This is a genomic window from Pseudarthrobacter sp. As-47, assembly GCF_058215595.1.
Map to the genome: position 1 here is coordinate 281222 of NZ_CM177088.1, position 224449 is coordinate 505670.

Annotated in this window: 209 protein-coding genes, 1 tRNA gene and 1 pseudogene (2 of these 211 cut by a window edge); 125 read left to right on the forward strand and 86 right to left on the reverse strand. The window is 66.3% G+C overall.

Translation table 11 applies throughout. The annotated features are described in order from the left end of the window. Positions 1-634: the 3' portion of a LacI family DNA-binding transcriptional regulator gene (locus tag AC4BCK_RS01330; RefSeq protein WP_310109971.1), read on the forward strand. Its footprint begins 410 nt before the window's first position; 634 of the gene's 1044 nt are visible here — the last part of the coding sequence; the start codon falls outside the window, past its left edge; its stop codon occupies positions 632-634. 63 nt (positions 635-697) lie between these two features. Here AC4BCK_RS01330 and AC4BCK_RS01335 read toward each other — a convergent pair whose 3' ends face one another. From AC4BCK_RS01335 to AC4BCK_RS01350, 4 genes are all read right to left on the reverse strand, one after another. Then, positions 698-943, reverse strand: coding sequence for a hypothetical protein (locus AC4BCK_RS01335; protein WP_251420681.1), 246 nt, complete (start codon positions 941-943; stop codon positions 698-700). A 288-nt stretch (positions 944-1231) separates the two neighbouring features. Continuing rightward, positions 1232-2338 (reverse strand): GTP pyrophosphokinase, encoded by a 1107-nt coding sequence (locus AC4BCK_RS01340; RefSeq protein ID WP_174179769.1) that lies wholly within the window; start codon positions 2336-2338, stop codon positions 1232-1234. A gap of 49 nt (positions 2339-2387) precedes the next feature. Then, positions 2388-3434 carry a LacI family DNA-binding transcriptional regulator gene (locus AC4BCK_RS01345; protein WP_377084932.1) on the reverse strand — a complete coding sequence of 349 codons (1047 nt, stop codon included), beginning with the start codon at positions 3432-3434 and terminating at the stop codon, positions 2388-2390. Between the two features lie 35 nt (positions 3435-3469). Next, positions 3470-3838 carry a VOC family protein gene (locus AC4BCK_RS01350; RefSeq protein ID WP_174179765.1) on the reverse strand — a complete coding sequence of 123 codons (369 nt, stop codon included), beginning with the start codon at positions 3836-3838 and terminating at the stop codon, positions 3470-3472. 149 nt (positions 3839-3987) lie between these two features. Here AC4BCK_RS01350 and AC4BCK_RS01355 point away from each other — a divergent pair, with 149 nt between their 5' ends. The 4 genes from AC4BCK_RS01355 to AC4BCK_RS01370 all read left to right on the forward strand — a co-directional run bounded on the left by AC4BCK_RS01355 (position 3988) and on the right by AC4BCK_RS01370 (position 7852). Continuing rightward, entirely contained in the window at positions 3988-4206 is a 219-nt protein-coding gene (locus AC4BCK_RS01355) for a hypothetical protein (protein ID WP_251420685.1), read from the forward strand. Between the two features lie 191 nt (positions 4207-4397). Next, complete coding sequence (uriH, locus tag AC4BCK_RS01360; protein WP_366285325.1) at positions 4398-5462, forward strand: uridine-preferring nucleoside hydrolase UriH; 1065 nt, start codon at positions 4398-4400, stop codon at positions 5460-5462. Beyond that, positions 5463-6890, forward strand: coding sequence for a uridine transporter UriT (gene uriT / locus AC4BCK_RS01365; RefSeq protein WP_490566484.1), 1428 nt, complete (start codon positions 5463-5465; stop codon positions 6888-6890). It begins immediately after the preceding gene. Then, positions 6887-7852 carry a ribokinase gene (locus AC4BCK_RS01370; RefSeq protein ID WP_490566485.1) on the forward strand — a complete coding sequence of 322 codons (966 nt, stop codon included), beginning with the start codon at positions 6887-6889 and terminating at the stop codon, positions 7850-7852. Before uriT ends, AC4BCK_RS01370 begins: the two co-directional genes overlap by 4 nt. Before the next feature lie 152 nt (positions 7853-8004). Here AC4BCK_RS01370 and AC4BCK_RS01375 read toward each other — a convergent pair whose 3' ends face one another. From AC4BCK_RS01375 to AC4BCK_RS01385, 3 genes are all read right to left on the reverse strand, one after another. Beyond that, the gene (locus AC4BCK_RS01375; protein ID WP_251420693.1) at positions 8005-8475 is read right to left on the reverse strand and encodes a hypothetical protein; all 471 of its coding nucleotides are present in this window, start codon (positions 8473-8475) and stop codon (positions 8005-8007) included. Between the two features lie 388 nt (positions 8476-8863). Then, positions 8864-10444 (reverse strand): succinic semialdehyde dehydrogenase, encoded by a 1581-nt coding sequence (locus AC4BCK_RS01380; RefSeq protein WP_490566486.1) that lies wholly within the window; start codon positions 10442-10444, stop codon positions 8864-8866. A gap of 77 nt (positions 10445-10521) precedes the next feature. Beyond that, the gene (locus AC4BCK_RS01385) at positions 10522-10848 is read right to left on the reverse strand and encodes a GYD domain-containing protein (protein WP_174179750.1); all 327 of its coding nucleotides are present in this window, start codon (positions 10846-10848) and stop codon (positions 10522-10524) included. 103 nt (positions 10849-10951) lie between these two features. Here AC4BCK_RS01385 and AC4BCK_RS01390 point away from each other — a divergent pair, with 103 nt between their 5' ends. The 4 genes from AC4BCK_RS01390 to AC4BCK_RS01405 all read left to right on the forward strand — a co-directional run bounded on the left by AC4BCK_RS01390 (position 10952) and on the right by AC4BCK_RS01405 (position 14046). Then, positions 10952-11752, forward strand: coding sequence for an alpha/beta hydrolase (locus AC4BCK_RS01390; RefSeq protein WP_490566487.1), 801 nt, complete (start codon positions 10952-10954; stop codon positions 11750-11752). Between the two features lie 49 nt (positions 11753-11801). Next, complete coding sequence (locus tag AC4BCK_RS01395; protein ID WP_490566488.1) at positions 11802-12377, forward strand: DUF1349 domain-containing protein; 576 nt, start codon at positions 11802-11804, stop codon at positions 12375-12377. Positions 12378-12445: 68 nt separating this feature from the next. Beyond that, positions 12446-13378, forward strand: a complete 933-nt coding sequence (locus tag AC4BCK_RS01400) for a carbohydrate kinase family protein (protein ID WP_490566489.1) — start codon at positions 12446-12448, stop codon at positions 13376-13378. Between the two features lie 104 nt (positions 13379-13482). Next, the gene (locus tag AC4BCK_RS01405) at positions 13483-14046 is read left to right on the forward strand and encodes a DoxX family protein (protein WP_174179735.1); all 564 of its coding nucleotides are present in this window, start codon (positions 13483-13485) and stop codon (positions 14044-14046) included. 66 nt (positions 14047-14112) lie between these two features. On the opposite strand, the gene AC4BCK_RS01410 is transcribed toward AC4BCK_RS01405, so the two are convergent. Next, on the reverse strand, positions 14113-15300 hold the full coding sequence (locus AC4BCK_RS01410) for an ABC transporter substrate-binding protein (RefSeq protein ID WP_490566490.1): 1188 nt from the start codon (positions 15298-15300) through the stop codon (positions 14113-14115). Positions 15301-15547: 247 nt separating this feature from the next. Here AC4BCK_RS01410 and AC4BCK_RS01415 point away from each other — a divergent pair, with 247 nt between their 5' ends. Next, positions 15548-16006, forward strand: coding sequence for an SRPBCC family protein (locus AC4BCK_RS01415; protein WP_251420705.1), 459 nt, complete (start codon positions 15548-15550; stop codon positions 16004-16006). A 53-nt stretch (positions 16007-16059) separates the two neighbouring features. On the opposite strand, the gene AC4BCK_RS01420 is transcribed toward AC4BCK_RS01415, so the two are convergent. From AC4BCK_RS01420 to AC4BCK_RS01435, 4 genes are all read right to left on the reverse strand, one after another. Further along, positions 16060-17358 carry a Y-family DNA polymerase gene (locus tag AC4BCK_RS01420; RefSeq protein ID WP_435875183.1) on the reverse strand — a complete coding sequence of 433 codons (1299 nt, stop codon included), beginning with the start codon at positions 17356-17358 and terminating at the stop codon, positions 16060-16062. Between the two features lie 24 nt (positions 17359-17382). Beyond that, positions 17383-17814, reverse strand: coding sequence for a LexA family protein (locus AC4BCK_RS01425; protein WP_251420729.1), 432 nt, complete (start codon positions 17812-17814; stop codon positions 17383-17385). A gap of 181 nt (positions 17815-17995) precedes the next feature. After that, positions 17996-18952 carry a polysaccharide deacetylase family protein gene (locus AC4BCK_RS01430; protein ID WP_174179709.1) on the reverse strand — a complete coding sequence of 319 codons (957 nt, stop codon included), beginning with the start codon at positions 18950-18952 and terminating at the stop codon, positions 17996-17998. 16 nt (positions 18953-18968) lie between these two features. Next, positions 18969-20501 carry a purine-cytosine permease family protein gene (locus AC4BCK_RS01435; RefSeq protein WP_490566491.1) on the reverse strand — a complete coding sequence of 511 codons (1533 nt, stop codon included), beginning with the start codon at positions 20499-20501 and terminating at the stop codon, positions 18969-18971. A 109-nt stretch (positions 20502-20610) separates the two neighbouring features. On the opposite strand from AC4BCK_RS01435, the gene AC4BCK_RS01440 reads away from it, so the two are divergent. Both AC4BCK_RS01440 and AC4BCK_RS01445 read left to right on the forward strand, forming a co-directional pair. Further along, positions 20611-22161, forward strand: a complete 1551-nt coding sequence (locus tag AC4BCK_RS01440; RefSeq protein ID WP_490566492.1) for a helix-turn-helix domain-containing protein — start codon at positions 20611-20613, stop codon at positions 22159-22161. A gap of 186 nt (positions 22162-22347) precedes the next feature. After that, entirely contained in the window at positions 22348-23307 is a 960-nt protein-coding gene (locus AC4BCK_RS01445) for a DUF559 domain-containing protein (RefSeq protein ID WP_310110010.1), read from the forward strand. Positions 23308-23456: 149 nt separating this feature from the next. On the opposite strand, the gene purU (AC4BCK_RS01450) is transcribed toward AC4BCK_RS01445, so the two are convergent. Genes purU (AC4BCK_RS01450) through glyA form a run of 7 tightly spaced genes read right to left on the reverse strand, consistent with a single transcriptional unit; the run spans position 23457 to position 32324 of the window. Further along, entirely contained in the window at positions 23457-24353 is an 897-nt protein-coding gene (gene purU / locus AC4BCK_RS01450; protein WP_174179701.1) for a formyltetrahydrofolate deformylase, read from the reverse strand. Between the two features lie 3 nt (positions 24354-24356). Then, complete coding sequence (locus AC4BCK_RS01455) at positions 24357-25730, reverse strand: L-serine ammonia-lyase (protein WP_174179699.1); 1374 nt, start codon at positions 25728-25730, stop codon at positions 24357-24359. After that, positions 25731-26369, reverse strand: a complete 639-nt coding sequence (locus tag AC4BCK_RS01460) for a sarcosine oxidase subunit gamma (protein ID WP_174179697.1) — start codon at positions 26367-26369, stop codon at positions 25731-25733. Then, a complete protein-coding gene (locus AC4BCK_RS01465) occupies positions 26362-29307 on the reverse strand; it encodes a sarcosine oxidase subunit alpha family protein (RefSeq protein ID WP_490566493.1) in 2946 nt (981 codons plus the stop codon). The genes AC4BCK_RS01460 and AC4BCK_RS01465 overlap by 8 nt, the downstream gene beginning before the upstream one ends. Beyond that, positions 29304-29729, reverse strand: coding sequence for a sarcosine oxidase subunit delta (locus AC4BCK_RS01470; protein WP_174179693.1), 426 nt, complete (start codon positions 29727-29729; stop codon positions 29304-29306). The genes AC4BCK_RS01465 and AC4BCK_RS01470 overlap by 4 nt, the downstream gene beginning before the upstream one ends. A gap of 37 nt (positions 29730-29766) precedes the next feature. Next, the gene (locus AC4BCK_RS01475) at positions 29767-30987 is read right to left on the reverse strand and encodes a sarcosine oxidase subunit beta family protein (RefSeq protein ID WP_104185774.1); all 1221 of its coding nucleotides are present in this window, start codon (positions 30985-30987) and stop codon (positions 29767-29769) included. After that, the gene (gene glyA / locus AC4BCK_RS01480; protein ID WP_285835568.1) at positions 30984-32324 is read right to left on the reverse strand and encodes a serine hydroxymethyltransferase; all 1341 of its coding nucleotides are present in this window, start codon (positions 32322-32324) and stop codon (positions 30984-30986) included. The genes AC4BCK_RS01475 and glyA overlap by 4 nt, the downstream gene beginning before the upstream one ends. 155 nt (positions 32325-32479) lie before the next feature. Between glyA and AC4BCK_RS01485 the strand changes: the two genes are divergently transcribed. Together AC4BCK_RS01485 and AC4BCK_RS01490 are read left to right on the forward strand one after the other, a co-directional pair. Beyond that, positions 32480-33151: a GntR family transcriptional regulator gene (locus tag AC4BCK_RS01485; RefSeq protein ID WP_251420740.1), complete on the forward strand. Its 672-nt coding sequence runs from the start codon at positions 32480-32482 to the stop codon at positions 33149-33151. A gap of 100 nt (positions 33152-33251) precedes the next feature. Next, positions 33252-34526 (forward strand): MFS transporter, encoded by a 1275-nt coding sequence (locus AC4BCK_RS01490; protein ID WP_490566494.1) that lies wholly within the window; start codon positions 33252-33254, stop codon positions 34524-34526. Here the strand turns inward: AC4BCK_RS01490 and AC4BCK_RS01495 are convergent. The 5 genes from AC4BCK_RS01495 to AC4BCK_RS01515 form a co-directional block, all read right to left on the reverse strand. After that, entirely contained in the window at positions 34474-35562 is a 1089-nt protein-coding gene (locus tag AC4BCK_RS01495) for a LacI family DNA-binding transcriptional regulator (protein ID WP_490566495.1), read from the reverse strand. The two genes, AC4BCK_RS01490 and AC4BCK_RS01495, sit on opposite strands and share 53 nt — an antisense overlap. Before the next feature lie 38 nt (positions 35563-35600). Next, the gene (locus AC4BCK_RS01500) at positions 35601-36506 is read right to left on the reverse strand and encodes a carbohydrate ABC transporter permease (RefSeq protein ID WP_363936707.1); all 906 of its coding nucleotides are present in this window, start codon (positions 36504-36506) and stop codon (positions 35601-35603) included. Continuing rightward, positions 36503-37384, reverse strand: coding sequence for a carbohydrate ABC transporter permease (locus AC4BCK_RS01505; RefSeq protein WP_251420958.1), 882 nt, complete (start codon positions 37382-37384; stop codon positions 36503-36505). The genes AC4BCK_RS01500 and AC4BCK_RS01505 overlap by 4 nt, the downstream gene beginning before the upstream one ends. 100 nt (positions 37385-37484) lie before the next feature. Continuing rightward, positions 37485-38819: an ABC transporter substrate-binding protein gene (locus AC4BCK_RS01510; RefSeq protein WP_490566496.1), complete on the reverse strand. Its 1335-nt coding sequence runs from the start codon at positions 38817-38819 to the stop codon at positions 37485-37487. Positions 38820-38866: 47 nt separating this feature from the next. Then, positions 38867-40303, reverse strand: a complete 1437-nt coding sequence (locus AC4BCK_RS01515) for a glycoside hydrolase (RefSeq protein ID WP_490566497.1) — start codon at positions 40301-40303, stop codon at positions 38867-38869. 279 nt (positions 40304-40582) lie between these two features. On the opposite strand from AC4BCK_RS01515, the gene AC4BCK_RS01520 reads away from it, so the two are divergent. Next, complete coding sequence (locus tag AC4BCK_RS01520) at positions 40583-42142, forward strand: glycoside hydrolase family 32 protein (protein WP_363956013.1); 1560 nt, start codon at positions 40583-40585, stop codon at positions 42140-42142. 102 nt (positions 42143-42244) lie between these two features. Here AC4BCK_RS01520 and hxlA read toward each other — a convergent pair whose 3' ends face one another. Together hxlA and hxlB are read right to left on the reverse strand one after the other, a co-directional pair. Then, the gene (hxlA, locus tag AC4BCK_RS01525; RefSeq protein ID WP_174179041.1) at positions 42245-42868 is read right to left on the reverse strand and encodes a 3-hexulose-6-phosphate synthase; all 624 of its coding nucleotides are present in this window, start codon (positions 42866-42868) and stop codon (positions 42245-42247) included. Between the two features lie 58 nt (positions 42869-42926). Further along, the gene (hxlB, locus tag AC4BCK_RS01530) at positions 42927-43529 is read right to left on the reverse strand and encodes a 6-phospho-3-hexuloisomerase (RefSeq protein WP_490566498.1); all 603 of its coding nucleotides are present in this window, start codon (positions 43527-43529) and stop codon (positions 42927-42929) included. A gap of 132 nt (positions 43530-43661) precedes the next feature. On the opposite strand from hxlB, the gene AC4BCK_RS01535 reads away from it, so the two are divergent. After that, positions 43662-44921 (forward strand): helix-turn-helix transcriptional regulator, encoded by a 1260-nt coding sequence (locus AC4BCK_RS01535; RefSeq protein ID WP_490566499.1) that lies wholly within the window; start codon positions 43662-43664, stop codon positions 44919-44921. Positions 44922-44956: 35 nt separating this feature from the next. Beyond that, positions 44957-45763, forward strand: coding sequence for an IclR family transcriptional regulator (locus AC4BCK_RS01540; RefSeq protein WP_490566500.1), 807 nt, complete (start codon positions 44957-44959; stop codon positions 45761-45763). 66 nt (positions 45764-45829) lie between these two features. Here AC4BCK_RS01540 and AC4BCK_RS01545 read toward each other — a convergent pair whose 3' ends face one another. Next, on the reverse strand, positions 45830-46762 hold the full coding sequence (locus AC4BCK_RS01545; RefSeq protein WP_490566501.1) for a LysR family transcriptional regulator: 933 nt from the start codon (positions 46760-46762) through the stop codon (positions 45830-45832). Positions 46763-46922: 160 nt separating this feature from the next. On the opposite strand from AC4BCK_RS01545, the gene AC4BCK_RS01550 reads away from it, so the two are divergent. The 6 genes from AC4BCK_RS01550 (at position 46923) to AC4BCK_RS01575 (ending at position 56905) form a co-directional block, all read left to right on the forward strand. Then, positions 46923-48227 (forward strand): aromatic ring-hydroxylating oxygenase subunit alpha, encoded by a 1305-nt coding sequence (locus tag AC4BCK_RS01550; protein WP_174179033.1) that lies wholly within the window; start codon positions 46923-46925, stop codon positions 48225-48227. After that, positions 48224-49639, forward strand: coding sequence for a ferredoxin reductase (locus AC4BCK_RS01555; RefSeq protein ID WP_490566502.1), 1416 nt, complete (start codon positions 48224-48226; stop codon positions 49637-49639). Before AC4BCK_RS01550 ends, AC4BCK_RS01555 begins: the two co-directional genes overlap by 4 nt. A 259-nt stretch (positions 49640-49898) precedes the next feature. Next, positions 49899-51824 (forward strand): BCCT family transporter, encoded by a 1926-nt coding sequence (locus tag AC4BCK_RS01560; protein WP_366285272.1) that lies wholly within the window; start codon positions 49899-49901, stop codon positions 51822-51824. Positions 51825-51827: 3 nt separating this feature from the next. Then, positions 51828-52757, forward strand: a complete 930-nt coding sequence (gene purU / locus AC4BCK_RS01565; protein ID WP_310110045.1) for a formyltetrahydrofolate deformylase — start codon at positions 51828-51830, stop codon at positions 52755-52757. Positions 52758-52780: 23 nt separating this feature from the next. Continuing rightward, complete coding sequence (locus tag AC4BCK_RS01570; protein ID WP_490566503.1) at positions 52781-55288, forward strand: GcvT family protein; 2508 nt, start codon at positions 52781-52783, stop codon at positions 55286-55288. Positions 55289-55408: 120 nt separating this feature from the next. Then, positions 55409-56905: an HNH endonuclease signature motif containing protein gene (locus AC4BCK_RS01575; RefSeq protein ID WP_490566504.1), complete on the forward strand. Its 1497-nt coding sequence runs from the start codon at positions 55409-55411 to the stop codon at positions 56903-56905. Between the two features lie 100 nt (positions 56906-57005). On the opposite strand, the gene AC4BCK_RS01580 is transcribed toward AC4BCK_RS01575, so the two are convergent. From AC4BCK_RS01580 to AC4BCK_RS01590, 3 genes are all read right to left on the reverse strand, one after another. Next, positions 57006-59360: an FdhF/YdeP family oxidoreductase gene (locus AC4BCK_RS01580; RefSeq protein WP_490566505.1), complete on the reverse strand. Its 2355-nt coding sequence runs from the start codon at positions 59358-59360 to the stop codon at positions 57006-57008. A 135-nt stretch (positions 59361-59495) separates the two neighbouring features. Next, the gene (locus AC4BCK_RS01585) at positions 59496-60113 is read right to left on the reverse strand and encodes an MBL fold metallo-hydrolase (RefSeq protein ID WP_436055988.1); all 618 of its coding nucleotides are present in this window, start codon (positions 60111-60113) and stop codon (positions 59496-59498) included. Beyond that, complete coding sequence (locus tag AC4BCK_RS01590; protein WP_174179019.1) at positions 60113-61198, reverse strand: S-(hydroxymethyl)mycothiol dehydrogenase; 1086 nt, start codon at positions 61196-61198, stop codon at positions 60113-60115. Before AC4BCK_RS01590 ends, AC4BCK_RS01585 begins: the two co-directional genes overlap by 1 nt. 499 nt (positions 61199-61697) lie before the next feature. Here AC4BCK_RS01590 and AC4BCK_RS01595 point away from each other — a divergent pair, with 499 nt between their 5' ends. The 3 genes from AC4BCK_RS01595 (at position 61698) to AC4BCK_RS01605 (ending at position 65290) form a co-directional block, all read left to right on the forward strand. After that, a complete protein-coding gene (locus AC4BCK_RS01595; RefSeq protein WP_490566506.1) occupies positions 61698-63041 on the forward strand; it encodes an MFS transporter in 1344 nt (447 codons plus the stop codon). Between the two features lie 64 nt (positions 63042-63105). Next, on the forward strand, positions 63106-64359 hold the full coding sequence (locus AC4BCK_RS01600; protein ID WP_174179015.1) for an aminopeptidase P family protein: 1254 nt from the start codon (positions 63106-63108) through the stop codon (positions 64357-64359). A 100-nt stretch (positions 64360-64459) separates the two neighbouring features. Next, positions 64460-65290 carry an IclR family transcriptional regulator gene (locus AC4BCK_RS01605; RefSeq protein ID WP_174179013.1) on the forward strand — a complete coding sequence of 277 codons (831 nt, stop codon included), beginning with the start codon at positions 64460-64462 and terminating at the stop codon, positions 65288-65290. Between the two features lie 54 nt (positions 65291-65344). Here the strand turns inward: AC4BCK_RS01605 and AC4BCK_RS01610 are convergent, their stop codons facing one another. Continuing rightward, a complete protein-coding gene (locus AC4BCK_RS01610; RefSeq protein ID WP_490566507.1) occupies positions 65345-66211 on the reverse strand; it encodes an AraC family transcriptional regulator in 867 nt (288 codons plus the stop codon). Between the two features lie 142 nt (positions 66212-66353). Here AC4BCK_RS01610 and AC4BCK_RS01615 point away from each other — a divergent pair, with 142 nt between their 5' ends. From AC4BCK_RS01615 to AC4BCK_RS01625, 3 genes are all read left to right on the forward strand, one after another. Then, a complete protein-coding gene (locus AC4BCK_RS01615; protein ID WP_174179010.1) occupies positions 66354-67172 on the forward strand; it encodes an HAD family hydrolase in 819 nt (272 codons plus the stop codon). Between the two features lie 150 nt (positions 67173-67322). Beyond that, on the forward strand, positions 67323-67589 hold the full coding sequence (locus tag AC4BCK_RS01620; protein WP_490566508.1) for a hypothetical protein: 267 nt from the start codon (positions 67323-67325) through the stop codon (positions 67587-67589). Between the two features lie 45 nt (positions 67590-67634). Further along, on the forward strand, positions 67635-68438 hold the full coding sequence (locus tag AC4BCK_RS01625; RefSeq protein ID WP_374724832.1) for a glycerophosphodiester phosphodiesterase family protein: 804 nt from the start codon (positions 67635-67637) through the stop codon (positions 68436-68438). Between the two features lie 92 nt (positions 68439-68530). Here the strand turns inward: AC4BCK_RS01625 and AC4BCK_RS01630 are convergent, their stop codons facing one another. Then, the gene (locus tag AC4BCK_RS01630) at positions 68531-68980 is read right to left on the reverse strand and encodes a hypothetical protein (protein WP_400511872.1); all 450 of its coding nucleotides are present in this window, start codon (positions 68978-68980) and stop codon (positions 68531-68533) included. Positions 68981-69120: 140 nt separating this feature from the next. On the opposite strand from AC4BCK_RS01630, the gene AC4BCK_RS01635 reads away from it, so the two are divergent. Beyond that, a complete protein-coding gene (locus AC4BCK_RS01635; RefSeq protein WP_400511871.1) occupies positions 69121-69387 on the forward strand; it encodes a DUF6480 family protein in 267 nt (88 codons plus the stop codon). A gap of 62 nt (positions 69388-69449) precedes the next feature. Here AC4BCK_RS01635 and AC4BCK_RS01640 read toward each other — a convergent pair whose 3' ends face one another. From AC4BCK_RS01640 to AC4BCK_RS01650, 3 genes are all read right to left on the reverse strand, one after another. Then, on the reverse strand, positions 69450-70511 hold the full coding sequence (locus tag AC4BCK_RS01640; RefSeq protein ID WP_490566509.1) for an EAL domain-containing protein: 1062 nt from the start codon (positions 70509-70511) through the stop codon (positions 69450-69452). A gap of 166 nt (positions 70512-70677) precedes the next feature. Further along, entirely contained in the window at positions 70678-72225 is a 1548-nt protein-coding gene (locus AC4BCK_RS01645; protein WP_366278057.1) for a putative bifunctional diguanylate cyclase/phosphodiesterase, read from the reverse strand. 18 nt (positions 72226-72243) lie between these two features. Next, positions 72244-73884 carry an ATP-binding protein gene (locus AC4BCK_RS01650; protein ID WP_364273410.1) on the reverse strand — a complete coding sequence of 547 codons (1641 nt, stop codon included), beginning with the start codon at positions 73882-73884 and terminating at the stop codon, positions 72244-72246. Positions 73885-74143: 259 nt separating this feature from the next. Here AC4BCK_RS01650 and AC4BCK_RS01655 point away from each other — a divergent pair, with 259 nt between their 5' ends. The 5 genes from AC4BCK_RS01655 to AC4BCK_RS01675 all read left to right on the forward strand — a co-directional run bounded on the left by AC4BCK_RS01655 (position 74144) and on the right by AC4BCK_RS01675 (position 77849). Then, complete coding sequence (locus tag AC4BCK_RS01655; protein WP_310110398.1) at positions 74144-74914, forward strand: class I SAM-dependent methyltransferase; 771 nt, start codon at positions 74144-74146, stop codon at positions 74912-74914. A gap of 157 nt (positions 74915-75071) precedes the next feature. Further along, positions 75072-75218 carry a hypothetical protein gene (locus AC4BCK_RS01660; RefSeq protein ID WP_363936766.1) on the forward strand — a complete coding sequence of 49 codons (147 nt, stop codon included), beginning with the start codon at positions 75072-75074 and terminating at the stop codon, positions 75216-75218. 89 nt (positions 75219-75307) lie between these two features. After that, positions 75308-75727, forward strand: a complete 420-nt coding sequence (locus AC4BCK_RS01665) for a hypothetical protein (RefSeq protein ID WP_251420791.1) — start codon at positions 75308-75310, stop codon at positions 75725-75727. A 100-nt stretch (positions 75728-75827) separates the two neighbouring features. After that, positions 75828-76637, forward strand: a complete 810-nt coding sequence (locus AC4BCK_RS01670; RefSeq protein WP_490566510.1) for an SDR family oxidoreductase — start codon at positions 75828-75830, stop codon at positions 76635-76637. 87 nt (positions 76638-76724) lie between these two features. Further along, a complete protein-coding gene (locus AC4BCK_RS01675) occupies positions 76725-77849 on the forward strand; it encodes a glycerate kinase (protein WP_251420795.1) in 1125 nt (374 codons plus the stop codon). 81 nt (positions 77850-77930) lie between these two features. On the opposite strand, the gene AC4BCK_RS01680 is transcribed toward AC4BCK_RS01675, so the two are convergent. Together AC4BCK_RS01680 and AC4BCK_RS01685 are read right to left on the reverse strand one after the other, a co-directional pair. Further along, positions 77931-78593 (reverse strand): DUF6766 family protein, encoded by a 663-nt coding sequence (locus AC4BCK_RS01680; RefSeq protein WP_310110072.1) that lies wholly within the window; start codon positions 78591-78593, stop codon positions 77931-77933. A 2-nt stretch (positions 78594-78595) separates the two neighbouring features. Next, positions 78596-79117, reverse strand: coding sequence for a DUF6328 family protein (locus AC4BCK_RS01685; RefSeq protein WP_310110074.1), 522 nt, complete (start codon positions 79115-79117; stop codon positions 78596-78598). 204 nt (positions 79118-79321) lie between these two features. On the opposite strand from AC4BCK_RS01685, the gene AC4BCK_RS01690 reads away from it, so the two are divergent. The 4 genes from AC4BCK_RS01690 (at position 79322) to AC4BCK_RS01705 (ending at position 82686) form a co-directional block, all read left to right on the forward strand. Continuing rightward, the gene (locus tag AC4BCK_RS01690) at positions 79322-80221 is read left to right on the forward strand and encodes an SDR family oxidoreductase (protein ID WP_174178984.1); all 900 of its coding nucleotides are present in this window, start codon (positions 79322-79324) and stop codon (positions 80219-80221) included. A 55-nt stretch (positions 80222-80276) separates the two neighbouring features. Beyond that, complete coding sequence (locus AC4BCK_RS01695) at positions 80277-80630, forward strand: hypothetical protein (RefSeq protein WP_174178982.1); 354 nt, start codon at positions 80277-80279, stop codon at positions 80628-80630. Between the two features lie 242 nt (positions 80631-80872). Continuing rightward, positions 80873-81772, forward strand: coding sequence for a GAF domain-containing protein (locus AC4BCK_RS01700; RefSeq protein WP_251420799.1), 900 nt, complete (start codon positions 80873-80875; stop codon positions 81770-81772). A 47-nt stretch (positions 81773-81819) separates the two neighbouring features. After that, on the forward strand, positions 81820-82686 hold the full coding sequence (locus AC4BCK_RS01705) for an SGNH/GDSL hydrolase family protein (protein ID WP_174179058.1): 867 nt from the start codon (positions 81820-81822) through the stop codon (positions 82684-82686). Here AC4BCK_RS01705 and AC4BCK_RS01710 read toward each other — a convergent pair whose 3' ends face one another. After that, complete coding sequence (locus AC4BCK_RS01710) at positions 82687-84039, reverse strand: uracil-xanthine permease family protein (protein ID WP_251420801.1); 1353 nt, start codon at positions 84037-84039, stop codon at positions 82687-82689. Between the two features lie 209 nt (positions 84040-84248). Between AC4BCK_RS01710 and AC4BCK_RS01715 the strand changes: the two genes are divergently transcribed. Together AC4BCK_RS01715 and AC4BCK_RS01720 are read left to right on the forward strand one after the other, a co-directional pair. After that, positions 84249-84854 (forward strand): malonic semialdehyde reductase, encoded by a 606-nt coding sequence (locus tag AC4BCK_RS01715; RefSeq protein WP_174178976.1) that lies wholly within the window; start codon positions 84249-84251, stop codon positions 84852-84854. A 135-nt stretch (positions 84855-84989) separates the two neighbouring features. Beyond that, positions 84990-85487 (forward strand): 2'-5' RNA ligase family protein, encoded by a 498-nt coding sequence (locus AC4BCK_RS01720; RefSeq protein WP_490566511.1) that lies wholly within the window; start codon positions 84990-84992, stop codon positions 85485-85487. On the opposite strand, the gene pgm is transcribed toward AC4BCK_RS01720, so the two are convergent. Then, on the reverse strand, positions 85477-87150 hold the full coding sequence (gene pgm, locus AC4BCK_RS01725) for a phosphoglucomutase (alpha-D-glucose-1,6-bisphosphate-dependent) (protein ID WP_400619309.1): 1674 nt from the start codon (positions 87148-87150) through the stop codon (positions 85477-85479). The genes AC4BCK_RS01720 and pgm overlap by 11 nt on opposite strands. A 247-nt stretch (positions 87151-87397) precedes the next feature. On the opposite strand from pgm, the gene AC4BCK_RS01730 reads away from it, so the two are divergent. Beyond that, on the forward strand, positions 87398-88264 hold the full coding sequence (locus tag AC4BCK_RS01730; RefSeq protein ID WP_490566512.1) for an NERD domain-containing protein: 867 nt from the start codon (positions 87398-87400) through the stop codon (positions 88262-88264). Positions 88265-88315: 51 nt separating this feature from the next. Continuing rightward, entirely contained in the window at positions 88316-88891 is a 576-nt protein-coding gene (locus tag AC4BCK_RS01735; RefSeq protein WP_363936788.1) for a DUF4190 domain-containing protein, read from the forward strand. A gap of 32 nt (positions 88892-88923) precedes the next feature. Here AC4BCK_RS01735 and AC4BCK_RS01740 read toward each other — a convergent pair whose 3' ends face one another. Further along, positions 88924-90351, reverse strand: coding sequence for an FAD-binding oxidoreductase (locus tag AC4BCK_RS01740; protein ID WP_490566888.1), 1428 nt, complete (start codon positions 90349-90351; stop codon positions 88924-88926). Positions 90352-90557: 206 nt separating this feature from the next. Continuing rightward, entirely contained in the window at positions 90558-90695 is a 138-nt protein-coding gene (locus AC4BCK_RS01745) for an FCD domain-containing protein (RefSeq protein ID WP_251420810.1), read from the reverse strand. A 23-nt stretch (positions 90696-90718) separates the two neighbouring features. Here AC4BCK_RS01745 and AC4BCK_RS01750 point away from each other — a divergent pair, with 23 nt between their 5' ends. Then, the gene (locus AC4BCK_RS01750) at positions 90719-92227 is read left to right on the forward strand and encodes a carboxyl transferase domain-containing protein (RefSeq protein WP_174178967.1); all 1509 of its coding nucleotides are present in this window, start codon (positions 90719-90721) and stop codon (positions 92225-92227) included. 110 nt (positions 92228-92337) lie between these two features. Here the strand turns inward: AC4BCK_RS01750 and AC4BCK_RS01755 are convergent, their stop codons facing one another. From AC4BCK_RS01755 to AC4BCK_RS01770, 4 genes are all read right to left on the reverse strand, one after another. Further along, entirely contained in the window at positions 92338-92793 is a 456-nt protein-coding gene (locus AC4BCK_RS01755) for a LapA family protein (RefSeq protein WP_490566513.1), read from the reverse strand. 162 nt (positions 92794-92955) lie between these two features. Further along, complete coding sequence (locus AC4BCK_RS01760; protein WP_363956097.1) at positions 92956-93159, reverse strand: hypothetical protein; 204 nt, start codon at positions 93157-93159, stop codon at positions 92956-92958. 128 nt (positions 93160-93287) lie between these two features. Next, a complete protein-coding gene (locus tag AC4BCK_RS01765; RefSeq protein ID WP_363956100.1) occupies positions 93288-93515 on the reverse strand; it encodes a hypothetical protein in 228 nt (75 codons plus the stop codon). 144 nt (positions 93516-93659) lie between these two features. Beyond that, positions 93660-95087, reverse strand: coding sequence for an amidase (locus AC4BCK_RS01770; protein WP_400594909.1), 1428 nt, complete (start codon positions 95085-95087; stop codon positions 93660-93662). Positions 95088-95283: 196 nt separating this feature from the next. Here AC4BCK_RS01770 and AC4BCK_RS01775 point away from each other — a divergent pair, with 196 nt between their 5' ends. From AC4BCK_RS01775 to AC4BCK_RS01785, 3 genes are all read left to right on the forward strand, one after another. Further along, positions 95284-95610, forward strand: coding sequence for a rhodanese-like domain-containing protein (locus AC4BCK_RS01775; protein ID WP_174178959.1), 327 nt, complete (start codon positions 95284-95286; stop codon positions 95608-95610). Positions 95611-95692: 82 nt separating this feature from the next. Continuing rightward, entirely contained in the window at positions 95693-96673 is a 981-nt protein-coding gene (pheA, locus tag AC4BCK_RS01780) for a prephenate dehydratase (protein WP_400594906.1), read from the forward strand. A 94-nt stretch (positions 96674-96767) separates the two neighbouring features. After that, on the forward strand, positions 96768-96971 hold the full coding sequence (locus AC4BCK_RS01785) for a hypothetical protein (RefSeq protein WP_251420821.1): 204 nt from the start codon (positions 96768-96770) through the stop codon (positions 96969-96971). 3 nt (positions 96972-96974) lie between these two features. Here the strand turns inward: AC4BCK_RS01785 and AC4BCK_RS01790 are convergent, their stop codons facing one another. Then, positions 96975-98030, reverse strand: a complete 1056-nt coding sequence (locus AC4BCK_RS01790; protein WP_364273448.1) for a diacylglycerol/lipid kinase family protein — start codon at positions 98028-98030, stop codon at positions 96975-96977. Positions 98031-98120: 90 nt separating this feature from the next. Between AC4BCK_RS01790 and serS the strand changes: the two genes are divergently transcribed. After that, positions 98121-99401, forward strand: a complete 1281-nt coding sequence (serS, locus tag AC4BCK_RS01795) for a serine--tRNA ligase (RefSeq protein WP_363956115.1) — start codon at positions 98121-98123, stop codon at positions 99399-99401. A 93-nt stretch (positions 99402-99494) separates the two neighbouring features. On the opposite strand, the gene AC4BCK_RS01800 is transcribed toward serS, so the two are convergent. Continuing rightward, entirely contained in the window at positions 99495-100010 is a 516-nt protein-coding gene (locus AC4BCK_RS01800; RefSeq protein ID WP_490566514.1) for a hypothetical protein, read from the reverse strand. Continuing rightward, positions 99986-100489, reverse strand: a complete 504-nt coding sequence (locus tag AC4BCK_RS01805) for a hypothetical protein (protein ID WP_490566515.1) — start codon at positions 100487-100489, stop codon at positions 99986-99988. Before AC4BCK_RS01805 ends, AC4BCK_RS01800 begins: the two co-directional genes overlap by 25 nt. 249 nt (positions 100490-100738) lie before the next feature. Here AC4BCK_RS01805 and AC4BCK_RS01810 point away from each other — a divergent pair, with 249 nt between their 5' ends. The 3 genes from AC4BCK_RS01810 (at position 100739) to AC4BCK_RS01820 (ending at position 103339) form a co-directional block, all read left to right on the forward strand. Then, positions 100739-101599 (forward strand): HAD family hydrolase, encoded by an 861-nt coding sequence (locus tag AC4BCK_RS01810; RefSeq protein ID WP_400594899.1) that lies wholly within the window; start codon positions 100739-100741, stop codon positions 101597-101599. A gap of 25 nt (positions 101600-101624) precedes the next feature. Beyond that, the gene (locus AC4BCK_RS01815) at positions 101625-102209 is read left to right on the forward strand and encodes a histidine phosphatase family protein (protein ID WP_310110116.1); all 585 of its coding nucleotides are present in this window, start codon (positions 101625-101627) and stop codon (positions 102207-102209) included. Positions 102210-102334: 125 nt separating this feature from the next. Further along, entirely contained in the window at positions 102335-103339 is a 1005-nt protein-coding gene (locus AC4BCK_RS01820) for an IS481 family transposase (RefSeq protein ID WP_174182309.1), read from the forward strand. 5 nt (positions 103340-103344) lie between these two features. On the opposite strand, the gene AC4BCK_RS01825 is transcribed toward AC4BCK_RS01820, so the two are convergent. Next, positions 103345-103944 (reverse strand): hypothetical protein, encoded by a 600-nt coding sequence (locus AC4BCK_RS01825; protein ID WP_066273089.1) that lies wholly within the window; start codon positions 103942-103944, stop codon positions 103345-103347. A gap of 137 nt (positions 103945-104081) precedes the next feature. On the opposite strand from AC4BCK_RS01825, the gene AC4BCK_RS01830 reads away from it, so the two are divergent. Further along, positions 104082-106469 (forward strand): phosphoketolase family protein, encoded by a 2388-nt coding sequence (locus AC4BCK_RS01830; protein WP_490566516.1) that lies wholly within the window; start codon positions 104082-104084, stop codon positions 106467-106469. Between the two features lie 6 nt (positions 106470-106475). Here the strand turns inward: AC4BCK_RS01830 and AC4BCK_RS01835 are convergent, their stop codons facing one another. Continuing rightward, complete coding sequence (locus tag AC4BCK_RS01835; protein ID WP_364318943.1) at positions 106476-107228, reverse strand: DUF429 domain-containing protein; 753 nt, start codon at positions 107226-107228, stop codon at positions 106476-106478. A 145-nt stretch (positions 107229-107373) separates the two neighbouring features. On the opposite strand from AC4BCK_RS01835, the gene AC4BCK_RS01840 reads away from it, so the two are divergent. Next, on the forward strand, positions 107374-108222 hold the full coding sequence (locus AC4BCK_RS01840) for an alpha/beta fold hydrolase (RefSeq protein ID WP_366285219.1): 849 nt from the start codon (positions 107374-107376) through the stop codon (positions 108220-108222). Here AC4BCK_RS01840 and AC4BCK_RS01845 read toward each other — a convergent pair. Next, entirely contained in the window at positions 108144-109565 is a 1422-nt protein-coding gene (locus tag AC4BCK_RS01845; RefSeq protein WP_364318947.1) for a carboxylesterase family protein, read from the reverse strand. The genes AC4BCK_RS01840 and AC4BCK_RS01845 overlap by 79 nt on opposite strands. 194 nt (positions 109566-109759) lie before the next feature. Continuing rightward, positions 109760-110248, reverse strand: a complete 489-nt coding sequence (locus tag AC4BCK_RS01850; RefSeq protein ID WP_104185712.1) for an inorganic diphosphatase — start codon at positions 110246-110248, stop codon at positions 109760-109762. A 153-nt stretch (positions 110249-110401) separates the two neighbouring features. Here AC4BCK_RS01850 and dacB point away from each other — a divergent pair, with 153 nt between their 5' ends. The 14 genes from dacB (at position 110402) to panC (ending at position 124434) form a co-directional block, all read left to right on the forward strand. Beyond that, the gene (gene dacB / locus AC4BCK_RS01855) at positions 110402-111958 is read left to right on the forward strand and encodes a D-alanyl-D-alanine carboxypeptidase/D-alanyl-D-alanine endopeptidase (RefSeq protein ID WP_490566517.1); all 1557 of its coding nucleotides are present in this window, start codon (positions 110402-110404) and stop codon (positions 111956-111958) included. A gap of 183 nt (positions 111959-112141) precedes the next feature. Then, a complete protein-coding gene (locus AC4BCK_RS01860; protein WP_377084986.1) occupies positions 112142-113275 on the forward strand; it encodes a zinc-dependent metalloprotease in 1134 nt (377 codons plus the stop codon). A gap of 156 nt (positions 113276-113431) precedes the next feature. Further along, positions 113432-114487: a tRNA lysidine(34) synthetase TilS gene (gene tilS, locus AC4BCK_RS01865; RefSeq protein WP_490566889.1), complete on the forward strand. Its 1056-nt coding sequence runs from the start codon at positions 113432-113434 to the stop codon at positions 114485-114487. 30 nt (positions 114488-114517) lie between these two features. Further along, positions 114518-115069, forward strand: a complete 552-nt coding sequence (gene hpt / locus AC4BCK_RS01870) for a hypoxanthine phosphoribosyltransferase (protein WP_041651844.1) — start codon at positions 114518-114520, stop codon at positions 115067-115069. Positions 115070-115302: 233 nt separating this feature from the next. After that, complete coding sequence (gene ftsH, locus AC4BCK_RS01875) at positions 115303-117366, forward strand: ATP-dependent zinc metalloprotease FtsH (protein ID WP_490566518.1); 2064 nt, start codon at positions 115303-115305, stop codon at positions 117364-117366. A gap of 9 nt (positions 117367-117375) precedes the next feature. Next, positions 117376-118020 carry a GTP cyclohydrolase I FolE gene (gene folE, locus AC4BCK_RS01880; protein ID WP_174178931.1) on the forward strand — a complete coding sequence of 215 codons (645 nt, stop codon included), beginning with the start codon at positions 117376-117378 and terminating at the stop codon, positions 118018-118020. 10 nt (positions 118021-118030) lie between these two features. After that, positions 118031-118951: a dihydropteroate synthase gene (folP, locus tag AC4BCK_RS01885; RefSeq protein ID WP_377084833.1), complete on the forward strand. Its 921-nt coding sequence runs from the start codon at positions 118031-118033 to the stop codon at positions 118949-118951. Between the two features lie 10 nt (positions 118952-118961). Beyond that, a complete protein-coding gene (gene folB / locus AC4BCK_RS01890) occupies positions 118962-119381 on the forward strand; it encodes a dihydroneopterin aldolase (RefSeq protein ID WP_364407617.1) in 420 nt (139 codons plus the stop codon). Beyond that, positions 119378-119923, forward strand: coding sequence for a 2-amino-4-hydroxy-6-hydroxymethyldihydropteridine diphosphokinase (folK, locus tag AC4BCK_RS01895; RefSeq protein ID WP_251420846.1), 546 nt, complete (start codon positions 119378-119380; stop codon positions 119921-119923). The genes folB and folK overlap by 4 nt, the downstream gene beginning before the upstream one ends. Continuing rightward, positions 119920-120492, forward strand: a complete 573-nt coding sequence (locus tag AC4BCK_RS01900) for a DUF3180 domain-containing protein (RefSeq protein WP_174178251.1) — start codon at positions 119920-119922, stop codon at positions 120490-120492. Before folK ends, AC4BCK_RS01900 begins: the two co-directional genes overlap by 4 nt. Then, positions 120473-120985 (forward strand): PH domain-containing protein, encoded by a 513-nt coding sequence (locus AC4BCK_RS01905; protein WP_174178253.1) that lies wholly within the window; start codon positions 120473-120475, stop codon positions 120983-120985. The genes AC4BCK_RS01900 and AC4BCK_RS01905 overlap by 20 nt, the downstream gene beginning before the upstream one ends. Beyond that, positions 120982-122628 (forward strand): PH domain-containing protein, encoded by a 1647-nt coding sequence (locus AC4BCK_RS01910; protein ID WP_490566519.1) that lies wholly within the window; start codon positions 120982-120984, stop codon positions 122626-122628. The genes AC4BCK_RS01905 and AC4BCK_RS01910 overlap by 4 nt, the downstream gene beginning before the upstream one ends. Beyond that, complete coding sequence (locus tag AC4BCK_RS01915) at positions 122621-123514, forward strand: Rossmann-like and DUF2520 domain-containing protein (protein ID WP_251420850.1); 894 nt, start codon at positions 122621-122623, stop codon at positions 123512-123514. The genes AC4BCK_RS01910 and AC4BCK_RS01915 overlap by 8 nt, the downstream gene beginning before the upstream one ends. Before the next feature lie 2 nt (positions 123515-123516). Next, positions 123517-124434 (forward strand): pantoate--beta-alanine ligase, encoded by a 918-nt coding sequence (gene panC / locus AC4BCK_RS01920; protein WP_490566520.1) that lies wholly within the window; start codon positions 123517-123519, stop codon positions 124432-124434. A gap of 11 nt (positions 124435-124445) precedes the next feature. Here the strand turns inward: panC and AC4BCK_RS01925 are convergent, their stop codons facing one another. Continuing rightward, entirely contained in the window at positions 124446-124712 is a 267-nt protein-coding gene (locus AC4BCK_RS01925; protein WP_174178261.1) for a hypothetical protein, read from the reverse strand. Between the two features lie 127 nt (positions 124713-124839). Here AC4BCK_RS01925 and AC4BCK_RS01930 point away from each other — a divergent pair, with 127 nt between their 5' ends. Continuing rightward, positions 124840-125457 (forward strand): TetR/AcrR family transcriptional regulator, encoded by a 618-nt coding sequence (locus AC4BCK_RS01930; RefSeq protein ID WP_174178263.1) that lies wholly within the window; start codon positions 124840-124842, stop codon positions 125455-125457. A 45-nt stretch (positions 125458-125502) separates the two neighbouring features. On the opposite strand, the gene AC4BCK_RS01935 is transcribed toward AC4BCK_RS01930, so the two are convergent. Together AC4BCK_RS01935 and AC4BCK_RS01940 are read right to left on the reverse strand one after the other, a co-directional pair. Next, the gene (locus tag AC4BCK_RS01935; RefSeq protein ID WP_251420854.1) at positions 125503-126537 is read right to left on the reverse strand and encodes a LacI family DNA-binding transcriptional regulator; all 1035 of its coding nucleotides are present in this window, start codon (positions 126535-126537) and stop codon (positions 125503-125505) included. Continuing rightward, a complete protein-coding gene (locus tag AC4BCK_RS01940; protein WP_400512968.1) occupies positions 126516-128276 on the reverse strand; it encodes a glycoside hydrolase family 13 protein in 1761 nt (586 codons plus the stop codon). Before AC4BCK_RS01940 ends, AC4BCK_RS01935 begins: the two co-directional genes overlap by 22 nt. A 218-nt stretch (positions 128277-128494) precedes the next feature. On the opposite strand from AC4BCK_RS01940, the gene AC4BCK_RS01945 reads away from it, so the two are divergent. The 5 genes from AC4BCK_RS01945 to AC4BCK_RS01965 all read left to right on the forward strand — a co-directional run bounded on the left by AC4BCK_RS01945 (position 128495) and on the right by AC4BCK_RS01965 (position 134726). Further along, entirely contained in the window at positions 128495-129835 is a 1341-nt protein-coding gene (locus AC4BCK_RS01945) for a sugar ABC transporter substrate-binding protein (protein ID WP_400598565.1), read from the forward strand. A 7-nt stretch (positions 129836-129842) separates the two neighbouring features. Then, positions 129843-131447: an ABC transporter permease subunit gene (locus AC4BCK_RS01950; protein ID WP_364318961.1), complete on the forward strand. Its 1605-nt coding sequence runs from the start codon at positions 129843-129845 to the stop codon at positions 131445-131447. Further along, positions 131444-132385 (forward strand): sugar ABC transporter permease, encoded by a 942-nt coding sequence (locus tag AC4BCK_RS01955; RefSeq protein ID WP_229675269.1) that lies wholly within the window; start codon positions 131444-131446, stop codon positions 132383-132385. Before AC4BCK_RS01950 ends, AC4BCK_RS01955 begins: the two co-directional genes overlap by 4 nt. Positions 132386-132521: 136 nt before the next feature. After that, complete coding sequence (locus tag AC4BCK_RS01960) at positions 132522-133088, forward strand: type 1 glutamine amidotransferase domain-containing protein (RefSeq protein WP_490566521.1); 567 nt, start codon at positions 132522-132524, stop codon at positions 133086-133088. A 162-nt stretch (positions 133089-133250) separates the two neighbouring features. After that, positions 133251-134726: a DHA2 family efflux MFS transporter permease subunit gene (locus AC4BCK_RS01965; RefSeq protein ID WP_490566522.1), complete on the forward strand. Its 1476-nt coding sequence runs from the start codon at positions 133251-133253 to the stop codon at positions 134724-134726. A gap of 67 nt (positions 134727-134793) precedes the next feature. On the opposite strand, the gene AC4BCK_RS01970 is transcribed toward AC4BCK_RS01965, so the two are convergent. Together AC4BCK_RS01970 and AC4BCK_RS01975 are read right to left on the reverse strand one after the other, a co-directional pair. After that, complete coding sequence (locus AC4BCK_RS01970; RefSeq protein WP_104185690.1) at positions 134794-135630, reverse strand: alpha/beta fold hydrolase; 837 nt, start codon at positions 135628-135630, stop codon at positions 134794-134796. A gap of 85 nt (positions 135631-135715) precedes the next feature. Next, a complete protein-coding gene (locus AC4BCK_RS01975) occupies positions 135716-136387 on the reverse strand; it encodes a TetR/AcrR family transcriptional regulator (protein ID WP_363956159.1) in 672 nt (223 codons plus the stop codon). Positions 136388-136621: 234 nt separating this feature from the next. Between AC4BCK_RS01975 and AC4BCK_RS01980 the strand changes: the two genes are divergently transcribed. The 5 genes from AC4BCK_RS01980 to atzF all read left to right on the forward strand — a co-directional run bounded on the left by AC4BCK_RS01980 (position 136622) and on the right by atzF (position 145352). After that, positions 136622-138124: an amino acid permease gene (locus AC4BCK_RS01980; protein ID WP_471899922.1), complete on the forward strand. Its 1503-nt coding sequence runs from the start codon at positions 136622-136624 to the stop codon at positions 138122-138124. A 76-nt stretch (positions 138125-138200) separates the two neighbouring features. Next, positions 138201-139082 carry an urea amidolyase associated protein UAAP1 gene (locus tag AC4BCK_RS01985; RefSeq protein ID WP_490566523.1) on the forward strand — a complete coding sequence of 294 codons (882 nt, stop codon included), beginning with the start codon at positions 138201-138203 and terminating at the stop codon, positions 139080-139082. Further along, on the forward strand, positions 139079-139747 hold the full coding sequence (locus tag AC4BCK_RS01990) for an urea amidolyase associated protein UAAP2 (RefSeq protein ID WP_174178283.1): 669 nt from the start codon (positions 139079-139081) through the stop codon (positions 139745-139747). The genes AC4BCK_RS01985 and AC4BCK_RS01990 overlap by 4 nt, the downstream gene beginning before the upstream one ends. Positions 139748-139755: 8 nt before the next feature. After that, positions 139756-143508, forward strand: coding sequence for an urea carboxylase (gene uca, locus AC4BCK_RS01995; RefSeq protein WP_490566524.1), 3753 nt, complete (start codon positions 139756-139758; stop codon positions 143506-143508). Further along, a complete protein-coding gene (gene atzF, locus AC4BCK_RS02000) occupies positions 143505-145352 on the forward strand; it encodes an allophanate hydrolase (protein WP_366277993.1) in 1848 nt (615 codons plus the stop codon). The genes uca and atzF overlap by 4 nt, the downstream gene beginning before the upstream one ends. Here the strand turns inward: atzF and AC4BCK_RS02005 are convergent. Continuing rightward, complete coding sequence (locus AC4BCK_RS02005; RefSeq protein ID WP_174178289.1) at positions 145349-146203, reverse strand: alpha/beta fold hydrolase; 855 nt, start codon at positions 146201-146203, stop codon at positions 145349-145351. The two genes, atzF and AC4BCK_RS02005, sit on opposite strands and share 4 nt — an antisense overlap. Before the next feature lie 104 nt (positions 146204-146307). Here AC4BCK_RS02005 and lysS point away from each other — a divergent pair, with 104 nt between their 5' ends. From lysS to AC4BCK_RS02055, 10 genes are all read left to right on the forward strand, one after another. After that, positions 146308-147840, forward strand: a complete 1533-nt coding sequence (gene lysS, locus AC4BCK_RS02010) for a lysine--tRNA ligase (RefSeq protein ID WP_364318972.1) — start codon at positions 146308-146310, stop codon at positions 147838-147840. A gap of 2 nt (positions 147841-147842) precedes the next feature. Beyond that, positions 147843-148022: a hypothetical protein gene (locus AC4BCK_RS02015; protein WP_490566525.1), complete on the forward strand. Its 180-nt coding sequence runs from the start codon at positions 147843-147845 to the stop codon at positions 148020-148022. 134 nt (positions 148023-148156) lie between these two features. Further along, positions 148157-148489 carry a histone-like nucleoid-structuring protein Lsr2 gene (locus tag AC4BCK_RS02020; RefSeq protein ID WP_490566526.1) on the forward strand — a complete coding sequence of 111 codons (333 nt, stop codon included), beginning with the start codon at positions 148157-148159 and terminating at the stop codon, positions 148487-148489. A 307-nt stretch (positions 148490-148796) separates the two neighbouring features. Next, positions 148797-151289, forward strand: a complete 2493-nt coding sequence (locus AC4BCK_RS02025) for an ATP-dependent Clp protease ATP-binding subunit (RefSeq protein ID WP_104185679.1) — start codon at positions 148797-148799, stop codon at positions 151287-151289. Between the two features lie 401 nt (positions 151290-151690). After that, positions 151691-153814: a S9 family peptidase gene (locus tag AC4BCK_RS02030; RefSeq protein WP_377084811.1), complete on the forward strand. Its 2124-nt coding sequence runs from the start codon at positions 151691-151693 to the stop codon at positions 153812-153814. A 28-nt stretch (positions 153815-153842) separates the two neighbouring features. Continuing rightward, a complete protein-coding gene (locus AC4BCK_RS02035) occupies positions 153843-154352 on the forward strand; it encodes an amino-acid N-acetyltransferase (protein ID WP_174178298.1) in 510 nt (169 codons plus the stop codon). A gap of 232 nt (positions 154353-154584) precedes the next feature. Continuing rightward, on the forward strand, positions 154585-155586 hold the full coding sequence (gene dhaK / locus AC4BCK_RS02040) for a dihydroxyacetone kinase subunit DhaK (protein ID WP_490566527.1): 1002 nt from the start codon (positions 154585-154587) through the stop codon (positions 155584-155586). A gap of 2 nt (positions 155587-155588) precedes the next feature. Then, positions 155589-156221: a dihydroxyacetone kinase subunit DhaL gene (gene dhaL / locus AC4BCK_RS02045; protein WP_174178302.1), complete on the forward strand. Its 633-nt coding sequence runs from the start codon at positions 155589-155591 to the stop codon at positions 156219-156221. Then, positions 156218-156910: a dihydroxyacetone kinase phosphoryl donor subunit DhaM gene (gene dhaM, locus AC4BCK_RS02050; protein ID WP_174178304.1), complete on the forward strand. Its 693-nt coding sequence runs from the start codon at positions 156218-156220 to the stop codon at positions 156908-156910. Before dhaL ends, dhaM begins: the two co-directional genes overlap by 4 nt. A gap of 68 nt (positions 156911-156978) precedes the next feature. Beyond that, on the forward strand, positions 156979-157155 hold the full coding sequence (locus AC4BCK_RS02055; RefSeq protein ID WP_251420881.1) for a hypothetical protein: 177 nt from the start codon (positions 156979-156981) through the stop codon (positions 157153-157155). A gap of 14 nt (positions 157156-157169) precedes the next feature. Here the strand turns inward: AC4BCK_RS02055 and AC4BCK_RS02060 are convergent, their stop codons facing one another. The 3 genes from AC4BCK_RS02060 to AC4BCK_RS02070 form a co-directional block, all read right to left on the reverse strand. Further along, on the reverse strand, positions 157170-157658 hold the full coding sequence (locus AC4BCK_RS02060; protein ID WP_251420883.1) for a hypothetical protein: 489 nt from the start codon (positions 157656-157658) through the stop codon (positions 157170-157172). A 127-nt stretch (positions 157659-157785) separates the two neighbouring features. Then, a complete protein-coding gene (locus AC4BCK_RS02065; RefSeq protein WP_174178310.1) occupies positions 157786-158217 on the reverse strand; it encodes a DUF3592 domain-containing protein in 432 nt (143 codons plus the stop codon). Positions 158218-158277: 60 nt separating this feature from the next. Next, positions 158278-159096, reverse strand: a complete 819-nt coding sequence (locus AC4BCK_RS02070; RefSeq protein ID WP_309296826.1) for an HhH-GPD family protein — start codon at positions 159094-159096, stop codon at positions 158278-158280. A 315-nt stretch (positions 159097-159411) separates the two neighbouring features. Here AC4BCK_RS02070 and AC4BCK_RS02075 point away from each other — a divergent pair, with 315 nt between their 5' ends. Next, positions 159412-160086 (forward strand): glycosyltransferase family protein, encoded by a 675-nt coding sequence (locus AC4BCK_RS02075; protein WP_363956182.1) that lies wholly within the window; start codon positions 159412-159414, stop codon positions 160084-160086. 65 nt (positions 160087-160151) lie between these two features. Here AC4BCK_RS02075 and disA read toward each other — a convergent pair whose 3' ends face one another. From disA to AC4BCK_RS02090, 3 genes are all read right to left on the reverse strand, one after another. Then, entirely contained in the window at positions 160152-161228 is a 1077-nt protein-coding gene (gene disA, locus AC4BCK_RS02080; protein ID WP_066280172.1) for a DNA integrity scanning diadenylate cyclase DisA, read from the reverse strand. A gap of 260 nt (positions 161229-161488) precedes the next feature. After that, positions 161489-161995 (reverse strand): 2'-5' RNA ligase family protein, encoded by a 507-nt coding sequence (locus tag AC4BCK_RS02085; RefSeq protein WP_174178314.1) that lies wholly within the window; start codon positions 161993-161995, stop codon positions 161489-161491. Between the two features lie 56 nt (positions 161996-162051). After that, positions 162052-162258, reverse strand: coding sequence for a hypothetical protein (locus AC4BCK_RS02090; protein WP_310110192.1), 207 nt, complete (start codon positions 162256-162258; stop codon positions 162052-162054). A 258-nt stretch (positions 162259-162516) separates the two neighbouring features. On the opposite strand from AC4BCK_RS02090, the gene AC4BCK_RS02095 reads away from it, so the two are divergent. Together AC4BCK_RS02095 and AC4BCK_RS02100 are read left to right on the forward strand one after the other, a co-directional pair. Beyond that, positions 162517-164130 (forward strand): peptide chain release factor 3, encoded by a 1614-nt coding sequence (locus AC4BCK_RS02095; protein WP_174178318.1) that lies wholly within the window; start codon positions 162517-162519, stop codon positions 164128-164130. Positions 164131-164135: 5 nt separating this feature from the next. Beyond that, entirely contained in the window at positions 164136-165380 is a 1245-nt protein-coding gene (locus AC4BCK_RS02100) for a beta-ketoacyl-[acyl-carrier-protein] synthase family protein (protein WP_400584107.1), read from the forward strand. A gap of 135 nt (positions 165381-165515) precedes the next feature. Here AC4BCK_RS02100 and AC4BCK_RS02105 read toward each other — a convergent pair whose 3' ends face one another. After that, positions 165516-165989, reverse strand: coding sequence for an NUDIX hydrolase (locus tag AC4BCK_RS02105; protein WP_174178320.1), 474 nt, complete (start codon positions 165987-165989; stop codon positions 165516-165518). A gap of 118 nt (positions 165990-166107) precedes the next feature. Here AC4BCK_RS02105 and AC4BCK_RS02110 point away from each other — a divergent pair, with 118 nt between their 5' ends. Then, positions 166108-166380 carry a hypothetical protein gene (locus AC4BCK_RS02110; RefSeq protein WP_174178322.1) on the forward strand — a complete coding sequence of 91 codons (273 nt, stop codon included), beginning with the start codon at positions 166108-166110 and terminating at the stop codon, positions 166378-166380. Here the strand turns inward: AC4BCK_RS02110 and radA are convergent, their stop codons facing one another. After that, positions 166381-167754, reverse strand: coding sequence for a DNA repair protein RadA (gene radA / locus AC4BCK_RS02115; protein WP_490566528.1), 1374 nt, complete (start codon positions 167752-167754; stop codon positions 166381-166383). A gap of 221 nt (positions 167755-167975) precedes the next feature. On the opposite strand from radA, the gene AC4BCK_RS02120 reads away from it, so the two are divergent. Genes AC4BCK_RS02120 through AC4BCK_RS02145 form a run of 6 tightly spaced genes read left to right on the forward strand, consistent with a single transcriptional unit; the run spans position 167976 to position 174794 of the window. After that, entirely contained in the window at positions 167976-169241 is a 1266-nt protein-coding gene (locus AC4BCK_RS02120) for an ABC transporter substrate-binding protein (protein ID WP_174178443.1), read from the forward strand. A 58-nt stretch (positions 169242-169299) separates the two neighbouring features. After that, entirely contained in the window at positions 169300-170316 is a 1017-nt protein-coding gene (locus AC4BCK_RS02125) for a carbohydrate ABC transporter permease (protein ID WP_174178324.1), read from the forward strand. Then, complete coding sequence (locus AC4BCK_RS02130; RefSeq protein WP_246256203.1) at positions 170313-171233, forward strand: carbohydrate ABC transporter permease; 921 nt, start codon at positions 170313-170315, stop codon at positions 171231-171233. The genes AC4BCK_RS02125 and AC4BCK_RS02130 overlap by 4 nt, the downstream gene beginning before the upstream one ends. Further along, positions 171233-172675 (forward strand): GH1 family beta-glucosidase, encoded by a 1443-nt coding sequence (locus tag AC4BCK_RS02135; protein WP_310110202.1) that lies wholly within the window; start codon positions 171233-171235, stop codon positions 172673-172675. Before AC4BCK_RS02130 ends, AC4BCK_RS02135 begins: the two co-directional genes overlap by 1 nt. Positions 172676-172722: 47 nt before the next feature. After that, positions 172723-173739, forward strand: coding sequence for a LacI family DNA-binding transcriptional regulator (locus AC4BCK_RS02140; RefSeq protein ID WP_174178328.1), 1017 nt, complete (start codon positions 172723-172725; stop codon positions 173737-173739). Further along, positions 173739-174794 carry a Gfo/Idh/MocA family protein gene (locus AC4BCK_RS02145; protein WP_490566529.1) on the forward strand — a complete coding sequence of 352 codons (1056 nt, stop codon included), beginning with the start codon at positions 173739-173741 and terminating at the stop codon, positions 174792-174794. Before AC4BCK_RS02140 ends, AC4BCK_RS02145 begins: the two co-directional genes overlap by 1 nt. On the opposite strand, the gene AC4BCK_RS02150 is transcribed toward AC4BCK_RS02145, so the two are convergent. Continuing rightward, positions 174791-175918, reverse strand: coding sequence for an FUSC family protein (locus tag AC4BCK_RS02150; protein ID WP_490566530.1), 1128 nt, complete (start codon positions 175916-175918; stop codon positions 174791-174793). The genes AC4BCK_RS02145 and AC4BCK_RS02150 overlap by 4 nt on opposite strands. A gap of 263 nt (positions 175919-176181) precedes the next feature. Here AC4BCK_RS02150 and pstS point away from each other — a divergent pair, with 263 nt between their 5' ends. From pstS to AC4BCK_RS02175, 5 genes are all read left to right on the forward strand, one after another. Then, a complete protein-coding gene (pstS, locus tag AC4BCK_RS02155; RefSeq protein ID WP_400575868.1) occupies positions 176182-177303 on the forward strand; it encodes a phosphate ABC transporter substrate-binding protein PstS in 1122 nt (373 codons plus the stop codon). Between the two features lie 105 nt (positions 177304-177408). Beyond that, on the forward strand, positions 177409-178341 hold the full coding sequence (gene pstC, locus AC4BCK_RS02160) for a phosphate ABC transporter permease subunit PstC (RefSeq protein ID WP_400575866.1): 933 nt from the start codon (positions 177409-177411) through the stop codon (positions 178339-178341). Further along, positions 178341-179453 (forward strand): phosphate ABC transporter permease PstA, encoded by a 1113-nt coding sequence (gene pstA, locus AC4BCK_RS02165; protein ID WP_400575864.1) that lies wholly within the window; start codon positions 178341-178343, stop codon positions 179451-179453. The genes pstC and pstA overlap by 1 nt, the downstream gene beginning before the upstream one ends. 81 nt (positions 179454-179534) lie before the next feature. Next, the gene (gene pstB / locus AC4BCK_RS02170; RefSeq protein ID WP_400575862.1) at positions 179535-180314 is read left to right on the forward strand and encodes a phosphate ABC transporter ATP-binding protein PstB; all 780 of its coding nucleotides are present in this window, start codon (positions 179535-179537) and stop codon (positions 180312-180314) included. 115 nt (positions 180315-180429) lie between these two features. Then, complete coding sequence (locus AC4BCK_RS02175) at positions 180430-181719, forward strand: ISL3 family transposase (RefSeq protein WP_364409664.1); 1290 nt, start codon at positions 180430-180432, stop codon at positions 181717-181719. Between the two features lie 72 nt (positions 181720-181791). On the opposite strand, the gene AC4BCK_RS02180 is transcribed toward AC4BCK_RS02175, so the two are convergent. The 13 genes from AC4BCK_RS02180 to AC4BCK_RS02240 all read right to left on the reverse strand — a co-directional run bounded on the left by AC4BCK_RS02180 (position 181792) and on the right by AC4BCK_RS02240 (position 196896). Further along, positions 181792-182199: a hypothetical protein gene (locus AC4BCK_RS02180; protein WP_364409667.1), complete on the reverse strand. Its 408-nt coding sequence runs from the start codon at positions 182197-182199 to the stop codon at positions 181792-181794. Between the two features lie 716 nt (positions 182200-182915). Further along, on the reverse strand, positions 182916-184130 hold the full coding sequence (locus AC4BCK_RS02185; RefSeq protein ID WP_364410092.1) for an ATP-grasp domain-containing protein: 1215 nt from the start codon (positions 184128-184130) through the stop codon (positions 182916-182918). After that, entirely contained in the window at positions 184127-185329 is a 1203-nt protein-coding gene (locus AC4BCK_RS02190) for an MFS transporter (protein WP_490566531.1), read from the reverse strand. The genes AC4BCK_RS02185 and AC4BCK_RS02190 overlap by 4 nt, the downstream gene beginning before the upstream one ends. Positions 185330-185415: 86 nt before the next feature. Then, positions 185416-186807, reverse strand: coding sequence for a Gfo/Idh/MocA family protein (locus tag AC4BCK_RS02195; RefSeq protein ID WP_364422996.1), 1392 nt, complete (start codon positions 186805-186807; stop codon positions 185416-185418). A gap of 2 nt (positions 186808-186809) precedes the next feature. Beyond that, a complete protein-coding gene (locus tag AC4BCK_RS02200) occupies positions 186810-188102 on the reverse strand; it encodes a M20/M25/M40 family metallo-hydrolase (protein WP_364409341.1) in 1293 nt (430 codons plus the stop codon). Continuing rightward, a complete protein-coding gene (locus AC4BCK_RS02205; protein ID WP_364409344.1) occupies positions 188092-188955 on the reverse strand; it encodes a sugar phosphate isomerase/epimerase family protein in 864 nt (287 codons plus the stop codon). Before AC4BCK_RS02205 ends, AC4BCK_RS02200 begins: the two co-directional genes overlap by 11 nt. Then, a complete protein-coding gene (locus AC4BCK_RS02210) occupies positions 188952-189887 on the reverse strand; it encodes a DegT/DnrJ/EryC1/StrS family aminotransferase (protein WP_364409347.1) in 936 nt (311 codons plus the stop codon). The genes AC4BCK_RS02205 and AC4BCK_RS02210 overlap by 4 nt, the downstream gene beginning before the upstream one ends. Next, entirely contained in the window at positions 189884-190969 is a 1086-nt protein-coding gene (locus tag AC4BCK_RS02215) for a DegT/DnrJ/EryC1/StrS family aminotransferase (protein ID WP_364409350.1), read from the reverse strand. Before AC4BCK_RS02215 ends, AC4BCK_RS02210 begins: the two co-directional genes overlap by 4 nt. Beyond that, complete coding sequence (locus tag AC4BCK_RS02220) at positions 190966-191943, reverse strand: Gfo/Idh/MocA family oxidoreductase (RefSeq protein ID WP_400576724.1); 978 nt, start codon at positions 191941-191943, stop codon at positions 190966-190968. The genes AC4BCK_RS02215 and AC4BCK_RS02220 overlap by 4 nt, the downstream gene beginning before the upstream one ends. Beyond that, entirely contained in the window at positions 191943-192998 is a 1056-nt protein-coding gene (locus AC4BCK_RS02225) for a peptidogalycan biosysnthesis protein (protein WP_364409356.1), read from the reverse strand. Before AC4BCK_RS02225 ends, AC4BCK_RS02220 begins: the two co-directional genes overlap by 1 nt. After that, positions 192995-194260 carry an ATP-grasp domain-containing protein gene (locus AC4BCK_RS02230; RefSeq protein ID WP_364409359.1) on the reverse strand — a complete coding sequence of 422 codons (1266 nt, stop codon included), beginning with the start codon at positions 194258-194260 and terminating at the stop codon, positions 192995-192997. The genes AC4BCK_RS02225 and AC4BCK_RS02230 overlap by 4 nt, the downstream gene beginning before the upstream one ends. A gap of 13 nt (positions 194261-194273) precedes the next feature. Further along, positions 194274-195569 carry an enolase C-terminal domain-like protein gene (locus AC4BCK_RS02235; protein WP_364409362.1) on the reverse strand — a complete coding sequence of 432 codons (1296 nt, stop codon included), beginning with the start codon at positions 195567-195569 and terminating at the stop codon, positions 194274-194276. Positions 195570-195621: 52 nt separating this feature from the next. Beyond that, positions 195622-196896 carry a nucleotide sugar dehydrogenase gene (locus AC4BCK_RS02240; RefSeq protein WP_400576721.1) on the reverse strand — a complete coding sequence of 425 codons (1275 nt, stop codon included), beginning with the start codon at positions 196894-196896 and terminating at the stop codon, positions 195622-195624. A gap of 748 nt (positions 196897-197644) precedes the next feature. On the opposite strand from AC4BCK_RS02240, the pseudogene AC4BCK_RS02245 reads away from it, so the two are divergent. Next, positions 197645-198241: pseudogene (locus AC4BCK_RS02245) on the forward strand (IS110 family transposase); the annotation flags it as partial. A gap of 228 nt (positions 198242-198469) precedes the next feature. Here the strand turns inward: AC4BCK_RS02245 and AC4BCK_RS02250 are convergent. From AC4BCK_RS02250 to AC4BCK_RS02260, 3 genes are all read right to left on the reverse strand, one after another. After that, a complete protein-coding gene (locus AC4BCK_RS02250; RefSeq protein ID WP_364409368.1) occupies positions 198470-199483 on the reverse strand; it encodes an inorganic phosphate transporter in 1014 nt (337 codons plus the stop codon). A 1-nt stretch (position 199484) separates the two neighbouring features. Then, entirely contained in the window at positions 199485-200102 is a 618-nt protein-coding gene (locus AC4BCK_RS02255) for a DUF47 domain-containing protein (protein WP_364409371.1), read from the reverse strand. 336 nt (positions 200103-200438) lie between these two features. Continuing rightward, positions 200439-201098: a hypothetical protein gene (locus tag AC4BCK_RS02260; protein ID WP_400576718.1), complete on the reverse strand. Its 660-nt coding sequence runs from the start codon at positions 201096-201098 to the stop codon at positions 200439-200441. A 191-nt stretch (positions 201099-201289) separates the two neighbouring features. On the opposite strand from AC4BCK_RS02260, the gene AC4BCK_RS02265 reads away from it, so the two are divergent. The 9 genes from AC4BCK_RS02265 to araA all read left to right on the forward strand — a co-directional run bounded on the left by AC4BCK_RS02265 (position 201290) and on the right by araA (position 210146). Then, positions 201290-201362, forward strand: a tRNA-Lys gene (locus tag AC4BCK_RS02265). Between the two features lie 143 nt (positions 201363-201505). Continuing rightward, positions 201506-202531, forward strand: a complete 1026-nt coding sequence (locus AC4BCK_RS02270; RefSeq protein ID WP_400576715.1) for a LacI family DNA-binding transcriptional regulator — start codon at positions 201506-201508, stop codon at positions 202529-202531. A gap of 155 nt (positions 202532-202686) precedes the next feature. After that, a complete protein-coding gene (locus tag AC4BCK_RS02275; RefSeq protein ID WP_400576713.1) occupies positions 202687-203520 on the forward strand; it encodes a DUF4397 domain-containing protein in 834 nt (277 codons plus the stop codon). A gap of 99 nt (positions 203521-203619) precedes the next feature. Further along, positions 203620-204372 (forward strand): class F sortase, encoded by a 753-nt coding sequence (locus tag AC4BCK_RS02280; protein ID WP_400576710.1) that lies wholly within the window; start codon positions 203620-203622, stop codon positions 204370-204372. 50 nt (positions 204373-204422) lie between these two features. Next, complete coding sequence (locus AC4BCK_RS02285; protein ID WP_374724838.1) at positions 204423-205001, forward strand: RNA polymerase sigma factor; 579 nt, start codon at positions 204423-204425, stop codon at positions 204999-205001. Further along, the gene (locus AC4BCK_RS02290) at positions 204988-205857 is read left to right on the forward strand and encodes an anti-sigma factor (RefSeq protein WP_251420908.1); all 870 of its coding nucleotides are present in this window, start codon (positions 204988-204990) and stop codon (positions 205855-205857) included. Before AC4BCK_RS02285 ends, AC4BCK_RS02290 begins: the two co-directional genes overlap by 14 nt. Positions 205858-206139: 282 nt before the next feature. Then, on the forward strand, positions 206140-207897 hold the full coding sequence (gene araB / locus AC4BCK_RS02295; protein ID WP_490566532.1) for a ribulokinase: 1758 nt from the start codon (positions 206140-206142) through the stop codon (positions 207895-207897). After that, entirely contained in the window at positions 207894-208595 is a 702-nt protein-coding gene (locus AC4BCK_RS02300; protein ID WP_490566533.1) for an L-ribulose-5-phosphate 4-epimerase, read from the forward strand. Before araB ends, AC4BCK_RS02300 begins: the two co-directional genes overlap by 4 nt. Before the next feature lie 30 nt (positions 208596-208625). Next, positions 208626-210146 carry an L-arabinose isomerase gene (araA, locus tag AC4BCK_RS02305; RefSeq protein ID WP_490566534.1) on the forward strand — a complete coding sequence of 507 codons (1521 nt, stop codon included), beginning with the start codon at positions 208626-208628 and terminating at the stop codon, positions 210144-210146. A gap of 40 nt (positions 210147-210186) precedes the next feature. On the opposite strand, the gene AC4BCK_RS02310 is transcribed toward araA, so the two are convergent. Continuing rightward, positions 210187-211140, reverse strand: coding sequence for an ANTAR domain-containing protein (locus AC4BCK_RS02310; protein ID WP_174178369.1), 954 nt, complete (start codon positions 211138-211140; stop codon positions 210187-210189). Between the two features lie 285 nt (positions 211141-211425). Between AC4BCK_RS02310 and arfA the strand changes: the two genes are divergently transcribed. The 12 genes from arfA to AC4BCK_RS02370 all read left to right on the forward strand — a co-directional run bounded on the left by arfA (position 211426) and on the right by AC4BCK_RS02370 (position 221674). Next, positions 211426-212973 (forward strand): arabinosylfuranosidase ArfA, encoded by a 1548-nt coding sequence (arfA, locus tag AC4BCK_RS02315; RefSeq protein ID WP_377084787.1) that lies wholly within the window; start codon positions 211426-211428, stop codon positions 212971-212973. 61 nt (positions 212974-213034) lie between these two features. Continuing rightward, a complete protein-coding gene (locus AC4BCK_RS02320; protein WP_188729230.1) occupies positions 213035-213610 on the forward strand; it encodes an HhH-GPD-type base excision DNA repair protein in 576 nt (191 codons plus the stop codon). Between the two features lie 117 nt (positions 213611-213727). Further along, positions 213728-214732 carry a LacI family DNA-binding transcriptional regulator gene (locus AC4BCK_RS02325; protein ID WP_174178373.1) on the forward strand — a complete coding sequence of 335 codons (1005 nt, stop codon included), beginning with the start codon at positions 213728-213730 and terminating at the stop codon, positions 214730-214732. Between the two features lie 60 nt (positions 214733-214792). After that, positions 214793-215344 carry a cysteine hydrolase family protein gene (locus AC4BCK_RS02330; RefSeq protein ID WP_188728983.1) on the forward strand — a complete coding sequence of 184 codons (552 nt, stop codon included), beginning with the start codon at positions 214793-214795 and terminating at the stop codon, positions 215342-215344. A gap of 137 nt (positions 215345-215481) precedes the next feature. Then, a complete protein-coding gene (locus AC4BCK_RS02335; RefSeq protein WP_104185865.1) occupies positions 215482-215784 on the forward strand; it encodes an urease subunit gamma in 303 nt (100 codons plus the stop codon). Positions 215785-215795: 11 nt separating this feature from the next. Further along, on the forward strand, positions 215796-216134 hold the full coding sequence (locus tag AC4BCK_RS02340; RefSeq protein ID WP_363939620.1) for an urease subunit beta: 339 nt from the start codon (positions 215796-215798) through the stop codon (positions 216132-216134). After that, entirely contained in the window at positions 216131-217909 is a 1779-nt protein-coding gene (gene ureC, locus AC4BCK_RS02345) for an urease subunit alpha (RefSeq protein ID WP_377084785.1), read from the forward strand. The genes AC4BCK_RS02340 and ureC overlap by 4 nt, the downstream gene beginning before the upstream one ends. Before the next feature lie 26 nt (positions 217910-217935). Continuing rightward, the gene (gene ureE, locus AC4BCK_RS02350) at positions 217936-218415 is read left to right on the forward strand and encodes an urease accessory protein UreE (protein ID WP_174178389.1); all 480 of its coding nucleotides are present in this window, start codon (positions 217936-217938) and stop codon (positions 218413-218415) included. Beyond that, the gene (locus tag AC4BCK_RS02355; RefSeq protein WP_363939623.1) at positions 218396-219103 is read left to right on the forward strand and encodes an urease accessory protein UreF; all 708 of its coding nucleotides are present in this window, start codon (positions 218396-218398) and stop codon (positions 219101-219103) included. The genes ureE and AC4BCK_RS02355 overlap by 20 nt, the downstream gene beginning before the upstream one ends. A gap of 11 nt (positions 219104-219114) precedes the next feature. Then, positions 219115-219732 (forward strand): urease accessory protein UreG, encoded by a 618-nt coding sequence (ureG, locus tag AC4BCK_RS02360; RefSeq protein WP_174178393.1) that lies wholly within the window; start codon positions 219115-219117, stop codon positions 219730-219732. After that, positions 219729-220619 carry an urease accessory protein UreD gene (locus AC4BCK_RS02365; protein ID WP_490566535.1) on the forward strand — a complete coding sequence of 297 codons (891 nt, stop codon included), beginning with the start codon at positions 219729-219731 and terminating at the stop codon, positions 220617-220619. The genes ureG and AC4BCK_RS02365 overlap by 4 nt, the downstream gene beginning before the upstream one ends. Continuing rightward, a complete protein-coding gene (locus AC4BCK_RS02370) occupies positions 220619-221674 on the forward strand; it encodes a HoxN/HupN/NixA family nickel/cobalt transporter (protein WP_490566536.1) in 1056 nt (351 codons plus the stop codon). Before AC4BCK_RS02365 ends, AC4BCK_RS02370 begins: the two co-directional genes overlap by 1 nt. Before the next feature lie 31 nt (positions 221675-221705). On the opposite strand, the gene AC4BCK_RS02375 is transcribed toward AC4BCK_RS02370, so the two are convergent. Together AC4BCK_RS02375 and treS are read right to left on the reverse strand one after the other, a co-directional pair. Beyond that, entirely contained in the window at positions 221706-222158 is a 453-nt protein-coding gene (locus AC4BCK_RS02375) for a transferase (RefSeq protein ID WP_490566537.1), read from the reverse strand. Between the two features lie 96 nt (positions 222159-222254). Continuing rightward, on the reverse strand, positions 222255-224449 hold the 3' portion of the coding sequence (gene treS / locus AC4BCK_RS02380) for a maltose alpha-D-glucosyltransferase (protein WP_490566538.1). It continues 115 nt past the right edge of the window; only the last 2195 of its 2310 coding nucleotides appear in the window; the start codon falls outside the window, past its right edge; its stop codon occupies positions 222255-222257.

Here is a 224449-nt window from a genome sequence, read left to right on the forward strand (position 1 = left end):
CAGCGAGACGCAACTGCACCCTTTCCGGCGCCGCCAGATTCCCGTCGTCGTGATTGACCCGCTGAACCCGCCCTCCGCTGACGTGGTCAGCATCGGGGCCACCAACTGGGCGGGCGGCAAGGCGGCCACGGAGCACCTGCTGGAGCTGGGTCACCGCCGCATCGCGTACATCGGCGGTATAGAAAAGGCCGAGTGCAACCAGGCGCGGCTGCACGGCTACATGGCGGCACTCATGGCGCACGGCGTTCCGGTGGACCCGCAGTACATCTATTCCGGCGGCAGGTTCCGGCGGGAGGGCGGCGTTAGGGGCTTGCAGGCGCTGCTCCAGCTGGACAAGCTTCCGACGGCGATCTTCGCCGCCAGCGACACCATCGCCCTGGGCATCCTGGGGGAAGCGGGCCGGCACGGTATCCGGGTTCCCGAGGACCTGAGCCTTATCGGTTTTGACGGAACGAACCAGGGCGAGGAGTCGGTGCCGTCGTTGAGTTCCGTAGCCCAGCCGCTGGAGGAGATGGGGCGGGCAGCGCTCCGGTCTTTGCTCCGCCAGGCGCGGGGGGAAGTCCTGGATTCGCACCGCGTTGAGCTCGCGACCCACCTGATCGTCCGCGATTCCACGGCACCGCCTGCGGCCTGAGGCCGGGAGGCGCCCACGGCAGCCCAGGCTCCGGCCTCGACCAGCAACACCCCGGACCGCGTCCTAGCCCCGGCGCGTGTAGCTGATGTCGGTCGTGCCCAGGGGTGCCGAATGCAGGGTCACGTAGCTGCCCTGTGCCGTGTTCCCGGTGCGCGTGCCGCTGCCGGGCGAGGAAATGTAGCCTGCCTCGGTGGGGCGGAAGTCGGCCAGGTGGCCGGCCAGGGTGACATAGCTGCCGCCCCGGGGTGTCCCGATGACGGCGGACGGGGCTGCTTCGATGGTCACTGGGCGTTCGAGGATCTGGGTCATAGTGTTCTCCTGATGCGTGAGGATTGGGCGGCTGCCATCCGGGTCCCTGCCGTTCCCATGTGCGTCAGTCCTGCAGGTGTCCGCAGGGGGCAATGGGGGTGGGGTTCGATGCAGCGCGGGGAGCCGGCGCGTTGGCGCTCGGGGAACTGTTCACCCGCATACAGCCCGGACAGGGCTTCGATGGCCTGCCATCAACGTTACGGCTTATTTTGAGTGCATCAAAATAAGGTGGCGGAACTCACGGGACAGTCTGCAGGCAACGGCAGGCTGCCCGCAGACCTGGACTCCCTACTTCTTGGTGAGCCGGTACCGCTCGATCTGCCGCAGCCGCCGCATCAGGCTGTCGCGCCGCGGATGCGGGACGGCGTCGGACGCTTCCGCGGTGAGGTCGATGTGTTTGGTGCCGTACTGCCACAGCAGCAGGTCGTCGAGCAGCCGGTCGGGGCCGGGGGAGTAGCGGTGGTCCAGGGCCTTCCGGACTTCGGTAATGCGGTTGGCGCTGAGCAGCCCGGCCAGCTGCATGGTCTGGTTGAGGCCGTGCGCGGCCAAGAGTTCGGCGGCCCAGCCCCAGTCGTCATCCACCTTGCGGTCCACGTGGGGCAGCAGCGTCCGCCAGACGTCCCGGATGCGGTTGGGCGTCAGCGGCGCGGCTCCCTCGCCGTCGGCGTCCCAAAAACTGCGGACTTCCTCATAGCGCTCATGCAGGTCTGCGAAGGCTGTCTCCACCGTCTCCAGCATGGCGGCGGTGGCGGTGAACTGCCGGTCGAAGTGCGGGGTCCAGGCGCGCGGGTCCTCGGCCTTGAACCGGATATCGTGCTCGATCTCGCTCCACGCGTGGGCAAAAATCGTCCGGATCTGGCACTCAAAGAAGTAGCTGCCGTTGGGCACGGCGTCCGGGTTGAAAACCTGCTGGTACTCCTTCACGGCCTCGTTCTGGATGGTCCGCAGGATCAGGTGCCGGCTGGAATATCCGTAGGTGCCGGATTCGATGGAGCCGATGTCCTTTTCCCGGTCCCCGCGGCAGTCGAAGAGCTGGCGCTGGTGCTTGATGATGTTGGCCACCACCGCATTCTCGGCCGGGAGCTTGGTGATCACCCGGATCCCCACCATGTCATTGAGCGTCCGGAACGGGTCCGGGAACTTCAGGACGGGCGGCCCGCCCGGTTCCAGCGGTTCCTCGATCCGTGAAATCTTCTCCTTGAATGACTCCACCGTTTTGGTGCGCCCGGTGACGAAAAGCGGGGTGACCTCAGAGTCCTTCAGCATGTCCCGCAGGGTCAGCAGGACGTCCCGGGTGACCAGTTTCAGGGCAGGGCGGACGCGCTCGTAGATCTCCACGTTCTGCTCCACGGATTCGCGCAGGCTCGCGTCCAGGCTGTCCCAATGACTCGGCATGGTTCCAGCTTACGGCCGGGCACTGACAGAACGGTGGCGCCGGGCGCCCTCAGCGTTCCGCTGCGGCCGTGGATCCGCGCACCACCAGAGAACTCTCCAGCGTGACCCCGGACTGTTCGAGCACCCCGCCTTCCATGAGGCGGCGCAGCTGCTCTCCGGCCTTCAGTCCCAGGGGGGTGGCGGGCAGGTGGACGCTGGTGAGCCCGGGATTGCTCGTGGCCGAATAGGGGAGGTCGTCGAAGCCGGCCACCGCCAGCTCCTCCGGAATACGCACGCCGGCCACGCGGGCCTCCTGCAGCACACCGTAGGCGTGCGTGTCCGTGCCGCAGACGACGGCGGTCACCCCCTTCCGCTGCCACCCCGGCCAGGCGGCGGCGAAGGCTGAAGCCGCCGTGCCGACGTCGATGGTGGTGCTGATTATGCGGTCCGCCCCAACGGTGATGCCGCGGGCGGCCGCCTCCTCCAGGAAGGCTTTCCGGCGGAGCGCAAAGGTTTCCGTGCCCGTGACGCTGTCCACGTACGCCGCCTCGCGGTGCCCCGCGTCTGCCAGGTGCGCCGCCAGTTCCCGCGCACCGCTTGCCACGTCCAGGTTCACCGACGGCGCGTAGGCCTCCAGCCCGGGCGCGTCCAGCAGCACAACGGGCGACGGCGACGCGAGGTCCTCGAGGAAGCCTGCGCTGGGTGCGTCCACCAGGAGCCCTGCCGGGCGCAGGGACATGAGCCGCCGGACGTCGTCGGCCCGGGGGGACTCGCCGGCCTCCGTCACGGACAGCAGCAGCTGGTACCGCGGGCCCAGGGACTCCCGCACCCCGGCGATCACCTTGGCGAAGAAGGGGTTGGAGATGTCCGGCGCCACCAGGATCACGATCGAGCTCACCCCCTTGGCCAGCGAACTGCCGATGCCGTCCACCACGTAGCCAAGCTCGGCGATTGCCTCCCGGACCCTGGAAATGTTGTCCTCGGAGACCCGGCCGGCGGTCTTGCCGTTGGCCACCAGCGAGACGGTGGCCGTGGAGACCCCTGCCTTGGCGGCCACCATCGCCGCCGTGATCCGCCGCGAACGCGCGGGCTGCTGCAGCTGTTCCGCGGATTCCATACCTCGATCGTAGTAGGCAGCAGGCGGGCTGCGGGTTACTGTGCCTGCCGGTCGATGCGGGTCAGGGCGATCTTGGCGCCGGAGGGGTCGGCGACAATGGCAACCCAGTGGCCGGGTGCGCTCTCGACGGGATGGAGGAGCACCTTTCCGCCCAAGCGGACGGCGCTTTCGAGCGCCGCGCCCAGGTCTGCAGGCTCGAAGTAGGGCAGGATGTCGCCGGGCTCAAGAACTTCAATGACGGGCGGGAAGCCGCGCAACAGGTCAGGAAATCCGCCGTCAATGTTGCCGGCGCGGAACCTGCTGTGGACTCCGGTGGTGGTCTCGAAGCCAAGGACACCCTCATAGAACGCTGCGGAGCGGGACGGGTCGAGCGACGCAATGTCCAGGAAGCCAAGTGGAAGCATGGCAGTGAGCCTACAAAGCCACGCATGGCGTGGCAATCACGCCCCGCGGAGGGGGCCGCCGGACAGCAAAATGGGCGCTCTCCGGCACCCCGAAAAATGGGGGTCATACAGGCCTTCCGGACCGGGGGCTCTGGTGGGACGATGCCCGTATGAGCGATACCAGCCATGCAACCGCGCGGGACCTTGGCCCCCGCCAGCACGCCCACGTTGCGCCGACCACCCAGGAGATCCGGACCATTGGGCAGCGCCGGCGGGAGGCAGAGGAGAAGCTTGAACAGCACCTCCAGGAGGCCCGCCAGAGGTACGAACAGCACGAAGCCCAGGCACACCCGGCCGCCGGGCAGCCCGGCAAGGAGAAGCGCCACTAACCCGGCCCCGTCCACGAGCAACACCATCCAGCTCCCCTCCGCGCAGGCGCTGGCATCAAGCGCTTGACCTGCGTTTACGTCAAGCGTTTGACGTGTGCCCCACAACACTGCCATGATCTCTCCTGAACGCTTCAGCTCCCCGCGCAACAAGTGATACACCTGGCGCGGGCCCCAACGACGTGGAGATCATCGTGGAACCCACTGCCCCTTCCCTTGACCGGCAATCTTCCGGCCGCAAAAAGATCATTCTTGACTGCGACCCCGGGCATGACGACGCTGTGGCGTTGCTGCTCGCCCACGGCAACCCGGACATCGACCTGCTGGCCGTCACAACGGTGGTGGGAAACCAGACCCTGGAAAAGGTCACCCGCAACGCCCTGGCCGTCGGCACCATCGCCGGCATCACCGGTGTCCCCTTCGCCGCCGGCTGCGGACGCCCCCTGGTGAGGAGCATCGAAACCGCCCCGGACATCCATGGGGACAGCGGCATGGACGGCCCGGAACTTCCGCCGTCGGACATTGACCTGGACCCCCGCCATGCGGTGGACCTCATCATCGATACCGTCATGGCGCACGAGCCCGGCACCGTCACCCTGGTGCCCACCGCCGGCCTGACCAACATCGCCCTCGCCGCCCGCAAGGAACCGCGCATCGTGGAGCGCGTGAAGGAAGTTGTCCTCATGGGCGGCGGCTACCACGTGGGCAACTGGAGTGCCGTAGCCGAGTTCAACATCATCATCGACCCCGAGGCCGCGCACATCGTCTTCAACGAAAAGTGGCCGGTGGTGATGGTGGGCCTGGACCTGACCCACCAGGCACTCGCCACCCCGGACGTCGTGGAAAAGATCGCCGCGATCGGCACCAGGCCGGCGAAGTTCGTCACCGAACTCATGGATTTCTTCGCCCACACCTACAAGGACGCCCAGGGCTTCGACCACCCGCCGGTGCACGACCCCTGCGCCGTGGCCTACGTGATCGACCCCAGCATCGTCACCACCCGCAAGGTGCCGGTGGACATTGAGCTGCAGGGCAAGCTGACGCTCGGCATGACGGTGGCGGACTTCCGCGCCCCCGCGCCGGCGGACTGCCACACCAGCGTCGCCGTGGACCTGGACCACCAAAAGTTCTGGAACCTGGTCACCGACGCGCTGGAACGCATCGGTGATCCGCTCACCGGTGACGCCCGCACCACACAGAACGCGGCCGACGTCGTACGTGGCCAAAGTGCCTCCCTCACCGCCGGAGGGGTCAAGTAAATGACCGCCACCGTCCTCGAAACCCGGACCGCCAAGGGCAACGTCACCGCCCTGATGGCCGCCCTGCTGGCAGCCTGCGTGGCCTTCCAGCTCAACGCCTCCATGCTCAGTCCCGCCCTGGTGACCATGGGCGAGGAGCTCAACACGGACCAGGCCGTCATCGGCCTCTCCCAGACGTGGTTCTTCACCGCGGCCGCCCTGTTCTCCCTGTTCCTGCCCCGCCTGAGCGACATCGTGGGCCGCAAGAAGATCCTTGTGGGCATGATGCTCCTGATGGCCGTGGGGTCCGTCATCGCAGCCCTCGCCCCGGACGTTACCTGGCTCTTCGTGGGCCGCATCATCCAGGGCGTCAGCGGCCCCACGGTTCCGCTCTGCCTCATCATGCTGCGCTCCGCGGTCAGCAACCCGCGGAAATACGGCACCCTCATGGGCCTGATTACGGCCGTCAACGGCGGCGTGGCCGGTGTGGACTCCTTTGTGGGCGGCTACTTTGCCGAGCACTTCGGCTTCCGCAGCATCTTCTGGCTCATGGTGGTGCTGGCCCTGGCTGCCACCGCGCTGATCGCGTTCCTGGCCGGTGAAAGCAAGCCGGCCGCCGGCACCCGGATGGACTGGCTGGGCGTGTTCTTCATCGTGGTCGCCGTGGGCGCGCTGCTCACCGCCCTGAACGAAGGCGCCAAGCTGGTGGGCGCCTTCTCCTCCGGCACCCTGATGCTGAGCCTGGCGCTGGTGCTGGTGTCCGCCGCCGCGTTCCACCTGTTCTGGCGGACCGAAAAGCGGACCAGCCAGCCAATGGTGGAAATCGTGCACCTGCGCCAGCGTTCCACCTGGGCGCCGCTGCTCACCACCACGCTGACCATGACCGGCATCTTCGCCGTCATCAACGGCATAGTGCCCGCCTACGTCCAGGCCGCCGACCCCGGTTTCGGCATCGGACCCACCGAGATGTCGCTCATCATTCTCACTCCCTATGCACTGCTCGGCTGGGCGGTGGGACCCCTCAGCGGCAGGCTCGCCCCCGGGATCGGGTACACCAGGGTGCTCCGCATCGGCCTCCTGGGCAGCATCGCGGCGCTGGCCATCATCGCGTTCTTCGGCCTGAACAGCCTGCCGCTGATGATCGCCGGCACGGTGTTGCTGGGCATCATGTACGCCGGTACGGTCAACATCATGCTCAACGGACTCGGTGTTGTCCTTTCACCCGCCGGCAACCCGGGCTTCCTGCCGGGCATGAACGCGGGCGCCTTCAACCTGGGCGCAGGCCTCAGCTTCCTGGTGCTGCCCGCCGTCCTGGTGGCGACGGCGGCCCTCGGCGATGCGAAGGCGTCCTACCTGACCGTCGTGGTGGTCGGCCTCGCGCTCACCATCGCAGCGTTCGCCGCCTCGCTCCTGATCCCCAAGCCGGTTGAAGCCGAGGTGGCGGAGTGAACGCCGCCGTCGAAAAGGCAGGCCGGATCGTCGTCGTCGGCTCCCTGAATGCCGACCTCACCATCTACTGCGAACGCCTTCCGCTCCCCGGCGAGACGGTGCACGGCAACGGATTCGCTGTGAACCCGGGCGGGAAGAGCGCCAACCAGGCGGTTGCCGCGAGCCGGCTGGGCGGGAGCGTCAGCCTCGTGGGCGCGGTGGGGGAGGACCCGAACGGCGCCATGCTGCTGTCCTCCGCCGCTCGCGCCGGGGTGGACGTCGGGCACGTCCGCGCAGCGTCCGAGCCCACGGGCGTGGCGGTCATCGCGGTGGATGCCGGCGGCGAGAACAACATCATCATCTCGGCCGGCGCCAACGGCACCCTGTCCCCGGCGGACGTGGCGGAGGCCTCGGACGTCCTGGAGCAGGCCGCCGTCGTCTGCCTTTGCCTGGAGGTGGGCATGGAGACGGTGCTCGCTGCTGCACAGGCAGGGCACGACGCCGGCGCAACAGTCCTGCTCAATCTCTCGCCGTACGGCGAGGTACCGGAGGAGCTGACAGCCCTCACCGAGGTCCTGCTGGTCAACGCGCATGAGGCCGCGCTGTTCCTGGGCGACGGTGCCGTGGCCCCGGGGCACGGTGCTGCTGATTCCGAGTGGGACAGGGTGCGCCTGCGGTTTGCGGAGCGGGGGATACGGCAGGTGCTGGTGACCCTCGGTTCGCAGGGCTCGGTGGTGCTGGACTCGGTTGCTCCCGAGGGTTCCCGGGTGGTCCGGATTGCGCCCACGACGGTCAAGGCCGTGGATACCACCGGGGCGGGTGACGCCTTCACCGGTGCCGTTGCCGTAAGGCTGGCCGCCGGGGACGCGCTCGCCGGAGCGGCTGCCTACGCGTCCGTGGCAGCCGCCCTGGCCACCACCCGGAAGGGAACGCAGGCTGCGTACCCGGAGGCGGCGGATGTCGCCCGTCTGCTGAGGGTTTAGGGACATACGCCAGGCGCCGCCGTCGTGCGCGACGCCAGGAAACACGAAGAGGGTGGGGGAGGTCGCTGCGGCCTCCCCCACCCTCTCCCGCTGTGCAGCCAATCTTCTACTGAGACGGCCGGTGCGACACTGGGACGGGCATCAGTGCGGAATTAGGCCGATGGGGTGCTTGTCGGCAGGTATGGGCGGTAAGCGGGAAGGTTTCCGCCGAGTACTGGTGTGTCCAGCTTTGTGCTCTCGGATCCTACAGAGATGGTGACCGGCACTCTCGACCCGGGGATCTCGCTGACGGAGGAAAAGAAGTGTGGGTTGGTGTCGAGTCCGAAATCGGATTGGCCCTCCACTCGGATAGTGACGCTGTCATCCTCGTCAGAAAAGGTGACTTCTACCGGTCCATCAGAGCTGTTGAACAGTGTCCCCAGGAGCCGGCCGGTTTCGTTTTTCTCGAAGGCAACAAGCAGCAGGCTCCGTACCTCGATGTCCCCCAGATCAGTGTCGGCCCCGTTTGCGATGGCATACCAGTCCTCCTCCGGCGCCGCAGTACATCCGGGCAGGCTCAGGAGGGCCAGGGCTGCGAGAAACGCCGTGAGGACGTGTCTCTGAGATCGAGGGCCTGTTCTCATGTCTTGTCCTGACTGGTCTTTCAAGCGCGGCTGGGTCTGTTGAGGTACTGCCTGCTGCTTTACGGGTCCTTCAGATTTGCACCATATCCGGTTGCGGGCAAGGCGAATTCGTCAGCCTGCTTGCGTCCCTCGGTACACGGGGGCAAAGGCCGGGTTTTCGTTTGCGCGACCGCATACAGTAGCCGTCCTTGCCGCTGGAGTCGACAAAAAAGCCACAATGGATATTCCAACGAGTCGTGCTCGTACGGGTGGCGCCACAACACGAGGAGCTGATCCGCGTGTTTGAAGGGATCCGTGCAGTGGAGGGTAACAATAGGGTCAAAACAGTCGCGCCGCCGGTTGCGTATCGGCTACAGGCGTTGTTTTGGGTTGTGCGTCCCGCCTGCCATCAGCGCAGCCGTCCCATCAGCGTGAGCGCACCCTTGACCAACCTGGTGTACCGCTGGTTGGTCATGCCGGGCGGAGGCCCCACGGGAACCAGCCGCTGCTGGGCCACTGTTTGGGCTTCCGTGTACTTGAGGATGCCTTCCTTCCCGTGGCGCCGCCCCACGCCGGAATCCTTCATGCCGCCCATGGGGGCGTCGTGGGACGCCCACGCAGCGGAGTAGCCGTCGTTAATGTTGACCGTCCCGGCAAGCAGGCGTCGCCCCGCGTCCCGGCCGTGCCGCGCGGACCAGACGCTGGCGTTGAGTCCATAGTGGGAGTCGTTGGCCAGGGCCACAGCTTCGTCGTTGTCCTCCACCTGGTAGACCGCCACCACGGGCCCGAACGTCTCCTCCCGCGCAACCACCATCTCCCCGGTGACGCCGGTGAGGATGGTGGGCTCGTAGAAGTACGGGCCGAGGTCCGGCCGGGGCCGCCCGCCGGTGATCACGCGGGCGCCCTTCGCCCGGGCGTCCTCCACATGCGTGCTGACCCGGTCCAGCTGCCGTTGGCCCGTGAGCGAGCCCATGTCGATGTCCCAGCCCGGCCCGGACCCCAAACGGATCGCTTCCACATGGGCAGTGAAAGTTGCCAGGAAGTCCTCGAAGACGGCGCGGTGGACGTAGATGCGTTCCATGCTGATGCACAGCTGGCCGGAGTTGGAGAAGCAGCCCTGCGCGGCACCCCTGGCCGCCTTGTCGAGGTCCGCGTCGGCGAGGACCAGCGTGGCGTTCTTTCCGCCCAGCTCACCCGAGAAGCCGATCAGCCGTTCGGCGCACAGCTGTGCCACGATCCTCCCGGTCTCGGAGGAGCCCGTGAACATGAGGAAGTCCACGCCGCTGATCAGCGCAGGGCCCAGCGTCGGCCCGTCCCCGGTCACGATCTGGAACAGGTCCCGCGGAAGCCCGGCCTCCCGCAGCAGTTCCAGGGCAAGCAGTGCCGTGAAAGGGGTCTGGGAATCAGGCTTGAGGACGCAGGCGTTGCCGGCCAGCAGGGCGGGGATGGCATCCGAGACGGCGAGGGTCAGCGGGTAGTTCCACGGGCTGATGATGCCCACCACGCCTTTGGGGATCCGGTACTCCGCCGTCCGGGTCAGGCCCGGAGCCGCCCCGGTGCGGCGGGCCGGGCGGAGGAAGCGTCCGGCCGTGCGCCGGTAATAGGCGGCGGTCAGGGCGGCGTCCGCGAGCTCCTCGAAGGCATTGAGCCGCGACTTGCCGCTCTCCGCCTGGACCAGGTCCAGGATCTCCGCCTCCCGCTGGAGCAGCAGCGCATGGAACCGCCCGACGACGGCGCGGCGCTCGCGGAGGGGAACGGCGGCCCACTCCCGCTGGGCTGCCCGGGCACTTTCGACGGCGGCCGCCACGTCATCCGGCGTGCAGACGGGGACTGCGCCCACCAGGCTGCCGTCCAGCGGGGAATGTGAAACCTGCGCGGGCCGGCCCGGTCCGCAGGTCACCAGGTCCGGCAGGTGGAAAAGGTCGCCAGGCGCTCCAAGCTTGTGGCCGGTTCCTGCCGGCGTGGTCCCCGGCTCGGTGGTGCTGGTCATTGTGGTCCCCTTTGGCGGCAATGTAATTTCCGAGCCTAGCCGCAGAAGGGCCTGTGGATCCGGCGGCACCCGTGAATTCAGGCGCCGGGAGGCCGGTACTTGATCTCACCTGCTTTCTGCAGGGCTTCCATGGTGTCCTCCACGCTCATCAGCACCGTGGTTTCAAACGTGCTCAGCGCACCGCCTCCGCTGATGGCGAGGGCCACCGCTGCCATGGAGACGTTGTCCGGGGCTTCCCACAGGTTGTAGCCGTCATGGCTGCCGAAGGCATACCAGAATCCGTGCAGCTTTCCGCCCACCGATTCGATGTACGCCTGCGCGGCTTTCCGCCGGTCTTCGGGGTTGTTGATCAGCCGGCCCCAGGTCTCCGGTGTGTAGCTGAACCTTGACAAATACAGAGGCATTTTTCCTGTCCTTCCGTGTCCTGCCCGGGTGATCCACCCAGAATGGCAGCGCGCGGACCGAACGGCAACGGCCATGGAATTTGCTGCACGGTACGCTCGGCACATGGTGCAGCGGCATAGGCATTACTACGGTGAAGACCCAAGCCAGTGGGGCGAGCTCTTCCTCCCTGAGGTGCCCGACGGCGGTACCCACCGGGGTGTGGCGGTGGTGATCCACGGGGGCTACTGGCGGTCAAAGTACGGGGCGGAGCTGGGGGAACCGCTGGCTGGGGATCTCGCCGCGCACGGAATGGCGGCCTGGAACCTGGAGTACCGCCGGGCAGGGAATGGCGGCGGCTGGCCCCAAACGTTCCGGGACATCCTGGCGGGCATCGACAAATTGCAGGAGTTGGCCGGTCCCCATGCCCTGGACCTGGCCAAGGTGGTGGCGCTGGGCCACTCCGCCGGCGGACACCTCGCGGTGTGGGCGGCGGGCCGCGACCGGCTGCCCCACTTGGGGCTGGAAGCCGAGCACCGCGAGGTGAACGTGAACGACGGCGGCGTCCGCCTCACCGGGGTGGTGAGCCAGTCCGGCGTCCTGGACCTGGCGGAAGCGGAAAAGCTGAACCTCAGCGATGATGCCGTGGCCAATTTCCTTGGCGGGCCGTCGTCGAAATTCCCCGGCCGGTACCGGTACGCAGACCCCATGGCCGCGCTCCCGCTGGATGTTCCCGTCTTCGCCGTCCACGCCACGGAGGACGAGGACGTGCCGTTGGCCATGTCAACCTCCTACGTGGAGGCGGGCAAGTCCGGACCAGTGCCTGCGCGGCTGGTCACGGTGCCCGGGGACCACTATGCGCTGATCGAGCCAGGGTCCCAGGCCTACAGAAAGTGCCGCGGACTTGTGCAGGAGCTGCTGCGGTGAGGCGCTCAGCGTGCCGAGCCCGCAGTTGTCCTGAAGTACAGTGACGGCCATGGACATTCCCTGGTCGCAAGGTGCCTGGACCCACCCGCCCGTTTCCGCCGTCGAGCACGGCACGGATCTGCTGGTTACCGCCAAGGAAGGCAGCGACGCCTGGCGAACCACCTCGTACGGCTTTATCCACGACAGTGAGCACGCCCTCCTGGCACCTTTTCCGCCGGATTCCGCGGTGGAAGTGGAATTTACCGCTGACTTTTCCGAGCAGTTCGACCAGGCCGGGATCTTCGTGCGCATTTCTGCCGGGCAGTGGGTCAAGGCCGGCGTCGAGTTTGCCGACGGCTCCTGCCAGCTCGGGGCGGTGGTCACCGACGGCGTGTCCGACTGGTCCCTGGCTCCCGTTCCGGCCTGGCGCGGAAGCCGGGTGCTCGTCCGGATCAGCCGTACCGGTGACGCGCTCACCATCCGGGCACAGGCAGCCGGCGGACCCCTGCAGCTGGTCCGGCTGGTCCCGCTCGATCCCGCCGCGGATGCCCACGCAGGGCCTTTCGTGTGTGCCCCCACCAGGGCGGGGCTGACCGTGCCCTTCCATGCCTGGAGGACCACGGAACCCGACGCCGCCCTGCACTGACCGCGCCCGCCGGCCCGGACGTCGTCACGGACCGCCGTTGGCTGCCCTCTTTCTGGCAGAGTATGACCATGCTCACTGTTATTGGCGAAGGCCTTGTTGACGTTGTCCAGCGCGCCTCGGGAATTGAAGCCCACGTGGGCGGCAGCCCGCTGAACGTGGCGGTGGGCCTGGCCCGCCTTGACCACCCGGTGCAGTTCATCGGCCGGTACGGCCGCGACGCCTACGGCGATTCCGTCGCGGCGCACCTGCGCGCCAGCTCCGTCATGGTTCCAATGGGCCCCGATGACCTGCCCACCAGCGTGGCCACCGCCCTGATTGACGACGACGGCGCCGCCACCTACACGTTCGACCTCACCTGGGAGCTTCCCGGCATCGTCGACCGGCTTGCCTTCATGCTGCAGGGCACCACCCTGCTGCACACCGGCTCCATCGCGACCATGCTGGCGCCCGGCGCAACCGATGTGCTGGCCGCCGTCGAATACGCCCACCCGCACGCCACCATCAGCTTCGACCCCAACTGCCGGCCAAGCATCATCACCGACGTGGACTACGCGCGCCGGCATACGGAAAAGTTCGTGACCCTGGCGGACGTGGTCAAGGCCTCCGATGAGGACCTCGCCTGGCTGTACCCGGACATGGACGTGCTGGATGCCGCACGGCGCTGGTTGTCGCTGGGCGGATCCGAGGGCCCCGCGATGGTGGTGGTCACCCGCGGCGCCGAAGGACCGTGGGGAGTGTGCCATGCCGGTGAAGCCAAGGTGCCGGCACCCCGGGTTGAGGTGGCGGACACCGTGGGGGCGGGCGATTCGTTCATGGCGGCACTGCTCTCCGGCCTGGTGGACCGCGGCCTGGACGGTGCGCAGAACCGGAAGGACCTGCGCGAACTGCCGGCCGAGGGGCTGGCTGAACTGCTGGCACATGCTGCCCGGGCCGCAGCGGTGACGGTTTCCCGGCCCGGGGCCAACCCGCCCACGCGGGCTGAACTGGATGCGATTCTCTAGGGAGTGATCAGTCCGGTCGCCGCCCGTGACCCGGAAGTTGCACGGACGTACACTCGTGATGACAGCGAGCCGTGCAGCGACTCAAACAACCCCAGGAGGACTGTATGGGCAATGTAACAACGAGTCCCGAGGCGGCGGCCGCCGCGCAGACCCTGTTCCGGGTCGCTCTGGGAGGAGTGCTTGTCGCTCACGGAACCCAGAAACTATTCGGCTGGTTTGGCGGGGGAGGCGTTGAAGGCACCAGCAAGGGCATGCACGCCATGGGATTCCGACCCGCGAAACCCAGCGCCGTCCTGGCTGGTGTAGGTGAAGCCGGAGCTGGGTTTGCCCTGGCGCTGGGGCTGGGCACCCCAGCTGCCGGCGCAGCTGCGGCAACCACGATGGGCGTCGCGGCCAGTGTCCACGCACCGAACGGTTTTTTCGCCACCGAGGGCGGTCTGGAGTACCCAGCCGTGCTGGGCCTGGCAGCAGCAGCGTTCACGATCGGCGGCTCCGGGCCCTATTCCCTGGATGCCCTCACCGGTCATGTCCTGGACCGGCCGTGGATGCGGATCACTGCCTTGGCTGTGATCCCCACAGCCATCGCCATCCAGATTTCCCGCCGGCGCAAGGCCTTGGCTGGCGACGCTGCGGCTCCGGCGGCGGGTGCCGCCCCGGAGGAAGGCTGAACCTGGCCGCCGCCGGAAGTGGTTCCCGCGGCGGGCGGGTTTTCCTAAACGTTTATTGGGCTCCTGCTACTCCTTCCCCAGCCCGGCAGCCGGGGTCTTCCCGCCCGTTACCTCATTGAGGGCGGTGAGGTTGAAGATACCGTTGATGTCGGCCTGCTTGGTGGTGCCGGCGGTTACGCCGTCCGCCAGGAGTTTCTGGTAAGTCCCTGCCAGCGGGTCCACGGTGAACACGATGTTCTTCAGGGAGCGGTCAATGACGTCGGCCTTGAGTTCGGCACCGGCGGCTTCCTTGAGGGCTGCATTGATGACAGTGGCCTTGTTGCCGGTAGAGGCGTTGTTCAGCCACTCAACCGACTTCACATGGCCTTTCAGGAGTGCCTTGACGGTGTCCGGGTGGTCGGCGGCGAACTTCTGGTTGACGACCAGGATGGTAGTGGGGAACTCGCCCGGCTTGCCGGACAGCGAGCCGTCCCACAGGTCCTTTTCGTCCACCAGGACCTTGGCTCCGGCAGTGAGCACCAGGCGTGAGGCCCACGGCTCAGGCAGCCACGCGCCGTCGAGCTTTCCGTCCTGGAAGAGCTTCAGGGTCTGGGCGTTCTCGGTGGGGTTGATGGCCACGTCGCCGCTGCCGTCAACGTTGGTCTTGTAGCCCTGCGACGCGAGCCAGGCGCGGAGGGCCACGTCCTGCGTACCGCCGAGCTGCGGGGAGGCAAGGGTTTTGCCCCTCAGGTCCGCGGCGGAGCTGATCTCCGGCCGAACCACCAGCTGGGCGCCGCCGGCTGCAGCGCCGGCGATGATGTTTACCGATTCGCCGCCGCTCTTCACGAACGAGTTGATGGCGGGATTCGGGCCGATGTACGTGGCATCGATGGCACCGGCGTTCAGCGCCTCGATCGCGGCCGGGCCGGCGTTGAACACCTGGGTGCTGAGCCTGGTATCGCCGAGCTCCTCCGCGATGTAGCCCTGGCTTACCCCCACCAGGGCGGGGGCGTGGGTGACGTTGCCGAAGTATCCAAGCTTGAGTTCCGCGGCGGGGTTGCCGGCGGGGGCGGTCTCCCGCACTGCCGCGGGGGTCCCGCCGTTCACGGCGGAGGCGACGGCGGCGCCCCCGCCAATGAGGGCAAGGATGCCGACGGCGATGCCCACCTTCAGCCCGAGCGGCCGCTTGGGCGCGGCGGACTGGCCGGCAACGATGCGGGTGGAGCCTGGCTGGTCCTGCGGATTCTTGGGGCTTTGGCGCGAGGGATCTGACACTGGAATTCCTTTGCTGGGGCGGATGCTGAGTTGAGATTACGGAGCGACCGGCAGCGCCACAATCGTTCCCGTAGCGGGCGTTCACGGGAGGTCGCGGGGGCTCAACAAGGCGTAGCACAGCGACAAGAAACGTCGCGGGACGTCTTTTTCCGGGGCACCGGAAGGAGTGTTCCCGCGGCAATGAATCCCATAGGTTGCCGGTCATTGGGTCCTGTTTCCGGGTCCTGATGCCGACGTACGATCAGGCATGGAAAAGTTGAAATTTGAGGTGGATATCAACGCTCCCGCCGGGACAGTCTGGGCCACGATGCTCGACGATGCCACCTACCGGGAATGGACGAGTGCCTTCAGCGAGACAGGTTCCTTCTATGAGGGCGACTGGAACACGGGCAGCGAGATTCGATTCCTCGGCCCGGACGGTGAGGGGTCCGTGGGAGGGATGATCGCAACAGTTGAGGAATGCAGGCCGAACGAGTTCGTGTCCCTGCGGTATCTCGGCCAGATCGTCCGCGGTGTGGATGACACGACCAGTGATGCTGCGCAGGAATTCATCGGAGCCCACGAAAACTATTCGTTCACCGAAGCCGACGGCGTAACGAAAGTCGAGGTCGAGGTTGAGAGCGTGGAGGACTGGGCGGCCATGCTGAACGAAACGTGGCCCGTGGCCCTCGCCAAACTCAAGGACCTCGCCGAAGCGCGGGCCTGACCTAGCTGCCCTCGGCGGCCCTGGACCTCCGTGCGGCTCAGTCAAACGGCCGTTTAGGCAGCTTTCACCAGCGGAAGCTCGTCCCAGTGGGTGGTGTACCTGGGGGACCGCATGTTCCGTTTCATGGTCCAGTCCAGGCCCGACTTGATGCCGGCGTGCCCCAGGCCGATGGAGCCGCGTCCGAAGCGGCTGCCCACGTCCTCCAGCAGGGTGCCGATGTGGCGTTCCTCGTGCCGGTTCTCGAACAGCTCCAGCGGGGACTGGTTGCCGGTAGGCCGCAGGTCCGTCAGCATGAGCCCCACTTTGACGTACTTCAGGCCATCGCGGATGTTGGGCAGCAGGGCGTGCGCCGCCCTGGTGAGCAGGAGCGGGTCGGCGGTTGGCATCGGCAACGGGACGCACACGGACGGATAGGCCTGCTCCTGCCCGCTGAAGGGCGAGGTGCCGGCGAATGCGGTGAGGACTTTCGCCTGCAGCCCGTGCTTGGCCAGCCGCGCGCTCGCATTCTGGCCGTAGACGCTGAGGACCTGCCGCAGCCCCGCCGCCGTGGTGACCGGGGTGGAGAAGGAACGGGAGAAGATCAGCTGGTCCCGGCCCAGGCGCTCCTCTTCCATGGGGATGCAGGGCGTGCCGTTGAGTTCCAGGACAGTGCGCATCATGACCACGGAGAACTTGTCCCGGATGGCCACGGGGTCGGCGCGGGTGAGGTCCAGGATGGTGTAGATGCCGATGGCGTTCAGGCGCCTGGTCAGGCGGCCGGCGATGCCCCAGATTTCCTCCACGGACAGGCGCCCCAGCAGCTGCTCCCGCACGGCGGCGGGAACGCTGTCCCAGTGGCATACCCCGCCGAATGCCGGGTTGTTCTTGGCCCATTTGTTGCACAGTTTGGCCAGCGTCTTGGTGGGCGCGATCCCGACGCATACGGGCACGCCCACATTGCGGCGGACGGCATTCTTCATGGTCCTTCCCAGCGCCAGCAGCTGCTCCGGCTTCCCCTTCACTCCGAGGAAGGCCTCGTCGATGCTGTAAACCTCCAGCCACGCGGAGTACCTGCCGAGCAGCTCCATGACCCGGGCGCTGATGTCGCCATAGAGCTCGTAGTTGCTGGATTTGGCCACCAGTCCCCATTCCTTCGCGCGGGGTGCGAGTTTGAACCACGGCTCGCCGGTGGCAATGCCCAGGGCCTTCGCCTCGGGGGAGCGGGTGACGGCGCAGCCGTCGTTGTTCGAAAGGACCACCAGCGGCCTGCCCTCCAGCGAGGGATCGAAGGCACGCTCCGCCGAGGCGTAGAAACAGTTCACGTCTACGTGGGCGATCTGCGGCATCTGCCGCATGGGGACGGTTTTGCTCATCGGCAGGCACCCGGACGCCGCCGGCTAGACATGGTGCAGGCACCTCGTGGCCACGCCCCAGATGGTCAGCTCCGAGAGGGCAGGCACTCTGATGTCCGGATACTTTGGATTCTCCGCCTGCAGCACCACGCCTGTGGCTGTAAGGCGCAGGCGCTTCACCGTCAGCTCCCCGTCCAGCACGGCAATCACCACCGAGCCGTCCCGGGGTTCCAGTGCCCTGTTGACGATCAGCTCATCACCGTCGCTGATGCCCGCGCGCTCCATGGAGTCTCCTGTCACGCGGACCACGAACGTGCTGGTGATGTCCTTGATCAGGTGGGCGTTCAGGTCGATCCGGCCATCGAAGTAGTCCTGCGCCGGCGAAGGAAACCCTGCGGCGACGGGAACCGGGGCAATCAGCACTGACAACAACGAGGCGCCCGCATGTATCACGCGGGGACCGATAATAACGCCCACAACACACCTTTATTCGAATATATGTTCGATTACTTCAGTGTAGACCCTGGCCCTGACAATGCCACCCCCGGAGTATCTGGCGTCCCTGCCTCCGGGTGCTTCACTGTGAGGCAGCCACCTTAAAGAGCAGAGTGGTGCTGCCCGGCTGGGCAGCGCCACTCTGCGTCTGGTTGTGGTTAGGTCAGCCGGCGACGGCGGGCCGTGACTCCCGGACCACCGACGGCGTGAACTTCGCCCCGGTATCCGGGAAGGAGGGCACCTGGATGCGGGCGTGGGTGTGGACTTCCTGAACCGTCCGCCGGGTGTGCTCCGCGATCTCTTCCATGGTGGCCACCCACATGCCGTCCATTCCCTTGACCCGTTCAATCAGCTGTTCCAGGGCTACAGCCTTGGAAGGCCGGCCGGAGATGAAGGGATGGTTGGTCAGGACGAAGCAGCTGCCCTGCGCATGGTGCGCCTCCGCCTCCAGCGTCCACATTTCCAGGACCTTCGCCGGGCTCTCGATGACGCCGCTGCCGGTGACGCCCGGGTAGAACGCGTACTGCTCCCAGTCGTCCAGCGCCCAGTCCACCGGAATCTCCACAATGTCCCGGGAGTCGCCCGGGGCGACGCTGAAGCGGTAGGGGGCATCGCCGTCGAGCAGGCTTGAATCGTAGAGGAAGCCGCGGTCCGCCAGGAGCGCCGGGGAGTGCCAGTTCAGTTCCCACCACGGCGCCCGGTAGCCCACCGGTTCCACCCCGGCTGCCTTGGCCAGCGCCTCCAGGCCGCGGTCGATGTAACGTGCCTCCGTCTCGGCGTCGATACCCTGCATGGGCTCGTGCAGGTAGCCGTGGTGGGCCACCTCATGCCCCGCGTCCACGATGCGCCGGACCGTGTCCGGATAGCACTCGGCGGTGAAGCCGGGGACGAAGAACGTGGCACGGATGTCCTGCCGCTGGAGGATCTGCAGCAGCCGGGGGACTGCCACCTTGGGCCCGTAGGACTGGTGGGTCATCAGGGACATCCGGCTGGTGCTCTTGGGATCGTGGGCGATGGTGCAGGATTCGGCGTCGACGTCGAAGGTGAAGGAGGCTGCCGCCTGCTTGCCCTCGGGCCAGGTGATCGGGTGGGCGGAATCGGGGAATGCGTCAATGGTCATGTCAGGTGTTCCTAGGTTAGAGGCCGGCCGGGGCGCTGGGCCGGGCAGGGATTCCGGCCAGGGCCGGGGAGGGCTGGGAGTCGGCGCCGGCAGCCGGAGCGGATTCGAGGAACTTGCGGTGGACCCTCGGGCCCAGGATGGCGTAGCTCGTGGCGCTCGCCAGCCCGCCGGCCAGCCAGGACAGGTCCCAGCCGCCCAGGGCCACGGCGATGGGGCCCTGCATGGCGGGAACGAGGCCGTACATAAACAGCCAGGTGGCGAAGATGCCGACCAGGAGGGAGGTGACTCCCGCCCAGTTGACGCCGGGCAGCCGCTTGGTCCCGACGCCGTCGAACAGCCGTGCGGGGTTGCCGGGCCAGCGCTTCTCGATCCAGAAGTAGTGCACCAGCATCACGCCGCCCCAGGCGGCCACCCAGGCCACCAGTCCGATGAGCCAGGCGTCCAGCACCGCTGCGAAGTCCTCCTGGAAGATGAAGAAGACGACGGCGATGAGCGAGAAGACGCCGACGAACAGGTTCAGCTTGCGGCGGCTGATGGTGATGTCCAGTGACTGGGTGGCCACCGAAAAGGTGTAGATGTTCAGGATGTTGGTGGCGATGGGGCCGTGCAGCACCATCAGCAGGACGGGCAGGGCGAGGACGCCGAAGTTCTGGACGATGAGCTTCCCGGGATCGATTTCACCGCTGTTGGTGGCCAGGCTCGCACCCAGCACGCCGAGCCAGACGACCGGGATGAACTGGCCCAGGACGGACGCCAGGTAGACCTTCTTCTTGGGGACCTCGGTGCTGACGAAGCGGGAGTAATCGGCGGCGTACGTGAACCAGGTGATGCCCCAGCCGATGCCGATGGCCGTCATGACGGCGCTCATGGCCGCGATCCGCTCGGAGCCTTCCAGGATGTTGCCCGCGGGGCCGGCGTAGGCCCAGTCGATCTTCATGCCGAACCAGGCAACAGCGGACATAACGGCCAGAATGATGATGGTGGGCGGGACGGTCCACTTTTCAAAGGCGGCGATCGCCTTGTAGCCAAACCAGGCGATGGCCACCTGGGTGGCCATGATGGCCGTTGCGACGCCGATCTTCCAGGCGTAGTTCTGCGCCGTGGGATCCACCCAGCCGAGCGTTACGAACAGCGCCATCACCAGGTCCAGGATGATCCAGGTGTTGACGGCGCACCAGCCGATCACCAGGAGGGCCTGGATGCTTGCGGGGAGGTAGTTTCCGCGCCGGCCGAAGGCTGCCCGGGCCAGAACCATGCCGGTGGCGCCGGTCTTCTGGCCCAGCAGGACGAAGCAGCCAAAGAGCAGCATGCCGATCAGGTTGCCGAGGACCAGGACGATGACGGTATCCGCGAAACCCAGCCCCAGGTGGATTCCGAGGGCGCCCAATACCCAGTTGATGGGGGCAAGGTTGGCGCCGGCCCAGATCCAGAACTGGCCTGAAACCTTGTGCGTGCGCTGGGACTCGGGAATGGGCTGGAGCCAGGCTTCGCAGTCCTCGGCCGGCGCCATTGCCGGCCCAGACTGCTTCGTGGAGAGGTTGTCTTGCATGGGGAAAGCCTCCAGTAAGTGAAAGGGATAGATCCAGATTATGTGGCTCATGCCACAACCACCACATACAATGTGTCGTGAAGATTCACCTTCTACTTGACGGAGTGTCATGCCCATACGGCTGCAGGATGTTTTGAAACATTCCACCCTCACCCCGGCGGACCCCGTAATACGCGCGGCGGCGGCGATTGCGGCCCAAACGCAGCTGCGCTGGATCCACTCCAGTGAAGTTTTGGACATCGCACCGTTACTTGGCGGCGGAGAACTGCTGCTCACCGGCGGCCAGGCCCTGGCCGCGGCAACGGACAAGCGGCGCATCGGCTACATCTGGGAGCTGGCGGAGCGTGGAGTAGCTGCATTGGCCATCGAGACGGGCGTGGCCCTGCCGTCCATTCCGTCCTCCATGGTGGGAGCAGCCGAAGCCGCAGGGCTTCCCCTGATCGAGCTGCGCAAGGTGGTGCCCTTCGTAGGCGTAATGGAGGCCATCAACTCGTTGCTGGTGAGCGAATCTGCCGCGCACCTGCAGCAGGCTGACCGGGCAAGCCATGCCATGGCGGTGGAGCTGGCCCACGGCGGCAGCCTCGACCGGATCCTGGCCGTCCTCGCCGACGCCACCGGCGCGGAAGTTGTCCTGACATCCAACGCGGGTGCTCCGCTGGCAAGCGCACTGCCTGCCGGCCATGCCGCGGATGCCGGGCCTGCTCCGGCGGGGGACGCCGACCAGGACCGGGCACGCACTACCCATATTGATGTGTCCGTGCGGGGCATACCGTCGGCGCGACTAAGCCTTCACACACTGGAGGGAGGCGATGTGAACCTGGCAAGGATTGCCGGGAACCGCTCAGTGGACATTCTGGCGCTGGCCCTGCTGCAGCGCATGCCGCCCGGCCTGAAGGAGATGGCGGGTGCCGCGCTGATCCGCGCCGTTGATTCCGGTACGCAGAACTGGCGGCTCCAGCAGCTCGCACCGGCTGCGGGGATCCCCCCGGCCGCGCAGCTGGTGGCGGTTGTGGTCCGTTCCCCCGGCTCCCGGCAGCTCCGAACCACCGTGGAACAGCTGCTGGACCGGGTGGGCCGGCACAGTGCGAGCTATGCGGATAACGAGGAGCTGCTGGCGCTTGCGGCGTTGCGGACCGGTAAGGCGCAGGAGGACCGGAGTGAGATCCTGGCCGGGCTCCGGACGCTCGAGCTGCCCGAGGGCAGCATCAGCGCGGTAGGCCCGGTGGCCGCCGGGATTTCGGCAGCGCCCTGGTCGCTGGCAGAGGCGCGGCTGACGCTGGATATTGGAGCCCGTGATGAGCTGCGCCCGTCCGGGGCGCGGCTGGCCGGTGGGGCGCTCGACGCGGAGGCGTTTGCGGTGGAACGGATGGCCTTCCATGCCCTGGATGCGGCCAGGCGCGAGGACTTTGTCCGCCAGCAGTTGGGGTCCGTCCTTGACTACGATGCGCAGCGCCGCTCGCAGCTGGCCGAGACGCTGCGGGTATGGCTGGACTCCGGCTGCAATACCGCACAGGCTGCGCGGGAGCTGCACCTGGAGCGGCAGTCCATGCACCAGCGGCTGCAACGGATCTTCTCCCTGTGCGGCGGCGACCCTCGCAGCACCGGCCGCCTCGCCGCCCTCCACCTGGCCAGCCGCCTCGCCGCCCTGCACTCCGACTAGGCCCCAACCCTCTCTTCCTTAATGCCCACTCCCCGGCGATCCTCTCTCACCTAACGTCGGGTTCCGGGAAACCCTCTCGCAGTTAATGCGCGTTTTGGGCGGACGCTCTCTCACCCTTGGCCGGCCCAACCGCAGGCCTGTGGATAACTTCTGCAGCCTTCAGCCGGATCGGGGCAGAATGCCAGCATGCAAAAGCAGGATTCCCTGCCCCTGCCGTTGGCAGCGGCTCCCTTCACCTTCACCTCAGCCATGGCTTCCGGCGTCCCGTTAAGCAGGCTACGCCGCAAGGACGTGATCAATGTGGGCCGCGGCCTCTACCGTCCGGCGGGCTGGGATTTTGACCTGGAAGGCGCGGCCAGGGCGTTGTCCGCGGCGTCGCCGGGAGCCTGGATCTCGCATGTGACCGCGGCACGGCTTCGATGCCAACTGCTGCCGCCATGGCTGGCGGATTCGTCAGAGCTGCATCTGAGCAAGCCGAGGTCGCTGCCATCGGTCCGCCGGAAGGGCGTGATCGGCCATACCGTGCTGGCACGTGAGGATGAGACTGAACTTGTCGACGGCATCCGCCTGAGCACCCGGTCCCGCACGTGGCTTGATGTGGCACGCGTCCTGCCGCTCCACGACCTGGTGAGCATGGGGGACCAACTCATCCGCATGCCACGGATGGATTTCGAGGGAAGGGCACAGCCCTACGACACCATAGCGGGCCTTCGCGCGCTTGTAGCCCGCCACCCGAACCTCCAGGGCATCGTCCGCGCCCGTGAAGCGCTGGATCTGATGCGGGTGGGGGCTGACTCCGCGCCCGAATCGCTCCTTCGCTTGGCAATCGCCGACGCCGGGCTCCCGGAGCCCGAACTCCAGGTGCCGTTGCGCACCGGAGACGCGCGGTCGCCGTCGGCCGATCTCGGCTACCGTCATCGCCGCGTTGCGATCCAGTACGACGGCGACCATCACCTCGGTGACGCACAGATCCTGAGCGACAGGAGACGGGACAAGGCCTTCGAATCAGCCGGCTGGACGGTTCTCATCTTTGATAGGGACGATCTTGCTGACGAGTTTCAGCGCGCAGTGCAGGGGATCAAACGGGCACTCCGGAACGGTTGGCTTGACCACCCCCAGGCGTCGGGGTTTGCCGGCGGGGCCTGAGCATCAAGGGACTTCTGGGCAATGACGACGGCGGTGCTTAAGGCCGTGGCGCCCCCTCACCAGGGTGAGAGAGCGCCACGTAAAAACCCGCATCAGGTGAGAGAGCGTCACGCAAAAGCCGGCGTTAGGTGAGAGAGCGTCGCAGGGGGCTACCGGAGGACCACCGTGCGGTTGCCCTGCAGGATGACCCGGCCCTCGCAGTGCCACCGCACCGCGTTGGACAGGGCCTTGCACTCGGTGTCACGGCCGGCGGCCACCAGGTCCTCGGGCCCGTAGGTGTGGTCCACCTCCACGGTCTGCTGGGAGATGATGGGTCCCTCATCCAGCTCGCTGTTGACGTAGTGCGCGGTGGCACCCACGGTCTTGACCCCGCGCGCGTACGCCTGGTGGTACGGCTTGGCGCCCTTGAAACTGGGCAGGAACGAGTGGTGGATGTTGATCGCCTTCCCGTCCAGCTTCCGGGTCAGGTTGTCGCTGAGCACCTGCATGTACCGGGCCAGCACCACAAGCTCCACATCGAACTCGTCCACCAGCTCCAGCAGCCGCGCCTCTGCCTCAGGCTTGGTATCAGCCGTGACCGGCACATGGAAGAACGGGATCCCGTGCCACTCCACCAGAGCCTGGTGGTCGGTGTGGTTGGACACCACGGCCACCACGTCCACGGGCAGTTCGCCGATCCGCGCGCGGAACAGCAGGTCGTTAAGGCAGTGCCCGAACTTGGACACCATGATCAGCACCCGCCGCTTTGAGCCGTGCGGCTCCAGGCGCCAGCGCATCCCAAAACGCTCCGCAACCGGCCCAAAAGCGGCCCGCAGCGTGTCCGCGGTGGAGGCATCGCCGTCGGACGCAAAATGCACCCGCATGAAGAAGTGCCCTTCGGAACGCTCACCGAACTGCTGGTTGTCGATGATGTCGCAGCCGTGCTCCAGCAGGAAGCCGGACACGGCGTGGACGATGCCCGGCGACTCGCTGCAGTCCAGCGTGAGGACATGCTCCACGGTGGTCACCGGCGCGGACAGGGAAGTTTCAGTCTCAATGGCGGTCATGGTTCAGCACTCGATCACATTCACGGCGAGTCCTCCTCGGGAGGTTTCCTTGTACTTGGTTTTCATGTCGGCTCCGGTTTCGCGCATCGTCTTGATGGCTTTGTCCAGGGACACCTTGTGGCTGCCGTCGCCGTGCAGGGCAAGGCGGGCGGCGTTGATGGCCTTGACGCTGGCGATCGCGTTGCGTTCGATGCAGGGGATCTGCACCAGCCCGCCCACGGGGTCGCACGTCAGGCCGAGGTTGTGTTCAATGCCCACCTCGGCGGCGTTCTCCACCTGGGCGGGCGTGCCGCCCAGGACCTCGCAGAGCCCGGCGGCGGCCATGGAGCAGGCGGAGCCCACCTCGCCCTGGCAGCCCACCTCGGCACCGGAGATGGAGGCGTTGATCTTGAACAGGATTCCGACGGCGGCCGCCGCCAGCAGGAAGCGGACCACGCCGTCGTCGTTGGCGCCGGGGACAAACTTCACGTAGTAGTGCAGCACCGCCGGGACGATGCCCGCCGCGCCGTTGGTGGGCGCCGTGACGATGCGCCCGCCGGCGGCGTTTTCCTCGTTCACGGCCAGCGCGAACAGGTTCACCCATTCCATGGCCCGGAGCGGATCGGTCACGCCGGTGTCCGCCGTCAGGGTCTGGAACAACGACGGCGCGCGGCGGCGGACGTTGAGCCCGCCCGGAAGGATGCCTTCCGCGGCGCAGCCGTTGTCCACGCATTCGCGCATGACCGCCCACAGCCCCAGCAGCTTCTCCCGGAGCTCCGCTTCGGGCCGCCAGGTCAGTTCATTGGCGAGCATGACGTCCGAGATGGACATCCCCTCGCGTTGGCAGATCTCCAGGAGCTCGTCCGCCGTGGTGAACGGGTAAGGCAGGACGGTGGAGTCCGCCACCACCCTGTCTCCGGCGTCGGCGTCCCCGTCAACAACAAAGCCGCCCCCAATCGAATAGAAGCTCCGTTCGCTGAGGACTGACCCGGCATGGTCCAGGGCGCGGAAGGTCATGCCGTTGGGGTGGGCCGGGAGGGACTTGCGCCGGTGCAGCACCACGTCCTCGTCCCAGTTGAAGTCCACCCGGTGGTCCCCGCCGATCCACAGTTCGGCGTCCAGCGCGGCTGCGGCCACCTGGTCGTCGGCCGTGAAAGTGTCCACGGTTTCGGGGTCCAGGCCCTTGAGGCCCAGGACCACGGCCTTGTCCGAGCCGTGGCCCCGCCCGGTGGCGCCCAGCGAGCCGAACAGTTCAGCCTGTACGCGCCGGGTGGAGCTCAGGTGTCCGTCACCCTTGAGTCCGTCGGCGAACAGCTTTGCTGCCCGCATCGGGCCGACCGTGTGTGACGACGACGGCCCGATGCCAACGGAGAACAGGTCCAGGACGCTGAGGGCCATTTAGGGGACCTCAGGCGAGGCATACTCGCGCATTGCGTCGAGCAGCCAGCGGCCCAGGAAATCAGCGAACGACGCGCGGGGGAAGAGCCGGAACGTCTCCTCGCCGGTCTTCCACAGCACCACGGGGATGTTGCCCACCTCCGTGGAAAGCGCCGTGCCGGCTTTCAGCACGCGCGGGTGCAGGTCCAGCGAGCAGCCCTTCTCCAGGACGGCCCGGGCCCGCGGCCCGGTGAGCTCGAACGTGGTGCGGTTCGCGGAGAGGTCCACCACCTGGCCGGCGCCGTCCCCCAGGGCTTCGCGGAGCGCCTGGATCAGGCCGCCGCCCAGGGATTCGTGGGCTTCCCGTGGTGCCACCACCAGGAACTCTTCCGGGCCAAGCCACAGCACGGAGGAGTCCCCGGTTCCGGTGACGCTGCCGCACGTGGCGGGCAGGCCGCCGGTGACAGCGGCGACGCGCTGTCCGGCGTCGCTGTCCCGGTTGACCCGGAGGCCCACCATGGTCAGGAAAGCCACTTCGCTGATCTCCACCACGCCCCGGACGGAGCCGGTTTCAAAGTCTGCGCGGAGCTGGGCGGCGGGGCTGACCCGGAGTGAGAGGTTCTTCTCGTAGGAGGTTGCGGGTGCTGCTGTTTCAGCCATCTTTGCGGGTCCCTTCGGGGTCAAAAAGTACGGTTTCGGCGACGACGACGTCCACCAGCTGGTCGCCGGCGGCGGCAGTCAGGGTTTCGCCGATGCGGTTGCGGCCGTTCTTGATCAGGGCCAGGCCAAAGGACCTGCCGAGCGCCGCGCTGTGGTAGCTGGAGGTGACGAAGCCTTCCATCGGGACCGGCCCGTAGGCAGGGTTGGTGGAACGGCCCTTCTCCACGAGCTGGGTGCCTTCCGGCAGCCGCAGCCTCCCGTCCACCGGCAGCACGCTCACCAGGTGCTTGCGGTCCTCGCGCTGGCCGTCGGCCCGGGAGTAGGAGCGCTTGCCGATGAAGTCCTTGGCCTTGGAGACGATCCATTCCATGCCGGCGTCCTGCGGGGTGACCGTGCCGTCCGTGTCCTGGCCGACGATCGGGTAGCCCTTCTCGGCGCGGAGCACGTGCATGGTTTCGGTGCCGTACGGGGTGATGTTGAATTCGGCGCCGGCAGCCGCCACGGCCTCCCAGGTGTTCAGCCCGTACCAGGACGGAACGTTGATCTCGTAGGCCAGTTCACCGGAGAAGGAGATCCGGCAGACCCGGGCGCGGACGCCGGAGGCCAGGGTGGTTTCGCGGAACGTCATGAACGGGAAGGCCTCGGCTTCCAGCCCGCCGTTGGCCGCCAGTTCCGGGGCCACCTTGGCAAGGACTGCGCGGGACTTGGGCCCGACGACGGCAATGGTGGACCACTGTTCGGTCACCGAGGTGCAGTGGACGTCCAGGTCCGGCCATTCGGTCTGCAGCCATTCCTCCAGCCAGTCCAGCACCTTCGCGGCGCCGCCGGTGGTGGTGGTCATGAAGTAGGTGTCGTCGTCCAGGCGCAGGGTCACGCCGTCGTCGAAGATCATGCCGTCAGCCATGCACATCACGCCATAGCGGGCGGAACCCGGGGCGAGCTTCTTGAACGCGTTGGTGTAGATCCGGTTGAGGAATTCACCGGCGTCCTTGCCGCGGATTTCGATCTTGCCCAGGGTGGTGGCGTCCATGAAGCCCACGGATTCGCGGACGGCGGCGCACTCGCGCAGCACGGCCGTGTCCATGTCTTCCCCGTCCTGCGGGTAGTACCAGGGCCGCTTCCACTGCCCTACATCTTCGAACAGGGCACCCTTGGCCACGTGCCACGGGTGGATGGACGTCTTGCGGGCGGGATCGAACAGCTCGCCGCGCTGGCGTCCGGCCAGTGCCGCGAAGGCCACGGGCGTGAACGGTGCGCGGTACGTGGTGGTGCCGATGTCGCCGATGCCGCGGGAGGCTTCTCCTGCGGTGCGCAGCGCGGCGGCGATGACGCCGATCGCGTTGACGCCGGAGGTCTTGCCCTGGTCGTTGGCGGTGCTGATGGAGGTGTAGCGCTTGATGTGCTCCACCGAGCGCATGCCGGCCCCCGTGGACCGCAGCACGTCAGCCACGGACTGGTCGCGCTGGAAGTCCACGTAGTGCTGGTGCCAGTCGTCCGGGGTTCCCGTCTCGCCGGGGACCAGCCACAGCTGGCGGGTGGGGGCTGAAGCCTTCGGCTCCGCCAGGACGAGAGGAGCGACGGCGGACGCGAACCCGGCAGCGATGGCTGCGGCTGCACCGGCGGAGATGCCCTCGGCCAGGCAGTCGGCCAGGTCGAAGCTGCCGCGGCCCGAGCCGATGGTCTGCTGGTTGGGGACCACGGTGCTCGGCACGAAGGCGGCCAGCTCGTCGTCCCAGCGCAGCTTGCCCTGCCGCTGGGAGTGCAGGTGCACCAGCGGGCTCCAGCCGCCGGAGACAGCCAGCAGGTCGCAGGCGATCTGTTCGACGCCCGAGGTGAGCTCGCCGTCGTCGTTAATGCTGCGGACGGTGACGCCGTCCACGCGGCCGTCTGCTGACTGCGAGGACGTGTTGGCCACGGCGCTGCCGATCAGCACGCGGGTGCCGGACTCGACGGCGGCAGCAGCCACGGCGGTGAGCTGCGGGCGGGCGTCCACCACGGCGGCAACCTTGACGCCCGCGGCGCGGAGGTCCGCGGCCACGGCGTAGGCGCTGTCATTGGTGGTGCTGATGACCACGCGGCGGCCGGCGGCCACCCCGTAGCGGTTCAGGTAGGTGCGGACGGCCGAGGCGAGGATGATGCCCGGGCGGTCGTTGTTCTCGAACACCAGGGGACGCTCGTGGGCGCCCGGCGCCAGGACCACCTGGTTGGCACGGATGTGCCAAATCCGCTGCCGGGATACTCCGGACGCGGCAGGGGAGGACAGGTGGTCCGTGCGGTTCTGGACGGCGATCACGTAGTTGGCGTCGTAGGCGCCGAAGGCCGTGGTGCGGTTCAGGACGGTGGATTCGGCGCCTGAAACGAGCTCGGCTTCGACGTCCGCCACCCATTCCAGGGCGGGCTTGCCTTCGATGGTCTCAACGAGTTCCGGTGCCGTTGACCCGGACAGGAGGGACCCGCCCAGCTCGGGCTGGTCGTCCAGCAGCATCACGCGGGCGCCGGTGCGGACGGCTTCGCGGGCTGCGGCCAGGCCGGCGGGGCCGCCGCCGACCACCAGGACGTCGGTGTGGACGTACTTCTTGTCGTACTCGGCGCGGTCCTCCTCGGGATCCAGCTTGCCCAGGCCGCTGAGCAGTTCCGCCTTCAGGCCGTCCACCAGGGTGACGGTGGTGGCGGGGAGCATGGATTCGGCGACGTCGCCCGGGAAGCGCGCAGCGATCTTCACCATCGCATTGGATTCCTCCACACCGGCGGACATGATGCCGCGGGGGCGGTCCTCGTAGAGCGAGTTGCCGGCGTTGATGCGGCCGTTGGCGATCAGGGCGGAGGCGAGGGTGTCGCCGGGGTGCCCCGTGAATTCCTCGCCGTCCACGGTGAAACGCCAGGAGATGGTGCGGTCGATGCGGCCGCCGGAAGCGAGGCGGGCGTTCTGGGAAGTCACTTGGTTGCTCCTTCCGGGGCAGTGGTGCTGGCGGGTGTGGTGCTGGTGCCGGAAATGCTCGTCCCGGACGTGCTGGGGGCCGCGGTCCCTGTGGTGGTGCTGTCCGGGGCGAGGCTGGCGGTGCCCGTTTCGACGGTCAGCTGACCGGCAGCGTCAGGCCGGGGCGTGCCCATCGGGTAGATGGCCTGGATGTCATAGGTGACGGTGTCGCGGAGCATGTTGAACCACTGGCGGCAGCCGGTGCTGTGCAGCCAGCGCTCGGCGAAGGCGCCCTTGGTGTTGTCCCGGTAGAACAGGTACTCGGCCCACTGGCGGTCGGTCAGCTCGTTCGGGTTTTCGGGGTAGGGCACGTGGGCCTGGCCGCCGTAGTGGAATTCGGTCTCGTCGCGGGAGCCGCAGTTGGGGCAGGAGATGAGCAGCATGTGCGTCTTCTTTCTAAAGTGCAGTGTTCGCTGGCGGCTAGTGGGCCACGGCGGCGGCGCCGTGTTCGTCGATCAGCGCGCCGGTTTCGAAGCGTTCCAGCGCAAACGGCTTGTTCAGCTTGTGCGGGGAGCCCGTGGCGATGTTGTGCGCGAAGGTGAGCCCGGCCGCGGGGGTGGCCTTGAATCCGCCGGTGCCCCAGCCGCAGTTCACGAACATGTTCTCCACCGGGGTGTTGCCCACGATCGGGGAGGCGTCCAGCGTGGTGTCCACAATGCCGCCCCAGGTCCGGAGCACGTGGGCCCGGGCAAAGATGGGGAAGAGCTCGACGGCGGCGGCCATCTGGTGCTCGATCACGTGGAACGAGCCGCGCTGGCCGTAGCCGTTGTAGGAATCGACGCCGGCGCCCATCACCAGTTCGCCCTTGTGGGCCTGGGAAACGTAGACGTGCACGTGGTTGGACATGACCACCGTGGGGTGGACGGGTTCGTGCAGCTCGGAGACCAGGGCCTGGAGCGGGTGGGACTGGATGGGGAGCCGGAAGCCGGCCATCTCGGCCAGGACCGAGCTGTGCCCGGCGGCGGCGAGGCCCACCTTTTCGGTGTTGATGGTGCCGCGGTTGGTCTTGACGCCCACCACGCGGTTGCCGTCCTTGACGAAGCCGGTGACTTCGCAGTTCTGGATGATGTCCACGCCCATCTCATCGCACTTGCGGGCGAAGGCCCAGGCAACGTGGTCGTGCTTGGCGATGCCGGCCCGGGGCTGGTACGTGGCGCCCATGACGGGGTAGCGGATGTTGTCGCTGATGTTCAGGATGGGGCAAAGTTCCTTGACCTGCTTCGGGTCCAGCCACTCGGCGTCCACACCGTTGAGCTTGTTCGCTCCCACGCGCCGCATGCTTTCACGGACGTCGCCCAGGGTGTGGGCGAGGTTCATCACGCCGCGCTGGCTGAAGAGGAAGTCGTACTCAAGCTCCTCCGGCAGGATCTCCCAGAGCTTGAGGGCGTGCTCGTAGATGGCCGCGCTCTCGTCCCAGAGGTAGTTGGAACGGATGATGGTGGTGTTCCGGGCCATGTTGCCGCCGGCCAGCCAGCCCTTTTCCAGGACGGCGATGTTGGTCATGCCGTGGTTCTTGGCCAGGAAGTACGCGGTAGCCAGGCCGTGCCCGCCGCCGCCCACGATCACGGCGTCGTAGGAGGACTTGGGCTCCGGGTTGCGCCAGAGGAAGTCGGGGTGCTCGGGGAGGAGGTCTGCACTCACTGGGCTGCTCCAATCAGGTCTGCTTCAAGGGCGGCAACTTCAGTGCCGTTGCTGAGGTGTGGGTAGAGGGGAAACTGCTCGGCCAGGGCGGTGACGCGGGCGCGGAGTTCGACGGCGGTGCTGTCGCCCAGGGTGCCGCTGCCCGCAGCGGCGATCAGCGCCGTCGCAATAATGTCTGCGACTTCCTCGAATTCCTTGGCGCCGAAGCCGCGGGTGGCGAGGGCCGGGGTGCCGATGCGCAGCCCCGAGGAGACCATCGGCGGGCGGGGATCGAAGGGGACGGCGTTGCGGTTGACGGTGATGCCGATGCGGTGCAGGGCGTCTTCGGCCTGCTGTCCGTCCAGCTCGGAATTGCGGAGGTCCACGAGGACCAGGTGCACGTCGGTGCCGCCGTTGACCACGGAGATTCCGGCCGCGGCAACGTCGTCGCGGAGGAGCCGTTCGGCGAGAAGCTTGGATCCCTCAAGGACACGCTGCTGGCGTTCCTTGAACTCGGGGGAGGCGGCGAGCTTGAAGGCCACGGCCTTGGCGGCGATCACGTGCTCCAGCGGGCCGCCCTGCTGGCCGGGGAACACGGCGCTGTTGATCTTCTTGCCGTACTGCTCCTTGGCAAGGATGACGCCGCCGCGCGGGCCGCCGAGGGTCTTGTGGGTGGTGGTGGTGACGACGTCGGCGTAGGGCACCGGGTTCGGGTGCAGGCCGGCGGCCACCAGGCCTGCGAAGTGGGCCATGTCCACCATGAGGTACGCGTCCACCAGGTCGGCGATGCGGCGGAACTCGGCGAAGTCCAGCTGGCGGGAGTAGGCGGACCAGCCGGCCACGATCAGCTTGGGCCGGTGTTCCAGGGCCAGCGCCTCAACCTCGGCCATATCGATGCGAAGGTCCGATTCGCTTACGTGGTACGGGACCACGTTGTAGAGCTTGCCGGAGAAGTTGATCTTCATGCCGTGGGTAAGGTGGCCGCCGTGGGCCAGGCTCAGTCCCATGATGGTGTCGCCCGGGTTCAGCAGGGCGAACATGGCGGCGGCATTGGCCTGCGCGCCGGAGTGCGGCTGGACGTTGGCGAATTCTGCGCCGAACAGGGCCTTGACCCGGTCGATGGCGAGCTGCTCCACAACATCCACGTGCTCGCAGCCGCCGTAGTAGCGCTTGCCCGGGTAGCCCTCGGCGTACTTGTTGGTCAGTACCGAGCCCTGGGCCTCCATGACCGCGGACGGGGCAAAGTTCTCGGAGGCGATCATTTCCAGCGTCGACTGCTGGCGGCCCAGCTCACTGGCAATGGCCTGCTGGACCTCGGGATCAACGACCGAAAGTCGCTCGTTCAACTGCTCAACCACGGATGCTCCTTTGAAATACCACTTGCTTACTAACTGATATATCAGTGTGAGCTCAATGGTATGATCGGCATCACAGCAGAGTCAATAGCTGGACGAAAGTGACGTGAAGCCCGGCACGGGCAGCCCGTCACGTCAGCGGAGAACGGAGCGGCGCGTTGAATGCACTTCTTGCCCTGCCTCAGGCGGAGGACGAGGCACCGTCCCAGGCTGAGGCCGCCTACCGGCAGCTGCGGGACAAACTGATCATGCTGGAAATCCGCCCCGGCGAGCCGATCAACGAGGGCCAGGTGGCGGCTGAACTCGGGCTTGGGCGCACCCCCGTGCGGGAGGCCATCAAGCGGCTGGAGGTTGACCACCTGGTCATTTCCTATCCCCGCCGCGGCACCTTCGCCACGAATGTCGACTTCACGGAGCTGGCGGACGTCTCGGAAATCCGGGAACTCCTGGAGCCGCTGGCCGCGCGCCGGGCGGCGAAAAGGGCCAGTGACAGCATGCGCCGCGAACTGCTGCAGGTGGCCGATGCCATCGCGGAGCTGGGGCCCGGCCAGGGGGAGTCGCGCGAGCTGATGCGCTATGACCTGATGGTGCACCGGCTGATCTACAAGGCGGCCGCGAACCCGCACCTGGAAAGCACCCTGATCCGCTACGACAACCTGGCCACCCGCATCTGGTGCGTGGTGCTGGACAAGGTGCCGTCAGTGAGCGGCCACATCACCGAGCACGTGGACCTGCTCAAGGCGGTGGCCGCCGGCGACGCTGACAAGGCTGCCGAGCTGGCCCTGCACCATGTCACGAGCTTCGAGGAAACCATCCGCAAGGTGCTGTAGCCCCCCGGGGCGCTCTCTCACTTAACGCCGTATAAACCGGGACGCTCTCTCACTTAACGCCGTATAAACCGGGACGCTCTCTCACTCCTGAAAGGATGGAATGCGCTCTATGCCCGCTGCCGCCCGGAACGCACAGGACCGCACTGCCAGGTTCGGCTTCGCCTTCATCGGCGTCCTGCTCATCGCAGTCAACCTTCGGGTGTCCTTTGTCAGCGTGGGGCCGGTCCTGGCCAACATCAGCTCCGACCTTGGCCTGTCCAGCGCCGCGGCAGGTTTCCTGACGGGTCTTCCGCTCATTGCCTTTGCCGTCTTCTCGCCCGTGGCGCCCGGCCTCGCTTCGCGCCTGGGCCTCGACCGTGCGCTGTGGATGTCCCTGCTGATCCTGGCCTCGGGCATCGTGCTCCGCTCCTTGCCCGTGCCCGGCTTCATCTGGCTGGGCACAGCACTCATTGGCCTCGCAATCGCGTTCCTCAATGTCCTGGTCCCTTCACTGGTGAAGCGGGACTTTCCCACGAGGGTCAGCCAGCTCACCGGAAGCTACACCGCGACCCAGGCCGCCTTTGCCGCCATGGGGGCCGCCGTCGTCGTGCCCGTGGCGCAAGCGTCCCCCGCGGGATGGCGCCTTGCCCTCGGCATCTGGGTGGGACTTGCCCTCATTGCCATGGCGGTGCTCCTGCCGTGGCTGCGTCGGCACGGCTCCGGCACCGTGAGCGCCGCCAGGCCGGACGTGTCCTACCGGTCGCCGTGGACTTCACCCTTGGGCTGGCAGGTGACGATCTTCATGGGGCTGCAGTCAATTGCCTTTTACGTCCTGATGGCGTGGCTGCCCACCATCGAACAAAGCCGCGGGGTGCCGGCCACTACCGCCGGCATCCACCTGTCCGTTTTCCTGCTCGTCAGCGTCTTCGCCAGCCTTGCCGCAGGGGGCATCCTTCACCGGGGATCGGACCAGCGGATCGTTTGCTTCGCCAGCGGAGCCGTTATGGTTGTGACGTTCCTGGGCCTGGCGCTTGCGCCGGACCTCATTCTGCTGTGGGTCCTCCTGGGGGCAACCGGGTGCGGGAGCCTGATCGTCATTGCCCTGTCTCTGTTCAGCCTCCGGACCGTCAACTACCCGCAGGCGGCATCATTGTCCGGCATGGCGCAGTCCATCGGCTACGGCATGGCGGCTGTGGGGCCGATGATGTTCGGCGGGCTGCGCGATCTGAGCGGAGACTGGACGCTTCCCCTCCTGGTCACTGCGGGCATCATGGCCGTCCTCGCCGTGACGGGTGTGCTCGCCGGGCGGAACCGGGTCATCAGCCCTGCGGCGCAGGCCCCCGTCAGGCGTGCGCCTGGGCCCGGACGGACGTCCGTTCCACGGCGGGGCAGTTGATCCGGGCCACCCCGTCCGTTGCGGTTCCGGGCGCCCCATCCAGCCCGAGGAGCATCCTCACACCGGCAGCGCCCAGTTCGTAGTGGGGGAGGGACACGGTGGAGAGCGGCGGCCGCAGGTGGGCGGCAATGACTTCCTGGTTGTCGAACCCCACTACGGCCATGTCGTCGGGGATGGACAGGCCGTGCTCGCGCAGGCCGTCGTAGAGGCCCATGGCCATCCGGTCGTTGTAGCAGAAGACCGCGGTCACGCCGCGGGTGAGGAGATCGGACGTGGCACCGTAGCCGCCTTCCTGGTCCGGGTAGGCTTCCAGCACCAGTTCGGGGTCGAACGGAACACCTGCCTTTTCCAGCGCTTCCCGGTACCCCTGGAGCCGCCCGTCCTTGGCCGGCGCCGGAATGGTGGCATTGATGAAGGCAATCTTCCGGTGCCCGTGCCCCAGCAGGATTTCCGTGGCAGAGCGGCCGCCCTGCACCTCGTCGGGCACCACGGCCCGGGTGCCCGGCTCATTGGAGAAGCAGTTAACCAGGACGAAGCCGGCCTCCCGCAGCGGCGCCGGAATGTCCGTCTGGCGGTGGAACCACGTGGAGTAGAGGATGCCGCGGACCTTGTATTCGAGCATCATCTGGATGGCGTCCTGCTCGAGCTCTCCGTTGCCCTCGGTGTTGGCGATGAGGAGGGCGTACCCGTGCTTCCACGCCTCGTCCTGGGCTCCGTGGATGATCTGGCCGGCGAAAGGCGTGGTGGCAACGCCGTCCGCCACCAGCCCGATGAACCGGGACGTGCCGCTGACCAGGGTTTTTGCCATCGCGTTGGGCCGGTAGCCCAGCGTCCGGATGGCGTCCTGCACCCGCCGGCGGGTTTCCTCGGCGATACGGGCGGCCTTTTTCTTGTTCACCACCAGGGACACCGTGGCTGTGGAAACGCCGGCCGCTTCTGCGACGTCGCGGAGGGTGACGGGGTGCGCGCGCTCCGGGGTTTTCGGCGCCCGGGCGGCAGGTGCCGGCCCCTCCGCACCATTCTCCATTGAACTCATCTGCCCTCCTTGAGGAGTATATCCATCCGCCGTTGCCGTCATCCCTTCGTCGCCCCGCTTTCAAGTCCCTGGATCATGGCCTTGTTGAGCACCAGGAACACCAGCAGCAGGGGGGTGATGGTCACGCATACAGCGGCAAACGTTGCCGTCCAGTCCACCTTGCCCATGGCGCCGATGTAGTTCTGCAGGCCCAGCGGAATGGTCTTCAGGTCCTCGGACAGGACGAAGGTGTTGGCGAAGATGAAGTCGTTCCAGATGAAGATGCTGTTCACCAGGACCACGGTCACCACGGTGTTCAGGGACAGCGGCATGGTGATCAGCCCGAAGATCCGGTAGGGGCCGGCGCCGTCCAGGGATGCTGCCTCGTAGGTTTCCTTGGGGATGTACTCGTAGAACGAGCAGAAGAGGTAGATGGCCATGGGAAGCGAGAACCCGGCCAGCGGGATGATCATCGAGAGGTAGGTGTCCAGCAGGTTCACCGCCGAATAGTCGATGAACAACGGGACCAGGGCTATCTGCACCGGGACGATGATGCCGATCAGGAACAGGCCGCGGACCAGCTTGCTGAGCCGGAACCCCAGCACCTGGATGGCGTAGGCGGCCATCATGCCCAGCAGGACAATCAGGATGTTCGCCCCCATGGTGACGATGAAGCTGTTCAGGATGTTCCGCCCCAGGTCGCCGGTTTCGAACGCCCTGGCATAGTTCTCCCATGTCAGGGAGCTGGGCAGGGCAAACGGATCACCGGTGGCGAAGTCCTGCTCCGTGCGGAGGCTGGTCAGGAACAGCCACGCCAGCGGGTACACCTGCACGATCACGATGAGCATGATCAGCACGCGGGACAGCGTCCGGAACAGGTCGGGCCTGCGCCGGCGGCGCTTTCCGGGCGGCCGGACGGGTACGACGGCGGCGGGCGGGGTGGGAGGGGCTGCCTGGGTGATCATGAGTCTGCCTTCCGCTTCAGCAGGAACAGGATGAGGCCGACGGCGACGAGGCACTCAACCACGATGAACACCGAGATGGTGCTGGCGTAGCCGAAGTCCGTGCTGGTGAACGCCGTCTTGTACATGTAGGTGGTGAGCAGTTCCGAGGACTGCCCCGGACCGCCGTTGGTCATCAGGTAGGGGATGTCGAAACCGCGCAGCCCGTAGGTGGTGGCCATAATGGTGGTGGTGATCCACACCGGGCGGATGTACGGGAAGCGGATCTTGGTGAACAGCGTCCACCGGGACGCGCCATCCAGGACGGCGGCTTCCTCAAGCTCCTTGGGCACAGCGAGCAGGGCCGCGTAGATGATGAGCATGTACAGTCCGGTGAAACGCCATCCTTCCGGTGCGGAGACCGCCGCAAGGACCGTGTTGACGTCCGAGAGCCAGGGCCGCTCGAGGCTGTCGAGGCCCACCCAGTGGAACAGCTGGTTGAGAAGGCCCACGGGTTCCAGGGAGTAGATCCGCACGAAGAGGAAGGCGATGGCCACCGTGGAGATCACGGCCGGCAGCAGGTAGAGGGTCTTGATCAGTTCACGCCCGCGGCGGAGCGACGTGAGGAGGCTGGCAACCACCAGGGCGCCGCCGAGCTGCAGCACCAGGCAGATGGCCAGGTAGACGAGGGCGTTCAGGAACGCCCGCCAGAAGATATCGTCGGCGACGAACATCCGGACGTAGTTGTCCAGGCCCACGAACTCCATATCGCTGATGCCGTTCCAGGAAAAGAAGCTCAGGAACAGGGACTGGAGGATGGGAAAGAGGACTGCTGCGCCGTAAAGGAGCAGCGGTGGAAGCAGGAAGACCAGGACCGAGGTCCGTGACCTGTTGGGCAGCATCCTGTTGGGTTGCATGGCGGGGCCTTTCGGGCCTTGCGGGCGGGGGAACGCTTTCGCTTGTGCGTTCCCCCGCCGCGTTGGTTTCGTGGGAAAGCAGTGCCTACTTGAAGAACTTGGGGGCGTTCTGCGCGATCGTCTTGTCCATGGTTTCGGTGAACTGCTCAGGCGTGATGTTGCCCTGCACCAGCAGCACCAGCTCCTGCTGCAGCCGGCCGTTGGTGGTCGGGTCCAGCTGCGTGTCCCACGGCATGGCCTGCTTGGAACCGAGGCCGTCGGCCTGGTCCAGGGCCTTCTGGTACAGCGGCGTGGCATTGGCCGGCACAACGGTTTCGACGTCGGTGGTGGGGGACAGTGCCCCGGTGGCGGCATATTCCGCGGGGTACTTTTCCAGGGCGAACTTCAGGAAGTCGCTCACCAGGGGATCGTAGGTCTTGGCGTTCACGGCCATGCCGATGCCGGACGGCGACACGAACTCGTTGGCCCCCGTCACGGATCCTGCCGTGGTGGGGAGGGTGAAGAAGTCGATGTCGTTGCGGACGGCCGGGTCCAGCTTGTCCGTGGCCAGGCTGGGGAGTTCCCACGTGCCGATGTTGTACATGGCGGCCTGTCCGGAGGTGAACTGGTTCTGCGCGTCCGAGTAGCCCTGGGCGGAGAAGCCGTCCTGGAAGCACTTGGCCTTGCCCAGTTCCGCCATCCAGCTCACGGTCTTCTGGCCGGCAGAATCGCTGAACTTCGCCTCGCCCTTCTTCAGTTTCTGGACGAACTCGGGGCCGGCTTCGCGGAAGGGCTGGTAGGCAATGTAGCGTTCCAGCGGCCACTGGTCCTGGCCGTCGATGGCAATGGGGGTGATGCCGGCGCTGCGCAGGGCGGTGCACATGGCCGGGATGTCATCGAGCGATGTTGGTACCGCCACGCCGGCCTTCTCCAGCAGTGCCTTGTTGTACCAGATGAATTCCAGCTCGAACTGGAAGGGGATCATGTACAGGGAGCCGTCGTCGAAGCGCTGGTAGTCCAGCGCGCCCGGACGGTAGTTGTCGTAGATGTCCAGTGACTCCAGCAGCTTCTCGGCGTCCACCATCTTGCCCTGCTTGGCCAGCTGCTGGGCGAAGGGAGTTGCGTCCGTATCGAACAGTTCGGGCAGCTTGTTGGCTGCCGCCAGGGTTTCGAGTTTCTGGATGTAGGAGGGCCGGTCCGGGGTGGTGATCAGGTTGAGCTCAAAGCCCGGGTGGTCCTTGGCATAGTCGTCGGCGAGCTTCTTCATGATGTTGATGACCGCTCCGTCAGCGGGGCGGGAGAGCAGCCACGAGATCTTGCGGGCCTTGATCTCGCCGGTGGGGCTGACGTTGGACGGGTCGGTGGAGCTCGCGCCCCCGCAGGCTGTCAGTGCCAGGGCGGTGACGGCTGCGGCAGCGGCAGCGCGGAACATGTTCTTCATATGGGTCAATCTCCCTTGATTGGAACGGAGGATGGGTGTTGGGGTATTCAGTTGTCGGTGCGCTTGCGTACGTCGAAATCCGTGACGGTAATCGTGCCCTCGCCGGCGAACACGCCTATTCCGCCGGCGGGGAGGTCGTAGATGCGGGTGCTGAGCGCCACCTGGCGGTCCACGACGGCGACGCACAGGTCGCCGTCGACCACCACTTCCAGCGTGTGGCTGCCGGGGGAGAGGTCGCAGGGGCGTTCCAGTTCGATGGCGTAGGGAACGTCGCCCGAGACATGCCACTGGGCTGCCCCGGTGATGGTCCGGGGCCACCGGTCGAACACAAGGCGTCCGCGCTTCGGTTCGAGGCGGAGGACGTAGGAGTGGTCGCCGTCCGGGCTGGAGCGCAGCAGGATCCCGCATTCCGTGGTGCCCGGCTGGATGTCCAGCACCGCTTTGGCATAGAACTGCGTGGGCAGGTCCTGTGCTGTGACGGCGGCTCTATAGGAGTCCGGCGCGTCCAACCGGATGGGCAGCGGGCTCTCCAGCTCGAGCGGGACCGTGTCCCAAAAGCTGTCCACAAGCTCGTCCGCGAGGCCGAATGCCAGCGTTCCGTCGGGGTTCTGCCGTGCCTCCAGGACGGACATGGTGCCCGCCCACTGCCACGCGCCGTCGTCGCAATTGCCTTCCTTGCTGGCAATCCAGCCGAAGAAGAACCGCCGGCCGTCCCGCTCCGCCGTCTTGGAGGCGTAGAACGCACGCCCGTCGATGCTGTCCAGGTCCGGAACTGTCCACGGCCCCGTGGGGCTCTTGGCCATCCGGTACCGGGTGGTGAACGTTTCGGAAAACTCGGAGTAGGCCATGTACCACCACCCGTTCCATTCGAAGACGTCCGGGCATTCATGCGTGATGTACCTGCGGGGATCCCAGAACGGGTCCGTGTGCTCCCACGTCATCAGGTCCGTGGAAACGCACTGGGCGATGACCCCGCGGCGGCGTTCGGGACCGTCGGAGTGCCGGGCCGCCAGGAGCATCCGCCACAGGCCGGCCGCCTCGTCACGGAAGACGAAGGGGTCCCGCCAGTCCGCTGACTCGTAGCCGTCCGGTGCGCCGAACGTAAGCTCCGGGTGCTTGACCCACGTGTTCATGCCGTCCGTGCTGGTGGCGTGCATGACCAGCTGCAGGGGCAGGCCGTCCGTCCCGAGGTTGCCCGGGTTCTGGCCGGTGTAGAACAGGTGGTGGACGCCTGAGTCGTCAGCAATGACGCTGCCTGTGTAGCAGTTGAAGTCCAGGTCCTCTGTGGTTCCGTGGGGGAGGGCCACCCCGTGGTCCTGGAACTGGGTGAGGTCCTTGGTGGTCACCAGGTTCCAGGCCGTGCCGGGCTTCGGGTCGGCGCGTACCTCGTGAAGGTAGAAGAGCCAGAACTCCCCGTCCTTCTGGTAAGGGATAAGGTCTCCAACCCATGCATCGGCGGGCTGGAAGAAGACTGGGTAGCTCATCGGCGTTGATGTCCATTTCTGCTAAAGCGTTTGATCACCATGAAGCTAGCGTGAAATGGAACCTTGATCAAGCGTTTTAGCAAAAATTGTTCCGAAGGTCTTTTGCGGCTGGTTTGTGACGGAGGGCACTTTTGCTGAAACGCTTGACCGTGGGGTTGCCGCTCGGTATGTTCTTCTGCTAAAGCGCTTAAGCAGCCGGTGATCCGATCAGCGAACCACCGAAGGTTCCATTACCCCGAGCGCCAGGCGGAGCAGCCGCCCCCTGAAAGGAAGTCAACGATGACACATGCCTTTTCCCGTCGCCACGTCCTGCAAGGCACCGGAGCAGGAGCGCTCGCCCTGTTCATGGGCGGTGCCGCAGCTGCCGTCCCTGCCCGGGCGGCGCAGGGCTCACAGCGGGCCGTTTACCACATGACGCCGCCGTCCGGCTGGCTGTGCGACCCGCAGCGCCCGGTGTTCCTGGACGGCAAGTACCACCTCTATTACCTGCACTCCACGCAGAACAACGGCCAGGGCGGCTGGGATCACGCCACCACGGCAGATTGCGTGGCATTCACCCACCACGGGGATGCGCTGCCGCTGCAGCCCGACTTCCCCGTGTGGTCCGGATCGGCAGTGGTGGATACCGCCAACACAGCGGGCTTCGGCGCGGGGGCCATCGTGGTCCTTGCCACCCAGCCCACCGGTGGCATCCGCAAGTACCAGGAGCAGTACCTCTACTGGTCGACCGACGGCGGCTACACGTTCACTGCGCTGCCGGACCCGGTCATCGTGAACACGGACGGAAGGGCGGCCACCACGCAGGCGGAAATCGATAATGCCGAATGGTTCCGGGACCCGAAGATCCACTGGGATGCGGTGCGCAACGAGTGGGTCTGCGTGATCGGCCGGGCGCGGTATGCGGCCTTCTATACCTCCCAGAACCTGCGTGACTGGCAGCTGAAGCGCAACTTCGACTTCCCCAACCCCGCGCTGGGCGGCATCGAATGCCCCGACCTGTTCGAGATGACGGCCGACGACGGCACCAGCCATTGGGTGCTCGGCGCCAGCATGGACGCCTACAGCATCGGACTGCCCATGACCTACGCCTACTGGACCGGCACGTGGGACGGGGAGCAGTTCCTGGCCGACGACGTCAGCAATCCGCAATGGCTGGACTGGGGCTGGGACTGGTACGGCGCGGTGACATGGCCGGCTGCAGAGGCGCCCGCAACACGGCGGTACGCGATCGGGTGGATGAACAACTGGAAGTACGCCGCCCGCGACGTTCCCACGGATGCGTCCGACGGGTACAACGGGCAGAACTCGATCGTGCGGGAACTGCGCCTGGCGCGCCAGGGCGGCGGCTGGTACAGCCTCCTCAGCAGTCCCGTCACGGCGCTCTCGAACTACGCCGGCTCCACCACCGCGTTCCCGGCCCGGACGGTTAACGGCAGCTATGTCCTGCCCTGGTGCGGCCGTGCCTACGAACTGGAGCTCGACATCTCCTGGGAGGCCGCCGCGAACATCGGAGTCTCGGTGGGCCGCTCCGCCGACGGCGCCCGGCACACGAACATCGGCAAGTACGGCAATGAGCTGTACGTGGACCGTGCGCCCTCGGACCTTGCCGGCTTCCCACTGCTGCCGTACACGCGTGCGGCAGCGCCCATCGACGCCGCCGCGCGGTCCGTCCACCTGCGGATCTTCGTGGACACCCAAAGCGTCGAGGTGTTCGTCAACGCCGGCCACACGGTGCTCTCGCAGCAGGTGCACTTCGCCGACCGCGACACCGGGATCTCCTTCTACACCGACGGCGGGCCTGCAACGTTCTCCGGCATCACCATCCGGTCCTTCCAGTAGCCGGCCACGCGAAGCGGCGGCCCCCACGCATCGGTGGAGGCCGCCGTCGGTATTGCGGCATGTTCAGCAGCCGGCGGGAAAACCAGCGGCCGGCAGGAAGAATCAGATGATGGCAGCCTTCAGTTCCTTGGCCGCCAGGGCGGGATCCTCGGCGCTGTAGATGGAACCGCCCACAACGGCCACGTCCGCGCCGGCGCGCTGCACGGCCCCGATGGTGGAGAGGTTCACGCCGCCGGCCACCGAGAAGGGCACGCGGGCTTCTTCTCCGGCGCCCAACAGGACGTTCAGGTTGTAGCCGGGCAGCGCCTGCTCGTCCAGGCCGGCATGGAACTCGATGAACCTGGCGCCCAGGGCGCGCGCTTCCTTGGCGCGGGACACCTTGTCCGCCACACCGATCAGGTCCACCACTACGCCCTTGTTGTGGGCTGTGGCTGCCTTGACGGCGCCGGCGATGGTGGAGTCGTCGGCGCTGCCCAGGACGGACACCAGGTCCGCGCCCGCGTTGAAGGCGATGTCGGCCTCGAGCTCGCCGGCGTCCATGGTCTTCATGTCCGCGAAGATGATCTTGTCCGGATGGGCCGTCTTGATGGCGGTTACCGCGGAGAGCCCTGCGTTCTTGATCAGGGGTGTGCCGAGCTCGATGATGTCCACGGACTCGGCAACCTTGCCGGCCAGGTCCAGTGCGGCCTCAACGGTGAGGACATCCATGGCTACTTGCAGTTTCATGTGGGGGTCGCTTTCTCTTGTTTCCTGCTTCTTGTGTTGGGGGAAGGGGCCGGGCAACCTACTCAAGGTTTGCGTGCCGCAGCCAGAGGTCCTCCGGGGCGGCGGCGTCCTCGTCCCACAGGCTTTGGAACACCGCCTCGGTGGCGGCGAACAGCACCTGCTCAAAGAGGCTGCCCGAGTACTGGCGCGTGAGTGACGAGCCGTGATCGGTCTTCCGGGCGGCAGGGATGATCACGACGGCGGCAGCAGCGGCCGCCAGCGGGGAACCCTGGGCGGTGGTGTAGGCAGCCACGCAGGCGCCGTGGGCGGCTGCGGTTTCCGCGGCTTTGACGACGCCGGCGGTGGTGCCGGAACCGGAAGCCGCGAGGAGCAGGTCGCCGGCGCGGATGGCCGGCGCCGTGGTCTCGCCAACCACGTGGACCGTCAGCCCCAGGTGCATGAGCCGCATGGCTGCCATCTTCAGGACCAGGCCGCTGCGGCCGGCGCCGGCCACGAAAATCCTGTCTGCCAGCCGAAGTTCGGTCACCAGCGCGGCTACCTCGAGCGGGTCGACCTGCTGCAACACCGAGCCGATTTCGTCCAGGACGAGGCCACGGTTGTGGTGGAAAGCCCGTGCCGTTCCCGTCAGGGCGGCCGGGCCTGCTTCTGTGGTGGCGTTCATGCGTTTACCTCCTGGGACGTGGGCGCCTATCCATCCTCGCCTGCCCAGGGGGTGGGTGGAACGGCATGATGGGGCGGCCTTGGCCATCCGAATGGGTAGGTGCATCGGGGGCGGCCCACCTACACTGGACTCGTGGATCACCAAGACGCAGCCCTGCTCCAATCAATAGCCGCCCTGGCAACGGCACCCCTGTTGGATATGGCGCACCAGCTGCGCGCGGCTGCCGCCCCGTACATCACGTCCAGCGCGCTGGTGATTTTCACGGAGGACTGCACCGGCCGGCCGCAGAAGAAGGCCGGTGACGAGGCCATCATCAGCCAGGTGTCCATAGCGGAGTTGGATGCCATCCGTGCAACGCTCGTGGAGGCGGGCGACGCCGGAACCTGGAGCGGGGACGCCTCGTTCGGCGGTGGCGTTCGCCCGGTGCTCGCGGTGTCCTCGCCGAGCAATGCGCTTCTGGTCCTCTCGGACCCGCAGCCGGCCAGGCCGGAGGCGCAGTGGATGCTGCACTACCTCTGGACCCTCGCAGCTGAACGGATCCGCGAAAAGGTGGCTGATGCGCCGCCGTCGTACCTCATCGAATCACGCGCCGCCTCGGCGGAGCGCCTGCGGGTGACCGCTGAACTGGTGGACCAGCACTCCACCACCCTCGAAACGCTGCTCGCGGCGCTGAGGTCGCCTTCGCTGGGGGACGCCGCGGCCCGGACGGCGGCAACGGACGTCGCGGCCAGGGCACTGGTGGGCCTGCGCACCCTCAGCGACCGCACCACCGACCTCGTGGAGGAACCGGTCGCTTCAGCATTCCAGCGGCTCCGCGAGGACCTCCGGCCGCTGATGGGCTTCAGCGGCATCGACGTCCAGTTCATCGAACCGCCAGTGAACGGCCGCGCGCTTCCCGGTGAGGTGGCTCATGCTGCCAGGGCGATTGTCCGCGGGCTGGTCCTCGCCATGGTGGACCAGGAGGGCGTCCGCCGGATCCGCACGCAATGGGACTGCGACGGCGTGAACCTCCTCATCAACGTGCGCGACGATGGCCCGGGCGAGCTTTCCGCGTCGGCGCCTGCGATGGCGCGCCTGGTCCAGCGTGTTGAAGCGCTGGACGGGAGCATGGGCGTGGACGTGGTGCCCGGCTGGGGCGCCGACGTCGCCGTGGCAATTCCGCTGGATCCGCCCGCCCGGCCGCTGGCCGACGTCGCCCAGTGGAACCTGGGGGAGCGCGAGCTGGAGGTCCTCCAGCTTCTCGCCGCCGGCCAGCGGAACCGGGGGATTGCCGCGAAACTCCACATCAGCGAAAACACCGTGAAGTTCCACCTGCGCAACCTCTACCGGAAGATCGGCGCATCGTCGCGCACTGAGGCGATGGCGCTCGCCCACAGCAACGGCCTGCGCTGATTTCACGCGGCGCAAGCTACTTGAGAGTATTAGTCATGGCTTCGAACAATGAGCGCGAACCCGACGTCGATGGTGAAGCGGGCCACGGCGGCGTCCAGTCCGTGGACCGTGCCCTCGCGGTCCTTGAGATCTTGGCACGGGACGGCCACGCCGGCGTGAGCGACATTGCCGAGGAAATGGGCATCCACAAATCCACTGTGTCGCGGCTGCTCGGCTCATTGGTGAGCCGGGAGATGGTCCACCAGAACAGTGAGCGCGGAAAGTACCAGCTGGGCTTCGGCATCCTCCGGCTGGCAAGCTCCATCCCCGGGCGCCTGAGCCTGGTGCGGGAGGCCCGTCCGGTCATGGAGGCCCTGGCGGACCAGTTCAAGGAGACAGTGAACCTCGCCGTGCTGCGCTCCAACTATGCCGTGAACGTAGACCAGGCGATGGGGCCGTCAACACTGGCCACGTATGACTGGGTGGGCAGCCTGACCCCGCTGCACGCCACCTCCAGCGGCAAAGTCCTGTTGGCGGCACTTTCAGCGGATGACCGGGACCGGATCCTGACGGAGACGGGGCTGCCGGCGCGGACCCCGCGTACCATCACCAACCGCAAAGACCTTGAAACCGAGTTGATCACCGTGGCCCGGGACGGCTATGCCGTGACCCGGGAGGAATTCGAAATCGGAATCAACTCGATGTCCGTGCCGGTGTACAGCCACCTGGGAACCGTCATTGGCGCCATCAGCATCTCCGGGCCGGCCTTCCGTTTCGATCCGGAGAAGGAGCCGGGACTGGCAGAAGGCCTCAAGGATGCAGGCCTCCAGGTGAGTGCAAGGATGGGCTACACCCGGCGGTAGTGCGGCGGGGTCCACAGGGAGGATTGGGAGGCTGCCAAACGCTGTGATTCCGCGCGCAGGCAGCGCTCAGAGATCCTCTTCGAGACGGGCGGTAAGGATCCGGTTGGCGTTAACGTGCAGGATGCGGAGCGACTCCTGGATCAGGGGTGAGGCGATGCTGCCCCTGCGCACCGCGGCGACAATGCGGCGCGTGGGTTTCGCCCGGCCGGTGAGGCGCAGCCGAACCACGTTTTCGGCACCATGCAAAGGTGCAAGCCGGGGCAGCAGGCCTACGCCCAGCCCGGCACCCACGAAGGCGATGTGGGTTTCCCATTCAACGGCTTCGTGGGCAATCCGCGGCGTCACCCCGACTGCCGTGAAGGCCGCGGTGAAGAGGGAGTGGTAGGCGGAACCGGCGGCCTCCGTGATCCAGGGTTCCGATGCCAGCTCTTCGAGCGTCGCCGTTTCCCGTGATGCCAGCGGATGGTCACCGGGAATGATCACGTCCAGTGGATCGTCGAGCAGGACTCTCTGCTCGAAGCGCGGATCGTCCTCACCATAACTGTCGGACTGCATGGCGACAATGACTGCCAGGTCGATCCGTTCCGCAATCAGCAAGTCGAAGCAGCGGGCAGGCTCAGCCTCAAGAACCTGCACCTCCAGCGAGGGGTGTGTCGAGCGCAGGGTGGCGGCCAGCGGCGCCAGCAAGTGGGCGGCTGCAGAGGAGAATCCGCCGAGGCCAAGATGGGCCTGCACCTGGTCGCCGGCCTCCATGGCCGCGGCGCGCAGGCTCTCCCATTGGGCGATGAGGGGATCCGAGCCCGCCACGAGAAAACGTCCCGTGGCGGTAAGCCGCAGGCCCCGGCCGTCTTTCGTCAGCAGTTGCATTCCGAGTACGCGTTGGAGCTCCCGCAACTGCGCGGAGACGGCGGAGGGGGAATAGCCCGTGAGTTCCGCGGTCGCGCCTACCGTGCCGCACCGGGCGAATACGCGGAGCGTGATGAGTCGCGCGTCAATCATGCATTTATTCTGCACGGTAATCTTCAAAGTTTTGCGCTTTTCTTGCAGTAGTTGTGACCCTAATCTCATGACAACGAGTACATCGACCACTGCCGGTACCACCCCCGCACCCCTGGTCAACACGCAACACCCACTACCCATGCCTCCCGGGAGGAAACCCATGACTGCTTCAGTGAACGTGCCCCTCAATTCACGCGGAAAAATCGCTGCATCATTGCCTGCCGAGCAGCTGGCCGAGATCACCGCGTTGTTTGAGTTCCGTCGCACCGGCTACTCCCTCGACGCCCCCTTCTACACTGATGCCTCGATCTTCAAGGTGGACATGGAGGCCATTTTCGGCCAGCACTGGATCTTTGCAGCCAGCACCGCCGAGCTGCCCGAGCCGGGTGACTACGTCACCGTCGACTACGGGCCATACTCCCTGATTGTGCTGCGCAACGACGACGGCGGCGTGAACGTCCTGCACAACGTATGCCGCCACCGCGGCGCCCGCGTCCTGACTGACGCTGCAGGGTCAACCGGAAACCTGGTGTGCGGCTACCACTCGTGGACCTACTCGCCGGAGGGAAATCTGATCCATGCCTCCGCTCCGGGGGAAACGAAGTTCGACAAGAGCTGCTTCGGCCTCAAGCGCGCCCACGGACGCGAGGTCGCCGGACTCATCTTCGTCTGCATCGCGGATGAACCGCCAACGGACTTCGACGAAACCGCGAAAATCTTCGAGCCCTACCTGGCGCCCCACGATCTCTCGAAGACAAAGATCGCCTACCAGCAGAACATCATCGAAGAGGGCAACTGGAAGCTCGTCATGGAGAACAACCGTGAGTGCTACCACTGTGACGGCCACCCCGAGCTCGCCTGCTCCCTCTTCCCCACCTGGGGCCTGACGGAGGGCCTTATCCCGCCCCACCTTGAGGAAGTGTGGAACCGGAACAAGGAAGCCCAGTCCTCCCTCGAGGAGCGTTGCCGCCGCTATGGCCTTCCTTACGAGGTGGTCGAGCAGCTTGACACCCGCATCGCGGGACTCCGCATCTCACGGGAATCACTCGATGGAGAGGGCGAATCGTTCTCTGCCGACGGGCGCAGGCTTTCCAAGAAGCTGCTCGGCGACTTGCCCGACTTCCGCCTTGGCCGCTGCTCCATGCACCTGCAGCCCAACAGTTGGTTCCATTTCCTGGGCGACCACGTCATCACGTTCGGTGTCTTCCCCATCAACGAGCACCAAAGCCTCGTGCGCACCACATGGCTGGTGGCTGACGACGCCGTGGAAGGCGTCGACTACGACCTGGAAAAGCTCACTTACACCTGGAAGCAAACCAATCTGCAGGACAAGGCATTCGTGGAGCTCTGCCAGCAGGGTGCCGGCAGCCCCGCCTACGAGCCGGGCCCCTACATGAAGAGCGAATACCAGGTGGAGGCATTCATCAACTGGTACGTACAGCGCGTGCAGGAGCACTTGGCATGATTGAACTCCTCACTGAAACGGCAATCCAGGAACCACAGCGTATCCGGGGTCTTGAGATGCCGTGGAACAGGGTGATGGGAAGCACCGAGACGCCCGCCCGGGCAGCCCGAGCGTTGGGCCCATGGCATCCGCAGGAGTTTATGGCCGAATGCGTCGAGACGGTCCCCGAGGCCGGCGGCATGATGACCTTCGTGTTCCGCCGCTGTGACGGTGCGCCCCTGGCGTTCCGTGCGGGCCAGTACGTGAACGTCGCATTTCCCGTGAATGGCGAAGACCAGGAGCCAGCGGACCGCAGCTACTCGCTGTCCAGTTCGCCCACCCAGCCGTGGACCTTCAGCATCACCGTCAAGTGTGACCCCACGGGCCTGGTCTCGCCATGGGTGCACGAGAACGTCAAACCCGGCACCGTCCTAGAGATGCTCGGACCGGTGGGAGCATTCCACCTGCCTGATGCAGACCGGCGGGCACGGTACCTCTTGCTTGCCGCCGGCGCAGGCATTACTCCCATCATGTCCATGGTGCGGACCATCCACTCCCTGCCCGGACACGCCGATGTTGTGGTGCTCTACCATGGCTCGGATGCCGGCGGCTTTGCCTTCCACCGGGAATTGGCCTACATCGCCTCCGTGGACTCACGCGTCAAGGTCCACTACTCCCTGGGCGACCGCAGGGTACCGGAGGGGTGGGAAGGGCTCAGCGGAAGGCTGACGGCGGCCATGCTCGAGGAGGTGGCCCCGGACGCCAACGGCCGCCAGGTGTACGCCTGCGGTCCTGAGGGTTACCTGAACACCGCCACCAGGCTCCTCAGGAAGGTCGGTGTCGATGACACTTCCATCTACATGGAGTTCTTCTCGGGAGACCGCCAGACGCTCCTTGAATACCAGGCGGAGGTGGCGCTTGCAGCCGACGTTGCGGAGGAGATCGCTGAGGAGATCGCCGAATCCGCCGAGGACTACTTTGAAAGCCAGCCGGCCGCGTTCGGCCTCTACGAGCCTGGCTACGACGCCGACGGAACCCTGCAGGCCTCCGGGATGCCGCTGGAAATCGTCGACCCGGAGGCGCCCGGCCCAGGCCCCTCCGCCGACAGCCCGGGCGGCGAGCCGGACGCCGGCTCCCCTGACGCCTCGAGCTTTGACACGGTGGGAACAGGCAGCCTCACCATGTCCTTCACGCGTACCGGCATCAATGTCCGGATCGACCCAAGCGAGCGCATCCTCGAGGTGGCCCAGCGTGCTGGAGTCAGGATTGGCGCGAACTGCAAGGAAGGGATGTGCGGCTCCTGCAAGGTCGTCAAGCTTTCCGGGGAAGTCGAGATGAACCACCAGGGCGGGATCCGGGCACGGGAAATCTCTGCAGGCAAGTTCCTGCCCTGCTGCTCCACCGCGCAGACGGACCTGGTGATCGATGCCTGACCCTGTTCCCGGACCACGGTCAAGGCGCAGCCGAGCCCCCGAAATAGGGCTTAAGAATTCGGAAAATCCTTGACACGCGAGATTGGCCCGGGCCACTCTGTTGCTTATTGCGAGACGTGTTGATCCTTGCGGAACAACCGCCCCGTTCACAGCAAAGCTGATTCTGCTTACTGAATGCCAGGAAGCACCAGATCCTCCGCCCGGCTTGGGGACGCCGGAGCACTGCGCCAGCCCATGAATTCAAACCAAAGGACTTGACATGGCTTTGAACAGCGACATCCGCCCGGATGCCCATTCCCCCCTTGAGCAGGAGGAGCCCAAGCTCGTTCCACCTGCGCCGGAGAACTCTCCTTCCGCCCACGACTCACTCGACGCGGAGGACACCCAGCAGATCATGCAGGAACTCCGCCAGACCAAGGCCGAGCAGGCCGTGGCGGAGCGCCGGAACCGTAAGCTCACCCTCGACAAGGCCACCTTCGGCATCACCGGCATCCTGGCCCTCGCGTTCGTGGCCTGGGGTTTCCTGGGCCGGGACAGCCTGGCTGCAACCTCAACCGTCGCGCTGGACTGGGTGATGGAATACACCGGCTGGCTCTTTATGGTGCTGGCCTCGCTGTTCGTCATTTTTGTCCTCTGGCTGGCACTCGGAAAATGGGGCAACATCCCGCTGGGCAAGGACGGGGAACGGCCCGAATTCCGGACGGTCTCGTGGATCGCCATGATGTTCGCCGCCGGCATGGGCATCGGCCTGATGTTCTACGGCGTGGCCGAGCCGCTGTACCACTACATCGCCCCACCGCCGGGCACCGTGGACGGCCGGACGCCCGCTGCCATCCAGACAGCCATGGCCACCTCCATCTTCCACTGGACCCTGCATCCCTGGGCGATGTACGCCGTCGTCGGAATCGCCATGGCCTACGGCACCTACCGCCTGGGGCGCAGGCAACTGATCTCCGCAGCCTTTACGTCCCTGTTCGGCATCAGGACGGTGGAAGGGCCGGTAGGAAAGTTCATCAACATCCTGGCAATCTTCGCCACGCTGTTCGGCACGGCGGCCTCTCTGGGACTCGGCGCCCTGCAGATCGGCAGCGGGCTGAGCTCAAACGGGTGGATGGGCGAGGTGGGCACGCCCGTGCTCGTGGCCATTGTGGCCGTCCTGACCGCCTGCTTTGTGGCCTCGGCAGTGTCCGGCATCAGCCGCGGCATCCAGTGGCTGTCCAACATCAACATGGTCCTGGCCGTGGTCCTGGCGCTCATCGTCTTCATCGCGGGCCCCACGCTCTTCATCCTGAACCTCATCCCTGCCGCAGTGGGGGACTACGCCCGGGATCTGGCCGAAATGTCCTCCCGCACCGAGGCGGTCGGTGACGAGGCCCTTCGCACCTGGATGTCCGGCTGGACCATCTTCTACTGGGCATGGTGGGTGTCCTGGACGCCTTTCGTAGGCATGTTCATCGCCCGGATCAGCCGCGGCCGCACCATCCGGCAGTTCGTTACCGGCGTCCTGCTGGTCCCCAGCGTTGTCAGTGTCATCTGGTTCGGCATCTTCGGCGGGGCCGCGTTCAAGGTCCAGGAGAAAGCGGACCAGGCCGGCCAGCCGGGGCTGGTGGCCATGTCTGACGGCGCACCGTCCATCGACTTCGACGGAGCACTGTTCGACCTCGTCAACAACCTGGCCATGCCGGGCTGGCTGACCGGAGCAGTCATTGTCCTGGCCATGGTCCTGGTGGGAATCTTCTTTGTCACCGGCGCCGACTCGGCGTCACTGGTGATGTCTTCCCTCAGCTCCAACGGTTCTGCCGAACCAAAACGAGGGCTGGTCATCTTCTGGGGCCTGCTCACCGGCGCCGTGGCGGCCGTGATGCTGCTCGCCGGAGGCGACAAGCCCTCGGAGGCGCTCTCCGGGCTGCAGCGCATCACCATCGTGGCAGCCCTGCCGTTCGTGCTGGTCATGCTGCTGCTCTGCTTCGCCCTGGTCAAGGACCTGCGCCGGGACCCGCTGTCCCTGCGGCGGCGGCTCGCCGACTCGGTGGTGGAACGCGCCATCCGGACCGGAGTGGACCAGCACGGCGGCGTCCAGTTCGATCTCGTGACCCAGCACCAATGTGATCAGCACTGTTCGGAGGACGGCCCGTGCGCCGCTTCCGCCGCTGACACCCCAGCCCCCGCAAAGAACCAGGAGTAGACCATGACCACAGTCCTTGAGGGCCGCCCTGCCGCCAACGCGACGGCGGAAGCCGGCGCCGTCCCCAGCGTTCGCAGTACCGGCACCGCACAGTACGTCCTCACGCTGGCGTGCCCGGAGCGCCCCGGAATCGTCCGGGCGATCACCGCATTCCTCGCTGACCGCGGCTTCGACATCGTTGAACACCAGCAGTTCGATGACCACATGAGCGGCAAGCTCTACCTGCGCACGGCCTTCACCCCGGGGGACAAGGAAGTTTCCGCGGAAGGCCTCAGCGCAGAGTTCGCCGCCACTGCCGATGAATTCGACATGGAGTTCGCCATCCACGACGGCAGCCCCCAGCGCGTGCTGGTGATGGTCTCGAAGTTCGGCCACTGCCTCAACGACCTCATCTTCCGGTGGCGCGCCGGAAGCCTGGGTGCGGAGATCGCCGTCGTGGTGTCCAACCACGAGGACCTCCGCCCTATGGCGGAAGCCGCCGGCCTGCCGTTCATCCACGTCCCGGTCACCGCGGACACCAAGCCGCAGGCCGAGGCGCGCCTGCTGGAACTGGTCGAGGAGTACCAGGCGGACCTGGTGGTCCTGGCCCGCTATATGCAGGTCCTCTCGGACGGCCTCAGCAAGACCCTCCGCGGCCGCGCCATCAACATCCACCATTCCTTCCTGCCCGGGTTCAAAGGGGCCAAGCCCTACCACCAGGCCTACGACCGCGGCGTGAAGCTCATCGGCGCCACCGCGCACTACGTCACCGCAGACCTGGACGAAGGCCCGATCATCGAGCAGGAAGTGTTCCGCGTGGACCACAGCCTGGACCCGAATGCACTGGTCACTGTGGGCAGGGACGCCGAATCGCAGGCACTGTCCCGCGCCGTCAGGTGGCACTGCCAGCACAGGGTCCTGCTCAACAACACCCGCACCGTCGTCTTCCGCTAACGCGAACACCAGGAGAACTACTTATGAGCGCATCACCACGCGTTGTCATCATCGGCGCCGGCATCGTCGGAACCAACCTTGCCGACGAACTCGCCACCCGGGGCTGGACCAACATCACGGTGGTGGAACAGGGCCCGCTGGAACTCGCCGGTGGCTCCACCTCGCACGCGCCGGGCCTGGTGTTCCAGAACAACCCGTCACGGACAATGACGGAATTCGCCACGTACACCGTGAACAAACTGCTCGCCCTGAGCAAGGACGGCCAGTCCTGCTTCAACCAGGTGGGCGGCCTGGAGCTGGCAACCACACCCGAGCGCCTCGCCGACCTGAAGCGCAAAATGGGCGTCATGACCTCCTGGGGCGTCGAAAGCCGGATCGTGGACGCCGACGAGTGCGAAAAGATCTACCCCCTCCTGAACACCGGCAAGCTCACCGGCGGCCGCGAAGTCCTGGGCGGCCTGCTCATCCCCACCGACGGCCTGGCCCTGGCCGCCCGTGCGGTGCAGCTGCTGATCGAGCGCTCCAGCGAGGCCGGCGTGAAGTACCAGGGCAACACCACCGTCACCGGCATCGCCCAGGAGGGCGGCAAGATGACCGGCGTCGAAACGGACAACGGGCTGATCCCGGCGGACATCGTGGTGTCCTGTGCAGGTTTCTGGGGCCGTGAACTCGGCAAGATGGTGGGCCTGGAAGTTCCGCTGCTGCCGCTGGCCCACCAGTACGCCATCAGCAACCCGCTGCCCGAACTCGAGGGCGTCAACGAGCTCCCCAAGGGCGCCAGCAAGCCCATCCTGCGCTACCAGGACAAGGACCTGTACTACCGCGAATGGGGCGACCGCATCGGCATCGGCAGCTACGCCCACCGCCCCATGCCGGTGGACATGTCCGCCCTGCCGAAGGTCTCCGCGGAGGAAATGTCGGACCACCGCATGCCCTCCCGCCTCGATTTCACCCTGGAAGACTTCCTGCCCGCGTGGGAGGACAGCCAGGACCTGCTGCCGGCGCTGCGCAACTCCGGGATCCAGGACGGCTTCAACGGCATCTTCTCCTTCACCCCCGACGGCGGCCCGCTCATGGGCGAGGCGCCCGACCTCCAGGGCCTGTTCGTGGCCGAAGCCGTGTGGGTGACCCACTCCGCCGGTGTGGCCAAGGCGATGGCCGAGCTGCTGGTGGACGGCCACCCCCAGACGGACCTGCATGGCTGCGAGCTCACCCGCTTCGAAAAGGTGCAGACCTCCGACGCTTACGTCAGCGAAACGTCCCAGCAGAACTTCGTGGAAATCTACGACATCCTGCACCCGCTGCAGCCCAAGGAATCCCCGCGCGACCTGCGCGTCAGCCCGTTCAACGTCCGGCAGAAGGAACTGGGGGCCTTCTTCCTGGAGTCCGCCGGCTGGGAGCGTCCGCACTGGTTCGAAGCCAACCGCGGCCTGCTGGAGGAGCTTCCCGCAGAGTGGCAGGCACCTGAGCGCGACGAGTGGTCCGCCATGTTCTCTTCCCCCATCTCTGCGGCCGAGGCGTGGAAGACGCGTACCGCCGTCGGACTTTTCGACATGACGCCGCTGAAGCGGCTGTCCGTGGTGGGGCCGGGCGCGCAGGCGCTGCTGCACCGGCTCAGCACGGGCAACATCGCCAAGAAGCCGGGTGCCGTGACGTACTGCCTGCTGCTGGAGCACGACGGCGGCATCCGCAGTGACGTGACGGTGGCGCGGCTGGCGGAGGAAGACTTCCAGCTGGGCGTTAACAGCAACGTGGACTTCGACTACCTGCGGGTGGAGGCCCGGAAGCAGTCGGCCGCCGATCCCACCCAGTGGGTGCATGTTGCCGACATCACCGGCAGCACCTGCTGCATCGGGCTGTGGGGGCCGTTGGCCCGCGAGGTGATCGGCAAGGTCAGCTCCGACGACCTGACCAACGACGGGCTCAAGTACTTCCGCACCAAGGAAATCTCCGTTGGCGGCATCCCCGTCACGGCCATGCGGCTCTCCTACGTGGGCGAGCTGGGCTGGGAGCTTTACACCACCGCCGAATACGGGCTGAAGCTGTGGGACCTGCTGTTCGAGGCGGGCCGGGAGCACGGAATCATTGCCGCCGGCCGCGGCGCGTTCAACAGCATGCGGCTTGAGAAGGGCTACCGGCTGTGGGGCACGGACATGACCTCCGAACACCACCCGTACCAGGCCGGCCTGGGCTTCTCGGTTGCCAAGGACAAGACCGGGTTCGTGGGGTGTGAGGCCCTTGCGGCGCGCAAGGAGCAGCCTTCCGCGCGGGAGCTGCGGTGCCTGACGGTCGACGACGGCACGTCCCTCGTGCTGGGCAAGGAACCTGTGTACGTGGACGGTTCCGCAGCGGGGTACGTCACCAGCGCCGCCTACGGCTACTCCGTGCGCAAGCCAATCGCGTACGCGTGGCTGCCCGCCTCAGTTTCCGTTGGTGATTCGGTGGAGGTTGAGTACTTCGGCAAGCGCATCGCCGCCACGGTCTCTGCCGAGCCGCTGTTCGATCCGGGCATGGAGCGCCTCCGGGGCTAGCCCGGAACCTGTCCGTACTTGTCATCGGAAACCGGGGGCCGCCGAACAGGCGGCCCCCGGTTTTTCGTGTGCCGGCCCGGTTCCCGGCTTATTGTCGGACCCCCTTGGCAGGATGGGTTTATGGGCAGGGAAGCGGTGGCGAGGGCGTTTGCGGATATCAGGGCCGCCCTTGCCGTGCTCAATGCGGAGGTGGACGGGTGCGGTTCGGAGCCGTTCTCTGCTGCCGATCCGTTGGCCGGGCTGGCGGACGGGTGCCTGGACATCCTTGCCGGGGTGCGGGAGGTGGAGGCCGGTTTCGCAGGCCTGAAGGCCCGTGCTGCCGTGAAGTATGCGGACAGCGCCCAAGCCATAGCGCCGGATATGCCGGTGCAGGCGCAGGAGATGGCTGTCGCGGCGGAAATCGGCTGCCTTTTGGCTCTCGGACACCGGGCAGCGGGTACGTTCCTGTCCGTATCCCACGCGCTGACCAAGGAGTTGCCGCGGACGTTATCGGCATTGCACGCCGGCACGATCTCCTGGCAGCACGCCCTGGTCATGGTGGACGAGGCCGCAACCCTGGACCCGGCCGGGGTCGTCGCCCTGGAAGCCCACTTCCTCGACCCGGCCGTCCCTAAACCGCCCACCGCCGCAGCAATCGGCGAAATGCCGGCGCACCGGCTCCGGCACAAAGCTCGCACCTGGCGTGAACGCCACCACGTCGAATCCATCGAAAAGCGCCATGCCAAGGGGGTTGCTGAACGGCGGGTGGAATACCGGCCGGACCAGGACGGCATGGCCTGGCTCTCCGCTTGTTTGCCCGCGCACCAGGCGCTGGCAGGCTGGAACCGCCTTAACGCCCTCGCGCGGGCCGCACAAGGACCCAACGAACCCCGCACCCTCACCCAAATCCGGACCGACAAATTCGCCGAAGCCATCCTCACCAGCGGAACCAGTGCAACCTTCCATGCAGACAACAGTGCAGGTAACGGCGAGGAAGCAAGCGACAGCGACGGAGCCGGCGCAGGAACCGGTGCTGGCCTGCTTTCCCCGGGGATCCGGGCCCAGGTCCTGGTCACCGTGCCGGTGTTCTCGCTGATGGGCCTCACGGAGGAGCCGGCGGTGCTGGACGGGTTCGGCCCCGTTCCGCCGTCCATGGCGCGGGACCTGGTTGCACACGGAGCAGACTCCTTTCACCGCGTCCTGGTCGATCCGCGGGACGGGGCACCTCTGGAGATTGGGCGCACCAGCTACCGGGTGACCAAGGCGATGCGGAATTGGCTCAGGCTGAGGGACGGCAAATGCCCCTTCCCCGGCTGCAGCAACAGCTCTTTGGATAATGAGGCAGACCACCTCCTCGCCTGGCACCACGGCGGGACCACCGGGATCAGCAACCTCGGACAGCCCTGTCCGAAACACCACAAACTCCGGCACACCACCGGCTGGACACCAACACCAGCCACCAAAAACCAACCTCCCGGCTGGACCTCACCCACCGGTCGCCACTACAAAAGCGAACACCAGGACTGGGAACCACCCCACTGGCCGAGCCAGCTGAAGCTAGGTACGGCGGATTTCCTGCACACTGCCCAGTCGCCGGGAGAGGACGCCTTGGAGCGCTTCCTCCGCGCCCGCGCGTGACTACGCATCGGCCACCGGCGTGTGGATGAAACACCGACGGCGACACGGGCACCTGCCGCGTGTCGCCGTCGTCGTTCTGCCGGTAGGAGCGCCGCGGGGGCTATCCCGCCGCGGCAGGCTCCAGTTGCCCGGAAGAATCCTGGTCGGTGGTTTCCGCGAGGTGCGGCACGAACCGGACGAACATGGCCTTAAAGCCGGGTGTGTTGGATTCGCGGGCCACGTTTTCCTTGTGGACCAGGGCGTTGGCTTCGGGGAAGTACGCGGCCGCGCAGCCCTTGGCGGTGGGGTAGGCGATCAGGCGGAACTTGTCGGCCTGCCGGTCGTGGCCGCGGAAGGTGCTGACCACGTCCACCAGGTCCCGGTCCTTGAAGCCCAGCTCCACCAGGTCCTCGGGGTGCACCAGGATCACCCGGCGGCCGCCGGAGATGCCCCGGTAGCGGTCGTCCTGGCCGTAGAAGGTGGTGTTGTACTGGTCGTGGCTGCGGATGGTCTGGAGCACCAGGTGCCCGTCGGGCGGGGTGAGGTATTCCAGCGGGCTCACGGTGAACCGGCCCCGGCCGATGTCGGTTTTGAAGGACCGGGTATCGCGCGGCGGGTTGGGCAGGACGAACCCGTTCTTGGTCCGGATCCTGGCGTTGAAGTCTTCGAAGCCGGGCAGCACGCGGGCGATGTGGTCGCGGATCACGTCGTAGTCCTCGGCCATGGCTTTCCAGTCCACGGGGTGGTCCGGGCCGAACGCGGCCTCGGCCATCCGTGCCACGATGACGGGTTCGGCGAGCAGGTGCTCGGAGACCGGCGTGAGCCTGCCCTGGGTGGAGTGGACCACGGACATTGAGTCTTCCACGGAGAGGAACTGTGCGCCGTTGGGGTGCTTGTCGTCCTTGTCCGTCCGGCCCAGGGTGGGCAGGATCAGCGAGGTGCGCCCATGCACCACGTGGGAGCGGTTGGGCTTGGTGGAGATGTGCACGGTCAGGCCGATCCGCTGCATGCCGGCCTCCAGGGTCTCGGTGTCGGAGCAGGCCAGGGAGAAGTTGCCGCCCATGGACACAAAAACGTCCACCTCGTTGCGTTCGAACGCCTCCATCGCTTCCACGGCGTCATACCCGTGGTGCCGGGGTGAGGTGATCCCGAACTCGGTGTCCAGCGCCTCCAGCAGCCATTCCTTGGGTTTTTCCCAGATGCCCATGGTGCGGTCGCCCTGGACGTTGGAGTGCCCGCGGACCGGGCAGGCGCCGGCTCCGGGCTTGCCGAAGTTGCCCTGCAGCAGCAGGACGTTGACCATCTCCTTGATGGTGTCCACCGAGTGCGGCTGCTGGGTGACGCCCAGGGCCCAGCAGAAGATGGTGGCCTTGGACTTGATGAGCATCCCGGCAACGGTCTCGATCTGCTCCCGGGTCAGCCCGGTGGCCTTCTCGGTTTCGGCCCAGTCCAGGCTGCCGCGGGCCTCGCGGTAGGCGGCGAACCCGTCTGTCTGCGCCTCGATGAAGGAATGGTCGACGACGGTGCCCGGGTTCCGCTCTTCCTCCGCCAGGAGCAGGTGGCCAAGGGCCTGGAACAGTGCCAGGTCACCGCCGACCTTGATCTGCAGATATTCGTCGGCAAGCGGCGTGCCGCCGCCCACCACGCCGGAGACGGTCTGCGGGTCCTTGAAGTTGAACAGCCCGGCCTCGGGCAGCGGGTTGACCGCCACCACTTTGCCGCCCTTGTCCTTGCATTCCTTCAGCGCGGACAGCATCCGCGGATGGTTGGTCCCGGGGTTCTGCCCCACCACGAAGATCAGCTCGGAATCATGGATATCGTCCAGGGACACGGTCCCCTTGCCAATCCCGATGGTCGGGTTCAGCGCCGAACCCGAGGACTCGTGGCACATGTTGGAGCAGTCCGGCAGGTTGTTGGTGCCCAAAGCCCGCGCGAACAGCTGGTACATAAACGCCGTCTCGTTCGCGGTGCGCCCGGAGGTGTAGAAAACGCAACGGTCGGCCGTGGTGGCCCGCACATGCTCGCCGATCAGGTCGAAGGCATCACCCCAGGAGATCGGTGAATAGTGGCTCTCGCCTGCCCGGATCACCACGGGTTCACTTAGCCGGCCCTGGTTGCCCAGCCAGTACTCGGTCTTCGTCGAGAGCTCGGCGATCGAATGCCTGGCCCAGAACTCGGCACCGACGGTGCGGAGGGTGTTTTCCTCGGCCACCGCCTTGGCGCCGTTCTCGCAGAACTCGGCGGTCTTGCGCTTCTTGTCCGACTCCGGCCAGGCGCAGCCCGGGCAGTCGAAACCGCCCCGCTGGTTCAGGCGCAGCAGCGAGTGCGCCGTGCGGGCCACCCCGGCCTGGGCCACCGCGCGTTCCAGCGCCACCATCACGGCTTTCACGCCTGCCGCCTCGGCCTTGGGCTTATGGACTTCGAGGTTGTCCTCGTCAATGTCCGCAACGGGGGCGGGCTGCTTACCGAACTTCATTGTTCCAACTTCCTTACCGGCATGCGTGGTGTTTGTACTGTGTTGCGTGGGCGCCACGAAGGCGCGGTTGCCGCTGGCGCCGCGAAGGCGCGCCGGGTAATCCCGGCGCGCCCCGCGCGATGCTCAGCTCGACGGCTACTGCGAAACCTTCGCCAGCGTTTCCGTTTCGGCCGCGATGGTGGTGTTGTCCCCGTGGCCGGTGCGGACCACAGTCCCGGGCGGGAGGGTGAGCAGGCGTTCCCGGATGGAGGCCAGGATGGTGGGGTAGTCGCTGTAGGACCGTCCTGTGGCACCCGGGCCGCCGTTGAACAGCGTGTCTCCGGTGAAGACCGTTCCTTCGCTTTCCAGGTAGAAGCAGGTGGAGCCCGGGGAATGGCCGGGGGTGTGGATGGCCTTCAGTGTTGCACCGCCCACTTCGAACACGTCGCCGTCGGCCAGTTCCCGGTCCGGGTGCGCGTCCGGGTACACCTGTTCCCAGAGGACCAGGTCCTCGGGGTTCAGGTAGATCGGGGCGCCCACGGCGTCGGCAACCTCGCGGGCAGCACCGATGTGGTCGTTGTGCGCATGCGTGAGGAGGATGGCAAGGACTTTCCGGCCCCGGACCTGGTTGATGATCGCGGCGGCGTCGTGCGGGGAGTCGATGATCACGCACTCCTCGTCATTGCCTACGATCCAGACGTTGTTGTCCACGTCCCAGGTGCCGCCGTCGAGCGAAAATGTCCCCGAGGTGACCAGGTTCTCGATGGCGACCATTAGAGCTCCACCACCGAACGCAGGACCTTGCCCTCGTGCATCTTGTCGAAGGCTTCCTCCACCTGGTCGATGGTGATCCGTTCGGTCACGAACGCGTCCAGGTCCAGGTTGCCCTGCTTGTAGTGCGCCACCAGCATGGGGAAGTCGCGGGAGGGCAGGCAGTCGCCGTACCAGGAGGACTTGAGCGAGCCGCCGCGGCCAAAGACGTCCAGCAGCGGCAGTTCAAGCTGCATGGCCGGCGTCGGGACGCCCACCAGGACCACGCGTCCGGCGAGGTCGCGGGCGTAGAACGCCTGCTTGTACGTTTCAGGACGGCCGACGGCGTCAATCACCACGTCCGCCCCGTTGCCTCCGGTGAGGGCGCGGATGGCCTCGACGGGGTCCTCTTTGCTGGAGTCGATGCCGTGCGTGGCGCCGAGGGATGTGGCCATGTCCACCTTGTTGGCGTCGATGTCCACGGCGATGATCGTGGTGGCGCCGGCGAGCTTGGCGCCGGCGATCGCGGCGATGCCCACACCGCCGCAGCCGATCACCGCCACGGACTCGCCGCGCTTGACCTCACCGGTGTTGATGGCGGCGCCGATGCCGGCCATGATGCCGCAGCCCAGCAGGCCGACGGCGGCCGCATCAGCCTCGGGATCCACCTTGGTGCACTGTCCCGCAGCGACGAGGGTTTTTTCGGCGAAGGCCCCGATCCCCAGTGCGGGGGAGAGCTCCGTGCCGTCCTCCAGGGTCATCTTCCGGGTGGCGTTGGCGGTGTTGAAACAGTACTGGGGCTGTCCCTTGGCGCACGCGCGGCATTCACCGCACACGGCGCGCCAGTTCAGGATGACGCGGTCGCCGGGGGCGACGGAGGTAACGCCGTCACCCACAGCGCTGACCACACCGGTGGCTTCATGGCCCAGCAGGAAGGGGAAGTCGTCGTTGATGGCGCCCTGCTTGTAGTGCAGGTCCGTGTGGCAGACACCGCACGTCAGGATGTCCACCAGGGCCTCGCCCGGGCCCGGATCCGGCACCAGGATGGTCTCCACTGACACCGGAGCGTTCTTTTCCTTGGCGATGACTGCCTTGACTTTATGAACCATGATTCCTGTGTTCCTTTCGTTGGCCGGACAAAGATCCCGGCCCGACTCCCAAGTCTAGAAGCTGCGACGCTTCCGGACGGCTACCCAAAGGGACGGGTGGCAGGCACCCGAAAGGGTGGTCGTGCCTCCCAGACCTTCCGCCCGGGCCTCTCCAATTGCGTAATGCACAACACGTTGCGTATAGCGCTTACTCGAAATATGTCAGCAGGCGTAGGGCGTGTCAATAGAGCCGCCCAGTTCGACGTGCATTAGCGCCAGGCGGTTGAGGTCCGCGCGCAAGCTATCCGCAACACTATTGCATTCGAAGCAACTCTTGGGGTTTCAATCTCCCCAGCCTACAAGTGTGGCCCAAGCGCTGGGCTTGATTTGGCGCTCCTCAAATTGGCCTTTTCCGGAACTGTAATTCGCCGCCTCGAAACCATTGACTGTGGCGGCCATCACGCCTTAGTCTGTTGCAACAGCGTTGCGCTGAATGCAACCACAACACTTTGGTGGACATATGAGTAACGAAACTTCCTCCCCGGGCAGCATCGTGAGCGACCCGCGTCCCGCACCTGCCGACAGTGCCGTCAGCAAGGAAACGCGGCGCCGGGTCATCGCTGCCAGCTTCATCGGCAACTTCGTTGAATGGTTCGACTACGCCGTCTACGGCTACCTGGCCGTCACTATCGCAACGGTCTTCTTCCCGGAATCCGATCCGCAGACCGGGCTGCTGCTGACCTTCGCCCTTTTTGCCATCTCCTTCCTGGTGCGCCCGCTCGGCGGCTTCGTCTGGGGCCACATCGGCGACAAGGTGGGACGGCGGACAGCTCTCTCCCTGTCCATCCTCATCATGTCCGGAGCCACGTTCTGCATAGCGCTGATTCCGGGCTACGACACCATCGGCATCTGGGCGCCCGTCCTGCTCCTGATCATCAGGGTGGTCCAGGGTTTCTCTGCCTCCGGTGAATACGCAGGAGCCTCGGCCTTCCTGGTGGAGTACGCCCCAGCCAACCGGCGTGGCCTGTACGCCGCCGTCGTCCCCGCGAGCACCGCCGCCGGCCTGCTCCTGGGCTCACTCATGGCCGGCCTGCTGACCACCCTGCTCTCCACCGAGGCGATGCAGAGCTGGGGCTGGCGGCTGCCTTTCCTGCTGGCAGCCCCCATGGGCCTGATCGGCCGGTACATCCGGACCAAGCTTGAGGACACCCCCGCATTCCGTGAACTGGCCGCCGAGGACCACGCCGTCAAGGCCCCTGTCTCCAGCCTCTTCCGCAACCACTGGCGGCAGCTGCTGCAGGCCGTCGGCGCCGTGCTGCTCAACGCCGTCGGCTTCTACGTGATCCTCAGCTACATGCCCACCTACCTGTCCTCGGAACTGGGCCTGGGCGAAACCGAATCATTCCTTGCCACCACCATCGCGCTGATCACCTACATCGGCTTCATCTTCCTCACCGGCATGCTCTCGGACCGGTACGGGCGCAAGAAGGTACTGATCAGCGCATCGGTTGCCTTCATTGTCCTGACCGTCCCCGCCTTCGCACTGCTCGGCACCGGCAACTTCCTGGTCATCGTCCTGGTCCAGATCCTGCTGGGCGCCATGCTCACCCTCAACGACGGCACACTCCCCAGCTTCCTGGCGGAAATGTTCCCCACCCGGGTGCGCTACAGCGGCTTTGCGGTCAGCTTCAACCTCTCCAACGCCCTGTTCGGCGGCACCGCCCCGTTCATGGCGACACTCCTCATCGCCGCAACCGCAAGCGACCTGGCTCCGGCCTGGTACCTGGTGGCTGCCGCCGTCGTCTCCCTCATTGCCGTGTCGCTCTCCAGGGAAACCTGCAAAGAGCCCCTGCGGCACGAATAGCTTCCCCCCCCACACCAAAACCAACTGCACCTCAACAAATGCACGAGAGAAAGGCATCGCCACGATGACCATCACCACCGAAAACGCCACCACTGTCGCCGAACTCGAGCGCACCAAGATCCTCAAGAACGGCGAGAAGGTGAGCCTCACGTTCTCCGACACCGAGTTTGAGCGCCGCCTGGCCGGCCTGCGCCGCATCATGGCCGAGAAGGACCTGGACGCCGTCGTCCTCACCAGCTACCACTCCATCAAGTACTACTCAGACTTCCTCTTCACCACCTTCGGCCGCTCCTACGGCATGGTGGTCACCAAGGATGACACCGTCACCGTCACCGCCAATATCGACGCCGGAATGCCCTGGCGCCGCAGCTACGGCGACAACATCGTCTACACGGACTGGCGCCGCGACAACTACATCTTCGCCATCCAGGAAGTCCTGCGGACCCGCGGCATCAACCCGCGCCGCCTCGGCGTCGAGGACGACTCGCTGCCGCTGGACAACCGGAACAAGATCCAGGCGGCCTTCCCGTCCGCCACCCTGGTGGACGTGGCCCAGGCCGCCATGCGCCAGCGCATGATCAAGTCCGCCGAGGAAATCGAGGTCATCAAGCACGGCGCACGCATCGGCGACCTCGGCGGCGAAGCTATCCGCAACGCCATCACCGCCGGGATCACCGAGTACGAGGTTGCCCTGATCGGCACCGAGGCCATGGTCCATGAAATCGCCAGGACCTTCCCCGACTCCGAAATCCGCGACACCTGGGTGTGGTTCCAGTCCGGCATCAACACCGACGGCGCCCACAACTGGGCCACCACCCGCAAGATCCAGGAACACGACATCCTGTCCCTGAACTGCTTCCCCATGACCTCGGGCTACTACACGGCGCTGGAGCGCACCCTGTTCTACGGTGAACCGGATGCCCGCTCACTGGAGCTGTGGAACATCAACGTGGAAGTCCACAAGCGCGGCCTGGAACTCATCAAGCCCGGCGCCGTCTGCAAGGACATCGCCGCCGAGCTCAACGAGATCTACGTGGGCTACGGGCTCCTGGCCAACCGCACCTTCGGCTACGGCCACTCGTTCGGCGTCCTGAGCCACTACTACGGCCGCGAAGCCGGACTCGAGCTCCGCGAGGACATCGACACGGTGCTGGAACCGGGCATGGTGGTCTCCATGGAACCGATGATCACCGTCCTCGAGGGCCAGCCGGGTGCCGGCGGGTACCGCGAGCACGACATCCTGGTGGTGGGCGAGGACGGCGCGGAGAACATCACCAAGTTCCCGTTCGGACCCGAGTACAACATCATCGGCGCCTAACGTCCCCAACGGGCTCCACCAGGCCCGGCGAACACCCGGAAGCGGCGTCATCCCCATGGCGCCGCTTCCGGCCCTCCCTTAGGGAATGATGGGTAACACCATGAGTGCAACAGAATCCGAGACCACAGGCAACGGCGACAGCAAGGGCGCTTCCGTCATCGTCAACGCGATTGCGGTCCTCCGGACATTCTCGGCGGACGAGCCCCTGCTTGGCGTCACCGAGATCGCCAACCGCGTGGGGCTGCACAAGAGCACGGTCTCTCGGATCCTGGCAACCTTCGAGCAGGAGCACCTGGTGGAGCGGGACGCCGAAACGCGGCGGTTCCGGCTCGGGCTGGGGCTGATTGCCGTGGCCGGGCCGCTCCTCGCCGAGCTTGAGGAGCGCCGCGTTGCCTATCCCGTACTCCGCGAGCTCTCGGAGCAGACCGGCGAAACAAGCGCACTGATGGTGTGGAGCGGCGATGAATCCATCTGCGTGGAGCAGATTGCCAGCCACCACCAGATTAAGCACACCACCCCGCTGGGGGCACGGTACAACGACGCCCTCAGCGCCTCGGTGCAGGTCTTCCTGGCCCAAGAACCTGAACCCCGGGTCCGGTCCCTGCTCAGCAGCGGGGCCATCAGCTACCCGGGCCTGGATGACTCCAGCCTGGATGCCTACCTGGTCCGGCTCAAGGACGACATCCGGCGCGGCTGGGCCGTCAACTACGGCGAAACCTCCATTGATGAGGTGGGACTGGCGGCACCCGTCTTCGACCACCGGGGCGAGGTGGTGGCGGCCGTCCTGATCCCCGCACCCCGGTTCCGGGTGTCCCAAGACAGGCTGCAGGCGTTGGGGGAGGCCTGCGCCGGCGCCGCAGCGAAGGTCACCGCCCGGCTGGGCGGAAGGTCCCGGCGGGCCGGCCCTGAAGCGGCCAAAGACACCAAGTGATCCGGGCCTGGCTGTACCGGTTGGCCAGCGCCTCCGGAGAGCGGGGCTGATCCGTCAGGCACGTTCTACCGGGAGCCACAATTCGCAGCTTGCTGTGCTGAAGTCGGCGCTGCGATCCAGGACTGCCACCATCGAGGGGCCCGGGCGCAGCCGCCACGGGTTCGACGGGAACCAGTCGGTGGCTGTGGATGCCCAGGTGGATTGCAGAACCGCAGGGTACGCCCCTTCGGCGCGGAAGACCGCCCACGTGCCCGCGGGGACCTCGATCGCGTCGAAATCCCCGGGCACCGGCGTCGTTGGGGTTACGGCCACGCCATGGAGGTACGTGAGCTCGCTGCCCTCCGTGTAGTCCGGGTCGACGTCGGCGCTCACCTGGAGCAGGCCCCTGGGGTCGGTGTTGGCCAGTGCTTTGAGCCGGTCGTGCTCTGCTGCCGGCAGTGAGGCGATGTGCGCCTGGATGTGCGGGTTTGGACCGTGGTGGATAAGCGGTACACGGGCCGAATGGCCGATGAGCCGGAATGCCGGCCGGTCTGCGATGCGGGTGTCCATCGGGGTGTTCCCTTCTACGGTCAGGCGGAACCTGAGCTGCGGTTGCGTGCGAAGGGGCCCGCCGTCCCGGCGCACGTCGCCGGGTCCGGCGCCGTGAACTGACCGGAATGCCCGGCTGAAAGCTTCGGTAGAGCCGTAGCCATACCGCACAGCGATTGCCAGCAGCTCGCCGCCGTCGAGGACCTCCGTTGCCGCCACCGTCATGCGGCGCCTTCGGACGTACTCGGAGAGCGGCATGCCGGCCAGTGATGAGAACATGCGGCGGAGGTGGTACTCGGTCATGCCGAGGCTGACCGCCAGGTCGTCAACGGCGATCTCCTCGGTGAGGTGACCGTCGATGTAATCGACGAGTTGGTTGAGCGCTGAGATCACGGTTCCCTCTTCACCTACAAGCCTGCGCGCATGTGCCACCCCGCACCCAACTATTGCGGTTCGATTCGATCGCGTTCACCCGGAGCGCAGTAAACCGGTCCCCACGGGTTTTCCGGCCCATACCTCAACGTAGACTGGCAGGATGCGGTTGGTAGCAAGCGATATAGACGGAACGATCCTCGGCCACGATGGCAAAATCAGCGACCGCACCGTCCGGGCCTTCCACGCCTGCCGGGACGCCGGCGTCGAACTCGTTTTCGTCACCGGGCGCCCGCCGCGCTGGCTGCACCCCCTGCAGGACCAGCTCGGCCACACCGGCACCGTCATCTGCTCCAACGGCGCCGTCGTCTGGGACCTTGAGGCGGACAAGCTCGTTTCCGCCCGGACGCTGACCCTCGACGCCGTCCTGGAAGTCCGCCGCGTCATCAAACGGCTGCGTCCCGCCGCGCTGTTCGCCGCCGAAACGCTCGGGGGGTTCCACCTCGAACCCGGCTTCATCGAAAACGGCTCCAGTGAGCTGCTCTCCGAATTCACGCCGGCGCCGCTGGCCGAAACGCTGGCAGCGGACGACGCCGTGGTGAAGTTCCTGGCCATCGTCCGCGAAGGCACGGCCGACGACTTCCTCGCCGAGGTGGCCCCCGCCGTCGAACATCTTGCCTCTGCAACGCATTCCTCGCCGGGGGTGTCGATGCTCGAGCTCGCCCTGCCCGGGGTCAACAAAGCCGTCACCCTCGCCGAATACGCCGCCGCCCTGGGCATCGGCGCCGAGGACGTGGTGGCGTTCGGGGACATGCCCAACGACATCGAGATGCTCCGCTGGGCCGGGCACGGCTACGCCATGGCCAGCGGGCACCCGGAGGCGATCCGCGCGGCCGGGCAGCAGGCGCCCCATTTTGACGACGACGGCGTGGCCCAGGTTCTGGAGTCCCGGCTGGCCTCGCTGGGCGTACAGATTTCCTGATTCCGGGCCGGACTTCCTCCCCGGCCCGCCGGACGCAGCGCCGTTTTCACAGCTGGCGCTCACCTCGCGTTCACCTTCGCTCCCTAACCTTGGGGATGGAGGGCCCAACCCCTCCATCCCGGCTCCGGGTAACAGGCTCAAGGGGTAACAATGGCAAGAAAAACGAAGCTTGGAACCGCCGACGCGCTGCCGCGCCAGGCAACGCCCGCACCGCACTGGAAGAAACTCGCTGCGGGTGACCGCGTCCGCGTGCTCCTCACCCCGGGATTCGAGGCCGGCGGCCTGGTCGACGCAGTCACTGCCGACCACTCCGCGGTGTGGATCGATTTCGACGGCGGCCGCGGCCGGACGCTGCTGCACTGCAGCGACGGTGTGGACATCGTCCTCCAGGAAGACGCAGCCGCCTACGAGGACTGACGCTGCCTGGCCGGGCAGCCGGCGCTCCTGGAGTACGCTCGCAGTGTGACGCTCCCGTTCTTCGACCATGCCGCCGCGGACGGGTCCCCGATACCCATCGCGATGGCGCATCGCGGCTTTTCCCGGGACGGCCTGGAAAACTCCATGACCGCGTTCCGCGCCGCCGTCGACCTCGGCTACCGTTACCTTGAGACGGACGTCCACACCACAGCCGACGGCGTGGTGCTCCTCTTCCACGACGAAACGCTGGACCGGGTGACCGACGGCAGCGGCCGGGTGTCCGAGCTCCCCGCCCATGAGATAGCCAAGGCGCGGATCGGCGGGCGTGAGCCCATCCCGCGGTGGGACGAGCTGCTTGCGGAGTTGCCCGGGGTCCGGCTCAACGTGGACGTCAAGGACTGGAACTCGGTCCGCAGCATCGCCACCGCAATCGAAAAGCACCAGGTGCACCACAGGGTACTGCTGACCAGCTTCTCGGACCGCCGGCGGCGGGCGGTGCTGAAGCTGCTGAGCAAGCCCGTGGCGGCGTCGGCAGGTGTTGTTTCCGTGGGTTTGTTCACTGTGCTGGGCCGCCTGCTCCCCGGGCCGGTCTTCAGGTGGAGCATGCGCCGGAACCTTCGCGGAGTCCACGCCCTGCAGGTTCCGGTGCGCTATGGCAGGGTGCACGTGGTGACGCCGGGCTTTGTCCGGCGCGCGCACTCCCTGGGCCTCGTGGTGCATGCCTGGACCATCAACGACCCGGACGAGATGCGCCGGCTCCTGGAGCTGGGCGTGGACGGACTGGTCACGGACCGCGCGGACCTGCTCCGGGAAGTGCTGCTTGAACGCGGGGAATGGCCGCACGGCTGACTGCGCCGGCGGCCTGTCCGGGCAGCATTGCCCAGGACCCCCGCTGGCCTCGGGCCGGCCGTGCCCGTGCTGCTACCCGCCGGGCTGTGCTGCTACCCGCGGCCCGTGCTGGTGGACGGGTCCTGGTCGCCTTCTGAAGGGTCGGCCCGCAACTCTTCCGGGTTGGACTCCGGAAGGCCGCCCGGCCCGGGGACGCCGTGTTGGGACGCAGGCGATCCGCCCGCCGGCGCAGCCGATCCGCCCTCCGGTGCGGACGCACTGCCAGCCGGCCGGCCGTCGTCGTCCGCCTCATCCGGCTCCAGGTCCCCGCCAAAGGGGGATTCCGAGGCCGGGGCCGGAGCCGCTCCGGTTGTGGGTCCCGGGGCCTTTTGCTTCTCCGCCTCCATGGCGTTGGAGCCTTCGCTGATGGAGGAATGGACCTCCACGTCATCGTTCGGGTCCGTGGGCTCGGGAACATGCGCTGTCTCAGTGGGCTTTGATGTGCCTGCCAGATCCTCCATGGCATTTTCTGCTGCCTTGCCGATGCTGTCGCCGATTCCCATGTGACTGCTCCTTCTGACCTCGCGTGCCGGGCACCCCAGCGGATGCCCGGAGCATTACCCCTCCAGAATTATCAGCATGCTTACAATTAGTCCAGAGCCGGGGCAAGGAACCGCGGCCGGGCCGGAAGGACGCAAGCACCATGAGCAGCTACCATCCCGAAAACGATCCCGCTAACCCGGACCAGCCGGGCAAGACCCCGCCGGCTGACGCCAGGGAACGCGCTGGCCATCCACCTGCCGGCCAGCCGGGCGGCACCGGGCAAGACGGGAAGGACTCTGCCGGCTCGTCGAATCCGGATCCCGCTGAAGGCAACATCACGGGGCTGGAACCGGGCGGGGGAGTGCCTCCGGGCGAGACTCCGCCTGCGGAAGACCAGATGAGCGGCGACCAGGGCCACAGCGAATAGCACTCGCGAGCAGGGCCCCTCCGGACGCAGTCCCGAGGGGCCCTGCTCCGCCACCAGCCGGGTCAGTGCTGTTCGCTGGCGAACGAAGCCTCCCCGGCCTGATCGCGCCCGGCAAGGTGGCGGTTGAGCCCGTCCAGGTCCAGGCGGCCGTTCCAGCTGGCCCAGTCCTTGGGCCGGACAGAGGGCCGGCCCAGCAGGTAGCCCTGCCCGGCGCTGATTCCGAGTTCGGTGAGGACCTTGAGTTCCCCCACGGTTTCCACACCCTCAGCCACAAGCGTGGTGCCGATCTGTTCCGCGAAATCCACCAGGCAGGCGGCCAGGGCACGCTGGATGCCGTCCTTGTCCACATCGCCAATGACATTCCGGCCCAGCTTCAGGAAGTCCGGCCTCAGGTGCACCATCCGGCTCAGCGCCCCCGCCCCTGAATGGGTGTCGTCCACGGCGATCCTCAGTCCCCTGTCACGCAGCGGATTGATGGCGGAAATGAACTGCGGGTATTCCTCGTCCTTGACGGTCTCCGTCATTTCGAGCACCACACGGTTGATGGGGAGATCGATGTGGTCAAACAATTCAGGCAGCCGGGGATCCAGGCAGGAAGCGGGCGAAATGTTAAGGGATACGAACAGGTTCCCGGGAAGCGACTTCGCCGCAGCGGCAGCGGATCCCAGCGCGGCGAATTCCAGGTTCGCGCCCAGGCCGACGGCGGCGGCCTCGGCAAACCACAGTTCCGCGGCGGCACCGTCATCGCTGACGAACCGGGATAATGCCTCGACTCCCACCACGCTCTTTTCCTCCAGCCCGTAGATGGGCTGGAAGGCGGTCATCAGCATCTGGCTTTCGAGCAGCGCGCTGATGCGTGACAAGCTGCGGATCGCGTCGATTTGCTCCGCCACTTTCGGCGGGACCGCGGGGGTGAGCCGCATTTCCCGCGCGCTCTCCAGCGTTTCCGCGGTATTGGCATCGCTGCGCCGCGTATCGAGGAGATATTCGAGCAGCGCCCGTTCCGGCACTCCCGGATTCTCATCCAGGCTGTTGCTCAACCGCTGCCGGACAGCCGCTCCGGACGGATCAGTATCCGCCAGCACAGCGGCAATAATTCCCCATGCCTGTATTCGAACCGACATTAGCTACGCCCCCAGTTGACGAAGTAATGACCCATTGGCCCCGATGTTGTTCAATTTCTAACAGCCTTTAAAATTCGGTGTCCATGCTGAAACCTGATTTTCGCGGCGACGAAAACCCAGACACCGCACGATGATCGTATATCGCGGGAAACAAAAGCGCAGTACTTTACCGCTGCCGGGCTGCGCTTTTAGCCTGGGCCGCCAATAATGCCGGAATTTGTTCAGGCGGGACCGGCCTGCTGAAGAAATAGCCCTGGGCGCTGAGGCAGCCCAGGCCGCGCAGCAACTCGGCCTGCTCTGCCGTTTCCACACCTTCCCACACAGCTTCCAGCCCACAGGCCCTGATGAGCTGCAGGACCGCTGACACCAGTGCCGGCTGGGTGGGGTCGCTTCCCAGGCCGGTGATGAGGGACCGGTCTACTTTGACCCGGTCCACCGGCAGCCGGCGCAAATAACTGATGGACGAGTACCCGGTGCCGAAATCGTCGATCTCGATGCCGACGCCCAGGCCCCGCAGCCCGCCCAGCGAGTAGCGGTCCAGCTCGTTCCCTTTGACGATTGCCACTTCCGTCAGCTCCAGGACCACCTGTTCGGGCCTGACGCCGGTTTCCTTCAGGACGTTCCTGACGTCCTCGATGAACTGCAGGCTCTGCAGGTCTGTGGCCGAGATATTGATCCGGACGGAGAACCGGCTGTCCACCAGGGACGCGTTGATCCATTCGCGGAGCTGGTGCACCGCGGCCCGGAGCACCCACAGCCCCAGCTCGGAGATCAGCCCGGCCTCTTCGGCGAGGGGAATGAACTCGTCGGGCATGATGAAGCCGCGTGTCGGGTGGTTCCAGCGGACCAGGGCCTCCACGCCTTCGATCCGCCCGGTGGCCAGCTCCACCACGGGCTGGTAGTAGAGCGTGAGGCCGCCGTCCTTGAGGGTGGCACGCAGGTCCTCCACCAGCTGGCTGCGGAGCCTGCGGACCAGCAGGAGCCCGGGTTCAAAGCGGTGCAGCCGGTTCTGGCCTTCAGCCTTGGAGGCGTACATGGCGACGTCGGCCTCCATCAGCATGTCCTCTGGGGTCTTGCCGGCGCCGCCGGCGCTGAGTCCGATGCTCGCACCGCAGCGCACGCTGCGGCCGGGCAGCTCCACCGGCTGGCCCAGGGCCGCCAGGATGCGGTGCCCCACGATGCCTGCCTGGTCCGGGGACGCCGCGGGCAGGACGATGGCGAACTCGTCACCGCCCAGGCGGGCAACGACGTCGGACTCACGGACCGCGCTGCGGATCCTTTCGCCCACGGTCACCAGGACGTGGTCGCCGGCGGTGTGGCCCAGGCTGTCGTTGATGGACTTGAAGGCGTCCAGGTCCATCAGCAGGAGGGCCGGGCCCTCCCCGGAAGGGGACGCGGCGTCCGCCTCCAGCGCATCCTTGAGTGCGTCGATCAGGGCGGAACGGTTTGCCAGGCCCGTGAGCGGGTCCTGCATGGCCATCTTCTGCATTTCCAGGTGGGCCTCGTGGAGGAGCTGGGTGCGCACCTGCACGCGCTGCTCGAGCTCCTCATAGATGATCTGCAGGTCCTCGGCCAGCAGGTTGGTGCCCATGATGATCGCGTCGAGCTCGTCGCGCGCAGGGGACACCTCGATCCGGGAGGTGAGGTCGCCGGACGCCAGCCGCACAATGCCTTCCAGCAGCTGGGAGAGCCGCGGGTCGTTATCCGCAAACATCGTGTTCCTGCATTGTGCTCAGTTTTCCTGGCTGCGGGTATCAAGGGGCAGGCTGACGGTGACGGTGGTGCCGCTGCCCAGGGTGGACGACACGTCGATCCGGCCGCCGTGGCGGGACACGATGTCCTTGGTGATCGCCAGCCCCAGGCCGGTCCCGGGAATGGCTCCGGTCATGGCGTTGGAGGCCCGGTAGAACCGCGTGAAGACGTGGTCGATCTCGTCGCTCGAAATGCCGATGCCGGTGTCCGCGACGCTGACGGTGGCCCAGCGGGAGCCGTCCGAGGCCGCGTGCGACTCGCTGCCCACCTCAATCCGCCCACCGCTCGGGGTGAACTTGATGGCGTTGGAAACCAGGTTGGTGAAGACCTGCTGCAGCTGCACCTCATCGGCGAGGATCTCCGGATCCTCCGGGACCGGGTCCACGGCGATGGTGACGTTTTGCTGCGTGGCCAGGGGCCGAAGTGCCGCCGCGACCAGGTCCAGGGTGTGTCCCAGCCGTACGGGAGTGAGGTGCATCAAGCTGTCGTCAAGGCCATTGCGGGAGACGCTCAGCATGTCCTCGATCAGGATCCGGAGCCGCTCCGTGTTCCGGACCACGATGTCCAGCATCTGGTGGACCTCGGGGGAGACAGGCTGTTCGGTGCTCTCCTGGATCATGTCCAGGTACGCCATGATGGACGTCAGCGGCGTCCGCAGCTCATGGTTCACCGTGGCCAGGAAGTCGGTTTTGGCCTTATCGAGCTGCTGCAGCTGCTTCACCACCTGCTGCTGGCTGCTGATCAGGTGGCTCTGGATGAGTCCGTGCGCCGCATTGCCGGCCACGTGCTGCAAGAGCCCGAGCTCGGTGCCGGACCATGTCCGCGGCCCGTCAAGCATCGCGATCCAGATGATGCCCAGCGATGAGCTTCCCTCGCCCATGGGCACCGCCAGCGAGGAGACCGCGTTGGCGATCCCCGGTGCAGGGGCGTCTCCCGCCGCAGGCTCCTCCGTCCCGGCGGTGGACATTCTCTCGGCGCCGGCCCACAGCCGGTCCGCCGTCTGCCGCGAGTACTGTTCATCCGGAAGCGCCTGTTCCGGGAGGGGTTCCAGCCCCGGCCTGTTCCATGCGGCCTGGATGCGGGGAACCCGGCTGTCCTCGAAGGTGGCCAGCCAGACGTGGTCGGCCTTGAACGTCCGGCCGAAGCCGGCCACCACGAGGCGGGCTATTTCCTCCGGATCGTTTGTTGCCCGGACAGCGGCGGATACTTCCCGGAGCTGTTCGCGGAGGGCTTCGGTTTCCTGCCGTGCGGCCTTGCGGCGTGCCACCTGGTCGATCAGTGCGGTGGCCCGGTGGACCAGTTCCCGGGGCGGCGGCGGCTTGGCGATGCAGTCGTGGATGCCGGCGGGACTCATGGCTGCGAGCTCAGCCGGATTGTCCAGGTCCACCACCACCAGGACCGGCGCGGCCGTTTCCACGGCGGAGAGCGAGGCGTCGACAACCACCACGGAGGGCTGGCCTGAATCCACTGCAGCGGTGAGTTCGTCAGCGTTCCCCGCGCACAGGACGCTGTAGCCGGCGTCCCGCAACGTCCGGGCGTAAAATTCCAGCCGCCCGCCGTCGGGATCTGCCACGACGGCGGTGCGCGGCGCACGCAGGTCACTCGGCGATTCAGCCGCCACAGTGCCCCCTTCCCTCCCAGTTGAGTACATTGTATGGCGACGCCGGACGGGCGGCTCGGTGAAAGCCGCACGTTAAGTGGGAGGTGGGCTTTCCCCGGCCCCGCGCGGGCGGGTAAGTGCCGGAATCGCGGACATGCGGCCTGCAACATTCCGGCAGGTCGCGTCCGGGAGTGGCGGGGCACCTATATTTGTTTCCGTGTCCTCCCCAGCGAAGTCCCCAGCCGCAAAGTCTGTGCGTTCCGTCCTGCAGAAGTACCTGATGCTCCCCAAGCTCATCAGGCTGTCCCGCTCTGCCCCCAAGGACCGGCCGGTGGCGTGGGACACGTACTGGGCGGGCATCCGGGGGAAGGGTGCCGGCAGCGAAATTCTCTGGGACCCGGGTACGGACAACGAATTCCTTGGTTACAGGGACGTCCTGCTCCGATACCTGGACCGGGAACTTCCCGTCATTGACGTGGGCTGCGGGCATGGTCGTTTCACCAGGGCGCTGGCGGGCGTTTTCACCGAGGCCGTGGGCGTGGACGTGTCCGGGCACGCCGTAGCCCATGCCGACGCGGAGACCCAGGCCGGCAGGGGTGCAGCCAAGGTCCGTTACCAGGCCCTGGACATGACCGGGACCGGAGCGGCGCAGGCACTCAGCGTCCAAGGCGACGCGAACGTCTTCATCAGGGGCGTCCTTCACGTCCTGGATGCAGCGGACCAGGCGGCAATGGTGGACAACCTGCGGCTCCTGGCCGGACGCCGCGGCACGGTGTTCCTGGCGGAGACCAATTTCCAGGGCAACCCGGTGCAGTATGTTTCCCACCTCGGCGCCACAACCCGCAGCATCCCTGCCCCGCTGGAACGGGCCATCCGCGGGTTGCCCATGCCCGGCCACTTCGGCCCGGACGAGCGCTCGCGGGCCTTTCCGCCGGAGGCCTGGGAACTCCTGGCCGACGGTGAGGTGGCCATCGAAACGAACCCGACGACCGGGGTGGACGGGCAAAGCCGGGTTCCGGGCTATTTCGCTGTGCTGCGCCCGCGGGGTTAGGCAGGGGTTCACGCCCCGGGGGCTGTCGGGTTCCTGTTGGTGATCCCCACAGTTGTTCCACAAGAGAGATCCAAAGCCCTTGACACGAGGGAGGATCCGGAGGCTACATGGTAAGTAGTCTTACTAGTTAGAGCTTCCGGGGGAAAGGCTGGCTACCGTGGAACAGGGCAAGGGCAAGGGCAAGAGGATCAGCGGCCCTGCATCAGGCTGGCATGGCGAGGGCCTGGGTGCCGGCCCCCGCGACGGCAGGGCCCGCAGCGGTCCGCTCTTCCGCCCAAAAAACGCCGGCCACGACCACGCCTAAGCCACCCCGCCCGCCGCGCGCTGCCCGGCACCGGCTTCCAGGCCGGCGCCGCTTCGCCAACGTCGGCCCCAGAACCTACAGGAACCACGATGCGCAAACTCATTCCCTCCGGCGGCCTTCGGGGGATGCTGCTGCCGCCGACCTACGGCCAGCACGTCACCCACCGCACGGAGTTCACCATCCTTTCGGTCGAAATCTGGGCCACCGGGCTGGTGGTCAACATCCAGTTGGCCTCCGCCGACGGCCCCGAGCCGCGCCTTATCCTGCAGGACCACTTCGGCACCGAGTATTCCTTCCGGGACTCGGCCACGCTGGAGTCCCGGAACCTGCAGGCCTTCACCCCTTCGGTGCCCCCGGGCACCAGGAGCCTGACCATCCGGTCGGCCGATGATCCGGAAGGCCGCCCGGTGGTGACGTTCGCAGTCCCGCTGATGGCCGTGCCGGAAGAGCCGGAAGCTCCGCGGAACGGCGAGTACCCGCCGTCGCCGGAGCTCCGCCGCCCGGCCTGAGCCGCTGGAGCCATCTTCCGCTGAAGGCTTCGTCCACCGAATGCCCCACCACCTGAATGCTCCACGCGTTGGATGCATGACCGACTGAAAGGCTGCCGCCATGCATGACACCGCAGGATTCACTCCACGTACCGCCATCGTGACCGGATCGGACTCCGGCATAGGCAAGGCTGCCGCCTTCGCCCTGGCCCGGGCAGGAATGGACGTGGGCGTCACCTGGCACTCGGACAAGGCCGGGGCCGAGGGTACGGCGGAAGAGATCCGCGGCCTGGGCCGCAAGGCCGTGGTGCGGCAGCTTGATACCACTGACCTCCATGCCGCCGCGGCCGTCGTCGACGAGCTGGCGGAGGGGCTGGGCGGAGTGGACGTCTTCGTCAACAATGCCGGAACCGGCGACGGGACCAAGTTCCTGGACATCGACGTCGACACCTGGATGCGCACCCTGGACACCAACCTCAACGGCGCGTTTGTGTGCCTCCAGGCCGCTGCCCGCCGGATGGTAAAGGCGGGCCGGGGCGGGCGCCTCATTGCCGTCACCAGCGTCCATGAATTCCAGCCGAGGGTAGGGGCCGCCGCCTACGACGCGTCCAAGCACGGCCTCGGCGGACTCATGAAGACCCTGGCGCTTGAGCTTGCCGAGCACGGCATTACTGCCAACAGTGTGGCGCCGGGGGAGATCGCCACACCCATGACCGGACAGGAAAATGAGGACCCCGTCACCAAGGACCGGCCGGGTGTCCCGCTGGGCAGGCCCGGTGACGCGCGGGAAGTTGCCGCCGTTATTGCCTTCCTGGCCTCGCCTGCTTCCAGCTACGTGAACGGCGCCTCCTGGGCGGTGGATGGCGGGATGCTGCAGATGGGGCCGCAGGCCGGATCCCACATCACCAGCCAGGAGTGGCGCGAAGGGTAGGCCGTACGGCTGCGGTGCGGTGGGCGAGCTGTCCGGATGACGGATTCGGCAAGCGCTTTCCCGTCGACTGCTGGCATGATGGAGCGCATGCGCATTCTTATTGCTCCGGACAAGTTCAAGGGTTCCCTGACGGCGGCTGAAGCCGCTGCTGCCATCGCGGAAGGCGCGCTGCGCGTGTACCCGGAGGCCGTTGCCACCCAGTTCCCCATTGCCGACGGCGGCGAGGGAACATTGGAGGCGGCAGTGGCCGCCGGCTTCGAGGAACGGCTCAACGCCGTGGTCGGTCCCATCCTCGCCCCCCTCGGCGCCGCGTGGGCCATCAACAAGGCCGACGACGGCAAGGTCACCGCTGTCATCGAAACGGCCCAGGCCTCCGGCCTTGCAGAGATGGAGCCCACCCCGGCCAACGCGCTCCGGGCCCACAGCTACGGCTGCGGACAGCTCATTGCGGCTGCCTTGGACGCCGGAGCCACGGAGATCGTGCTTGGCCTGGGCGGATCGGCCATGACGGACGGCGGCAGTGGCGCCCTCCGCGCCCTGGGTCTCAAGCCGCTCGACTCCGCCGGGAACGTGGTGCCCCTGGGTGGCGGGTCACTTGCCGATGTCGCGGCACTGGACACCAGCGGGCTGGATCCCCGGCTTGCCGCCACCACCTTCAGGATCGCCGTGGACGTCAGGAATCCGCTCTATGGAACGTCCGGCGCCGCGCACGTCTTCTCGCCGCAAAAGGGCGCGGACGCGGACACCGTGGAACTGCTCGACGCCGGCTTACGCAACTGGGCGTCCATCCTCCGTGAGGCCACCGGCCGGGACGTGAACGTCCCGGGCGCCGGCGCCGCCGGCGGCTTCCCGGCGTCGTTCCTTGCCTTCACCGGTGCCACGCTGGAAGGCGGGTTCGCGCTGGTGGCGGGACTCACCGGCCTGGCCGGGCAACTGGGTGACGCGGACCTGGTGATCACCGGGGAAGGCTCCATGGACTCGCAGTCCCTGACCGGAAAAGCGCCCATCGCGCTCGCGGACGCGGCACGGGAGCGCGGGATTCCCGTAATCGTCGTGGCCGGCCGCATCCTGGTGACGCCCGAGGAGCTTGCTGAGCACGGGGTGGTGGCTGCCGCGCAGCTGCTGGACGTGGCTCCCAGCCCCCAGGACGCCGTCGCCCATGCCGCCAAGTACCTGGCGTGGGCAACAAGCCAGGTCCTCGAGGGCGCTTAGCAGCGCGGCGGAAACCTGGGCGGGTCAGCGGGGCGCTCCCGCCAATGACCCGCGGCGCGACAGTGACCCTGGAACATCGGTTCAGGTGCCGGTGTCGTGATGGGGTTCCGCAACGGGCTTGGATTCCGGCGACCCCTTCTCGCGAAGGTAAACGGACGCCCCCACGAGGACGGCGACGGCCAGGAATTCGCTTTGCCAGTTCTGGAAGGACTCGAACCAGAACCGGCTGGTGCCCATGTACTGGAGGGCGGTGACAGAGGGCTGCCCGTGGCTTTGCTGTTCCTCGTTGTACGCCTGCGCGCCGCCCAGCGCATGCGCGGCGAACGATCCCAGGAAGAGGGCAAACAGGAGTATCGACAGCGAATGCTCATACACCTTCAGCACGGCGCCGCCCCGCTTCACGGGCCACGGGGTGGCCTTGCTGATGGCGGCCTGGCGGGGATCCTCATCCTGGGGCGCGGCTGTGCCGACCGGCTTGGATTCGGAGGAGCCCTTCTGGAACAGGAACACCGTCAGGACCACGTACATGGCCATCTGCAGGAACTCGCTCTCCCAGTTTTCAAAGGTGGCTTCAACGAATTCCCCGGTGGCCATAAACTGCAGGACTGACACGGCGGAGCCCCCGTGCGCCTGTTGTTCCTCGCTGTAGTTGGCTGCCCCCGTCAGGATCATCCCGGCCAGGAAAGCCAGGAACAGCCCGGCATTGACCAGGAGCAGCCCGTGCTCCTTGATCCACCTGGCCATGGCTATTCCCCGTTCGGGTGGGGCGATCCCTGCCCCGCGGCGGCGCGCCTGTTCAGGTGTACGGGGACGTAAACCAGCAGGACCACCATCACCGCCAACAGCGCTCCGCCGGCAGTGAGGCCGGCCGTACGTCCGGCGGTCACGTCGAAAACCAGCGCAGCGGTACCCGCACTCAACAGCGCGATTCCCGCAAGGGTGATTTTTGCGATGGTGTCCCCGCTGGCTACCAGGGTTTCCTTGAGCCGCTTTCGGAAGAGCCGGCGGTGCACGCTGACCGGAAGGAGGATGAGCGCGGTGGTGAGCGCAGCAATCACCACGTTGGTGAGGTAGAGGCCAACCTGGAAATCGTCAAGGATTTCAAAGCGCTCCTGGAAGGGGAGCGTGAGCAGGAATCCGGCCAGGATCTGGACGCCCATCTGCAGCACCCGCATCTCCTGCAGCAGTTCGGCCCAGTTGCGGTCCAGCTGCTCCTCACGGGTTTCGTTCCTGCCCGTCCGGCCCGTGTAATCCTCCACCTCGGACATTGCCTCTCCTTCCTCCGCCTGCCCGCTCCCTTTCTGCTCTTCCCGTGCCTGGAAACACGGCAGGCGTTGCACCGCGACCTACATTTGATAAGTTTACTGATTATTCGCTCCGATCGGTGGACTTTGTTCCTCCGGCCGGGATAGCTTCGAAGAGCAGGTGCACGGCGGAGCTCTTCGAAAACCGACACAGTGAGCAGGCGGACTATGAGCGACACAGACAAGCAGAAGGACCAGCCAAAGGATCCCCGGGGCGGCTACCACTCCGGACCGTTCCCGGAGCAGGAGCAGAAGCAACCCGGGCTCACGGCGCCGATGGACCCGAAGCCTGACCACGGGGAACTGAGCTACGAGGGGCACGGCAAACTCCAGGGCAAGGCCGCCCTCATCACGGGCGGCGATTCCGGAATCGGCAAGGCCGCCGCGATCGCCTTCGCGCGTGAGGGCGCCGACGTAGCCATCTCCTACCTTCCGGAAGAGGAAGAGGACGCGCAGGACACCGCGGACTGGATCCGCAAGGCCGGCCAGCGGGTCCTGCTGTTTGCGGGAGACGGCCGGGAAGAGGATTTCAGCACCCGCATCGCTGAGGAAACCGCGTCCGGATTCGGCCGGCTGGACGTGGTGGTCCTGAACGCCGCGTACCAAAAGAACCGCGAAAGCCTGGAGTCGCTGCCCACCGAGGAATTCGACCGGGTCTTCAAGACCAACCTCTACTCCCTGCTGTGGACGGCGCGGGCCGCGGTACCCCATTTGAAGCCGGGCGCGTCCATCATCACCACGGCATCGATCCAGGCTTTCAACCCGTCCCCGGCGCTGATCGACTACGCCATGACCAAGGCCGCCCAGGTGGCGTTCACCAAGGCGCTGGCACAGGAACTCGGGCCCAAGGGCATCAGGGTCAACGCCGTAGCCCCCGGGCCCATCTGGACCCCGCTGATCCCGGCAACGGAATGGCCGGACAAACTCCCCACGTTCGGCCAGGACACGCCACTGGAACGGGCCGGCCAGCCGGCCGAGCTCGCGGCCGCCTATGTGCTGCTGGCCTCCGAGGACGGCTCCTACATTTCCGGGGCAGTGCTGCCGGTAACCGGCGGCAAGGGCCTCTAACGCTGTATCCACGCCAGCAGGACAGCTTCATCCGAACCGACAACAGGAGGAAATCATGACGCAGGAAAACCAGCATGCCCAGCCCGAATCGGACCCGGGCGGCTACGGCACTCCCACCGCCGAGCAGGAGATGGGCGGATCCCAGGCGCCAGTGAACGGTTCCGGCGCGGGCGGCGCCGACACCAACGAGCCGCAGTCCGATCCGGAGGCGGATCCCGTGCCCCGCGACGTTGATCTTCCCTCCAGCGCCGCCGAGATTGATGAGTCCAACGACGACTCTCAGGGCTCGGCCCCGGTCTCGTCCGAGTCCGGCCAGGAAGCCGCCGGCCTTCCGGACGGCAGCGGCAACGACCTGCCCGAGGAGAAATCACCGAACGACGACGGCGGCGAGAGCTTCGACGCCGGGTAACGGGACGGCTGCCGCTCCCTGGGGGCGGTAACCGCCGTCCCTGGAGGCCTCCGCGGCGTGGTTCCCTGCGAACCACGCCGCGGAGGCCTTTTTCATGTCGGGGGGGCGCCTGCGATGCCGTGTGTCCACGGTGTGAACCCCGCAGGCCGGAACGCACTGCCCCTCCCTTGAAACGCGCTGGAGACGTATTCTTAGAAAGAGGTTTTGCAGTAGGCCGGAGCGCTTCAACCAAGGCGTAAATCATGGCGGCTGAACCCGCAGCGCAGCTCGGCTGGGGACCCCTTCCAGTACCCCCGGAACAGGTGTTCGACAGCAAGGACGTCGAAACGTACCTCTGGGAAGTCACCCGTGACTTCATGGCGGACATCAGGGGCGAGCAGCGCGGCATCAGCTGGGCGGCCACGCTCTTCCGCCTGGGACAGGCACACACCGTCGCCGCCAGCACCGAGAGAGCACTCGAAGCAAACCAGGAACAGTGCTCCTTCGCTGACGGACCGGCCCTCGAAGCCCTCCGTACCGGCGAATTCGTGCTGCTGTCCGACGTCAGCCGGGACCGGCGCTGGCCCGGGTACGCCAGCGCGGCCGCCGGCCATGGGGTCCAGTCGCTCCTGTCCATGCCGATCGCCTCCGAAGGCGCGACGAGCGCCGCCATCAACCTCTACGCCGCCGTCCCGCACGCCTTCAGCAGCGACGACCTACTCCGAAGCCGCAGCTACGCGCACCATGTGGCCCGGGCCCTGCGTGTTGTGGTGCGCACGGCCGAACGCGCCGAGGCCAAAGCGGGCATCGCCGTCGTGCAAAGCTCCCTTGTCCTGGTGGACCTGGCGGTGCGCAGCCTCATGGACGAGTACGGCCTCAGCCGCGAGGGGGCACTGCGGTTCCTGCAGACACAGGCGGTGCACCACGAACTCGACCTGCGCGATGCCGCGCTGAACGTTGTTGCGCCTGGTCCCGGGAGGGAGAACCCCATGCCCGGGGAGCCCGGCAGGGAGCCCTCCGGGCTCAGGCAAGGAACGCCCGACGGCGTCGCGGACTTCCGCCTGCTGCCCCCAGCCGAGCTGGAGCAGGAGGAACAGCCCCGCCGGCGGAGGGCCGGGCGGGGCAAGGACGCATCCCGCACCGCGGAAGGGAGGACGGCATGACAACGCCGAAGCAGGAGCAGTCGCCCGGCCGGCCGGTTGGCCTGGATATGGCAAGCCCGGCGGAACAGGCTCCTGGACCAGGGCATCACCCGTGGCACCGCTATGTGGCACTCGGCGACTCCTTCACGGAGGGGGTGGGGGATCCCGAGCCCAAGAACCAGGGCGGGCTGCGGGGCTGGGCTGACAGGGTGGCCGAGGAACTCAGCGCGGGACAGCCGGATTTCGCCTATGCCAACCTCGCGATCCGGGGCCTGCGGCTGCAGCAGATCCTGGATCAGCAGGTGGGGCCGGCGCTCGCCGCACAGCCTGACCTGGTGACGCTCTCCGCCGGCGGCAACGACATTGTGTTCCGCCGCAGCGATCCGGACAAGCTGGCCGAGAAGATCGACGCCGGAGTGGAGCAGCTCACCCGTTCCGGGGCCACTGTGGTCCTCTTCGCCGGTCCCGACTGGGGCGCCACACCGGTCTTCGGCCAGATACGCGGCAAAGTGGCCATCCTCAACGAAAACCTGCACGTGGTGGCCGCCCGGCATAACGCTGTGATGGTTGACCTGTGGTGCCTGCGTGACCTCACCAGGCCCGGCATGTGGGACCCTGACCGCCTGCACTTCTCCCCGCTGGGCCACCACACCATAGCCTTGGGAGTGCTGCAGGCGCTGGCCGTTCCCCACAGCCTTGAACCCTTGCAGCCCAAGGCGCTCCCGCCCCGCAACTGGAAGGAAGCCCGGGCCAAGGACATCGCCTGGGCCCGCGAATACCTCGTACCCTGGGCAATCCGCCAGGTCAGGCACCCCGCGGAGGCCCCGCTGGTTCCCAAACGTCCCCGTCCCGGGCCCGTCTTCGGGCATGGGCATCTGCAGGCAGTCCATCCTCCGGGACTGCCTGCCGAGCCCTTGTCCCTGAAGGAGGCCTAGCTAGCGCTTTTTCGGGGCGCGCCGGGCGGCAGCGTTCCCCGCTGCCTTGGCCTGGGGAGGAAGCCCCGCCGGCTCGGTTTCGGGCTCGGCCGCCGTGCCCCGGGCCTTCGCGATGGCCTTCATGCCGTGGTAGATCACCAGGGCCGCTGCTGATCCCAGTGCGATGCCGGTGAACTTCAGGTCACCGATGGTCCAGGTGTAGTCCGCGATGCCGATGATGAGTGCCACGGCGGCGGTGGTCAGGTTCACCGGGTTCGAGAAGTTCACCCTGTTCTGCACCCAGATCTTCACGCCGAGGATACCGATCATGCCGTACAGCATGGTGGCCGCGCCGCCCAGCACACCGGGCGGGACGGTGGCGATGAGTTCGCCGAACTTGGGGGAAAAGCTCAGGACGATGGCGAAGACGCCTGCCACCCAGTAGGCCGCCGTCGAGTAAACCTTGGTGGCGGCCATGACGCCGATGTTTTCTGCGTACGTGGTGGTGCCGGAGCCGCCGCCGAAGCCGGCCAACACCGTGGCGGCGCCGTCAGCCATCAGCGCCCGGCCGGACACGCCGTCGAGGTTCTGGCCGGTCATGGCGGCTACGGACTTGACGTGGCCGATGTTCTCCGCAACCAGGACCAGCACCACGGGCACGAACAGGCCCAGGACACCCACATGGAACTCGGGAGTCTGGAACTGTGGCAGGCCCACCCAGGCCGCAGCCTCCATCTTGTCGTAGCTCACTTCGCCGCGCAGCATCGCCACAAGGTAGCCCACCACCACGCCCACCAGGATGCTGAGGCGGCCCAGGATCCCCCGGAACAGCACGCTGACCAGGATGATGGTGGCCAGGGTGACCACGGCGGTGACGGGGGCGGCGTCGAAATTCTGCTTGGCCGCCGGTGCGAGGTTGAGCCCGATCAGCGCCACGATGGCACCGGTGACGATGGGCGGCATCAGCCGGTTGATCCAGCCCGCGCCGAACTTCTGGACGATGGCGCCCACCAGGGCCAGGGCCGCGCCGGCCAGGACCACGCCGCCCAGCGCTCCCGGCACGCCGAACTGCTGCTGGGACGCCATGATGGGTGCGATGAACGCGAAGCTTGAGCCGAGGTAACTGGGAACCCGGCCCTTGGTGATCACCAGGAAGAGCAGCGTTCCGATGCCGGAGAAGAACAAAGTGGTGGCAGGGGGCATGCCGGTGATGATGGGCACCAGGAACGTGGCGCCGAACATGGCCACCACGTGCTGCATGCCCACGCCGATGGTCAGCGGCCAGGCCAGGCGCTCATCGGGGGCCACCACGTGCCCCGGCTTGATGGACTTGCCTGTGCCGTGCAGCTTCCATTTGATTCCGAGCATGCTCATGGGCGGAGGCCTTTCGGGGGCTTTCGGGGATGCCGCGGAGGGCGGAGATTAACTGGGACAAGGATACCGCCCGCGCCCTGCCCACGGACCGTTGTGTCCGATGTCACGGGCCGTCACGGGAAGAGGACACCGCTGGTTGAAGTTGCAACCATGGAAAGCAACGACGCCGGCCCCGACGCAAACGGGGAGGCACAGCGAAAGGTACGCCAATGACCATTGCCCATGAAGAAGCGGTTATCGATCCGGCCGCCGTCGACGCTATTTTCGCGCAGGCCCGCACCGCCAACTCGTTCACCGGAGAGGTGACCGACGAGCAGGCGCAGGCCATCTACGAGCTCACCAAGTTCGGCCCCACCGCTTTCAACTCCCAGCCGCTGCGCGTCACCTATGTCCGCTCGGACGAAGCCCGCGCCAAGCTTGTTGACGCCCTCATGCCAGGCAACCGCGCCAAGACCGCCTCCGCCCCGCTGGTGGCCATCCTCAGCTATGACACCAACTGGGCGGGCCAGTGGGACACCTTCCTCCCCGGCTACAACGCCCCCAAGGCCATGTACGACGCCAACCCGGAACTCGCCGCCGCCACGGGCAACAACAACGCGCACCTGCAGGCCGGCTACTTCATCCTGGCCGTACGCTCCCTCGGGTTCTCCGCGGGCCCCATGACCGGAGCCGACTTCGGTGCCATCGATGAGGCGTTCTTCCCCGCGGGTGACCAGAAGAGCTTCCTGGTGGTCAACATCGGCCAGCCCGCCGCAGACGCCTGGGGCGAGGCCAAGCCCAAGTTCTCCTACGAGGATGTCGTCCGCACCGTCTAACCCCCAACCCCCGGGACGCTCTCTCACTTAATGCAGCTTTTTGGCCATCGCTCTCTCATGCGTGAGAGAGCGATGGCGGTTAAAGGGCATTAAGTGAGAGAGCGTTGGGCCGCGGGGGAGTGGCACACTGGGCGGATGCGGAACTTCGTCCTCGTCGCGTTCGTGGAGCCGGTGGCTGAAGGCCAGGTCTTTCCGCGGACGCACTGGCCCCTGCACATCACACTGCTGAGGTTCGACGTCGATGACGCCGTCGCCGAACAGGTTGCCGCGCTCGCCGGGCCACCTGCGGAGAAGGCACTGGGCGCCGCACTGACGGTGGCGGAGGACGCGGGGTTCGGCCGGAACGGCTCCGTGCCCGTCAGCCTTGTCCGGCCGCAGCCGGACCTGCAGGCACTGCACGGGCAGTTGGCCGCGGCAGTCGAAAGCGCCGGCGGCAGGATCCTCACTCCGGCCCACACCAGGTCCGGCTACCGGCCGCACATCTCCCACCTGCACGGCCGCCGCCTGCGTCCGGGCGACACCCTGGTGCTTGACCGGGTGGCGCTGGTGGACATGGCGCCGGACGGTGACCGCACCGTCCGGCGCATCCTGCAGCTCTGGAGCCTGCCGGAAACCGGGGCAGCTAGGCGATAACGCTGTCCACGAGGGCCTTGGCTTCCGCCTGGACCTGCTTGAGGTGCTCCTCGCCCTTGAACGACTCGGCGTAGATCTTGTAGACGTCCTCGGTACCGGACGGCCGGGCGGCGAACCAGGCGTTCTCCGTAACCACCTTCAGCCCGCCGATGGACGCGCCGTTGCCGGGCGCCTCGGTCAGCTTGGCCAGGATGGGTTCCCCGGCCAGGCTGGTGGCGGTGACGTCCGACGGCGACAGCTTGCCGAGTGCCGACTTCTGCTCCCGCGTGGCTGCTGCGTCAATGCGCGCGTAGACGGGGGCGCCGAACTGGTCCGTCAGGCCCTTGTAGAGCTGGGACGGGGACTTGCCGGTGACCGCCGTGATTTCCGAGGCGAGCAGGGCCAGCAGGATGCCGTCCTTGTCCGTGGTCCAGACGCTGCCGTCCAGCTTGTTGAAGGAAGCGCCGGCCGATTCCTCGCCGCCGAAGGCGCCCTCCCCGGAGAGCAGGCCGGGCACGAACCACTTGAAGCCGACCGGGACCTCCACGAGCTTGCGGCCCAGGCTCTGGGCTACCCGGTCGATGATGGAGGACGACACCAGGGTCTTTCCCACCACGGAGGCCGGGTTCCAGCCGCTGCGGTTGCGGTAGAGGTAATCGATGGCGACGGCGAGGTAGTGGTTCGGGTTCATCAAACCACCCACTCCATCGACAAGGGGCGTGACGATGCCGTGCCGGTCGGCGTCGGCATCGTTGCCGGTGGCGACGTCGTAGGCTGCCGTCCCGTCCGCACCGGCAGCCATCCGCTGGATCAGCGAGGCCATGGCGGCCGGGGAGGAGCAGTCCATCCGGATCTTCTCGTCCCAGTCCAGGGTCATGAAAGCCCACTGCGGATCCACCGTGGGGTTCACCACGGTGAGGTCCAGGTGGTGGCGCTCGCCGATCTCGCCCCAGTAGTCCACGGAGGCACCGCCCATGGGGTCGGCGCCAATCCGCACGCCGGCGTTGCGGATGGCATCCAGGTTCAGGACGGAGGGAAGGTCGTCCACGTAGCTGCTGAGGAAGTCGAACTTGCCGGTGGTGTCCGCAGCCTGGGCGTCGGCCAGCGGGATCCGCTTCACCCCGCGCAGCCCGTTCTCCAGGAGTTCGTTGGCGCGGTTGGCGATCCAGCCGGTGGCATCGGAATCGGCAGGCCCGCCGTGTGGGGGGTTGTACTTGAAGCCGCCGTCGGCCGGCGGGTTGTGGCTTGGCGTGACAACGATGCCGTCTGCCTGCGGGGCGCCGGCGCCGGCATTCCGGTTGTAGGTGAGGATTGCGTGGCTGAGCGCCGGCGTGGGGGTGTAGCCGTGGCGGGCGTCAACGAGGACCTGGACGCCGTTGGCTGCCAGGACCTCGAGCGCGGAGTTCTGCGCGGGCTCGCTGAGGGCGTGCGTGTCCTTTGCCAGGAACAGCGGCCCGGTGATGCCCTGCCCCGCCCGGTACTCCACGATGGCCTGGGTGATGGCAACGATGTGTTGCTCGTTGAATGACGCCTTCAGGCTGGAGCCGCGGTGTCCGGACGTGCCGAAGGCCACGCGCTGGCCGGGATCACCGAGATCGGGCGTGATGTCGTAATACGCGTCAAGGAGCGCAGTGATGTCAACAAGGTCCTGGGGTTGGGCAACTGTGCCCGCGCGGCTAGCCATGCCACCAGCATGCCAGACAGGGACCTGAGTCAAAACGATCCGTCCGGAATGCGGCCACTGTGTCCGGCCTGTGACGGAAGATCGTCATCAAACGAGTAGTCAACCTGAGTACAGACCCCACCAAAGTACTTATATACCGGCCGCTGCACGCCCTGTTACTTTCGAAAAAGTCGGGGAATTCATCCGAGAGCAAGGCACGACGGCGGCCCCCCGCCGTCGTCCTTCCGGCAGGGAAGCAGGGGCGGCCATGGGGGCAGGAGACGGGAAAGCCGAGCAGTCCAAGCTGGCCGCCGAAAGGGTGGCCAGGCTCAAGCGCCGGCTGGACGAGGCCGAAGGCGCCACAAAGCCCTGGGATGCGGATGCCGTCAGCGAGAAGGTGGTTGCGGACAAGCTTGGCGAGCTGGTCCCGCGGGGCTGGTACGTGCTCCATGACGTGCACTGGCCCGGCCGGCCGAAGGCCAGCCTGGACCACGTCCTCGTGGGGCCTGGCGGTGTAGTGGTGGTCGACTGCAAGAGCTGGACCGGCGAGGTGCGGGTGTTGTCCGGGGTGCTCTGGCAGGGCCGGTACGCACGGACGCAGGCGGTGGAAGGCGCCCTGGCCCAGTGTGCCGCGGTGTCGTCCGTGGTGTCGCCGCCGTACCGGCGGCTGGTCCGCCCGCTGATCTGCATGGCCGCCCAACCGGACCTGTTTGGGGTGACCGCGTCGGACGTGGCCGTGGCCGGCACGCAGCGTGTGGTGGGTGCCATCGAGGCACTGCCCCAGGTGCTGGACCAGCAGGCCGTGGCAGGGCTGTACGCACAGCTGGGCCAGGACCTCACCCATGAGCAGGAACCGGGCATCATGGCGTTCCGGCACGTCCGCCCGGGCACGGTGGTTCCGCCCGCGGCGCCACCGGCGAATGCCGGAGCTCCCGCTGCCAGGTCGGGTTCGTCAGTGCGGCCGGCAGTCCGGGGCAACCCTTCGGCCGCCGGGGCGGGGGAAGGCTACCGTCCAGCGGGCCACCGCGCGGCTCCAAAGGCCCGCCGGCACGGTACCGGCGGCGCCGGACGATTGGCCCTGCTTGCGGCGTTCGTCATCTTTGCGGTGTACATCCTTCCCTATTGGGGGCAATAGATCCGCCCCTGGGCCGGGGGTAGGCTGGAACCACAATTCCTAGGGGGAACCATGTCTGACCAGCCCAGCCAGCGGCCCGAATCCGGCCAGCCCGACTCCGGCCAGCCCGACTCCAGCACGCCGTCCGGCCTTGAACCGCCCCGTTTCGTGCCGCCCTACGGCAGCCAGTCGCCCTCCGCGCCGACCTTCGGGCAGGGCAGCTACGGGCAGGATGGCCGTGGGAGTGGCTACGGGCAAGGCACGCATAGCGGACCCGGCCAGTACGGCGGTGCCTACGGCCAGCCGCCGAGCCCGTACAACCAGCAGCCCGCCCCTTTTGGCCAGCCGGCAGGCCCGTACGCCCCGCAGGGGTATTACGGCATGCAGGCGGAGCCCAAGACGCTGAGCATCGCCAGCATGGTGTGCGGCATCGCCTCGGTGATCATGGGCTGGCTCCTGCTCCCGCAGATTGCAGCAATCATCACCGGCCACATGGCGCTCAAACGCGAACCGGCCGGCAGGGGCATGTCCATTGCCGGGCTGGTCCTGGGCTACCTGTGCCTCCTGGGCTACGGCGCGTTCTGGCTGCTGGCCATCATCGGCCTGGCGATCGCCAGTTCCACCAGCGGACCCACGTACACGTTCTAGGGCCGCTCACCCCATCACATGGGCGCCTGTGATCACATGAACGCCTGTGTTGGCGGGATGTTGTGATTGAGGCGGAAGAGGTTGTGGGGATCATAGCGGTCCTTGAGGGCTGCCAGGCGCCGGAACTTCTCCGGCCCGTAGGCCGCGCGGGCGGCGTCCGCGTCCCTGGGCCCCGCCTCGGCGCCCAGGAAGTTGACGTATTCGCCGTGCTCCGCGAACGGCTGCATAAGCCCGTAGGCCTTGCGGGCGAACGCGGTCAGCCGCTCGTCCTCGCTGGGGTCCCGCCAGAAGCCGTAGACATTGAGCCAGTAGCGGGCAGAACGGTTGGGGAACGCCGTTGCATCCTCCGGCACCCGTCCGAACGCCCCCTCCATGTGGTGGATGTCAATGCCGGTACCTTCCCATGCCAGCTCGGAGGCGAAGCCCAGCAGGACATCCACTGACTCCCCGTCGAGGCGGGAGAAGGAGACGTTCTTCCAGTAGCCGCGGGAACCTTTGGGAAACACGCTGTCCATGGCGCTCTGCCAGTCAAGCCAGGAGGTAGGGCCGATTTCCTCTTGGTCGGGCGGCGCGGCGGCCCGGAGCTGGTCAACCAGGGCGAGCCCTGCCTGCTGGTCCTCTGCCACCCACGCGAATCCTATGATCATCCACGGGTCGCTGCCCATCCCGAACTCTTCCGGGAAGACCAGGAACGAGGTGATGGGGTTCATCCCGTCCGGCAGGTCCCGGGTCCAGCCGGCAAAAGCCAGGAGGGCGTTGCGCCAGTGTTCGGGCCGGTAGAACAGGTTCCCTCCCAGCGGCTGGGGCGGCAGGGGCCGGGCGCGGAAGGTGAAGGAGGACGCCACCCCGAAGTTTCCGCCGCCGCCGCGCAGCCCCCAGAACAGCTCAGGATTCTCCTGCATGCTGGCGCGCAGGTGTTCCCCGGTGGCGGTGACCACGTCCACGGATTCCAGGTTGTCCAGGGTCAGGCCGTTGGAGCGTGTCAGCCAGCCCACGCCGCCGCCGAGGGCAAGTCCCGCCACGCCTGTTCCGCTGATCACTCCGAGCGGGACGGCAAGGTTGTATGCGGCGGTTGCGTGGTCGACGTCGGCCAGGGTGGCTCCGGGTTCCACGGTCACCAGCCTCCTCCCGGCGTCCACGTGCACGTGCTTGAGCGGTCCCAGGTCCAGGACCAGCCCGCCTTCAACACTGCCGTGTCCGGCGATGTTGTGCCCCCCGCCACGGACGGCCAGCGCCAGGCCGCTGCGCCGGACGGCATCCAGCACGGCGTCAATGTCGGCTATCGCTCCGGCGCGGACGACGGCGCGTGGCCGGAGATCGATCATGCCGTTCCATACCCGCCGGGCTTCGTCGTACAAGGGATCATCCGGCTCGATCAGGGAACCCGACAGCCTGGCGCGCAGCCCGTGCAGCGCCTGCTGTATTTCCGGTTCCCGGTTGGTGTCATGGACTGTGGACATCATCAGTGCTTCCGCTAAGGGTCTGGGCCCTGTGCAATATGAGGGGAAGTGAGAGGCTCCGGGGCACCTCGACGGAAGGAATACCTGCAAGCACCAGGGGGCAGGCTCAGGTGATGTCCAGATTTTAGGATCGCCGAAGGGCCCGGTCAACAGCTTTTTGGCGGCCTGGCCCGTCGACTGCGCGGCCGCCTGCCAGGGGAGTGCAGTTAGCGGAGCAGCTCCACGTCCGAGACCAGCTCGATGTGGGCCAGCATGGCCTCCGCCGCCCCCTCAGCGTCCTGGCTCCGGATGGCATCGGCAATCTTGCGGTGCGAGGCGAGCGACTGCCCGGGCCTTGCAGCCACCGTGACCGCCGGGGCGAAGTAGCATGCCGACGACGGAAAAGGTGCGGCACCTGGGCGCGGCTGAACTGCTGGACAACGTGGTGGACCGCGGTTCCTTCGTTTCCTGGGATGCGCCGGCACGGGAACCCGAGGTCTCCGCAGAGTACTTCCGCGACCTGGCAATAGCCCGGGAGCGGAGCGGGACCGACGAGTCCGTGATCACGGGCGCCGGGCTCATCAGGGGGCGCCGGGTGGCGGTGATCGTCAGCGAATTCTCCTTCCTGGCCGGCTCCATCGGCCACGCCGCGGCGGAGCGGATCGTAGCCGCCGTCGAACGGGCCACCGCCGAGGGGCTGCCGCTGCTCGCCGGGCCCGCCTCCGGCGGCACCCGCATGCAGGAAGGGACACTGGCCTTCCTGTCCATGGTGAAGATCACCGGGGCCGTCCGGGCCCACCGCCAGGCCGGGCTGCCGTACCTCGTCTACCTGCGGCACCCCACCACCGGCGGCGTCATGGCCTCCTGGGGATCCCTGGGCCACATCAACGTGGCCGAACCCGGGGCACTGCTGGGGTTCCTCGGCCCCCGGGTTTACGAGGCGCTGTACGGGGAGGCTTTCCCTGCAGACGTGCAAACTTCGGAGAACCTGTTCAGCAAGGGACTGATCGACGGCGTTGTGGAGCCCGGCCAGCTTGCCGGCCTGGTGGCCCGGGCCCTGGACATCCTGTGCGGGGAGAAGGCCGCCCTTCCGCAGGCGCCTGCCACGCTCGCGGTGCGGCCCGCTGCTGCGGACGCCTGGACCTCCATCGGCATTTCCCGGCATCCCCGGCGTCCCGACCTGAGGCAGCTCCTGAAATTTGGTGCCGTCGATGCGCTGCCGCTCAACGGGACGGGCCAGGGGGAGAAGGACCCCGGGCTGCTGCTGGCCCTGGCGCGCTTCGGCGGGCAGTCCTGCATCGTCCTGGGCCACGCCCGCCCGCTGCGCAAGGCCGCCGCCGGCATGGGCCCCGGTTCACTGCGGGAAGCCCGGCGCGGCATGAAACTTGCGGAGGAGCTGAGGCTGCCGCTGCTCACCGTCATCGATACTGCGGGTGCGGCGCTCTCGCAGGAGGCGGAGGAAGGCGGACTGGCAGGAGAGATTGCGCGGTCCCTGCACGAACTCATCGGGCTGGCCGCGCCGTCAGTCTCGGTGCTGCTGGGCCAGGGGTCCGGGGGAGGGGCGCTGGCGCTGCTGCCCGCGGACAGGACCATCGCGGCACAGCACAGCTGGCTGTCCCCCCTGCCTCCCGAGGGTGCCAGTGCCATCGTGCACCGCACCGTGGAGCATGCACCCGCGATGGCCCAGGCGCAGGGGGTGAATGTGGCGTCCCTTTATGCCCACGGCCTGGTGGACCACATCGTGGACGAGCGCGATGACGCCTCGCTGGAACCCCGTGAGTTCTGCGTGCGGATGGCCCGGGCCATCGAATACGAGCTGGCGTCGATCGCCGGTCTTCCCGTGGATGGGCTCATCGCCGCGCGGTCAGCGAAGTACCGCAACCTCGGCGCGCGGTGAGCTGACCGCGCACCGCGGAGGCCGCCGTCGGACTCAAGACCGGCTGCGCTCTACGGGAGGAATCGCTGTGCCCGGCTGCGCTGCACCCGCCTTCTTCCGGTTCCGCCGCCCTACTTCCGTTGCCGCAGCCGTGCGCGGTGGGCGTTCCTGCGGAGCTGGAGGATGCGGGCGCCGCCGGCCATGGCAACCAGGACCCCTCCGGTCACGCTGGCAACAAACAGCGCCATGCCCAGCGGCACAAGACCTTCCAGGCCGAAGTACCGGACGGCCACCTGGTCCTGGTTCTGGAGGATGAAGATGATCAGCAGGATCAGGAGCACCAGGGCCGCTACGACTGCCGCCCACACAACCCCCGCCCGGGTCACCCTTGGCTGGTCTGCAGCGGCCGATGGCTGTGGCGCAGGCGTGCCCGTGCTTGCCGGCGGGGCCGCGTCCGGACGGGCCAGGGCGGAGTCCGCGGTGGAATCCGCGGGGGAGGGCGTGCGGGCCGGCGCGGAGGGGATGCCGGCGTGGTTCCCGGTTCCCGGTTCCGGCTGTCCTGCGGATGGGTAGTTTCCGGTACTCATGCTGGTTCCCTTCGTCACGTGCAGATAATAAGCATGCTTATGGTTCAACCATAGTGGGAGGGTTTGCCGCAGCACAATGCGGGACGCGCTCCGGCCTGCCGCCGGCCAGGAAAGATGGGAAGGGCCTTCAGCGAAGACCCTTCCGTTGACCTTGACGCGGCCTCAGACCCTCTCCTTGCTCCGTTCAGCTGAACGGGTGCCCGGCGTCCGTGTCTTCCGCCAGTTCGGGAATGCCCAGAACGTGAAGTCCTGTGCCTTGACCGGCTTCTCCGGAGTTTCCGCCGGGGCTTCGTGCTTTGCCTCGGGCTTGCTGTCGGATTCTTTCCTGATGCCCCACCCGAAGTCCTTGCTGGATGAATAGCACATCACAGACCTCCTCACAGTGACTGCCCTTTAATCGTCCTCCTGATCCGCGGCGGAGTCGACACTTTTGCGCAGCGCACGGCCCGGCTTCCTGTGCCCATGCCCGCCGGCGCCCATGCCCTCCGTCGCGGTCATCCGCCGGCGACGACGTCGTCGGCTTCCTGCGGGCGGTGGAACTCGCACGGTCCATGGTGCCGGAGCGGCAGGAGGCAGGTCCGTCCGGTGGGGAGATGGACCAGGGCGCAGCGGCCCCGCCCGGCCAGGTCCTCCCTGATAGTCGCGTTGCTGAGGTCCGGCCTGGCGCCGTCCGGCTGAGGGCGCACCCCGCCGGCAGGCGTGCTGGGATATTCAGCTTTCATAAGGGAACTCCTCGTCGAGCAAGTGGCTGGCGGAAGGGTGCCGCGGCCTGGCACGGGCACCAGTCTGCTCCCCGCGGGTTACAGGCGCATTAAGCCGGCGTAAGGAGGAGGTCAACAACGGCCCCAGCTGCACAAACACGCTGTTCAGAAGCCCAGCTGGCGCGCCACCTGCAGCAGGAGGGACTCTGATCCCATGGGTCCCACAAGCTGGATTCCCATCGGCAGCCCCTGCCCTGGCGCCCCGCCGGTCCAGTGCACGGGGAGCGTGATAGCCGGCAGTCCGCACACGTTCACCATGGAGGACCAGGGCGCGTATTCGCACTGTTTGCGGTAATCGCCGTCGGCATCTCCCGGCCACTGCGCCGCGGGCCAGCGGTCAGTGCCGTGCATGGCGCCGGTAAACCAGCCCACAGGGCGCGGTGCCTGGGCGAGGGACGGCATGAGCACCAGGTCCCACTGCGCGTACTGCGCCACGGTGTCATGCTGGAACTGGCGCAGGAATGCGAGGGACTCGGCGAGTTTGGCCGGGCTCCGCTGCTGGGCGCGGCGCCGGAAGGTGCGGGTGAGGGGCGCCAGCAGGGCCTCGCGGTGGGGGCTGATCCTGGCCGCGCCCACTGCGGCTGTCCATGCCGACGTGAAGGCGTCCGGGTACCGGTTGTCGTACCGGATGGAAGCGTCGCTGAGGGCATGCCCGGCATGTTCCAGCAGGTCCCCGCCCACCCGGAGGGCATCCAGCGCATCCTGCTCCGGGATGAAGGGGAAGGTGCCGGACCACGGGCTGTCCAGGCTGATGCCGATCCGCAGCCGGGGAGGCTCCTGGCCTACCGCTGCAAGGTAGCCGCCATCCGGCCTGCCTGCCGCGCCAGGTGCCGCCAGGGCGTCCATCATGAGCGCCGCATCCACGGAGTCCCGGGCGATGGGACCGGCCACCACCAGCCGCGCGGGATCACCAGCGCTTTCACCGGCCGGGACCACACCGCGGCCCGGCTTGAGCCCTACCAGCCCGCAGGCGGCTGCGGGGATCCGGACCGAGCCGCCGCCGTCGGTGCCTGGGGCGAAAGGCAGGAGTCCCGCTGCCACGGCTGCAGCGCTGCCGCCGGAAGAGCCCCCTGAGCTTCGGCTCAGGGCATGGGGATTGCGCGACGGCGGCGCAATCCGGTTTTCGCTGTAGGCCGTCAGCCCGAATTCGGGAACCTGGGTCTTGCCCAGCGGGGTCACGCCCGCTTCCTTGAGCAGGGCAACCAGGGGGCCGTCCGCGGGTGCCGGCTTATGGTCCAGGGCCGCACTGCCGTGGGTGGTCACCACACCCGCCACGTCGGTGAGGTCCTTGAAAGCCAGGGGCATGCCGTGGAGCAGGGGCAGTTCCCCGGAAGGGGTGTGGGAACGCACCGAGTCAGCGGTGCGGGCGTCCGCCATCGCCTGTTCCGCCGCCACCGTAATGAAAGCGCCCAGCAGCGGGTTCTGCTGTTCGATCCTGGCGAGGAAATGCGCCGCGGCCTCCGCCGCTGACACCTGCCCCTTCCGCAGGAGATCCCGGAGGGCGACGGCCGGCAGTTCGTGAAGTTCAGGCAAGGCCGCACGCCTCCACGCCAGGGCAGTGCCGTGGCGGGAAGCTTCGGCTTCCGGCAGTGGCCGGGGCGGGCTGCGCAGGGAACAACGGTTCCTCCTAGGGTCACTCAGAAGCTTAACGTGGGCCGGGCCTGCCGCCAGGTGGAGGCGGAAGCACTAGGCTTTAATCCGACACCGATCCGCGAAGGCAGGACCCTCCATGAGCGATTTCGACAACGTCCCCGTCGGCGACATCCCCGATGACGCCGTCATCCTAGACGTCCGCGAGGACTACGAGTGGGTGGCAGGCCATGCAGATGGTGCCCTCCACATTCCCATGGACCAGCTCCCGGCGAGGCTGGATGAACTTGATCCGGACGAGGATGTCTACGTCATCTGCCGCACCGGCGGGCGCTCCTTCCGCGCTGCGCAGTGGCTTACCGGCCAGGGCTATACCGCCATCAACGTTTCCGGCGGGATGGACATGTGGCTGGAGGCCGGCAAGCCGCTCGTCTCGGACAACGGCCTGAAGCCGATGGTGCTCTAGCAGGGAGGCTTGGACCCGGGCATGTCCCCGCTGCAGCTTCTGCCGGCGCTCCCGTCGGCGCTGATCCCGTAAAGGAATGTTTATGTCCGCGTCCTCCCCGACCTATGCCTTCCTGGGGCCACAGGGTACCTTCACCGAGGCAGCCCTCCTGCAGGTGCCGGACGCCGGGCAGGCCACCCGCGTCCCGGCGTCGAACGTCAACGCTGCACTGGACTGGGTGCGCGACGGATCAGTCCACGCCGCGATGGTCCCGATCGAAAACTCCGTTGAAGGCGGCGTCACCGCCACGCTCGACGCGATCGCCGGGGGCGGCGAGCTGCGGATCATCCGCGAAGTCCTGGTGCCCATCAGCTTCGTGCTGGTCGCAAGGCCCGGAGTCCGCCTGGCTGACGTGCTGAGGGTATCAACCCACGGCCATGCCTGGGCACAGTGCCGCCTGTGGATGGACGCAAATATTCCGTCAGCCGAATATGTTCCCGGCCCGTCCACGGCTGCCTCGGCCCTGGGGCTCCTTGAAGAGGACTGCCATTATGACGCCGCCATTTGCGCTCCCTTGGTGGCCCGGGAGCAGCCCGGACTCTCGGTGCTGGCTGAGGATATCGGCGACAACCCGGACGCCGTGACCCGTTTTATCCTGGTCAGCCGGCCGGGTGTCCTGCCCGCGCGCACAGGTGCGGACAAGACCACGCTGGTGGTCCCGCTCCCCGAGGACCGGCCCGGCGCCCTCATGGAAATCCTCGATCAGTTCGCCAGCCGGGGCGTGAACCTCAGCCGCATCGAGTCCCGGCCCACCGGTCAGTACCTCGGGGACTACTTCTTCAGCATCGACGCCGACGGGCACGTGGGCGACGAACGGATGGCCGACGCCCTGGCCGGGCTCCACCGCATCAGTCCCGCCACCCGCTTCCTGGGGTCATATCCGCGAGCCGACATGCAGGCAGCATCGGTTGAACCGCACACTGCTGACCAGGCCTTCCAATTGGCACGGGCGTGGGTGGCGGGCATTCTCCGGCCTGCAGGAGAGCCCGCCGAAAACGGTTCCTCCGCTTCGCCCAAAGCGTAGGTGAATGCCGTTCCAGGTACTTCCGCGGGTTGTGGACAATGCGTATGCTTACTTGATCCACACGGGGGATGGCCCCTAGCGAAGGGAGCGCGTCATGACTGCCAGCGGCACCGACAACGACGGCCAGGGGATGATCGTCAACCCCCGGCCCACTGCCGACAACCAGGATTGGGACGGGGACGACGCCGACCGTGCTGACCGCCTGCGCTTTGAAGAAGAGCAGGCCATGATCCGTGAGCAGTCCGAAGCCCACGCGGCGGCTAAGGCGGCCGAGGAGAAGAAGCGCAAAAGCGAATAGCCGCTAATCCTGGCCCTTGACCCGGATCAGCAGGGAGCGCGGCTCCACCTGGACGGTGAGCCTGGTGGCTTCACCGGCCGTATCACCGTCCAGCTGGATGGCCATCGGTTCGGGACATTTGATGACCACCCTTCCGGACCGGTAGACGGTCATGACGGGCAGTTTCCCGCTGTGCTTGAACATGATCTTGACGTACATCAGCAGCCAGCCGAGGGCACTGCGGGGGCTCATCACCACCACGTCCAGCATGCCGTCGTCAATCATGGCCTGCGGAATGAAATCGATGCCGCCCGGGATCAGGCCGCAGTTCGCGAACAGGACGCTGCGGATGTTCCGGACCTGCTCCGGGCTGCCGTCCAGGGAGATCGAGACCTTCTTCCGGCGTCCGGGCAAATGCCGCATGCCTGCCTCGGTATACGCCAGCCAGCCCACCGCTTTTTTCAGGCCGGCGTTGGTGTCGGCGAGGATTTCAGCGTCCATGCCGATACCGGCGATCACCAGGAACACGTGCTCGGAGGAGGTGCCGGTGCGTGAGTTTTCGATGCCCATCCGGGCAGTGTCGATATGGCGCTGCCGGCCGAACAGGGCGGTGTTGACGTTGGCGTGCAGGTCGTTCAGGTCCAGGTCCACGTTCCGCGCCAGGAGGTTGCCCGTGCCCAGCGGAATCAGGCCCATGGCCACGTTGGTGTGCACCAGGGACTCGGCCACCACGCGGACGGTCCCGTCGCCGCCGCCCACCAGGACGACGTCGGGCCTGGAGGCGAGGGCGGCCGCCACCTGCGAGTAGCCGGGGTCCTCCGCCGTCGTCTCGAAAAAGACGGGGTCCTCCCAGCCTGCCGCAAGGCAGCCTCGCTGGATGAGGCGTTTCGCTTCGTCCGACTGTGCCTTGATGGGGTTGAGGATCACCGCGACACGCTGTTCGGTGAGGCCCGGATCCTGGGCATCGCCGCCCACGGTACTGCGGATGTGCAGGGCCTTGAGCCTGCGCACGCCCCACCAGCTGGAGATGGCAAACGCAAGGGCCACCCCGGTCAGCAGGTACAGGATCCAGTCGCTCATGGTGCCTCAACAGTAGCCCGGCGGAAGCCGGGCGGGCCCGCCCGTCCGCTGCCGCCCGCCGTCGCGCGCGGGATTGGATACCCTTGTGTGGTGATCGACGTAAAAGACCTCAGCGAAAACCCGGACAAATACCGTGCCAGCCAGCGTGCCCGCCGCGCGGACGAGTCAGTGGTGGACGCGATCATCTCCGCGGATTCCGCCCGCCGGGCGGCGCTGATCCGCTTCGAGAACCTCCGGGCCGAGCAGAACGCGTTCGGCAAGAAGGTAGCCCAGGCGAAGGGCGACGAAAAGAAGGCCCTGCTGGCGGAAGTCAAGGAGCTGGCCAACGCGGTCAAGGCTGCCTCCGCCGAGGCCGATGCCGCGCAGAGCAAGCAGGATGAGCTGCTTCGCACCATCCCCAATGTCATTGAGGACGGCGTACCCGAGGGCGGCGAGGACGACTACGTGGTGGTCAAGACGGTGGGCACCCCGCGTGAATTCCCCGACTTTGAGCCCAGGGACCACCTGGAAATCGGTGAACTGATCGGCGCCATTGACATGGAGCGCGGCGCGAAGGTTTCCGGTGCCCGCTTCTACTTCCTCCGCGGCGTTGGTGCCCGGCTGGAGATGGCGCTGCTGCAGATGGCCATGGACCAGGCCATCGAAGCCGGCTTCGTCCCGATGATCACGCCCACGCTGGTGCGCCCGGAGACCATGCAGGGCACGGGCTTCGACGTAAAGCACGACGCCGAGATCTATCGTCTTGCCGAAGACGACCTTTACCTGGTGGGCACCTCGGAAGTCGCGCTGGCCGGGTACCACGCGGACGAGATTCTGGACTTCTCCGCCGGCCCCATCCGCTACGCGGGCCAGAGCTCCTGCTACCGCCGCGAAGCCGGCTCGCACGGCAAGGACACCCGCGGCATCATCCGGGTCCACCAGTTCAACAAGGTGGAAATGTTCATCTACACAACGGTGGAAGAGGCCGCCGCCGAGCACCAGCGGCTGCTGGCGTGGGAAGAGGAAATGCTGGCCAAGTGCGAGCTGCCCTACCGGGTGATCGACACTGCAGCCGGTGACCTCGGTACCTCCGCCGCACGGAAGTACGACTGTGAGGCCTGGGTCCCCACCCAGGGCGCGTACCGTGAGCTGACCTCCACGTCCAACTGCACCACCTTCCAGGCCCGCCGCCTGAACATCCGCGAACGCGCGGTGAATCCGGAGGGGGTTGCCAAGGGCACCCGCGCTGTGGCCACCCTGAACGGCACGCTGGCCACCACCCGCTGGATTGTGGCGCTGCTGGAGCACCACCAGAACGCGGACGGCTCGGTCAACGTGCCCAAGGCGCTGCAGAAGTACCTGGGCGGGCTTGAGGTCCTCCCGGTCCTGTAGCTTCCGCTCCTCCTGCGCCCGGGTTGCACCCGCGTATGGACGTGGCACCCGCGAATGGACGTTGCACCCGCGAAACCGCGGGTGCAACGTCCGTTAGCGGGTGCTTCCTGTATTTCCGGGCGTGTTCGCTAAGCCCGCCTGCCGCAGGCATGCTTCAAACCGCGCAGGATCAGCGGCTGTCGCCCAATCCCATCGGACGACCCGGAACCCCGCCGCCCGGAGTTTGTCCTCGCGTTTCTTCTCCGCAAGGACGGCCTGGCGCGCCGTTTGAACTCCCAGGAACTCGTCGCGCAGATACTTGGCGTCGCCGTCGAACTCCCCAATCAACCGGTGGCGGGGCCAGAGGAAGTCAGTTCGAGCAATGAGGACCCCTCCCACATGCACTTTTGCCTGCAGGAGGGGAGCCGGGAACCCGAGAACATGCATCTGCGCCCTGCTCAGTGACTCGCCCGGCGACTCCGCGTCCGTCCCCGCGAAATCGAGGACCTGCGTGACCCACCTGCGCCTTGCCTCCGAGGTGAGCAGGGAGGCCTGCCTGAGCAGTTCCTCTCTGCCCAGGTAGGGGCCGGAAGCACGCCGCCGGCTCATGGCGTGGTCGGCCAGGACCACCCCGGCCGCGAAGTTTCCCTGGCAATGACGCCCACCACTGTTTCCGGTAAGGGCGTCACTAAAAGGTTCTTGTGGCGGACCGCCGCTGTTGGTCCGGGGTGCCGGCGGACGCCGTAGGAGGGGATCCGTTCCAGTCCGGTTTCTCCCGAGTACCGCCGGGCAGCGGACGTTGTTGGGACGCAGCGGCCGACGTGCCCCCTCGATGCTCCTGACAGGTGGACGAAGCCCGGCACTTCCAGCAGATTCAGGTCCCACACAACAGCAGCCGTATGCAGGCAGAACGTTGACTGCGGCAATTCAAGGTCCACTGCCAGGACTGTCTGGCGGTACCTTTCCCAGGGCGGCAGCGAAATCCACTCTTCTTTTGATGCGTAGATGCCCTTCCTGACGCGGACCAGCTCGCCGCGGGCATAACGGCGGCTGAGCGAGCGGACGTCTCCAGTACTGCGGCGGACGCTGCCGGCATGAATCAGCTGCATGCGACTATCGTCAGGCTGACTGCAGGACCGTTGAAGCGTGGAGCCGGTGCATGTGGATATCTGCACGTAGCGGTGAGCACCCTGGAACGGTCAAAGCACCCGCGGACGCCGGGGTGCGGGGTCCGGAAGGCGGTGTCCCGCAGGGTGTGACCGCATGGCCGCAGCAAACCAGCGAGTGTTAATGCGGTGTTCAACATATCTGTGGCCTGCGTCCTAGCGCCGTGGTGGGTCGTCTGCTTCACTATGTGAATGAAAACGCTGACTGAAACCTCAGTCGCCGGCAACGATGACCGGCGAGACAACCACAACAACACTAACGGGCACAAGCTCATGGTCGCCCTGGACGTGGACGGCACGCTGGTGGACCACGACGGCCACATGTCCCCGGGCGTCCGCGAATCGGCGCAGGCCGTGGTGGCTGCCGGGCACGAGGTCATGATCGCCACAGGCCGGTCCCTCAACGCCACCTTGCCCATCATCGAAAAGATCGGGATCGAGCGCGGCTACGCTGTCTGCTGCAACGGCGGTGTCACCCTGCGCCTGCACCCCGGGCTGGAGGGCGGCTATGAGGTCATCCACAAAGCCACCTTCGATCCCGGACCCGCCCTCCGCGCGCTCCGGGAACGGCTCCCCTCGGCCAAGTACGCGCTGGAGGATGCTGACGGGAACTTCCTGTCCACCGAACGCTTCCAGGACCCCAGTTTCGGCGTCGAGGCTGTCGGCGTCGATTTCCACACCATGCTCGAAGCCACGGCCGTGCGCGTGGTGGTCTTCAGCACGGAGAACACCCCGGAAGAGTTCAACGAAGCGATCGAACACGTGGGCCTCGCCGGAGTCACCTACTCCGTGGGCTGGACGGCCTGGCTGGACATCGCCGCGGCCGGCGTGACCAAAGCGAGTGCACTGGAGAACCTCCGTGGGAGGCTCGGCATTGAGCAGCACCTCACGGTGGCCATCGGCGACGGCCGCAACGACATCGAGATGCTCACCTGGGCCGGGCGTGGCGTGGCCATGGGGCAGGCGCCCGAGGAAGTCATCGCCGCCGCGGACGAGGTCACACACTCAGTGTTCGACGACGGCGCCGCCCACGTGCTGCGCAGCCTGCTCTAACGCAGCACAAGGCAGAATGGACAGCATGACCCTCACCACGTTCGCCCTCATCCGCCACGGCCAGACAGACTGGAATGCGCAGCGCCGGCTGCAGGGATCCACCGACATTCCCCTGAACGACGTCGGCCGGGCCCAGGCGCAGGATGCCGTCGCTGTGCTGTCCGCCTACGAATGGGACGCGATCGTATCCTCGCCCCTGAGCAGGGCCGCCGAAACCGCGGACCTGATCGCGGCCGGGCTGGGCCTCAGCGATGTCCGCCGCGTCCCGGAACTGACAGAGCGCAGCTTTGGCCCGGCCGAGGGCATGCAGGCCGGTCCCGAGCTGGAGGCGTTGCGCATTCCCGGCGGCTTCCGCGGCGCCGAAAGCGAGGACGAGGCTGCGGACCGCGGACTGGCAGCCCTGGAGGCACTCGCCGAGGAATTCCGCGGCAGCCGGCTCCTCGTCGTCGCCCACGGGACGCTCCTGCGGGTCAGCCTAAGCCGCGCCGTGGGGAGCACCCTGACCAGCATCGACAACGCGGTCCTGAACCTGGCGCACCACCATGCCATCGACGGCTGGCAGCTGGAGTACTTCAACGGCGAACCGGTGATGGCCGCAACGCAGCGCTAAGGCAGGCAGCCGCTAGCTGTACTGTCCCGGCTGGTTGATGACACGGGGATTGATTTGACGCAATAAGAGGACCTCCGGGTGTTGTGTGGTGCTTGTCGAGAGCGAACACAAACCAGGAGGTCCTCGTGTCCCACCGTAACGCGTTTTTGGCCTATTCGGGGCGTCTTCAGCTGGCCCGGTGCATCGTGGTTGATGGCTGGCCTTTGCGCCGTGCTGCCGAGAGATTCAACGTTTCCGTCCCGACAGCCGCGCGCTGGTCCCGCCGCTATCGGGAGTTGGGTGAGGCTGCGCTGGAAGACCGCAGGAGCCGGCCCCTGACGTGCCCGCACCGGACCCGGATGCGCACCGAACGGCGTGTGCTGGGACTGCGCGTGAACCGTCGCTGGGGTCCGGCCCGGATCGCGTACCACCTGCACCTGAATGTCTCCACGGTCCACCGCATCCTGACCCGCTACCTGTGTCCGCCGCTGCGCTTCACCGACCCGGCCACAGGGATCAGGATCCGCGGCCGAGACCACGCCCGCCGATACGAATATGCCTGGCCCGGGGAAATGATCCACGTGGACATCAAGAAGCTCGGCCGCATACCCAACGGCGGCGGACACCGCGTTCACGGCCGGGTACAAGGCGAAGCGAACTCCCGGGCCAGGAACCTCGCAGAAGGCCGGTCCAAGGACCGCGGCCAGGTCCGGGGCTATACCTTCCTCCATCACGCAGTGGATGACCATTCCCGATTCGTATACTCCGAGATCCTGCCCGACGAAACCAAAGAGACAGCCTCGGCGTTCATGCGCAACGCCATCACAGCGTTCACCGCCCGGGGCGTCAAAATCCAGCGGGTGCTCACCGATAACGGCTCCTGCTACCGCTCCCGCGCCTTCGCCGCTGTCCTGGCCGAGGCCGGCATCAAGCACAAACGCACACGCCCCTACCGGCCCCAAACCAACGGCAAGGTCGAACGCTTCAACCGCATCCTCCAAGAGGAATGGGCCTACGCCAAGGCCTACAACTCAGAAGCCGAACGGCAAGCCTGTTACCCAGACTTCATCGAGTACTACAATCAGCGCAGGCCCCACACCGCACTCAAAGGCGCCTCACCGGCCAGCCGTGTCACCAACCAACCGGGTTAGTACAGCTAGCGCACCTCAAGGATCAGGGCCAGCAGCCTTGCCGCCGCAGGCCGGGCCGCGTGCTCCTCATTCCACTGCGCCCGCGCCACTGCCTTGCTGACGGCCTGCGTGGTGATGCCCAGCTCCTGGGCCACCGCCTTCTGCTGGCCGCGGACGCCGGGGGTCATCAGGTCGAGAACCCGCCACTCGGCCCCGGACCGGTCCCGCACAATATGCCCCAGCAGCCGCAGCACGGCCTCGGCGTCGTGGGCTATGTCCGCCAGCGGGCCCTCCACCGCAACGGGCACCCGCTCCTTGCTGTTGCGGAGCCGGTCCACGGCACGCCGTGCGTACACCAGCCCGTGGCCCGAGGCGTCCTTGATCTGGTTGGGCAACGGCTCGTTGACGGGCCCGACGCCGATCCCCACGTACCAGGAACCGCACCGCAGCGCGATCATCGCTGCCTCCACGGCCTGGTGGGGGCAGTCCACAATGCCCTGGACCTCGTCCTCCACCGACCGGTCGAAGTCGAGGCGCGCAGGAATGTGCCGCAGGTCCTTGAGCAGCTGCGGCACGCGGTCGCCATCGCGCCGGCTGTCCGTCTGGTTGATTGTCAGCGTGAACATTTGAATCCAAAGACTACCGGTTGGTAGCAGCCCCAAGGCAAGCGGGGTTGCCTCGGGCTGGCCCTTCTGGTGCGATGGGGGAACGGCCGCACCTGCCGGATGGCGACAGCGGGGGAGCACGCTACGTGAGGACGGTTATGACCAGCAGCATGGGGCACGACGAACTTGAACTTGTGGACAGCTGGTGGCGCGCCGCCAACTACCTTTCCGTCGGGCAGATCTACCTCCGCTCCAACCCGCTGCTGCGCGAGCCGCTGAAGGCCGAGCACACGAAATCCCGGCTGCTGGGCCACTGGGGAACGACCCCCGGGCTGAACTTCGTCTATGCCCACCTGAACCGCGTCATCCGCCGCGACTCCGCCGAGATGCTCTTCGTGGCAGGTCCCGGCCATGGCGGCCCCGCCGTCGTCGCCAACGCCTGGCTGGAAGGCACCTACTCCGAGATCTACGGTCATGTGGGCAATGACGCCGACGGCATGGCAGAACTCTTCCGGCAGTTTTCCTACCCGGGCGGCATCCCCAGCCACGCGGCCCCCGAGACCCCCGGCTCCATCAGCGAGGGCGGCGAACTGGGGTACTCCCTGGCCCACGCGTACGGATCGGTGCTGGACAATCCCCAGCTGGTCACCGCCGTCGTAATTGGCGACGGCGAAGCCGAAACCGGCCCGCTCGCCGCCAGCTGGCACTCGCACAACTTCCTGGACCCGGCCGCGGACGGTGCCGTGCTGCCCATCCTGCACCTGAACGGCTACAAGATCGCCAACCCCACCATCCTGGCCCGGATGCCGGAAGAGCAGCTGGAACAGCTGCTGCGCGGGTACGGCCACGAGCCGTATTTCGTCACGGTGAAGGACCCGGACAAAACCGAACAGGCGCACCGCGACTTCGCCGAAGCGCTGGACCGGAGCCTGGCCGGCATCCGCGCCATCCAGGAATCCCGCCGTGCGCCGGCGGCCGGAACGGACGGGGCAGCGAATGTGGACGGTGCGCCGCGCTGGCCCATGATCGTCCTGCGCTCACCGAAAGGCTGGACGGGACCGCGCACAGTGGACGGGCTGCCGGTGGAAGGGACGTGGCGGAGCCACCAGGTGCCCCTCTCGGAGGTCCGCACCAACGGGGAGCATCTGAAGCAGCTGGAAGAGTGGCTCCAGTCCTACCGGCCTGCGGAATTGTTCGACGGCGACGGCCGGCTCCGGCCCGACGTCGCCGGGGCCGCGCCCGCCGGCTCCCTGAGGATGAGCGCCACGCCGCATGCCAACGGCGGGCTGCTCCGCAAGGCGCTGAAGCTGCCCGCGTACCGGGACCACGCCGTCGAGGTCCCTGAGCCCGGGACGGACCGCGTCAGCCCGATGATCACGCTCGGCTCGTGGATGCGGGACGTCATCTCGCTGAACATGGAGACCTTCCGGCTCTTCGGCCCGGACGAGACCGCATCCAACCGCCTGCAGAACGTCTACGAGGTCACCGACAAGGTATGGCAGTACCGGATTGACGACGTCGACGAGCACCTCGCGCGGTCCGGCAGAGTGATGGAGGTGCTCAGCGAACACCTGTGCCAGGGCTGGCTGGAGGGCTACCTCCTCACCGGCCGGCACGGCGTCTTCAGCTGCTACGAGGCCTTCATCCACATTGTCGACTCCATGTTCAACCAGCACGCCAAGTGGCTGAAGGTGCACCGGCAGCTGCCGTGGCGCCAGCCGGTGCCCTCGCTGAACTACCTGCTGTCCTCCCACGTCTGGCAGCAGGACCATAACGGGTTCTCGCACCAGGACCCAGGGTTCATTGACCACGCCGTGAACAAGAAGGCAGAGGTCATCCGGGTGTACCTGCCGGCCGACGCCAACACCCTGCTGTGCGTCATGGCCCACTGCCTGGCCTCCACGGACTACGTGAACATCGTGGTCAGCGGCAAGCAGCCCTCGCCCACGTGGCTGGGCCCGGCCGACGCCGCCAACCACTGCCGCAGGGGGCTGGGCATCTGGGACTTCGCGGGGTCCGAGGTGCCCGGCGAGGAGCCCGACGTCGTGATGGCCTGCGCGGGCGACGTCCCCACGGTGGAGACCGTAGCCGCGGCGGAACTGCTGAAAGAGGGCGCGCCCGGGCTGAAAGTCCGGGTGGTGAACGTGGTGGACCTGATGCGGCTGCAGGATGAGAGCGAGCACCCCCACGGGCTTCCGGCGCGGGACTTCGACGGGATCTTTACGGCGGACAAGCCCATTATTTTTGCGTACCACGGCTATCCCGCGCTGATCCACCGGCTTGCCTACCGCCGCAACAACCAGGACGGGCTGCACGTGCGCGGCTACAAGGAAGAGGGAACCACCACCACGCCGTTCGACATGGCGATGCTGAACGGTATTGACCGGTTCCAGCTGGCCATCGACGCCATCGACCGCGTGCCCGGGTTGGCCGAGCGGCATTCATCCCTCCGCCAGAGCCTCCAGGACCGGCGGATGCGGGCGCGCGAACACACCCGCACGCACGGTGAGGACCCGGAGGAGATCCGGAACTGGACCCTCGGCTAGTTCCCCCTAGGCAACCAGCCCGTCGAGGCCGCAAGTCGGCAGGTGGATCCAGCCCTCCGTGCGGGCGGCTGCGGCGTGCGCCTCGTCCGGACCGGCCGTCAGTCCAAAGGCAACGGCGCGGGCCGTGAGCGCGGCGATGACGGCGTCGAACATGTCGTCCGAGCCGGCCAACCGGTCCCCGTAGCCGTTCAGGTCCAGCCAGGGGGCCTGTTCCCTGAGGGTTCCGAGGAGCACGGCAAGCCGTTCCGCCTCGGAGCTGCCGCGTCCCTTGTAGCCGCGGGCGTTCAGGCCCCAGATTTTCAGCGACGCGGCCGGATAGACCTCCGCAAGGCGTCCGGAACCGTCCCGGAGCTGCGGCCCGTGGAGTGCTGCGATCTTTGCCTGGATCACGGCGCACCGCATGGCCGGATGTGCCAGCCTGTCAGCGGAAACACTGAGCGGAATCAGGCGTGTCCGGCCCGTGACGAAGCGGTCCGTGTCCCGGTAGGCCAGCAGCCGTCGTCCCTCAATCCCGTCGTACTCCAGCACGGGTCCGGCGTCGAAGGCCAGGTGCCCGGCCAGGAAGGGAATGAGGGCGTCCGGCCAGCCAACCGGGCAGTCCACGCCGGTCATGTCGCTGGCACCGAAGAGGGAAACGATCTCCTCGTCCTGCACATCCAGCCCGAGGTGCACCAGCCGGGCTGATCCGCGGCTCCATTCGATGACGGCCACGGCCGTCTTCTTGGCAGCCGCGGCGAGGTCCACTCCGAGCGTCTTCACGTGACCAGACTCTACCGCCGGCCGCCCCGGCCTGTACCGGCGCGCGCCAGCCCGTACTGGACAGCGGATGACGCCCCGCCCCGGTTCTGCAAGGCTGGGGCGTGGTGGGCCGCCCCGGCTGACCAGGCCCGAAAGGAACATCCCCATGCCCTGGCTCGATCTGCTCGGCAACGACATCCACTACACGGACTCCGGCCGCGGCCGGCCGGTGGTGCTGCTGCATGGCCATGCCTCGGCCGCGGCGTGCTGGGAACCGATCATCCAGGACCTCGAGCGGGACTTCCGGGTGCTGGCGTACGACACCTACGATCACGGCTGGTCATCGAACTCCCCGCGGCAGGGACCGCTGGTTGACCGGGCTGCGGAGCTGGAGCACTTCATAGGTTCCCTGGGCCTGGAAGACCCGGTCATTGTGGGGCAGTCCATGGGTGGCATGACCACGCTTCGCTGGGCGGTCCGCCACCCCGGCAGCGCGGCTGCCCTGGTGGTCTGCGGGATGGGCTGGCCCCTGGTGGTGCCGCCTCCCGGGCAGGCGGGCACGCCGGAAAAGTTCCAGGTGTTCAGCTCCCTCGACCAGGACGAGGGGATCTGGCTTGGCGTGGGAAACTCCTTCACGGAGCAGTGGATCGAGGACAACCCGAAGGACTTTGCCCGCTATATCAGGGTCCGATCAACCGCCACAGCCATTGAAGCGGCCAGGTACCCGCGCAGCCTCGAACAGAGCCAGGGGGAGTTCCTCAGCGCTGACCCACGGGACGTCGAAGCCTTCCAGCAGGGACTGGAATCCGTAACCAGCCCGCTGGTGGTGCTGATCGGGGAGGAAGAAAGGCCGCGAATCCGCCGCGGAGCGGAGCACGTTGCCGCCACGGTGCCCGGCGCCCGTCTCCTGGTTGTCGGGGACGCCGGCCACAATGCCTACTTCCAGCGCCAGGACATCCTGGTGGACGCTGTCCGCAGCACGGTTTCCACCACCCGGGGCCGCCGGCGGGGCTGATGACGCCGCTCCGACGTATAGTCCAGGGCGCCCGGAATGCTGCCCTCTTCGCCAAGGCTGTCACCGCGCGCAAAACGTGACCACAGTGCACGCAGTTCCCGTCCCACGGCGTCCACGTCCTCCCAGCCGGCCCCGGCAACCAGTCCTGCTCCCTCCCACGTGCTCCGCTTTCCGAAGAGCAGCGGTAGGTCGATTGTGTGCGCGGCGCCGAGGACGTTTCCGGGGGCATGCCAGTGCAGCACGTAACGGTGGGCGCTGCCGCCGGCCAGGACGTGCCGGCGGGCGAATTTACGGGCTGCCCGGCCATAAACAGTCTCCGTGACCACCCAGTTGATGGCCCGGAGGAGGGTGGGGCCGGCGACGGGAACACGGTCCAGGCGGCTGAGGTAGGGGCTGCGGGGAAGGAACAGCCTCGCCTCCTCGGAGGTGTGGCCTATCAGGATCTCGACGCCGGGCGCAGAGCGGTTCCAGGCGGCCTCGATCCCGGTTTCCTCCGGCAGGGGCGCGTGACCGTACTGGGTGCCGAACGGCATCGCAGCCAGCATCCCGAACTTCCGCGCCACCTGCGCCACGTGGTCCTCCCGTTCCACCACTTCCATGGCGGGAGTCTCCTCGGTGACGGCCTCGGCGGCGATGCCCATGGCGTGGTTCATCCTGGCCCGCCCGCGCGAAATGCCCAAGGGGGCGCTTTGGATAATGGCGCGCTGGAACAGTGCCGGGGCTTCGGGCGTCGCCATCAAGTGGGCGATCGCGTCACCGCCTGCGGACTGGCCGAAGGCCGTGACCCGGCGGGGATCGCCGCCGAATGCGGCGATGTTGCGCTGCACCCAGCGGAAGGCTTCGAGCTGGTCCAGCAGGCCCAGGTTGGCAGGCCGGCCCGAGCGGGTTGCCAGGAAGCCGAACAGCCCCAGCCGGTAGGTCACCGAGACCACCACCACGCGGTTCTCGGCTACCAGTACCGCCGGGTCGAAGATGGCGAGGTCGCCCGATCCGGTGGTGTAGGAACCGCCGTGGATCCACACCATCACGGGCAGCCGCGCGCCTTCCGGGCTGAACAGGTCCACGTCCGCGGGCATGGTGATGGACAGGTTCTGGCAGTCCTCGCTCCCCGGCAGTTCGCCGTAGCGGGTGCCCAGGATGTCGTCCAGGAAAGGCACGGGCCCTTGCGGGCAGGCGGGAGCAGGGGAGGTTGCGGCATGCGGCCGGGTCCAGTCGGGGGCCGGAGCAGGCGGCTGGAAACGTCCGGCGGTGGCGTACGGGATCCCGGTGGCGCGGAGGACGTCGCCGTCCCGCCAGCCTGTGACGGGACCGCAGGGGGGACTAAACAGGGGCTCGGAACTCACAGGGCAACGATTCCACAAATTCCTGGGAGTTTTTGCCCAGATATGCAGGCTTTGAAGGCGTTGAAGCCTGCATATCTGGACAAAAGTTCCGGGGATGACGACGGCGGGTGGTGCGGTTCCTGAAGAACCGCGCCACCCGCCGTCGGGCGTCAGCTGGCGCCCTCACCGGGAGACGGTGGGTGGGCCGGTGGGGACTAGTGGCCCGTGGGCACGTACCGCTTGATGGAGGCTTCGAGCTCGGCTTCGGCGGCGGCGCGGTCGCCCCAGCCCTCGGCCTTGACCCACTTGCCCGGCTCCAGGTCTTTGTAACGGGTGAAGAAGTGCTCGATTTCCTTGATCAGGAAGTCGCTGACGTCGGTGACTTCCTGGATGTGGTCAAAGCGGGCATCCACGGGGACGCAGAGGATCTTGGCATCTCCGCCGCCGTCGTCGGTCATGTTGAACACGCCGATGGGGCGGGACTCAACGATGACGCCGGGGTGCAGGTCGAAGTCCTGGAGCAGCACCAGTGCGTCCAACGGGTCACCGTCTTCACCGAGGGTGTTCTCGAAGTATCCGTAGTGCGTGGGGTACTGCATGGAGGTGAAGAGGACGCGGTCCAGGCGGACGCGGCCGGTCTCGTGGTCGACTTCGTACTTGACGCGCGATCCCTTGGGGATCTCGATGGTCACGTCATGCTTCATGGAATGCTCCTCGGCAAGTCAGGGGGTTCGCGGCACTTCTGACGGGCAACAAAAAGGACTGTCAGTGCCGCCGACTATTATCGAGGATATAGCGAGAGGCCCTGGAATCAGGAACTTGTGGGGAAATTTCAGGACTTGAGGACCGGCACGGGCATGACCAAAACACGCAGTACGGATCAGGGGCTTGGCCGTGCCCGGCAGGCGGCGGGGAACGGCTCCGGTGGCGTGCGGAGGCCATGGCCGCTGGTCCTGCTCGCAGCGCTTCTGGTGGCCCTCGCCGTCCCGGCAGCGCTGCTGGTGGCGCCGGGCTTCCTCGGTCCCGAACCGCCAGCACCCGCTCCGCCTGCGCCCGCCTGGCAGCAGGTTCCAACCGCGCTTTCTACCGTGCCGGGGCTCGCCCCGCCGGACGGCTCCGCTCCCGTCCCGCTCCCGTCCGCCGTCAGTGCCCAGCTGGAACCGCTGCTGACGGCCGACGGCGGCGGAACCTTCACCGCCGTGGTGCAGGATGCGCTCACCGGCCAGGTCCTGTTTGACCGCGGCGGTTCCGAAGGCCGGGTGCCGGCGTCCAACATGAAGCTGCTGGCGGCGGTCGCTGCCCTGCGGGTCCTGGGCCCGGAGCACACGTTCGCCACCCGGGTTGTCGCCGGGCCGGCGCCTGGCCAGGTGGTGCTGGTTGGCGGCGGCGACGTCCTTCTTGGACCCGGCGGGTCCAAGAAGGACCAGGTGATGGGCCACGCAGGCCTGGCAACGCTGGCCGCCCAGGCCGTGGAGGCGCTGCAAACGGGCGGCGCCACAGGGGAGATCAAGGTCCTGGTGGATGATTCCCTCTTCTCCGGCCCAGCCCTGAACCCGGCGTGGGAACCAGGGGACGTGGCCGCCGGTGAAGTCGCTCCCGTATATTCCATGGCATTAAATTCCGCCCGCTACGATCCTGCCGTTACATCCGGACCGCGCCCGCAGGACGCGGCAATGACGGCAGCTGAGGAATTCGCCGCCGGGCTGCGCGCGGCAGGGGCGGCCGCGGGACTCACCGTGGCAGCCGCCGTCGAACGCCTGCCCCAGCCGGCAGCTGGCACCTCAGCGGCACCAGCACGCACGACGACCCCGGCACGCCCGGAGGGGGAGGGGACCAGCCAGCCTGTCGTGCTGGGCGAAGTCCAGTCCGCCACCGTTGCGGAGCAGGTGAACCTGATGCTCCAGGACTCAGACAACTACCTGGCGGAGGCATTGGGCCGGCTGACAGCGCTGGCCGACGGGCTGCCGGGCAGCTACGACGGCGCCACGGCAGCGGTGGGCGCGCAGCTGGCCGCTGCCGGACTGGCTGCGGAGGGGATGAAACTGGTGGACGTGTGCGGCCTGGCCATGGGCAACCAGGTCCCGGCCCGGCAGTTTTCCGAAGTGGTGCGGGCCATCACGTCCGGAGCGGACACCAGGCTCCGGTCGGCGCTGGACGGCTTCCCGGTGGCCGGCCTCTCCGGAACCCTGGACACCCGGTACGGTGATGCCGCCACCGCCCGGGGTGCGGGCCTGGTGCGCGCCAAGACGGGCACCCTAAACACCGTGCTGGCACTGAGCGGCTACGTGGTGGACGCGGACGGCCGGCTCCTGGCCTTCTCCTTCATCGGAAACGGGCTGGCCCCCGGTGCCGCGGGGAACAAGGAGGCGCTGGACCGCGCCGCCACGGCGCTCGCCGGTTGCGGCTGCCGCTAAGGGGGGGCGGAAGGGCCAGGGCGGCCCCCGCCACTCTGCCGCCCACACAGCACTGCCACATGAGCGGCCCCGCCCGGATTAACGGTGCTGGGCTCTGTGTGTCAGGCGATCCAGGGCCCCGGAAGGTTCGCCGGTGAGCGAACTTAAGGACTATCCCCAGCCTGCTGTGTTCTGATGGGAACCATGGAGCCCACCGCACGTGAGTCGTCAGCCCAGACGTTGTCCGCCACGGCACAGTCCCTGATCAACTGGGACCTCGCCGCCTCCACCGCCGCGCGCCTGGTCCCGGCCGGGCCTGTGCTGGACCAGGCCGCCATCAGCGAGGCCGTGGGCAGCCTGCGGCGCCTGGCGGACGTGTCCGTTGACCATGTCCATGAGATCACCGGGCTGGAAGCCGCGCGCGACCTCCGCGACTCCTCCGTGCTGGTGGTGGACCGCGCCTCCTGGGCCAAGGCCAACACGCAGAGCTTCGCCGTGATGCTCAAACCCGCCATGGAAAAGATGCTGGAAAACAGGCAGGGCACGCTGAGCCCGGGCGCCGCCAGCGTCAGCGGGGCCATCACCGGAAGCCAGCTCGGCGCCGTCCTGGCTTTCCTCGCCAGCAAGGTCCTTGGCCAGTACGATCCCTTCGCCGCCCTCGCCGAAGGCTCCACCGCGCCTCCGGCCGGCAGGCTCCTGCTCGTGGCCCCGAACATTGTGGCCGTGGAACGCGAACTCAACGTCACCCCGGAGGATTTCCGGCTCTGGGTGTGCCTGCACGAACAGACCCACCGCGTGCAGTTTGCCGCCGCACCGTGGCTCCGGCACCACATGCTGGAGCAGATCGACGAACTCAGCGTGCACCTGCTGGGCAACGTCGATTCCCTCATGGAGCGTGCCACCGCTGCTGCCCGTTCGTTGAAGGACCGTACCGCCTCGGGGAACACTCCCGGCCGGGGCGCCATCCTGGACCTCCTCCAGGACCCGGAGGAGAAGGCCGCCATCTCGCACCTCACCGCTGTGATGAGCCTCCTGGAAGGCCACGCCAACGTGGTGATGGACGCCGTGGACGCCAGCATCATCCCGTCCGTGAAGACCATCCGGCAGAGGTTCAACGACCGCGGCAAGGACCGCGGCGTGATCGAAAAGTTCATCCGCAGCCTCCTGGGCCTGGACGCGAAGATGCGCCAGTATTCGGACGGCGCCAGGTTCGTCCGCGCCGTGGTGGACGCCGCCGGCATGGAAGGCTTCAACAGGGTCTGGGAGTCTGCGGACCACCTGCCCACCGAACCCGAGATCCACGACGCCAAGCTGTGGCTTGAGCGGATGGGACTCTGATTGCCGCGCAGCCAGCCTGAAGCCGCTTCCAACGCCGAAGCCACCGCCGGGGGCCGCACTGGGGGCACCGCCGCGGGCGCCATAAGCGGCGGTTTCAGCAGTGGACGACGACGGCCCGGCAGGCTGGCGCCCGTCGTCGGCACAGCGCGCAAGGCGCTGGGAGACGCCCTCGCCCAGGCCGGCTATCCGCGGCACGTCCTGGTTGCCTGCAGCGGCGGCCCGGACTCCCTGGCCCTGGCAGCCGTGGCCGCGTACTTTGCCCGGCGCGGGCATGTGGACGGCCACCCGGTAACAGTCGGGGCGGCCGTGGTTGACCACCAGCTGCAGGAAGGGTCCGCGCGGGTCGCCGCCAGGACCGCGGAAATGCTGCAGGAGCTGGGCCTGTCCCCGGTGGAAATCCGGACCGTAACGGTGGACGGCACCGGCATGGGCCCCGAGGCCGCTGCCCGGGAGGCCCGGCACGCCGCACTGGAAGCGGCAGCGGCAAGCCAGGGAGCGGCGGCAATCCTGCTGGGCCACACCCTGGACGACCAGGCCGAGCAGGTGCTCCTGGGCCTGGCGCGCGGCTCTGGCACGCGCTCGCTGGCAGGCATGAGGCCGGCGAGGGGTGCCCTGCTGCGGCCGTTCCTGGGGCTTCGCCGGGCGGACACGGAAGAGATCTGCGCGGTGGAGGAACTCGAGCCGTGGCACGACCCCACCAACTCGGACCCGTCCTATGCCCGGTCCCGGACGCGCGTGGAGGTCCTGCCGCACCTGGAGGAAAAGCTCGGTCCCGGCGTCGCGGAATCCCTTGCCCGCACAGCCTCCATCCTGCAGCTCGACGCCGACTACCTCGAGGTTGTGGCGGAAGCCACCTTCGCGTCGCTCGTGGAGCGGAACGGTCCGGAGGTGAGCCTTCCGGAGGAGGCGTTGCGCGCCCTGCCCGCTGCCATCAGGTACCGCGTGATCGCCAAGGCCGCGGCCGACGTCGGCGGGCAGCAGCCCAGCTACCAGCGCCTTCTGGCGGCGGAGGCGCTGCTGCGGCGGCACGGCTCGGCCGGGCCCGTGGAACTCCCCGGCGGAGTGAGCGCTTACCGCCTGTCCCTCGCGCAGCTGGCCGGCGCGGAACCCGCGGACAGCCCGGCTGCCGGCGGTAAAGGCAAACCCGTTCCCCGCGAAGCCGCACGCTGTGGGAAGCTAGTACTCCGGCCTCAAAAGCCCCCCGCAAAATAGTCGCACCCCGCATCTACACAGGAGCCATTGGTGGATTCAAACGACGTCCAGGCAGACCTCAAGCACGTTCTCTACACCAAGGAACAGATCCAGCAGCGGATCACCGAACTCGCTGCCCAGATCGACAAGGACTACGAGGGCCGCGAAATCCTCATCGTGGGCGTGCTCAAAGGCGCGGTGATGGTCATGGCTGACCTGGCCCGGGCGCTGCACAGCCACATTTCCATGGACTGGATGGCTGTGTCCTCCTACGGCTCCGGCACCCAGTCCTCCGGGGTTGTCCGCATCCTGAAGGACCTGGACACGGACCTCATGGGCAAGGACGTCCTGATCGTCGAGGACATCATCGACTCCGGCCTCACCCTCTCCTGGCTGAAGACCAACCTGGAATCGCGCGGCACGGCATCCGTGGAGATCTGCACCGCCTTCCGCAAGCCCACCGCCGCCAAGGTGGAGATCGACGTCAAGTACGTCGGCTACGACATCCCCAACGAATTCGTGGTCGGCTACGGCCTGGACTACGCCGAGAAGTACCGCAACCTGGACTTCGTGGGCACCCTGGCGCCGCACGTTTACGAGTAGGCTGCCCGCCCGGACCGCCGTCCGCGCCGCCGTCGGCAATGACCTGCAGAACCCCGCCCTTGACCAGGCCCGCCGCCGTCCTGGCGGCGCTACGCCCACAGGGAACTTTTGCCGTTCATCATGCGTGATCTACTCCGGACGGTGTATAGCTAGAAGCTGACGCAGCACCATCACGCGCGCAGACTACTCGCCGTGAAGCACTACCAGAAGGGACGGGGCCAGCCCCCGAACAGATGAAAGCTAAGAACTTCTTCAAAGGCCCGGGCATCTGGATCGTCGTCGTGGTCGGTCTGCTCCTGGTGGCCTTTGCAACGCTTGCCCCCGGTGGTGCGGCACGGATCGACACGGACAAGGGCCTTGAACTGCTCTCCGGGGACCAGGTGGAGCAGGCCAAGATCTTCGACGGCGAAAACCGCGTTGACCTGACTTTGAAGGACAACCTGCAGCTTGACGGGCAGGACAAGGGAAAGAGCGTCCAGTTCTTCTTCGTGGACGCCCGCGCCGAGGACGTAGTCAAGGCCGTCACCGACGCCAAGCCGGCCCAGGGCTACACGGACCAGCCGATTGAGAGCAACTGGTTCTCCGGCCTGCTCTCCCTGCTGATTCCCGTCATCCTCCTGGGCGCCCTTTTCTGGTTCCTCATGACCCGCATGCAGGGCGGCGGCTCCAAGATCATGCAGTTCGGCAAGTCCAAGGCCAAGATGGTCAGCAAGGACATGCCGCAGGTGACCTTCGCCGACGTCGCCGGATCCGACGAAGCCGTCGAAGAGCTCCAGGAGATCAAGGAATTCCTCCAGGAACCCGCCAAGTTCCAGGCCGTCGGCGCCAAGATCCCCAAGGGCGTGCTGCTGTACGGCCCTCCGGGTACCGGTAAGACCCTCCTGGCCCGCGCCGTCGCAGGCGAGGCCGGCGTTCCCTTCTTCTCCATCTCCGGCTCCGACTTCGTGGAAATGTTCGTGGGTGTGGGTGCCTCACGCGTCCGCGACCTGTTCGAGCAGGCCAAGGCCAACTCCCCGGCCATCATTTTCGTGGACGAGATAGACGCCGTTGGCCGCCACCGCGGTGCCGGCATCGGCGGCGGCAACGACGAACGCGAACAGACCCTCAACCAGCTCCTGGTGGAGATGGACGGCTTCGACGTCAAGACCAACGTCATCCTCATCGCCGCCACCAACCGCCCGGACGTGCTGGACCCTGCGCTGCTCCGCCCCGGACGTTTCGACCGTCAGATCGGCGTGGAAGCGCCGGACCTGATCGGCCGCGACCAGATCCTGCAGGTCCATTCGAAGGGCAAGCCGATGGCGCCAGGAGTGGACCTCAAGGCAGTGGCCAAGAAGACCCCCGGGTACACCGGCGCGGACCTGGCCAACGTCCTGAACGAGGCAGCGCTGCTCACCGCACGCTCCAACGCCAACCTCATCGACGACCGCGCCCTGGACGAGGCCATTGACCGTGTCATGGCCGGCCCCCAGAAGCGCAGCCGCGTGATGAAGGAGCACGAGCGCAAGATCACCGCCTACCACGAAGGCGGCCACGCCCTGGTGGCGGCAGCGCTGCGGAACTCCGCCCCGGTCACCAAGATCACCATCCTGCCCCGCGGCCGCGCCCTGGGCTACACCATGGTGGTCCCGGACAACGACAAGTATTCGGTAACCCGCAACGAACTGCTGGACCAGATGGCCTACGCCATGGGCGGCCGCGTTGCAGAAGAAATCGTGTTCCACGACCCGTCAACCGGCGCGTCCAACGACATCGAAAAGGCCACCGGCACCGCACGCAAGATGGTCACCGAGTACGGCATGAGCGAGCGCGTCGGCGCCGTCCGGCTGGGCCAGGGCGGCGGCGAGCCCTTCCTGGGCCGCGACGCCGGGCACGAGCGGAACTACTCTGACCAGATCGCCTACGTGGTGGACGAGGAAGTGCGCCGGCTCATCGACCAGGCCCACGACGAGGCCTACGCCATCCTCACCGAAAACCGCGACGTCCTGGACCGCCTGGCCCTCGAGCTGCTGGAACGCGAAACCCTGAACCAGTCCGAGATCGCCGACATCTTCCGCGACATCCGCAAACGGGATTTCCGCGAAGTGTGGCTGTCCAAGGAGTCCCGGCCGGTCCAGATGGCGGGTCCGGTGGAGTCCCGCCAGGAGAGGGCGGAACGCGAGGCCCAGGAGGAGGCGAAGCAGGCGCGGCTGGATGAGCCGCTCGACGCCCAGCCGCCGCACCCGCAGGGTGTTCCGGAGGATGCTCCGTTCCAGGGCGGCGTCACCGACGCGGGCCCTGACACCCTTCGCGGCTAAGCTTTCTACGTGACCCACTTCGACGACGACGACGTTCCCGCCTCCGCCGGATACCCGGCGGAGGGCGGCGCCCACCACTCAAAGCACCAGAAGGTGGACCGGCCCCGGATAGAGGCGGCCGTCCGTGAGATTCTCCTTGCCATCGGAGAGGACCCGGACCGCGGCGGCCTCATCGACACCCCCAAGCGCGTGGCCAAGGCCTACGCCGAGGTGTTTGCCGGGCTGCACCACGACCCCGCGGACGTCCTGTCCACCACTTTCGACCTTGACCATGAGGAACTCGTCCTGGTCAAGGACATCCCGTTCTATTCCACCTGCGAGCACCACCTGGTGCCGTTCCACGGGGTGGCCCACGTGGGCTACATCCCGTCGCACGAGGGCAAGGTGACGGGCCTGAGCAAGCTGGCCCGGCTCGTGGACATCTACGCCCGCCGCCCGCAGGTGCAGGAGCGGCTCACCACTGAGATCGTCGAGGCGATGGTCCGCTACCTCAAACCCCGTGGCGCCATCGTCGTTGTTGAATGCGAACACATGTGCATGTCAATGCGCGGTATCCGCAAGCCCGGAGCGAAGACCGTCACCAGCGCGGTCCGCGGGCAGCTTCATGACCCGGCCACCCGTGCCGAAGCCATGAGCCTCATCCTCGGAAGGTAAACCTCAGACCATGGACTCACTAGCTGCAGCGCCGGGAACCGGCCCCGCAACGTCCCCCCTGCCCATCCTTCGCAAACCGCGGCCGGCGGCCCGGTTCGAAGACCTGCCTACGGACCGCACACTGGTCATGGGCATCCTGAACGTCACCCCGGATTCGTTCAGCGACGGCGGCCGCCACGCCACCGCGGACACCGCCATCGCGGCGGGGCTCCGCATGTTCTACGCCGGTGCGGACATCATTGACGTCGGCGGCGAATCCACCCGGCCCGGTGCCGAGGACGTCAGTCCGGAGGAAGAACAGCAGCGCGTCATCCCCGTCATCCAGGCACTGGTGAAGGCCGGGGCGCTCGTCAGCATCGACACCACGCACGCCTCCACCGCCGCCGCCGCGGTGGAAGCCGGCGCTGCCATTGTCAATGACATCTCAGGCCTCAGCATCGAACCGGAAATGGCGGAGTTCGTGGCGGCCGCCAAGGTTCCGTACATCCTCACCCACCGCCGCGGGGACGCGCGCACCATGAATTCGCTGGCCGACTACAAGGACGTGGCGGGGGAAGTGGTGGCCGAACTCGCAGGCGTCCGGGACAAGCTGTACGCCGCCGGCGTCACCGCGGAAAAGATCATCGTGGACCCGGGCCTGGGGTTCGCCAAGAACGACGCCCAGAACTGGGAGCTCCTGCAGAACCTGGACCAGCTGGACAGCCTGGGCCACCGCGTCCTGGTGGGGGCCTCACGCAAGCGGTTCCTCGGAACCCTGCTCACAGTGGCCGGCAAGGCTGCCGCCCCGGAGGAGCGCGACGGCGCCACCGCTGCCATCACCGCCATCAGCGCCTACCGCGGCGCCTGGGCCGTCCGCGTGCACGACGTCGGCCCCAGCCTTGACGCCGTCAAGGTTGCCGCGCGCGTGGCCGCACCCCGCGCCGACAGCTAAGCCGCGCGCCATGGACAGGATTACGCTGAGCGGGGTGACCGCCGTCGGCCATCACGGCGTGTTTGATTTTGAACGCCGCGAGGGCCAGCCTTTTGTTGTGGACGCAGTGCTGTACCTGGATTTCGCCAAGGCTGCGGAGTCCGACGACGTCCGGGACACCGCGCACTACGGCGAGGTGGCGCAGCGTATTACCGAGTGGATCTCCGGCGAGCCGCTGAACCTGATAGAAGCCCTGGCAGTGCGGATCGCTGACGGCCTGCTGTCCGAGTTCCGTCTGGAGGCCGTGGATATCACCGTCCACAAGCCGCAGGCGCCCATCGAGGTTCCCTTCGGCGACGTGGCGGTCAGCGTCCACCGCGCCCGGCCCGTTGGGGAAGAACGCGACGGGGAAAACCGCGCCGGGGACAAGCAAGCCCAGGGGTGGCCATGAACAGCGGCTATACCAAGGCGGTCCTGGCGCTCGGCAGCAACCTCGGTGAGCGCAACGACACCCTGTCCGAGGCTGTGGCCGACCTCGTTGATCCGCCGGAGGTGCGGTTGCTCGCCGTCTCGCCGGTTGTGCAGACGAGGGCGGTGGGCGGTCCCCCCAACCAGCCGGATTTCCTCAACATGGTGATCACGGTGGAAACCAGCCTGGCCCCGCACGAACTGCTGGAACACTGCCAGGCCGTGGAGAACAAGCACCACCGCGTGCGGGAGGTGCGCTGGGGTCCGCGGACGCTCGACGTCGACATCATCACCTACGGCGACGTCCGCAGCGACGACCCCACCCTTACCCTGCCCCACCCCCGCGCCGCCGTCCGCGCCTTTGTCCTCTACCCGTGGTCGCTCATCGAGCCGGCTGCCACCCTCGACGGGGAGCGGATCAGCGCCCTGGCCGCCCGGGCTGACGATTTTGGCGACCTCGCACCCTTTGACGGCTTCGGTGACTTCGACGGCGTACCCACGGCCGGGGCGGTGGAAGAGCGATGAAACCCATCAATCCGCTGCGCCTCCTGCTGATCGGCTTCATCCTGGCCGTGGCGGGCTGGTCCGCCACGGTGGTGACCAGCCGGTTCAGCATGTCCACCCCCGTCCTCCCGGCCACTGCCCTGGCCACCATGGGCGTGATCGTGGCCATCACCCTGATCCTGGGCATCCGGGTGCTGAAGTGGCGCAACAGCCTCAACGGCACCGGTGCCGGGACGGGCACAAAAAACGGAACCAGGAAACGGCCCGTTCTTGACCCGCTCCTCGCCGCGCGGACCCTGGTCCTGGCCCAGGCCTGCGCCTACGCCGGCACCGTGCTGCTGGGCTGGCACGTGGGCATCTTCCTGGACCAGCTCCGCATCTGGAGCCTGCGCAGCAACCAGGGCATCACCTGGCTGGCACTCGCCATGGCCGGCGGGGGACTGGTGATGATCGTGGTGGGCCTGCTCGTGGAGCGGTTCTGCAAGATCCCGCCGGAGGACGGCGACACCAAGGGCATCGAAGGTAAACCCGGCCGCACCGTGCACGGTGAAGCCGCCGGGGAAGGCGAGTATGCATACCGAGGCGATTGACCCTCCCGGCATCACCTGGCAGCGCGTGTCCCCGAAGTACGTCACCGTCAGGATGGTGCAGTGGGCCCTGGCCAACCTGGCCACCGTGCTGGTGTTGTCCCTTCCGCTGGTGCTTGTCCTCGCAGGCGTGTGGGCCTGGCCGCCGCTTTGGCTGGCAGCCACAGTGCCCGCGGTGGCGTTGGTGGCAGCCCTTTGGCGGCTGGCGCTCATCCCGCGGCAGGTCCGTGCCATCGGTTATGCCGAACGCGATGACGACCTCCTGATCAGGACCGGCATCTTCTTCCAGCGCACCATGGCCGTCCCCTACGGGCGCATGCAGTATGTGGACATCGGCGTGGGCCCGGTGGAGCGCGGACTGGGCCTGTGTACGCTCAAGCTCCACACCGCCTCACCCGGCACCAACGCCCAGATCCCGGGCCTGCCCGCCGCAGAAGGTGCACGGCTGCGCGAGCAGCTGGCGGCGCGGGGCGAAGCCAGGCTGGCAGGGCTGTGACTGCGGAGGAACCGCGTCCCGGGCCCGCCGCCCCCGTTTCTGACGCAGGCGGCACCCCGGCTGCAGCGCAGCCGGCCACCGCGCACCCGGCCACCGCGCAGCCAACCGGGCCGTCCGACGGCGAATGGCTGCGCGTGCACCCGGCGTCGCCCTTCATCCGCGGCTGGGTGGCCCTGGCAGCCATAGCTTTCTTCTTCGGCCGTGACGTCTTCGAACGCTCGCTGCAGGGCGGGCCGGTCTTTGAGGAAGAGCTCGCCGGCCGGGCTTCCTGGCTGCTGGCCGGCGGCGGAGCGGTGCTGCTGGTCTCGGTCCTGGGCTTCCTCCTCACCTGGTACTTCACCAAGTACCAGGTGTCCGGCGGCTACGTCAGGGTCAATACCGGGTTCCTTTTCCGGCAGCAGCGCCAGGCGAGGCTGGACCGGGTCCAGGCCATCGACATCGTGCAGCCCCTGCTGGCCCGGATCTTCGGCCTCGCCGAACTCAAGTTCGAGGTGGCCGACGCCGGAGAGTCGGCGGTGCGCCTGGCCTACCTGAAGATCGACGACGCCCGGCAGCTCCGCGCCACCATCCTGGCCCGTGCCGCCGGCGTGGCCGTTGACCCCGCCCACCCGGAGCAGCCCCTACCCGAGGCGCCCGAATTCCAGGTCCTGTCCGTGCCGCCGCAGCGCCTTGTGGGTTCCCTGCTGCTCAGCGAGCAGAGCTTCTTCGTGGTGGTGGGAGGCATAGCCTCCGTGGTGCTCGCAGCCGCTACGGACAGCCAGGCGTTCTACCTCTACCTCATCCCTGCGGGCCTTGGCCTGGCAGCCAGCTACTGGGGACTGTTCAACAAGGGCTACAACTTCACCGCCGCGATCTCCCCGGACGGCATCCGGCTCCGCTACGGCCTGCTGGACACCCAGGCGCAGACCCTGCCGCCAGGGCGCATTCAGGCCTTGAAGGTCACCCAGCCGCCGCTGTGGCGTCCGCTGGGCTGGTACAGGATGCAGGTCAACGTGGCCGGCTACGGTGTGGTGGAGAACGCCGGAGAAGGGTCCGCCCGGACCACCCTCCTGCCCGTCGGCACGCTGGCGGATGTGATGGCCATGCTCGCCCTGGTGCTGCCGGACCCTGGAACCCCGCAGCCCGCCGTCGTTTTCGGCGCCGGGCTGAACGGACTGGATTCCGACGGCGGATTCGTCACCACGCCGCAGAGGGCCCGCTGGCTCGCGCCGCTGGGCTGGCGGCGGAACGGGTTCGCGGCCACGGACACCGCCCTGCTGCTGCGCTCGGGGCGCTGGTGGCGCCAGCTTGTGGTGGTTCCGCACCAGCGCACGCAGTCCATCGCCCTGCACCAGGGCCCGCTGGCACGCCGGTTCCGCGTTGCCGACCTGGTGCTCCACACCACCCCCGGACCCGTGGTGCCGCGGCTGGCCCAAGCCGCTGCGGAGGTGGCCCTGTCGTTGTTCGACGAACAGTCTGCGCGCGCCCGGCTGGCCAGGAAGCGGCAAACCACCGAACAATGGCTCCGGCAGGTGGTGCCCGATGCCGCGGCGGCCGGCACCGGACCAGTGGCCGGGCCCCTGGAAAGCCCAACCCCCCTGGAAAACCTGTCCACCCTGGAAATCCCAGCCCCACAGCAACAGGAAGGCGGTCAGCATGGCTAAGCCGGGACGCCTCGGCGTCGGAATCATCGGCGCTGGCAAAGTGGGGGCGGTCCTTGGCGCCGCCCTGCGCGCCGCGGAACATGCCGTCGTCGGCGTTTCGGCGGTGTCCGAGGCGAGCCGTGAGCGCGCAGAAACGCTGCTCCCCGGCGTGCCCGTCCTGGAAGTGCAGGAGATCGTTGAGCGGGCGGAACTGGTCCTGCTGGCCGTCCCCGACGACGCCCTCCCGGGCCTGGTGGACGGGCTCGCGAAGCTGGGCGCATGGCAGCCGGGCCAGCTGGTTGCGCATACCTCCGGCCGGTTTGGCGTGGGCGTCCTGCACCCGGTCCGGGCTGCCGGAGCCGTCCCGCTGGCGCTGCACCCCGCCATGACGTTCACGGGGATGAGCCTGGACCTCACCCGGCTGCTGGACTGCACCTTTGGCGTCACGGCCGACGCCGCCATGCTTCCCATCGCCCTGGCGCTGGTGGTGGAAATGGGCGCCGAGCCGGTGGCCATTGCCGAGGCGGACCGCACGCTCTACCACGCAGCCCTGGCGCACGGCTCCAACCACCTGGTCACCCTCGTTGCGCAGTCCTCAGAGCTGCTGCGCTCGGTGGGAGTGGAGCTGCCGGAACGCATGCTGGGCCCGCTCCTGCGGGCCACGCTGGAGAATGCCCTGGCGTCAGGGGAGTCCGCCCTGACCGGTCCGGTGGCGCGCGGCGACGTTGGCACCGTCGCGGCGCACGCGGAGGCGCTGCGGGAGTTCGACGGCGGCGGGCATGGCGATGTGCTGGCCGCCTACCTTGCCATGGCACGCGCCACCGCCCTGCGGGCAGAGGGGCGCGGGCTGCTGAAGCCGGACCAGCTGGAGGGGCTGCGCCAGGCCCTCGATCCTGAGGAGGACTGACAATGCCCATCAAACTTGCCACCACGGTGGCCGGCCTTAGAACCGAAGGTGCCCGGCTGCTGGGCTCCGGGCAGGGCAGATCCCAGGGGCTCGTGCCCACCATGGGTGCGCTCCACGAGGGCCATGCCGCCCTGGCGCGCGCCGCCGTCGAACAGAACGACGTTGTGGTGGCCACCATCTTCGTCAACCCGCTGCAGTTCGGCGACGCCGTGGACCTGGACCGCTACCCGCGCACGCTGGACGCCGACCTTGCACTGCTGGAGGAGCAGGGCGTGAACCTGGTTTTCGCGCCGTCGGTTGAGGAGGTCTACCCCGGCGGGGAACCGCTGGTGCGCATCACCTCGGGCCGGTTGGGCGAAAAATGGGAGGGCGCCTCCCGGCCGGGCCACTTTGACGGTGCCCTGACGGTGGTGGCCAAGCTCCTCCACTACGGCCTGCCCGCCGCGGGGCTGCCTGCCGGCGCTGCCGCACCGGGAAGCCTGCCTGCCTACCGGGCCTACTTCGGCCAGAAGGACGCGCAGCAACTGGCCCTGGTCCGGCGCATGGTGGCCGACCTCAATTTCCCGGTGGAGATCGTGGGGGTACCCACGGTGCGCGCGGTCGACGGGCTGGCGTTGTCCAGCCGCAACCGCTTCCTTTCGGAGGAAGAGCGGGAGGCCGCCCTGGTGCTGTCGCGGGCACTCCGGCTGCTGGAGGAACGGGCAGTCGCCCGCGAACCGCTGGACCTTGACTCAGCCCGGGCCCTGGTGGAGTCCCAGCCGCTGGTGGCGCTGGACTACTTCGACGTGGTGGACCCGGAGACCCTGGAGCCGCTCGCGGAGAACTGCCGGGAGACGCCGTTCAGCGGTGACGCGCTTGCGCTCATCGCCGCCAGGGTTGGGCCGGTGCGGCTGATCGACAACGCACCGCTGAGTTCCTGACGCCGGGGCTGCTACATGCACGGATCTTCGCGGTTGGTCATCAGCTGTTCGAGCAATGCGCGTTCCGGCCTGCCGGGGTGCCTGGCGACGCAGCGGCGCAGCCGGGCCCTGGCCAGCTCCTCGCCGGGTTCGCGGCTGCAGAGAACCTCATCAATAATTTCCTGGGCCTGCCATCGGAGGGACTCAATGGCGAACTGCCGGATCTCGGACGGGGTGTCATCGGCCATCCAGGGATCAGGGTCCGAGGGAACGCTCTGGAACATCCGCTCTGCTGACATCGGGGCCTCCTTGCACCTGTCCGGGGCGGCCTGCGTGGGGGCCTCCGCGGCGTCGAAGCACTGCGCTATGGGAAACATTACAGGTGGGAAGACCGGTCTGTCTTCCCCGGAGTAGACTGACTTTGCGATGAATCCAGAGGCTAAAGTCCCGGCGTTTCCCGAAGCTGCCGCGGTGGCGGAATCCGGTCCTGCCCATTCGGTGGACAGGATCATGGCCGTTGCCTACGAGCTGTTCTCCACCCGCGGCGTGCGGGACGTGGGCGTCAACGAGCTCATTGAGCGGTCCGGGGTTGCCAAAGCCACTTTCTACCGGCATTTTCCGTCCAAGGATTCCCTGGTGTTCGCCTTCCTGGAGCAGCGGGACAAACAGTGGACCATGAACGGAATTCTTTCCGAGGCCCGCCGCCGGGGCAGCACTCCCCAGGAGCAGCTGCTGGCCATCTTCGACGTGTTCGGGGAGTGGTTCCTGCGCGAGGATTTCGAGGCCTGTTCGTTTGTGAGGGTCATGCTGGAGATGGGGCCGGCCCATCCGCTGGGGCAGGCCAGCATCGATTACCTGGCAAAGATCCGCGGCCATGTCCAGGCCGTGGCGGAAGAGGCAGGGCTGGTGCGCCCCGAAGAGTTTGCCCGCTCGCTGCTGATCCTGATGAAGGGTTCCGTCATCCAGGCCGTGGAGGGTGACATGCTGGCCGCCGAACGTGCCCGGCAGATGGCGGTCTGGCTGATCGGGCACCACAGCGGCTGACTGCACGCTGCTGTCACCCAACCGTTGTTCGAAGGCCAACCGCTCTTAGGAGCCGGGCTGCCCGGCGGGGATGCGGGGTGCGGAGGTGCTGGAACGGACCACCAGGCGGGTCTCCATCAGCTCATCCGCTGGTTCCACTGCGTCGCCGTCCCCTTGCACCAGCGCCAGCAGGCGCTCCACAGCCCGCGTGCCCTGGTTCCGCGGAAACTGGTCGATGGTGGTTAGTCCCAGGATTTCGCCCATTTCGTGGCCGTCCACCCCGATGACGGACAGCTCCTCGGGGATCCGCAGCCCAAGGTCGCGGGCCGCCAGCATTGCGCCGATGGCCATTTCGTCGGAGGCGCAGAAGATGGCAGTAGGCCGCTCGGCAGCGTCCGCGAGCAGGTGCTTTGTCTCCCTGTACGCCTCGTTCGCCGAGTAGTCGGAAATAAGGGACCAGGCGGCGCGCAGGGGCAGGCCCGCCTCCGCCATTGCGTCCTCGTAGCCGGCACGGCGGCCGCTGGAGATCTCGAAGTTCCTGCCGTATTCGTGCTCGCCGCCGAGGTGCGCCACCCGTGAATGCCCGAGGCTGATCAGGTGGTTGGTGGCGCGCCGGCCCACCTCCACATCGTCAATCCGGAGGGTGGGGATCCCGGGCAGCGGGCCGCCCACTCCGACCACCGGGATCCCGGCCGCGAGGATCTGTTCGGTCTCGTGCGCGTTGAGCTGGAGCGAAACGGCCAAAACGCCGTCGAGCCGCTTGCGCAGGAGGAAGTCCCCCAGCACCGATTCCCGGTACCGGTCGCCCTGGAAGTCGTACAGGGTGAGGTCGTAGCCGGCATCCATCAGCGCGGAATTGGCGCCCTCGAGCAGCGTGGCGAAGTACCACCTGTTGACGAAGGGAAGGACCACCCCGATGTTGTGGCTGCGCCCGCTCGCCAGGCTGGAGGCGTGGTAGGACATGACGAAGCCGAGTTCGCTGGCGGCGGCGGTCACGGCCTCCCGGGCCCGGGCGGACACACTGCCCTTGCCGCTCAGAGCCCGCGACGCCGTCGCCTGCGAAACACCCGCCAAACGGGCTACATCCCTGATTCCTGCCACTGACCCTCTGATGTTCCGCTTGGCCCCATGCGCAGCCAGATGCACTGCGCAGGACCCAGTTTACGCTGGGCGGCTGCGTCCCCGTCCGTGCTGAGCAGGATCTCCAGGCCGGGCAGGTCTACCGGCGCGTCCCCCATGTTCATCATCACCAGGACGCCGTTGTTCACGAACGTCACGCAGTCCGGGGCGGAGAACCCTTCGAGCCAGTCCAGGGAGCCGGCTCCGAGCTTCATGGCGCGGCGGAGCCCCAGCGCCCGGCGGTACAGGGACAGGACAGAGGACCCGTCCCGGTCCTGCACGTCCCGTGACAGCGCTGCCCACTCCTCCGGCTGTGGCAGCCAGGACTCCCCGGTGCTGTTGAAACCGAAAGCCGGTGCTGCCGCCTCCCAGGGCAGGGGCACCCGGCACCCGTCGCGGCCGATGCGTTCTCCCGCGGTGCGCTTGAATGACGGGTCCTGGCGGAACGTGTGGTCCATCGTGGTGTGATCGGGCAGTCCCAGTTCTTCGCCCTGGTACAGGTACACGCCGCCCGGCAGCGCGAGCATCAGCATCGAGGCCGCGGCGGCCCGTTGCAGGCCAAGCTCCGCGTCGGGCTGGACATCCTCGGCACCCAGGCCGTCGCCGGGGCGGGCCGCGGGCTCCACGATGCCGAAGCGCGTTGCGTGACGGACGACGTCGTGGTTTGAAAGAACCCAGGTGGTGGGTGCCCCGACCGAATCAAACATCCGCAGCGAGCTTTCGATCACCGCACGCAGCCGGGCAGCGTCCCACGGGGTGCCCAGGTACGCGAAGTTGAACGCCTGGTGCATCTGGTCCGGCAGGACCCAGTTGGTCAGCCGGGACAGTGGATCGATGCTGGCCTCGGCACAAAGGATGCGATCGCCGTCGAACTCGGCCAGGACCTCGCGCCACCTGCGGTAGATGTCATGGATTTCGGGCTGCCCGAACATTGGCGCCAGGTTGCCTGGGAAGTCGTCGGTGCTGATGCCGTCGGGCCGGCCATGCCAGTCCGGCAGGCCTGCGGCCTTGACCAGGGCGTGGGCCACGTCCACGCGGAAGCCTGCAACGCCACGCTGGAGCCAGAAGCGCAGGACGCGTTCGAACTCGGCGTGCACGGCCGGGTTGTCCCAGTTGAAGTCGGGCTGGGAGGAATCGAAAAGGTGCACGTACCACTGGCCGGGCTCGCCGGAGGGCTCGGTGATGCGGGTCCAGGCAGGGCCGCCGAAGTGCGACTGCCAGTTGTTGGGCGGCAGTTCCCCGGATTCCCCGCGGCCGTCCCGGAAGATGAACATGTCCCGTTCGGGGCTTCCGGGCCCTGCCTGGAGTGCAGCCTGGAACAGGGCGTGGTCCGAGGAGCAGTGGTTCGGCACGAGGTCGATGATCACCCGGATGCCCAGTGAGTCTGCCCGGGCCACCAGCGCGTCGAAGTCGGCCAGGGTGCCGAACACGGGATCGACGTCGCAGTAATCGGCGACGTCGTACCCGCCGTCCCGCTGCGGCGAAACGTAGAAGGGTGAGAGCCAGACAGCGTCGACGTCCAGCGCCGCCAGCTGGTGCAGCTCGGCCGTGATGCCGGGCAGGTCGCCCTGGCCGTCACCGTTGAGGTCCCGGAACGAGCGGGGATAGATCTGGTAAATCACCGAGGACCGCCACCATTCCGTGCCGTGGTCGGCGGGGTGGACCGGCACCAGCCGGAGAGCGGATACGTCGGACTCATCTAGGGTGAGTGTGTTGGTCATCCGGTTATGCTAGCGGCATTTGCCCAGAAAATGGAACGGCTTCCATCCAGTATTTACGCGGGAATCGTTAATTCTCTGATCGTGTGGACGTTCGCAATGGAATCGCTTACAGTTGTGACTTGTCTCACCGCCGGGGTTGGCACCTGACAGCCGAAATCTCCCAAGGTGGGCATTTCTTACACCGGGCAGTTGCCCAATTTCATGAAGGAGGCGCATCGGTGCGCACAGCTCTTACCAAGCCCTTGGCCCGCAAGGCCAGGCTTTCACTCACGACGGCGGCCGCCGTCTCCCTGATGCTTCTCGCCTCAGGCTGCTCCGGCGGACAGGCCCCGGCAGGCGGCGCATCAGGCGCTGCCTCCGAAAGTGCGGCAGCTGCCCCCCAAGCCGGAGAAGCAGCCTCCGGCGAGGCACCCGCACGCGGGGACGCCGACCTCGTCATCTGGGCCAACGGCCCCGTGGTCCAGGCACTGCAGCCCATCGCCGACAAGTTCGGCGAAGAGAACGGCATCACGGTGGAAGTCCAGACCGTTGCCACCGAACTGCAGACCAACTTCGTCACGGCCAACGCCTCAGGCAACGGCCCGGACATTGTCATGGGTGCCCACGACTGGATCGGGAACCTGGTCCAGAACGGCGCCATCGATCCCGTCCAGATCACCGCCGAGCAGAAGGCCGACCTCCTGCCCGTGGCCACGGACGCCGTGACCTACAACGGCCAGACCTACGGCATGCCCGCTTCCGTTGAATCCCTGGTCCTCATCCGCAACAAGGCCCTTGCCCCCGAGGCGCCCGCTTCCTTTGAAGACCTGCTGGCGGCCGGCAACGCGGCAGTGGCCGCCGGGACCGCCGAGCGGGCGCTGAACCTGCAGGTGGGCCCCAAGGGAGACGCCTACTTCATGCAGCCCCTCTACTCGTCCGCAGGAGGCTACCTCTTCGGCAAGAAGGCCGACGGCAGCTTCGACACCGCAGACCTCGGTGTTGGCAAGGAAGGCTCCATCGCGGCTGCCGGGAAGATCGCCGAGCTCGGCGAGAAGGGCTCCAAGGTCCTCAGCACGTCCGTCAGTGCCGACAACTCCATCGCCTTGTTCAACCAGGGCAAGACCGCCTTCATGGTGAACGGCCCATGGGCGCTCGGCGACGTGAAGAAAGCCGGGATTGACTACGGCCTGAGCGCCGTTCCGGGCTTCGCGGGCATGGAGCCCGCACAGCCCTTCACCGGCGTGCAGTCGTTCTACGTCGCGTCCAAGGGCAAGAACAAGTCCTTCGCCGAAACCTTCGTCCAGACCGCCGCATCGCAGAAGGAAACCCAGCGCGCGCTGTACGAGGCAGTCCGCATCCCGCCGGCGATCGCATCCCTGGTGGAAGAGGTGGCACAGACCGATCCTGACACCAAGATCGCCGCCGATGCCGCTGCTGCAGGCATCCCCATGCCTTCGCTGCCCCAGATGGCTGCCGTGTGGGCCCCGCTGGGCCAGGCGGAGGCGGCCATCGCCGGCGGCGCGGACCCCGCGGCCACCATGGAGCAGGCCGGCCAGACAATCGCCGGTGCACTGAAGTAACAAGCCGATGACCACCCGAACCAAGAACTCCTCGGGGAAGGCGGTGGGGCCCGGACTTTCGCTGGGCTCCACCGCGTCGGTCCCCGCCCTGCTGGCCAAGATCCTTGGGCTGGGGGCCGTGCTCGGCGCCGCCGTATCCCTGACGCCGCTGCTGCTTGCCGGCGGCGAATGGGCCCTGCTCATCGGACTGTGGGCCGGCGCGGCCGGGCTCCTGGCCGTCTATTCCACCAAGCGCCTGGTGCCGCTGAAGTACCTGCTGCCGGGCACCCTGCTCCTCACCGTCTTTGTCCTCCTGCCGATTCTTTCCACCGTGCAGCTGTCCTTCACCAACTCAGGCGACGGAACCCGCGGATCCAAGGAGGACGCGGTTTCCACCATTGTCCGGAACTCCGTGACCCAGCTTCCGGAGTCCAGGACCTTCAACCTGACAGTAGGTACCACGGGGTCCGTTGCGGACGGGCCCTTCACGTTCTTCCTGGTGGAGGCGCCGGCCAACGGCATCTTCGCCGGCGACGAGCAGGGCCTGCGCCCGCTGGCCGGGGAGGACGTGACGGTCGACGGCGGCTACGTCCGCGGTGCCGACGGCTACCAGATCCTCACGGGCAAGGAAGTCAACGCCGCAGGGCCGAAGATCAGCGGACTGACGGTCCCCACGGACAAGGGCGCGATCCGCGCCCAGGGCATCAACCGCGCCTTCGAAGGCGTCCAGACACTGACCTACGACGCCGGGACGGACAGCATCACCGATTCTGTGTCCGGGAAGGTCTTCACGGTCCAGCAGTTCGGCGACCGGGAGTACTTCGCGGACGCGAACGGCAGCAAGGGGTTCGACCAGAGCTGGGAACGGAATGTCGGCTTCGCCAACTACGTCCGGCTCTTCACCGACCCCCAGGTCCGTGAGGCCCTGCTCGGCTCCTTCGTGTGGACGCTCGTCTTCGCCGTTGGCTCGGTGGCCACCACCTTCGTCGTCGGGCTCCTGCTCGCCACCGCCCTTAACGACCCCCGCATCCGCGGACTCAAGCTTTACCGGGCCGTCATCATCGTTCCCTACGCCATCCCGGTGTTCATCTCCTTCATTGTCTGGCAAAGCTTCTACAACAAGGACTTCGGGCTCATCAACTCAATGCTCGGCGGAGCCAAGATCGACTGGCTGGGCGACCCGTTCCTTGCCAAGGTCGCCGTGCTGCTGACCAACCTCTGGGTGGGCTTCCCCTACATGTTCCTGATTGCCACCGGCGCGCTGCAGGCGCTGCCGCAGGACATCGCGGAGGCCGCCAAAATCGACGGCGCCAGCTCCTGGACCACCTTCACCAAGGTCCAGTTCCCGCTGCTGCTGGTGGCCGTGGCACCGCTTCTGGTGTCCTCGTTCGCGTTCAACTTCAACAACTTCAACGTCATCCAGCTGGTCACCGGCGGCGGTCCCTTCCCGGCCAGCGGCGGGCAGATCGGCGCCACGGACATCCTGATCAGCGGCGCCTACCGCATCGCGTTCGGCGGGGCCGGCGCCGAGTTCGGATTCGCGTCGGCAATTTCCGTAGTCCTGTTCATTGTCACGGCAGTGCTTGCAGGCATCCAGTTCCGCTACACCAAAGCCTTGGAGGATGTGCGATGACCAACCTGCTGACGGAAGCTCCGGCAGAAGAAGGCGCACCGGCGCGGCGGACGAACATGCTGGTCCGCAAGGACGGGCTCGAGCTGCCCCGCGGCAAGCGGTGGTGGCGGGAAGTGGGCTGGCGGCACATGGTGGGCCTGGCCGGCGTCGCTTTCGCAGGTTTCCCTGTCCTTTACATCATTTCCGCGGCGTTCAATCCGCTCGGAAGCGTGGCCACAACGGAACTGATTCCCACCACCTTCAGCCTGGTCAACTTCGAGACCCTGCTGGGCGGTTCCAAGGGCCCATTCGGAACCTGGTACCTGAACACCCTGGTCCTGTGCACTGCGGTTTCCGTGGCCCAGGTCCTGCTGAGCACGCTTGCGGCCTACGCCTTCTCCCGCTTCCGCTTCTACGGGCGGCGCGGCGGGCTGCTGGCGCTGCTCCTGGTCCAGATGTTCCCGCAGTTCCTGGCCGTCGTGGCACTCTTCCTGATGATCGCGAAATTCGGCGAGCTGGTTCCGGCCATCGGACTGAACACCCTGGCAGGCTATGCGCTGGTCCTGATGGGCGGGGCGCTGGGCCAGGTCTGGCTGATCAAGGGGTTCTTCGATTCCATTCCGCACGAGCTGGACGAGGCCGCCCGGATTGACGGGGCGGGACACTTCCGGACGTTCACCAGCGTGATCCTCCCGCTGATCAGGCCGGTGCTGGCCGTGACCGGGCTCCTGGCATTCGTGGCCGTCATCGGCGAGTACATCCTGGCGAGCATCTTCCTGACGGACAACGGCGTCAAGACGCTGGCGGTGGGCATGTTCGGCATCATCGCCGGGGACCGCAGCAACAACCTTGGCGTCTTCGCTGCCGGCTCGGTGATGATCGCGCTTCCCGTGCTCATCCTGTTCCTCTACCTGCAGAAGTTCATTGTGGGCGGGCTGACGGCCGGCTCCGTCAAGTAGGGGAGGGCACCCGGAATAGTCAGCTTGCTTATGACTTTTCTTCTTCCTAGGCTGGAAGCTGTCCGGCAAGCAAACTTTCGAGCGGGAGCCGGCGCCTTTGACCAGGTGCCGGCCCCCGCTTAGCCAGGAGGAAAAAATGTCAGAACACAGCATCGCAGGCAAGAAGGTCGCATTCCTGCTGACGGACGGCGTGGAGCAGGTTGAGCTCACCAGTCCCTGGCAGGCAGTGAAGGACGCCGGCGGCCAGCCCACTCTGGTGGCACCCAAGAGCGGCAAGCTGCAGGGTTATAACGGGACGGAAAAAGGCGACACCTTCGACGTCGACCTCACCGTCGCAGAGGCGGACGCCTCGGACTACGACGCCCTGGTCCTTCCCGGCGGCGTGGTCAATGCGGACCACCTTCGCGTGGACAAGGACGCCCAAGGCTTCACCCGGAGCTTCTTCGAGCAGCACAAGCCCGTGGCCTCCATCTGCCACGGACCATGGCTCCTCATCGAAGCCGGTGTGCTGGCAGGAAGGAACGTCACCTCCTACCACGCCCTGCAGACCGACCTGAAGAATGCGGGCGCCAACTGGACTGACGAAGAAGTGGTGGTGGACCAGGGACTGGTGACCAGCCGCACCCCGGACGACCTCCCTGCCTTCAACAGCAAGCTGGTGGAGGAAATCTCGGAAGGCCGGCACGCAGGCCAGACGGCGTAGCAGACGCGCCGGGCAGGCTGTCCGGCAGCACCGCCCCCAGGTGTTCCCCCAGGGTTTGGGAAAAGTTCCGGTGCCGGGGAATTAGTCCAACCGGTAGAGTGTTGGCATCTGCAGCGGCCACGTTCCGCGCACCCACTCATCGCACTCCCTGAGGGAACACCCATGTCTACCGAAGTCTCTCCGAACGCCAGCGGCCAGTCCGTCCACACCGAAGGAACCACACCCGCCGCGCCGGAGAAGATGTCCCGCGAGTCGGTGACCATCATCAGCACGCTGCTGGTGGCGACCTTCGTGGTGATCCTCAACGAGACCATCATGAACGTCGCCCTGCAGCGGCTCATGGTGGACCTGCAGGTGGACGCGCCCACGGTCCAGTGGCTGTCCACCGGCTTCATGCTCACCATGGCCGTGGTCATCCCCACCACCGGATTCATCCTGCAGAGCCTGTCCACCCGGGCCGTCTTTATGCTCGCCATGGGCCTTTTCGCCGGTGGAACGGCCCTTGCCGCCGTGGCGCCCGGGTTTGAGCTGCTCCTGCTGGCCCGCATCATCCAGGCGGGCGGCACCGCGATCATGCTGCCGCTCCTGATGACCACCATCCTCACCCTGGTCCCGCTGGCCAGGCGCGGCGCCGTGATGGGCAACGTCAGCATCGCCATCTCCGTCGCACCCGCCATGGGACCCACCGTCTCCGGGCTGATCCTCGAGCACTTCACCTGGCGCTTCATGTTCGTGTTCGTGCTCCCGGTCGCCCTCGCGGCACTGGCAATCGGCGCCAAGTACCTGACCAATATCGGCCAGGCTGAGAAGACCAGGCTCGACTTCCTTTCGGTCATCCTCACCGTCCCGGCCTTCGGCGGACTGGTCTATGGCCTCAGCCAGATCGGCGGCGGACACGGCGGCCAGGCCGGCCCCGGAACCACGGCCATCGCGGCCCTGGTGGTCGGCGTGGCAAGCCTCGCGGTCTTCGTCCTCCGGCAGGTGCGGCTGCAGAAGGCCGAAGCTCCGCTGCTGGACCTGCGCGCCTTCAACTTCAGGATGTTCACGGTCTCCGTGCTGCTGATGGTGGTGGCCATGATGGCGCTGTTCGGCGGTGTCATCCTGCTCCCGCTCTACCTGCAGGAGGTCCGCGGCCTGGGCTCCCTCGAAACCGGCCTCGCGCTGCTCCCGGGCGGCCTGGCCATGGGCCTGCTGGGTCCGGTCATCGGCCGGCTGTTCGACAAGGTGGGGCCGCTGCCGCTCACCGTCTCCGGGTCCGTCCTGATGGTCCTGTCCCTCTGGCAGTTTTCAATGCTCGACGCCGGCACGGCCGTGGCGTGGATCGTCACCCTGCACGTGGGGCTGAGTTTCGGCCTGGCGCTGCTGTTCACCCCGGCGTTCACCACCGGCCTGAACCCGCTTCCGCCGCACCTGTACTCCCACGGCTCGGCCATCATGAGCACCACCCAGCAGGTGGCCGGCGCCGCCGGCACCGCGCTGTTGGTGTCCATCTTTGCCGTGGTGTCCGCGGCGTCGGGACTCGTCGCGGGAATGAGCGCCGCCTTCCTGACGGCAACCGTGATCTCCTTGGCCGCCGTCGTCCTCTCCGCGATGATGCGCAAGACCCCAGGCGCTGGCCCGGCCCACTCCGCCCACTAGCCCAACTGGGTAGCAGCAGATGTCGGAATGAGCCGTCAAAACGACATCTGCTGCTACCCAGTTGGGGTCAGCCGGCGTAGAAGTCAGCGAGCTCCTTGATCAGCTTGTCCGGGGCCTTGATCACGCCGTCGTGGCCGTAGCCGGGAAGGATGGTGTAGCTGGAGCCCGAGAGGACATCGTGGATCTGGCCGCAGGCAATCCCGAAGTACGCCGGGCTCTTCTCGCCCACCACAATCAGGGTCTCCAGCGGCAGCGCCAGGAACGGTTCGGCCGGCATGTCCGCGGCGATGATTGCCTTGATCTCGCGGACCCCGGTGCGCATCATTTCCCGCTGCTGCTTGCCTTCTGAGGTGCCGGCGGTCAGCTTGTTGGCGAGGGTCAGCATGGAGAGTGGCATGCGGGACGAAAATGCGCCGCCGGCTTCAAGCCCGCGCTGCAGCACGGCCAGGGCGCGGTCATCGTCGCCGGCAGCGGCGGCGCGCTCGTATTCGGCCGTCCAGTCCGCCTTCACGCTGTGGTTTACGGAGACGGCGGGATCGTACACGGCCAGCCGCTCAACGGGCAGCGTCCGGGCCGCGTGCAGCGCAACGGCGCCGCCGAAGCTGTGGCCGAACACGTCCGTGCTGGACGTGTGTTTCATGACGGTATGCAGGTCGCGGATGTCCACGTCCAGCGTGTAATCCTCGGGCTGGGGCGACGACGAGCCGCGGCCCCGCCTGTTGAACGTGTGCACCGGACGGCCCAGGGCCGCGCTGAGCTTTTGCGCGAACTTGGTGTAATCCGCAGCGGTCACCATGGAGGGCGGCACAATAACAACGCCCGAACCGGCGGAAGCGAGTTCGGCACCCGTGGAGAAGAGCTCGAGCGTGCCGCCGTCGGGGGTCCTGATGTTCTCACGCGTCATGTTCCGAGCCTAGCTGAGCAACCTGATTGCAGGCACCATGGACGCTGCGCCCCAGGAAATCAGTGGCTGCGGCCCGCGGCGGCGGTCAGCCGAGGCGTTCGATGAGCGCCGCGCCCTGCTCCCGGATGGCAGGCAGTTCAGCGGCCAGGCCGCACAGGATGAGTCCTGCGTCCGCCGCCTGGAGCGGCGACTCGGAGGTTGCCATGCCGTCCGCGCGCAGGTTGATCAGCGATTCCACCAGACGGAACGCCAAATCTCCCGGGCTGGACTGCCACGTGCCGGCCGTGCCGGCAGGAGGCAGTCCGGCGCCCAGCTCCCGGTACAGATTGCGCAGTTCCTGACGGTCGGCCAGGAACCTGGCAAAGCGGCCGCTGCGCGCCTCAGGCAGGTGGTAGAGGATTCCGAGGTTCCAGCGGGCGCTGCACAGTTGCGTTCCGTCGTAAAGCGCGACGGCGTGAAGCCGGCCGGCTGCCTCCCCTTCGGCCCGCGGCAGGGCAGCCACCGCACGCGCAAACTCCAGCCCTGCCAGGACGGTGCCCTCCAGCAGGTGCTCGAGGATGTCGTCCTTGGTCTTGAAGTGGTGGTACAGGGACGACTGCCTGATCCCTACCGCCTCCGCAATGGACCGCGTGGACGTGGTGGCGAACCCCTGCGTGGTGAACAGCTCGGCGGCTGCATCGAGGATTTCGTCCCGTGCCGTGGCCCCTGGCCTGGAGGGTTGTTGGCTGCGAGGTCGTCCCGGTCCGGCTGAAGTCACCGCATCATTCTTGCATTGCCCCACCGCCGATGCGGAGCGGCCTACCGCGCCCGCATCAGCGGTGAGGGAACGGAAATACTGCCGAAACAAGATGTCTATCCGCCTTTTACAGGGGGGAAACTCCCCGGGGGCATCCCGCTGGAAAACTATCAAGTGACCGGTATTCCGCAGCTTTCGGCCGAGTGCTGCAGTACCGGCGGCCCCCGCCACGCATCCCAGCCCCCGGAGAATCTGATGACCTCAACCGTTCTTCCCACCGTCCATGAGGACGATGCGGACCTGACGTCCCTGGGCTACCAGCCCACCCTCCACCGCAAACTCGGCCGCTACGCCTCCTTCGCGGCCGGTTTTTCCTTCGTGTCCATCCTGACCACCATCTTCCAGCTGTTCGCGTTCGGCTACTCCTTTGCCGGTCCGGCCTTCTTCTGGACGTGGCCGGTGGTCCTGGTGGGCCAGCTGCTCGTGGCCCTGAACTTCGCGGAGCTCGCCGCCCGCTACCCGCTGTCAGGAGCGGTGTACCAGTGGGCGCGCCGGGTCGGCGGGGAAGGCGTGGGCTGGTTCGCAGGCTGGTTCATGGCCATCGCCCAGGTTGTCACCGCCGCAGCCGCAGCCATCGCCCTCCAGGTGGTGCTGCCCCAGCTGTGGGACGGCTTCCAGGTGGTGGGCGGCGATCCTGCTCTGAACACCGTCACGGGAGCCGCCAACGCAGTGATCCTCGGAGCCGTCCTCCTGGTGGCCACCACCATCATCAACTCGCTCGGGGTCAAGCTCATGGCCCATGTGAACTCGGTCGGCGTGACCTGCGAGATCGTGGGCGTCGTGGCCGTGATCCTTGCCCTCATCAGCGCCGCCCAGCGCGGACCGGACGTGGTGGCGGACACCACCGTGCTCCAGACATCCGACCTCGGCGCGGTGGGAGCCTTCCTGGTCTCGGGCCTGATGGCCGCCTACGTGATGGTGGGCTTCAATTCCGCCGGGGAGCTCTCGGAAGAAACCAAGGACCCCCGCCGCACCGCCCCGCGCACCATCCTTTCCGCCCTGCTCATCTCGGGCATCGGCGGGGCGCTCATGATCATCACGGCCCTGATGGCAGCGCCGAGCCTCGACGACGGCCGGCTCGCCACCGAGGGCCTGCCCTACGTCCTCACCGCAGTCCTGGGCACCTTCTGGGGCAAGGTCCTGCTGGTGGATGTCGCCATCGCCATCTTCGTCTGCACCCTCGCCATCCAGACCGCCGGCTCGCGCCTGGTGTTCTCCATGGCACGGGACGGCAAGCTCCCCGCGTCCGCCCTGCTGTCCACGGTCCACCCCACCCGGGGAACCCCCATGTGGCCGTCGATCATCATCGGCGCCCTGGCCGTGGGCGTCCTCGCCATCAACGTGGGCAACGCGGCACTGTTCACCACCCTCTGCAGCGTCTGCATCGTGATGGTCTACCTGGCCTACCTCCTGGTCACCGTGCCGCAGCTCATCAACCGCCTTCGCGGCGACTGGAACCGGGTGGGGCAGACCCTGCCCGCCGGCCTCTTCTCCCTGGGCCGCTGGGGACTCCCCGTCAACATCCTCGCCGTCCTCTACGGGGCCGTGATGGTGGTCAACCTCGCCTGGCCGCGGCCCGAGGTCTACGACCCTTCCGGTGAAAACGGGCTCCTCCTCTACTCGGCACCGCTGATGGTCACGGTGGTCCTGCTCCTGGGCATCTGGGTGCGGCGCCGGAACCTCGCGGCCAGCGCCTGAGCCCCTCCAGGACCAGCACATTTCAGAACCAACACGCTTCAGAACCAGCACGCTTCAGAACCAGCACAGGACAGACATGACACAAGTTACCGAAAGCCCGGCAACGGGGACCGCCACCACCGCAGGCGCCCGCGCCCACGCCAGGGAGCAGCACGGCAGGACCGCCGAAACCATGCGCTTCGTGCCCGCCTCCGCAGCCCCGGCACGCCTGACGGAAGGACTGCCGGACGGCGCAGCGGCGAAGCTCTCCTGGACGGAATCCCTGGCCTTTGGCCGCTACACCACGCTGAACCTGGCCCGCGGAACAAGGATCCGGCTCACCGATACCTCCGGTGACGCCTGCGTCCACACCCTCCTCTACCGCGCGGGAGCCCTTCACGAGTGCCTCAACGTGGCTGACACCGTCAAGGTCCCCTGGCAGGCGTACCCCGGCACGGGCCACCCGCTGCTCTCCGACGCCGGGCGCCTCATGGCCACCATCGTGGCGGATACCTCCTCCCGGCACGACGCCCTGACCGGCGCCACCACCCTGGAAGGAAACACGGCCCGGTACGGGGCCGGAACCGCCCACAGCACATCACCGGCAGCCCGCGAACTGCTCACCCTGGGCGCACTCAAGAGCGGGCTGGGACCCGCCGACGTGGCGCCGTCGTTGTCCTTCTTCAAGGGCATCAGCGTGGACCCTGCCGGCAGCATCACCTTCACCGGAAGTGCCAGCCCGGGAGCCGCCGTCGAACTCCTGCTCCAGATGGACGCAGTCCTGGTGCTGGCCAACACCGCGCACCCGCTGGACCCCCGCCCGGACTTCACCGGCACGGCAGTGGACATCGCCGCCTGGCACGCACCGCAGGACCTCGCGGCCCTTGCGGCGGGCACCCTCACCGGCGCGCTGCCCCCTGAACACCTGCAGGCACTGCAGAACACCGAACACGACCTGACCGCGAGGAATGCCCGATGAACACCGCCACCTACGCCGCCGACGCCCGTGAAGCAGCCTTGGCCGCCGGAGCCGTTGTCCTTGACGGATACGTCGAGGCACGCGGCCCCTGGTCCGCCGTCGTGGCCGCCGGAGACGTGCTGACCATCGTTGACCTGGAAGGCAACCAGGCAGTGGACTGCCTGCTGTACGCCGCCCGGGACACCACCGTGCGCTACTCGGCAGCCGTCACCATCGCCCGGCAGCAGTCGATCGTCCTCACCACGGGGTCGGTCCTGCGGGCTGAAACCGGCGCGCCGCTCATGACCGTGGTGGCCGACGAAGTGGGCGTGCACGACACTATCGGCGGCGCCTGCTCGCAGGAGTCCAACACCCTCCGCTACGGCCAGCACACCCGGGAACAGCACGCCTGCGTGGAGAACTTCCTGATCGAGGGCTCACGCTGGGGCCTCGGGAAACGGGACCTGGTGTCCAACATCAACTGGTTCATGAACGTGCCCGTGGACCCGGACGGCGCCTTGGGCATTGTGGACGGCCTTTCCGCTCCCGGGAAGCGCGTGGCACTCCGGGCAGAGGTGGACACCCTGGTGCTGGTGTCCAACTGCCCGCAGATCAACAACCCGTGCAACGGCTTCAACCCCACCCCTGTCCGCATGATCGTCACCCGGCCGGAGGCTGCACTGTGAATACGTCCATGACCCAGAACCGTTTCGACACCCTCCTGGTGGCCAACCGCGGCGAAATCGCCTGCCGCATCATCGAATCCGCCCGGAAGCTGGGGCTGCGGACCGTCGCCGTCTTCTCCGAGGCGGACAGGGGAGCAAAGCACGTCCGGCTGGCCGACGAAGCCGTGCTCCTGGGGCCGGCCCCGGCGAAGGAGTCCTACCTCCGCGTGGACGCCCTGCTGGACGCGGCCCGGTCCACCGGGGCCGGCGCCATCCACCCCGGCTACGGCTTCCTCTCCGAGGACGCCGCGTTCGGCGAAGCCGTTGAGGCCGCCGGCCTGGTGTTTGTGGGACCCACCGCTGAACAGCTGCGCATCTTCGGCACCAAGCACACCGCGCGCGATGCCGCCAAAGCCGCGGGGGTGCCCATGATTGCCGGATCCGGCCTGCTGGCGGACGTGGACCAGGCTGTTGCCGCGGGCGCCGCCATCGGTTTCCCGCTGATGCTCAAGGCCACCGGCGGCGGCGGGGGCATCGGCATGACGGTGTGCCGCGACGAGGCCGAACTTGCGGAAAGCTTCCCGCGCGTGGCCCGCCTGGCCGGGGCGAGCTTCGGCACCGCCGGTGTGTTCGCCGAGCGGTACGTCGAAAACGCCCGGCACATCGAGGTGCAGGTCTTTGGCGACGGCGCCGGCCGGGTGGTCAGCCTGGGCGACCGGGACTGCTCACTCCAGCGCCGCCACCAGAAGGTACTCGAGGAGGCACCCGCGCCGGACCTGCCGGACGGACTGCGTGAAGAACTGCACCGCAGCTCCCGCGCACTGTGTGCCTCCCTTAACTACCGTTCCGCCGGTACCGTCGAGTTCGTCTACGACTCCGCCCGCCGCGAGGCGTCCTTCCTTGAGGTCAACGCCCGCCTCCAGGTGGAGCACCCCGTCACCGAGGCGGTCACCGGCGTGGACCTGGTGGAATGGATGCTCCGCCTGGCCCAGGGCGGCAGTGAAGCGGAATCGGTCCTGGCGGACCGGCCGGACAGCCTGCCCGTGTCCGGACATGCCGTTGAGGCGCGCGTTTACGCCGAGGATCCGGCCCGCGGTTTCCAGCCCAGCGCCGGCACCGTAACCAACGCCGCCTACCCCGCCGGGGATGTCCGCGTGGACGCCTGGGCCGAAACCGGCACCGAGGTTTCCACCAACTACGATCCCCTCCTGGGCAAGGTCATCACGTCCGGCCGGGACCGGACCGAGGCCTTCGACCGGCTGGCCGCCGCGCTCGCCGGCACCCGGATCGACGGGATCGAGACCAACCTCGGCATGCTCCGCGCGGCCACCGGCCTGGACGTGGTCCGCGCGGTGCAGCACTCCACCAGCACGCTGGACAACGTGGGCGACCCCGAACCCCGGATCACCGTGGGCAGGCCGGGCCTGCAGACCAGCGTCCAGGACTGGCCCGGACGCACCGGCCTGTGGCAGATCGGCGTGCCGCCGAGCGGCCCCATGGACGACCTGTCCTTCAGGCTCGGAAACACCGCGCTGGGCAACCCCGAAGGAGCGCCCGGCCTGGAATTCACCATGACCGGCCCCTCCCTGGCCTTCACGCACCCCACCACGGTCTGCGTCACCGGTGCCGAGGTGACCGTCACCGTGGACGGACAAGAGGTGCCCGCGTGGACTCCAGTAACCGTCCCGGCGGGCGGAACGCTCGACGCCGGCACGGCCTCCGGCGCCGGGCTCAGGGGATACATCCTGTTCCAGGGCGGCCTGGACATCCCGCAGTACCTGGGCAGCGCCTCCACCTTCACCCTGGGCCAGTTCGGCGGGCACGCGGGGCGGGTCCTGCGCGCCGGCGACGTCCTCCGCGCAGCAGCGCCTGCCGGTGGCAGCAGCGGCAACCTTGCGGCGGCGGCAGTCCCCGTGGACAGCCGGCCCGCCCTGGCCTCAACCTGGGAGCTGGCCGTGACGGAGGGGCCGCACGGTGCCCCCGAGTTCTTCCGGCGCGAGGATATCGACGAGCTCTACGCGTCCGAGTACGAGGTCCACTTCAACTCCGCCCGCACCGGTGTGCGGCTTATCGGCCCCAAGCCGCGCTGGGCCCGCACCGACGGCGGCGAGGCTGGACTGCACCCGTCCAACATCCACGACACCGCCTATTCGGTTGGCGCGCTGGACTTCACCGGTGACACGCCCATCCTGCTCGGGCCGGACGGTCCCAGCCTTGGCGGGTTCGTCTGCCCGGTCACCGTGGTGACGGCCGAGCGCTGGAAACTGGGCCAGCTGCGGCCCGGCGACAAAGTCCGGTTTGTTCCCGTCAGTGTCAGCCAGGCGCCGTCGGCCAGTGACCTTGGCCCGGGACGCCAGCTGGTCCTGCCCGGCGACGCCGGGTGGTCCGGCACTTTCCCGCCAAGCCTTCCAGCGGCTGCACCGGCTGGCGGCCGTCCCGAACGTACGGTAGGCGGTGACGGCGACGACGGCGTGCTGGGCCGGGTGCCGGAAGGTCCCGGAAGGCCTGCGGTCACCTACCGGCGTTCCGGTGACGACAACCTGCTGGTGGAATACGGGGAGATGGTCCTGGACCTCGGCCTCCGTGCCAGGGTGCACGCCCTGCACCAGCACATTGAGCAGCTCCGCGTGCCCGGGATCGTGGACCTGACCCCGGGAATCCGCTCCCTGCAGATCAAGGTGGACCCGTCGGTCCTCGCCACGAAGAAACTGCTGGGACTCGTCCGGGAGATCGAGGCAGCCCTGCCGGCGAGCTCGGAGCTCGTGGTTCCGAGCCGCACCGTCCGCCTGCCGCTGTCCTGGGACGACCCCGCCACCCGGGACGCGATTGAACGCTACATGGCCGGCGTCCGGGACGACGCCCCATGGTGCCCCTGGAACATCGAGTTCATCCGCCGGATCAACGGCCTGGATTCGGTCAACGACGTGTTCGACACCGTCTTCAACGCCGAATACCTGGTCCTCGGGCTGGGTGACGTGTACCTTGGCGCCCCCGTCGCAACCCCGCTGGATCCGCGCCACCGCCTGGTCACCACCAAGTACAACCCCGCCCGCACCTGGACACCCGAGAACGCGGTGGGCATCGGCGGCGCGTACATGTGCATTTACGGCATGGAGGGCCCGGGCGGCTACCAGTTCGTTGGCCGTACCACGCAGGTCTGGTCGCGCTACGCGGACTCCGCCCCCTTCGAGCCGGGTTCGCCGTGGCTGCTGCGCTTCTTCGACCGCATCTCCTGGTACCCGGTCAGCCCGGAGGAACTCCTGGACCTGCGGGCGGACATGGCCGCCGGGAGGGGCCGCGGCGTCGGGATCGAGGACGGCACCTTCTCGCTGGCCGAGCACGAAGTGTTCCTCGAGGAAAACCGCGAATCGATCACCGCCTTCCGGGAAAAGCAGGGTGCGGCGTTCGCGGTGGAACGGCAGGCCTGGGCAGACGCCGGCGAGTTTGACCGCGCGGAGGCTCTTGCCGCCGTCGTGTCGCCGGTTGTGGACGACGTGGCGGTCCCGGACGGCGGATCCCTGGTGGCCGCACCGTTCGCGGCGAGCGTCTGGAAGGTCGACGTGAAGGCCGGGGACAGGGTGGTGCAGGGCCAGCCGCTGGTGTCCCTCGAAGCGATGAAGATGGAAACCGTGCTCGAAGCACCCTGCGACGGCATGGTGCTCCGGGTCCTGCCGGCCGCGGGTTCGCAGGTAGTTGCGGGGGAGGCCGTGGTGGTGCTCGGCGCCTGGGACGCGGAAACACAGGACGTGGAAGCCCCCGAACTGGAAGAGGCAGCAGTATGACCGGCACAACCTCAGGTAAGGCCGCCGCACGGGTCCGGGCCGCGCTCGCCGCAGTGGATGCGGTGGACCGGCCGGAAATCTGGATCACCCTCCGCGGGGCGGATGAGCTGCTCAGCGAAGCCGCTGCCATCGACACCGCCGTTGCCGGGGGTGCGGATCTGCCCCTCGCCGGGCTCCTGCTCGCGGTCAAGAACAACGTTGACGTGGCAGGCATCCCCACCACGGCGGCGTGCCCCGGCTTTGCGTACACGCCGGAACAGGACGCCGAAGCCGTGGCCCGACTCCGTGCCGCCGGAGCCCTGGTGCTGGGCGCCACGAACCTTGACCAGTTCGCCACCGGCCTGGTGGGCACGCGGAGCCCGCACGGCGCGGTCCGCGATTCCCGCCGCCCGGACTTCATCTCCGGGGGCTCCAGCTCCGGCTCCGCGGTTGCCGTGGCCCTGGGCCTGGTGGACATCGCCATCGGCACGGACACCGCCGGCTCGGGCCGTGTGCCCGCCGGGCTGCAGGGAATCGTGGGCATCAAACCCACGCTGGATGTCGTGTCCACGGCCGGCGTGGTGCCGGCCTGCCGGTCCTGGGACGCCGTCACCATCTTCGCCCGCCACCTTTCCACCGCAGAGCTTGCCATGGGCGTCATGGCCGGGGGATCGCGGGCCTGGCCGGCCGGCATCCGCTTGGCCGCACCGGAGAAGCCGCGGGTAGCGTACCCGGCAACCCTGCCGGCGCTGCCTGAATCCTGGGCTGCGGAGTTCCACCGGAACATCGGCCGCCTGCAGGAGCTGGGCGTGGAAGCGGAAGCCATCGACTTCGATGCCTTCCTCGACGCTGCCCGGCTGCTGTACGACGGCGGCCTGGTGGCCGAACGCTACGCCGCCGTCGGCGAATTCATTGAAAAGGCCGACGGCGGCGCCGGCACCCGGGCGGGCCTCGACCCCACGGTGGAGGGCATCATCCGGGCAGCGGGCAGGGTGCCTGCCCACCGGTACGTGTCTGATGCGGCCAGGCTGGAGGCCCTGAAGGACACGGCGATGGCGCAGCTGGAAGGGTTTGATGCGCTGCTGATCCCCACCGCCCCGTTCCACCCCACCCTTGCCGAGGTGGCCGCGGACCCGGTCGGAGTGAACTCACTGATGGGGACCTACACCAACTTCTGCAACCTGTTCGACCTGTGCGCGGTGGCGGTGCCCGCCGGGGAAGTGGAGGGTGCCCAGTTCGGCCTGACCGTGGTGGGCCGGACCTTCGACGACGCCGTCGCCGCCGATATTGCGCGCCGGCTCGAATCTACCCCGGACGTTCCGGCGCTCTTTGCCGGCGGCGCGGCACCGGCAGCGGCGGATGAAGCCGCCCACCCGCCGTCGTCCGCTCCCTGGCCGCTGGCCGCAGGCGCTGACGCTGTGCCGCTCGTTGTGGTGGGCGCGCACCGCAAGGGGCAGCCGCTGGCGCCCCAGCTCGAGGAACTGGGCGCCGCCTGGGACGGCCTGGTGCGGACAGCGGCGCGCTACCGCATGGTGTCCCTCGACACCGTGCCGCCCAAGCCGGGGGTATACCGCTCGGACCGCGGCGGCGCGGAGCTGGTGGGTGAACGGTGGCTGGTGTCCCCGGCGGGACTCGGCGCGTTCCTGGCTGCCCTGCCCGAACCCATGCTGCTCGGATCCATCGAACTCGCGGACGGGTCATCCGCCGTCGGCTTCGCGTGCGATGCGGTGGCCGCCGCCGGCGGGGAGGACATCACATCCTGGGGTGACTGGCTGGCAGACCGCAGCGGGGAGCGCCACCCCAGGAGCGTCTGGCAGAACCTGGGGGATGCGGCCCTGGCCGGATTCAGCCGTGGCCGTGACTAGCCCTTAAAGTACTCCGAGATGTCCGCCACCAGTTCATTCACGGCTGCGGGGATGGAGCCGTGGAAACCCTTGGGGGAGAGCTCGAACGTGCTGCCGGGAACGGCGCCGTGCAGCCGCTCCGCCGTGGCCTTGTAGTAGCTGGGGCTCTTGCCGCCGGCCATGAAGTGGGTGTTGGCGGGCAGCACGCTGAAGTCCCTGGCGTGGTCCGCCTCCTTGTACGCGGCACGCAGCTCGCCGACGCCGCTGGGCATGACCTCGCGGAACATCCTGTTGACCTTGGTCCGGGACAGCAGGGCCATGAGTCCGGCAAGGACCGGCTCAGGGATCCGCGCCATCGGCGAACCCGGGCTCGTGGCACGCTTCATGTGGGCCAGGGCGTGCCCCACCCGGCCGTTGTTGACGGCGTCCTCGAATCCGGACAGCCAGGAGGTGTCGATGCTGCCGTCAATGTTCACGGCGGCGTCGTATACCGCGAGCTTGTCCGGCACGTAGGCGGTCCCGGTGAACTCCTGGACGGCGTTCAGGGCCACGGACCCGCCCAGGCTGTGGCCCAGGATGTTCCGTGCACCTGTGGCGTCCAGGACGGTGCGCACGTCTGCGATCTCGGTTGCCATGGAGTAGTCGGCCGGCTGCCCGGACGAGCTGCCGCGGCCCCGGCGGTCGTAGACGTCCACGGCCCAGCCTTCGCCCAGGCCCTTTGCCAGCGCCACGGAAAACGGCCGGTAGATCAGGGCAGTCAGGAAGGCCCCGCCGATCAGCAGCACACGGCGTTCTCCCGGCGCATCCTCGGTGCCGTAGCTGTACAAAGCCAGCCGGCCGCCGTCGTGCGTTGGAAGTACCTGTTCTTTCACCACCCCATCCTAGGCAGGACAGCGAAGGTACCCGGGGCACGCCCGGGGCCGGGCGGTTTGCGTCCGAATCCGGGGTCCCCGAAGTCCCGGTAAACTTGGGGATTGTGACTTCCCAAAACACCCCCGCGCCCAAGAACGCCCCAGAGCCGCTCGACGCCAGCGAGCAGATGCGGATCCGCATGGAGAAGCGCGCCAAACTCATCGAGCGCGGCTCCGAGGCGTACCCGGTGGGTGTGGAGCGGACGCACTCCCTCGCCGAGGTCCGCGAAAAGTATGCCCACCTCGAAGCGGACGACACCACCGGCGACACCGTCGGCGTCACCGGACGCGTCGTTTTTGTCCGCAACACCGGAAAGCTGTGCTTCGCCACCCTCCAGGAAGGCGGCACCGACGGCAAGGGCACCCGGCTCCAGGCCATGCTCAGCCTCGCCAACGTGGGCGAGGAAGCGCTCGCCGACTGGAAGGCCCTGGTTGACCTGGGCGACCACGTCTTCATCAAGGGCGAGGTCATCTCCTCCCGCCGCGGCGAACTGTCCGTCATGGCGGACTCGTGGTCCATGGCCTCCAAGGCCCTCCGCCCGCTGCCGGTGCTGCACGCGGAACTGAACGAGGAAACGCGCGTCCGCCAGCGCTACGTTGACCTGATGGTCCGCGATGAAGCCCGCGAAATGGTCTACACCCGTGCAGCCATCACCCGCTCCATCCGCGAAACCCTCTTCCGCCACAGCTACGTGGAGGTGGAAACCCCCATCCTGAACCTGGTCCACGGCGGTGCCCTGGCGCGCCCGTTCGAGACCCACATGAACGCCTTCGACCAGAAGATGACCCTGCGCATCGCCACCGAGCTCTACCTCAAGCGTGCCGTGGTGGGCGGGATCGACCGCGTCTACGACATGGGCCGCGTGTTCCGTAACGAGGGCGTGGACTCCACCCACAGCCCCGAGTTCACCACCCTTGAGTGCTACGAGGCGTGGGCTGACCAGTTCGTCATGGCCGAGCGCATCAAGGAGATCATCCTCGACGCCGCTGACGCCGTGGGTGCCGGACGTGTCCTCCAGACCGAGGCGGGGGAGATCAACCTCGACGGCGACTGGGCCTGGCTTGCGGTGTACCCGGGCCTTTCCGACGCCGTTGGCCAGGAAGTCACGCCGGAGACGCCGCTTGAGGTGCTTCGCGGGATTGCCGAAAAGCACGAGGTCAAGGTGGACCCCAAGTGGGACGCCGAGAAGCTGGCTGTCGAGCTGTTCGGCGAGATCGTGGAACCAACGCTGCTGAACCCCACCTTCGTCTACGACTACCCGCCCTCCGCCCAGCCGCTGGCCCGCCCGCACCGGGAGGACGGCCGGCTGATCGAGGCCTGGGACCTCATCATCGGCGGCATGGAACGCGGCACGGCCTTCTCCGAGCTGATCGACCCCGTCATCCAGCGTGAACGGCTCACCGAGCAGTCGCGCCACGCGGCGGCCGGTGACGACGAGGCCATGCAGCTGGACGAGGACTTCCTGCGCGCGCTCGAGTACGGCGCTCCGCCGATGGGCGGTATCGGGCTGGGCATCGACCGCCTGGTCATGCTGTTCACCGGCGCCGGAATCCGCGAAACCATCCTCTTCCCGCTCCTCAAGCCGGAAGGGCACTGACCATGGAATACGTGGCCGTCCTTCTCCCGTCCATTGTGGTGGGCCTGCTTTTCTGGTTTGCCATGAAATCGATCTTCAACGCGGACAAGGCCGAGCGCCAGGCTGAGGCCCAGGCCCAGGCAGAAGCCGAAAGCCGGACTGCGGCACCCGCTGACCGCTCTGAGCCGGAATCGAATAGATAAACCCCCACACTTTTCCCCCAATATCCACAGGAACCATTCAGTACTTTGACGCGTTGCCATAAAAAGAGTCATACTTTTTAGGAAACATCCTGCTTTTCTGAAAACCGAACCCTTTCCATAAGGAAGTCTTTTAAATGGCACAGAAAGTAAACATCATCCTCGTTGATGATCTGGATGGGGGATCCGCAGACGAGAATGTGAAGTTTGGCCTTGACGGGGTCAACTACGAGATTGACCTTTCGGCGTCAAACGCCGCCGAGCTCCGGTCTTCGCTTGAGCGGTTTGTTGCAGCCGCACGGAAATCCTCCGGTGGCGGCCGGGCCGTCCGAACCAAAGCAGCAGCCAGCGGCCGCAGCCACGATTCTGCCCAAATACGGCAGTGGGCGCGTGAAAACGGCTACACGGTTAACAGCCGCGGCCGAATTCAGGCCGAAATCCAGGAAGCCTACCAAAGGGCAAATTCCTAGTTTCGCCCAAGGCTCCGTAAGCCCTGCTTCCCAACAACGGGAAGCGGGGCTTTTTCGGTTCCCGGACTTAACCTCGCTTTGCCTGCGGGTCCTGGCAATTCGGATTTAGCAGCCTCCATGGCACAAACGCGGGCAGTGGCGCCAGTCAAGCATGCTGCACCCGGCAGTAGGCGCCGGCAGGGGCACCCGCGGAGGCCCCGCCGTCGTATTCCCGAAGCCACTGCGGTTTCCCCTGTGGCGAACACGCTCCACAACCAGAGGCCAGCCACGTAGCATCAAAGTACGTCGTAGCTAGGAGTGTGGCGAAATGTTTGAGCGATTTACGGACCGTGCCCGTCGCGTAGTTGTGCTTGCCCAAGAAGAGGCACGCATGCTGAACCACAATTACATCGGTACCGAACACATCCTCTTGGGTCTGATCCATGAGGGTGAGGGTGTTGCCGCCAAAGCTCTTGAGTCCTTGAGCATTTCGCTCGACGGCGTTCGCGAGCAGGTGCAGGAGATCATCGGGCAGGGCCAGCAGGCGCCGTCCGGCCACATCCCCTTCACCCCCCGTGCCAAGAAGGTGCTGGAGCTCTCGCTGCGCGAAGCCCTCCAGCTGGGCCATAACTACATCGGCACGGAGCACATCCTGCTGGGCCTCATCCGCGAGGGTGAGGGCGTTGCCGCCCAGGTGCTGGTCAAGCTCGGCGCCGACCTGAACAGGGTCCGCCAGCAGGTCATCCAGCTCCTTTCGGGCTACCAGGGCAAGGAGACCACCGGCGCAGGCGTCGGCTCCGGCCAGCCTGAGGGCGCGCCCGCAGGATCCGTGGTCCTGGACCAGTTTGGCCGCAACCTCACCCAGGCTGCGCGCGAAAACAAGCTGGACCCGGTCATCGGGCGCGAGCAGGAGATGGAACGCGTCATGCAGGTCCTCTCCCGCCGCACCAAGAACAACCCGGTCCTGATTGGCGAGCCGGGCGTCGGCAAGACGGCCGTCGTCGAGGGCCTTGCCCAGGCGATTGTCCGCGGCGACGTCCCCGAGACCATCAAGGACAAGCAGCTCTACACTCTGGACCTCGGTTCGCTGGTGGCAGGCTCGCGCTACCGCGGTGACTTCGAAGAGCGCCTGAAGAAGGTCCTCAAGGAAATCCGCACCCGCGGCGACATCATCCTCTTCATCGACGAGATCCACACCCTGGTGGGTGCGGGTGCCGCCGAGGGAGCCATCGACGCTGCCTCGATCCTGAAGCCCATGCTGGCCCGTGGCGAGCTGCAGACCATCGGTGCCACCACGCTGGATGAGTACCGCAAGCACATCGAAAAGGATGCCGCCCTGGAGCGCCGCTTCCAGCCGATCCAGGTCAAGGAACCCTCCGTGGCACACGCCATCGAGATCCTCAAGGGCCTGCGTGACCGCTACGAGGCGCACCACCGCGTCACCATCACCGACGGCGCACTGGCCTCTGCTGCCAGCCTCGCCGAGCGCTACATCTCTGACCGCTTCCTGCCGGACAAGGCGATCGACCTGATCGACGAAGCCGGCGCCCGGCTGCGCATCCGCCGCATGACCGCTCCGCCGGAGCTCAAGGCCATGGACGAGCGCATCGCCAAGCTGAAGATGGAAAAGGAGTCCGCGATTGACGCGCAGGACTTCGAAGGTGCAGCCGCGCTCCGTGACAAAGAGCAGAAGATGATCACCGAGCGCGCCGAGAAGGAACGCCACTGGAAGTCCGGCGGCATGGACGACATCTCCGAGGTGGATGAGGACCTCATCGCCGAGGTGCTGGCCAACTCCACCGGCATCCCCGTGTTCAAGCTGACCGAGGAAGAATCCTCGCGACTGCTGAAGATGGAAGACGAACTGCACAAGCGCGTAGTCGGCCAGAACGAGGCCATCAAGGCCCTGTCCCAGGCCATCCGCCGCACCCGTGCAGGGCTCAAGGACCCCAAGCGTCCCGGTGGCTCGTTCATCTTCGCCGGCCCCACCGGCGTCGGCAAGACCGAACTTGCCAAGGCACTCGCGGAGTTCCTGTTCGGTGAAGAGGACGCCCTCATCACGCTGGACATGTCCGAGTACTCCGAGAAGCACACCGTCTCGCGGCTCTTCGGTGCCCCTCCGGGCTACGTGGGCTACGAGGAAGGCGGCCAGCTGACCGAGAAGGTCCGGCGCCGTCCGTTCTCCGTGGTGCTGTTCGACGAAGTGGAGAAGGCCCACGCGGACCTCTTCAACTCACTGCTGCAGATCCTGGAAGACGGCCGCCTGACCGACTCCCAGGGCCGCGTGGTGGACTTCAAGAACACCGTGATCATCATGACCACCAACCTCGGCACCCGGGACATCTCCAAGAGTGTTGCCACCGGCTTCCAGTCCGGCACCGACACGCAGACCGGCTACAACCGCATGCGCGCCCGTGTCACGGAGGAACTCAAGCAGCACTTCCGCCCCGAGTTCCTGAACCGTGTGGATGACGTTGTGGTGTTCCCGCAGCTCACCCAGGACGAGATCATCGAGATCGTGGACCTGTTCGTCACCCGGCTGGAGAAGCGCCTCAAGGACAAGGACATGGGCATCGAGCTCACGCCGGCGGCCAAGGTGCTCCTCGCAACCCGCGGCTACGATCCCGCGATGGGTGCCCGGCCGCTGCGCCGCACCATCCAGCGCGAGATCGAGGACCAGCTCTCCGAGAAGATCCTGTTCGGCGAGATCCACGCCGGCGACATCGTCGTCGTGGACGTGGAAGGCGAAGGCGACGACGCGAAGTTCACGTTCGCCGGCAACGCCAAGCCGCGCATCCCGGAAATCGCCCCGAGCGTCTAAGCACCAAAACCGAAGGCCCCGCCAGCTCCTCGAGCAGGCGGGGCTTTCGCTTTGCCCTCCGTCCCGTCAAAGCGTTGGCATCCGGCGGTCACCCGTGGCTAAGTCGCTGCGGCACCGGAGTCATTTGCCGCTTGCTGCTCCTCCGTCGCTTTGACGCAAGCTACACAAATGACCCCGGCCCCTCCGCTTCGCGTGGGGCGCGCCTATGCACGAGGCGACGGACATCAGGCATTTATGTAGGCGCCGTCAAAGCGAGGAACGAGCAGGCGCCGGGAAATGTCTGATGGTCGTCGCCGGAGCGGACCCGGGCGCCCTGCCTCCCCTTTGAACTTGAGCGCCGGCGTCGGTCCGTGGGTAGGCAGCGGTTTGTGATGTGGGACACGGTCGGGTTGAATCGGGGCATGGCTAACTTGGAACCGGCGATCCCGGATGAGCAACCTTTGACCCCTTTTCATGATCTGGACCATTACCTGTCCATCCCGCGGGTAAGCGGGCTGGCTATGAGCCCCGACGGCCGGCGGCTGGTCACTACCGTGGCCACCCTGAACGGCAAGGGCACCGAATTCGCCACGGCGCTGTGGGAGCTTGACCCCGCCGGGCAGAAGCAGGCGCGCCGGATCACCCGCAGTGCCAAGGGCGAGGCCGGGGCGGCGTTCGCAGCCAATGGCGATGTCTACTTCACCTCTGCCCGGCCGGACCCGGACAGTCCGGACGGCGACCCCGTGAACGCCCTGTGGCTGCTTCCCGCGGATGGCGGCGAGGCCCGGGTGGTGCTGAACCGGCCCGGCGGGGTGGGCGCCGTGATAACGGCCAAAGCGGCGGACGCCACGTTTGTTGTTGCGGAGGTACTGGCAGGCTCGGCCGATGAAGAGGACGACGCCGAACGCCGCAAAACCCGCAAGGACAACAAGGTCTCCGCCATCCTGCACAGCGAATACCCGGTCCGTTACTGGGACGCGGACCTGGGCCCCGGCCAGCCGCGTATTTTCGCTGTCGAGCAGGGCCCCGACAAGGAGCACGGCAAGCCGGGCACCGTGGACGCCGCTGCGCCGCTGGTCCTGCGGAACCTCACCCCGGACGCCGGGCCAAGGCTCCGCGAGGCGGAAACCGCCGTCAGTCCCGATGGCAGGACCATCTACGCGAGCTACACCAGGCCGCTGGCAAGGGCGGACAGCCGGTCCATCCTGGTGGCCGTGGACGTGGCGTCCGGCAGCACCAAGGTGCTCCTGGATGAGGAAGGCATGAGCTACTTCCCCGGGCCCGTCAGCCCGGACGGCAGCACCCTGGCAGTGGTCAGCGAAAGCGACACCACGCCGCGCCAGGCACCGCAGGTCAAGCTCCACCTGCTGGATGTCTCCGGGGCACACGGCGACACTCCGGGCGGCCTCACCGCCGTAGCGCACGACTGGGACCGGTGGCCCAGGCCCGCCGCCTGGCTTCCCGACGGGTCCGCCCTCCTGGCCACCGCGGACGACGACGGCGCGTCGCCGGTTTTCCGGATCAGTGTCCCCGCAGCCTCGGCTGAAGTTGGCGTCACCCGGGTGACGGAGGACGCCGCGGCCTATACCGACGTCGTGGTTTCTCCGGACGGACGAAGCGCCTACGCGCTCCGGAGCTCGTATGAGTTCCCGCCCGAACCGGTCCGCATCGACCTCCAGACCGGCGAGACCACCCGCCTGCCCGCCCCGGCGGAGCGTCCCGTCCGCCCCGGCAGGCTGGAACGCATCGCGGCGACGGCGGCCGACGGGTCCCGTGTCCCGGCCTATCTGGCGCTGCCGGAGGGCGCATCAGCGGAATCCCCGGCGCCGATGCTGCTGTGGATCCACGGCGGGCCGCTGGGCTCGTGGAACGCCTGGACCTGGCGCTGGAACCCCTGGCTGCTGACGGCCAGGGGCTACGCGGTGCTGCTCCCCGACCCGGCCCTCTCCACCGGCTACGGCCAGGCCCACATCCAGCGCGGCTGGGGAACATGGGGCAGGGCTCCGTTCACCGACCTCATGGCGGTGACCGACGCCGCCGTCGCACGCCCTGACATTGACGCGGGCCGCACAGCTGCCATGGGCGGCTCCTTTGGCGGCTACATGGCCAACTGGGTGGCAGGGCAGACAGACCGGTTCAGGGCAATCGTGACCCACGCCAGCCTGTGGGCCCTGGACCAGTTCGGCCCCACGACGGATGCCTCGCAGTACTGGCTGAAGGAAATGACCGAAGAGATGGCGCTGGAGAACTCGCCGCACCGCCATGTGGAAAACATCAGCACGCCCATGCTGGTGATCCACGGGGACAAGGACTACCGGGTACCCATTGGTGAGGGATTGCGCCTCTGGTACGAGCTGCTGTCCAAATCGAAACTGGCCGCGGACCAGGACGGGCAGACGCCGCACCGGTTCCTGTACTTCCCGGACGAGAACCACTGGGTGCTCCAGCCGCAGCATGCAAAAGTCTGGTACCAGGTGGTGGAGCAGTTCCTGGCAAAGAATGTCCTGGACCAGGAGCTGCCCCTGCCGGCCGAACTGGGACTCTGAGCTCCTGGCCAGCTCGTAGGATGGCTCTGTGACTGAGTCCTTCCATATCCGCCCTGCCCGCACCAGCGATGTCTCCGCCATCAAGAAACTGGTGGCGCCGCTGGCGGACCAGCGGATATTGATGGCCAAGGAAACTGTGGCCTACTACGAAAGCCTGCAGGAATTCCGCATCGCAGAGTCCAGCGACGGCGAGGTCATCGGCTGTGGAGCGCTGCATGTGATGTGGGAGGACCTCGCGGAGGTCCGCACCCTTGCCGCGTCCGAGGACTGGCGCGGCAAGGGCGTGGGGCACGTGCTGGTGGAGAGCCTCCTTGAGGAAGCGCGTGCCCTGGGTGTGGCCCGCGTCTTCTGCCTGACGTTCGAGGTGGACTTTTTCAGGCGCCACGGCTTCGAAGTGATGGCTGACCAGTCCGCAGTGGACCCCGTGGTGTACTCCGAGCTCCTGCGTTCGCACGACGAGGGCGTTGCCGAATTCCTGGATCTTGCCAGGGTCAAGCCCAACACCCTTGGCAACACCCGGATGATCCGGGTGCTCTAGCACCGTCCCCAAGACCTCCTGCAGCCGCCTGACCTGCGCATACTTGTTTTATTCGAATTGATGGATAAACTAGGTGTGGCCGGGTTGGGGGGCCCAGGGGAAGGGACAGTCATTGGGGGCTGTCCCTTTTCTGTGTCCCGGGCGGGCGGCCGCAAGGAACCTACCGCTGCCGGCCCTGCCGGTAGTAGGGTCAAGGTGACATTCTCCAGGAAGCAGAGCCAGGAGCACCGCCATGAAAAAACTCATCAATGACCCCCGGGCCGTAGTCGAAGAATCAGTACAGGGCTTCGGCCTGGCCTACCCCAATCTGGTTACCGTCAGCACAGACCCCACCTTCATCATCCGCAAGGACGCGCCGGTGGGCGGCAAGGTGGGCCTGGTCTCCGGAGGAGGCAGCGGGCATGAACCGCTGCACGCCGGCTTCGTGGGGCTGGGAATGCTCGACGCCGCTGTGCCGGGGGCGGTGTTCACCTCACCGACGCCGGACCAGATCCTTCCGGCGACCCTCGCGGCCAACTCAGGAGCCGGCGTCGTCCACATCGTGAAAAACTACACCGGTGACGTCCTGAACTTTGAAACGGCGGCCGAACTCGCGGAGGCGGAAGGCGTCAGCGTCCGCACCGTCCTGGTCAACGACGACGTCGCCGTTGAGGACTCGCTGTACACGGCCGGGCGCCGCGGCGTTGGCGGAACCGTGCTGGTGGAGAAGATTGCCGGCGCCGCCGCGGAGAGGGGCGATGACCTGGACGCCGTGGCGGCGGTCGGTGAACGCGTCAACGCCAACGTCCGCACCATGGGAGTGGCGCTGTCCGCATGCACCGTCCCGCACGCGGGCACCCCCAGCTTCGACCTGGCCGAAGACGAGATCGAGATCGGCATCGGCATCCACGGCGAGCCCGGCCGGCACCGGATCCCCATGGAGAACGCCGACGGCATCACGGACCGCCTGCTGGAACCTGTCCTGACCGATCTGGGAATCACGTCGGGGGACAAGGTCCTCCTGTTCGTCAACGGCATGGGCGGCACGCCGCTGAGCGAGCTGTACATTGTCTACCGGCGGGCGGCCCAGGTCCTCGCGGACCGTGGTGCCACGGTGGACCGTTCACTGGTGGGCAACTACATCACCGCCCTGGAAATGCAGGGGTGCTCCATCTCTGTCCTGAGGCTGGACGATGAGCTCACCGGACTGTGGGACGCGCCGGTGCACACGGCCGCGCTCCGCTGGGGCGTGTAGCGGTGGCGCTTGATGTCACCTGGGCGGTGAAGTGGCTGACCCTGTCCGCCCAGGCTATGGCCGAACACCGGGTGGAGCTGATCGAACTGGACCGGGCCATCGGGGATTCGGACCACGGGGAAAACATGGACCGGGGCTTCCAGGCCGTCCTCGACAAGCTGGCTGAGGCCCCGCCGCAGACCCCCGGCGCCGCCCTGAAGCTGACAGCCATGACCCTGATGTCAAAGGTCGGCGGGGCAGCCGGGCCGCTCTATGGCACTGCTTTCCTCCGGGCGGCAACATCGCTGGGGGACACCGCCGAAATCGACCCCGCAGCCTGGGCTGGCGCCCTTGCCGCTGCCCGCGACGGCATCGTGGCACGCGGGAAGGCCGAGTCCGGGGACAAGACGATGGTGGATGCGTGGACGCCGGCCGTGGAAGCCGCCCGGAAAGCCGCGCTGGACGGCAACGGGGATGTCCTCGCCGTCCTGGTGGCGGCGGCCGAGGCTGCCGAAGCGGGCGCCGTTGCCACCGACCCCATGGTGGCGCGGAAAGGCCGCGCAAGCTACCTCGGGGAACGAAGCGCAGGGCACAGGGACCCGGGTGCAGCGTCTTCCGCCCTGATCCTCCGCGCAGCCGTGGGGGCCGCTGCGTGACCGTCAGCCTCGTGGTGGTATCCCATAGCGAAAAAATTGCCGACGGCGCCGCGGAGCTTGCCGCGCAGATGGCGCCTGACGTCCAGGTCCTGACAGCCGGAGGCACCACTGACGGAAGGATCGGCACCAGCCTGGAGAAAGTCCTGGCTGCCCTGGACAAGGCGGGCAGCGGCGGCACCGTGATCCTCGCGGACCTGGGGTCGGCCGTGATGACCGCCGAATCCGCGCTCGAGTTCGCCGAGAACCCGGAGGAGATCGTGCTTGCGGACGCACCGCTGGTGGAGGGCCTCGTGGCAGCCGCAGTCGCAGCGCAGGGCGGCGCGGACATGCAGGCGGTGAAGCGGGCAGCCGAGTCCGTGGGCGGTCCCGCCCGCCATCCGGATGACTTCCCGCCGGGGATTGTTGGCGAAGGGCCGGCCACCGGAAAGGGGCCGGACTTCACGGGCGACTTTGAACTGGTCAACCAGGCCGGGATGCACGCCCGGCCGGCTGCGAAGATAGCCGGCGGGCTGTCGGCGCTGGATGCGGAAGTGACGGTCAACGGGGTGGACGGCGCGTCCATGACGGGACTCATGACTCTCGCCGCCGGCAAAGGGTCCGTGCTGCATGTGGAAGCCTGGGGTGCCGACGCGGAACGGGCAGTGAACTACGTGGGCGGGCTGGTGCAGGCAGGATTCGGGGAGCCGTAGCCTCCGTTCGGTGTCCGGCCGGTGTGTTCCCGCGGGCAGCGACCCGTCCTGCGAATAAGCTCGATGCCATGGAACGGCCCCAGCTCGAAGACAGCCCCGCAGAAATTGAAGTATTAGAAGGTCAAACATCCGTGGAGGAGCTGCTGGCTGATCTTGGGTTCGAATGGCGGCACAGTACTCCGGCACACGATGCGGCACCCGCGACCGCCGACGACGACGCTTTCGGGCAGCCTGCGCTGTTCTGAACCCGCACCGCGGCTCAGCCCTGCTGGCGCAGCCCTTCGGCGTCGAGTACCACCGCAGCGGTGATGAACCGGCCGCACTGTTCGCCAAACGGATAGTCCCCCCGAGGACGGAATTCGACGCTGCGGACGGGCAGTGCCGTTCCGTCCGGTGCGGTTCCCGACGCCGTGACCGTCATGGGGGATTCGGTGAGCGCCTGCAGCATCAGCACCGCGTCCTTGCTGCCGTTCGGAGATGCGGTGGCTGAGCAGACGCCGTTGGTGCAGCCCTGGTCGATGGACGAGCTTCCCGGCCGGAGTTCCACATCGTCCTCCGTGCATTCACCGTCCTGGCAGGCCTTAAGGTGCAGGCCGGCGACCTGCTGTGCGTAGCCGGCAGGAACCGTTACCGAGACGGCGGTGGCCTGGGCGATGGCGGGGCAGGGGACCGCGCCGGGGCCGGGACCGCAGGCGGTGGCGAGTCCCGCCGTCGTCATCAACGCCAAAAGCAGCCCGTGCCTGCGCATACTTCAGCGTAGGACGCCGTGGCCGGAGCGTCCCGGGCCCTGCCCAACTGATGCCCGCATTGTTATGGCCGGGGCGGCTGTGACGGCCAAACGGAGACCGGTGTGAAAGCAGGCAGGGGCGCCCGCGTCAGTCCACAGGGAAAATGCTGATGAACCACAGGGAAGCGAGGGCGAAAACGGCGAAGAAGGGGACAACGCACCCCAGCGTGGACCGGGGCTTGGAGGAAACCTGCCGCGACTCGTTGGGATTGGCGGGGTTGTAGGCCACCTCGATCGGCGCACCCGGCACGGGCTGGCTGGCAACTGGGACCTCCGATTCGCCCGCAAACAGTGTTCCCTGCGGGTCCGTGAACTGGTACATCGGAAAGAAGCGCCGGCTACGGCTGGATCCGCCGCCGCCATTGGTCCAGCCCGCCACGCTGCCGGTGACGGTGGCCTGCACCTTCGTCCATGACGCTGCCTGCGCCTCGTCCCGCTTCGTGGTGCGCACGGCGCGGATCACCGCGAACACCGCTGCGATGACGAACAGCGCCCACACGATGTACAGGATCATCTTCATGGCGTCCCCCTGGTTCCCGTCACCAGAAAAGTATGCCAGCCCGCGCATACTTTCCTGTACTCACGCGGGAAGCCGGTAGCCGCCGTCGTGCATCTCCGCCAAGCCGTCGGCGATGAGACCGGCCAGCGCCCGCTCCAGCTGTTCCGGCGCCGAGTTGAGCCGGTGCAGGGCGGCCAGCGGCACGCCGATTCCCGCCGGCGCGAATCCCAGGTCGGCCGGCTCGCGGAAGAACATGTCCGGCGGCACCGGAGTTTCGGCCAGCCGCAGCACGGCGACCACGGCGCCGCGGACCTGGCGGTCCGTGCCGTGCCACGCCTGCCCCTTGGGGACGTACGACGGCGGCGGCTCACCTGCAGCGCGCCAGGCACAAAGGTCGTTGACCGGGCAGGCCGTGCACTTGGGGGCACGGGCAGTGCACACGAGAGCGCCCAGTTCCATGACCGCAGCGTTCCACCGCACGGAACTACCGTCGTCGGCCGGAAGGAGGGAGGCGGCCAGCCGCATCTCCGCCGCGGTCAGGGCAGGGGCCGGCAGCGCAGTACCGGAAACCAGGCGGGCATGGACCCGCCTGATGTTGGTGTCCACCACGGTCTCCCGCCGGCCGTAGGCGAAGGCAGCCACAGCCGCCGCCGTGTAGCCGCCCACGCCGGGCAGCGCCAGCAGTTCAGGGTACGTGTCCGGGACCTTGCCGTTGTGGTCTTGGGTAATGGCCACGGCCGCAGCGTGCAGCCTCAGTGCCCGGCGCGGATATCCCAGCCGGCCCCAGGCGCGCACTGCTTCCCCTGCGGGTTCTCCGGCCAGGGCCGCGGGGGTGGGCCAGCGTTTCAGCCATTCGTGCCACACCGGCAGCACCCGGACAACGGGCGTTTGCTGCAGCATGATCTCGCTGACCAGGATGCCCCAGGGCGGACAGGCGGGCTCGCGCCACGGCAGGTCGCGGGCGGTTTCGCTGAACCAGCCGTTGATTCGCTCGTGCAGGCGGTTTAGGTTGGCTGCGGTCCCGGCAGCATCTGCAGGACCCGCAGGATCGGCGGGACCCGCAGGGCGCGGGGAAACGGCGGTGGCGGATTCAGTGTCGATGCCAACACTGTAATGGATGTGTTTGGGAGGGCTGAAACGGGATGTGACCAGAGCGTCGGCGGCATGGCGGCGTGGTGGGTGAACAGAAACGGGCCGGTTCTCTAGCCTAGGAGGATGGGCAGGCAAGGCGAATCATCTCCACATGGCAGGGCACCGGCATCCGGTTCCACTGCCGTCCGCAAGCCGAGCGCGGCAGTCTACCGCCGCCGTCGGCTGTTCCTGGGTGGGGCGGTCCTGTTGATCATTGCGCTGGTCAGCAGCTTCGCCGTCGCCGGCGCCTTCAGCGGCAGGTCGGAGCAGGCCTCGTCCACGGCGGCTACGGCATCTGCAGAACCTACGGCAGCGGCTTCACCGTCGGCGTCCGAACCTGCCCCGACGCCCACACCGTCAGCCACTCCAGGCTGCAACCAGAACCTGGTGACCGTTTCCGCGTCCACTGACAAGGCGGCCTACGGGCCTGGCGAGAACCCCATGCTGACGCTCAAGGTGACCAACGGCGGCACCATGCCCTGCGAAGTCAACATCGGCACTTCGCAGATGGAGTTCCTGGTGACCAGCGGCGCGGACCGGATCTTCTCCTCGCGGGACTGCCAGGCCAAGAGCGAGGATCTGGTGAAGGTCATTGCGCCCGGAGCCAGCGAGACCGCGAACTTCCCGTGGTCCCGCACCCGGAGCGTGGAAGGCTGCCAGCCCATCGAAGCCAAGCCGGGCGGTGGCGGTGCGTACTACATTTTCACGGCGAAGCTCGGGTCCAAGGCCAGCCCCAAGGCTGTCTTCCAGCTGAATTAGCATCGATTGCTCCGTAATTGCCGTTTTCAGCCTCCATAACGACGATTTCGGAGCAATCGATGGGGCTACAGGAAGCGGTCCAGCAGGCTTGCTTCCGCCATCCGGCTCAGGCCCTCACGGACGGTGCGGGCGCGCTGGTCACCGATCCCGTCAACCGTCATCAGGTCATCGATGGTGGCGGCCATCAGGAACTGCAGCCCGCCAAAGTGGTCCACCAGGCGGTCCGCAACTGCCTTGGGAACTGCCTTCAGCCCGGACAGCAGGCGGTAGCCGCGCGGCTGCACCACGGCGTCGAGGTTGGCCTCCCCGCCCGCGAACCCGACAATTCCGGAAATTTTTCCGAGGTCGATCAGCTCCGTGGGGCCAAGGCTGACCAGTGCGCTGACGGCGTTCTCGATGTCCTCCGGGGTGGCATCCGGAGCGCCGTAATCGCGGATGATGACGTCGCTGCCGGGACCCCGGCCGACGGTGAGCTCATCGAGCTGGAGGGAGAGGAGGCGGCCGTCCTCACCGAGTTCCAGGACATACTGGGCTATTTCCTCGGAGATCCGGCGGACCATTTCCTGCCGCTGCAGGGTCACGGCCACGTCCCGCACGGTCACCATGGCCTCGATTTCCAGGGCCGAGAGTGAACTGGTGACCTGGTCCAGGCGCGAGCGGTACCGCTCCAGCGTTGCCAGGGCTTGGTTGGCGCGGGCCAAAACTTTCTCAGACCCCTCCAGGACGTGCCGCAGCCCGTTGACGTACAGGGCGATGATCTGCATGGACTGGCTGACTGAAATGACCGGCACCCCGGTCTGGATGGCAACGCGCTCGGCGGTGCGGTGCCGGGTGCCGGACTCCTGCGTTTCAATGCTGGAATCCGGGACAAGCTGGACGGCCGCGCGGAGGATGTTGCCGGCGTCCTTGTCGCAGATGATGGCGCCGTCCATCTTGGCGAGTTCGCGGAGCCGGGTGGGGGAGAAGTCGATGCCGATGTCGAAGCCGCCCGAGCAGATGGAGTCGATGGTCCGGTCCGAGCCGAGGACGATCAGCGCGCCGGTACGGCCCCGCAGGATCCGCTCCAGGCCGTCGCGAAGGGGGGTTCCGGGAGCCACTCTGCCCAAGGTAGCCCTGAGTGATTCTTCGGGGCTCCGCGCCATAGTGTTCCCTTCAAAGGTGCGGACCGCCGCCCGCAGGATTGCCGGCTTCAGCAGGTTGCCGGCAGGACCAGAAAATGCTCTGTTTCCCGCAAGCTCAATGATAGGGGCAAGAAACAGCGTCTTCCGCACGGGCAAGCCCTAAAGTGCCTCATTAGGGAGTGTGGGAAAGGCGGTCCGGAACGCGTCCGACGGCGGACGGGAGGGTGGGTATTTCGGCCCGTCTGCCGGCAGGCTGATACAGCGGTTTGATCCTGGCTGTTCTAGGCCGGGTTCGACAGCGAAGCCAGCGTCCTGGTGTTGCTGTCCCAGAGGCGGGCTTCCGTGCAGCGGCCCGCCAAACGCAGGTCCAGCAGGTCCATGGCCGTCCCGAGCTGGTGCGCAGGGACGCGCCGGGCAAGGGTGACATGGGGTGTCCAGGCATCCGGCAGGGTAAGTGGCAGGGCCCCGGAGATGCCAGCGTGGAGGAGGCCGTGCAGTTCAAGGAGCCGGCGGGTCACCACCACGGAGCGGGCCAGGACGTACGTTCCCGTCCGCGCGGGGAAGATGTGGACGCCGGAAAAGCTGATGTCCAGGGGCAGCCGCTGCCACAGGTTCCGGAGCGTGTCCGGTAGTTGCATGTCCGCGCCGGCCGCAAGGGTGATGTGGGGGCTGTTGCTGGGCGAGGTGTGGCCTGCCAGGCTGGGGATCCCGGCTTCCGCGAGCCTCGCCCAGTCAGCCCTGATAGCGGAATCAGTGGAATCCCCGAAGGTCAGCTCAATGCTCTGCATCCACCCATCATGCCGCCTACCACGGCCCAGGCTGCGCCCGGACGGCGGGAGCGGGGTCAGCGCATCCGCTCCCGCAGCATCCGTTCCAGGTCCCTGCTGACTTTCGTCAGAGACGCCGCCCTGAGCGCTTTCTGCTCGGCAGGTGTCTGGGTTCCCCGGCGGTTGTGCTCGGCCGGACGGGACTGGTCACGGTCCCCGGCTGCAGCCAGTCCCGTGGCCAGGGGATCGAAGAAGAGGTTGCCGGAAAAGGAGATGCCCTGCACCGTTCAGGTCCTTTCCGGGCGCCGGCAGAAGCCGTCCCGCGCCGGGTTGTCTTTGGTCGTCATGCGGCCACGCTAACGGGAGGTCGTTTCACGGCCTTGAACGTCCGGTTTCGCGGGTGTTAAGCGGGTGCCGCAGCCGGTTTGCCGCCCTGCGATAAACTGGAACTTGGCCGTTTGCCAGCCCGTTTCCCCGGCCCCACCGCCGCAGTGCCTCACAGGCAGCGCCCGGGTAGTCCCAACCGCAGCGAAAGTAGCACCGTGTCCCAAGATGTCCTGACCCCCGCCCGGATCTCCGGTATTCACAAAGAGGCGGGCCGGCGTCGGACCTTTGCTGTCATTTCACACCCTGACGCTGGCAAGTCCACCCTGACCGAAGCGCTCGCCCTGCACGCCAAGGTGATCGGCACTGCCGGTGCCTCCAGCGGCAAGGCCAACCGCAAGGAAACCGTGTCCGACTGGATGCAGATGGAGAAGGACCGCGGCATTTCCATCAGCTCCGCGGCGCTCCAGTTCTCCTACCGGGACACCGTCATCAACCTGCTGGACACACCAGGCCACGCCGACTTCTCCGAGGACACCTACCGGGTGCTGGCCGCCGTCGACTGCGCCGTGATGCTGGTGGACGCCGCCAAGGGCCTGGAAACCCAGACCATGAAGCTGTTCGAGGTCTGCAAGCAGCGCAACCTGCCCATCATCACCGTCATCAACAAGTGGGACCGTCCCGGCCTGGACGCACTGGCCCTGATGGACGAAATCACCGAACGCACCGGCCTGCAGCCCATGCCCCTGACCTGGGCCGTGGGCATCTCCGGCGATTTCCGCGGCGTCTGGGACCTCCGCAACGACCGTTTCGCCCGGTTCCAGCGCAACAACGCCGGCGCGCAGATCGCCCTCACGGAGTACTTCACGCCCGAGGAAGCAGCCGAGAGCCAGGGCAGCAACTGGACGGACGCCGTGGACGAGGCGGGACTGGTGATCGAATCGAACCTGGAGTTCGACGTCGAGGCGTTTCATGCAGGCAAGGCCACCCCCATTCTCTTCAGCTCCGCCGCGCTCAACTTCGGCGTCAAGGAACTGCTGGACGCACTGGTGGATTTCGCTCCGCCGGCAGCCCCGCGCCCCGACGTGGACGGCAACCCACGACCGGTGGAATCGCCGTTCTCCGGTTTCGTGTTCAAGGTGCAGGCCGGCATGAACAAGGCCCACCGCGACCATGTGGCCTTCATCCGGGTGTGTTCCGGCGTCTTTGAGCGCGGAATGGTGGTCACGCAGACCCGGACCGGGAAATCCTTCGCCACCAAGTACGCGCAGCAGGTGTTCGGCCGGGAACGCGAAGTGATCGACGAGGCCTACCCCGGTGACGTCGTGGGCCTGGTTAACGCGTCCTCGCTGCGCGTGGGTGACAGCCTCTTCCTTGAGGGGCCGGTGGAATATCCCGCCATTCCGCTGTTCGCCCCCGAGCACTTCCAGGTGGCCCGCTCCAAGGACCCCAGCAAGTTCAAGCAGTTCCGCCGGGGCATCGAACAGCTCGAACACGAGGGCGTCATCCAGGTGCTCCGCTCCGACGTCCGCGGCGACCAGGCGCCGGTGCTTGCCGCCGTCGGGCCCATGCAGTTCGAGGTGGTGGAGGACCGCATGGCGCATGACTTCAGCGCCCCCATGCGGCTGGAACGCCTGCCCTACTCCCTCGCCAGGATTTCGACGGCGGACGCCATGCCGGCGCTCGCCAACGTCATCGGCGCCGAGGTTCTTTTGCGGTCCGACGGCGAGTACCTCGCCCTGTTTAACGACGTCTGGGCCCTGCGCCGCATTGAGAAGAACCACCCGGACCTCACCCTCGTGCCCATCGGCACCCACAACCCCGCAAAGTAGGAACCGTGAACGCAGGCCACAACAGCGCAGTTCAGCCGCGCGCCATCATCACCGGCGCCGGAACCATCAATCCGGTGGGTTCCACGGTCTCCGAGACCTGGGCCGGGCTGGTCGCGGGGAAATCCGGCATCGCCGCCCTTGGGGATGCCTGGACCGAACAGCTGCCCGTGAAGATCGCCGGGCAGGTCACCGCGGATCTCTCGGAGCACCTGAGCACCCGCGAGATGAAGCGGATGGACCGGTGCGGGCAGCTGGCGCTTATTGCTGCCCGGGAGGCGTGGGCCCAGGCCGGCGCCCCGGACGTGGATCCGGAGCGTTTCGCCGTGGTGATCGGATCAGCCTACGGAGGGCTGGGCTCCACGCTGGAGCAGGACCGGACCCTCGCCGCCTCGGGCCCCCGCAAGGTCTCGCCGCACACGCTGACCAGGCTGATGGTCAACGGCCCCGCGGCCTGGGTGTCCATCGACCTCGGCGCCCGCGGCGGTGCGCGCACTCCGGTCAGCGCGTGCGCCTCAGGGGCTGAGGCGATTGTCCAGGCAGCCGAGATGATCCGCTCAGGAGCGGCCGACGTCGTGATTGCCGGCGGCGTTGACGCCTCCGTGAATGACCTGGTCATCACTGGTTTCTCCCAGATCCGCGCGCTGTCCACCCGCAACGATGACCCGCAGCGCGCATCACGTCCGTTCGACGGCGGCCGCGACGGCTTTGTCCTCGCCGAAGGCGCTGCCGTGGTGGTGCTGGAGAGCGAAGAGCACGCCCGCGCCCGCGGCGCCGGGATGCTCGGTGCCGTTGCCGGCGGGGCGGTAACGTCAGACGCCAACGACATCGTGGCAGCCGACCCCGCCATGCAGCGGCGGGTCATGCAGAAGGCCCTCAAGTCCGCGGGCCTGGCTGCGGAAGACATCGGTTTTATCCACGCCCACGCCACCTCCACGCCGGTGGGGGACAAGCTTGAGGGCCAGGCCATCAACGCGATTTTTGGTGCGGAGGTGCCGGTCACGTCCACCAAGGGCCACACCGGCCACCTTCTCGGCGGTGCCGGCTCCCTGGCCGCCGTGGTGGTTGTCGAGGCGCTGCGGACCGGGCTGCTTCCCGGGACCCTGAACGTCCAGGAACTGGACCCCGAAGTGGACCTCAACGTTGTTACCGAAGACGCCCACCGGCTCCAGCCGGGCTACAGCCCGGCCGGGCTGGTGAACGCCTTCGGCTTCGGCGGGCACAGTGTTGCCCTGGTGATCACCGGCGCCTAGGCCCTGCAAATCGGCCGATCACCCCGTCGCGCCTTACATTGCACCCGCATGTGGACAACGCACCCCGGCGTGCGGGGGTGCACTGACCATTGACGGGTGCCCGACGCCCGGCTAGTGGGAGACGCAGGACGAGCCCTAGGATTCCGCGCGGACGAGTTGCACCAGCGCATCGAGAACCGGCAGTTGCCCCTTCACCAGCTTGAGCCGGGCTTCCGGTTCGGGGAACCAGCGGGCATCGTCGATTTCCGGGTAGTCCTGGATCCGGCCTGACCCTTTGGGCCACTCCAGCGGAAACGTGTTGCTGGCGATCCGTTCCGGCTGGAAGTCCTGCTCCGCGGTAAAGACGGTGATGACCTTGCCGGAGGGCTGCCTGAACGCCCCGAGCAGCCGGTAGTCCGCAGCCGGAGCCGGAGTCCCCATTTCCTCGGCAAACTCGCGCAGGGCAGCGGCCAGGGGATCCTCGTCCTCCCCGTATTCACCCTTGGGGATGGACCAGGCATGGGCGTCCTTGCGGGCCCAGAACGGACCGCCCATGTGGGCTATCCACACCTCGAAGCCGCCTGGAGCCACCCTCCGGTACAGCAGGATTCCTGCGCTCAGAACGGGCATGTTTCCTCCGGTGGGTGGCTGTTTGAAAACTGTCGGTAGTTGCCGTCCAACGTTAACCCGCAGTTCACGGTGCTGCTTTAGGTTATTCCTTCAGGCACTCTGCTCGAAGGGACCAGTCATGGCCAGTATTGCCGAGGTGTTGGGACGTCTGACGCCGGAAGAACTAGATGAGCTCCACAGCCTTGGTCCACAGGGCCACCTGCCGCGGCACCTGGTTGACGCCCTGGACCGGGCGGCCGGCGGTCCCGGCTCCGGCCGCGGCTACTACGTGCCCACCGGCAACGTGAACAGCACCGGCGGCCCGCTGCTGGTGCTCCGCAGCGACGTGTCCGGCTGGCTGCTCAACTCCCGGCGTGACGACCCCGATTCGCTGCCACGCCACAACGGCTAACTAACCAATCAGCAGGCTCAACGCCTCGGTGAGGTGCTCCACTTCCCGTACGGAAAAACCGGCCGGGATGGGCCCCGGCCCTGCATGGCTGGCTGGAACAACGGCATGCGTAAACCCGAGCCGGTGCGCTTCCTGGATGCGCTGGTTGATGCCGGGCACCGGCCGGACTTCGCCGGCGAGGCCCACCTCGCCGAAGGCAATCAGCCGGATGGGGAGGGGTTTGCGGGCCTTTGCCGATGCTACGGCCAGGGCAACTGCAAGGTCCGTCGCCGGCTCGCTGAGCTTCACCCCGCCCACGGTGGCCACGTAGGAATCATCCTTGTGCAGCAGCGTTCCCGCGCGCTGCTGCAGGACAGCCAGCAGCATGGAAACCCGCGAGGAGTCCAGGCCGCTGGTGGCGCGCCGCGGCTGGGAATTTGGGCTCTCCGCCAGCAGGGACTGCACCTCGGCCAGCAGAGGGCGGCGGCCTTCCATGGTGACGGTGATGCAGGTGCCGGACACGGGTTCCTTGGTGCGGCTGACAAAGAGCCCGCTGGGGTCAGCCAGGCCCTGGATGCCGTCCTCGTTCAGGTCGAAGCAGCCAACATCGTCCGTGGGCCCGTAGCGGTTCTTGACGGCACGGAGCAGCCGGAGCCGCGAATGCCGCTCGCCCTCGAACTGGCACACCACGTCCACCAGGTGCTCCAGCAGCCGCGGCCCGGCAATGGAGCCGTCCTTTGTCACGTGTCCCACCAGGAGGGTGGTCATGCTCCGCCTCTTGGCCGCGGCGATTATGGACGCTGCCACTTCGCGGACCTGCGAAACGCCGCCGGCGCTGCCGTCGACATCCGCGCTGCTGAGGGTCTGCACCGAGTCCACGATCAGCAGCCGCGGCTCAATCTTCTCCACCTGCCCCAGGGCCTGGCCCAGGTCCGTTTCCGCAGAGAGGTACAGCGATTCGGCCACGGCGTCGATCCGCTCGGCGCGGAGCTTCACCTGGGCCGCTGATTCCTCACCGGTCACGTACAACACGTCCTGTGCGGTCCGGGCGAACTTCGCCGCAACGTCCAGCAGCAGGGTGGACTTGCCCACCCCGGGCTCACCCGCCAGCAGGATCACGGCGCCCGGAACCAGGCCGCCGCCCAGCACCCGGTCCAGCTCATCAACGCCCGTGGGCAGGAAGGCGGCCGTGGTGGCGTCCACCTCGGCAATCCGGCGGGCCGGCTCCAGGACTGTAGTGGCCGCCGTCGTCCGCGCAACAGCGGCGCCGGTCTCCTCAACGGTGCCCCACGCCTGGCACTCGCCGCACCGGCCCACCCACTTGACCGTGGTCCAGCCGCACTCAGCACATTTGTAGGCGGGCGCCTTGGAGGCCCGGGAAGTCTTCGTTGCCATGGATTCCACCCTAGTGGCGGGCACTGACAATCACCGGCACCGCACTTGCCTATGCTCCATTGCAGCGCTGAGAGAGCGCTCTCTTGACAGTGATCCGCGCCACGCCTACAGTTGAGGAACTTGACAGAGAGCGCTCTCTCGGCGCCGGAAGTTCCCACAAAGGAGTGACGTTGAAATTCGTACGCCGACACACAGCGACCGCCATCGCGGGCGTGGCAGCCATGGCCCTGCTGGCCACAGGCTGCAGCAGCAGTCCGGAACAAGCAGCAAGCGCTGACAACCCCGTAGAGCTCACGGTCACCACCTTCGGGACCTTCGGCTACGACGATCTCTACGCCGAATACGAGGAAGCCAATCCCGGCGTCAAGGTCAAGGCCACCAATATCGACCGCGGGTCCAATGCCCGAACTGACGCCTTCACCAAGCTGGCCGCAGGATCCGGGCTCAGCGATGTCGTGGCCATCGAGGAGGGCTGGCTGGGTTCCATCATGGAAGTATCGGACCAGTTCGTGGACCTCAATGAGCATGGCGCAGCTGACATCAAGGACAACTGGGTGGACTGGAAGTTCAAGCAGGGCACGGATCCGGACGGCCGCGTCATCGGCTACGGAACGGACATCGGTCCGCAGGGGCTCTGCTACAACGGCAAGCTCTTCGAAGCTGCGGGAATGCCCAGCGACCGCGAATCAGTGGCCGAGCTCTTTGGTGGCGGCGACGCCACCTGGGAAACCTACTTCAAGCTCGGGGAGCAGTACAAGGCAGCCACCGGCAAGGCCTGGTATGACCAGTCCGGCTTCGTCTGGAACTCCATGGTGAACCAGATGGAAGAGGGCTACTACACCAAGGACGGGGAGCTGAACATCGAAGGCAACCCGGAGATGAAGGACAAATTCGAGATGCTTGCGGCCGGCACAGCGGCCGGTCTGTCCGCCAACCAGACCCAGTGGGACTGGGGTAACGGCAAGGCGTTCGTTGACGGCTCCTTCGCCACCTTCGTCTGCCCCGGCTGGATGCTCGGCACCATTAAGGGCCAGTTGGAATCCGCCGGCGGCGGCACGGAGAGCGGCTGGGACTTCGCCGACGTATTCCCGGGTGGGGCCTCCAACTGGGGCGGAGCTTTCCTTTCAGTGCCCAAGACATCGGAGCACCCTGCCGAGGCCGCAAAGCTGGCAGCCTGGCTGACCGCACCCGAGCAGCAGGTCAAGCAGTCGGCTGCCGCGAACAACTTCCCCAGCACGCTTAAAGCGCAGGAGAAGCTGGTGGCCGATGCGACTCCGAACGTGGTGTTCAACAATGCGCCCACCGGCGTCATCCTTGCCAACCGCGCCAAGGGCGTGGTGGCCCAGTTCAAGGGACCGGACGATTCCGTGATCCAGGAAAACGTGTTTGGTCCGGCACTTAAAATGCTCGACGCCGGAACGGCCGATGCTGACAAGGCCTGGTCCGAAGCGCTGACCCTCCTTAACGACCTGGTCGTAAACAACTAGCAACACCCGCTGTGGGGCCTCCCGGAAGGGAGGCCCCCCGATGGAGGGCAAGAGCCCAATGACAACCACCGTGAACCGCCCCGCCAAAACCCTGGCGGCCATCAAACCCAAACCCACCTTCAAACAGAGGCTCAACGTCTTCGACGTCAAAGCATCGCCCTACCTCTACATCGCACCTTTCTTTATCCTCTTCGCACTCGTGGGACTGTTCCCGCTGGTCTACACCTTCGTGGTCAGCCTCTTCGACTGGCACCTCCTCAAAGGCCAGGGAGACTTCGTGGGCCTGCAAAACTTCACTGAAGTCCTCCAGGACCGCTTCTTCTGGAACTCCCTGTTCAACACGGTCAGCATCTTCCTGCTGTCCGCGATACCGCAGCTTGCCGTGGCACTCTTCCTGGCCGCAGTACTGGACCAGAACCTCCGTGCCAAAACCTTCTGGCGGATGAGCGTGCTCCTGCCCTACATCGTCACCCCGGTGGCGGTGGCCATGATCTTCACCAACATGTTCGGCGAGCAGTACGGCCTCATCAATAACGTCCTGGGAAATTTTGGCCTGGATCCGGTGATGTGGAAGAACGAGACCCTGCCCAGCCACATTGCCATCGCCACCATGGTGAACTGGCGATGGACCGGCTATAACGCCCTTATCCTGCTGGCCGCAATGCAGGCCGTTCCCCGCGACCTGTACGAGTCCGCGGCGCTGGACGGCGCCGGAGCCCTCCGCCGCTTCTTCAGCATCACCCTGCCGAGCATCAGGCCCACCATGGTTTTTGTGGTCATTACCTCCACCATCGGCGGCCTGCAGATCTTCACCGAACCCCGGCTGTTCGATCCCGCGACCGCAGGCGGCTCCCAACGGCAGTTCCAGACCACCGTGCTGTACCTCTGGGAGATGGCCTTCCAGCGCCAGAACTTCGGCAAGGCTTCCACCATCGCCTGGCTCCTCTTCCTGATCATCGTGCTGTTCGGTGTCATCAACTACCTGATCTCACGTCGCATCGCCACAGCCGATGCCGCAAAGCCCACCCGGTCAACAAGGAGAGCCCGGAAACGCGCTGAAAGGACTACGCGATGAGCACCATCGAAGAGGCACCCCGTGCGACCGCCGGCGTCTTGCCCGCAGAAAAGAAGCCCTCCGGCCGCCCGGCACCCCTCCGCAAGCGCTTTGTGGGCTCGGGCGAAAAGCCAGGCTTCCTGACCTACGGCCTGCTCCTCGCCTTCCTGGTGTCCTCGGCCTACCCGCTGTGGTGGTCCGCCGTGATTGGCAGCCGCTCCAACGAGGCCCTCGGTGAAACCTGGCCGCCCCTGCTGCCCGGAGGAAACTTCTGGACAAACGTGGGCGAGGTCTTTGACACCATTCCGTTCTGGCTCGCCCTGGGCAACAGTGTCCTGATCTCCTCCATCATCACCCTGTCCGTGGTTGGCTTTTCCACCCTCGCCGGCTACGCCTTTGCGAAACTGCGCTTCAAGGGCCGGAACGGGCTCATGCTGATGGTGGTGGCCACCATGGCCATCCCGACGCAGCTTGGCATCATCCCGCTCTTCATGGTGATGAGGACCTTGGGCTGGACCGGCGAAATCGGAGCGGTGGTGGTGCCCACGCTGGTAACCGCGTTCGGCGTCTTCTTTATGCGGCAATACCTGGTGGACGTCATCCCGGATGAGCTCATTGAATCCGCACGGATGGACGGGGCAAACATGATTTCCACCTTCTGGCATGTGGCCATGCCGGCAGCAAAGCCTGCCATGGCCATCCTGGGGCTGTTCACGTTCATGACGGCCTGGACCGATTTCCTGTGGCCGCTGCTGGTCCTCGACGCCGGCAACCCCACTCTGCAGACGGCGCTGAGCCAGCTGCAGTCAGCCCGCTACGTGGACTACTCCGTGGTCCTCGCAGGAGCGGTGCTGGCAACACTGCCGCTATTGGTGCTCTTCGCACTTGCGGGCAAACAACTCATTTCAGGAATTATGCAAGGAGCAGTGAAGGGCTAATGCAGCACCCGACGTACCAGCGGCAGTGGCCCGAGGGCTTTATCTGGGGATCAGCGACGGCGGCTGCCCAGATCGAGGGCGCCGGCCGCGAGGGCGGCAAGGAAGAGTCCATCTGGGACCACTTTGCGCGGATTCCAGGGGCCATAGCCAACGGTGAAAACCTTGACCAGGCCGTGGACCACTACCACCGAATGCCACAGGACGTCCGGCTGATGAAAGAGCTCGGGCTGGACTCGTACCGCTTTTCCACCAGTTGGGCGCGGGTGCGTCCCGGGGGCAGGGCCGTCAACCGTGAGGGCCTGGACTTCTACTCCAGGCTGGTGGATGAGCTCCTTGAAGCCGGCATCCTGCCCTGGCTCACCCTGTACCACTGGGACCTGCCGCAGGCTCTTGAGGAAAAAGGCGGCTGGGCCAACCGGGATACCGCCTACAGGTTCGCGGAGTACGCCAATGACGTGTACTCGGCGCTGGGGGACCGGGTCCAGCACTGGACCACCTTCAATGAGCCGTTCTGTTCGTCGCTCCTGGGCTACGGCTCCGGCGTGCACGCCCCCGGCCGGCAGGAGCCAGCGGCCGCGATTGCCGCCGTGCACCACCAGCACCTTGCCCACGGGCTGGCCGTGAATGCGCTGCGGCAACGCGGCGCCCAGAACCTCGGCATTACGCTCAACCTCAGCAACTCCATTCCGCGGGACCCGCAGGACCCTGTCGACCTGGACGCTGCCCGGCGCTTCGACTCGTTGCAGAACCGCATCTTCCTCGACCCCCTCCTGCGGGGAGCCTACCCGGAAGACTCACTGCGTGACCTCGCCCCGTTCGGCCTGCCGGACGTGGTTCTTCCTGGCGACCTGGAACTCATCAGCGCGCCCCTGGAATTCCTGGGCGTGAACCACTATCACGACGACCTCATCAGCGGACACGCGGATGACGCCGGAAGCGACGGCCACTCCGGCGGTGCAGAGCGGGCCTCCGCCTCACCCTGGATCGGATCCGAGGACATCGCCTTTCCCAGCCGCGGCCTGCCGCGGACGGCGATGGGCTGGGAAGTGAATCCGGACGGGCTCCGCAAGCTGCTGGTCCGGCTGGGGGAGGAATACCCCTCGCTGCCGCCGCTTTACATCACCGAAAACGGAGCCGCGTACGAGGACACTGTCAGCCCCGACGGTGCCGTGCATGATGCGGAGCGTACCCGGTTCATCCTGGACCACGTGGCATCAGTAGGTGAAGCGATAGACCAGGGTGCCGACGTCCGCGGCTACTTTGTCTGGTCACTCCTGGACAACTTTGAGTGGTCCTGGGGCTATGGGAAGCGCTTCGGGATTGTCCGCGTCGATTACGGCACCCTGGAACGCACCGTCAAGGACAGCGGCAAGGCCTATGCCGGTTTGATAGCAGCCGCACAGCGGAGCACGTCCCGCCTCGCTCCGGCACTGCCCGCCTAAACTGAAACCCCCGGCACCTGTGCCAGCCAGACCACGGAGCGAACATTGTGAAGCAAGACACCAGCGGAAGCCGGCCGACGCCCACCCTGGAAATGGTGGCCGCGCTGGCCGGCGTCTCCCGTGCCACCGTCTCCCGCGTGGTCAATGACGTGCCGAGCGTGGATGAGGACATCGCCGCCAAGGTGCGCCAGGCGATTCTTGCCGTGAACTACACGCCCAACCGCGCTGCCCGTTCGCTGGCAAGCAGGCGCCCCAACTCGGTGACGCTCATTGTGCCGGAGTCCACTTCCAAGGTCTTCGCGGACCCGTTCTTCGCCTCAGTGGTCCAGGGCGTGGCGCTGTACCTGGCGGACACGGATTACACCCTGAACATGGTCATCGCTTCCGAAGCCAAGCCGGAGAAAACCAGGGCCTTCCTGCTGGGCGGGAACGTGGCCGGTGCCCTGGTGGTGTCCCACCACGCAGGGGACCGGTCCTGGACCCACCTCAGCGATTACATTCCCATGGTGTTCGCGGGCAGGCCGCTGGGCGAAAGCGCCAGCTACTACGTGGATGTGGACAACGAGGCTGCGGCGGCAGGAGCCACCCGGTTGCTCATTGAGAGCGGGCGGACCAATATCGCCACCATCGCCGGCCCCCAGGACATGCCGCCGGGCATCGACCGCGTCAACGGCTGGCGGGCGGCCATGGCCGAGGCCGGGCTGGATGATTCCCGGGTTGAATACGGTGACTTCACCCTGGCCTCCGGGGCCAAAGCCATGCGCCGCCTCCTCGGCAGCGGGAAGCCGGTGGACGGGGTGTTCGTGGCTAATGACCAGATGGCCGCCGGTGCCTACACGGTGCTGCAGGAACGCGGACTGCGCATACCCCAGGATGTGGCCGTGGTCGGCTTCGATGACGATTCGTTCGCCACCTCAGTCAATCCCCAGCTGACCACCGTGCACCATCCGATCATCGAGATGGGAAAGAAGATGGCCGAAATTTTGGTGGACCTCATCGAGGGGAAAGAGACCGCCCGCGTTACGCAGATTCCCACTTCCCTCGTGATCAGGGAGTCCGTCTGATGGCGGGCAGCGGACCAGGCGGCCAGTCGCCGCAGGGCGGCCGGACCCTCCGGTGGGGAGTGGTAGCCACAGGCCGGATCGCGCACAAGGTCACCCGGGACCTCGCCCGCCTTGAAGATGCCCAACTCCATGCAGTGAGTTCGCGCAGCCAGGGCTCGGCGCGGGCCTTCGCGGAAGAACACGGCTTCGCGGCCAGCTACCATGACGGCCCATCCGGATCCGGGTACCAGCAGCTCTTCGCCGATCCCCGGGTGGACGTGGTCTATGTTGCCACGCCCCACGCGCAGCACTTCGAGGTTGTCCGTGCCGCGCTTGAAGCCGGGAAACACGTCCTGTGCGAGAAGCCCTTCACGGTCAACGCCAGCGAAGCCCGGGAACTGGTCCAGCTGGCAGGGGAGCGGAACCTGTTCCTGATGGAAGCCGTCTGGACGCGCTTCCTGCCAGCCACCCGCCGTGCCCTGGAGCTGATCCGCGGCGGCACCAGTGGAACGGTGCGCTGGGTCCAGGCTGACCTGGGTTTTCCCGCAGCCTATGATCCCGCGGACAGGCTGTGGGACCCTGCGGCCGGCGGCGGTGCACTCCTTGATCTCGCGGTCTACCCGTTGACCTGGGCGGTTGCGGCCCTCGGCTTCCCTCAACGCCTCACGGCCCAAGGCCACCTGAACCAGGACGGCGTGGATGTCCAAAACACCCTCACGCTCAAGTACCGGGAGGGGGCTGCCGCCCAGCTCACTTCCTCGCTCCAGGCCGCCGGTCCCGGCATGGCAACCATCAGCGGGACCGCAGGCTGGATACGGACCGGGTCCCCGCTCTTTAATCCGCGCACGCTGGAGATCTGCGGACTGGACGGCAGGATCGAGGTGGAGGACTTCCACGAAGAAGCCGAGGGTTTCATTTATGAACTGCGCGAAACAGCCCGCTGCATCCGCGCCGGCCTGCAGGAAAGCCCGCTGATGCCCTGGAATGAAACCTTGCAGGTGATGGAGTTGCTCGACCAGGCCCGGGAACAGCTGGGGCTGCGCTATGCGAATGATCTACGGGAGGCCGGCACCTAGAGCGCGGGCAGCACGTCCCGGGCTTCGCGGGCATCCATCCCGGTGGCCTCCAACAGGTCCACCATCAGCGGCCGGTACAGCATCACCACCGTCTCACCCTCAAGCCGCTGCACCTCCAGCAGCTTGGGATGCAGGCGCAGGGCGATCTCGCTCAGGTCCTGGCGGGCGCTGCGCAGGTGGGCGCGGCGGACGCCGTCGTGCGTTTCCGCCAGCCCCAGCGAGAGCTCGTCAATGGCGGCAGCGGTCTCCTGCAGCACCTCGGCGATGTTTTCTGTCGCCTCATCCGAAAGGGCCGCGTGGTTGATGGCGCTGGTCAGGCGGCGGGCGAAAACACGGCTGTTCCGCAGTGCCAGGTCGATGAAGTCGAGCGACTGTTCCAGCCGGTCCAGCTCCTCCCGGTGCCTTCGGTAGGCGGGCGCCAGCGTGGCAACCTCCCCGGAAGCACGCAGGGACTGGCGCATCCCGTCTACCAGCGGCTGGCAGTTCCTGCCCCGGATCAGGGCGTGCCAGGCCTGAGTGGAATCGCTGCTGTCTAAGGCATTAGCGCATTCGCGCAGCACCTCCGCCAGTTCGTGCAGCAGCTTCTGGACGTCCTTGCGCGGCTCCCGCCGGGGATCCTTGGGGATGAGGATGGTCACCAGCAGCGCGAAGAGGCCGCCCACCACGGCGTCGATGCTGCGCGTGAACGGCCCGCCGGCGGGCGCAGGCAGCAACACCACCAGCAGCGACTGCAGGGCCAGTTGCGTGGTGAAGATGTTCCCGCTGTCCAGGAAGCGGGCCAGCAGGATGGAGAACAGGAGGACGACGGCGGCCTGCCAGATTCCGGCGCCCAGCCAGTGCAGGAGCAGGTCGCCTACTGCGATGCCGATAGTGCAGCCCAGGCCTACCTCGAGCACACGCCGCAGCCTGGGCTCCCGCGAGAAGCCCAGGGCAATCAGCGACGACGTGGCTGCGAACAGGGGGCCCGAATGGCCCAGCACGTACTCGGCGAAGGCATAAGCACCTACGGCGCAGAGGGTCATCTGGATGGCGGGAACCAGCGAGTTCTTGCTGCGGATCAAACCAACCCGGATACGGCCGCGCAGGAACCGCCTGCCTGCTGAGAGTCCTGCCGCGGAAGCCATGCCGTCCAGTCTATTTGTTGGCTTCCAGTTCTTGGGGCAACCTATGTGGTGCCGGTGCACTACGGCCGGACATGTGATCTGCGCAATGGTGCACCGTCATTTGTCAACGAATATCCCGCAGTCGTTAATCCTCCGTTCACTTTGGGCAGCCCGTCCCGTTACCTGCGGAACCTAACTTCGATGAAGGTACAAAACGTACGCATCGCGCAGCAGGGTTCTCCGTCCTGCCCCGCACCTGAATAACCCTGGAAGGGGTACATCTAGTGAAGGCATTCCGCTTCGGCCGCCATGCGGCAACCGCTGTTCTCGCAGCCGGCGCACTCGCGCTTACCTCCTGCGGTTCAGACAACGCCACGGGCCCTGCGCCCGCAGGCGACCAGACTTCCGCCGGGCCCAAGGTCACCGGTACCCTCACGGGCATCGGCTCCTCAGCCCAAGGCGCAGCCATGGACGCATGGAAGACCGAGTTCGCAGCCGCCAACCAGGGCGCCACCGTGCAGTACTCCCCGGACGGTTCCGGCGCAGGCCGCAAGGCGCTGCTGGATGGTTCCGCCCAGTTCGGTGGTTCTGATGCCTACCTGAAGGACGAGGAATACGCCCAGTCCCAGGAGACCTGCGGCCCCGACGGCGCCCTCAACATCCCGGTCTACATCTCCCCGATCGCAATTGCCTTCAACCTGCCCGGTATCAGCGAGCTGAAGCTGGACGCCGCCACCGTGGCCAAGATCTTCCGCGGGGAAATCGCCAACTGGAACGATCCCGCCATCGCCGCCCTGAACGAGGGCGCCAGCCTCCCGGACCTCAAGGTCACGCCGGTGAACCGCTCCGATGACTCCGGTACCACCACCAACTTCACCGACTACCTGGCTGCCGCGGCTCCCGAGGTGTGGACGGACAAGGCCTCCGGCGTTTGGCCGGCAAGCCTGCAGGGCGAGAATGCCAAGGGCACGTCAGGCGTTGTCAAGACCGTCACCGACACCCCCGGTGCTGTAACCTACGCGGATGACTCCGCCGTCGGCGGAACGCTCGGCGTTGCACAGATCAAGGTGGGCGAGGCCTTCACCGAGATTTCCGCGGAAGCCGCAGCCAAGGCTGTTGACGCGGGTACCCCGGTGGAAGGCCGTTCCAGCAACGACCTGTCCATCAAGCTGGACCGCAAGACCACCATTGAGGGCGCTTACCCCATCGTTCTGGTCTCGTTCCACGTGGTCTGCTCCGCCTATGACTCCCAGGAAACCGTCGACCTGGTCAAGGCTTTCGAGAGCTACGTAGTTTCCGAGGAAGGCCAGCAGGCCGCCGCGGATTCCGCAAAGTCCGCCCCGCTGTCCTCCTCCCTCGCAGAGAAGGCCACCAAGGCCATCGAGTCCATCAAGGTCAAGTCCTAATCACCGCTCCGCTTCCGGGTTCCCCGCCTGCCGAAAGGCAGTGCGGGGAACTTGGCTTTGGACAATGCATCTTCCCCTCCCAGTAACCGATCGAAGGGCCGTCGAATGACCGCCACCCACCTGACAAGTACCCAGGGCGCCGGCCGCGCCGGGGACAGAATCTTCTCGGGCACCGCGCTGGCCGCAGGCTGCCTCATTCTCGCCGTGCTCTTCGGCGTCGCACTCTTCCTGGTGGTCCAGGCCATCCCGGCGCTCACGGCGCCGGCCGCCGAGATCCAGGGCGGTGAGGGCTTCTTCGCCTACATCTGGCCCATCGTCATCGGCACGCTGATCGCCGCGGTCATTGCCCTGGTGATTGCCACCCCCATCGCCATCGGCGTGGCGCTGTTCATCTCGCACTTTGCCCCCCGCAGGCTGGCTGCCGGGCTTGGCTACGTGGTGGACCTGCTCGCCGCGATCCCGTCCGTGGTCTACGGCGCCTGGGGTGCGGCTTTCCTGGCCAAGGAAATTTCGCCGGCGTACAACTGGCTCGCCGCAAACATGGGCTGGCTGCCCATCTTCCAAGGGCCTGCTTCCGCCACCGGCAAGACCATCCTCACCGCCGGCATCGTCCTCTCCGTCATGGTGCTTCCGATCATCACGTCCCTGTCCCGGGAAATCTTCCTGCAGACCCCCAAACTGCATGAGGAGGCGGCGCTCGCCCTGGGCGCCACCCGGTGGGAAATGATCACGATGTCCGTCCTGCCGTTCGCCCGCCCCGGCATCATCAGTGCCGTCATGCTGGGCCTGGGCCGTGCCCTTGGCGAAACCATGGCCGTGGCGCTGGTGCTGTCCTCGGGCGCCCTCACCGCCAGCCTGATCCAGTCCGGCAACCAGACTATCGCCGCGGAAATCGCCCTGAACTTCCCGGAGGCCAGCGGGCTCAAGGTCAGCACCCTGATTGCTGCCGGCCTGGTCCTGTTCGTCATCACCCTGGCCGTGAACATGATCGCGCGCTGGATCATCACCCGGCACAAAGAATTCTCGGGAGCCAACTAATGACCTCCACGCTTACCCCTGTGCGCAGCAAGCGCTCGGCACTCACCAAGGGCCAACTGCCCAAGTACGCACCGTACGCCGTCCTAGCCGGCGCATTGATCGTGGGTGCCGCCATCCTGGCCCTGGTGGGCTTCAATGCCTTTGGCTGGGGCATCGTCTCGGCGATCCTCTTCGCCATCGGGCTGGTGTCCTGGAGCGCCGTCGTTGAAGGGTCCCGCAAGGCCAAGGATAAGCTGGCCACCTGCCTGGTGGTGGGATCCTTCCTGATCGCGCTGCTCCCGCTGATCTCGGTTATCTGGACCGTCCTGGTCAACGGCGTGCCCGGACTCCTGACTCCGGGTTTCCTTACCACCTCCATGAACGGCGTCACCGGCGTCTTTGATAACAGGGCAGTGGAGGACGGCACTCCAGTAGTGGGCGGCATCTACCACGCACTCCTGGGCACCATCCAGATCACCCTTCTGGCTACCCTCATCTCCGTGCCGGTGGGCCTGCTCACCGCCATCTACCTCGTGGAGTACGGCAACGACGGCCGGCTCGCCCGTGCCATCACCTTCTTCGTGGACGTGATGACCGGCATCCCCTCCATCGTCGCCGGCCTCTTCGCCGCGGCCTTTTTCTTCGCCGTCGTGGGCCCTGGCACGAAGACCGGAGCCGTGGCCGCCGTCGCGCTTTCCGTCCTGATGATCCCGGTGGTGGTGCGCTCCAGCGAGGAGATGCTCAAGATCGTGCCGAACGAACTGCGGGAAGCGGCGTACGCCCTGGGCGTGCGCAAGTGGCGCACCATCATTAAGGTGGTCATTCCGACGGCGATCTCCGGCATAGCTTCCGGCGTCACCCTGGCGATCGCCCGCGTCATCGGCGAGACGGCGCCCATCCTTGTCACCGCGGGGTTCGCCACCAGCATCAACTCCAACGTGTTCAGCGGGTGGATGGCGTCGCTGCCCACCTTTATCTACACCCAGATCCTGAACCCCACCTCACCGGCTAATCCGGACCCTTCGTCCCAGCGGGCGTGGGGAGCTGCCCTGGTGCTGATCATCCTGGTGATGGTCCTTAACCTTGGCGCCCGGCTGATTGCACGGATTTTCGCCCCCAAGACCGGCCGCTGACCGCCGCTCCGGAATTTCTCCTTCCGGTCGAGCGGGCCGGATGCCAGACTTTAATTCATACCCAGTTAGTGAAGGAACACCATGTCTAAGCGCATCGACGTCAAGGACCTGAATGTCTACTATGGCGATTTCCTTGCCGTGGAGGACGTCACCATCAACATCGAGGCCAAGTCCGTTACCGCATTCATCGGCCCCTCCGGATGTGGCAAGTCCACTTTCCTCAGGACGATCAACCGCATGCACGAGGTCCTGCCCGGCGCCCGCGTCGAGGGTGAGGTCCTGCTGGACGGGGACAACCTCTACGGCCCCGGGGTGGACCCGGTGACGGTGCGTTCGCAGATCGGCATGGTGTTCCAGCGGCCCAACCCGTTCCCCACCATGTCCATCCGTGACAACGTGCTGGCCGGCGTGAAGCTGAACAACAAGAAGATCTCCAAGGGTGAGGCCGATGTGCTGGTAGAACGCTCGCTGAAGGGCGCTAACCTGTGGAATGAGGTCAAGGACCGGCTGGAAAAGCCCGGTTCCGGCCTCTCAGGCGGACAGCAGCAGCGCCTCTGCATTGCCCGGGCCATCGCCGTGGAGCCGCAGGTCATCCTCATGGACGAACCGTGCTCCGCGCTGGACCCCATCTCCACCTTGGCCATTGAAGACCTCATCAATGAGCTCAAGGACCAGTACACCGTAGTGATCGTTACCCACAATATGCAGCAGGCAGCCCGCGTTTCTGACCGGACCGCGTTCTTCAACATTGCGGGCACCGGTAAGCCCGGCAAGCTGATCGAAGTGGGGGACACGCACACCATCTTCAGCAACCCCACGCAGAAGGCCACCGAGGACTACGTCTCCGGCCGGTTCGGGTAAAAGGGCTCTTCGTGGTTGATGGGGAATTGAGTTCGTGTCGTTGAAGACAAAGGGGCCCGTGGCCCTGTTGGGATGAGTGTGTCTAAGCATTCAACCTGGAACAGGACCACGAGCCTTGATCGAGCCTACCGGGGTCGCAGCTGACGCTGCCACCATTCTCTTCAACCTGCCCGACTACCGTGTCATCTCCACCACCATCACGGCCGGCCGGCGGCAGGTGGTCATCGAGACCGACCAGCTACCGGGCTGCCCGAGCTGTGGAGTCATTGCGTCCCGGCGGAAGGAACGGCGGCTTCAACGTCTCCGTGATATTCCCGTTGCCGGGCCGGTGGATGTGCTCTGGTCCAAGTACCGCTGGTACTGCGAGGAGTCAGCGTGCGACCGGCTGTCGTTCTTCGAATCCACGCCGCAAGTGCCGCGCCGCGCCCGCTCGACCAGTCGGCTGCGGGACCAGCTCGTGGATGCGGTCATCCGCTCGGGCAGGGCTGTGTCGGAGACAGCTGCAGGCTTCGCCGTGTCCTGGTGGATGGTCCGGGCGGCGGTGACCGAGGCCTGCCTGCTGCGGCTGCCCGACGTGGACAAGCTCAGCCCGCGGATGCTGGGCATTGATGAGCACCGGTTCCGGTCCGTGCGCTACTTCCAGGACCCGGCCACGAAAGCGTGGACACGGTTCGAGCCGTGGATGACAACCATCGTGGACCTGGACACCGGCCAAGTCCTTGGCGTGGTCGACGGCCGGGACCACAAGGGCGTCGGGGACTGGCTCTTCGCCCGGCCCCTGCAGTGGCGCCTGGCCGTGCAGGTCGTCGCGATCGACCCTTCCGCGGCGTTCCGTAAGGCGTTGCGGATGTGGCTTCCCCGCACTGCCGTCGCCGTCGATCACTTCCACCTCATCTCACTGGCCAACCAGGCCATGACCGAGACGAGGCAGAACCTCTCCCAGCAGGTCAAGGGCCGCCGCGGACGGGCCATCGACAAGGCCTGGGCCCATCGGATGCTCCTGCTGCGCGGCGGCGACACGCTCAGCTGCAGGGCAGCCCTCCGGCTTGAGGAAGTCTTCGCCGTCGATGATCCGACCGGCACCCTGCAAGCGGTCTGGAACGTCAAGGAACAACTCAGGGCCGTGCTCCGCACCGGCTCCCTAGAAGACGCCGCGGCGGCCAAGAACGTACTTGAGGACCTGGTCAAGGCAGCAGCGCGGCCGGAGACGAACAGGCTCTACCGCACCGTCTGCCGGTGGTGGAAAGAGATCGAGGTGCTCATCATCACCGGTGCCACGACAGGCAAGGTTGAAGCCAACAACACCACGATCAAGAACATCAAGCGAACTGCCCGCGGCTACCGCAATGCAGATAACTACAAATCGGTTATTCTCTTGAGAAGTGCCGTCCGGACGGCGGCATGACGCTCATTTCAGGGATCCATTTCCCCACGAACCGTGAAGAGCCGGTAAAAGCTTTCCCCCCGGCGCCTGCGGCTATTCCGGCACTTCCAGCTGGAAACCGCACCGGCACCGCAGGACCCGGGTAGGCAGGGAGACCACGTTGAGGCTGCCTCCGTTGTTGCTGCTCCGGTAGCAGAGCCGTTCAATGTCGTACTCGGCCTCTTCCATGGGAAAGCCACAGTGGACGTAGTCATCGCCGAACATGATGACCTGGGCCATCCACCGGACCTGGTGGAGCGCTGCCGCAACATCCCCTGCATATGCATGGTGCTCGTGAAACAAACCGCAGTCGTTGCACGTGTAGGAGACGGTGACCAGGTCTCCATTGGCCGTATCCATTGTCCTGATGGCATGGATCGTCAGTTGGTGTTCCGTGCCGCAGGTTTCACAGCGGAGCTGGCGTGGCTGGGGCGCGGAGTGCCGGGAGTCCGAGGTAGACACGATGCCTGCTCTTTTCCACAATGTGCATCCAGGCCGCCGATATGCTGCAGCGGTTTGTCCGCGGCCCTGCACCCGGCGGCGGATGTCAGGCCCCGCGTGGCGCCTTAGCCGTTGATGGTGGGGACCCACTTTCGAATTTACGTCACCGGGCTTCGCCTGTACAGGGCAGCGCGGGGAACCGCGGTGCTGGTGGCCTAAGGGAGTGTTGCTGAAGCTGGCTTTTTGGCCAGACGAGCGATGCAGCGGGCTGGACGGCGGCGAGGTAATTGCGTGCGGTTTTGTCCGATCTCATGGCGAGGCCCGGCCCAGTTCTTGAGTCGATTGAATCCTCCTTCGACGACGTTGCGCCCCTTGTGGGCCTCACTGTCGAACGTTTGCGGGTGCCCCCCAGCGGAGCCTTTTCTCTTCCGGTTCGCTGCCTGGTCAGACTTTTTCCGGGATTGTGGCCTTGATGCCGCGCCCGGCCAGCCAAGTGCGGTTGGCTTTGGGCGTGTAGCCCTTGTCCGCCAGGAGGCGGTCCGGGCGGGAAGGTTCCGCCGTGGCGCCCAGGTTCGGAACTTCAGTGCAGTCCCCTCTACGACCAGGCGGCGGTAGGCGACCGGACGCCGGTGCCCTTCCATGCGGTAACAGGGGTCCGATCACGGACCACACCTCAGCAGACACCAAAAAGTTATCGCTCATCACACCGGCCAACCCCAACAAGAACCTAAAGAGGTTTAGCTACACGCCCTAATGCCTTCGACCGAAAAGGAAATGGAAGCAACGGCGTCGCGAGCTGCTGTAAGGGCTTTTTCCGCCACCGGCGCAACAGCAACAGCAAGTGCTGTTCGATCAAAACTACCTTCAAGCGGTCCGATCGTTGATCCCGGCTTCTTTAGTACCTCCACACGGTCAACAAAGGCGATACAGCGCGCTGAGTCGAGGCCGTCGATGGCTCGGATAACACCTCGCGTATCAAGCTCCGCCTTTGCGAACCAGACTGCAGCTGCTGCCGTCGATTTCGCCACTATTGCTTCAGGGGGGATCTTAAGTCCAACACCGAGCCTGGCAACGAGCCCCGTGTAGTCGATGCCGGTCGCCAGTTCGACGAGGAGTCCGATGCGGTCCCCGCCCATTCGATCATGGCTCTCGATCAGACGCGGTCCTTTGTCGGTGAGGATGAACTCGCTATGGCTTGGGCCGTTCAGTAATCCAAGTTTGGTCAGGACCTCGGAAGCGGCGTGAGCGAGTGCCACTTGGTCTTCCTCTGGGATACTGGCTGGGATCACGTGACCGCATTCCACTGCTGTGCCCGGGTACGTAAACTTCTCTGTGACTGCCAGGATGTAGTGAAGTCCGTCAATCGAGAGGGACTCAACGCTGAACTCAGGTCCGACAAGATGCTCTTCAACAATACAAGAACCATTTTCCGAGCCAGCCCTCGCTACCTTGATCGCGTTCGCGAGTGTCACTTTATCCGAGGCGAACGTGACCCCCATGCTCGCTTCGCTTGTGAGGGGCTTTGCGATACAGGGAAACCCAACCGGTAGGGCTATCGCCAGCGCCTCGGCGTCTGAAGCTGTGCTGGGAATTACGCGGTGTGCCACGTGTCCTGGCTCGATGGTCGAAATGATCTTCCGTGTGGCTGCTTTGTCCCGGAATCTAGCAGCGATTTCAAGATCTACCCGATGGGGGACTCTTGCTCGATCGGCAATGTTGACGGCCGTCTGAGCATACGCATCGTGGAAGTAGGTGACGGCGTCAACGTCGTTTGGAAAGGAGCTGTTATCGAGTAGCTTTCCTTCCTCTGCGTCAATGGACAGGATCCCCGCGTATCGCGATCGATCTGATTCGATGACACGGTCATCTTGAATGGCCAGATAGACCTCGTGGCCGGAGTCAATCAGCCGGTAGTGACATGGCCTGTTTGTACCGACTGCAACAATCCTCATGAAGTTCCCCCAGCACTGTGTAGGTTATTGTCGTCCGCCCCGACGTTGGCTGTCGCCACCCGCTCCGCAGTTGGCGACGCGGCTGGTGTGCCGAAGTCAGCACCTCTCCGACGTGAAAGAACTGCGGTGATGAGCGCTGCAGCAACCGCGGCGCAAGCCAGCAGGGCCCAAAAACCCCAGCCGGTTCCGTCTGTTCCGATTGCTGAGACAGTGAGGATCCCTGCCGATGACCCTATAGATTCCCCAATGGCAGTCGCGACGGACATAACAGCGTAACCGCTTGCGCGCAGCGTCGGACTAATACGATCCACCAGGCCGACATCGACTGATGGCACGAATGATGCTTCAGCAAGCGAGAAGACAAAAACCATCGCAATAAGGCCCGGGAACGTCGGGACGAGTGCCGCAACACAAAATGCCATAGCAAAGAGAGCCAGAGCAGCGGCCATCCACCTCAAGGGCCGTTCTCCAAAGATTCTGCGTAGGGCATGAGACACAGGCACTTGGAGGACCACGATAGTGACAGCATTGACCGCAATGAGCACGCCAAGTGCCGCCGCGTCTATATGGTGTCCTATAAAGATCGGTAGCGCACCAAAGAGCTGAGCGTAGAAAAACCACCCAAAGGCGTTCACCATTAGCAGCGTCGTTATGCCCGGTGTGGCGATGATGTCACGGTATGCACTCCACCAGGATCCCGGGCGCGTGACCTGCTTTGAGGAAACGCGGAGAAGGAACCCGCCGAGAAGGCCTGATGCTGCATAGAGGGCACCAAGCAAGATAAAGACGAGGACCCTGTCGCCGGCGTGCAAGAGCAGGAGAGCGATTGGTGCCGCGATGGCGCTCGCGAGGTTTGTTATGACGTTTAGTATGGAGAACATCGTCCCCCGGGATTTGATCCCATCGCTCGCGTCAGCGGCAACTTGCTTACTTGCCAGTCCGTTGACCGAGATTCCTAATCCGGCACAGGTGATCAGGGCAATGATAAGTCCTGCGCCGGACACGTGCGGGAGAGCAGCTATGGATGCGCCAGCGAGAATACATCCACTGAGGATTGACCAATTCGCGGGGACACGGTCCAGGACAACGGCCAACGGGATTTTAGCGACTTTGGACGACACTGTCAGCACCGTCATACACACTGCGATGAGTCCAGGGGGTAACCCCTGTTCGCCCAGCGCAAGGACCAGTACTGCCATTAGTCCGAAGTAGGCCAGGCTGAACGCACCGTAATGTGCGACGACGAGGCTGGCACGTTTAGTAAACGCGGGCACTCCGCCCGTAATCACCTCGTGGCCTCAGCAGTAAGTCCTTGGTGCTGATTGGACCACGCGCCAGGGTCGTCGCTGTCTACGAACTCGCGCTGGCGGCCTTCCTTGATGGTGATGACGTCGCGAGGGCGAAGGTCAAAATCTTCAGCTGTGATGAGGTGTGAATGCCGCAAGATCAGGTTCAGGTGGTTTGGCATGTGGCTCTCGTCGTAACCTGCGAACTCGCCGAGGGGAATGTTTCCGTACCAAAAGGTATCCCCACGCGTCAGCATCGCCGGTTCGGTGAATTCGATAAAACCGATGTACCCGATCCGGTCGATAATCGATCCAGCGCTGTCCGTGGCGTCGGTGGTCACCACCAGTTCGTGGATCTCCCCCCGCCGCACACAGGCAGAGCCGTGGTGCGAAAGCCGCATCCCACGAGCATCGGTTTCGTGAAAGAGCAAGCGGACTACGCTGGTGTTGACGTCAAGTTTGCTCGGCATCCGGAGGCGGGTGTGCCGGCGTCGTCCGATGTGCATGGCATCGTGGACCAGCTGAACGATGCTCACTTGATCAAGGTCATCGGTGCCGGATTCGATCATCACTACGAAATCATCAAGGATTCCTACATACTCGTGCTGTAACGAACTCTTGAATTCTGAAAACCCATCAAGCATGTTCGCTGTCAGATGTGTCCCATTTGCGAACTCGACGTCGATATCCTTCAGTTCGCCATCATGCCAGGCCCAGTCGAGGTCGACCTGGACTCGCTCGCCCGAACGACCGGTTAGTTGCAGGTGTGCGAGAAATTCTATTCCATGTCGGACATCCCCTATTTCCGTCTCATCGAGTCTCATCTCACCTACAATCAGGCGAGCCATGTCAAGAGCATTAGGGCCGTTGTCGACGATGCAACCTCCTCCACAGCGGTCACGGTCGAGGTACCAAGTCTCACCGCCAGTGTGTTCGCGGATGTCTTCAAAGTAGCGGACCCGTACGTTTATAACTGGACTATCTGTAGCATTTACGCGGTCGAGGAGATCCAGGAGGTTCCGGTTAAAGCGACGGTGGAATGCGGTCCTAAGTACAACGCCAGCCTGTGTCGCAGCAGCCGCCAAATCAATTGCGTCCTTGGGGTCCAGGGTGAGGGGCTTTTCGCAACTGACATGAATGCCAGCGTCTAAAAGATCGCGCACGACTGTCGCGTGAAGATCGTTAGGCAGCGTCACGATAACTGCGTCGCACAGTCCGGCTGCAATCAGATCGTGATGCGATCGAAAACGAGCGACCTCTGCATCAACGAAGGCGTCGAGCTTTGCGTCGTCGAGGTCACAGACAGCAGCCAGTTCAGCGCTGCCGTGACTGTAAATGGCTGCTACGAACTCCTTGGCGATTACCCCGAGACCGATAATTCCAATCCGCATTTCTATCCTCCGTCCACTGAAGCCGCATAATCTGCGGCGAATTGTTCAACAAGGGAACGGATTCGCCCAGCAAACCACCCAAGTTCGGTAAGAGTGACATGTTCATCGTCGGTGTGGGCACCGTTCGCTCCGAGTTCCCCTGGGCCAAGCACAACGACATAATTCGCATGATCTTGCGCCCACACTGCGTCACAGGTAAACGCGACTTCATGAGCAGGTCCGTCAGCGCGCTCAAATCCACTGTCCGCGAGGATCTTTTCCAAGTGTGGGTGCCGATTAGCCAATGCAGGCAGACCGCGTTTCTGCCAGTCAAGCCTCATCACTTCACCGTAGGCGGCAGACGCTGCACGTGCTTCAGGGAAGTATCCAAGATCTGTTTCGAAGCGATCTGCAAGATTGGCTACCGCTGCTTCGACGGCCTCTTCCATCCGGGTACGCTGCTCCTGGGTGAAATAGGCAATGTTCAGTTTCAGTTTTCCGGTCCCATAAACCCGGTTATGCGCGTCGCCTGTATGGATGCCTGCGACACAGAGCTTGGCTCCGATTTCTTCGGCGACCGGAGAGAGTGCCTCGGTAAGGGTCGTGGCCGCGTGAGCAAGGATCAACGTCGCATTCGTGCCAAGCGTCGGCAGATCGTCTGTGCTGTCCCTGCCAGACACCACAAACTCGGGGGTCATCACACCGCTAGCCGCGTCGATCACGCGACCGCCGGTCGGTTCGAGGAACACCATGAGCGAGCCGCGAACGTCGCCACGAGCCAAAACATCTCTGGTCCCATACACGCCGAACGCACCGCTCTCCTCGCCTGGGACTGCTGTCACGATCACTCCAACTTCGTCCAAGAGCCCCGGGTCAGCACGGAACGCGGCGGCCACGCCAACAATTGCGGCGACTCCTGGACCCTTGTCGTCGACGGCACCGCGCGCATGCACGACGTCTCCGCGAAGCTCGGGAACGATATGCGGGCCGACCGTATCGACATGGAAGTTCAGAACAATGGTGCGCTTGGGGTCATCGGTCCGTCCGATCGCAAGTACGGCACTCGGTTGCTCGGTAAGAAACCCCACTCCCTCCTGTGCGATTCGTTCACGAACGGGAGCTGGCAAGATCGGATCTAAGGCAAGGGATGCGTCAGGGCGGTGCAGCGCCTTAAGGCGAAAACCTCGTGCCACCGCACCATCGATAACGATTTGCTGGGCCGCCTGCAGGTCTGTTGTCGACCCGCCCTCCAAAGGGGAGACGCTCGGGGCTCGGAGAAGTTCGAGCAGCCAGAGCTTGTCGTCTTCAGTAAACATTCAGCGCAGTTCCATCCTGTGTGCATGCAATAAGGTCAGCGGCTCTGCGCATGTACTCACAGTACGAATGCCGAAGCAGCGCGTCCGAGTTTCTCGTTCCTGCATGGGGTAATCGATCAATGTGAGGCTCTACACTCAGAACTCCGTTGTAACCGGAATCTCGGAGGAGTACCAGGCATTCAGTGATTCGTGATGCCCCTGTGCCGAGGGGTACAAAACGAACCGTACCGCTGTCCAGGCTGTCCTTCAGATGCACGTGGCTGACGTGCGGGGCAACAAGTTGCAGGAACTCAAGGGAATCGTAGCCGTACGTGACCCCGTTTCCTGTGTCGAACAGGAGGGAGAGCGCTGACGAAGAAACCTCGGCAAGGAGATCGAGCGTGTTAGCGGCAGACTGTCCGGCCCAACCGTCGCAATTTTCGAGAAGCAGAGTGACCCCGGCCTCCGATGCAAGCTGGGTGAGTAGCCGGAACCTTTCTATGACCGCAGTACGCCAAGCACTTTCTGCTCGGCCATCATTCGGGTAGGACATAACGCGAATCTGTTGGCAATCATAAATCTGGGCAATACGGATGTACCGCGTGAGATGAGCAAGGTCCTCCTCCTGAGACCTCCCGATGTCATATGCCCAACTGCCGATAGGACTATCTACAACCGGGACGGTCAGCCCAGTATCCTTTAGCTGCGCTGCCCATTCCTCATGGTGGGTGTCGTTGTAGTGATCAAGCCTTCGATCATCAAATGACCGGAGTTCGATTAAGTCCACTCCAAGGCGGGCATGCATATTGATTTGGTCGTTGAAGGATGCCGCCCCCTCGTCAGCGATTCCGCAAAGACGCATTGTCGCCGTCATCCGAACACCGGCTGAACAGAACCAATAGAGTCGGCAAGGAGGCTAGCCGAGCCGAGGCATTGTGCAGCCTCATTCGAGAGTTGAGTTGGTACTCGTACGATCCAACCTGTTCCCGTAGCCCGGAATGCCAAGCCGGCGTCTGCGAGCGTCCTCGAAAGTGATTCTGGCATCGTGTCAATATGAATTCCGCCCCCACCATGGATATCAGGGATACTTCGCGCGCCGTACTCTGTCAAAAGTTCGCAAAGTACGGCGGTAGTTGTTCGGAGACGAGCACGGCGCGGATACAAGTTGCGGAGTTCGGCTGTCAAATACTTTGCCACAACATCGTCTACGCGGGCATTGACGCCGACCTGTTCATGATGAAATCGTTTGCCCACTGGTTGCCCATGGTTGCGAGAAGCCCGCATCAGGGCTTCAATGTCGGATGATTTGGTGAATACCACTGCGATATCGCCGGGCGCCGCAACCTCTCGTGAGCCTGCGACGTCCCAAATCACGGCGTCGAAGCCGAGGGTAGTTGCACTCGAGACCGTTGAGAGCTCTCGGACGATCACGGCCTCTTTCATAGCATCCGCAGGTTCCACTGCGCGGAGCTCTGGCCAGTCTGATACACGCCAGCCCCGGACCGCGTTTGTGCGAGGAGTTCCGAAGACGGCCCATGCTGATCTTTGATGGGCTTCGATCGCTGCCTGTGCCGGCACTGGTAGTCCAGTACCGACCACCGTATCGGCTCCGCCGTCTGTAGTCTGTGCGAGAAGCAGGACTGCACCGAAGACGCTGCTGGTTCCGATGGCCTGCCATCCAGGAATGATTTCCTGGAGCGCGGCTTCCAGTTTTGCTGTAGCTCCCTTCAAGATGAACTCACCTGTCTCAGCAGTTTCAAGAACGCAGGCCTCAAGAAGCTGGAGGTCGATTTCAGTGGGAATCATGAGTTGATCTCCTTGTCGATAAAGCGCTCAATGGCATCGCAAACGATATCGATCTCGTGTTCTGTCATGTCCGCGTACAAAGGAAGGCCGATCGCGCGTGATGCAGCACGTCGGGCGATGGGAAGGTCGACATCGAGGTGTCCGCGGAAACATGGCTGATCTGGAATGACTTTGGGGTAATACACCTCTGTCTCTACGCCTGACACGGCAAGCCACTCGACAAGTTCGTCGCGACGATCGAATTCGATCAGATATACGTACCAGACTGAGGTATCGCCAGGCCCGTGTACCGGTGGATGCGGCGTATTGATGCCAGGAAGGAGGCGAAGCCGGTCAGAATAGCGCTCGGCCAGATGAGCTCGATGAACTATCTCACGGTCAAGCCGTTCGGCTCGGGCAAGGAGGACAGCTGCCTGCAGAGCGTCCATTCTGCTGACCCATGACGGCGCATGTTCTCCGCGAAAGACAGCTTGTACCCGCTCCGCTATACCTGGATCATCGGTGAGTACGGCCCCGCCATCGCCCAGTCCGCCCCAGGTCTTCGTCGGGAAGAAGGACAACGCGCCCCCAAGTCCAAACAGCCCAGCGTGGCGTCCTCCGCGGCGCATCCCGATTGCTTCGGCGCTGTCCTCAAGGAGCAGGAGTCTTCGTCGATCGCATAGGTCCGCTACTGACTCGATATCTGCCATGGTGTGAAACAGATGGACCAGCAGGACTCCCTTCGTCCGCGCCGTGATCGCCCCTTCGATCGTTTCCGGCGTAGCCGCGTAGGTCTTCGGATCGACGTCAACAAATACAGGAGTCGCACCCGCGTGGACGATACACGATGCACTGGCGAAGAAGCTGTAGGCAGGCACGATCACCTCGTCTCCGGGGCCAATCCCTGATGCAATCAGCAGAGCGATGAGCGCATCAGTCCCCGAATTGCATGCGATCGCGTAAGTCGCCCCGGTCCTTGCTCGGATTTCTGCTTCGAGTTCAGCTAACAGCTCATTAGGGGTGCTGAGCCGCGCAAGTTCAGAACTAAGCCGGTCGGTGCTCGCCTCAAGCCCCCTGGATGAGCTAAAGAATCGTACGGTCATGGTTCCCCCTGAAGAACACTTGTTATTGTCATAAGGCGGGCAGTAAAAACAAGATCTGCGGCGTCAATGTGTTCGTCGAACGAAACAGGAAGTGGGACTTCCCGGGTTCCTTCAAAGACGGAGTACGCAGCGTGGAGAAATGCGTCGAGCGGTGCCTCTTTAAAGTGCTCGGGCGGGTAGCCGATCCGCTCGACAGTTGATACCGGATGGTTTCGGCTCGATGGGAGCGTGATCGTAACGTCGTCGAGTTTCGAGGTGACGCGAAGCCGGCGGAGGCGTTCAGGCGCGTCCAGCTCCGACCGAAGCTCAGAAGTCGCCCCCGAAAAGTGGACGGTCCGCACCATGCACGCTCCGGATTCGCGACTCGCGGGCGCCCACCTCGCCGGGCGGGTTGTGGCTTTCTCGATGTTTTTAACAGGACCCAGTAAATGCCTGGCCACGAGAGACATGTGAGGGAACTCAACATCAAATGCGGAAGTCGATCCTCCCCTTCCACGCGCATAGTCCGCTTGACGATCCTTGTGCTGATCCATTTCGATTCGCAGAGTGTCAGCAACCCCGTGTTTCCGTGCCCGCTCGACAACTTTGCGGGCCGACTCGTATGACCGTGCATGGGGCCACACGGCGACGGGAAAGACTGCTTTCGTTGGGTGTCGGGCGATGACGCGCTGTAACCACTCGAGTTCCTGTTTGTTTACTGCGATCGGCTTTTCGAGCAAGACTACGGCGGCCCCCAAGTCGAGAGCCTGTTCCACTACGCGAACGTGCGTGGCGAGAGGAGAACAAACATGCACAACAGCTCCCGAAAGTTTTCCCGTGTGGGAATACACGTCCAGGTCGGAAAAAACATTCGGTGCCGGGGCCGCTAAAGGATCAATGAACACAACTTCCCGTTTGGGGCGGATTCGTAACAGGGCGGCAGCATGCAGTTCGCGCCCTGCCACTCCGGCGCCAACGATTATGGTGGGAAGCATCAGAGTTCCATGAGTTCGTCATAGCGCTGGCGGGCGCGCCGATCGGCGGCCACAGCATGGGAACGGGCTTGTTCATGCTGGACTTCGTCAAAGGCCAGGAAGCAGAATTTTGCGGGGACGGGCGTGAAACCTCTGAGTTGTTTGAACCGGTGGGCGCTCTTACCAAACCACAGCCTATGCACTCCGGTACGGGCGGCCTCAGCGATTGGATCGAGATATCCGAGGTTGGCATAGAGTCGTCCTATTTCGGGGCCCGACGGCCTTCCCCATCTGAGGACATGCATGGTGCTCTCGTCGCTCACACTCATGACAAAACCCGCCGGGCGCCCGTCTTGCGTAATAGCAACCCGGATTGAGGCCCCTTGAAGGTCAGCAAATGCATCAAACGCGGTTTCTTCCAGTTCCGGCCCGTTGTGGCCGTGGTCAGCCATGAAAGCGGCATGCATGTGGGGTGCGAATGCACGGTCTGCTTGTTCCCAGTCCCGGATCGTGGAACCTGTTCGTTCGAAGTGGTTCCGATCGTTGACGAACTGACGGCGTGGCGTCCTAGAGAGTCGTTGGAGAACTCCATCGATGGTGTTCTCGGGGGATACGTCGAGGTACCAATCTGCGTCGTAGAACACTGAAAGGAAGTCGAACTTGTCGAGAACTGGTGAAACGATCTCGTCATCTACGTCAACCCAGGGGACAGCTATCCCGTCAAAGCCTGCGTTGCGGCAACTCCCGATGACCTTGGCCAGAACGCCTTCGAGCGCCGCGCCGCCGCCGTAGAGAGTGTGCCGGAAGCGTAGCGGCGTGCCGAGTATTATCCAGCGTTGCCCGAGGGAAGACCTGTCGATGCCAAGGAGGTTTGGAAGGTTAAATGTGAGTGGGATCCGATCCAAGTATTGGAACCCAACCACTGCCGCCTTCCCTGTGTCCTCTGCCCAAGAGTGGGTTATTACCCTGCCGGCCAGCTCGGTGGCGAGGAAGTCAAGCATGGCCGGTGTCGTCATCGGATCGGTGCTGAGGGCACGAAGCACAGGTGCGATCCGGTTAACGGCAGTGCTGCTCACGAGTCCTCCTGGTAGACGAAACTGAGCGTCTCCATGTAACCCGAAGCGATGGCAACAGCAGTATCGGAATCTTGGGCTACTACACGAACCCGCGCTACTCGATCAAGTGACGAGCGAGCGGCTCCGACGAGTGTTCCTTTGGCGACGAGTGCTTTTGCTTCGCGGACCTCGGTTTGCGATAAGAGTTCATCGAGCCCTTGGATCCGATCGATGCGGCCAGTCTTTTCTGCTTGGGCAAACCAGATCGCCGCAGCACCGGTGTAGTGACCGCCGGTTCTCGCGACAGCTTCGTCCCATCCCGGATGTATGAAACGGCCCGTAGCGGCCTGGTCCACTGTGGCCTCATCGATCGTCCATCCAGTGGCATCACGAACAAGTTCGAGGATCTCGTCGCCAGCCTTGCGTAGGTGAGTCTCAATCAGCTCAGGACCATGCTCGCTGAGCATCACCTCAGTGTGTGTCGCCCCGAAACGAATGCCAAGTGCTGTCAGAATGGCGTCTACAAACTCAGTGATTTGCTCATGTTCCAACCCCGAAATGCGGGCGGGGACCACGTGGCCGATCTCCACTTTGCTGGCTTGGTCGATGAACTTCTCTGTGACTGCCGCAATGACATGGTTACCCTCGTGGGAGAAGGCCTCGACGCTGAATTCACGACCATTAACGAACTGTTCGATCATTGGCGGAGAGGAAATCAGGCAGGCCTTCTCGGCCCCGGAATCCGTCCCTATCTCTGACGCGTATCGGAAAGCATCAATAACGGCAGAGTCGGATTCCACAATCCGAACCCCGGCGCTCCCACGACCGCCGTTCGGTTTGATGACGACGGGGTAGCCCAGCCGCCTTGCCGATTCGACGGCTTCATGCTCGTCCCTCGGGAGCTCGGAGTCGACTCGGGTCAAGCTGACTTTAGCGAGCCGCTGCCGCATCTCATGTTTGTCATTTACAACTCTTACAAGATCCGGGGCGTGGTACTCCATATTCTGGTCAGCAGCGATCGCGGCTGCTTTGTCTTGGTCTATTTCCGCGAGGGCTGTTACCCGCTCGTAAGGCCATAACGTTTGGATCGCACGGGCGGTTTGAACCCACTCTTCTGTGCTCGCGGATTCCGGCAACAGGCCCACGAAGTCATTTACCTCGAGATCCGGCACGAGGCCGATCGCAGATGTCCTGGCGAGAACGATCGTGCGCAGATTTGGTGTTCGTTCCCGAATCAGGTTCTGCAGCCCACGCCCACCGCCGACAAGAAGTATCCGCGCCACTACCCTGCACCCATCAGTAGCTCGTAAATCGCGGGACCTCGCCGGTCCAGGTTGGGTCTACGTCTTGCATAGGAGTGACGTCATCGCGTGTGCGGACGCCGCATTGCTTCCACTGCTCGTGCAACGCAGCGACTGCATCCTCGTCCACTTCAATACCAAGTCCTGGCCGGTTCGGTACCGCGACAGCGCCGTCTATGATCGGCAACGGTGTCGCCTTCGATAGAACATCCTCGGTTTGCCATGGGCGATGGGTATCGCAGGAGTAAGTCATTGTTCGTGCGACCGCTCCGAAGTGGGTCATGGCAGCGAGACTAATTCCCAAGTGCGTATTCGAGTGCATCGACAAACTCAGTCCGAACGTTTCGCAGAGCCTGTCGAGCTCCACAGAACGGCGGAGGCCACCCCAGAAATGATGATCGGAGAGGATGATTTGCGGAGCACCTTCCTTGATTGCCTCGGGGATGTCTTCGAAGGCTGTCACACACATGTTGGTTGCTAGCGGCATTGAGACTTCGCGGGCCACTCTTGCCATGTCTGCGGTAGATTCCACGGGATCTTCAAGGTAGTCGACTTGGCCGTCAAGCTGACGACCAACCTCTATCGCTACGTCGACGCTCCATGCAGCATTTGGATCGATCCGGATCGGCAAGCCCGGAAGTGCTTTACGAAGGGCCTGAACTGTAGCAACTTCCTCCTTGGGCGGAAGAACTCCACCCTTCAGTTTCAGTGAGCGGAATCCGTACTCATCCACCATCCGGCTCGCTTCGGCAACCATCTGCTCAGGAGTGAGCACTTCGCCCCAGATATCGGCCTCGTACGGGCGGGATGGATGCTCGGCCCATTTGTAGAAGAGGTATGCGCTGAAGTCGACCTGGTCGCGGATGCGTCCGCCCAGAAGATCGGAGACCGGACGTCCGAGCAACTTTCCCTGGATATCGAGGCAAGGAACTTCAAACGCTGAGAATACTGCTGCCCGGGTCTTTTGGGATGCCGCATCAGCCATCGGATAGCCAGCACCCGCAGGCTTACTGTCACCGGCTTCGTTGATACTCGTGCCGAGCTCGTCTTCTACAATCGCTGCGATCCGGTTGAGGTCGAATACATCAACACCGATAATCTTTGGACTTAGACGGTCGAGCCATTGAAGCATGACGTCGTCACCGTATGTTTCACCCCAGCCGACCAACCCGTTTTCAGCGGTTACTTTAAGGACCGATCGCAACGCATGTGTTTGGTGCACGCCTTCGGAATTGAGCAGCGGCGGGTCCTTGACAGCAACAGGAGTGATGGTTATGGAGGTAATCTGCATGGTTTCCCTTATGTTGATCCAGCATGAAAATCTTGGTGTTCGATGACGGCCATCACACAGCTACGATGCTCCGGCCGGTCAGTCGGTTTCGGGTATCGATGATGGGGATATCCAGGTCGGCGAACGCCGCGTAGTCATTGTCATCGTGATCCGTGAGAAGAACGCCGAGTGTGCACCGATCAAGCTCTTCAGCAGTTAGCGATGACCGGACATGAACGTCTCCGATTGTGCTGTCACCGACGACCGGGTCGTACACAAGGACATCGATCCCATAGGCGCGGAGGACTTCGATGACCCGAAGGGCCGGCGATTCTCGAATGTCGACGACGTTGGATTTGTAGGCGAGTCCAATGACAACAACCAAGGCGCTGTTTTGAACCCCGTCTGCAGCTAGGCGATCCACCACTGCATGGGCTATATAGTCGGGGCGTTTGCCATTGACGCGGACAGCTGTGTTGACTATGTCCAGTTGCATGCCGACCGACGCTTCCGCCTCCCAAGAGAGGTAGTTCGGGTCGATCGGAATGCAGTGTCCACCGATCCCTGGGCCAGGTTGAAAGGGCATGAATCCGAATGGCTTGGTGCTTGCTGCCCGGATAGCTTCACGGGTGTCAATGCCGCGCTTGTGGCCATATTCGGCGAGTTCATTAACGAGGGCAATATTGACAAGTCGAAACGTATTTTCGAGGAGCTTTGCGAACTCAGCCTCTCGCGTGCCGGCAACGTCTACTGTGTTAATTCCGAGGGATTGGTAGAAGGCACGCACTTTGTTGAGACACTCAGGCGTAACGCCGGATACCAGTTTCGGAGTCGTTGCCATGTTGAAGACCCGGTTTCCCGGATCGATGCGTTCAGGGCTGAAACCTAGATGCACTGAACTTCCGATGCGTCGACCGGCAGACTGTTCAAGAATTGGGCCGACGATGTCTTGGGTTGTACCAGGAAACGTCGTTGACTCGAGGATGACCACTGCGTTCGGGGAAAGCACTCCGTCGAGTCCGGTAACACTACTCAGCACGAAACGCAGATCAGGTTTGCCATCGGCCCCAAGAGGGGTGGGGACGGTGATTACCACAACATCAATCCCGCGCAGATCAGAGACGTCTGAAAGAACCTGGTACTGCCCTGACTGTAACGCTGACTCGATCTCCGCGTTTGAAACGTCGTCAACGTACGACCTGGCAGCCTCAAGCGACCTCAATCGCTCGGTGGCTCGCTCTACGCCGAAAACAACATATCCAGCGCTAACGGCGCTCAATGCAAGCGGCAGGCCGACATAACCCTGCCCCACGACCGCGACACGTTTGGTGCGCAACGTAGACGTCATGACTACTCCTGCTCTTCTGAATTGAAAGGTTCAAATCGAGCCAAAACTAGCCTGCTTATAATCAGCCGATCAACCGGTGTCACTTGACAAAATTAATTTGTACATCGTGTGTATAATCCGCCTCATGGTGCTGAGGGGCGACCCGGAATAACCGCCTCAGACGACCACGAACCGCTGCGGTCGAGCGTGTAAATACGGGACCCACGTGGGCTATACCCGCGTGCTCACCCTTGGCGGTGGTTTCCTATGAGCCGAGAGATACCTGAGGCTTCTCCGAAAGCTACGATCTATTACCAAAGAGGACAGGGCATCGGTCTATTGCTGTAAGCGGCCGTCTCTAGTTGGGTCGGTTTCCCGCCAGGGAACAACGCGAAGTGCTGGATGCTCTGGGGTTCGAAGGGGGACCTCATGCCGGGCTCCTTTCGCAGGGGACGCAGCGGTTGTGACTGGACAAAGCGTCCGATGGCTTAGGCCTTAGACGATATGAAGTGAGGGTTGGCCGGTCCTGGGGCCCCGTCCGGGACCGGCCATTATCGCCGGGCGGTTCCGCAGCGCCGGCTTTGGTGTGATCGGTGCCGTCGGTGTGGTGGGCGGCGCTGCGGGGCCTGATCCCGGGCGGTGATGCCTTTATCCCGGACGGGGCCAAAGGCTGGTGAGGCCGGGACCTTCGGTGTCACAGCATCCGTGGGTTGCCGTTGACGGCTCCCTTGGCCTGGCCCGTTGCCTGCGGGCTGCCGGCGTCAACTGTGTGGTCGCGGCGTCCTCGAAACTGCTGCCCGCACCCGGAAACAGGGTCAAAACCGACCCGCGCGATGCCCAAGTGCTGGCCGAGATGCTCGCGGTCGGCTCGGTCACCGAGGTGCGGATCCCGGACCCGGACGAAGAAGCTCTCCGGGACTTGTCCCGGCTGCGCTCGGGTACGGCCAAGGACCTCGCGCACGCCCGCCAGCACGTGAACGCCATCCTGCTGCGCCACGGCATCCGCTACCCCAAAGAGACAAGATGGACGCAGGAACACAGCCGGTGGCTGCACCGCCAGCACTTTGCTGAACCGGCGCTGCAGTTCACCTACGAGGCCGATGTCGAGCAGGCCGAACTCCTCGCCGGGCAGCTCAAAAGGATCGATAAGCAGGTCGCCGCCACGGCCGCGACATGCCGCTACGCCCCGGTGATCGAGGCGTTGATGTGTCTGCGCGGCATCCAGATTACGACCGCGTTCGGGCTGGCCGTGGAGATCGGGGGCTGGACCCGCTTCACCGGTTCGTCCATCGGCTCCTACCTCGGGCTGGTCCCCAGCGAGAATTCCTCCGGCCCATCCCGCCACCAGGGCCCCATCGCCAAGGCCGGGAACACCTACGCCCGCAAACTCCTCATCGAAGCCGCTTGGCAGCACCGGCGCCCCTATGCCCGGCCCGGGGAACGGCTGCTGCGCCAGCTCGACCACGTCGCCCCGGCAACCCGTATCCGCGCCCTGGAAGGAAACCACCGGCTCCACCACAAATGGGAAGCGGCCCCCCGGAACCACACGGCCAGGAGCCGCTCATCTATGCCTCTTGACAACCCAACCTACATATCAGCGGGCCAGCGGGGTCAGCGCCAGCGCCAGCACGAATGCCAGGGCGGCCGTGGCTGCAGGGGTAAGGGCCCAGAGCCCGACAATCCGGATCACCAGCTTCCGGTTGGTCACGGAGAAATGCTGGTTCTCGCCCGCTCCCAGGACAGCGGACGTGACGGTGTGGGTGGTGGACAGCGGCCAATGCAGCCCGATGGCGCCCACAAAAAGCATTACGGCGCTGAAGATCTGCGCCACTGAGCCCCGCAAAGGATCGATCCGGGTGATCTTGTAGCCGATGGTGTGCGAGATCCGCCAGCCGCCGAACAGTGTCCCGACTGTCATCATGACGGCAGACAGCAACACCACCCACAGGGGAATGGTGCCGCCGTCGGAATATCCCGCCGCCAGCAGGGCCAGCAACAACACGGCGCTGACCCGCTGCCCGTCCTGCAGTCCGTGCCCAAAAGCCACAGCCCCTGCGGCAACTGCCTGGCTGCGGCGGAAACGGTGGTTGACCACGTTGGGCTGCGCATAGCGGGCCGCCCACGTGGCCGGGTACACCAACATGAACGCACCGCTGTAGGCAACGAGCGGTGACAGCACCAGCGGCAGCACCACCTGGAAGAGCAAGGACTGGTCCACCCCTCCGACGCCGGTGCCTCCCATCGCGAGGCTGGCCAGTCCGGCGCCGGCGAGCCCGCCCACCAGTGCATGCGTGGAGGATGCGGGTATGCCCCGCCACCACAACAAAATTCCCCATGCACAGGCGCTCGCGAGGCCGGCCACCAGGATACTGAGGCCCCCCGTGCCCGGAGGAAGACTGATCCACGTCTGGCTGACCGTGACGGCCAGGCCCGCACTTAGCAGGGCGCCGACAAAGTTGAAGAAGGCCGCCAGCAGCACGGCCACGCTGGGGGTAAGTGCCCGGGTACGGACGGCAAGCGCCACGGAGGTGGAGGCGTCACGGAAGCCGTTGAGGAACGTAAACCCTGCGGTCAGCAGGACCACGAGCCCAAAGATGACCGGCGTCACCTCAGGATTCCTTGACGATGATGCTGCCCACCTGGGTGGCGATCCGCCGCATGTCCTTGGTAACTTCCACCAGTTGGTTGGCGATGTCCCGGTTGCGGGAATACTGGGCCCACTTCATGTCGGCGATCATGTCCGCCACCCACACCCGGTGTGTTCGTTCTGCCCGCTGGGTAAGGCGGAGGATTTCGATCCAGTAGTCCTCAAGGTCGTCAAGGTTGTTGAGCCGGCGCATGGCATCCACCGTCAGTTCGGCCTGGCGGCTGATGATTTCCAGCTGGTCAGCCGCGCGTTTGGGCAGCCGTTCCAGCTTGTACAGGGCCACCAGCTCGGCGGCCGCGTCCATTTTTTCCATCGCCTCGTTGAGGTACCGCGAGAGAGCGTACATGTCTTCGCGGGGGAGCGGGTTAACGAAACTGGTGCGCATGTGCGTGAGGAGGGCGAAGTGCAGTTCGGTGGACTTTGCCTCGTGGTTGTGCATGTCCTCCACGAGTTTGGCGTGTTCCGCGGCAGGGACGCCAAGGATCTCCGCCAATGTGGCGCTGGCCAGCACGATCTGCTGGGCCAGCTGCGAAAGGAGGGTCAGCCCGGCGGGCTCCTGGGGAAAAAGGCGCAGCTTCACGTATCTACCGGTCTCCGGGGAAAGTACAGGGCGGGGGGCTGCTGCCGTGCGACTTGACCCCGGCGCGCAACTGCCCCAACTCTACCGGCCTGTAACTGGGCACCCGAAACATCACGGCGGCAGCGGTGCCATGAATCGCAGAAAGGGCCCTAAGAAAGCCAGGAAAATGGCAGAAAAGTGGTGCCGAACCGGATACGCCTCTCGGCGGTAGGCCGCTCTAGGCGGCTAATTGTTGAAGCCCGGGGGTTTCGCGGCTCGGCACCGATTTCAGTTTTCTACTTTGGCTGGCGCAAGTCAATCTTGACAGGCGGGCCGGTGCGGGGCACTAGTACTGATTCAGTCGAGCTCGCCCAGCCGCCACGCGTTCGCGGCATGTTCCAGGTCCTCCGCAGTCTTAACCAACTGGTGGGAGTTCCGCGTCAGTTTGCTGGCGTGCGCTTCGTTGCCGTGCTCGGCACCGTCGGCGATGGTTGCCTGCCCGAGCGCCACCACCCGGCAAAAGGCCGCGGAACGTTCCAGCGCGACGTCGAACTCGCCGTCGAACGCGCCGGAAAGGATGGCATCGGCCATGGTGCGCATTTCGTCCGCACCCGGCGGTTCGGCTGCCCCTGCCACCACATTGGACACCTGGGCGGTGTCCTTGCCGGCCCGGAAGTACACGGAGATGCGCTCCGGGTCCTGGACTGTGGCCGCGCGAAGGGCATACAAGCGCCATAGTGCGCCGGGAAGTGAGCGTGCGGGACTCTCCGCCCACATCTCCGCAATCGCATCAAGGCCCTGTTCATCAGCGAGCTTCACCAGCCGCTCGGTGACCACGGGATCGTCGCTGTCACGCCCGTGGCGGACCAGTGCCTGCGCAGCGAGGTGGGCAGCTTCGGAGACGCGCGCGGGATCCGCGCCGCCTGCAAAGGGCTCGAAGTCGATCGGAGCGAACGGTTTGGGCTTGTGGTGCCGGTTCGCGCCGCCGTATGGGCTGGATCCTGCTTGCTCACTCATGCCCCCACGCTACTCCTGTGCCGAGGTGGAAATCGAGCATCCGGTCCCCTTGCCCCCGCGCAGCATTCCGCGGCCGGCGGCGGATCTTCAGCTTCGTGCAAAGGCGCCGGAACCATGGGTTAGAGTATTAACGTCCAGAAATGGATGGGCCGCGGTTGGCCAGTGCTTTTGGTGCTGAACCATCCCGGCTGGGGCCTTTAGCTCAGTTGGTAGAGCATCGGACTTTTAATCCGTGGGTCGTGGGTTCGAGCCCCACAGGGCCCACTCTTTGAACGAAGAGTGGTACGTCCCCGGCATCCTGGCAGCAGGGTGCCGGGGACGTTTTTCTTTTTCGCCCTGGATCTCCGGTGGTCCGGACAACCGGCAGGCCGTCCGGGCCGCAGGGCCGCAGCAGGCAGAATGATCACATGGCAAAAAGCAGCAAGGGGCGGATGCCGCGCCTTGAAGACGTCGCGGACAGGGCCGGGGTCTCCCATCAGACCGTCTCCCGGGTGGCTAACAACCACCCCAACGTGAGCGAAGCGACCCGCGTGAAGGTGGAGGCCGCCATCGCCGAGCTGGGGTACCGGCGCAACACCGCTGCTCGGAGCCTGGTGACCCGGCGCTCGCAGACCATTGGGGTCCTGGCCAGCGAGCTGTCGCAGTACGGCCCCGCCAATACCCTCCTGGGGGTGGAGCAGGCTGCCCGGAACGCCGGCTATTTCGTGAGCATCGCCGCCCTGCGCGAGGTCAGCCGGAGTGCCATCCTCGATGCCATCAGCCACTTCATGGATCAGGCCGTGGACGGGATTGCGGTGCTGGTGCCCCATGCGGACACCCTGGTTGCCCTGGACGAGATGCAGCTGTCCGTGCCTGTGGTGGCTGTGGGCTCCCTTGGCAACGGGAATGTCAGCGGGGCCATGGTGGACCAGCGCCGCGGTGCGGAACTCGCCGTCGAGCACTTGATCGGGCAGGGCCACCGCCGGATCGGCCACCTGGCAGGACCATCCGACTGGACGGATGGTTCCGAGCGCGCCGAAGGCTGGCGGGAGGCACTCAAACGCGCCGGACTTGCCGATGACCTCCTGCTGCAGGGCGACTGGAGTGCCGGCAGTGGATATGCTGCCGGCCGGAAACTCGCGGCCGATCGCAGTGCTACGGCGCTCTTCGTGGGAAACGACCAAATGGCCCTTGGCGTGCTGCGGGCGTTTGCCGAAGCGGGGGTTAATGTGCCCGACGACGTCTCCGTGGTCGGGTTTGATGACCAGCCGGAATCGGGGTACTTCACCCCGCCGCTCACAACGGTCCGGCAGGACTTCGAGGAACTGGGCCGGCGCTGCATGGACATCATGCTCAAGGAGATCGAAGCCGGTGCCGGCGTAAGCTCCACTGTGGTCACGCCGGAACTGGTCCTCCGGGCAAGCACCGCCCGGCCTGCAGCGGATCCCTCCTGACCTGCTGACTGACCGCATCTGCGCCCCGGCCGCCGGCCGCCCAAAAAATATTCTTAAGAATTTTCAATGCAAGTGCATCCAACTCCGATGCTGCGCCGGTAGTAGAGGTGTAAGCAAAAAATGCCCGAACGGCGGGCCGATCAATGGAGATAGACATGCGCAACAGGATTTTCACAGCAGGCGCCGGTGCAGCGGCAATCGCAGCAGCCATCGCTCTCGCCGGCCCGGCCCAGGCTGCGGAGGGGGACGCCCAGCTGTCCGTCCTCCACGGCGTCCCGGGCCTGACCGTGGATGTCTGGGTCAACGGTGACCGGACCCTCGACGATTTTGCCCCCGGAACGCTGGCCGGGCCGCTGGCACTGCCGGCTGGAGCCTACGAACTCGCCATCACCGCCTCGGACGCCGCCGACGCCTCTGCTGCCGTCATCGGCCCCGTCAGCGTCACCCTGGCGGCCAACGGCAACTACACCGCCGTCGCCAACCTCGACGCAGCGGGCAACCCCACCGCCAACCTCTTCACCAACGACGTCTCCCAGATTGAGGCAGGCAAGGGCAAGCTGACGGTCCGGCACACGGCTGCCGCTCCCGCCGTGGACGTCCTGGCCGGCGGCGCCGCAGTCGTCTCCAACCTGGCCAACCCCAACGAGCAGACCCTCACGCTTGACCCCGGCACCGTGTCGGCAGCGGTCGCTGCCACCGGCACCACTGCCCCGGTCATCGGCCCGGCTGACGTCACCATCGCGGAAGGGACGCACACCGTGGTGTACGCCTGGGGCAGCCTGGCGGACAACAACCTGCAGCTGGCCGTCCAGACCATCGAGGGCCTGCACTCCGCTCCGGGCTCTGTCCCGGGCGCCCTTGACGGCTCCACAGTCGGCGCCGCCTCGGATCCCGCCGCACTCACGCTCGGAATCGGTGCTGCAGCCCTGGCACTGCTCCTCGGCGGCGTGGGCGTAGCCCGCACCGTCGCAGCACGTCGCGCAGAGTAGAACCACTGGTGGCCGCCCGGTACTAACCGGGCGGCCACCGCATTTCCCGCCGGGGGCTTGCAGGTGAGCGCCCAGGATCACGCACGAAAGGCCCGACAGATGAAAGCCGGACACATGAAGAAAGGCCCGACGACGGCAGGGGAGTCCCGCCGTCGTTCCTCCGTTGTTTCCGGGGGTGGGGTTCTCCTCGCGGGGGCCCTGCTGCTTTCCTCCTGCGCGGCCGCCCCGTCGGTTCCGGCAGCATCTTCCGTCCCGTCTGCCGCCCAGGCGGCCGGGCAGGCTGTCCCGGCCCAGTCTGTCCCCGCCCAGCCTGTAAGTCCCGTGCCGGCCATCACCGCGGCTCCAACCAGCCCGGCGGCCGTCCCGGATATTCCGGTGCGGCCTGCCGCTCCTGAAGCGGCAGTGGCGGCTCCCGTCCCGGTTTCGCTCACCGTTGCCGGTACTCCGATTAATATGCCGGTGGTGCCGGTCGGAGTTTCGGACAGTGGGGCAATGGAAATACCGGACGCGTTCGACCGTGCCGGCTGGTACCGCTTCGGCCCGGCTCCGGGAGCCGCCGCGGGTACCGCCGTCATTGCCGGACACATCGATACGAAGTCTGACAATGCGCCGTTTTCCGCGTTGAAGTCCGTGGCGGCCGGAACCGTGGTGGAGGTGGGCCGCGAGGGTGCGCCTGCACTGAAGTACCGGGTGGTGAGTGTCGAGTTGATGGCCAAGGACAGATTCGACGGAAGCTCCGTGTTCCGGCGGTCCGGGCAGCATGAACTTAAAGTCATCACGTGCGGCGGCGAGTGGCTGGACGAACGTATGGACTACAGCGACAATGTGATTGTCACCGCGGTCCTGGAGTGAGCGGTGATCCTGCCATGATTGTCGCCACCGACGCCGCGAAGGAGCCCCGTTTGGTATCTCCCGACCAGGCTCCGCCGGGGTGGGAAGACGGCCTGACGCCGTCCTTCCTGGCAGGCGATGAACATGCCCTGGCGGCCGCTTACCGGGAGTTTGCCCCGCTGGTCCACACCCTGGCGCTGCGTTCCCTGCCGGACCGTTCCGCGGCCGACGACGTGACGCAGGAGGTGTTCATCCGGGTGTGGCGCTCCCGGAGCACGTTCAATCCCCAGGTGGCCCGGCTGCCGGCGTGGATTGTCGGGATCACCCGGAACGTCATCTCGGACACCCTGTCGGCCTCGGCACGGGAAGCCAGGAAAGCCGTGGCAGTGGCCGGCGCCGGTTTGGCCGACGAAGCCGGTACCGGCCATGAGGACGCCGAGCTCCTGGCTGACAGGCTCCTCCTGGACGGGGAGCTGGACCGTCTCGGCGAGCCCCAGGGTTCCATCATGAAGCTTGCCTTCTACGATGACCTGACGCACGAACAGATTTCAAGAAAACTCGGCCTGCCCCTTGGTACGGTCAAAAGCCATATCCGCCGCAGCCTGTCCCACCTGAGAAACAGATTGGAGGTAAACCATGCCGCATCCTGATCCGGAAGAGTTGAGCCTCCTTGCACTGTACCAGGACTGGGAGGACCGCAGCACCAGGGACCACCTGCAGGTTTGCCCCGAATGCGCAGCGGACTTCGCGGCACTGCGCCGCACTGTCGAGGCCGTCAAAACACCGCCCGGAACCGGCCGCCTTGAGGTGCCCGGCCCGCAGGTCTGGGAAGGGATCCACCGGGAGCTTGGTCTCTCGGAGTCCGTGCACGGGGACCCCTTGGCCGGCGTCAGGGAACATTACGCCACTTCGCGGCCCGGATGGGCGCAGGAGGAAGCAGCTGCAGCGGAAGACGCGGATGATGCCCCGGCCTCCGGCCACGGTGTCCGGCAGGCGGAACCCGCCGCGGAACGTGAAAGCCTCGCCGAGCCGGTGTCGCTCCAGGACAGGGCAGCGTCCCGTCCTGCCAAGCGCCGGTCCGCGGCGTGGTGGCAGCGTCCGGGGCCATGGATGGCTGCCGCTGCGGCGGCGGTCCTGGTGACCGCCGGCGCCGTCTGGTCCCTGAACCAGGCGCCCCGGCCGCTGGCGGAAGCGGACCTGGCACCGCTGGCCCAGTTTTCCGCCGCCGGTTCGGCGCGGGTGGTGGAGTCCGCGGACGGGTCCCGGGCGCTGGAAGTCCGGCTCAGCAAGGATGAGGCCCAGGGCTACCAGGAGGTCTGGCTGATCGCGCCCGACCTCTCGCGCCTGGTGAGCCTGGGGGTCATGAACTCCGAATCCGGAACCTTCCAGTTGCCGGCCGGGCTGGAAATCTCGGAGTATCCGATTGTCGACGTCTCCGACGAGCCCGTCGACGGCAACCCCGCCCACTCAAGCGTCAGCATTGCCAGGGGCACGCTCGCCACCTGACCTGCTTCTCCGCCGCACCGTGGCAACCACCTTGGGCCACTGCGTGGTCACGCCTGCGGCTGCCAGTGCCGCCGCAACGTGAAAGTGCAGCATCGGATGCAATGAGTGGGCGGCGCCTCAGTCGGTTTCGCCCGTTCAGCCTCCGGGGAACCTGCCCGAATCATGGCGGCCATCATCAGCAAGGCTCCGCGGGGGCGTACGGAGCTGTTGACTTCCCTCTTGTTAGCGCTCACAATTGAGCGCAGGCCGCGAAGTGGCGGCAAGCTATGGAGGAAGTTTCTTATGGACGCAGTGGACGCTCCGGATTCGTCTGTCATCGGTGTGGATTATGGAACGCTGTCAGGCCGTGCCGTGGTGGTGCGGGTCCGCGACGGCAAGGAGCTCGGCAGCGGTGTGTACGACTACCCGCACGCCGTGGTGACTGATGTCCTGCCGGAAGATGTGGCAGGCAGGGGCGCCGACGGTCAAGCCGTCCGCCTGCCCGGGGAGTGGGCCCTGCAGGTGCCGAACGACTACCGCGACGTCCTGCGCCACGCGGTTCCCGCCGCCCTGGCGGAGGCCGGCATCGACCCGGCCGCCGTCGTCGGAATTGCCACGGACTTCACCGCCTGCACCATGGTGCCTGTCACGTCCGACGGCACCCCTCTGAGCGAGCTGGACCGCTTCCGGAACCGCCCCCACGCGTACGTCAAGCTCTGGCGCCACCACGCGGCGCAACCGCAGGCCGACCGGATCAACCGGCTGGCAGCCGAACGCGGCGAAGACTGGCTGCCGCGGTACGGAGGGCTCATCTCCTCCGAATGGGAGTTTGCCAAGGGCCTGCAGCTGCTTGAGGAAGACCCCGAAACCTACGCCGAGATGGACCACTGGGTTGAGGCTGCCGACTGGATTGTCTGGCAGCTGTGCGGCCGGTACGTCCGCAACGCCTGCACGGCCGGGTACAAAGGCATCTACCAGGACGGCCGCTACCCCTCCCTGGACTTCCTGGCCGCACTGAACCCGCAGTTCCAGGACTTCGTCAGCACCAAGCTCGAGCACACCATCGGCCGGCTGGGTGACGCTGCCGGGTATCTCACTGCCGAGGCGGCCGCCTGGACCGGACTGCCGGAAGGCATCGCCGTAGCCGTGGGAAACGTTGACGCCCATGTCACGGCGCCGGCGGCGAAGGCGGTGGATCCCGGGCAGCTGGTGGCCATCATGGGGACCTCCACCTGCCACGTCATGAACGGCGCCGAGCTGCGCGAAGTGCCGGGCATGTGCGGGGTGGTGGACGGCGGGATCGTGGACGGGCTCTGGGGGTATGAAGCCGGGCAGTCCGGCGTCGGCGACATCTTCGGCTGGTTCACCAAGTACGGCGTGCCCCCCGAATACCACCGCGCCGCCGGGGAAGCCGGCCTGGGCATCCATGAATACCTCACCGAACTGGCATCCCGCCAGGCTATCGGCCAGCACGGGCTCATCGCCCTGGACTGGCACTCGGGCAACCGTTCCGTGCTGGTGGACCATGAGCTGTCCGGGATCGTGGTGGGCCAGACCCTCGCCACCAAGCCCGAGGACACCTACCGGGCACTGCTCGAGGCCACCGCGTTCGGCACCCGCACGATCGTGGACGCTTTCCGCGAGGCTGGCGTCCCGGTCAAGGAATTCATCGTGGCCGGCGGCCTGCTCAAGAACCCGCTCCTGATGCAGATCTACGCGGACGCCACGGGCCTGCAGCTGTCCACCATCGGCTCTGCCCAGGGCCCGGCCCTCGGCTCGGCCATCCACGCTGCCGTCGCCGCCGGAAAGTACGCGGACATCCGGGAGGCCGCTGCCGCCATGGGTTCCGAACCCGGCGAGGTGTACACTCCCATCCCGGAAAACGTGGCCGCCTACGGGGAACTCTTCCAGGAATACAAGACGCTTCACGACTACTTCGGCCGCGGCAGCAACGATGTCATGCACCGGCTCAAGGCCATCCAGCGCAGGGCTGCCGGAGCAGTTCTTCCCGGCACCACGGCAGGGTCCACGGTCCGCGCCACGGCGGAGGTCTCCGCGTGAGCCCCGGGCCAGGAACCGTGGAAACCATCGCCCGCGTCCGGGAGGAAGTGTGCGCCCTGCACGCGGAGCTGACACGCTACGAACTGGTGGTGTGGACCGCCGGCAACGTCTCGGCCAGGGTTCCCGGCCAGGACCTTATGGTCATCAAGCCCTCCGGCGTCTCCTACCAGGACCTGACTCCGGAACAGATGGTGGTCACCGACCTTTATGGTGTCCCGGTAGCGGGAAACAGCGACGGCGCGTGGGGCAACCCGGAGCTGTCGCCGTCGTCGGACACCGCCGCCCATGCCTACGTCTACCGGCACATGCCGGAGGTGAACGGCGTGGTGCACACGCACTCCACCTACGCCACCGCCTGGGCCGCCCGCGGCGAAGCCATCCCGTGCGTTCTCACCATGATGAGTGACGAATTCGGCGGCAGCATCCCCGTGGGTCCGTTCGCGCTGATCGGTGACGACTCGATAGGCGACGGCATCGTGGAGACGCTCAAGAACTCCAATTCGCCGGCCGTGCTGATGCAGAACCACGGGCCGTTCACCATCGGCAAGGACGCAAAGTCCGCGGTAAAGGCAGCCGTGATGTGCGAGGAAGTGGCCCGGACCGTCCATATCTCAAGGCAGCTCGGCGAGCCCGTCCCCATCGACCAGGCGCACATCGACTCGCTCTACGCCCGCTACCAGAACGTCTACGGCCAGTAGGCCGTCACAAACTTTTCCAGGAGAAAACCCATGAGCACCGGAGCAAACACTTCCCTTGACGGCTACGAGGTCTGGTTCCTCACCGGCAGCCAGCACCTTTACGGCGAGGACGTCCTCAAGCAGGTGGCCGCCCAGTCCCAGGAGATCGCCAACCAGCTCAACGCTTCAACGGACGTCCCGGTCAGGATCGTCTGGAAGCCGGTCCTGACCGATTCGGACACCATCCGCCGCACCGCGCTGGAGGCCAACTCGGACGATTCCGTCATCGGCGTCACCGCCTGGATGCACACCTTCTCCCCGGCCAAAATGTGGATCTCCGGGCTGGACCTGCTCCGCAAGCCACTGCTGCACCTGCACACGCAGGCGAACGTGGAGCTGCCCTGGGCGGACATCGACTTCGACTTCATGAACCTGAACCAGGCCGCCCACGGCGACCGCGAGTTCGGCTACATCCAGTCCCGCCTGGGCATCGCCCGCAAGACCGTGGTGGGGCACGTCTCCAACCCTGATGTGGCCCGCCAGGTGGGTTCCTGGCAGCGCGCCGCCGCGGGCTGGGCCGCCATCCGGACCCTGAAGCTGACCCGCTTCGGGGACAACATGCGCAACGTCGCCGTCACCGAAGGCGACAAGACCGAGGCGGAGCTGCGCTTCGGCGTCGCGGTTAATACCTGGTCCGTCAACGAGCTCGCCGACGCCGTGCACGGCGCGGCGGAGTCCGACGTCGACACGCTTGTTGCCGAGTACCAGGAGCTTTACGACGTGGTTCCGGAGCTCCGCGCAGGCGCCGCCAGGCACGGGTCCCTCCGCTACGGCGCCCGGATCGAACTGGGGCTGCGCAGCTTCCTGGAAGCCAACGGCTCCGCCGCGTTCACCACCTCCTTCGAGGACCTGGGCGCGCTCCGCCAACTCCCCGGCCTGGCTGTCCAGCGCCTGATGGCGGCGGGTTACGGCTTTGGCGCGGAGGGCGACTGGAAGACCGCCATCCTGGTCCGCGCCGCGAAGGTGATGGGTGCCGGACTCCCCGGCGGCGCATCCCTGATGGAGGACTACACCTACCACCTGGAACCGGGCGCCGAGAAGATCCTCGGCGCGCACATGCTGGAGGTCTGCCCCACGCTGACGGCCGCGAAGCCCCGGCTGGAGATCCACCCGCTCGGCATCGGCGGCAAGGAGGACCCCGTACGCCTGGTGTTCGACGCCGATGCCTCCGCGGGCGTCGTCGTGGCCCTTTCGGACATGCGGGACCGCTTCCGCCTGGTGGCGAACGCCGTCGACGTGGTCCCCCTGGAGCAGCCGCTGCCCAACCTTCCCGTCGCCCGCGCGCTCTGGGAGCCCAAGCCCGACTTCGCCACCTCCGCCGCCGCCTGGCTCACCGCGGGGGCCGCGCACCACACCGTCCTGTCCACGCAGGTGGGCATGGACGTGTTCGAGGACTTCGCGGAAATCGCCAAAACCGAACTGCTGACCATCGACGAGGGCACCACCATCCGGCAGTTCAAGAAGGACCTGAACTGGAACGCCGCCTACTACAAGCTGGCGGGCGGGATCTAGGCAAAAACTCCAGGGATGGGGTGTTGGCCGACGTGCGGGCTCAGCGTCCGAAGTGTGCGCGGGGCGGCCCTTCGGGCAGCTTGTCGAGGATGTCCTCGGCCACCCTGCGCACCTTGATGTTGCGGTGACTTGAGGCCTTGGCGAGGATGGAAAACGCCTCGTGGTAGGAGCACCTGTTCTGGGCCATGATCACTCCGCAGGCGACGTTGATGGAGGTCCGGCTGTCCAGGGCTGAGCGCAGGTCCGTGGCGGTGGTCCTGGCTGAATGCAGGTTGACGGCCACTTCCAGGCTCTTTGCCGCGAGCCCGGCGAAGCCGCGGGCCTCCGCGATGACCTGCAGCGGGAAGGCCTTGGCATCCTGGGCGAAAAATGCAAGGGCGGCAGGCGTGTCAGCCGGGCCGGACCCGTCGCCGTCGGAATCAGCAGCGACCCGAAGCCTGATTCCCATGGCGCTGCCGAAGCCTGACAGCTGGAGCTGCGTGGAATACCGCGGCCAGCGGAAATCCCCGTTGCGCTGGAGCACGGCTACCGGATGATGGCCGGCCAGCACCTCGTGCAGGGGGCCCTCCTCGGCCTGCTGCTCCCACTCCAGGAGCCCCACAACGTCCTCCGAGGTACCGGTGACAGCGGAGCTCCTCTTCGGCTGGTGCACCACCACGCCGCATTCGATCTGCAGGCCTGTGGCCCGGACAATGGTCCGGACGGCTGCGGCGGCAAGGACATCAAGGGATTCGCGCAGGCTGTGCGTCCCGCTCACCAGGTCGAGGAGGAGGCCGTCCTGGATTCCGCTGTCCGGATGCCCGGCCTCGCCCCCCAAAGCGGGTGCTGCCGGTCCGGGCGTGGGCGGACCATGGTCCGCGCCCTTCCGCACACGTAGAGGGCCGGCGACGGCTGGGGGAGAGGCCTTGGTCTCAAAGGCCTCCTCGTCGCCGGCCCCGTTTAGTACCCGTGCCCTGCGGGCCGGGAAAGCCGAACTTATGTTTTGTGCGTGCATTGCAGTCTCACACCCCCTCGTGAGACAAGTACTACGAGTCAGACGACGTCTTGTCTCTGAGAAGAACTTAGTTCGGCGATTCATCCCGGTGAATGCGTAAGGAGTACCCGACTTTCAGATTAGGTACTACTTGGATTTCCGGCCGGCATCCCTCTGCCCCTGTTGCCGCAGGTGGGGTGCGGACAGCGCCGCGCGGTTCCAGGGCCTGCCTCCACCGCGAGTTTGCGTCCGGATGCTTGACTCCTGCCGCGGCAGCCCCAAGAATGTTTCTATAACGTTGTAAAAATGAGAAACGAGGATGTTTTCGTGACCGCTGCAGAACCAGCCACCGCCAGGATCACCATTGACCCCGCCTTTACCGTGGGGCCGGTCCGGCGCCGCACTTTCGGTGCCTTCGTGGAGCACCTTGGCCGCTGCGTGTACACCGGAATCTTCGAGCCGGAGCACCCCAAGGCGGATGAGGACGGCTTCCGCACCGACGTGCTGGAACTGACCCGCGAACTCGGAGTGTCCACAGTCCGCTATCCCGGAGGTAATTTCGTCTCCGGCTACCGCTGGGAGGACGGTGTTGGCCCCGCCGACAAACGTCCGGCCCGGCTGGACCTCGCCTGGCACTCCACAGACCCCAACCTGGTGGGTGTGGACGAATTCGCCAAGTGGTCAGCCAAGGCCGGCGTCGAACCCATGATGGCCGTGAACCTTGGCACCCGAGGCACGCAGGAAGCGCTTGACCTGCTGGAGTACTGCAACATCGACGGCGGCACGGCCCTTTCGGACCAGCGCAGGGCCAACGGTGCGGAGAACGGGTACGGCATCAAGATGTGGTGCCTGGGCAACGAAATGGACGGCCCGTGGCAGATCGGCCACAAGAACGCCCTCGAATACGGGCGGCTGGCAGCCGACACCGCCCGCGGCATGAGGATGATCGAACCCGGCCTGGAACTCGTGGCGTGCGGCAGCTCAGGCCCCACCATGGACACCTTCGGTGAGTGGGAACGTGTTGTCCTTTCGGAAACCTACGACCTTGTGGACCTGATCTCGGCCCACCAGTACTTCGAGGACTTTGGCGACCTGCAGGAGCACCTTTCCGCGGGGTACCGGATGGAAGCCTTCATCCATGACATCGTGAGCCACATTGACCACGTGAAGTCGGTGAAGAAGTCCACCCGGCAGGTCAACATCTCCTTTGATGAGTGGAACGTGTGGCACATGAGCCGCGACGAGTCCCGCGCACCCACGGGGAAGGACTGGCCGGTTGCCCCGGTCCTGCTCGAGGACACCTACACCGTAGCGGACGCCGTCGTCGTCGGTGACCTGCTGATCACCCTGCTCAAGAACACGGACCGCGTCCACTCAGCCAGCCTCGCCCAGCTGGTGAACGTCATCGCGCCCATCATGACCGAGCCCGGCGGCCGCGCCTGGAAGCAGACCACCTTCCACCCGTTCGCGCTCACGTCCCGCCACGCTTCCGGGACGGTGCTTCAGCTCGCCGTCGAATCCCCGCTGGCCAGCGGCGGCAAGACTGCAGGCTTCGCCGCCGTGTCCGCCGTCGCAACGTACGACGCTGAAACGGGCGAAGCCGTGGTCTTCGCCGTCAACCGCTCTGCCACGGATGCGCTCAGCCTCGACGCCGTGGTGTCCGGCCTGGGCAACGTGCGGGTCCTCGAGGCCGTCACGTACGCCAACAAGGATCCGTACTGGCAGGCAACCGCCGATGACTCCACGTCCGTCCTGCCCGCGGAAAACGTCACGGTAAAGGCCGGCGGCGGCAGGCTCACCGCGGACCTGCCGGCCGTGTCCTGGTCCATGATCCGGCTGGCCGTCAACCAGTAGCCCCTGTCCGCGGGGAGGGGAGGGCATGACGACGGCGGCCCTCCTCTGGGAGGATGGCGGCATGGAACTCCACATCACGGGTGATCCCGCCGCAGACAAGTTGTTGAGCGAGGACGCCTTCGCGCTGCTGACAGGCATGCTGCTGGACCAGCAGGTGACCATGGAATCGGCCTTCGCCGGTCCGGAGAAAATCAGGGCCAGGATCGGATCCGTGGAGCCCGGAGCCATCGCCTCCCAGGACCCGGACGCCTTTGTGGAGATGTTCAAGGAACGGCCGGCCGTCCACCGCTTCCCCGGCTCGATGGCGGCCAGGGTTCAGGCGCTCGCGGAAACCGTGCAGAACGAGTGGGACGGCGATGCCACCGCCATCTGGACCAGGGGCAACCCGGACGGTGCCGAGGTGCTGCGCCGGCTGAAGGCCCTGCCCGGCTTCGGCGAGCAGAAAGCCAAAATCTTCCTGGCCCTGCTCGGCAAGCAGTGCGGACTGCAGGCGCCGGGGTGGCGTGAAGCCGCCGGCCATTACGGCGAGGAGGGCTCCTATCTCTCCGTGGCCGACATCGTGGACCCGGAATCCCTCGCCAAGGTGCGGGCCAGCAAGCAGGCAGCCAAGGCGGCCGCGAAAGCGGCGAAGGCCTGACCCGCGCTTCCTGGGTCAGTTCCGCCGCGGCCGTGCGTGACCGGCGGTTGCGGCAAGGCCGCCAACGTCTGCAACGATGTATGGCAGGAACTGGCGGAACCACATAAAGGAGCCACGATGGCGGTCACCATGAATGACGTTGCGAGGGCGGCGGGGGTGTCGCTTAAGACTGTCTCCAACGTGCTCAATGACTACGAGTTCATCCGCCCTGCCACCAAAAAACGGGTCCAGGATGCCATCGCGGAACTGGGCTACGAGGCCAACCTGACCGCCAGGAGCCTTCGCTCGGGGAAAACCAGGATGCTGGGCCTGGTGCTGTCCGACCTCTCAGCGCCGTACTACGCCGAGCTTGCCTCCAGGCTGATGAAGGCTGCCTCCCGCCGTGGCTATCGCGTCCTGGTGGAACAGTCGGACGCGGTTGGCGGGGTGGAATTGAACGCCTTGCAGGGCCCGTTCCGGCAGCTCACCGACGGCCTCCTCTTCACCCCGCTGGTCATTGACGCGGACGCCATCGCCGACCGCCTGGGCAGGAAGCCCCTGGTCCTGCTGGGTGAACACATCCTGGACCCCCGATTAGACCTGGTCACCATGAAAAACGGCGAGGCCGCCGCCGCCCTGACCGCCCACCTGTTGGCGGGAGGCCGCCGCCGGATTGCCGTGATCGGGGCGCATCCGGAGGAGTCCGTGGGCAGTGCCGGCCTGCGGCTCAACGGTTACCGCAAGGCCCTCGAGGAAGCAGGTGTCCCTTTCAACCCGGAACTGGTCGCCCCCTGCGAGTGGCGCCGGGACAACGGCGCCGCCGCCGTAGCCGGGCTGATGGACAGGAGTGTGGAGTTCGACGCCGTGTTCGGCCTTAACGACGTCCTGGCGCTGGGTGCCATGCACGAGCTGCTGATCCGCGGGGTCCGGGTGCCCCAGGATGTGGCGGTGGCGGGGTTCGACGACATCGACGAGGCCCGGTTCGCATCGCCTTCGCTGACCACAGTCTCCCCGGGCATGGAAGAAATCGCGGAGCGCTCCATCGGCCTGCTGATCGACCGGATCGAGGGGCGCGAGGCGGCGGAGCAGGCAGCGCACATCGAAGCCGGGTTCCAGCTGAAGGTCCGCGAGTCCGCACCCTAGGTTTCGCCCGCCCGGCCCTGGGGTACTTTTCCGGCAGAACAACGAGGAAAAGGCGGCCATATGATTGCCCTTCTTGTCATTGACATGCAGAACGCATTTTTCGAGGCGCCCGAACTTGCGGCCAGGCAGGAGCAGTTGGTGGCGTCCTGCAACCGGCTGATGGAGGGGTTCGAAGCGAGCGGGCACAAGGTCCTGCTGGTGGGGACGGAACACGAACGGGACAAATCCACCTGGTCCCTGAACATGCTGGACGATGACCAAGGCTTTATTTTCCGCGGCAGCCAGCAGGCCCAGGCCGTGCCTGGACTGGGCACCGACGGCCTGCCGCAGCTGACCAAAACGCGGGACAGTGCTTTTGTGGGAACCAACCTGCTGGCCAGGTTGCGCAACTGGGGCGCTGAGGAGATCGTGCTCGCCGGCGTATCTACGCACAACTGCATCGCCCAGACCGGCGCGGATGCGTTCGCGCACAACATCCGCGTCACGTACGCCAAGGATGCAATGGCCTCCGAGGACAGCCAGGACGCCGCGGACATGCTGCGCATCCTCTCCACGAGCTACCGCCAGCCCGTCCAGTCCAGTGACGAGATCCTGGCCCGGCTCAGCCGCTGACACTGCCGCGTTGAACCGCCCGGACCGGCGCCCGGTGATTGGAGAGCCGGCCATAACAAACCTGAAACGTGGCGGAAATGTCCGCAACCTACTGTGGATCCCACGCCGCCGCAAGCGGCCAGCTGAAGGGACCCAACATGCATCTGATGCCGCGTGAGCAGGAAAAACTCTTGATCGTGGTGGCCGCCGACCTCGCACGGCGCCGCCAGGCCCGCGGCCTCAAGCTCAACTACCCCGAGGCTGTGGCCATCATCAGCTACGAACTGATCGAGGGTGCCCGCGACGGCCGCAGCGTTGCCGACCTCATGAGCTACGGCACCACCCTGCTGACGCGCGGGGACGTCATGGAAGGGGTGCCCGAGATGATCCACGACGTGCAGATCGAGGCGACCTTCCCCGACGGCACCAAGCTCGTCACCGTCCACGATCCCATCCGCTGAGAGGGCAGGCCATGATTCCAGGAGAGTACGTCCTCCGGTCCGAGCCGGTGACGGCCAACGCCGGGCGGAGGGCGATCGAGGTCGCCGTGACCAACACCGGCGACCGGCCCGTCCAGGTGGGTTCCCACTTCCACTTCTCGGAAGCCAACGCCGCGTTGGCCTTCGACCGGGATGCCGCCTACGGCCGGCGCCTGGACATTCCTGCCGGAACGGCTGCACGGTTTGAGCCGGGGGACGCCCGGAGCGTGCGGCTGATCGAACTGGGCGGGCGCCGCGAGGTGTTTGGGCTCAGCAACGCTGTCAACGGAAAGCTCGACGGCGGCACCCGCCCGGAAGGGGACGTCCAGTGAGTTTCGAGATCCCCCGCCGGCAATACGCGGACCTGTACGGCCCGACCACGGGTGACAAAATCCGCCTGGCGGACACCGACCTGTTCCTGGAGATCGAGAAGGACCTCACCGTCTACGGCGAGGAAGTTGTCTTCGGCGGCGGCAAAGTGATCCGCGACGGCATGGGCCAGAACGGCCAGGTGACCCGGGACGGCGACGGTTCCGGCGATCTTGGTTCCGGCGGCGGTGTGCCGGACACCGTCATTACCAACGCCGTGATCCTGGACTACACGGGCATCTACAAAGCGGACATCGCCATCAGGGACGGACACATCTTCAGGATCGGCAAGGCCGGCAACCCGCAGATCACCGACGGTGTGGACATCGTGATCGGAGCGAGCACCGAAATCATTGCCGGCGAGCGCAAGATCCTCACGGCCGGGGGAGTGGACACCCATATCCATTTCATCTCCCCGGACCAGATCCCCACGGCGCTGACCAGCGGCATCACCACCATGATCGGTGGCGGCACAGGCCCGGCGGAAGGCACCAAAGCCACCACCGTGACGCCCGGAAAATGGCACATCCAGCGCATGCTGCAGGCCGCCGAGGGGTTCCCCATGAACATCGGGCTCTTCGGCAAGGGCCACGCCTCCGCCGTCGAACCCCTCGCCGAGCAGATCCGCGCCGGGGCCATCGGGCTGAAGGTGCATGAGGACTGGGGCTCCACCACCTCCTCCATCGACACCTCCCTCACCGTGGCCGACGAATACGACGTGCAGGTGGCCATCCACACGGACACCCTCAACGAGTGCGGTTTCGTGGAGGACACCATCCGCGCCATCAACGGCCGCGTCATCCACACGTTCCACACCGAGGGCGCCGGCGGCGGGCACGCGCCGGACATCATCAAAATCGCCGGCATGCCCAACGTCCTGCCGGCGTCCACCAACCCCACGCTTCCCTACACGCGCAACACCATCGAGGAGCACCTGGACATGCTCATGGTGTGCCACCACCTCAATCCGGACATCCCCGAGGACGTTGCGTTCGCCGATTCCCGGATCCGCGCCGAGACCATCGCCGCCGAGGACGTCCTGCAGGACCTGGGGATCTTCTCCATCACCTCCTCCGACTCCCAGGCGATGGGCCGGGTGGGCGAGGTAATCACCCGCACGTGGCAGGTGGCGGACAAGATGAAGAAGCAGCGCGGGGTGCTGGCAGATCCCGCGGATACGGCAGATGACGACGGCGGGGCGCACGGCAGTGCGGGCAGCGACAACTTCCGCCTCAAGCGCTACGTGGCCAAATACACCATTAATCCGGCCATCGCGCAGGGCATTGCGGACTCCGTCGGTTCCGTGGAGGTGGGCAAGTTCGCCGACCTGGTCCTGTGGGATCCTGCCTTCTTCGGCGTGAAACCGGAACTGGTGCTCAAAGGCGGGCAGATCGCGTACGCGCTGATGGGGGACGCCAACGCCTCCATCCCCACTCCGCAGCCGCGCACCATGCGGCCCATGTTCGCCGCGTTCGGGAAGGCCGTGCAGCAGTCCTCCATCACCTTCCTGTCGAAGGCCGCGATCGACGCCGGGGTCCCCGCCGAGCTGGGGCTGGAAAAGGTGATCCGGCCCGTTTCCGGCATCCGTTCCCTCACCAAGGCGGACCTGAAGTACAACGACGCCACCCCGGACATCCAGGTGGACCCCGAAACGTACCAGGTGACCGTGGACGGCGAAGACGTCACGTGCGAACCATCCGACGTGCTGCCCATGGCCCAGCGCTACTTCCTCTTCTGAATTCTTCCAAGCCCCCGGAGAACCCCGTGATCATCGAAAAAGTCCTCGGCAACCTGCACGAACTCCCCGACCCGGACACCTATGCCACCCTGCACCAGGAGAAAGTGGTGCTTCCGAGCGCCCAGCTGGTCAAGCGGATCCAACGCGCCACCACGGACCACGGCAAGGAAATCGGCATCCGGCTCCCTTCTGGCTCCGGCGACCTGCGCGACGGCGACATCCTGCACGTCGAGGACGCCAACATGATCGTGGTGTCCGTGCTGCCCACCGACGTCCTGGTGATCGCACCGCGGACCATCCACGAGATGGGCGTCGTGGCACACTCCCTCGGCAACCGGCACCTCCAGGCCCAGTTCTTCGACGGTGCTTCGGAGTACGGGGCCGAGGTCATGGTGTGCGCCTACGACCACACCGTCGAGGACTACCTCCGAAGCGTCGGTGCGCCGTATACCCGCCAGGAACGCGTCATGCCTGTTCCTTTCCGCCATGCTGAACATTCGCACTAGTACCAGCGCCACTGCCAGTGTCGGCAGCTACCAGCTGGCGCTGCAGCAGCTTGTCGACTCCGCGCTTCCTACGGGGGCGTTTGCGCACTCTCTTGGTTTTGAGACTTATGTCGACGCCGGTGTGGTCCGTGATGAGGCTTCTTTTGGAGTGTGGTTGTCCGCGTTCATCTCCCAGTCGCTTTCCTATTCGGACGGGCTGGCCATCCGGTTCCTGTATGAGGGGTGGGATGCTGGGGAACTGGATGAGCTGTTGTCGGCTTCGCTGCTGCCTCGGCAGGTCCGGGAGGCCAGCGTCAAGATGGGCCTGCGGCTGCTCGAGATCGGGGCGGAGGTCTTCCCGTCGCCGGACCTGGATCTGTACCGGGACCTGGTGGCCACGGGCCGGGCCGCGGGGCACCAGCCGCTGGCGTTCGCCGTCGTCGCGCGCTCCCTGGGGGTGCCGCTGCCGGAAGCCCTCACCGCCTACCTTTTCGCCGCCGTCACCTCGTTGACGCAGAACGCCGTCCGGGCCATCCCGCTGGGCCAGAACGCCGGCCAGCGGCTGCTTCGCCAGGCGGCCGACGGCGTTGCTGCCGCCGTCGAACGGATACCGCACCTGACGCCGGACGACTTCGGGGCCGTCACCCCCGGGCTGGAAATTTCACAAATGCGGCACGAACGCCAACGTGCCCGGATGTTCATGAGCTAGCAGGAGGAACCATGGCTGAACCCATCAAAATCGGCATCGGCGGACCCGTCGGGGCGGGCAAGACGCAGCTCGTGGAGCGCCTCACCCGGCACATGAGCGGGGAAGTCTCCATGGCCGCCATCACCAACGACATCTACACCATCGAGGACGCCAAGATCCTGGCCGCCAACGGCATCCTCCCCGTGGACCGGATCATTGGCGTCGAAACCGGCGGCTGCCCGCACACCGCCATCCGCGAAGACACCTCCATGAACACCGCCGCCATCGAGGAACTCAAGACCCGGCACCCCGACCTGCAGGTCATCTTCGTCGAATCCGGCGGCGACAACCTCTCGGCCACTTTCAGCCCGGAACTCGTCGACTTCTCCATTTACATCATCGACGTGGCCCAGGGCGAGAAGATTCCCCGCAAAGCCGGCCAGGGCATGATCAAGTCCGACCTCTTCATCATCAATAAAACCGACCTCGCCCCCCACGTTGGGGCGGACCTCGCCGTCATGGAACGGGATTCCAAAGAGTTCCGCGGGGCCAAGCCGTTCTGCTTCACCAACCTCAAAACCGACGAAGGGCTCGACGCCGTCATCGAATGGGTGAGGCGCGACGTCCTGATGCTTGACCTGGCGCAATGAGCACGACGGCGGCCCCTGCACCTGAGGCGGTCATCCCATCTGGGCCTGCGTCACCGATGGGCCGTCTCGAGCTTCGAGTCGCTGTGCGTGGTCAGCGATCCGTGGCAGCGCATCAGTACCACCAGGGAGCGCTGCGAGTACTGCGGCCGCATTACCTGGATGACTCCGGGCAGGTTTGTTATGTGGTGGTAAATCCCGGCGGGGCGTACCTGGGGGCGGATCTGTTCGTGCTGGACATCGAAGTGCAGGACGGGGCTGACCTGCTCCTTACCACCCAGTCCGCCACGAAGGTCTACCGGACGCCCGGGTCCTACGCCGAGCAGCGGATGGCTGTCCGGCTGGGGGAGGGGGCACGGCTGGAGCTCATGCCGGACCAGCTCATCGCCTACCGGGAGGCCAGCTACCGGCAGCACACGCACATCACGGTTCGGCCGTCGTCGTCCCTGGTCATGGCTGAGGTGGTGACGCCGGGATGGTCGCCGGACGGCGCCGCCTTCCGTTACGAGGAGGTCCGGCTGCGCACCAGCATCCGGGTGGAAGGCCCGGACGGAATCCGGCTCCTGGCCCTGGACAACCTCCTGGTCCGCCCGCCGGCCGGGGATGTCACGGGCCTGGGGTTCATGGAGGGCTTCAGCCATGTGGGCTCGCTGCTGGTGGTTGATCCCCGGGTGGACCAGGCGCTCGCCGATGACCTGCACGCCCTGGCCCAGGACCACGATCCCCGCACCGGCATTTCCCTCACCCGCACGGCCTCGGGAACCACCGGGCTGGTACTGCGCGCCCTGTCCAACAGCACGGGGGAACTGAACAACCTGCTTGCTGCCTGCACGTCCCTCCTCCGGAAACGGCGGCACGGGCAGGAACCGCTGAACCTGAGGAAGCACTGATGACCGCCATCACGAACATCACCACGCTGTACCGGGACAGGGAGGCCCTGCCGCTGCGGACCCGCCTGCTGTTCACTTTCGGTGCGGTGGCCGCACTGCACGCGGCCGCCGTCATGCTCCTGCTGGCCGGCAACGCCGCCGGATCCGGTGCGAAGCCGCTCATCTGGGGGCTCGTCCTCACGGCCTACCTGGCGGGCGTCAAGCACAGCTACGACTGGGACCACCTCGCCGCGATCGACAACTCCACACGCAAGTTCGTGGCACAGCGCCAGGACCCGGTGAGCGTGGGCTTCGCCTTCAGCCTCGGGCACAGTTCGGTGGTGACGCTGGCGGGGATCCTGGTGGTTGCCGGCGCCGGCATGGCAGGCCAGTTCATGCAGGACGGAACCACGGGCAACCTGGTGCTCGGGCTGATCGGCAGCGGCGTCTCCGGGCTGTTCCTGCTGGCCATGGGCCTGTTCAACGGTTCGGCCTTCGCGCGTTCGGCGCGGGCCTACCGCCGGGCCCGGACCGGGGCGACGGTTGACCCAGGCGATCTTGAGCCCCGGGGACTGGTGGCCCTGCTGCTGGCCCGGCCGCTGTCCAGGGTGCGGCGGCCGCGGAATATCTACGTGATCGGGTTCCTGTTCGGACTGGGGTTCGATACTGCCACCACCATCGGGCTGCTGATGATGACGACGGCGGCCTCGCTGGCGGGGGTGCCGCCGTTCGCGCTCCTGGCGCTGCCGCTGGCGTTCACGGCCGCGATGACCCTTTGCGATTCGCTGAACGGGGTGGCCATGATGCGGATGTACCGTTCTGCCCTGGACGACCCCCAGCGGCGGCTGGGCTTCAACGCCGTGGTCACCGGCATCTCAGCGGTGTCCGCCCTGTTTATCGCGGTGATCACGCTGGGCGGTTTCGCCAACGCCGCCTTCGCACTGGAGGATCCCCTGACGGTGTGGCTGGAATCCATCGACCTGGGCGACGCCGGCCTGCTGCTGGTGGCGCTGCTGCTGGCCGTGTGGGGAGCGGCGGCAGTTAAGGGACGCCTGGCGGGCAGCCCCAGGCACTGAGCGGCCGCTGCCCAAAACAGGGCGGAGCGGCTCAGGCGGCCACCCTGCCGCCGCCCTGCCGGTGCTGCCTGCCTTTCCCCTGGGCCCGGCGCGCCACCCGCGAACCTGCGGGGACCTGCCCGCCGTCCGGAACCGCGGAGTCTGCGTGGACCTGGACCCCGTGCTCGATCAGGACCCCGGAGCCGATCCGCGAGTGGCTGCCGATGTTCACCCGGTTCCCGATCACCGTTCCGCGGCCGATGCGTACGCCGTCGCCAATAACGGCGCGCTCGCCGATTACGGCGTCGCGGTCAATCCAGCTGCCGTGGCCGATCCGGCACCCGGGACCCACCTTGGCACCCTGCTCCACATACGTCATGCGGCCGACGCGGGTATTTTCGGGGACCGAGGCTCCTGGGGCAACGAGTCCGCCGCCGTTGGCATGCCGGACGTACCGGGTGACCTTTCCGGCGTCGTCCTCCACTGAAACAAACTTCGCGTTCATTCAATCCCTCGTTAACGGCGCGGCACTCCAGCCGCACATTCAGTTAACGGTTCACAACTCAAAGGGATTCCCGAACGGCGCCGGGCGCCCCCTTCGCTACGGCGAGGCCTCCCCGTGCCCTGCGCTTTCCTCTTCGCCAGGGCCGGGGTCCTCCTCTGTCAGCAGCAGGGCAGTCCCCTGGTAGGCAGGCAGTTCGAGGAAGAAGCTGTGCAGGTCATCAACCTGGCCAACCGCTGCCCCGCTGAACAGGTCGTGCACGGCGGACCCGGGGACCAGGTGGCTGGACTGGATGCTGCCGGCAATGTCCTGGTCGGAGAAATTCAGCACCGTCACCTCCAGCGCTCCGCTGCCCAGCTGGATGACCATCACCAGCAGGCCGCGGTGTGAAACGCCGGGCACATCCAGCAGCGACCCCGTGGCGATGCCGTGTTCTTCGCGGACAGCCAGGATCTGCTGGAGCCGCCTGGCGTAGGAGCCGGGATTCTGCAGCTGGTCGGGGAGCGGGCCGTAGAGGCTGCGGGCCCGCGGCATGCCGGAGGAGGAGTGTTCCGCATCCGGGCTGGTGCCCATGATGTCGTGCGCCCCGCGGTTGATCCAGCGGGTGTCACCCTGGGCCGTGAGTTCCTCCACGCTCTTGCGGTCCAGCGCGGTGATGCCGGCAAGGTCCCAGCCGGACAGGGCAAAGACGCCGGGCTGCAGGGCGTTGTACATGGACAGGAGGATGTGCACATCCAGGATCTGCGCCTCCTGCTCCGGGGTGATGGCGTCAGGATCCTGGACCCCCAGGGCGGCCATGATGAAGCTGACCGTTGTGCAGGCGATCCCGTTGGTGGTGAACACCGCGTTGTAGGGGGCGTTCTCCCCGGTCAGGCGCTCCCGCATGGTCTGCTGGACCTGCTCCGCGAGCTGCGCCCCCGTGAGCTCCTTGCCGGCGAGCTCGAACATCTCGTCCCGGTGTCCGGCAGCGAAGTGCATCAGCTCGTAGGTCAGTTCGTCATGGTTTTGCAGCGCGTGGACCAGCGACGCCTGGTCTACACCGATCTCCATGGACAGGCGGAGCGTCAGGCGCAGCAGCTCGGTATCGGCGGTGACCAGCGCGTAGTGGTACGCCGGCCGCGTGATGAAGTCGTAGGAAAGGTCCGGGCCTGCTTCCGAGGTGGCCTTGATGTCGTCGATGGTCAGGTTCAGTTCCTGGAAGGAGAACCCGCCCACCTTGCGGATCATGGACCCGATGAGCTGGTTGGCGGCCTCGGACAGCGGGTGCCCCTCGGACCAGCCCGGCTGCTCTTCGGCGCTTTTCTCCACGCCCAGGAACCCGTTCGCATCGAGCCTGAGCGCACCGGTGCCAAGGTCAACCAGGGAATGCAGCGCGTCACCGACCACCAGGCGCATCCCGGCGAACGTTGGGTCCAGCCAGTTGATGGAGGGCTGGCCGGCCTTGAAGTAGTGGAGGTAGACCCAGCGGCGGGTCTTCCCTGTGGTGTCAACGATCGCCCGGGTGGCGCTCCAGTTCGTTTCCTTGACGCCGGGCTCGTAGAAGATGACCCGCTGCAGCCGGCCGATGATGTAGCCTGCCTTCTGCAGCGCCTGTTCCGAGTCGGGACTCAGGTTCACCGAGTCCTGCCCCTCCGGCACGTCCGGCAGCAGGTGCCAGTCCTCCTCCGGGATGTCCACCATGTGGTAAATCCCCGGGTAGTCCCGGAAGTTCATTTCGGCGAGGCGGAAGTCGGCGCCCTTGCCGGTGTGCCCGGGAACAATGTCATCGATGATCGTGCCGCCGTGGTCCGTGGCCACCTGGCACATGGAGCGGAACTCGTCCTCCGTGCCAAACACCGGGTCGATCGCCATGCTGATCCGGTCGAAGTGCCCGTCAACGCTGGGCGTCTGGGACCAGCCGCTGATGCCGCCCGCCAGCTTGACCGGGCCCGTGTGGATGGCCCGGATCCCGATTTCGCTGAAGGCTTCCCACATGGCCGGATCGCCCAGGGCGGAGAGGAAGGACTGGCTGGACCTGGTGATGAAGGACAGGGGGTACGCGGTGAACCACACCGGTGCGCGCTCCACGGCGGCCCGGGGGTTGGGATGCGCGTAGGAGTTCTGCCACATGCTGGCCTGCCCGGACAGCTGCCGGGCCAGTGCGTTCGCATCTCCCAGCATCGCCTGGTTCCGCAGCCATTCGACGTAGGCCGCGTTCCGCCCATCGAATTCGAAGGACGGCCTGGTGGCGTAGTACTGGCGGCGGCGCGCGGTCGGCCTCAGCGCTTTGGGCCGGGCAGGATAGAGATGTTCGT

Excerpts from the sequence above, each read along its gene's own strand:
- AC4BCK_RS02195 (WP_364422996.1), bottom strand. The coding sequence starts at position 186,807 with ATGCGGATTGGAATTATCGGTCTCGGGGTAATCGCCAAGGAGTTCGTA.
- AC4BCK_RS01345 (WP_377084932.1), bottom strand. The coding sequence starts at position 3,434 with ATGGAATCCGCGGAACAGCTGCAGCAGCCCGCGCGTTCGCGGCGGATC.
- AC4BCK_RS01665 (WP_251420791.1), top strand. The coding sequence starts at position 75,308 with ATGCGCAAACTCATTCCCTCCGGCGGCCTTCGGGGGATGCTGCTGCCG.
- AC4BCK_RS02275 (WP_400576713.1), top strand. The coding sequence starts at position 202,687 with ATGCGCAACAGGATTTTCACAGCAGGCGCCGGTGCAGCGGCAATCGCA.
- dacB (WP_490566517.1), top strand. The coding sequence starts at position 110,402 with ATGACCAAAACACGCAGTACGGATCAGGGGCTTGGCCGTGCCCGGCAG.
- AC4BCK_RS01350 (WP_174179765.1), bottom strand. The coding sequence starts at position 3,838 with ATGCTTCCACTTGGCTTCCTGGACATTGCGTCGCTCGACCCGTCCCGC.
- AC4BCK_RS01445 (WP_310110010.1), top strand. The coding sequence starts at position 22,348 with ATGCAAAAGCAGGATTCCCTGCCCCTGCCGTTGGCAGCGGCTCCCTTC.
- AC4BCK_RS01675 (WP_251420795.1), top strand. The coding sequence starts at position 76,725 with ATGCGCATTCTTATTGCTCCGGACAAGTTCAAGGGTTCCCTGACGGCG.
- AC4BCK_RS02215 (WP_364409350.1), bottom strand. The coding sequence starts at position 190,969 with ATGACCGTACGATTCTTTAGCTCATCCAGGGGGCTTGAGGCGAGCACC.
- AC4BCK_RS02370 (WP_490566536.1), top strand. The coding sequence starts at position 220,619 with ATGACCGCCATCACGAACATCACCACGCTGTACCGGGACAGGGAGGCC.
- AC4BCK_RS01765 (WP_363956100.1), bottom strand. The coding sequence starts at position 93,515 with ATGAAAGCTGAATATCCCAGCACGCCTGCCGGCGGGGTGCGCCCTCAG.
- uriT (WP_490566484.1), top strand. The coding sequence starts at position 5,463 with ATGACCGCCACCGTCCTCGAAACCCGGACCGCCAAGGGCAACGTCACC.
- AC4BCK_RS01790 (WP_364273448.1), bottom strand. The coding sequence starts at position 98,030 with ATGAGCGACTGGATCCTGTACCTGCTGACCGGGGTGGCCCTTGCGTTT.
- AC4BCK_RS01930 (WP_174178263.1), top strand. The coding sequence starts at position 124,840 with ATGAATCCAGAGGCTAAAGTCCCGGCGTTTCCCGAAGCTGCCGCGGTG.
- AC4BCK_RS01785 (WP_251420821.1), top strand. The coding sequence starts at position 96,768 with ATGACTGCCAGCGGCACCGACAACGACGGCCAGGGGATGATCGTCAAC.
- AC4BCK_RS01545 (WP_490566501.1), bottom strand. The coding sequence starts at position 46,762 with ATGATTGACGCGCGACTCATCACGCTCCGCGTATTCGCCCGGTGCGGC.
- AC4BCK_RS01645 (WP_366278057.1), bottom strand. The coding sequence starts at position 72,225 with ATGTTTGCGGATAACGACCCGCGGCTCTCCCAGCTGCTGGAAGGCATT.
- AC4BCK_RS01620 (WP_490566508.1), top strand. The coding sequence starts at position 67,323 with ATGGCAAGAAAAACGAAGCTTGGAACCGCCGACGCGCTGCCGCGCCAG.
- AC4BCK_RS02085 (WP_174178314.1), bottom strand. The coding sequence starts at position 161,995 with ATGCAGAGCATTGAGCTGACCTTCGGGGATTCCACTGATTCCGCTATC.
- AC4BCK_RS01730 (WP_490566512.1), top strand. The coding sequence starts at position 87,398 with ATGGGGGCAGGAGACGGGAAAGCCGAGCAGTCCAAGCTGGCCGCCGAA.
- purU (WP_310110045.1), top strand. The coding sequence starts at position 51,828 with ATGACCACAGTCCTTGAGGGCCGCCCTGCCGCCAACGCGACGGCGGAA.
- dhaK (WP_490566527.1), top strand. The coding sequence starts at position 154,585 with ATGAAAAAACTCATCAATGACCCCCGGGCCGTAGTCGAAGAATCAGTA.
- AC4BCK_RS01515 (WP_490566497.1), bottom strand. The coding sequence starts at position 40,303 with ATGAGCTACCCAGTCTTCTTCCAGCCCGCCGATGCATGGGTTGGAGAC.
- AC4BCK_RS01990 (WP_174178283.1), top strand. The coding sequence starts at position 139,079 with ATGAACACCGCCACCTACGCCGCCGACGCCCGTGAAGCAGCCTTGGCC.
- AC4BCK_RS02335 (WP_104185865.1), top strand. The coding sequence starts at position 215,482 with ATGCATCTGATGCCGCGTGAGCAGGAAAAACTCTTGATCGTGGTGGCC.
- AC4BCK_RS01925 (WP_174178261.1), bottom strand. The coding sequence starts at position 124,712 with ATGTCAGCAGAGCGGATGTTCCAGAGCGTTCCCTCGGACCCTGATCCC.
- AC4BCK_RS02015 (WP_490566525.1), top strand. The coding sequence starts at position 147,843 with ATGGAATACGTGGCCGTCCTTCTCCCGTCCATTGTGGTGGGCCTGCTT.
- panC (WP_490566520.1), top strand. The coding sequence starts at position 123,517 with ATGCCCATCAAACTTGCCACCACGGTGGCCGGCCTTAGAACCGAAGGT.
- AC4BCK_RS01385 (WP_174179750.1), bottom strand. The coding sequence starts at position 10,848 with ATGCCTCTGTATTTGTCAAGGTTCAGCTACACACCGGAGACCTGGGGC.
- AC4BCK_RS02055 (WP_251420881.1), top strand. The coding sequence starts at position 156,979 with ATGGAACGGCCCCAGCTCGAAGACAGCCCCGCAGAAATTGAAGTATTA.
- AC4BCK_RS02320 (WP_188729230.1), top strand. The coding sequence starts at position 213,035 with ATGGAACTCCACATCACGGGTGATCCCGCCGCAGACAAGTTGTTGAGC.
- AC4BCK_RS01590 (WP_174179019.1), bottom strand. The coding sequence starts at position 61,198 with ATGGTTCATAAAGTCAAGGCAGTCATCGCCAAGGAAAAGAACGCTCCG.
- AC4BCK_RS01415 (WP_251420705.1), top strand. The coding sequence starts at position 15,548 with ATGGAAAAGTTGAAATTTGAGGTGGATATCAACGCTCCCGCCGGGACA.
- AC4BCK_RS01605 (WP_174179013.1), top strand. The coding sequence starts at position 64,460 with ATGAGTGCAACAGAATCCGAGACCACAGGCAACGGCGACAGCAAGGGC.
- AC4BCK_RS02325 (WP_174178373.1), top strand. The coding sequence starts at position 213,728 with ATGGCGGTCACCATGAATGACGTTGCGAGGGCGGCGGGGGTGTCGCTT.
- AC4BCK_RS01950 (WP_364318961.1), top strand. The coding sequence starts at position 129,843 with ATGACCACCCGAACCAAGAACTCCTCGGGGAAGGCGGTGGGGCCCGGA.
- AC4BCK_RS01905 (WP_174178253.1), top strand. The coding sequence starts at position 120,473 with ATGCATACCGAGGCGATTGACCCTCCCGGCATCACCTGGCAGCGCGTG.
- AC4BCK_RS01840 (WP_366285219.1), top strand. The coding sequence starts at position 107,374 with ATGCCCTGGCTCGATCTGCTCGGCAACGACATCCACTACACGGACTCC.
- AC4BCK_RS01755 (WP_490566513.1), bottom strand. The coding sequence starts at position 92,793 with ATGAGTACCGGAAACTACCCATCCGCAGGACAGCCGGAACCGGGAACC.
- AC4BCK_RS02075 (WP_363956182.1), top strand. The coding sequence starts at position 159,412 with ATGGGCAGGCAAGGCGAATCATCTCCACATGGCAGGGCACCGGCATCC.
- AC4BCK_RS02145 (WP_490566529.1), top strand. The coding sequence starts at position 173,739 with ATGGCGGGCAGCGGACCAGGCGGCCAGTCGCCGCAGGGCGGCCGGACC.
- AC4BCK_RS02135 (WP_310110202.1), top strand. The coding sequence starts at position 171,233 with ATGCAGCACCCGACGTACCAGCGGCAGTGGCCCGAGGGCTTTATCTGG.
- AC4BCK_RS01455 (WP_174179699.1), bottom strand. The coding sequence starts at position 25,730 with ATGGCCCTCAGCGTCCTGGACCTGTTCTCCGTTGGCATCGGGCCGTCG.
- AC4BCK_RS01615 (WP_174179010.1), top strand. The coding sequence starts at position 66,354 with ATGCGGTTGGTAGCAAGCGATATAGACGGAACGATCCTCGGCCACGAT.
- AC4BCK_RS01900 (WP_174178251.1), top strand. The coding sequence starts at position 119,920 with ATGAAACCCATCAATCCGCTGCGCCTCCTGCTGATCGGCTTCATCCTG.
- AC4BCK_RS01505 (WP_251420958.1), bottom strand. The coding sequence starts at position 37,384 with ATGCTGCCCAACAGGTCACGGACCTCGGTCCTGGTCTTCCTGCTTCCA.
- AC4BCK_RS01955 (WP_229675269.1), top strand. The coding sequence starts at position 131,444 with ATGACCAACCTGCTGACGGAAGCTCCGGCAGAAGAAGGCGCACCGGCG.
- AC4BCK_RS01500 (WP_363936707.1), bottom strand. The coding sequence starts at position 36,506 with ATGATCACCCAGGCAGCCCCTCCCACCCCGCCCGCCGCCGTCGTACCC.
- AC4BCK_RS01815 (WP_310110116.1), top strand. The coding sequence starts at position 101,625 with ATGACCCTCACCACGTTCGCCCTCATCCGCCACGGCCAGACAGACTGG.
- AC4BCK_RS01985 (WP_490566523.1), top strand. The coding sequence starts at position 138,201 with ATGACACAAGTTACCGAAAGCCCGGCAACGGGGACCGCCACCACCGCA.
- AC4BCK_RS01580 (WP_490566505.1), bottom strand. The coding sequence starts at position 59,360 with ATGAAGTTCGGTAAGCAGCCCGCCCCCGTTGCGGACATTGACGAGGAC.
- AC4BCK_RS02290 (WP_251420908.1), top strand. The coding sequence starts at position 204,988 with ATGCCGCATCCTGATCCGGAAGAGTTGAGCCTCCTTGCACTGTACCAG.
- AC4BCK_RS01555 (WP_490566502.1), top strand. The coding sequence starts at position 48,224 with ATGATTGAACTCCTCACTGAAACGGCAATCCAGGAACCACAGCGTATC.
- AC4BCK_RS01400 (WP_490566489.1), top strand. The coding sequence starts at position 12,446 with ATGCTCACTGTTATTGGCGAAGGCCTTGTTGACGTTGTCCAGCGCGCC.
- araB (WP_490566532.1), top strand. The coding sequence starts at position 206,140 with ATGGACGCAGTGGACGCTCCGGATTCGTCTGTCATCGGTGTGGATTAT.
- AC4BCK_RS01340 (WP_174179769.1), bottom strand. The coding sequence starts at position 2,338 with ATGCCGAGTCATTGGGACAGCCTGGACGCGAGCCTGCGCGAATCCGTG.
- AC4BCK_RS02310 (WP_174178369.1), bottom strand. The coding sequence starts at position 211,140 with ATGCACGCACAAAACATAAGTTCGGCTTTCCCGGCCCGCAGGGCACGG.
- pstB (WP_400575862.1), top strand. The coding sequence starts at position 179,535 with ATGTCTAAGCGCATCGACGTCAAGGACCTGAATGTCTACTATGGCGAT.
- AC4BCK_RS01690 (WP_174178984.1), top strand. The coding sequence starts at position 79,322 with ATGAGCGACACAGACAAGCAGAAGGACCAGCCAAAGGATCCCCGGGGC.
- ureG (WP_174178393.1), top strand. The coding sequence starts at position 219,115 with ATGGCTGAACCCATCAAAATCGGCATCGGCGGACCCGTCGGGGCGGGC.
- AC4BCK_RS01550 (WP_174179033.1), top strand. The coding sequence starts at position 46,923 with ATGACTGCTTCAGTGAACGTGCCCCTCAATTCACGCGGAAAAATCGCT.
- AC4BCK_RS02270 (WP_400576715.1), top strand. The coding sequence starts at position 201,506 with ATGGCAAAAAGCAGCAAGGGGCGGATGCCGCGCCTTGAAGACGTCGCG.
- AC4BCK_RS02280 (WP_400576710.1), top strand. The coding sequence starts at position 203,620 with ATGAAAGCCGGACACATGAAGAAAGGCCCGACGACGGCAGGGGAGTCC.
- AC4BCK_RS02220 (WP_400576724.1), bottom strand. The coding sequence starts at position 191,943 with ATGCTTCCCACCATAATCGTTGGCGCCGGAGTGGCAGGGCGCGAACTG.
- AC4BCK_RS01495 (WP_490566495.1), bottom strand. The coding sequence starts at position 35,562 with ATGAGTTCAATGGAGAATGGTGCGGAGGGGCCGGCACCTGCCGCCCGG.
- AC4BCK_RS01850 (WP_104185712.1), bottom strand. The coding sequence starts at position 110,248 with ATGAAGCATGACGTGACCATCGAGATCCCCAAGGGATCGCGCGTCAAG.
- AC4BCK_RS02260 (WP_400576718.1), bottom strand. The coding sequence starts at position 201,098 with ATGAGTGAGCAAGCAGGATCCAGCCCATACGGCGGCGCGAACCGGCAC.
- AC4BCK_RS01710 (WP_251420801.1), bottom strand. The coding sequence starts at position 84,039 with ATGAGCATGCTCGGAATCAAATGGAAGCTGCACGGCACAGGCAAGTCC.
- AC4BCK_RS01375 (WP_251420693.1), bottom strand. The coding sequence starts at position 8,475 with ATGAGAACAGGCCCTCGATCTCAGAGACACGTCCTCACGGCGTTTCTC.
- AC4BCK_RS01470 (WP_174179693.1), bottom strand. The coding sequence starts at position 29,729 with ATGCTGCTCATCTCCTGCCCCAACTGCGGCTCCCGCGACGAGACCGAA.
- AC4BCK_RS01420 (WP_435875183.1), bottom strand. The coding sequence starts at position 17,358 with ATGAGCAAAACCGTCCCCATGCGGCAGATGCCGCAGATCGCCCACGTA.
- AC4BCK_RS02185 (WP_364410092.1), bottom strand. The coding sequence starts at position 184,130 with ATGAGGATTGTTGCAGTCGGTACAAACAGGCCATGTCACTACCGGCTG.
- AC4BCK_RS01570 (WP_490566503.1), top strand. The coding sequence starts at position 52,781 with ATGAGCGCATCACCACGCGTTGTCATCATCGGCGCCGGCATCGTCGGA.
- AC4BCK_RS01335 (WP_251420681.1), bottom strand. The coding sequence starts at position 943 with ATGACCCAGATCCTCGAACGCCCAGTGACCATCGAAGCAGCCCCGTCC.
- AC4BCK_RS01695 (WP_174178982.1), top strand. The coding sequence starts at position 80,277 with ATGACGCAGGAAAACCAGCATGCCCAGCCCGAATCGGACCCGGGCGGC.
- AC4BCK_RS02235 (WP_364409362.1), bottom strand. The coding sequence starts at position 195,569 with ATGCAGATTACCTCCATAACCATCACTCCTGTTGCTGTCAAGGACCCG.
- AC4BCK_RS01915 (WP_251420850.1), top strand. The coding sequence starts at position 122,621 with ATGGCTAAGCCGGGACGCCTCGGCGTCGGAATCATCGGCGCTGGCAAA.
- AC4BCK_RS01380 (WP_490566486.1), bottom strand. The coding sequence starts at position 10,444 with ATGACCAGCACCACCGAGCCGGGGACCACGCCGGCAGGAACCGGCCAC.
- AC4BCK_RS02060 (WP_251420883.1), bottom strand. The coding sequence starts at position 157,658 with ATGCGCAGGCACGGGCTGCTTTTGGCGTTGATGACGACGGCGGGACTC.
- AC4BCK_RS01715 (WP_174178976.1), top strand. The coding sequence starts at position 84,249 with ATGACCATTGCCCATGAAGAAGCGGTTATCGATCCGGCCGCCGTCGAC.
- AC4BCK_RS01860 (WP_377084986.1), top strand. The coding sequence starts at position 112,142 with ATGGAGCCCACCGCACGTGAGTCGTCAGCCCAGACGTTGTCCGCCACG.
- AC4BCK_RS01595 (WP_490566506.1), top strand. The coding sequence starts at position 61,698 with ATGAGTAACGAAACTTCCTCCCCGGGCAGCATCGTGAGCGACCCGCGT.
- radA (WP_490566528.1), bottom strand. The coding sequence starts at position 167,754 with ATGGCAACGAAGACTTCCCGGGCCTCCAAGGCGCCCGCCTACAAATGT.
- AC4BCK_RS02200 (WP_364409341.1), bottom strand. The coding sequence starts at position 188,102 with ATGTTTACTGAAGACGACAAGCTCTGGCTGCTCGAACTTCTCCGAGCC.
- AC4BCK_RS01960 (WP_490566521.1), top strand. The coding sequence starts at position 132,522 with ATGTCAGAACACAGCATCGCAGGCAAGAAGGTCGCATTCCTGCTGACG.
- hxlA (WP_174179041.1), bottom strand. The coding sequence starts at position 42,868 with ATGAAACTGCAAGTAGCCATGGATGTCCTCACCGTTGAGGCCGCACTG.
- AC4BCK_RS02210 (WP_364409347.1), bottom strand. The coding sequence starts at position 189,887 with ATGATTCCCACTGAAATCGACCTCCAGCTTCTTGAGGCCTGCGTTCTT.
- AC4BCK_RS01680 (WP_310110072.1), bottom strand. The coding sequence starts at position 78,593 with ATGGCCAGGTGGATCAAGGAGCACGGGCTGCTCCTGGTCAATGCCGGG.
- AC4BCK_RS01750 (WP_174178967.1), top strand. The coding sequence starts at position 90,719 with ATGCCGACGACGGAAAAGGTGCGGCACCTGGGCGCGGCTGAACTGCTG.
- folK (WP_251420846.1), top strand. The coding sequence starts at position 119,378 with ATGAACAGCGGCTATACCAAGGCGGTCCTGGCGCTCGGCAGCAACCTC.
- AC4BCK_RS01775 (WP_174178959.1), top strand. The coding sequence starts at position 95,284 with ATGAGCGATTTCGACAACGTCCCCGTCGGCGACATCCCCGATGACGCC.
- folB (WP_364407617.1), top strand. The coding sequence starts at position 118,962 with ATGGACAGGATTACGCTGAGCGGGGTGACCGCCGTCGGCCATCACGGC.
- AC4BCK_RS02340 (WP_363939620.1), top strand. The coding sequence starts at position 215,796 with ATGATTCCAGGAGAGTACGTCCTCCGGTCCGAGCCGGTGACGGCCAAC.
- AC4BCK_RS02030 (WP_377084811.1), top strand. The coding sequence starts at position 151,691 with ATGGCTAACTTGGAACCGGCGATCCCGGATGAGCAACCTTTGACCCCT.
- disA (WP_066280172.1), bottom strand. The coding sequence starts at position 161,228 with ATGGCGCGGAGCCCCGAAGAATCACTCAGGGCTACCTTGGGCAGAGTG.
- AC4BCK_RS01430 (WP_174179709.1), bottom strand. The coding sequence starts at position 18,952 with ATGACCATTGACGCATTCCCCGATTCCGCCCACCCGATCACCTGGCCC.
- AC4BCK_RS01560 (WP_366285272.1), top strand. The coding sequence starts at position 49,899 with ATGGCTTTGAACAGCGACATCCGCCCGGATGCCCATTCCCCCCTTGAG.
- AC4BCK_RS01440 (WP_490566492.1), top strand. The coding sequence starts at position 20,611 with ATGCCCATACGGCTGCAGGATGTTTTGAAACATTCCACCCTCACCCCG.
- ftsH (WP_490566518.1), top strand. The coding sequence starts at position 115,303 with ATGAAAGCTAAGAACTTCTTCAAAGGCCCGGGCATCTGGATCGTCGTC.
- arfA (WP_377084787.1), top strand. The coding sequence starts at position 211,426 with ATGAGAAACGAGGATGTTTTCGTGACCGCTGCAGAACCAGCCACCGCC.
- AC4BCK_RS02065 (WP_174178310.1), bottom strand. The coding sequence starts at position 158,217 with ATGAAGATGATCCTGTACATCGTGTGGGCGCTGTTCGTCATCGCAGCG.
- AC4BCK_RS01720 (WP_490566511.1), top strand. The coding sequence starts at position 84,990 with ATGCGGAACTTCGTCCTCGTCGCGTTCGTGGAGCCGGTGGCTGAAGGC.
- hxlB (WP_490566498.1), bottom strand. The coding sequence starts at position 43,529 with ATGAACGCCACCACAGAAGCAGGCCCGGCCGCCCTGACGGGAACGGCA.
- AC4BCK_RS02150 (WP_490566530.1), bottom strand. The coding sequence starts at position 175,918 with ATGGCTTCCGCGGCAGGACTCTCAGCAGGCAGGCGGTTCCTGCGCGGC.
- uca (WP_490566524.1), top strand. The coding sequence starts at position 139,756 with ATGACCCAGAACCGTTTCGACACCCTCCTGGTGGCCAACCGCGGCGAA.
- AC4BCK_RS02125 (WP_174178324.1), top strand. The coding sequence starts at position 169,300 with ATGACAACCACCGTGAACCGCCCCGCCAAAACCCTGGCGGCCATCAAA.
- AC4BCK_RS01760 (WP_363956097.1), bottom strand. The coding sequence starts at position 93,159 with ATGTGCTATTCATCCAGCAAGGACTTCGGGTGGGGCATCAGGAAAGAA.
- AC4BCK_RS01395 (WP_490566488.1), top strand. The coding sequence starts at position 11,802 with ATGGACATTCCCTGGTCGCAAGGTGCCTGGACCCACCCGCCCGTTTCC.
- AC4BCK_RS01510 (WP_490566496.1), bottom strand. The coding sequence starts at position 38,819 with ATGAAGAACATGTTCCGCGCTGCCGCTGCCGCAGCCGTCACCGCCCTG.
- AC4BCK_RS01670 (WP_490566510.1), top strand. The coding sequence starts at position 75,828 with ATGCATGACACCGCAGGATTCACTCCACGTACCGCCATCGTGACCGGA.
- folP (WP_377084833.1), top strand. The coding sequence starts at position 118,031 with ATGGACTCACTAGCTGCAGCGCCGGGAACCGGCCCCGCAACGTCCCCC.
- AC4BCK_RS01740 (WP_490566888.1), bottom strand. The coding sequence starts at position 90,351 with ATGTCCACAGTCCATGACACCAACCGGGAACCGGAAATACAGCAGGCG.
- AC4BCK_RS01640 (WP_490566509.1), bottom strand. The coding sequence starts at position 70,511 with ATGTCGGTTCGAATACAGGCATGGGGAATTATTGCCGCTGTGCTGGCG.
- AC4BCK_RS02120 (WP_174178443.1), top strand. The coding sequence starts at position 167,976 with ATGGCCCTGCTGGCCACAGGCTGCAGCAGCAGTCCGGAACAAGCAGCA.
- AC4BCK_RS02130 (WP_246256203.1), top strand. The coding sequence starts at position 170,313 with ATGAGCACCATCGAAGAGGCACCCCGTGCGACCGCCGGCGTCTTGCCC.
- AC4BCK_RS01735 (WP_363936788.1), top strand. The coding sequence starts at position 88,316 with ATGTCTGACCAGCCCAGCCAGCGGCCCGAATCCGGCCAGCCCGACTCC.
- AC4BCK_RS02240 (WP_400576721.1), bottom strand. The coding sequence starts at position 196,896 with ATGACGTCTACGTTGCGCACCAAACGTGTCGCGGTCGTGGGGCAGGGT.
- AC4BCK_RS02190 (WP_490566531.1), bottom strand. The coding sequence starts at position 185,329 with ATGGCAGTACTGGTCCTTGCGCTGGGCGAACAGGGGTTACCCCCTGGA.
- AC4BCK_RS02110 (WP_174178322.1), top strand. The coding sequence starts at position 166,108 with ATGGCCAGTATTGCCGAGGTGTTGGGACGTCTGACGCCGGAAGAACTA.
- pstA (WP_400575864.1), top strand. The coding sequence starts at position 178,341 with ATGACCTCCACGCTTACCCCTGTGCGCAGCAAGCGCTCGGCACTCACC.
- AC4BCK_RS02330 (WP_188728983.1), top strand. The coding sequence starts at position 214,793 with ATGATTGCCCTTCTTGTCATTGACATGCAGAACGCATTTTTCGAGGCG.
- AC4BCK_RS01830 (WP_490566516.1), top strand. The coding sequence starts at position 104,082 with ATGACCAGCAGCATGGGGCACGACGAACTTGAACTTGTGGACAGCTGG.
- purU (WP_174179701.1), bottom strand. The coding sequence starts at position 24,353 with ATGACCGCCATTGAGACTGAAACTTCCCTGTCCGCGCCGGTGACCACC.
- AC4BCK_RS02070 (WP_309296826.1), bottom strand. The coding sequence starts at position 159,096 with ATGCTGCAGCAAACGCCCGTTGTCCGGGTGCTGCCGGTGTGGCACGAA.
- AC4BCK_RS01460 (WP_174179697.1), bottom strand. The coding sequence starts at position 26,369 with ATGGCTGAAACAGCAGCACCCGCAACCTCCTACGAGAAGAACCTCTCA.
- AC4BCK_RS01405 (WP_174179735.1), top strand. The coding sequence starts at position 13,483 with ATGGGCAATGTAACAACGAGTCCCGAGGCGGCGGCCGCCGCGCAGACC.
- araA (WP_490566534.1), top strand. The coding sequence starts at position 208,626 with ATGAGCACCGGAGCAAACACTTCCCTTGACGGCTACGAGGTCTGGTTC.
- AC4BCK_RS01940 (WP_400512968.1), bottom strand. The coding sequence starts at position 128,276 with ATGACCAACACACTCACCCTAGATGAGTCCGACGTATCCGCTCTCCGG.
- AC4BCK_RS02355 (WP_363939623.1), top strand. The coding sequence starts at position 218,396 with ATGCTGAACATTCGCACTAGTACCAGCGCCACTGCCAGTGTCGGCAGC.
- AC4BCK_RS01355 (WP_251420685.1), top strand. The coding sequence starts at position 3,988 with ATGAGCGATACCAGCCATGCAACCGCGCGGGACCTTGGCCCCCGCCAG.
- AC4BCK_RS01575 (WP_490566504.1), top strand. The coding sequence starts at position 55,409 with ATGGGCAGGGAAGCGGTGGCGAGGGCGTTTGCGGATATCAGGGCCGCC.
- AC4BCK_RS01825 (WP_066273089.1), bottom strand. The coding sequence starts at position 103,944 with ATGTTCACGCTGACAATCAACCAGACGGACAGCCGGCGCGATGGCGAC.
- pgm (WP_400619309.1), bottom strand. The coding sequence starts at position 87,150 with ATGGCTAGCCGCGCGGGCACAGTTGCCCAACCCCAGGACCTTGTTGAC.
- AC4BCK_RS01490 (WP_490566494.1), top strand. The coding sequence starts at position 33,252 with ATGCGCTCTATGCCCGCTGCCGCCCGGAACGCACAGGACCGCACTGCC.
- AC4BCK_RS01520 (WP_363956013.1), top strand. The coding sequence starts at position 40,583 with ATGACACATGCCTTTTCCCGTCGCCACGTCCTGCAAGGCACCGGAGCA.
- AC4BCK_RS01655 (WP_310110398.1), top strand. The coding sequence starts at position 74,144 with ATGCTCCCCAAGCTCATCAGGCTGTCCCGCTCTGCCCCCAAGGACCGG.
- AC4BCK_RS01635 (WP_400511871.1), top strand. The coding sequence starts at position 69,121 with ATGAGCAGCTACCATCCCGAAAACGATCCCGCTAACCCGGACCAGCCG.
- AC4BCK_RS01685 (WP_310110074.1), bottom strand. The coding sequence starts at position 79,117 with ATGTCCGAGGTGGAGGATTACACGGGCCGGACGGGCAGGAACGAAACC.
- AC4BCK_RS02205 (WP_364409344.1), bottom strand. The coding sequence starts at position 188,955 with ATGACGGCGACAATGCGTCTTTGCGGAATCGCTGACGAGGGGGCGGCA.
- AC4BCK_RS01970 (WP_104185690.1), bottom strand. The coding sequence starts at position 135,630 with ATGACGCGTGAGAACATCAGGACCCCCGACGGCGGCACGCTCGAGCTC.
- AC4BCK_RS01705 (WP_174179058.1), top strand. The coding sequence starts at position 81,820 with ATGGCAAGCCCGGCGGAACAGGCTCCTGGACCAGGGCATCACCCGTGG.
- AC4BCK_RS02105 (WP_174178320.1), bottom strand. The coding sequence starts at position 165,989 with ATGCCCGTTCTGAGCGCAGGAATCCTGCTGTACCGGAGGGTGGCTCCA.
- AC4BCK_RS02365 (WP_490566535.1), top strand. The coding sequence starts at position 219,729 with ATGAGCACGACGGCGGCCCCTGCACCTGAGGCGGTCATCCCATCTGGG.
- AC4BCK_RS01390 (WP_490566487.1), top strand. The coding sequence starts at position 10,952 with ATGGTGCAGCGGCATAGGCATTACTACGGTGAAGACCCAAGCCAGTGG.
- pstC (WP_400575866.1), top strand. The coding sequence starts at position 177,409 with ATGACCGCCACCCACCTGACAAGTACCCAGGGCGCCGGCCGCGCCGGG.
- AC4BCK_RS02025 (WP_104185679.1), top strand. The coding sequence starts at position 148,797 with ATGTTTGAGCGATTTACGGACCGTGCCCGTCGCGTAGTTGTGCTTGCC.
- AC4BCK_RS01600 (WP_174179015.1), top strand. The coding sequence starts at position 63,106 with ATGACCATCACCACCGAAAACGCCACCACTGTCGCCGAACTCGAGCGC.
- AC4BCK_RS01810 (WP_400594899.1), top strand. The coding sequence starts at position 100,739 with ATGAAAACGCTGACTGAAACCTCAGTCGCCGGCAACGATGACCGGCGA.
- AC4BCK_RS01540 (WP_490566500.1), top strand. The coding sequence starts at position 44,957 with ATGGCTTCGAACAATGAGCGCGAACCCGACGTCGATGGTGAAGCGGGC.
- pheA (WP_400594906.1), top strand. The coding sequence starts at position 95,693 with ATGTCCGCGTCCTCCCCGACCTATGCCTTCCTGGGGCCACAGGGTACC.
- AC4BCK_RS01585 (WP_436055988.1), bottom strand. The coding sequence starts at position 60,113 with ATGGTCGCCATCGAGAACCTGGTCACCTCGGGGACATTTTCGCTCGAC.
- AC4BCK_RS01435 (WP_490566491.1), bottom strand. The coding sequence starts at position 20,501 with ATGCAAGACAACCTCTCCACGAAGCAGTCTGGGCCGGCAATGGCGCCG.
- AC4BCK_RS02020 (WP_490566526.1), top strand. The coding sequence starts at position 148,157 with ATGGCACAGAAAGTAAACATCATCCTCGTTGATGATCTGGATGGGGGA.
- AC4BCK_RS01980 (WP_471899922.1), top strand. The coding sequence starts at position 136,622 with ATGACCTCAACCGTTCTTCCCACCGTCCATGAGGACGATGCGGACCTG.
- AC4BCK_RS01965 (WP_490566522.1), top strand. The coding sequence starts at position 133,251 with ATGTCTACCGAAGTCTCTCCGAACGCCAGCGGCCAGTCCGTCCACACC.
- AC4BCK_RS01805 (WP_490566515.1), bottom strand. The coding sequence starts at position 100,489 with ATGCAGCTGATTCATGCCGGCAGCGTCCGCCGCAGTACTGGAGACGTC.
- AC4BCK_RS02375 (WP_490566537.1), bottom strand. The coding sequence starts at position 222,158 with ATGAACGCGAAGTTTGTTTCAGTGGAGGACGACGCCGGAAAGGTCACC.
- AC4BCK_RS01700 (WP_251420799.1), top strand. The coding sequence starts at position 80,873 with ATGGCGGCTGAACCCGCAGCGCAGCTCGGCTGGGGACCCCTTCCAGTA.
- AC4BCK_RS01630 (WP_400511872.1), bottom strand. The coding sequence starts at position 68,980 with ATGGGAATCGGCGACAGCATCGGCAAGGCAGCAGAAAATGCCATGGAG.
- atzF (WP_366277993.1), top strand. The coding sequence starts at position 143,505 with ATGACCGGCACAACCTCAGGTAAGGCCGCCGCACGGGTCCGGGCCGCG.